Raw genomic sequence first — 226,802 nt, 5'->3', positions numbered from 1 at the left:
AAAAGCGGAGCTATTTGGCCTGATTGGTTGGAATTACTTTTTGTGATCAAGTAGAGTGACTTGCTTTTTTGCATAAACCTTCCAGTCTCTATATTGCTCATCACTTTTGTGATTCATAAAAATGACAAGCTTGAGCATGAGTAGAAATGAACTTAAAAACATAGTTGTAGAAAAGAAAAACTGAATCATTACAGTCTGACTCTTTGAGAAACTTTATTCGTCATATTGTTCACTCTCTTCTTTAAAACTTCTCCATACTTTCCAATGGCGGCTAAACAGAAGATTCCAACAAGGCTTGAGATGATGATGTATTCGAGAACGCCTTGTCCTTTTTGGTCTTTTAAAATTTTCCTTTTCATATTTTCTCCCAGTCGTGAAAGTCACAGGTGTGTTCTAAAGCAAAAGTGTGGCCAATTCATAAATGAAGAGAAGTGCTGCGATATGGGGAAGTTAATCATTTTTGAAGCATGAAAGTTGACCCTTTTAGTGTGGAGATTAACCTAGTAGGTAATAACTTCCTGTAATTAGATAAATTGCAGTTTTTTTAAGGCCCACTAAAATGGACTTATGGAAGATAAAACGAAAGTATATGTATTTGCAAAAAAAGAAGTGTTCACGATCTTTTTCATTATGATCGTTACATCATTTGTCTCGTTTCTATTGGGAGTAAAGGTAGGAGGCGAGTTCGCTATGAATGATAGCGGAATTAACTCACAAATGATGCAAGAAATGAAAAAGGTTGAGAAACCAATTGAGTTTAAATCGCAAGATGAAGAACTTGTCGAGAAAATGGTTGAAGAAAAAGCTCAACCGAAAACTGAAGAAACAGACAAATACAGAGAACAGATCAAAAAGAAAATTGAAGAAGAGTTTAAAATGGAAGATCAATCTTTCAACGAACCAACTTCAATGAAGACAGCTGATGAGAAAATGGAAACAGTCGCTTCTGCTCCAAAGGCAGAAGCAGCGAAAGAAGATGTTGTCGAAAAAGAGTATGTTAAAAAGAGTGAATGGAGTGGGAAGTACACGATTCAGTTGATGGCCGATAAATCAAAGCTAAAAACAGAAGAGTTTGCGCGTACAGTCACTGTTAGAGGTTATGATCCAATTATCTATGACGTCGACATCCCAGGACGCGGTGTTTATTACAGAGTTAGCGTTGGAGTATTTGATAGTGTTTCTGAAGCTAAAGAATTTGTATTAAAAAATAAGTCATTCTTTCAAGGTTCTGACTATCACTTTATGCCTTTTGAATAGGCGTTTTCATTAAATAATTTCAATGCTAAAATATTCTCCTACGTTAGGAGATTTTTTATGTCTAAAAAAGCTTATTGTTTAGTAATGGCCGGTGGTAAAGGCACTCGTTTTTGGCCAGAATCAACAAAGCAAAAACCAAAACAATATTTAACTTTAACTGGTGATCGTCCGCTTCTCGCTCAGACACTCACTCGATTTGATAATCTCGTTGGTTTTGATGATCGCTATATTGTAACAGTTAAAGAACAAGAAAAGCTTGTTGAAGCAGCAAGTTTAGATCTCTCTCCTAAAGAAAATATTATTTTTGAACCTGCTGGAAGAAATACAGCTCCTTGTATTTTATTATCTTTGGCAAGGCTTATAAAAGATGGCGCATCTGATGATGATCTTATTGTCGTTGTTCCCTCTGATCATGTTATTTTAAATACAACTGGTTTTCAGTCGACAATTACTAAGGCGATGGAAATTGCAAAACTTAGAAAAGAAATTGTTACGATTGGAATCGTTCCTCATTTTCCGCATACTGGTTTTGGCTATATTCAGCGTGGTGAGCAAGTTGAAAATGGTTATCGTGTAGAGCAATTTAAAGAGAAACCTGATTTTGAAACTGCTAAGGCTTACTTAAGCTCAGGAAATTTTTACTGGAATGCGGGAATGTTTGTCGCTCCAATTTCTGTTTTTAAAGAAGAGCTTGAGTTACATTCTCCTGAGATTTCAAAGTTCTTCAATCCACTGCTTGAAAATCTAAATGATGATCAAAAGTTGTCTGAAATTTATAATTCTATTCCAGAGGACTCAATTGATTATGCGGTTATGGAAAAGTCTGAGAAGGTAAGTGTTTGTCCTGCTGAGTTTGATTGGAATGATCTTGGCTCATGGGATGCTCTTGAATCAGTAATTGAAGATCAAGATGAAAATACAATTGTTCAGTCCAAGGGACATTACTTTGAAAATGCGAAAGGAAATATCGTTTTTACGCCTGATCGCTTTGTTTCTCTAATTAATGTTGATGATCTCATTGTAGTTTCTAATGAAAAGTCAGTAGTCGTTCTACCTAAGAAGGATTCGCAACGAGTAAAGAATATCGTCGAGTTTTTAAAGAAGTCTGATCTAGGAGAAGATTTACTTTAATGATTAGCTAGAAAAATCTTTTTGATCTCTTCAAATGTTGGAAGTTTCAACTCGAGTGAAGGGATCGCCTCTTTGATCATCTTGTGAAAATCTTCTGCCCCTTTCGCTCCAAAGCTTGCCTTTTGTACAATCGGGTAGATTTCTTCACGACTAAGATCCGTTTGATCTATAATTTTATGAAGGTAGAAACTTGATAGATAAGTAAAATTCTCTTTTACTCTCTCTTCCATTCTATCTGTGTGAACAACAAGGTTTTCAATTGTCGAGTCAAGTCTCTCAAGAGAGTAGAGAACAAGTCCCATCGCATCTGGTAGGTACATTCTTTCTGCAGAGCTGTGAGAAATATCTCGTTCATGCCAAAGAAGGGTATTTTCAAGAGCAATGTGAATATGTGAGCGTAGAATACGCGCTATTCCTGATAGGTTTTCACCGCTAATCGGATTTTTCTTATGAGGCATTGTTGATGAGCCTTTTTGTCCTTTAGAAAAGCCCTCATGAATTTCTCCAACATCACTTCTATGAAGATGACGAATCTCTATACAAAGTCTTTCAAGGGCGGCACCATAAAGAGCGGTGATAGAAATAAGTTTTGCTAGACGATCTCTTGGAATAACTTGTGTTGAACAATCTTCAACTTTAAGTCCAAGAGCATGGGCCGCTTTCTTTTCAACGTCCTTTGTTAAGATCGTATAGTTTCCAACGGCACCACTAAATTGAGCCGTTAGTTCCTTATGATAAAAGTCTTTGAGATCTTGGTATCTTCTTTCAAATTCAAAGTAGTGGCCCATAAGTTTTTGTGAAAAACTCATTGGTTCAGCATACATTCCGTGGCTTCTACCAATTGTTAAAGTATTAGCGTGTTGGTTTGCTTTTTCTTTAAGGGTCTTAAGAAGTTTCTCAAAGCTAAGTAAAATAAGATCGAGTGATTCTCTTACTTGAAGGCTTAGCGCCGTATCTATGATGTCACTAGATGTGACTCCATAGTGAAAGTATTTTGAAACATTGGGGTCTACTTGCTCAGTTATAGAGCTGCAAAAAGCAATGACGTCATGTCTTGTCGTCTTTTCTATCTCGTGAATACGAGAAAGATTAATTGTCACATGGTCAAAAGCATCTGAAGTTTTATTTGGAATCATCTTTTCGCTTTCGAGAGCTTTTAAGAGTTCAATTTCAACTTGAAGAAATTTTTTAAATTTATTCTCTTCTGTCCAAATTTGAGAGATCTCTTTTTTCTCGTAGCGAGGGATCATATGAATTCCTTTAAAAGTAGATTGAAGCTTCAATTCCTAGAGTCACCCATGTGGCCACGAAGCTATCACTGATTGTTTGCCCTTCTTCAAGATCTCTTTTAAAGACATTGAGATGGTAATCAGCTTTAAGTCCCATTTGAAAACTCTGAGTCATCCTCTTATAGATACCATAACTTGCTTTTAGTCCATAGCCTGAAAAACTGGCATCACCAACACTTGTTGTGGCATAAACAAGGTGACTTGAAATCGTATCAAAGTAACTAGGTGAGTTGATAAAGTCTTGAATGAGAGTTGATCTCAACTTAAGCCCAACTCCAAATTGTGTGATCGAAACTGTATCGTTTTCAAAGTCGATAGTTTGATCACTAAATGCAGATTCATTAATTGAGCCAATTTCTTCAATTTTTGTTGTCAATTGACCAGCATAGAAATCTAAATAATATCTATTCATCTTCTTAGCTAGACTTGCTTCAAAACCAGAGAGTTCTACTGCATTGAAAAGGTCTCCATTGATATTGTAGGCACCACTTAATACCCAATTGTCATCGCTTGTTGAGTGCTCGAAAGTGAGTCCTGTTTGGTCGTTAATAGACTTAAGGACAAGTTCGCTATCGAGAACCTCTTCATTAACTTCTTGGCCTTTGGCCATAGAAAAGGTAATCACGAGTAAAAAGAGTAGGACGATTACATTTTTCATATTTTACCTCTTCACCGGCTTAGCTAATTTTTCAAAATTTTGACCAGGAAAGTCTTCAAGTCCAATTGCTTTGGCGAGAAGAATTTTTTCTTGGGTATGGAGGAATTTATTAATTTCTAATTCCTTTCTCGCTTCAATAAGTTCTTCAAGAGCGAGGTGGTAATCATTATAAGAGGTTCTCTTATTGAGGTAATTCTCTAGAGCCGCATCGAAACTCTTTTGTAGAGTAGGAATATTGGCCTCTAGGATTGCGATAAGGTTTTGGAATTTTTGAATCTTTTTATAGCTTTGTTTTATCGAAGAATGAGCACTTCTTGTGTAAGCATCTTTTTGCTTATAGGCTAAAATTTTATTAACTTCAGCTAATTCTCTTTTTCTACGATTGAGAAGACCATCTTTTCCTGTCAGTGCCCAACTGGCATTGATACTTGCGACGACTTCAACATCATTATTATTTGTCCCTGTTGAAAATGTCGTGCTAGCTTGGCCGTTGCCAAAAACATGATTGTAAGCTCCAAGTTTTACTGAGATTTTAGGAAGGGGAAGATCTTCTCTTCTTGTAATCTCTTCACTTCGAATTGAGTTTTCAATTGATGTTTTAGCATCGAGAACTGCTGGGTTGTGTTTTTTAGCAAGGCTAAGTGATTCGTTATAAGAAAGGCGAAGCTTTTCGTAATTGACTTCATCTTCTAATACATATTCTGTTCCAACATCATCACCAAGTAGCTCCGCTAATTGTTCAGCTGCAATTTGTGTATTTGCCTTAGCTTCGTGATAGGCCCTTTGAGCAATAAGATACTCTGATCTTGCTTGGTAGTATTGTTGAACATTAATCTTTTTTACAGAGGCCTTTTCTTTATTTAAACGGTAAATGAAAGAAGCGTGTCTGAGCTGGTCTTTCGCGGCATCTTGAATTTGAAAGAGTTGATAGAGATTGAAATATGAGATGATAATACTATGTTTTAAGTCGCGCTTTTGCTCGTTGAGTTTTTCTTTCTCTCTAAAAAATGTGTTCTTTGTATTAAGGTAGGCGAGATAGTCTTTACCCCAATTAAAAAGCGTATAGTCATCAAATCCAAGAGAGAGGGTTCCAACTGTTGCTTTACTGGTTTCGCCTGTTTGACTGTTACCACTTGTAAGTGTTGTTATTCTTTGTTCTTCAGTCGTAAGATTTAGAGAGAGCTTTGGCATCCAAAAACTTTCTTTATCATCTTCGAAATTAAGATCGAGTAGACTAAGTTGATAGTCGCGAACTTTTTGAAGGTGATTCTTTCTAAGCCCCTGCTCAATGGCCGCTTGGAGACCAAGAGACTTAATGCTTGATGGACCATCAAGAGATTTCTCTTTCAGCTGCTCTTGAACATAGAGTTCTTCTTTTGAAAGATTGCTCTCAGTTGATTGGGCGTGAATGATTTTTGGACTTATTAAAAAGAGCCCACTTAATAACAGAGTCGTTGTTGTTTTCATTTTCATAGTGTGTGTTGTGCGTTTCTCAATTTTTATTTAAGAAAATTTTATCGGGCGAGTGGGGCGATGAAAAGTTGCATCATGGCAAAATGAGCGGAATTTAGAGGTTTTTTATAAAGAAATTCCTGGACACCCTTGACGCACAATGCCTTCTTCTAGCCGACTGATCTTGAGAGTCGCTAGTTCGAGCTCATTTTGTATATGTCGCTCCGTGTTGATCAATTTCTTTTTTACACTTTTTTTATTGTCTGGAGTGATGCCTTGAAGCTTGCGATTTCTGGCAAGTAGGGATTGATAGCGCTGTTTTAAATTAATTTTCTCGATTCTCTTGTCTCTTAGTGAGTTGCAACGACGCGTAATCGAAGGATCGGTAATAACAGATCGCTTATAATCTCCGGCAAAAGAGATTATAATCGGGGCAAGATAAATAGCGGAAAAAATAATTATTTTTTTCATCATGTATATTTTAACAGACCTTTGCACCAAGGTGTAAGAAGTGTTAAATTATGCCCTTCGTGAAAAGGGAGTTTTATTTTGGAAAAGAAGAGAGTTCTTACTCTTATTCCTGCTCGTTTTGCTTCTTCTCGGTTTCCAGGGAAACCCTTGGCACTCATCTCTAAAAAATCCATGATCCAAAGAGTTTATGAAAATTGTGCAAAAGCACAGGCTTCGGATATTGATTTTGTAACGGCCGTCGTAACAGATGATGATCGAATTGAAGAACATGTTAAGGAATTTGGTGGAGTCGTTGTTAGAGTAGATGATGATGTCGTCAGTGGTTCTGAAAGAATCAGTTTAGCCTATGAGCGTTTTTATGCAGATCAGTCTTTTGATCTTATTATCAATGTTCAAGGAGACGAGCCACTCCTAAAAAGTTCCTTGATTGAAGATCTATCTAAATTCCATCTTGAAAGTTCTTATGAAGTTACAACTGTTGTAAAAAAAGAGAACGGTTTAGATGGAGATTTTCTCGATCCGAATAAAGTAAAGGTAATCTACACTCCTGAAATAGGTAAGTGTCTCTATTTTTCTAGGGCCCAAATCCCATTTGATAGAGATTCAACAAATGGAAAAACTCACTGGTTCTTGCATGTGGGAGTTTATTCTTACCGTCCAGAATGTTTAAAGCAATTTTGCCAAGCTGCTCCCTCTCGCTTTGAGATGCTAGAGAAGCTTGAACAGTTGAGAGCTCTCGAGCTTGGAATGAACATAGGGGCCATTGAAACAGATATGACATTATTAGGTGTTGATACGCCAGAAGATATTGAGAGACTTGAAGGAGTTTTGCGTGAGCAAGAAAAGTAACAAAAAGTACATTTTTATTACTGGAGGGGTTTCCTCATCACTTGGTAAAGGGTTAGCTGCTGCCAGTATTGCTGCTCTTTTAGAAAGAAGAGGGATTAAGATTAATATGCTTAAAATGGACCCTTATATTAACGTTGACCCAGGGACGATGAGCCCGACTCAACACGGGGAAGTTTTTGTTACTGATGATGGAGCCGAAACGGATCTTGACCTTGGTCACTATGAGCGTTTTACATCATTAACTCTTTCAAAAGAGAGTAACTTCACAACAGGTCAAGTTTATCTTCGTGTTATTGAAAAAGAAAGAGAAGGTGAGTACCTTGGAAAAACTGTTCAAGTTGTTCCACATGTTACAGATGAAATTAAAAGAAGAATTCACGTGGCAGCTGAGAACGCTGATCTTTTGATTGGTGAAATTGGTGGAACGGTAGGTGATATTGAATCCCTTCCATTTGTTGAATCAATTCGTCAGTTTGCTCACGATGTTGGACATGAAAACGTACTCTTCGTCCATCTTGTTCTCATTCCTTATCTCGATGCCGCTGGAGAGTTGAAGTCAAAACCGGCGCAGCACTCTGTAAAGGAATTGCGTTCCCAGGGGCTTTTTCCAAATGTTATTATTTGTCGTTCTGATCGTGGAATTGACCAATCAATTATTGATAAAATTTCTCTTTTTTGTAACGTTCCAAAAGACAATGTTTTTCAGTCAGTAGATCTTGATTCTATTTATAAAGTTCCACTAAATTTTCATAATCAAGGACTTGATCAAAGAGTTACAGAGCTTCTTGGAATTTGGGCAGCAACGCCAAAAGTTAAAGACCTTGAGAAAGTTGTCTACAATTTTGAAAACCCACTTAGAAAAGTGCGTATTGGAATTGTTGGAAAGTATACTGAACTTGTTGAATCATATAAATCCCTTGATGAGGCACTAAAACATGGTGCTTTAGCTAACCAGCTTCAACTTGAACCGGTTTATATTGATGCTGAAGATTTAGAAGACGAGAATAAAGTAGATGATATTCTAGGCTCTGTTCAAGGTATCCTCGTTCCAGGCGGATTTGGTCAAAGAGGAACTGAAGGAAAAATTAGGGCCATTCAATACGCAAGAGAAAATAAAGTTCCATTCTTTGGAATTTGTCTTGGAATGCAGCTTGCGATGATTGAGTTTTGTAGAAATGTTGTCGGTCTAGAAAGAGCGACATCTGAAGAATTTGAATCAGGTGGAGATCCTGTCATTCACTATATGGAAGGCCAGTCGAAAGAGGGCTCTAAAGGTGGATCAATGAGACTTGGTGCTTATGATTGTACTCTTTTAGAGGGAAGTCTTGCTCGTCAAGTTTATGGTGAAGATGACATCTCAGAAAGACACAGACATAGACTTGAAGTGAATAACTTTTATGTCGATAAAGTAGATAAAGCTGGTATGATCATATCAGGAACAAATAAAGAACTCGGCCTTGTAGAAGTAATTGAAATTAAGGATCATCCTTACTTTATTGCTTGTCAGTACCATCCAGAATTTAAATCTAGACCGTACTCACCACATCCACTCTTTAAAACTTTTGTAGAACAGGCGGATAATCATGGAAAAAAATAAATTAGACCTTTTTATTGGATCATGTGTTTTAGAAAGCGAACAACTCGCGATGACAATTGCTGAAACACTTAAAAAAGATTTAGAAGAATTCGAGGATAAGATTAATCTTTCTTTTAAAGGAAGCTTTGATAAAGCTAACCGCTCATCAATTTCTTCTTACCGTGGACCAGGTATCGAAGAGGGGCTTCGCATTTTAGAAAAAGTAAATTCTGAATTTGGATTGCCAACAATTACAGATTTTCACAGCCCTGATCAAGCTGATGCTGTTGCTAGTGTTGTCGATACACTACAGATTCCAGCGTTTCTTTGTCGCCAAACAGATATGATTGTCGCTGGTGCTGAGGCTTGTCAAAAATTCGGTCGTCAATTGAAAATTAAAAAAGGGCAATTCCTCTCTCCTGAAGAGACGGGAAATATCGTTGATAAAGCCTCTTCTATTGTTCCAAAAGAAAGAATCCTTCTCACCGAAAGAGGGACTTCATTTGGATATAATAATCTCGTTGTTGATATGGCGAGTTTTCAAATTATGAAGAGCTTTGGTGTTAGAGCTATTCACGATGCTACACACTGTGTTCAACGTCCAGGAGGTCTGGGCAAGACAACTGGTGGAAAGCGTGAACAAATTGTTGTTCTTGCGAAGGCCGCTATTGCTGCAGGTGCAGATGGTGTTTTTATGGAATGTCATCCAAATCCTGATCAGGCCAAAAGTGATGCTTCAACAAGTCTTGATCTTAAAAAGATTAAAGGTATCGTTGAAACTCTATTAAAGATTTACGAGGTTGTTTAATGCTTGAAAGAGATGAACTTTTAGATGTTGCAAAGAAGTTTGAAGAGAAACTCAAAAAGATTAAGTGCTGTGCATTTGATATAGACGGAGTTTTAACTAATGGCCAAATTTGGTTCGATGAAGGTCCAAATGGTTTTAACCGAATGTTTCATACTCATGATGGATATGGTTTAAAACTTCTTATGAGAGCAGGTTTGAAAGTAGGAGTCATCTCAGGAGGTAAATCTCTAGGTGTTGAAAAAAGATTTGAAGAAAATCTAAATCTTGATTTCGCATTTCTTGGAAATGAAGATAAGAGAGAGGCCTATAAAAGTGTTCTCGATCTTGGCTTTAAAGATGAAGAAATTCTCTATATGGGAGATGAATTTTTTGATCTTCCTCTTCTTATGAGATGTGGATTTGCTGCAACAACAAAAGAAGCTAGCATAGAAGTTCAAAAGAGAGTTGATTATGTAAGCACAACTCCTGCAGGACTTGGGTGTGTTCGTGAAGTTATCGATGTACTTCGATACGCTCAAGGAATTTATCCAGAAGTTCTCGACTTTGACGGGCAACCGATTTCATTTAAATAATTATTCTGCCCTAAACTTTTAGGGCAAATTTTTTACACGATATATGTATCAACTTATCTTCATCTTTTTTTCTGTCTTTTTTTCTTTTGATTCCTTGTCAAAAGATCAATTTGTAATGAATTACTATTACAATTATCCTCCTTTATCATGGAAGGAAGAGGGAAAGATGAAGGGGATCTTTGTCGATGTGGCCGATGAAGTTTTCAAAAGTAGAATGAAAATTGAAATAGATCATCGCGGTTACCCTTGGGCAAGGGCCCAGAAACTTGTTGAAACAGCAAGAGCTGATGGTTTCATTACAATGCCTAGTAAAGAGAGAAAATCTTATTCTCTGGTCAATCGTATTCCGGTAGTAACGAGTAAGATGCAAGTTTTCACTGGAATGAAAAACCCAGATAAGAAAAAAATAGCCAAGCAAGTGCGCTCAATTTCAGACTTAAAAGATTATCGAATTGTCTTCTATCTTGGAAGTGGTTGGGCCAAAACTCGACTACATAATATGGATGTTATGTGGGTAACAAATATGGAACAAGTTTTTAAAATTTTAACTTTAAATAGAGCGGATGTCTTTATCGAGTCAAATTATCTCGTGGACTACCAGATGAAGGCCAAAGGCAAGGACTGGTCAGTGGAGAGTTTACCGATCATTCTTGATGAAATTGATTTTCATTTTCATATTCAAAAGAAATCCCGTTTCAAACACTTAATCAAAGATATTGATAAACATCTTCGCGCTATGAAGGCTGATGGTACTCTCGATAAAATTATAAGAAAATATCGTTAACTTAATTCTGAAGGTATTCTAATTTCAAAAGTCGATATATTGTCATGACGATTAAATTGAATATCACCTTTCAAGGTTTTGAGTAGTGTTCGACATTGAGTAAGACCAATTCCTAGGTGACCAGGACCTTTTGTCGAATAGAAAGGGGAGAACATCTTTTCTTGATCACTTTCAATTAAAGGCATTCCGTTATTACTTATAGAAAGGATGAGGTCTTTATTCTCTTTTTTTGCCGAAATAACAATCTTTGGATTTTCAATTTCTTGTTCATGAAATGCTTCAACAGCATTATAGAGAAGATAGACAAAGCACTGCATAAGCGTTGAATTCATTGTCTTTATATTAATGTCTCGATCAAAGTCTTCTTCGATCTTGATTCCTTTGTTTTTTATATTGATCTTACAAAAAACTAAACTATTGCGAATAAAAGTTTCGACATTAAATTCTTCAATACGGTCTTCTTTTTGCTTTCTACTAAAAATAAGAAGTTTTTGAATGATTTCTCTTGTTCTATCAATTGCACAGTCAATATTTTCAATGTAATTGAGGACTTTTTCACTATCTTCTCCAAGGACATCAGAGAGTGAATCGATTCTCTCTTCAAGAATACTCGCCGAGAGGCTGATAATTCCAAGAGGGTTATTTACTTCGTGGGATAGTCCTGCTGCAAGTTGTGAAATCATGTCCATTTTATGTTCATGTATGGCCTGACATCTTTGCTCATCAAAGGCCTGAACTTCATAAGATGACTGACTCGCATCAACGGCTTGGGCCACTGTTAAGTTTTCACTTGTTTTATAAGTATAAAACTTGAAGTGTCTTTGGACGCCTCTGAGTTGTAGAGTGATCACTTCGTTAGAGATAATCTTTTCAAAGATATTCGTTTTATAACCATTAAAAAGTAATTCGATATCGTCACCAAGGTGATTTTCAGACAATTCAAAGAACTCTTTTGCATTGGAATTGAAGTAAGTTAGTTCGTTGTCTCCATTCCAGCAAATAACGGGAAGGGGAGCATTATCTAAAATAGTTTTTGCTGTCTCTATAGAAAGATTCACGATCACCTCAGAAAGATATATTTATTTTTTTAAACTTTTCGGAATAATTTTATGAAATCTCAAGAACTTAAGTGATTTTTTTTAGTCTGTAGAAAACCCTAGAATCATTCAATTTTCAGGTAAAATAAAGTAATATAATCAGATAAACAAAAAAATAGGTGAATACCATGGCCGATACACAAAAATTAAAAGATTTGCTTGATGCCGAATATACTTGGCCCTCGCACTATACGTTTAAATTTGTTGTCAAAGAAGAACATATTGAACTTTTTAAAGAGACGGTTGATCACGATAATTTTATGGAAAGACCCTCACGTACAGGAAAATATGTAAGTATGACATTTAAAAAAATGATGAACTCTAGCGAAGAGGTCATTCTACTTTATGAAAGTGTCTCAACAGTTCCTGGAATTATTTCTCTTTAATCATTTTCAAAGGATTGATTATGAAAAAGCACAAGGTTGCGCTAGTCGTAGGAGCAGGTGCCTTTGGTACAAGTATTGCTTCTATTCTCGCTAATAATTTTGATAAAGTAATTTTAAAAGTCAGATCGACTGATGTTTATGAGTCGATTAAAGAAAATTGTATTAACGATGTTTACCTACCTGGGCTGCAATTAGCTGCAAATGTGGATGCTGCACTTACATGGGATGAAGTTGATGCTCATAAGATGGATGATCTGGAATTGATTGTCTCAGGTCTACCAACTTCTGCAATTGGCCCTTTTTTCAAAGAGAACTTTGATCGATTCGAAAAATATCTTGAAAGAGATATTCCAGTTGTCTCACTTTCTAAAGGTATTGATCCTATTTCATTAGAGCTACCGGACGACCTTTTCTTTGACCTCTTCAATAATTATAAAGAATTATTTTGTTTTCTATCTGGGCCGAGTTTTGCAAAAGAAATCATGCAAGAGCAAATCACACTCGTTACTCTTGCTGGTCGCTCAAAAAAAGTTCTAACGCAAGTTTCTCATATGATGGAGACTCCTTATTTTAAAGCTCTTCAGAGCTATGATGTTAAAGGTGTTTTGTTAGGCGGTGCTTTAAAAAATGTCATTGCTATTGCAGGTGGTATTATTGAGGGTCTTGGTTTTAACCATAACACTCGTGCTGCTCTGATTACGCGTGGAATTGTAGAAATGCTTCGCTATGGGAAAGTTTTTAATGCACGTCCTGAGACGTTTTATGGACTTAGTGGAATGGGTGATCTTATTCTTACGACAACGGGTGGCCTTTCTCGAAATAAACAATTTGGTATTGAAATTGCTAAGGGGCGAGCACCGCAAGAGATTATTGAATCTCAACGTACGGTTGTTGAGGGATTTAAGACCACGAAGGCCGCTCACTTTTTATCTGAAAAGTATGAAATTCGCGCACAGATATTTAATGGATTGTATGAGGTGCTTTATGAAGAAAAGCGCCCAATGGAAGTCATTAAGCGCATTATGAAATCACCATCAAAATTTGAATTAGATTAGTTTAAAGTCTTTTCAAGCTCTTTGATAGAAAGTGTTTCACCGAGATTGATGAGTTCTCCCTTTGAGTTGATTACGAAATAGGCGGGAACTCCAACCATTCCATTTTTCTTTAACCACGATCCAATTTTTTCATCTCTTCTTGTCCAATCAGCAAGAAGAAGTTTCACATTTTTCTTTTTCACTAGTTCATGAAAGCTTGCAGTATCAATGACAAGTTTCTCATTAACTTTACAAGTGAAGCACCATTTTGCTGTAAAGTCGACGAAAGTAAGTTGTTTTTGCTCTTTAGAAGAGTTCATTTTTGCTTCACTCCATTCTTCCCAATCAAGACCTCCTTGTCTCTTATCGAGAACAATTTGATTAACCGATTGATCTATTACAGGAGTTTCTTTTGTTAGGAGAACATTGGCCGCCAGAGCAATTGTTACGATTGCAAAAGGCAGAACAAAAAGTTTTCTCTTTGTAATATGCTTAAGCATATAGATGCTAAAGAAGATAAGAACGAGAGTTGTATTTAGCTTTAAAAGTGGGATTGATGAGGTTGTAAGGGCCCCATAGACATCCAATAGCCAAATAACAGTAAGAATAAGAGTGAGAGCGAGAAACTTCTTAAGGTGTTCCATCCAGTGACCTGGTCTAGGTAGGAAGGCGATAAGTTTTGGGAAAATCCCTGTTAGAAGAAATGGAAATGAAAGTCCAAGACCGATACTTAGAAAAACGAGAACAATTGCTGTTGTGCTTGAAGTAAAAGCAAAAGTTAGTGCTGTACCTAAAAATGGAGCACTACATGGAGTCGAGAGAATTGTTGCTAGAATTCCGCTTAAAAAGTCTCCTGAATATGTATTTCTAATTTCTACGTTACCTAGTTTCGATCCTCCCGGAGTTCTCACTTCAAAAAGTCCAAAGAGGTTTAGGGCCATAACGAAAATAACAATAACCATAATGGCCACAAACGGTGGAGATTGAAGTTGGAAGCCCCAGCCAATATTTGCTCCTGCTGCCTTTACTGCAACGACAACGGCTGCGAGAGCGAGGAATGTTGCAAGGACTCCAAGAGAGTAGAAGAGGTTATGCTTAAAAATTGAAGCTCGACTCTCATCACTATGGCGAATAAGACCAAAGAGCTTAAGAGAGATTACAGGTAGTACACATGGCATGAAATTTAGAATTAGACCGCCAATAAAAGCAAGTAAGAGATAGTAGAGAAAAGTATTACCTCCTGATTCAGAAGTATCGGAAGTGATGACTTTATCTGATTGCTCAACTTCAATCTTTTTATCAGTTGATACTTGATTGTTGATTCTTTGAACAAGACTAAAGAATGATTCTGTTTTTTCTGCTTGATCTAAACTAACTGTCGTGAAGGTCTTCTCAACGATGCTTACTTCCTTTGTTTTAGGATCAGCGTAGAGAAATTTGAGTTTGTAGGGACGATCTAATTTTCCATTTGATGGGTAGGGAATTACAGGTTCAACGTATTCACCATCCCATTCTATTTTATATTTTGCATAAACATTATTCTTTTTATCTTTAAATAGTTCTTCTCTTTTAAAGCTAAATGGTGAAATTGGATAAGGCGTTAGTAAATTCATATTACTCATCAATTGATCTGCGCTTACATCTGAAAGATTGTAGAAGAGTATTAATGAGGGAACATTTGGGTTTGAGTCTTTAGCTAGAATGAGATCGATTTCAGCTGGAAATTCTTTTAACTTTGGGAGTTGATTAAAGCGACTTTCTAAAACTTGCCCTTCAGCAGTAAGATTCTTTGTATCTGTTGTTTCAAAAATATTATTAGCAAAATTCCCTTCGATCGTAGCTTGTCCTGGAATACAGATATGCTTACAGACGAGCCAAGTTGAGTGGATTTTAGCACTTCCGTTGAGTGCTTCTTTTGGAAGTTTATAAAATAGACTATAAAAACCATCGTAACCAAAAGCAAGAATATCTCCTTTTTCGATGTATCTTTTTGGCACCGGCCATTCTAATTGTTCTAGTTTAATTTCTTTCCCATCGACAGAGATGTCAGAGCTAATTGGAAGTCCTGCATCTCCAGGGTTTTTCCAGTATGTATGCCAGTGTGGAAAGTTTTTATAATTGAGCGATAAGTAGAATTCACCATTTATCTGAGCCGTTTGAACTCCAAATTCAACAGGCGTTTTTGGTACCTCTTCTTCTGGTTGATAAGCCCCGCCTGTTGCGAGGGTCGAAAAACTTAAAAGTAGGGTGAATAAAATAGTGCTTAAACTTCTCATGAACATCTGTCCTCTTCGCTAATGAAATACCTTTTTATGTTAGCAAAGTTATGTGAGATAATCATCTTGAAGGAAATTATTTGACTAAGAATTGACATGTTTGCTTTGTTAACTTTCTTTTAGCAGACACAATAGTGTTATTTGGGAGGAAATTTGCATTTTCCAAGAAGAATTGTTTGTCTTACTGAAGAAGCTGTCGAGGTTCTTTTTGCCCTTGGGGAGGGGGATCGTGTGGTTGGTGTTTCTGCTTACGTTGAAAGACCTGCAGAGGCAAAGAAATTGCCTGTCGTTTGTGCTTTTACAGGTGGAAATGTAAAAAAAGTGCGAGATCTCAATCCTGATTTAGTACTTGGTTTTTCTGACATTCAAAAAGATTTTGCAAGAGATCTCATTGGTGCTGGCCTCAATGTTTTTATCGCTAATCATCGCTCGATTGAGGAGATTCTCTCTTATATTCGTCTGATTGCAAATATGGTTGGAAAGCAGGAGGAAGGGGAGCTTTATCTTGAGCAAATCGAGCTTAAAATAGAGAAGGCGAGAGCATTTGCAAAGTCGCTCACTAAAAGACCAAAAGTTTATATTGAAGAGTGGGATGAACCTCGAATATGTGCAATTCGCTGGTTTCATGAACTTGTTGAACTTTGTGGTGGAGACTCTATCACTAAGGATCAGTCGATGGGTTCATTGGCCAAAGAGCGTTTTATTGAAGACCAATTCGTTATCGATGCAAATCCTGATATTATTTTAGCCTGCTGGTGTGGCAAAAAAGTTGATAAGGAGTCTATCGCTAACAGAGAGGGCTATAGTGAGTTAGAGGCCGTTAAGAGGGGGAATATCTTTGAACTTGATCCTGCTGTTTTTTTACAGCCTGGACCTGCGCCGCTGGTTACTGGGATAGACACGCTCTGTGAGATCTTTTCGTCTTGGGTAAAGACAAGTCCTTGATTTTTATAAGGTGACTTCAATAAATACATTTGATGTAACTATTTCATTTTAACGATGTTTCGCTCGTCAAACTTTCGTTTCGTGTAACAATTAGTTCATGAGACTTAGGTACTTTTTAACCATTCTTTTGATGACACTTTCACTGCAATCTTGGGCCGTTGAATCGAGTTGTTTTAAATATATTCGTGTTCTTTCAAAGTCTCTTGAAAAGACGCTGCCTGAAAATGCTAAGTCATTAGGGAGTTTAATTAGTGGAGATGAAGTTCAACTTTCAAAACTCTATGAATTATTTGATCTTTTAAAAGCACAAGAGGAAACATACCTTGATACCTATATAAACAGAAGCAAGTCAAAGAGGTCCTTCAGTGAAAAAGAATTAGAGTACGTTAGAAAGACATTTAAGTTGGATAATCTCTCTGATGAAGATGTTCAAACATTTTATGCCAATGAAATTTATCGTCTTTACTCGTTTGTGGACTTTTCAATTCATGAGTATAAGGCCATTGAGTCTGTTGATATTTCAAAATTCTCTAAAGAAGAGCTTGATCATGTACGTAAGGTATTGATTCTTACTTATCAATCCACTATAAAGTCATCCAATATTCGTGCACTAGGTATGGATTCTCATTCACTTCATTCACAAATTGAATCCCTTTCATTTGAGAGCATTGAAGTATTGCTTAAAAGTTATGACCTTGTTTCGGTCGATCAATTTGATTCAGCGAAATCTCTTCTTTTAAACTCAGGTTTCCAAAACTCAGATGCCATCATCAGAAACTTCCAAGACTCAAAGATGGGTTTAAGCAATTGCTGTAAAGAGGGGGACGGTTGTCTTTTTTGCCCTAATAACCTCGGTCTTCGCTCTAAGAATAAGAAATAAATACACCTAAATATCCGATTCTATGGATGAAGTAGGTCCTTTTTTCCTATCACTCACTTTTTACTAAATGATTTTGTCAAAAATCCGAACAGTTTATTGAAATGGGTGTCAATGGATTAAGGAACGTGTCCATGAAAAGTATGATGAATTTATTTTTAATGACTATGATCGCAGCTCTCTTCACATCGTGTGGAGCCGTAGACTTTATGGAACAAAGAGCAGCTTATTACAATCGACTCGAGGATAAGAGTTATGCTCTTCTAAAAGAAAATGAGCAACTTAAAATTGAGACGGCAAGATTAAAGTCTAAAGTGAAAACCTTGGAGAGCAAGAATTACTATCTTGAAGGTCAGATTCAGAGCTTAAAAAAGGGAATCACTGAAGAGAGGCCAGGAAGAGGATTAGCTAGTGTAAAAATGGTTGATTCAAATGACATGGTTAAATTTGATATTTACAAGTGGAAGCCTGAAGAGATTCTCGCCGTTGCTGATAAAGAATTTAACATGAAGAACTTTGAGAAATCTGCTCAGTTCTATAATACATTTGCAATTAAATATCCAAGTTCAAAATCTAAAGATGACCACTTTCTTTTTCAAGCAGGTGTAGCCTCTTATGAATCAGGAAAGCATTACGAGTGGACGTTGAAGCACCTTCAAACACTTGTTAAAAACTATCCAACGAGCCAGTACTATCTTGGTGCTAAGTTATGGATTGGGTTAACTTATTTAAAATTAGGTGATGAAAAGAATTTCTTTGGCACTGTGGAAGAATTCAGAAAGAAGTATAGAAACACGCCAGAATGGCAAATATTGAGTCCGCACTATGAAAAGATTGTTCAAAAATATAAGAGTAATTAGTCTTCTCTCCCTCTTGATAAGTTTTTCTGCTGTCGCAGCGACAGAGAAGGGACTTGTCGTTAATTTGATGGGAAAGGCCTTTGTTACGAGAAACATCGATGGTAAATCAACGATGATTGAGCTTCGCGAAGGTGATGCTCTTTTTGAGTTTGATGAAATATTCACAGAAGTTGGATCACAACTTTCGTTTCGTGATAATTATGATCACGACTTTCATTTATCTGGATCTGGTTATCTTATTGTTATGAATAGGGCATTAGAATTAAAAGGTGGATACCTTTGGGTTCGCTCGTATTCAAAGCGTAATGAAGATTTTATGGTTTCAACTGTAAATGCCCACACTCGCTATGACAGTAGTGACTTCATTATTTCTTTTGATCAAGCAAGTGGTAAAACACAAGTTATGGCATTAAAAGAAGATGTTGAGTTTGCCAATTCAATCCACTCTTATCTTAAATTAAGTGTCGATGCTGGAAAGTTCTCTTTTATCTCTGAGAACTATGAGAATGGGGCACCAAGAAATCCGACACCAATTGGAGAAGCAACTTATAGAAAGGTTCTAACGCTTTTTGATGGAGTTGATAAAGAGTTTGAAAAAAGAGGAAGAAGACAAATCGTTAAAAAAGAAATGAAAGGTTCATCTCCTTCAATGAAAGAGCAAGTTGATTCAAAAAGAACACCTGCTTCTGCCAATGAAATGGCAACAGAGCCTGGTACAATGATTTATGTTAAGTCTCCAAAGAATACAATGTACAAAGATCTTTTGATTGAAAAACTCAAAAAAGAAGCTCAGTCAAAGCCTAAGAAAGTAACTAAACACAAAGTGTTCAAACCTGACTACAAGACAAAGTCGGGTGTTGCTGTGAGAATATTTTCTGCCACTTCTGATCAATCTTCTGCAAGAGCACCTGCTTCGGTAAAAGAGATGCCAAAGAAAAAAATGATGATGCGAGGACCTGCTTCAGTAAGTCCTGTTCAGATTAAAGGTGATTTATTTGAGAAGTCACTGGTAGAAGAGTATAAAAAGCAAATGAGACATTCTAAAGAAATCAATAGCCTTATTAAAGAGCTCAAGAATTACGATCAAGATTACAAAGAATCCTACTAAAATTGATTGAATATAAATTTCGAAAGAGGCCCACTGAATTGTGGGCCTTTTTTGACTGGCACATTTTACAATCTGCCTTTCAATTGAAGTCCCAGTTATAATAAAACAGTCTATTATTTTTAAATACTTAAATAAACAAATGGGGTTTGTTATGCCTAAAATTTTAGAAGATCACGCACTAACTTACGATGATGTTCTTTTGCGCCCAGGGTACTCTGAAATACTTCCTGCAAGTGCAAATTTAAAGTCTCGCTTCACAAAAAATATCCATGTGAATATCCCAATTGTTTCTGCTGCTATGGATACTGTTACAGAAGCACCTGTTGCGATTGTTATGGCCCAAGAAGGTGGGATTGGTGTTATTCATAAAAATCTTTCACCAGAACACCAAGCTGATGAAGTCAGAAAGGTAAAGAAATATGAAGCAGGGATGGTTACGGATCCAATTACTGTCGCACCTGAAGATAGTTTGCATGAAGTCGTAAAGATTACTAAAGAACATAACATCACTGGTGTTCCTGTTGTTGGTAAAGATGGAAAGCTTGTTGGGATTTGTACAAGCCGCGATATGCGCTTTGAAACAGATCTTTCTCAGAAGGTGAAAGATATTATGACATCTGCAGATCGATTAATTACAGCTAAGTCTGATATTGATCTGGATGAAGCAAAGGATGTCCTGCATAAGCATCGTATCGAAAAGCTTCCAATCATTAATGAAAAGAATGAGCTTCAAGGTCTTATTACGATCAAAGACATTCTAAAAAATATTGATTTTCCTAACTCTAATAAAGACTCTCTAGGGCGTCTTCGTTGTGCTGCTGCTATAGGTGTTGGAGATAAGGAATTTCATAGAGCTGAGCTTCTTTTTAAGGCCGGTGTTGATGCCATTGTTATTGATACGGCCCATGGACACTCAAAAGGTGTAATCGACATGGTAAAAAGAGTAAGGGACTTAGTCGGTGACAAGGTTGATATTGTCGCCGGAAATATAGCAACAGCAAAAGCTTGTGAAGACTTAATTAAAGCTGGTGCCGATGCTGTAAAAGTTGGTATTGGACCAGGTTCGATTTGTACGACAAGAATTGTCGCAGGAATTGGTGTTCCCCAATTAAGTGCTGTTATGGAATGTGCTGAAGTTTGTAAAAAACATGACATTCCTTTCATCGCTGATGGTGGGATTAAATACTCTGGGGATATCGTTAAGGCGATCGCTGGAGGAGCAAGTTGTGTCATGATTGGCTCTCTCTTTGCCGGATGTGATGAAACTCCTGGTGAGATGGTTATCTATCAAGGACGTTCATATAAAATCTATCGTGGGATGGGTTCTCTTGGTGCTATGGCCCTAGGATCTAAGGATCGTTATGGACAAGCCTCAGTTGAAGATAAGAAACTTGTACCAGAGGGGATTGAAGGGCAAGTTCCTTATAAAGGTTCTCTCGCTTCAAATGTTTATCAAATGGTTGGTGGACTAAGAGCTGGTATGGGCTATGTCGGAGCTCCTACAATTGATCTTCTTCAAGAGCGAGCTGAGTTTATTAAAATAACATCTGCATCTTTAAAAGAGTCGCATCCACACGATGTCGTTGTGACGAAAGAAGCACCTAATTATCAATTAAACTAAAAGAGAATAAGATGAGCGATAGACAAATTTGGATTGTAGATTTTGGTTCACAGTACACACAGTTAATTACGAGAAAAAGTCGTGAACTTGGCTATTCAAGTGAAATTATAACTGTTGAGAAGTGTCGTGAACTTTTTGAAAAGAATTTAAGACCAAAGGCACTGGTATTATCAGGTGGTCCTCAGTCAGTATTTGAAGATGAAACAGATTACAGTTTTATTTTTAACGAAGATCTTCCTATCTTTGGAATCTGTTATGGAATGCAACTGATTGGAAAGTACTTTGGTGGAACTGTTGAAAAGGGGACAATTGGAGAGTATGGACATGCTAATCTCCATTTTGTTGGAGATTACAGTATTGCTCATTGCCCGAGCAATGTGAATGTTTGGATGTCTCACTCTGATCATGTTTCTAAACTTCCAAAAGAATTTAATCTTGTTATGGAGTCTCATAATAAATTGGTCGCGGCCATTGAGCATAAAGACCGCCCAATCTTTGGATTACAATTTCACCCAGAAGTAGAGCACTCTGAGCATGGGAAGGATATTCTCAACCATTTCTTTGAAGGGATCGCGAAACTCGAAAAAGATTGGGATGCTACAGAAATGCTTAAAGAAGCTGATGAACTTGTTGGAAAGATTGGTCAGGCAAAGGTGCTTTGCGCTTTCTCTGGTGGTGTTGACTCTCTTGTTGCAGCCGCAATTGCGCATAGATTGATTGGGGATAACCTCTATTGTTTCTTTGTCGATCACGGACTTTTACGCCCGCAAGATCATGCTCATATCGAAGTTTTGAAAAAAGAAACTGGTCTCAACATTGAGGTGATTGATGCGACTCCAACGTTTCTTCCAAAACTTGTTGGACTTAGTGATCCGGAAGATAAGAGAAAGTGTATTGGTCGTACATTTATTGAAGTTTTTGAACAAAAAGTTCATGAGTTTGAAAGTAATCATGGAATCAAGTTTGAATACCTCCTTCAAGGAACACTTTATCCTGATGTAATTGAGTCTATTTCTCCCCATGAAAAAGATGGAAAGTCGGTAACGATTAAGTCCCATCATAATGTTGGGGGGCTTCCTGAGAGAATGAAACTTAAGCTTTTAGAGCCTTTAAGATATCTCTTTAAAGATGAGGTAAGGGCACTTGGAAAAGAGCTAGGGCTTAATCCAGAGTGGGTTCATCGCCACCCATTTCCTGGTCCAGGAATTGGAATTAGAGTTCTTGGGGAATTGAAACCTGAATCAATTAAGAAAGTGCAAGAGTCAGATCAAATTCTTTTTGAAGAGCTCCATAATCAAAATCTTTACATGGCCACATGGCAAGCCTTTACTGTGTTACTTCCTGTAAAAACAGTTGGTGTTAAGGGTGATTCAAGGGCCTATGAAGAAGTTATTTGTGTGCGCTTAGTAAATTCAAGCGATGGTATGACGGCTACTTGGTCGGATATGCCTTATGAATTCTTATCGAAAGTTTCAAATAGAATAACAAATGAAGTGAAGGGTGTGACGAGAGTTGTTTATGATATTACGAGTAAGCCACCTGGAACAATAGAGTGGGAGTAGCAGAAGCTACTCCTATCTAATTTGCTAGTTTACAAGCGAGATGAAAATTAAATTGAGTTAACTCATTTGAAGTCAGGTATCTCATTCTAAATGTTTCAGAGTATTTTAAAACGAGTGACTTTTCACTAAAAGTTACCTCTTCTGTCTCAACACATGGGTTACCTGGCTCTCCACAAGCGAAGACATTACCTCTGTGATTCTTTTCGACGCTATAATTTCCAAAAAAATCTTTTTCGACATCAAGATCGTAGAAACGATTAAAGATGAGTTCGTAATCATCTCCATTTGCTGTGTATGTCCCTTCAAGCATCACTCCGTCTAAGCTTACTTCTGCTAAGATATTGGCGGTTTTAACTTGAATGCGCGCATCCATTGAATTGAGAATGACTTTGTCACACTTGTAGGTCCAAGCTTGAACAGCTGTCATTTGCATAAATAGCACTAAGGGAAGAATAATTTTTTTCATATGAGTTCCTATTAACTAAAAAGTGGTAATTGATCAATTCCGTGTAGGTCTTTTTTTATAACGTCATCTGTTCGATGTTCTAATACTTCACGCTTTTCAAATGAATCTTCATAGGTTTGTATAACAAAGAAGCTCATTTCTGTGTATTTTCTTTTCAGCTCTTTCATCGCTTCAGTAACGAGTTCGACGTTCTTAGGGTCATCATCACTCATCCCAAAACGGTGGTGGTTAGAGTATCCGTAAGTTTCAATCGCCTTTTCAACCGACTCAAAAATAGCTTTTCTCTTTAGCTCGGCAATAGAAGTTGTAAGATCTGGATCTCCGAGATCGGCCCTCGTTTGCGGATTACTAACTGGGTAGATACTTAAGTAGTTTGGTCTATGAGGTAAATGACCTTTTCTCACCATGACATCGATTCCATTCTTAATCGTCTCAGGATGATGGCCTCTAGCTGTAATAACAGACATCGGACGCTTATTAAAAGTCGCGTGATAGAAACAGCTCCAAGAAGGGGCCTTCCAGTTGAAGTCATGTAGTTTAAGTGCTTCTTCAATATCTAAAATAAATCTTTGCTTCTTTCCTTTAACTCTATCAACAATACTGATTTCCTGATCGCGACAATAGCGAAAAGAGCCATGAGCATCACACAGATCAACGGTGTAATCGGCATAAGGTCCCTCTTTGCCAATGAGCGCGGATTGTTGCCCGAATTCACCACTTGTTAGGATTTTTTCTTCACCAGTTTTTTTATGAAAAATCACGACAGGAGTCGATAGAAAGGCCACATTGTCATCAAAGTCGAAAAAATAAAATGAGCGTCCTCCCAGATGAAAGTTTCTATCCGGCTCTTGCTCTCTTTTGAAATCGAATTCCAATTGTCCTTTATTTTTAGGGACTTTTCTCTTTATGACCATAAGCGCATTATTGTTCAATTTTCCAATCCTTACAATTTCACAGTGTAATAATTTTAGTTCTGCTCAAATCTTGAGCACCCTAAAATTGTTTAAGAATTCTAGGCAAAATTCCGATCAGTTGAGGAAATATACATGAAAATCCAAGGGTTTAGCTAAGATAAAGGGGAGTAAATGAAAAAGAGCCTTAGTATTGGTCTGAAATTACAAATTGTGACACTTGTTCCAATGGTCTCGATCGTTCTCGTTTTTCTCTTTTTAGTGAAATCCCACATGTATAATTCGATTATTGCTGAGAGAAAAGCCTCTTTGAAAAATGTCATCGACCTCTCAATGGCAACAATTCAAAACAATCAAATGCTCGTTAAAGACAATAAAATTTCAATAGAGGAAGCCAAACTTCGTTCATCCGCTGAAATTGGTCAGCATTTCTATGGAAAAGACAAGGACGATTACGTTTGGATTAACGATTTTGATCACGTTCTTGTGTCCCACCCAAAAAAATCTTTAATTGGTAAAAATATGGCCGACTTTAAAGATAAAAAAGGGAGTTTTCTTTTTCAAGAAATTGTCAAAATCGCTAAAAAAGATGGAGAGGGTTTTTATCAGTACTTTTGGAATGATAAGAAAGATCCTAAAAAACATGTTCCAAAGCTATCCTTTGTAAAATCTTATCCTGAGTGGAATTGGGTTTTAGGGACAGGGATTTACATTAATGACGTTAATGAATATGTAAATAATTTGATTTTTAAATTTCTCGCAGTAGTAGGGGCCATCGTTCTACTTATGGCCGGGTCAATTGTGATGATCTCTAAGAAAATTGTTCTAAAACCTCTGACAAATATTTCAGCTCATATGAGAAATCAACTGCAATCTCTTAGAAGCTCTTCTGAGCAAATCTCTGAAACTGGTCAATATCTTATTGAAGGAAGTAAAGAGCAGAGAGAAAACTTAGATAATGTTATCTTTCAAGTTGGAGAAATTAGAAAAACAGTTGAGTCCAATTCAAAAAGGGCAATCGAATCAAGTGATTTCTCTAAAGAATCTGTGCAAATGAGCACACATGGTCTTGAAATTGGAGAGGATTTAAAAAGATCTTTTAATGAGATTAAAAAAGGTAATGGAACGATTACTGATGAAATGAAAGAGAATGAAAAGCGCTTTTCGACCATCACGACGATCATTTCTCAGATTTCAGAGAAAACAACAGTGATTAATGATATTGTCTTTCAAACGAAACTCTTGGCCTTTAATGCTTCTGTAGAAGCGGCAAGAGCAGGTGAACATGGAAAGGGATTTGCTGTTGTTGCGGAGGAAGTTGGAAACCTAGCATCGATGAGTGGAAGTGCGGCAAATGAGATTTCTGATATGCTCAATGAAAGTATTGATGAAGTTAAAAAAATCGTTGAAGAAACAACGAGAAAAGTGAATAAGCTCATTGAGGTTTCTTCGCAAAATATATCTGTCGGTGAAGAGAAAGTAGATGAGTGCCTGACTCAATTTCAAACGATCAATCAAAATATTGAAAGTGTCAGTTCGATGATTAATGAAATCGCCGATTACTCAACTCATCAAACTGAAGGGATTGGTGAGATTAGTCTCTCAATTAGGGAGTTAGAAAAGAGTATCGATCAAAGTGCTCTTCTAGCTTCTCAGACAGAGAAAGTTTCTGAACTTGTGGAAAAAGAGAATTTGTCTTTAGAAAAAAATATTAAAAACTTGAATCAATTTGTTTTTGGTGGAAATAGAGCCGTTGATAAGAAATTACCAAATTTCCCATGGTCAAACGACTATGGACTCAATATCGATAAAATAGATGATGAGCACCAAAAGATTGTGAAGTTAATCAATGTTCTCATTAACGCAATTAATTCTAAAAACTTTGCTCACATGAAAAAATCATTTGATGAACTCATGCAATATGCTGTCTTTCATTTTGATGAAGAAGAGCAGTTTATGAGATCAATCAATTATCCTCAATATGAAGCACATGCAAAGGTTCACAGAAATCTCGTTTCTCAGTTAAAAGAGCATAGAGCGCAACTTGAAACAGGTAAATTTGATGCCGAAAAGATTGTTGCCTTTATTCAAAACTGGCTACTTTCTCACATTATGGGAATAGACAATAATTATGCTGAGTACTATCACGAAAAGAAAGAGGGGAGAAAGGCTGCTTAACTCTCTTCAATAATCAATCTTGTTAAATTTATTATTTCGGCCGAATACTCTTTTGATTCGGCCTTTCTTTTTTCTTTCGGAATGTTTTGAAGGTAGTGTGTGAGGCAAAGGGCCTTTATGATGGTAATAACTTTCTTGTTGAGAGAGCATCTCTTTTCAAAAGCGAGGACAGCCTCTCTCTTAGAGAAGTCATTGCGAGCTATCTTATCCATCTCTCTTAGATTCTCTGCAACTTGAAAGTACTCATAGGGAATCGTTTGTATCTTTTTATTAAAACTTCCATCGATTTCTTGAATCGTTGGAATAAGAGTTTGTGTATCAAAAATTAATTGTTGAAGTCTTAGTTCTTCTTTGTTTTGGGCAAAACTAGCAGTTGAAAATACAGAAAGTGAGAGTGCTAAAATTGTGACTTTAAAAGAAGGCATCATTCATAGAATCCTTTTTATGATTACTATAAAATGATGCCATATTCTGGATTTATTTCAAGTTGATTATTCTTTAACGCAAAAGTAAGTAATTGTTCTGTTAAAAGGGCTATCTGTTAGAGAACCTGTGTTACCTTGAGGGTACTGTGAATTAACATAGGCCCTCATTCCATGATTCATCGCTGCCCACTCCGTTTTCTGACCCATACTAAGTCCTCCGTGATAAAGCCCTCTTGAAAAGAGAGACGTCAGTTCATTAACTGATGGAAGTCTTGCACCTTTAGAACGACAGTAATTAGATACCTGGTCGATGAGCGTTTTGTATTGAGTATAACCTCTAGATGTATAGGTTCTAATTCCTGATACTTTCATTTTTCGATAACCAACTTCAAGAGTCGTTGGGAATTGAGTTGCATGGGCCGAGTGAAAAACTTGAAGAGCAAGTTGCTTTCCGATAACTCCAACTCTTGAAACGTGAGAGTATGCCGAGTAACTCTTTGTCATTCCTGTTCTTTTATTTTTAACTGTTAAGATTGCATAGATTTGAGCATGTGAACTTGCGCCCCATACAATACTTGCATCATAATCTTCAGTTCTTGAACTCATTCTAACTTTTGGGTTTCCACCCTCGAATTCATATTCTTCATTAATCCTTGCAAGCGCTGAACGAAAATGTCCTGCTAAAGTGTTCCCCATTCCTTTTTTTGAAACTTGTCTTCTATCGTAAACGCGATCATCAAATGTTGTGATCATTTTCAACGCTTCCGGTCCAAGAGCTCCGGCCATCATTAGTTGAATGGCCTCTTGTACATACTCTTTTCTAAGATCAGAAGTTGTTCTCGAGTACATTTCATTAAACTCAGCGGCGTCAAGACCTTCTTGCGTGATAATTTTATTTGAAATTGAGACCTTCTTATTTGGCCAAAAATCTCTGGCCGAAGAATAGAAACTCATTATGAGAAAGAGTGGAAGAAGGTATTTCATGCGTTCCCCTTTTTGGTGAATTGTTAGGTAATTAAAATATTGTCGATTGTGGCGGGTTTTAAAAAATGAGATAGCTTGAAAAGCTTGGTGTGAATTAATTACTCATTCTAAGTAATTAAAAGTTGGATTACTCCATGATTAATTAAATGAAAAACAGTGAGTTCTATCTTTGAATGCTCTAAAATTAAGTAGGTTTTACATCTGAACGTTAGGATTCAAATATTTTTTTCTAAAAACATTTCTTTCTCTTATATAAATACCGATCTTTGATTATGCTATTGCATATCAATTAATAAAAAAGGTTTTTATATGAAAGATGGTAAGTTTTCTCGTCGTGAGTTTGTGGCATTTTTAGGTGGAACTCTTGGAGCTTTGACAGTGAGCTCTCCTCTTGTTTTGAGTGGGTGTAAAAATCAAGAATCACTCATGGGAATTAAGCCTAGTGATTTAGATGATCTTGTTCTCGCTAAGGGACTTGATTACAAGTTACTTGTTGAATGGGGAGCGAAGTTAAATTCCTCTGATACATTCGGTTTTAATAATGATTACACAGCTGTTTTTCCTTTAAATTCAAATGAATTATTAATGTGGGTAAATCACGAGTATATCCATCCAATGTTTGTCAGTGGTTGGCAAAGAGGCTCCAAGAGAACAAAGGAACAAGTTGATAAGGAACGCTATGAAGTAGGTGGTTCTATTATTCATATTAAAAAGAATGATCGCAATGAATGGTCTCTTGTTGAAAACTCTAATTACAATAGAAGACTAACGGCAACAAGTGAAATTCCTCTTGTGGCCCCTCGAAAAATTGCTGGGCACGAAAAAGCAATTGGAACATTTGCAGGTTGTGCAGGTGGAACGACTCCGTGGGGAACAGTTCTTTCCTGTGAAGAAAATTATCAAAATTTCTACGGAGAAAGAGATTCAAAAGGGAGATTCTCTAAGGGCCAATATGGCTGGGAAGAATTTTATCAAATGCCTCCTGAGCACTATGGTTGGGTTGTCGAAGTTAATCCTAAGACTGGGGAGTCAAAAAAACTTACAAGTCTTGGACGTTTTTCACATGAATGTGCAACAACTGTCGTTGCTAAAGATGGGCGCTGTGTTGTTTATTCTGGTGATGATAAGGCGAATGAACATATCTATAAATTCATTTCAAATAAGCCTGGTTCTTTAGATGAAGGAGAGCTTTTTGTTGCCAATCTTGAAAAAGGGCAGTGGCTCTCTCTTGATTATAATAAGCAAAAAGTTTTACAAGAGAATTTTAAAGATCAAACTGATGTGCTTATTTTTGCTCGTGAAGCGGCGAAGCTTTTAGGGGCAACACCATGTGATCGTCCTGAAGATGTTGAAGTTAATCCTAAAAATAATGATGTCTTCGTTTGTTTAACAAATAATTACAATAGTGATAAATTAGAAGACCCAAAAAATAACTTTCACGGAAAGATTTTAAAAATCCAAGAAAAGAACCAAGACCCTTTATCATTAGAATTCAAATCAAGTGACTTTGCCGTTGGTGGAGTTGATAGTGGATTTTCATGCCCGGACAATCTTCTCTTTGATAAGGCCGGGAATCTGTGGATGACGACAGACATGTCAGGCTCAATGATGCATAAAGGTCCGTATAAGAAATTTAAAAATAATGGGCTTTTCTATTTTCCACTCTCTGGCCCAAATGCTGGAGTTGCTTTTCAAATGGCCTCGGCACCAACTGATGCTGAACTTACAGGCTTAACACTTTCACCGGACGGAAAGACAATCTTCTTGAGTGTTCAGCACCCTGGAGAGAAATCTAAATCATTAGATTCTCTAACAAGTCACTGGCCCCACGGTGGAAAAAGCATGCCAAAACCTGCGATTGTTCAAATCTCTGGACCATTGCTTGACTCATTACAGAAGTAAATCTCTGAGATAATAAGGCAAAGCTTAATATAAACATAATTAAGCTTTGCCTCTTTTGCATCAAAGGCGATCTAGTGAGAAAATAGCTGAAATTTCTTTTTAGGAGCCTTTGTGAAATCTATTGTATTTTCTCTTTTCTTTTTTCTCTCATTTTCTATTCTCGCTCTCCCTACAGCTAAGATAATAAAGCTTAAAGGAAGTGCTTCCTATAATGGAAAGGTTTTAAAATTAGGTGATACACTTCAGGGTAAGGGGGTTTTAGAAACTAAGAAGGCAAGTTTTATAAAACTTGAAATTAAAGAGTGGGGTAATCACATTGTTCTAGGACCAAGTAGTGAAATGAATCTGGCCTTAACTTCTAAGGAAGTTCAAAAGAAATATGAAATTACAAAAGGGATTTGTCGCTGGAAGAGTTATCTTAGAAAGAAGCAAAATAAGGGAGTGATCTTTTCTAAGCAGGCCTCAATTGGAGTGCGTGGGACTGATTACTTTTTGAAAGTGAATCCTCTTTTAGGAGAGACAGAAATCGTTGTCTTTGAAGGGCAAGTGCTCTTTTCCAATTTATCAGATCAAAAAGATGCAAAGCTCATTAATGAAAATCAGTGGGGTGGACTTGGTGGTCGCTTTGGAGGAAAGATTTCCAATATATTGACGCTTCCTAGCAATGTCATTGATCACTTTAAGAGGTATCTCAATATTTAAGTATTAATATCCTTATTTCAGATAGTTAGAAATGCTTAAAATGTGTATTTGTGTCGCGTCATCAACTGACAAAAGACCCTGAAAACGGTAGAATCAAATCTGACAGACACACAAGTTTTGAGGCATTTATCTATGAGTGAGGAAACTCCAAAATCTTTTCAAGAAACACACCCAGACAGTTTTGTTCACCTTCATCTTCACACCCAATATTCTCTCCTTGATGGAGCTATTCGATTAAAGGACTTAATTCCAAGAGCACAAGAGCTTGGGGTTCCTGCAATTGCTCAGACCGATCACGGAAATATGTTTGGGGCGATCGACTTTTATTGTCGCTGTAAAGATGCGGGCATTAAACCAATCTTGGGTTCTGAAATTTATTTCACTCCTGGTTCACGCCATGATCGTCGTGCGGCCAAGAGAACTAAGACAGCGAGTTCTCAAGATGAAGAAGAAGCATCAAGACAAATTCACCATTTAATTCTTCTGGCTAAAGACAACACAGGTTTTAAGAACCTTTGTAAACTTTTATCAAAAGCTTATATGGAAGGGTTCTACTATAAGCCAAGAGCTGATATTGAACTTTTAAGAGAACACTCTGAAGGTCTTATTTGTACGACAGCTTGTTTAAAAGGCGAGGTTGGATACAATTTCTTCACTGGTCAAGATGACAGGGCCGTGAAGGCCATTGAGAAACTTGTCGATGTATTTGGAAAAGACGACTTCTATCTAGAGATTCAAGAAAATGGTCTTCCTGAGCAGAAGATTGTTAATGAAAAAGTCATCGAGTACGCCAAGGAAAATCAGTTAAAAGTTGTTGCAACGAATGACTGTCACTATATGACACCTGAAGATGCGAAGGCACAAGAAGTTCTTCTGTGTGTTCAAACGGGAAAGACATATGCCGATGAAAATCGTATGCGTATGACTTCTCAGGAATTCTACTACAAGTCTCCAGAGGAGATGAGAAGTGCCTTCTCTTATATTCCAGAGGCCTGTGATCATACACTTGAAATCGCTGACAAATGTAATGTTGAGCTCAAGTGGACTGATGATGATGGAAAACAGATTTATCACCTTCCTGACTATCCTATTGATACAGGGGAGCCGATGAATGATTACTTTCGTCGAATCACATCAGAAGGACTTGAAGAGAGATTTAAAGGTCCGCATTTTACGAAATTAATTCAACAAGATAATTGGGAATCAGAATTAAGACCTAAGTATTATGATCGACTTAAATATGAAGTTGATATGATTATTGATATGGGATTCCCTGGATATTTTCTGATCGTTGCCGATTTCATTCAATGGTCAAAAGATAATGGAATTCCTGTTGGTCCTGGTCGTGGATCTGGGGCGGGTTCTCTCGTTGCCTATGCCATGCTTATTACCAACATCGATCCTCTTCCATACAACCTTCTCTTTGAGCGTTTCATTAACCCAGAACGTATTTCGATGCCAGACTTTGACGTCGATTTCTGTCAGGCTGGACGTCAAAGAGTTATTGAGTATGTAACGCAAAAATATGGTGAAGATAAAGTTGGTCAGATCATTACTTTTGGTAAGCTTCAGGCCAAGGCCGTTGTAAAAGATGTCGCCAGAGTATTTGATCTCTCTTTTGCTGAAGCCAATATGGTCTCTAAGCTTATTCCTGATGAGATTGGAATCTCTCTTGAAAAGGCCATTGATATGGAGCCTAAACTTCAAGAGCTTATTGAAACGGATCCAAAGATTCGTCAAATTTTCACAATATCTAAAAGACTAGAAGGGCTTTATCGCCACGCTGGTATTCACGCTGCTGGGGTTGTTATTACCAACCTTCCTCTCGTTGAGTACTGTCCACTTTTTAAAGGTGGTAAGGGTGAGAAGGTTATTCAATTTGATAAAGACTTTGGTGAGCAAATCGGTCTTGTTAAATTTGACTTTCTCGGTCTTAAAACACTTACCGTAATTGATCTTGCTTGTGATTTTATTAAAAGAGATCACGTTAAAGGCTTTGATATCGAGGCCATTGATTATGAAGATCAAAATGTTTTTAAATTTATTGGTGATGGAAATACCACTGGTGTCTTCCAGCTTGAATCTTCTGGTATGATCGATCTTTGTAAGAGAATTATGCCTGATTCAATCGATGATATTACCGCCATCAACGCGCTTTACCGTCCTGGACCGATGGGATCGGGAATGCACGATGAGTTCGTTGAGATTAAGCACGGGCGTAAAGAGGAAGCTTATCCTTTTGAAGATCTTAGACCAATTCTAAAAGATACGTACGGAATTATTGTTTATCAAGAGCAGGTAATGAACATTGCAAGGATCATTGCTGGTTACTCTCTTGGTCAAGCGGATATGCTTAGACGTGCCATGGGTAAGAAGAAGCTCAAGGAAATGGAAAAGCACAAGCAGATCTTCTTAACTGGTGCCGAAGAAAGAGGCTATGACCTTAAGATCGCCGAGCACCTCTATGATCTGATGGCGAAATTTGCGGAGTATGGTTTTAACAAATCACACGCTGTTGCCTATTCTTATATTTCTTATCAAACAGCATTTTTGAAATATTACTATCCAGCGTGTTTCTTTGCAGGACTTCTTTCAACGGAGCTTTCAAACGCTGAAAAGGTAACGACGTATATTAACGATGCAAAGAACTATGATGTTGAAGTTCTTCCTCCTGATGTGAATGAGTCCCTTTGGCACTTTAATGTTGTCGAAGATAATCTTCGCTTTGGTATGGGGGCGATCAAGAACGTTGGTGAAAATGCCGTTGAAGAGATTGTTCGCGAGAGAACAGAAAATGGACCTTATATTGGTTTCATTGATTTTTGTGAACGAGTGAATTTAAAGCTTGTTTCTAAACGTGTTGTCGAGTGTCTTATCAAAGTTGGTGGATTCGATGACTGCGAGAAAGAGTTTAACCGTAAGACGATGCTCGAAAATATGGAGATGGTCGTTAGTTATGCTCAAAAGAGACAAAAAGAAAAAGAGTTGGGGCAAACGAGCCTATTTGATATTGGAGCAATGGCCGAAGAAGCGAAGCAGTCGACAAAAGAGCTTTTGGATATAAATCCTGTTGAAGACTTTGACGATAGAGAAAAGCTTCTCCATGAAGCTGAGCTCATTGGAGTTTACGTTTCAGGACATCCGCTTGATCGCTATTCTGATATTCTTTTACAAATGGCATCGATGCCAATTGCTGAAGTTCAAGGTTTAACTGGAGATGGGAAGCGCGATATTGTTCTTGGTGGAATGATTGTTGAACGAAAGAACATCATGACCAAAAAAGGTGACCGTATGTGTTTTGCGACATTGGAAGACCTTTCAGGAAAGATTGAATGTATTGTATTCCCAAGAACATTTCTTGAATTCGAAGAATTGCTCGCTACTGATGAACCGTTACTCATTACTGGTCAGGTGAATTTATCGGAAGATCCGAGAAAGATTTTTCCAACAAAAATTCAAAAGCTCAAAGACCAGGCCGAGACAAGGGTTACTTCAGTACGAATTAATGTTAATATTGATAAGTTCAATGAATACAAACTTGAGAGCTTAAAAAGAGTTCTTCTAAGTTATCGTGGTAGTGTGCCAATGCACATTATCTTTGAACATGAGAATGGTCGAGCGCGACTTCCTCTTGGTGAAGATTATCTCGTCAATCCTACGCCAAAATTGGCGGCAAAGGTAAACGAGGTTCTCAATGAGAATGGAGTGAAATTCATCGTTGATGGGCGCTTAGAAGATATAAATACAATTCAATAAATTTTTGTAGGGATGCATAAAATGGTAAAATGGATTTTAACACTAGTAATGATGACTGTAAGTATTTCTAGTTTTTCAGCTGGACAATATACAGATGGAGAGGGGAGATTTTACTCTCACGAGGATGACTCTCTGACGTTTGTTAAGAAGCAATTGCTCTATCAAGCTTTTACTGATGTCATTACAAAAGAAATGAAAAAGCTTGGACTTGATTCTCAAAACTTTTGGACTCGCTACAATGAAAAATTTGAAGCGGAATTTCAGTTAGTTCAAAATAACTTGAAAGAGAAGTTTGGAATTGAAGAGGATAAAGAAGTTTCGACTAAAGTTAGAAAAGACTTTGAAGATGCTCTAAGAGTTAAAAAACTGAATTTAAAATCGCGCTTTGGTCGCATTGAAAGAGTGATCTCATCTTATTCGGTAAGAAAGATGACTCGCTCGACTCAAATGGCCCAATCTCGTTATATGAATGTTTCTGCCAAGGTGAATAAGAAGCTCTTGACTGAACTCTATTATGATTTCACTAGAACTGAAGACTTTAGAAGTTTTAACAACCTCTTTGTAACAGTTGATTTCAAATTACAAGATATGAGCTGGACTGATCTCGGTGTTAAGCTTGAAAAAGATTTTACGAATGTTATTCATCAGTATTGGAGAAATTGGCTTCTACAATCATTAAATGGCGTTGTTAAAGATGTTATTGTCGCTGATGAGTCAATGAAAGAAAAGCTTGTAAATTACCTCAAGATTCCTGTTGAAGCGACTGCCTATTTTGATAAAGACAAGGGTGTACTCCAAGAGAATACAACCATGGCCATTATGAATATGGATGATGAGCTAAAACAATCTCTCTGGTTAAAAATCAGAGTTGATATCAAAAAGACAGGGGACGATGAACTTGTGATGAAGCGTAACCTTATCTTTGATGGGGACTTTATTCTTCAAGATCTAAACTCTAAGAAAATTGTCAATTATTATGACTTTATTACTGAAAAAGCGAGCTTCTCATTTTCTGATGAGCACGAGTTGAGTTCAAACTCTGCAAGTCTTGTTTATCGTTTACCGATGAATCGCTTTAAAGATATCAAGAAATCTCTGGCCGAAATGCTCAATGAAAAAAAGAGAGTACAACTCAAGCTTAGAGGATTTCGTTCAGTAGGAGAAGTTGAGAGTTTTAGTAAGTATCTTCAAACTAAGGGTGTCACACTTAGATTGTCGACAGATGTTCTCTCGATTGGTGCCAATGAAACAATTCTTCAAGTGGAGTACCGAGGGGAGAATCAAGTTCTCTTTGATCTATTGAAAGGACTCAAAAATAAATCTATTGAACAGGAAACTCGTGTCCTAGGTTTTGAAGATGAGCAAAATCCTTTTATACTAGTAATGAGGGATTTGTCTCAAGGCAAAAAAACTCAGCAATAATTAATAATGTATCTCAAGGATAGAGTTCATGTTGCAAGGTAGATGTAGAAATCTGATTCTAATACTCGGTTTATTTGTGTGGAGTTCTTGTGCTAATCAAGTGATTCAAAGAACTGATCACGGTAAAAGACCAAGACAAAATCCTAGGCAATATTTCAATGGAGTGAAAAAACGTGTCGCTCTTTTAACATTTTTTAATGAATCTCCTTATGGCGGTAAGGACTTAGGTATTACTGCTACAAACGAGCTTTTAAGAGAATTATCTCGTACAGGTGAGTTCATCATTGATCCAATGGCCAAAAAGATTTTTGGTAATTCAAAAGAAATTTATGCTGGAGGCGGGGTTAAACTTGTTCAACTTTCTCGTAAGGCAAAAGTTCAAGGGTTAAATTTCGTTATCTTTGGTCGTGTTATTGAAGCGCGAATTCGTGAGAAGACAGATGAGATCGGACTCGTTCGTGAGACGAAGTCCTATACTGAAAGTAAAGTTGAAATCAGAATCTTTGATGTTAACGGAAATAAAGAAATCTATACAGATACACTTAACGGTTATGCCGATGATAGTTCATTTCGCTTTTTTGTATCCGATAGAGAATCAAAACTTCAGTACCGTAGAGATCTCTTGCGTTATGCAGTTAAAGTCGCTGTTAGAAGAGCGATCCCGAAGGTTCTCGATATTTCGGCGAAGCTTGATTGGGTCGGGCGTGTAGCAAAGATTATGGGGAATAAAATCTATCTTAATGCCGGACGTGAGTCAGGAATTAATATTGGTGATATTTTAAAAGTGATTACTGAAGGGCAGGAGATTTATGATCCTGAGACTGGTGCTTTAATTGGTGTTTCAAAAGGTGAAGTAAAAGGAACCATTGAAATTATCGATTATGTTGGAAAAGATGGTTCTGTGGCCATTTTACACTCGGGAGGATCTGTTCATGAAGGAGACTTCGTTCAGCTCTATTAAGGATATCTATGAACTTTGCCTACCAACTTTTCAAAAAAATGGCCTTTTCTATGGATGCAGAAAAGGCGCATACTCTCTCTCTTAATCTCTTGGCCCATTATCCTCATTTGCTTTCTTTTGTTCAGGGCGAACTAGATAGTGAGGTTTCTAAGTTTGAACTTCAAGTCGGTCGCAATCGCTGGAAATTTCCTGTGGGTCTTGCTGCGGGCCTAGATAAAAATGGAGAGGCCATTGATTTTTTCTCTCGTATATTTTTCGGTGCAGTTGAAGTTGGGACGGTAACACCACTTGCTCAAGCTGGAAATGAAAGGCCAAGGCTTTTTCGCTATATTGAAGAGGAGTCTCTTCGAAATTGTATGGGCTTTAATAATGAAGGGGCCGATGTCCTATTTGATAATGTGATGGGAGCAAATCGTAATAAAAGACCATTAGGAATTAATCTTGGCAAGAATAAGCTAACTCCAGACAAAGAAGCACCACGAGATTATCAAAAGCTTTATCGAAAATTTGCTGGGCTTGCTGATTATTTAGTCGTCAATGTTTCTTCGCCCAACACTCCAGGACTTCGCGATTTACAAAAGGCCAGTGAACTTGAAGAAATTTTTAAGGCATTAGAAGATCTAAGAAAAGAACAAGACTGTCCCTTATATTTAAAAATTGCTCCAGATATTAATACTGAAGATCTTCCTTCTATTATTGAAGTTGTAAAGAAATATAAACTCGAAGGACTGATGGCCACAAATACAACGATTATGCCTGAGAGGGGAATTGGTGGCGTCTCAGGAAAGCTACTTTATGAAAAGGCCCATCACGTTCGTTCCCTATGCTTGGATCATTTAAAAGAAACACCAGAAGTCGAGTTCATTGGTATAGGTGGCTTTTCTCATTTTGATCAAATGTGGGAGTACTGGAAAAACGGGGGGCGTGCACTTCAAATTTATTCGGCCTTTATTTTTCAAGGACCTTCTCTTTTAAAAGAGATCGCGCGAGAGCTTGAAATTAAAATGTCCTACTATGGTGTTTCTAATTTTGAAGATTTATTGAAAGAGATTCAATCACCATGATGAAGATATCTGATATTCCCTACAATATGAATTATAGTATGCTCGAAAACCTCAGAGAAGAAGCGGATGATATAGGGGAGATGAATAAGGGGATTCTCTTTATTTTAGAAAAGGCGAAAGAGCAAAGTCATCAAATCGATCGCGCGTCTCTTCTGTCTTTGGCCGGAACTTATCAGCGAATTACTTGGCAGTTAGAAGAGTCGGAAAAGAGCTTAAAAGAAGCTTATCAAATCTTTAAAGATAATAGAGTTCTTCTCTCTCTTGTGGTTTCAACTCTTCGTCTTGGAAGTGTATATCATTGGATGGGAAAATTTGGTAAAGCGGAAAAACTTTTTACAAAGGCGTTAGATATCTGCTCAAAGAGCACTGATGAAGGTGTTCGTTATTATCTAAGTTTTGCTTACCAACACCTTGGTAAATGTAAATTTGATCAGCATCTTCATAACGAGGCAGAGAAGTACTTTCTAAGGTCACTCGATCTTCGCATTCTACTTGGAGATATGGACTTAATTGAAAGTACACGTCAGGCCCTTAAGGTGAATCAGCAGAAGCTTTCAAGGCTTCCTTAGTTTCTCTTTGAACTTTCTCTGCCATCTCTGGACTTATGCCGTGTGAGAAGTCGATGTGTAAAACTTCATAAAGAAATTCTTCGAGACTAAGCCAATTGTCATCAATCTTAACTTTCTTGCTCCAGGCGCAGATTGTAAGAGGTTTCTCAAAACGTGCCATCATTCCTCCTTTGATTATTATTAGTCATTGCTATGATTAATATTTTATCGAACTTTGATGAGGATCAAAGGAGTATAAAAAACGAGGCCTTTAAATAACTGATGATTAAGGCGTAAGTGGTGAAATATTTGTTTATCTTAACCTTTAAAAAATTGTAATACTCTTTAAAAATTCGTAAATGTCCAAGCGCCCACCAGATTTGACTCTTTCTTTCAAATGATCAACTTTTACTGAGCTAGAGATGATAAGTTCCTGTATTTCAGTTGCAGTCAGATTTTTCTCTAAACTAAGTGCCAACCCTAGTGCTCCACTTACAAAGGGAGCGGCCATACTTGTTCCCGAGAGAACAATGTATTTATCTTTAGGAGCTGTTGAGTAGATATTTCTTCCAGGAGCTGCAAGATGAACCGATTCACTACCATAGCAAGAAAATCCAGCTAGGCGATCTTCTGGGTTATAAGCGGCTACGCTAATCAGATTTGGGCTTTTGTAATTTGCTGGCCATTTAGGATACTCATCATTATTTGAATAGCTATTTCCGGCAGCGGCGACAAAAAGCACGCCATCATTAAGTGAGCTTTGAATGATTTCTTCAAGTGCTTGAGAGTGCTTTCTTGCTCCCCATGAATTATTGAGAACCTTTGCTCCGTTATCAATGGCATAGAGTATCGCCTCAATGGCCTTAGATAATGTTCCTCTTCCTTTTTTATCCATGTACTTTACCGACATGATTTGAACATCGGCCATGACTCCTTTAATTCCTACATTATTGTGAGAAGCTCCGATGATTCCTGCAACGTGTGTGCCGTGTTTATTGTCATCCATAGGATCGGAAGTATTTTTGGAAAAATTGTATCCGTAAATATCGTCGACATATCCATTATTATCGTCATCGACACCTTTTTTTCCATTAAGCTCTTGCGTGTTTACCCAGATATTATCTTTGAGATCTTCGTGCTTATAATCAACACCTGTATCTATAACAGCAACGATTATTTTTTTACTTCCCTTTGTGATCTTCCATGCTTTTTCACTATTTGAATCAGCACCAGCAACACCTTGAATGGGTATTGTTCCTCCATTTCTTCGTGGCTCATTATTTCCTAGGTTCTGATGACCCCATTGAAGGGAGTAGAGGGGATCGGTAGTGTAGAGTTCAGTCTCTTGATCTTCTTCATAGGAGAGGAGCCAAGAAGACTTTCTTGCTCTTAAAGACTCTAGTGATTGTTCGTTAGTTTCAACGAGATAATAATCTCTTCCAAGATGTTTTTTGATCGATAGTTCATTTTGATGAGCAAGAGATTCTTTGTCGTTTACTTTGATGATGTAGTCTTTAGCGTGAGTGTGATTGAGAAAGAGTACCAAAGTGCTTAAAAGAATCAATTTCATAAAATGTATTACCTTTCCATTCCTTTTTTACAGAAGCAAATTCCCTTGCCCTTATAGGTTAAGATCGTATAAGTCGAAGGGTCGAGCTTCTTTCTAAGGTTGGAGACATGAGTATTAAAGTTATTACTAGTGACATAGAAATCATCTCCCCAAACTTGTTTGATGACGTCGTCTCTAGGAATAATCTCTCCAGATTTTTCTATTAAAAATCTTAGTATTTTAAATTCAGTTTGGCTAATTGAGACATCGTCACCTTTAATGCGAAGTCTCTGTTGATTTTGATTGAGAAGTAAATCACCCTTTTCAATGAGTGGAATGAGTTTTAAATTGTCTTCAATTTTGTTCTTTATTCTTAGAGAGTATTCATGAAGAGGGATTCCCGAGCTTAAAAATTCTCTTGAAGAACTGGTTAAGGCCTCTTTTGCGATATCGGGATCATTGTAGCCCGATCGGAAAATAATAGGGCAAGAGTTGTAGTGGATATTTTCTTCTATTTTCTTCGCGAGCTCTAGGCCTGTCATCTCTGGCATCATGATATCCAAGATAATAGCATCGTAGACATTTCCCTGGTTGATCAGAGCAAGGGCCTCTAGAGGGTTGGTTTGTGTTGTGATGTCGAAGTCATTAGAAAGAAAACTTAGAAAGTCGTCAATCTTGAGATCGTCGTCGTCTACGTAGAGAAGGGTCGTTTTCAAAGAAATATTCCTTTTGAATAAAAAATGAAGATTTATAATATAATCAGATAGTTATGAAGAAATGTAAATAGGAATATTTGAGAAGTAAAAAATATTTAGAAAGGCCCCTTTATTTAAGGGGCCTTGTTTTTTATGAACTGTAATTTGGGCGAACAACATACTCAATTGGATCTTCGAATCCGGCCTTTTGGAAGCCGCGAAGTCTAAGAGCACATGAATCGCATACTCCACAGGCCTTATCGCCACGGGCGTAGCAAGAAAATGAAGAGACAAGTGGTGCTCCAAGTTCTTTAGCCTTGAGAACGATCTCATGCTTTTTCATATCAATGACAGGAGTTGAAATGGAAATGTCGCCATCTTTTGTTCCAACGGCAATGAGATTGTTGTAGGCCGCATAATATTCTTTACGACAGTCTGGATAACCTGAAGAATCTTCTTCAACGGCACCAATATAGATTTTCTTAGCACCAACGACCTCTGACCAACTCACGGCCATGGCGATGATATGGGTATTTCTAAAAGGGACGTAGCTATCAGGGATTTCATTGCTATCACCTTGGTATTCTTTAACTTCAATTGAAGAGTCCGTTAGGGAAGAACCACCAATTTGACTTAAAAAACTAACATCAATAACTTTACGTCTAGAAACTGGAACATTGTAAAATTCAGCGATTTCATTGAAGCACTGAAGTTCCCGTTCTTCTGTTTTTTGACCATAGTTCAAATGGAGAAAAGCTAGCTTTTCATGTTTTTCATTAGCAATGGCAGCAGTCACTAGAGAGTCCATCCCTCCACTGACAAGAACGACTGCGAGATCTTTTGATTTTTCTGTCACTATAATTCCTTTAGGCTTTGTCGGCTTGTTCTTTGATGAAATTCAAGATTTCATCAGTCTTGGCCATGGCCTTTTTCTTCTTCTCTTCTAGAGAACCTTCATTTTCTTGGATCATAATATAAAATTTGATTTTAGGTTCTGTTCCTGAAGGTCTTAGGTAGATTTTATCACCATTCTCAAAGTTGAAGCCTAAAACATTACTCTGAGGGAGGTCAAGCTTCCATGTCTTGTCGCTTGTAAAACTTACTGCTTTTTGTGCTTGATAGTCTTCGAGATAATCAACTTCAAGTCCAGCAAAAGTCCCTGTATTCATTGAGCGAAATAGCTCCATGATGCGACCAATCTTCTCGGCTCCTTCTTTACCTTGGTAAACAAGATTAAGGAGAGTCTCATTAGAGAATCCGAATTCTTCATAGATTTTATCGAGGGCCTCGACAAGATTGAGTCCTTGAGTTTTGTAGTGAAGAGCGATTTCGGCCATAAGAGTTACTGAGTGAACTCCGTCTTTATCTCTCACAAATTCGTTAGGAAGGTATCCAAATGATTCCTCAGTTCCAAAGATAAAGTTTCTCTCTGGTTGCTCAGTTTCAATCTTATTCATTAGTCCACAGATCCATTTAAAACCTGTAAGTGTATTTTCTGTTTCGACTCCAAAGTGAGATGCAATCTTTTCTTGAAGTGGAGTAGTAACAATTGTTTTAACAAAATATGGATTTGTCGGAAGTTGACCATTTGCTTTTAAAGTACTGATCACATAGTGGAGCATGAGAATACCAATTTGGTTTCCATTGATGTAGACCACTTCGCCATTGTGTTTAAGAGCAACTCCAAGTCTATCAGTATCAGGATCTGAACCCATAACAATATCACCGTTTTCTTGATTCATAAGATCAACGGCCATTTTTAGTGCACTTGGGTTTTCTGGATTTGGCGAGCTTACAGTAGGGAAAGTTCCATCTGGTTGTGCTTGTTCTTCTACTACGAGAACGTTTTCCATTCCCATATCTTTAAGAGCGCGCGTACAAGGAATCAGTCCTGTTCCATGAATTGGTGTGTAGACGATTTTAAGATCGTTACCTTTTTCTTTACAAAGCTGTGGGTTCACAACTTTAGAGAGAATTGCTTCGTAGTACTTATCTTCAACATCTGTTCCAACCCAGTGGATCAGTCCAGCTTTTTGAGCTTCCTCTAATGGAAGGAACTTGATTGTCGAGAAATCCTCAATAGAGTTGTAGTTATTGATAATATTTTTATCGTTAGGTGGAGTTACTTGAGCTCCATCAGACCAATAAACTTTAAATCCGTTATACTCAGGTGGGTTGTGAGAAGCTGTTACCATAACTCCAGCGTCGGCATCGTGGTGACGAACACTAAAAGAGAGAAGGGCAACTGGATTGAGTCTTTCATAAATATAAGCGTGAACGCCGTTACCAGCAAAAACGCAAGCTGCTTCTTCTGCTAATTCTCTTGACCAGATTCTCGAGTCGTAAGAGATGGCGATTTTAAGAACATCTTTATTCTTTTCTTTTCCAACACGGATCACTTCGTTACAAAGAGCTTGGGAAGCTTTTCTAACAGTGTAGTGATTGATGCGATTAAGCCCAGCTCCGCGAATCGATCGCATACCACCGGTACCAAACTCTAAGTTTTTATAAAATCTCTCTGTGAGTTCTTTTTCATCGTTATTATCAATGAGTGTTTGAATTTCATTTCTCGACTCTTCGTCAAAATATGAATTAGAGGCCCATGCCTTGGCACTTGATAGAATTTGCTGATCCATCACTTCGTTCCTTTTTCTTAAGGTTTTTTGGCTTAAAATTAGACGGTCGATTGTCGCAAATGGGCCGCATTTTGTCTAATGAAGTGAATATAATTGACTCGTTGAGTAATACTTCGAAATAACGTTGAAAATATGATGGTCATCAATTAACAAATGGTATCTCATGGTATAAATAGATATTGCGAAAAAGACGAAAAGAAATTTACTGATAAAGAGAAGTTTAAAAGGAGAATTTTTATGGCCAATAAGGACATGAAACACCCAAAAAACGTTGCTGGAGCTTGGTACTGTACTGACCCTGATGACGATAATGGAGAGGGATGTATTGCCTGTAACGTTTGTTATACAGGTGCACCAGATTTCTTTGCTGAAGATGAAGATGGTAACGCTTACGTTTTAAAGCAACCAGAAACAGATGAAGAAAAAGAGCTGTGTGAAGAGCAGATGGATGCTTGTCCAGTTGCTTCAATTGGTAACGACGGCTAGTCTTACTGATCAAAGTTTTGATTTCTAGGCCTCTTCTCGAGGCCTTTTTTTTTCTTGAAGTTTCCTTTAGGCAAATATTTCAGTTGGTTATGGGCCCTCAATAGGTTAAAATTAATTAAAATTATTACGATTAGTGTCATATATTTTATTAACTTAATCAGTCAAAAGAGGTAAGCATGAGCTTTAATCCGACGGATACTCAGCTTGTGGGAACGATTCTTTTTGCAATCGCTATCATCCACACGTTTCTAGTATCAAAATTTCAACATTTGGCCCACAAGTATCCAGTAGGGTCTATTAAAGAAAATCTTTTCCACTTTCTAGGTGAAGTTGAAGCTGTCTTTGGTATATGGGCAGGTCTTTTCATTTGTTACCTAGGGGCAACACAAGGTCTTATGGTTGTTGATGAATCAACACATAAGGTGATTGGTGGTGCTGTTAAGTACCTCGAGTCACTTAACTACACTGAGCCAGCGTTCGTTTTTGTTATTATGTGTATTGCGGGAACGAGACCAGTTATCGTTTTTGCTGAGAAAATTATTACTATTATCGCTAAGGTTGTTCCCCTTCCAGGGAAGATGGCCTTCTATATTACTTCATTAGTTATAGGTCCAATTCTTGGATCATTCATTACTGAGCCAGCAGCAATGACGGTTACAGCAATGATTCTTCTCGACTATTTCTTCTCTGGAGAGATGTCGAAGAAATTTAAGTACATCACAATCGGGCTTCTCTTTGTAAACGTTTCTATTGGTGGAACGCTTACTCACTTTGCAGCACCTCCAGTTCTTATGGTTGCTTCGAAGTGGCACTGGGATATGACTCACATGTTTACAGCATTTGGATATAAGTCTGTAATTGCAATTCTCGTTTCAACTCTTACTGTTGCTTTTATGTTTAAAAGTGAACTGACTGGTAAGCTTGAGATTAAGCAAAAGCACGAGAACTGGCTTGAGCCAACTTGGTGGATGATTGCTGTTCACTGTCTTTTCATGCTTATGGTTGTTATTACAGCTCACCACATGGTTTTCTTCCTAGGTCTTTTCCTATTCTTCCTAGGTTTTGCGGCCATTACAACAGAATACCAAGATGAGTTAAAACTAAAAGAATCACTTCTTGTTGGTTTCTTCCTTGGTGGTCTTGTAACTCTTGGAGCTCAACAAGCTTGGTGGCTACAACCAATTCTTGGAAAACTTCCAGACCTTCCACTATTCTTTGGAGCTACAGCTCTTACAGCTATCACTGATAACGCTGCTCTTACATATCTTGGTTCACTTGTTGAGCTGACTGATACAGCGAAATACAGTCTTGTTGCTGGTGCTGTTGCCGGTGGTGGTCTAACTGTTATTGCTAACGCGCCAAACCCTGCAGGTTTTGGTATCCTAAAAGACTCATTTGGTGAAGATGGGATTAACCCACTTTATCTTCTTGCAGGAGCGATTGGTCCAACTCTTGTTGCCATGTTCTTCCTAGAGATTTTACCAACTCTAGGTGCAGCAACTCACTAAAAAAGAAAAAAGAAAGGGCCCTTAATTGGGCCCTTTTTTATTTGCAGATAATTTCAGAATCACCAATATCGGCTATAATCTTATTTGTTTTCACGTCTAAGACATAACCATGAGAGTTTCCACCATCACATGAATCCTCATAAGTGTAGTAGGCCCTATAATCTGTTTGGCTCGGTCCTCTAAACTCACTCATATAAATGGCCTTCTGGCAGTCACTTCTTTCAAAACCTTCCTCTTCAAATGGAGCAAAAATCTCATCAGTTAGATCTGTTACCCAGCCCTCTGTTTCGATAACAAATTCTTTGCTTTCTTCGATTTGATAGAGTGATTTATATTCAAGTTCGTTAAGGCATGTGTTTGCCATAGAGGCGAGTGGTGCTAGAGCTAAAAGTGTGATTAAGATTTTCATTGTGATCTCCCTGTCATTTTTTAGTGTTTATAACAGGGAGATTAAAAGAATTAAAATAGATTGATGTTATTTTCGCTATATAAAAATTAGATTGAAAGATATGTCTTACCAAGGTTCTCTTCAACCATGCTATCTTCCAGTGGAGTGGCCCTATACCATGTTCCTTTGAGCTGACCTTTCTCTTTCATCACATCTGTCTGTCTCTCTTCCCAGGCCCCTGATTCACTCTTCCAATAATGTGCCCCTTTGTCGATTAAATCGATCTCTTCTTGGGTTTGTGAGCTTTGAAAGTAGGGAGAGTTTTGACCGGTGGCCACAACTGTTTGGCAGCCTGTGATTTTTGCAAAAGATTTGGCAAAGAAAGTTGAAACATTGCAGGCATAAAACTGAGCGATGCAGAGATCACAAAAGCGGATCGTCCCTTTTCTCATGGCCTCTTTCATATCCTTTTCAAGTGTTCTTGTTCCAATTTTTGCAATCTTCTCAGGAGCGACTGATTGATTAACATAGATACCGTTAAATCCTTTTTGTCCTGAAAGTCCATGGCCTTCACCTTTTCTGCCGCCTGAGCGCCATCCGTGTGAAACTGAAGTTATTTTTGGAATACAGCCCTTAGCACTTGTGTACTCTTCGAGTGCCTTAATGAAGTACTTTCCATTTTTCCAGCTCTTTTTAAGAGCATAATTTTTCTTTGCTAGAATTGTTCGAAAGGCCCCTTCGTTTTCGTTTCCCTTTTTAACGAGAGCGAGTCCGATATTACTTCCTTCAAATTGAGTAAGGCCTAGTTCATCGACGACTTCTTGAATTCCCATTTCTTTGATGAAAGCTTCACGGTAGGCAATGGCCTCGGGCCTTTGTTCTATATCGGCCGGCAGTCCCTTGGCGTGACCGTTACTAAAGACTTTTGTCATATATCTTTGGACAAGAGTGCTCAAAAGATCTGCATGAGCAACGCCACTGATAGAAAGTGTTGCTAAGAGAATGATGTGATTAATTTTCAAAATGCCCTCCCTCATTAGAAGGGCAATTTGTAACATGAACTCTAAATTAGAGTATATTTATTGAATTATTTACAAGATGATGTAACTATCTGATTTAATTACAGATGTATCCGGTAGCTAGCACTCTACGAAGCGAGCCTTGAGAGAGATTATCGTTGATATACATCGTATCAGCATCTCTTTCCCCTGCAAGATTTCTAGCGTGAACTGTTGCAAGTTCCATACTTCCTTCTTCATTTCTTCCTTCAAATTTTCCAACGGGTTTACAGTCTTTAGGCTTAGTCATGACAACCTTTACTTCTTCACCGTTACTTGTCAGTTCATCCATTGGTAGAGCGCAAGAGGCGAGTAGGGCCATAAGAGCAATAATTGAGAGATTTCTTTTCATTCCATATTCCTTGGTTGTAGGTGTCGTCTTTTACCTTTCTTTAAAAGATTAAGCTTCTCCTTTATTCTATTAGAAGGAGAATTTATGAATAAAATTAAATTAACATTAATATTGTGCCTTTTTACGTGTTCTTCTTATGCTAGAGAGTTTAGCCTTGCATTTGAAGCAAAGAAAGATGAGGTCGAATATTTCCAAGTGCGAAATGAAATAAAGCTCCTGCGCTCCAAAAAAGTATGTCCAGATGCTCAATATGCTCAGATCAAAAGGACATGGGAATGTCGAAAAGTGACAAAAGAGCTTCTTAAATGTGCGGCCGATTTTATATGTGAATATCCTATGAGTAAGAATGCTAAGAGTTTTGATATGAGAAGACTTTTGGCCAAAATGATGTCCCTACCGGTGGGAAGTTCAAAAGTTAAAACTCTGGTTTCTGCCAATAAGAGTTCTACATTTCTTGGCAATTTAGAGCGCATCGACTTTTCTAAAACAAAGGATGAACAGAAGGGGACTTTTGGTCCACAGGAACTTCGCGTTCAAAAAATAGTTGTCGAAGAAAGCGAGAAAGAAAAGAGAAAAGAAAATGTTTTCTATCTTGATGATGGAAAGGAAAAGACGACTTCTCTAGAAAAATTTGCTGAAGAAAACTTTGTAAAAAAAGAAGAGACAATCTCGGAAGATGAAGTTCAAGTTGATCTAAATTCTCTTATGGGATCGCAGGAAGAACCAGCGAAAGATATTTTTAAAGAGGCGGAACAAGTAAAAAAAGCTTCAAAAGAAAAAGAGAGTAAGAACGAAAAATCGAACTTTGATTTTCTAAACTTCACTGCTTCTTATATTCAAATTTATGATGGCGTTACAAGTCTTTCTTCAATGGATGGAGCTTGGACACCTTTTTACTGGTTTAGTGAACAAATTGGACTTCGAGGGCGTTTCGGTCTTCATCAATTTGAAATTGAGTTAAGCGCGACGGAAAAAGAAAGATTCAATGTTATAGATATGTCGGCCTTTTTCATTTTCCGCTTAGATCATCTCTACTTAGAAGCAGGTTATGGTATGCAAAAGTGGTCGAGTACAATTTCTGCTTCGCCATCCGTTTTCTCGCTTGGCGCCGGATATTATTTTACCAAACCGCTTCTTGGATATGTAGACCGTTTGATTTTTAATTATAATTCAGTGTCGAGTGACGAAGGAGCCAACGAAATTCTTTTAGGTTTTGGTATTGATTTATAAGGAAGTTATTTAGTTAGATAATGGTGGACGCAGCAAGGATTGAACTTGCGACCCCTGTCGAGTCAGGACAGTGCTCTCCCACTGAGCTATGCGTCCACTAAATAGGTGAAAGTAAATATAATAGATATCTTAATCTCTCGTCAACTGCATTTTTTCCCTTTCTATAACTCGCTGGGCCTAAATGATATCCCTTCGTGGCCTTAAGCTCCTAAGAAGAGTAGAATCTTCTCTATGAAAAAACGATTAGACTCATCACTTATGCGCCTTTTAGGGCGTCAGTTTGTAGAATTTGGCCACTATTACTTTGGTGCCATTATTTGCTTATTCTTCACTCACTATATTCAATCAAAGCTTCCATTTTACGCTAAGGAATTGGCCGACATTGTTCAAACGGGAGCTGACTCAATTGATACGAAGAAATTCTTTTTCTTGGCCTTAGGAATTATAGTTTTTAGAACATCATCTAGACTTCTGTTTTTCTATCCGGCTCGCGTTATGCAAAAGAATTTACGTGTTGAATTACTTTCACGTCTAGAAAGAGCCCTTCCTGCTAGGTACCGAGAGTATTCTTCTGGTCAACTCTTTCAAGTTCTTGGAAGTGATATGGAAGAAATTCGCGCGATGATTGGATTTGCTCTTTTACAGGTTGGAAATATTGTTGTTGCCATGTCCGTTCTCATTCCAAAGGTCATGAGCTTTAATGAGAACCTTGTCATTGCGCTATTGCCACTACTTTTGGCCTTTTTACTTTTTACTTATATCGTTTCTAAAAACCGTCACTACTATAGAAAGACGCAAGATCTTCAAGGTGAAGTACAAAACTTTATTATGGAATCTTATGTTGGTAAGAAGACCATTAAAAACTATCACGCAGAAAAGGCCTTTATTGAATTATTTAAGGCCCACTCTTTTAGAGAGTTAATCAATTTCTATAAGGCCGGAGCGAGAATTTCTTTTGCCATGCCTTTTGTTCCTCTTGGGGTCGGGATCTCTCTTTTATGGGGAGCTCATATCATTAAAGTGCAAGACCTTGGTGCTTCATCTCTTGTTCTCTTTTCAGGTTTTGTTTTTCTCTTTCTAGAGCCTCTGATGTTTCTCTCGTGGATTGGCGTTGTCTTTACGAGAAGTCATGGTGCATGGGCAAGAATTAGAGAGCTTGTTAAGACAATTGATACTGAAGCACAGATGGAGAATACACTTGTTACTTTAAATGAGAGCCGTCCAAATTTTCTCATTCCTTTTTGGGAAAAAGAAATTGAAATGGATCTTAAGAAAGGTCAGTGGAGTGTTCTTATTGGAAAGACCGGTTGTGGAAAAAGTGAACTCATGAATCGCGTTGCAACTGTTCTTGCTAAGAGAAAAGAGAATATGAGCTATGTTGCTCAAGCTCCCTATCTTTATAATGACTCTCTTTTGGCCAATATCTTTTTAGGTCAAGAACCAACGGTTGATAAAATTGATGAAGCTTATGAGTTATTAAAACTCTTTGGTCTAGACTATCTTGCTAATGATCGCGACTCACTTCTTTCAATGGAAGTTGGAGAAAATGGAAAGAGACTTTCCGGTGGGCAACAGAAGAGACTCTGTCTTATTCGCTCTCTTATGAGTGGTGCCGAGACGATTCTATGGGATGATCCATTTTCATCAGTTGATCTCATCTTAGAAAAACAAATTGTCACTAAACTTCGTCAAATGGAGTTTATGAAAGATAAAACGATTCTTCTTTCAAGCCATCGTCTTTCAACTGTTCGCATGAGCGATGAAGTTGTCTACTTAGAGAAAGATGAAGGAATTATTGAAAGAGTAAATGTTAATCAATTAACGGAAAAAAATTATGCAGGAAAAGTCCTTGAATATTTCGAAAATCAGATGGTCTGAGTTTTTCTTCTTCGAAGGAGGAAAGAAATACTTTAGTGTCATTCTCGTTTGTCTGTTAGGTTCGTCGGCCCTTGGGGCCTTGGTGCCAAGACTCATGGCCGAGCTTTCACGTACCTATGGAGATACAAGCGAATATTATAATTCGATTGAACTTCTTTTATTTCTTTTTATCGGTGTGTACTTGAACCGATCTCTTTATCAATTATTTGTTAATAAGTATGTTAGAGAGCTTGTTCAGGAAACGCGTACTAAGTGTTACCAGAAGTGGCTTTTAAATTACGATATTCAAACTGAAGATAAAACGCAGGCCGAACGTTATCCTCAAGGGGAAGTGCTTGCAAGAATTATGAACGATACAGAATCTCTGCGTGAACTCATCACATCGGGAACGTTTGGAATCTTCATTGATTTATTCTTTGTTCTTTCATGTCTTGTTAGTTTTATTAGTTTAAACCTCTATAGTGGAAGTTTCCTTGCTATTTCCGAAGTCGTTGCCTCTGTGATTTTAATCTATGGAAGTAAGTACATGCGATCAGTTTTTCTTAGTGTTAGACAAGCTCGCGGGAATCTATCTAAAACAGTGGCCAACCTTGTTGGTGGTTTACAAGAGTCTTATTTCACTCGCCACGAAAACTATGCCAGTAAAAAAGGGGAGAGAGTTTTTGATGACTTTCTTTTTAAGCAGTTAAAAGCAAATATTTGGGATGCTTCTTACTACTCTGTAGCAGAGTCTCTCTATCCAATGCTTTTGGCCTTAGTTGTTTTCATTTTTCCTTACTCAAAGATAGCGGAAGCGGCAATTGTCTTTGCTATTGTCGATCTCATTCAACGCTCCATTGGGCCTGTTAAAGATATTGCTTCAAAGATTGCCAATGTTCAGAGAGCGGCCTCAGGAATGATGCGAATGAGTGAATTTTTAAATGACCTAGATGATGGCCACTCATCTCCACTCGAATCTAATGGAGAGAAAGCTAATCTTTGTTCTTTCAGTGTCGATATCGATCGCTATCAATATCCACTTCGCTCAAAAGATTCAACGCCATTTGCCCTAAAGGATATTCACTTTAAGGCCTCTCGTGGAGAGTTGATTGGAATCGTAGGTCTCTCTGGTTCTGGTAAATCAACGCTTTTAAATATTCTTGCTGCCAATATCATTCCTGGACAGGCCAACCTTCTGTTGAGTTGCCAGTCGGGAGTTGAAATCAAATTTCCTGGCGATTCGATAGACGATGTTACTCGATATAGAGAACAGGTTGGAATCGTCTCTCAAGACTCTCATATTTTTACAGAGAGCGTTTTCTTCAATATCTCTATGAGAGAAGGCAGTCCGAGTGAGGAATTTACTAAGTTTTGGGATTGGATCAAAGAATCGATTCCCTACATTTCTCACTGGGGAATTGGACCAGAAACTGTCATAAGACCAAAAGATCTTTCAATGGGTCAAAAGCAACTAATCGCTGCAATTCGTTCATGTTACTTAAAAAAACCAATTGTTCTTTTCGATGAGGTTTCTTCAGGACTCGATGGTGATCTAGAACTTGCTCTTAGAAAAGTTGTCCTTCTCATTCAAGAGAACTCTTTAACTTTCATTGTTGCTCATAGAATTGAGACGATTATTGAATCCAATAGAATTCTTGTTATGGATCAAGGTCTATTGATAGCAGAGGGAACTCATCAAGAACTCAATCAATCGAATGATGTTTATAGGCAGTTTATATCAGAATTATCGCATTATTAATTTTTTTGAGTTATCATTTTGAAGACCTAGAATTTATCTAAAGGAGAACTTTTCAATGAAAAAGTCAAAAATGACGAGTCTATTTGGTTTAACAGCTCTTGCTGGACTTGTTTTTCTTTCTTGCACTAAGGAAGTTAAGTCAGGGCCAAACTTTATTTTTAAACCTGCTCCATCAAAAGGTGTTGTTGCTAAATTTGATGGAAAAAATATTACGATGGAAGAAGTACTTAAAGGTGCTGAAAACGAAATCTATGAAGCAGAAAAGAAAGTTTACGACCTTAAAATGGCTAAGCTTAAGGGATGGCTCATTGATCAAATGATGCAAAAAGACCCTAATAAAAAAGGTATGACAAACGATGAATACCTAAAAAAGCACATTGCTGGAACTGTTAAAGTTAGTGAAGAAGAAATTAAGGCCTTCATTAAGCAAAGACAAATTCCTGATCAATATATCAATCCGGAAATGACGGGAAGAATCACAAAATTTCTTATGGCCGAAAAAGAGAAAACGGCCATTGAAGATTGGTTCAATAAGAAGACGGCCAATATGCCTGTTGAAATTTATCTTAATAAGCCAACGAGACCAGTATTTGATGTGAAAGTTGGAGACGCTCCATTTGTTGGAAAGGCCGATGCTAAAGTTACGATTGTTGAATTCTCTGATTTCCAGTGCCCATTCTGTCAAAAGGGTGCAAAGGTAATGGATGAGATTAAAAAGAAATATGGGAATAAAGTAAAAATTGCTTTTAAAAACTTTCCACTTCCTTTTCATAAGAATGCCAAGACGGCCGCTGTTGCTGGTCTTTGTGCAAATGAGCAATCACCAGAAAAATTTTGGAAGCTTCACGATATGATGTTTGCTGATCAACAAAACCTCACAAATGAAGGACTCGTTGCTAAAGCAAAGACTCTTGGTCTTGATATGAAAAAATTCGAAGCTTGTTTATCAAGTAATAAATTTCTATCAAAAGTAGAGGCCGATAAGGCCGAAGGGCAAAAGGCCGGTGTTCAATCAACTCCTACATTCTTTATCAATGGAAAGATGATTAGTGGTGCTCAACCACTGGAAGTTTTTTCCGAGGAAATTGATCAAGAACTTTCTATGTAATTGAATTTTCTTTTTATATGAAAGGGCCTGGAAAATTACTTCCAGGCCTTTTTAGTTTCTGGTAACATGGTAGAATATATAAGTCATTCTAGGAAGGAATGAGGACTATTATGGATATATCAGATTACTCTCAAAGATTAGCGCAAACAAAGAAGAACTATGCTGAAACAGCAGAAAAACTGCGTGATTCCTATAAAAAAGATCTAAAAGATCTCGAGAAAACTCACGAGACTCAAAGAAAGAAACAATTAAATAATTACGAAGAATCGAAAACTCGTTTAGAAGAGCAAAACGAGGAAAATAACCGTCTTTATTCTAAGCAAACAAAAGAGGCGATTAATCAAAGAGCGAAGGCCTTTAGAGAAGGTCTGATGACTCAAAGAGATGATTTTGAGAAAGATCGTCAAACAATTAAAGAAAACTTTGATTCAAGGCTTAGCGAGCTTAGAGATAATTACTCTAAGACGAGTAAGGAAAAAGAGAAGTTCTATAACGTTAAAATGGATTCAGCGAGAGAAAATTATGACGACCGTCTTAATCGTCTTGAGTCTGGATATAACGATAGCTTTAAAACTCTCGATCGCGAAACAGATCGTAAATTTTCTCAGTTTCAAGGTGAGCAGGCCGCTGAAAAGAGAAGGCTCATTAGTAATGCTAATTCAGAGATTAGAGAACTCGTTAAAGATGGTTCTGTGAGACAAACAAAGGTTAATAATCAGCATCAAAAAGATATTCAAAATCTTCGAGAGTCTCAAGAAAGCGAAATGGCACAATTAAAAGAGTACCAATCGAGACAAACAGATAATATTAGAAGATTAAAAAATAACGAAAACCAAGCTCTTCAAAAGAATTTTCAGCGATTAACTGAAAATGTCGGAGAGAGAAATAAAAAATTACGTCGCTCTGAAGTAAGAGAGAATGCCGCTAATTTTGAGCGTCTTGAAAAGGCGCATGCTAAGCAGCTCAATCAACAAAGAAAAGAGATGACGGCAAAAGTTAGTGGTGGTGGAAAAGAAGATCATTTTAACCACCAAATCAATAACATGCGTGATGGCTATGAAGATCGTATTAAAAATATCTACGATACGATGGATGAGAATAGCTTTAAAACTCAAGTTGATAAAGAAAGAATGGCCGAGGCCTTTCAAGAGTCGAGCCGTGCTCAATCTGAAAAGCATGGAAAGCAAGTTGCGGATCTTAAAAAAGAATTTGGTGAGTTTAAAGTGACAACTTTAAGTGAGGCCAATGAGAAAAGTGAAAAGGCCATCAACGATTATAAGAAAGAGATTTTGAAAACGCGTGCTGAAAACGAGGAACAAACCATTCGCTCTCGTAATCAATTCAAAAAAACTCTTGGACGTGAAAGAGAGTATTTTGGAAACGTCGTTAATGAAATTAATGAAAAAAATAGTGAAGCTTTCAATAAGCTACAAGCACAGCATTCAAAAGAGTCTTCTGAATTTATCGAAACGACAAAGAGAAATCATGCTCTTGAAATGAGTCAGCTTCGAGAAGAGGGAAAGAGAGAACTTTCACTCAAAGAAGAAAGCCTCATGGAAAGAAATGAGCAATTACAAAATAAGAATTCACAGATCGTAGAGCAATATGAAAAGAAGCTCACTGTTCTTCGTAAGAAAGCACATGAAGAAATTGATCGTCTTAAAACTCTTGCAGAGCAACAAAGAGAACAAGAGAGAATGGACGGAAGAAATGCTCTTGATTCTAAAGTTCGTGAATTTGAAAAAGAGAAGATTGAAATGAAGCATCTCTATGAAAAAAGACTAAGTGATGCAAAAGATTATGCTGAGAAGCAAGTTACACAACTTGTTGAAAAATATGAGACACTTCTCAATCGTGAAAGAGATGAGATGAAATCCAAAATGGACATGAAGCTCAAAGAGTCTCAAGCAAATTATGACAAGCTTTATCAATTGAATGAAATTGAAAAGGCGACGATGAAAAGTCAATTCGAATCGAGAATCGATGAGCTTAAAGAAGCTCATGCTCAAGTTCTTGATGAAAGAAATAACGAATATAAGTCAAATTTTCAAAAGGCCTAGGCTTTCTCGCTACAAAGCTTGATCGTTTAATGATATCCTTTTAGTTGAATCTATGGAGGATATTTATGCGTAAAGCAAAAATCGTTGCGACCCTTGGGCCGTCATCTAATACTGTCGAAAAAATCAAAGAGCTTATCTTATCAGGTTTAAATGTTTGTCGTGTTAATATGTCACACGGAACACATGAAAATCATGCTGAGCTCATTGCCAATATTCGAAAGGCCTCAAGAGAAATCAATAGAGAAGTTGCTATTCTTGCAGACCTTCAAGGTCCAAAGATTAGAACAGATAAATTACCTGAGAACTTAAAGCTCGAAAACGGTCAGATATGGGTTATTGGTCAGACAAAGCACAAAGAAGATTATCCAGAGTATAAAGATTGCTACATCCCAACAATTTATGACAAGCTCGTTGACGATTGTCACGATGGTGCAAGAATTCTTTTTGACGATGGAAAGCTCGTTGCTAAGGCCATTGAACGTGATCGCGATGTATATAAAATCGAAGTACTCGTAGGTGGGGAGTTAAAATCAAATAAAGGAATTAACCTTCCTGATTGTGATGTTTCAGCGCCTGCATTCACAGAAAAAGATAGAGAAGATCTCATGTTTGCTCTTAAGCACGACATCGACTTTGTTGCCCTTTCTTTTGTTAGAAGACAAGAAGATGTTCAGCAAGTAAAAACACTTCTTCATTCGTTAAAAGTAAATATTCCAATTATTTCAAAAATCGAAAAGCCACAGGCCATTGATAATCTCGATGAAATCATTAAGGTAACAGATGCCATTATGGTGGCTCGTGGAGATATGGGTGTTGAAGTCGGAAACCATTTAGTTCCATCGTTACAAAAATTAATTATCACGAAGTGTAACGAAGCAAAGATTCCTGTTATTACGGCCACTCAAATGCTTGAGAGTATGACAGACTCGCCAACACCAACTCGTGCAGAGGCCTCTGATGTTGCTAACGCTATTTGGGATGGAACCGATGCCGTTATGCTCTCTGGTGAAACAGCTTCAGGACTCTATCCTGTAGAGACGGTAAAAATGATGGCCGACATTATTATTGAAGCGGAGAAAACTCCAAAAGAGAGACCTTTTCTTCGTCACTTAAATCTTAAAAGTGTGAACTCATCTCTGATGGTTGCCGCTTCGATGATTGCTGAAAAAGTAGAAGCAAAGAGAATTATCGCTCTCACTGAAGGTGGTAATTCTTGTCTGAAAATTTCTATGCACAGACCATTCACACCAGTTGCTGGTGTGACAAACTCTTATAAAACGGGACGTCGTCTCTGTCTTTATTGGGGAGTTTACCCACTTATTATTGAAGACGATGCCATGGAAGATGATGAGAAGCAACTTGATGTCCTTAAATATATTAAAGGGCGAATCAAGCTCTTTAATGGAGATAAAGTTGTCATTACAAGAGGGGATGGAAAGTATTTTAGAAATGGACTTTCAAACTCTGTTCAAGTTGAAGTGATTAAAGATGGGGATAAAGTTCCTGGATCATCTGAAGGACTTGAGGAAGGTAGTGATGAGAAAAAGAGAATTCTTCACGATCTCGATGTCTGCGCCATTTGCCAAAATTGCGTCTCAATCTGTCCACACGACATTTGGGAAGCTGATGAGAAAACAAAAGAAGTAAAGCTTGTTAAAGAGAATGTATCGAAATGTACGATGGATATGGAATGTATTCGCGTCTGTCCTACAGGGGCCATTGAAATCATTCCAAAATTCGAGTAAGACTCTTGCATGAATAAAAATGCTCTTACATCCATCCTCAATATCGATCATCTCAAAGAGTATGGGATTGCCGACTTTGGTGTAACGAGCGATCCAATTCCAAAAACATTAGACTATTATAACGAGTGGGTTCGTGCTGGAAAGCATGGCCCACTTGGCTATCTTGAAGGCGATAGACAGCAAAAAAGACAAGACCTTCGCCACTATTTCCCAAAATTTAAATCGGCCGTGGTCTTTCTTTTTTCTTACGCCGAGGCGAAGAAGCTTCTCAATGATTTTTATAAAAGTGAAGAGAGCAACGGTCTAAAAATTGCGGGCTATGTGCATGGGTTTGGCGGCTATGACTATCACTATGAAGTCAAAGATCGCTTGCTAAAAATCAAAGACGAACTTTTGGCCCTCGACGCTTCTTTAGAAGTGGAGCTCTCACTTGATATTCAACCAGTTCTAGAGAGAGACCTCGCTTTGAGATCGGGACTTGGATGGTTTGGAAAAAACTCCATGATGATTAATAAAAAAGAGGGAAGCTTTGTGATGATCGGCTCTCTTTTAATTAATAAGGATATTACTGAGCACTTTGAAACTCGTCCTCTTGAAACTGATCACTGTGGCCAGTGCACTCGTTGTATTGATGCTTGCCCAACCGATGCCATCGAACTAGCAAGCCGCTCCCTTATTACAGAAAAATGTATTTCAACTTATACAATTGAATTATTCAAAGACACGGGCCCTGCACCTATTGGAATGGAGAAGGCCAGCGGTGAAATTTATGGCTGTGATATCTGCCAAGATGTTTGCCCATGGAATAAGCGCTACTTTAGAAAGCTTCATACGGTCAGTGAGAAAGTAAAAAAAGAATTTCATAGTGAGATGAACCAAAGTTTGATTGAGCGCTTTTTAAAACCTAAATTAGACACTCTCATGAGTTCTTTAGAAGAGAGTTCAAACCGCCAGTATCAAAAATCTCTAAGAGGGACTCCCATCGATCGAACGGGAAGGGTTGGGATGCTTAAAAACCTGCGCTTTTGGAAAAAAGAAAAAGGGGACTAGGCCCCTTTTATTGTCTTATAGAATACCTTGTTTCTTTAAATATTTTTTCACTTGTCCGGCCGCTAATTCCGGTTGGTGATGAGGTAGCTTTGTTGGTTTTTCCACGCTAACTTCATTGCCATGATCTGAAAGAATTTTTGCCATTCTCTCCGTTCCATCTTCTCCAACAACGAGATCGTCTTTTCCTGTAATAAAGTGAACCTTGTGACCAGAGATTGTCATCTTCTCTTTTGCTTCCTTAATCCAAGGAAAGACCTTCTTAGGATCGAGATTTGGGCTTACAAGTTGACCGCGAATAACGAGCGTTGATTTGTAGAATGGCGTATCAAAAATATGAGTGACTCCTTCTGGAGGAAGTCCAAGTCCTACACAAATTGAGCTGGCTTTTATGGCCTTGGCCTGCTCAAGGTCAATGGCATATAAACTCATCATGGCACCAAGAGAGTGCCCGCCAAAAATATAGCTCATCTCAGGGTCATCAAGAAAATGTTCATTGAGAGGGAAGTTTTCAATAAAGAGCTGCTTTAAAACCTCAAGGCCTTGAAGAAATAGTTTTGGTGTTTCTGTTTTAAAAGTATCAAAACTATCAACTTCACTGAATCCACCAAGATAGTGTCCAGGAAGATCAAAGATTAGCGCCGGCATCCCTTCTTCGACGAGGCGAGTAGGCCAGTTGAGAATACTTGCCTTGTGCGACGTGTAACCATGAGTGAACACGGCCATTCCTTTTTTGATTTCCACACTTGGATCAGGCAGGAAGGCGAGGGCATTAATCTTTTGGTCAAAGTAATTTAATTGTGTCTTGATAAGTTTTACAGTCATAACGCATAACTTACTAAAAAAGTTAAAAAAAGGCGAAGAAATAGTTTGACGAATCGCCCGCCCTCCTTTATTTTCATATTCACCCAATCACGAATATATGCCCTGATAGCTCAGTCGGTAGAGCAAAGGACTGAAAATCCTTGTGTCGGTGGTTCGAATCCGCCTCGGGGCACCATCTTTAAAAAAGCCAGATCCTAGATCTGGCTTTTTTTTTGTCAAAACTCCAAACATTGAAAGCCACAAAACTAAAAGGATTGCAGGCCTTTGCTCGTTAGAGCAACCTCACCAATAAAATATGGGGTTCTACGGTTCTACTCCCTTAACGGTGGAACGCACCGCGCTCAAGACTTCAACAACAGACATTCAACACTTTCAATCATGAACTCAGTGAGTTCATTTATTAAAGTTCCTATGTCCGTAAGCCCGCTTCTGCTCTGAACCCTTCGGCTTCAGTTACAAACATTGTTATATCCTTCAGTTCTCGCATTTGTAATACGATTCTCAAAATAATTCAAGATCTCATCTTTCCAACTCATCAGCGTTTTTCTGAGGCTTTTAAGCTCTTTTACCTTCGTATAGGCCAAGATATCTAATAATTTAATTAAGCTTCTCTTTGCTTTTTTACGGCCCTTACAGCGATACAATTTCATCAGGGCTTCTTTTGCATAGTAAACAGCTTCTAATTCAGGGTGATCGATAAGCCACTTCTCAATTACTCTTCGCGTGTCATAATCAAGCTTAATTGAACTTTTCAAAAGTAGTTTTCTTATTGGGTTCTTTCTTTTATCACCAGTTATTTGTTTTCTGTATTTGTTAATTGCAGGGTTTAGTAAACGAACGACATGAAACTTATCTGCTATTAATTTAGCGTTTGGAAAGAAGTCTTTAGCAAAACTTTTGTATGGTTTTGATAGGTCTTGAACAACATTTTTTACACGTCACGACCTGGTATATAAGCAAGAGATTCACAAAGTTGTCCAACGATTCTTCCAGGAACAAGCTCCCTGACACGCTTATTATTATAATCAACAACAATCGTTGCAAACTCTCTGTAACCACCTTTTTTATTTCGCAACCATGAGTGTTCATCGAGTCCTACAGTTGTGGGCCAAACATCGTTTTTTCTTTTTCTCCACTCAAGTTCAAGTTGGCGATAGTGCTTTTCATAGATTGTTTTATTTCCAAGTTTTGTATGCCTTTGAACACCTTTTAAATTGTAAAACGATTCGCGGTGTAGAGAACTTCACGATTCATTCTTTGAGTAACTCGTGCTCTTTTCTCTATGCCATCAACTTTTTCAGTGAAAACTTTTTTACAGCCTAGGCCGACACATCGAAATCTCTTTTTCTTAATACGAAGAATTTTTGTTCTTCCCATGTGAGGAGCATCAAGAATTGTAACCTCTCGCGTATCGTGAACTTTTGACGTTTCAAGACCACAGTGAGGGCAAAAATCACTCTTAGACTTAGTCTGTCAGTAAAATGAAACCGAGTTTTGATGAGCTTTATTGTGAAATTTTAAAAGTTCTAGTTTCGGTAACAGTAAAAAGTTAGTAAGCTTTTTATCGGGCATGTGACTTCCTTCTGTTTAAAATTAAGTGTCGCAACTCAATCAATCGTTGACGACTAATTCGAGTGGAGTGGTATAAACTATCTCTAAAGGAGATTATTTCCTAACTATGAGACTCGATAATCTGTAACAAATTCTCTTCTATCCAATCTGTTTGGTAAATAACCCTTTCGGCAACCTCCTATCCTCGTTTCGACAAAGAGTATTCGACATAGGGGGGCGTAAAGATTGCTGCTACTTTTTCCATTTTTTCTTCTCCTGTTCGCGTTTAAAAAATTTTGAACTATTGTTCTTCCCATATGAGGAGCATCAAGAATTTGAACTTCTCGTGTATCATGAATTTTTGAGGTCTCAAGACCACAGTGAGGACAAAAATCACTTGTAGATTTAATCTGACAGTAAAATGAAACTGAATTTTGATGAGCTTTATTGTGAAATTTCAAAAGTTCTAGTTTCGGTATCGCCACGAAGGCATTTGACGCTGAACAACTTCGAAGACGATCACAGAAAATTCACCCTGCGCACAATCAATTTAAAAGCAGCTAGAACGATTATTCCGTATAAAAAATTTGTCAAAAAAATATACATGTTTATTGTTTATACAGATTTAAGATATCCTACAACATAGATCAAACCTCTTAAGTGTTTGTAATTACATAATTTCTAAGAGGGGCTTGGTTGGCACTAATATTGCTCTTAATAAAGCATATATTATTAACCTTTTTTACTAAGAGAGAATTTATGAAGAAAGTTTTATTAGGAGTTGCACTATTAACCTCAGTATCATCTTTTGCAGAATGTGGAAGTCTTGATGAAGTTTTTGAAAATGCTCATGCGAACGGTTTTGTTTCACGTGTTGAGGTTGGAAAAGTACTAGACTGCCATATGAAAGAACTAGATAGTGCTCTACCTTGGGGACGTGCTTTTTGTCATACTAGAGTTGGCTTAAAGAAAGACGTTCTTCAAGAGATGGCCAATACTCTTGGAAATGACAATGTTCAAGAAAAGTTAAAAGAATATAATAAAAATATAGAGCAACTACGTAAGCTAGAAGTTTCGTGTCCAGAGTGATTGCACATGAAATAGCTATAAAAAGAAAAAATAATATTCTCGATAAAAATGGCGTTCCTGATTCCATAAAAAATCCCCGTCGACAGACGGGGCGTTTTTGCATTGAGCTTTAAATTCCATTATCAAGAAAATGTTTGTAACCCCCATTTTAAGTAGACACTTTTCCAACAAAGGATAAGTGTATGAAAAGAGTAAGAAGAACTTTCAGCAAAGCTCAATGGCCCTCATTTTAGATGAATTCTTTCACAACAAATGTTCAATGATCGAGATTGGTGCTAAATACAAAGTTGATCCCGTAACACTCGCACGATAAAAGAGAAGTATGTCTGATAAATATCCAGGTATAAATTATTCTCAAGTATAAAGAGCTTCGTGACCTGCCCCCCAATTTTGCTTCCAGAAATAATGACGATAAAATTGTCAAATATGGAGGTAAATCATGAGAAACATTCGCTACAACGAAGAGCAAATCATTGCAAAGTTAAGGAAAGCAGAACTTCTCTTTTCTGAGGGGAAATTCAAAGGAGAGGTCTGCAAGGCCCTTGAAATCTCTCCAATAACTTTTATAAGTATATTTTTGGTGATGTGTATACATCGAGGTGGTACAAGATTTGGGGAGCAGGTCAAGACTACTAACAAAGAACTTATAAGTGAAGTATTTAAAACTGAGTAGAGTTGGAGTCTTCTTAAGTTGTTAAAATTACAATATAAAAGTTCGATATGTGGAAAGTAAGGTCCAACATTATTTTTTTTAATTCCATCTTCCATCCACCTATGGTTTTGTTTTATCATTATATATTAATAATCTAATTAAAAGGACGTTGAATGAAAAAGATAGCAATTCTATTTATGTTTTTTTCTCTAAATGCATTTTCACAGAACCTAAATGGATCATGGTACGGAAGAGGACATATCAAAACAAAATTTAAATATTTAAATACGGAATGTGAAAGTGGACATATTACTTTTGAAGTAGACGAAAAAAAGGATAAGCTTATTTTGGGTACTTTTGGAAAATGTCCAACTGGAAGTTCTTCAACGGAAGGGCTAGAGTTAACTTTAGATGATGGTATATTGTTATTACAAATGGATGAAGATTCATATCAGGAAGTAGGAATTTACAATAATGATTTTATTTCATTAACGATAAAAGATTCTGAAAATGAAAACATTAAACTTTTATCTATAAATGGAAAGCTAGTAAATGGAAAGATGGAGTTCTACTATTCATACAATGATGCTTCTGACATTTATGGAAAATACTATGGATCACTTGTGAGACAAAGTTTGTTGGATTAATAAGAAAAAAACATATACTTTAATACGCTACGGTCCACCACTTATTACTAATCTTCAATCAAAAATTAACATAAAAAAAGAGCACCTAGTTGGTGCTCATAATTTCAATGTAGATATGTACCGCTTTTATTCAGTAACTTAGTAGTTGATAATTTTTAGCTCGAATGTTGACATATCTTGAGCACACTCTTTATATATAATTTCAAAGTTAGGAATTACGCTTGTATTTGATCTTTCTTTATGAGTTCTTATTTTTGATATAACACTATCAACCTCATCGCACATTTCTTCAGCTGTTTTTCCTTCATTTTTAACATTCACTAAGGTAACAATTGTACCAGGGCTCTTCTTAAGATCGAATAAAATTTCGCTATAAGACTGATGAATATTAGCAAAAGATGAGATTGATCCTATAAGTAAAAGTCCTGTAATAATTGATTTCAAAAATATTCTCCTGTCGTTTAGTACACATTTTAATAATGATTTTTAAATTTAATATGTCTATATACTACTAGTTTTAATGAGTAGGATGATGATGACCTGCCCCCCAATTTTGCTTCCAGAAATAATGACGATAAAATTGTCAAATATGGAGGTAAATCATGAGAAACATTCGCTACAACGAAGAGCAAATCATTGCAAAGTTAAGGAAAGCAGAACTTCTCTTTTCTGAGGGGAAATTCAAAGGAGAGGTCTGCAAGGCCCTTGAAATCTCTCCAATAACTTTTGGACGATGGCGTAAAAAATACGGAAACATGACTAAGTCAGAAGCGAAAAAGCTTAAAGACCTTGAGAAAGAAAACGCTCGTTTGAAAAGGATCGTCGCTGAGCAAGCGATTGATCTCAGTGTCCTAAAGGATTTTGCTAAGGGAAAATTGTAAGCGCTGAGCGAAAAAGATTGGTTATTAAAAATGCTATGAAAAAGTACGAGCTTTCAGAGAGAAGAGCTTGCAGGATTTTTGACCAATACAGAACAACTCAGCGCTATAAGAAAAACGAAAGTAAATTCAATGAAGTATTGAGAGCTAGAGTTATTGAGCTGGCCAGTGAGTATGGACGGTATGGTTACCGCAGAATCACTGCTCTAGTGAATCGAGAGGGCTATCATGTAAATCATAAAAGGGTTTACCGAATCTGGCGGGAGGAAGGACTAAAAGTGCCTCAGAAACAGCCAAAACGAGGTCGCTTATGGCTAAACGACGGCTCCTGTATCAGACATAGGCCCCTTTATAAAAATCATGTTTGGTCTTACGACTTCGTCATGTGCAGAACTGAAGACGGTAGGGCCTTTAGGATTTTAAACGTAGTAGATGAAATTACGAGAGAATGTATTGGCTGCCTCGTTCAAAGAAGAATCAACTCCTTTGATGTTTTAGAGTTTTTAGCAAAAGAATTTTTAAAGCGAGGACAACCTGCTTTTATAAGGTCGGATAACGGTCCTGAGTTCATAGCGAAGAAATTAAGAGAATGGCTTTCTAGTCTTGAAGTTAAGACTTTGTACATTGAACCAGGTTCACCATAGGAGAATGGGGATTGTGAATCCTTCAATGGAAGAATGAGAGATGAGTTTTTAAATGGAGAGATTTTTTACTCGTTGAAAGAAGCTCAAGTTTTAACAGAGAACTGGCGAAAGGAACAACCACTTTAGACCACACAGTTCTTTGGGGTATAGGGTTCCTGTTCCCTTGGCAATATTGCCGAGTTATGAGAAGGCGGAAGTCCTAGAGCGTATACAATAGAGTGGAAGCAAAGACGGGTGCAGCTCATGACTAATACAAAAAAGAGAAAGAGAATAGGACTTAAACACGAAGATTAGCTACCGTTGATCGATATTCACCCACGTCGGGTACCACTTAAAAACCCTTGTTTTTGCAAGGGTTTTTATATCTCTTTTTTCCTATTACCTAACCAAACCCAACTCATGTTAAAATAACTAAATGATGAAGGAGAATAGGATGAATAAACGTAATCAACTTTTAACTTTTATTGCTTTACTGAGCTTACCACTAAGTCAGTTTCTTATAACGAAGCTTCAGTTGGAAGAAGTTTACATTATGTCATACTGGCTAGGCCTAGGACTTCTCTGTGGTGTGACTCTCATTAAAAGTCGTAGCATTATGCCTAAAAATGCTATTTTAAGAGGAACTCAGATGTTCAATCTCGTTTTAGGTGGTTTCGGCTTAGTTACCTCATTTTTAATTGGACTACCTCATATATTGTAGCAATGAAGTTCGATAATCGCCGACGTCGGGGCACTCAAATTAGAGTAAGTATGGCGTGGCATATTGCAATTTTACCGAAGCTCTCTCCACTTGAATTAGCTCTTAAGAATAAACATCCCGAGGAGATTGCTGATAAAGTCATCTATTTGAGATATCTCGCAACAAAAAAAGCCGTTAAGAAATCTTGACTGTCCAATCTAAAGTTCCTCACATATATAGAAGAGCTAACTATATAGCTAAGGGAGATCAATGAAGTTGTTATCGTGGTTTATTTTACTCATCTCATCAGTTACATATGCGCTAGACATGACTCCAAATAATACGAGAGAGATTCATGACTTAATGTATTTACCAGAGTCTGGGACAGTGTTTACTGAAATCACCTTCACGAGTACTCATTCTGATTCAGATATTGAGTATGTAAATCAGAATTTAACCTCTGAAAGTAAAAAGATGTTAGAAACAGAACTCCAAATTGGTTCATCTATAAATGATCGATTTGCATGGGCGATTGAAGTTCCCTATACATTGAAAGAAGAGAGTGAAACTGAGTATGGGCCGGCATCTACTCAAAATGGACAAAAGGAAATAATCGAAAATCAAGGCCTTCAGGATATTAACTTGAAATTAAAGTACAGGCTAAAAGAGCAGTCTACAGATAAGGTGAATCTTGATATCAGTCTTAATGTCTCTCCTAAAACAGGTGACTCTGAAAAAGGTTCAACAACTAAAGATGGAAATGCTTATAGAGGTGGAACTGACTTTGGAATTGGGCTTGAAGTTGGAAAGAAGTTTAAGGATTTTTCATTAGTTGGGAATGTTAGTTTCGAGCATAATGGTGAATCTGAGTCTAAATTATTATCTGATGAATCCACCACAAAAGTGGATTCATACAACACTCTAGTCTTAGGTGTCACGGCTCAGTTGATGCCAACTGAGAACTTATTTTTAAATGCTGGAGTAGGGATCGTTAACATTGGTGAATATGAATCGCTTAATGACGGTACAAAAACAAAGTATGATTATGATTCCTCTTTAGTTTTTGCCTTTGGACTTGGATATATTATTTCAAAAGATTCTGCTTTTGGTATTGATTATAGTTTTATAAGTGTTGAAAGAGACATCAGCCAAGATTCAATGAACTTTGAAGAAGAGGCAGATGCTTCAATCGTTAATGCTCGCTGGAATCTTCAGTTCTAAATTTTTGCAAATAAAGATAATAAATAGACCTCCTTGCAAGGTCTATCTTTAAAAAGCCAGACGTAGTTCTGGCTTTTTTATTCTCTTAATTTCCTTTAAAATTTAACTCCATTATCATCTTTAATGAGGAGAGCTAATATGATTCAAGGTGTTCATGACATATATTATAACGTCACAGATATGAAGAGGGCCGTTAAGTTTTATTCTGAGGTTCTAAACATGGATATCTCATACGAGTCATCACATTGGACGAGCATGGATTGTAAAGGTGTGATGATTGGACTGCATTGGACAGAAGGTGAATCTATTCCACAATTTCCAAGAGACTCTCATGGCGCCCACTGTGGCGGAACACTTACTTTATCAAGTGATGATGTTTCTGCAGATCGTAAGATCCTTGAAAATGCGGGCGCAAAAATACTTGGAGAAGTCGATGAGTCTTGGGGTCATATGCTTATTTTTGAAGATTTAGATGGAAATGTTTTAAAGCTTCAGAATGCGAAATACTAGGTTTTTAATGGCAAGTAGTTGAAAATATAGGTGAGTGTTAGAACCCTAACACCCCTATGTAAAGTCTGCATCGAATAACGAAATAGTTATTATTGAAGTTATTCTTAGTGAGTACTTAATTTAATAACTTTTAAAAACTCACACAGGAGCAGGTATTGAATGAAAAAGTATGCAGTAATTTTTCTACTAATGACGACTTCTTTTATTTCAATGGGAAGTGCAAATGCTTCTGAGGATGGACCTCTTACAAGAGCATTTGAAGAGCATGTTTCAAAAGCAAAGTTCGAAGTTGATAGACCTCAAGATATGGATACTGAAACACTAGGGACTCTTGTATCAGAAATTTATAGTTGTTACGCTGATAAAGTTGAACCATGTGATCGTGTGAAAGGCGATAAACAATACCAAATTGATCTCGTTTCAACATACCTACGTAGATTAGATCTTGATACTCGTGAACATACTATTGCTACAGCTTTGTTGTTGAAAATGAAATATAATGGAAAGACATTAGATAAAATGATTGAGCTTTGTTCAAAGTATTCATCGGCATCAGTTTTGAAGTGTAACTAATTTAAACTAGTTATAAATATTACGTTATAATTTGTAAGGCCCACTTAAATAGTGGGCCTTTTTTATTGATGTTTGTCTTGACGTTTAAAATGTTGAATTATATTTAAACGTTGTGAAGAAATATAAGTTAAAAGAAAAATTAATCGTAAAAAACTGGGCCGATATGAAGCTCATGTTTAATGATACTCGACAAGAAATTATTGATCTTTGTAGCGTAGAGCCGAAGTCAATTAAAGAATTATCAGACCATCTCGAATTAAATCCAGGAAGTGTTCATAATCATATTAAAAAGCTTTTTAATGCTGGCTATCTTCAGGTGTGCGAGACAAGAATCATTAATGGAATTGAAGAAAAAAAGTATTTAAGATCAGCTAAGTTCTTTTCATTTGCTGAGTTAAAGGATGAAGAGAATATCATAAGAAATAAATTTATTGCTAAAGAGCTTGGAAAAGAAGTTTTTGAAATCTTAGAGAGAGACAATAAAACTTCGGCAGTCATCAATAAGGTTCAGCTAAGCGATAAAAATCATAAGATTGCTCAGGATAAACTCCAAGATTTAATAAGTTTTTTAAATGAAAATAACGGCTCGGGTGAAATTAGATCGAGCTTTGTTGCCTGTTTTGGCAAGAGGTAGGGGATTGAGATGGATAGTATTTTGAAAATGTTGGTCATTCTTGTCGTTACGTTAATAACGAGTTCATGCGGAACTCAGCTAGTAAAAGATGGTAAAAATTTAACGACGAAATTGGAAATTCCTAAAGGATGGACAAAAACCACATCGAAGGTCGTATCTCCTGAAGGGGATTTAAAAGTTTATTTTTACAAAAAGAAACTGAATTCTAACTTTGACTTTGTTAAAGAATCATCTTCCCTTTGGAAAACGATTGATCCTAACTTTTCATATGAAATTAAAGCAGAGTCTTCTCCTCCTAATTCAAAAGGTTGGGATAAAGTAACTCAAATTGTCTATGATACACCCGCAGAGCAATCCAAAATAATCATTTCTCTATTAAGAGAAAAGAATGGAATCGCTTATTTAAATTTAATTGAAAGCAGTATGGCGACTATTAGTAAAAGAGGCCCCCAATTATTTACTGTTATTGATTCATGGAAGCCTAACTCATTACCAAATGATGACTATTCTAATAAGAAAGCTACAATGTTTGATAATAAGCTAGAAGCTCAATTAGATGATTTTTTAACTAAGACTAAAAATGATTTAAATATACCCGGATTTGCAATTGGAATCATTCAAGACGGTAAGATCGTTTACAAGAAGGGGTTTGGATATACAAAAGTAAGGGATGGGTCAAAAGTAGATTCTGATACTTTATTTATGATTGGTTCAACGACAAAATCTCTATCAACGCTGCTTATGTCAAAGTTGATTACCGATGGGAAGATGTCGTGGGAAGATCGAGTTTCTCTTCATCTGACAGATTGGCGTCTAAAGAATAAAGAAGATTCTGAAATGATGCTCATGAAACATACGGCCTGTGCCTGTACGGGGATGCCTAGAAGAGACTTTGATTTTATTTTCGAGATAGAAGGAGTATCAGCTGAACAAAGAATGAGGCAGATGCAAGGTATGGCGCCTACTACTAAACCTGGAGAAACATTTCAGTACTCAAACTACTTAGTGGCAGCTGGAGGCTTTGCCGCAGCAAAGGCCTATGATAAAAAATTAGGTCTTAAAGAAGGCTTTAATCAGGCGATGAAAAGTCTTGTTTTTAATCCCCTTCAAATGAAGCGTTCAGTTGTATTAAATAATAGGCCTTATAGAAAAAACTCAGCATCTCCTCATTCATTGAACTTAGATCTAAAATCAGAGTTCGTTTCATTGAAACTTGAAGAATTTGTTAACTCAGTTGCTCCTGCTGGTTCTGTTTGGTCAAATGTGGATGATATGATCAAGTACCTTCAATATGAACTTAGTAACGGAGATCAGTATCCTGACTATATTTCTAAAGATGCTCTGATGTTAAGAAGACATAAAGGAGTCAAAATAACAGAAAATCTCTCTTACGGACTAGGTCTTTTTGTTGAAAATAATAAGGGAATTGAAATTATCCATCATGGAGGAAATACTCTTGGATTTACGTCTGATATGTTCTTTATTCCATCTAAAGGGATTGGTGTCGTTACACTTATCAATCAAGGGGATGCAGATGTATTTAGATCATCTGTGAAGCTTAAATTGCTAGAGATGTTCTTTGGAATGGATAATAAGGTTGATGAAGTAATTTCTTATTCTAAGAAACAATCTTTAAAAGGAATTAAAAAGTTAAAGGAAACTCTAAGTCCTACAGTTGCTAATAAAGAAAAATTTCTTGGAAAATACAAAAGTGAAAACCTAGGTGAGATGAATATCTATACAAAATCAGGTGAGATGATTGCTGATTTTGGTGAATTTAAAACTGTTCTCGCTCAAAAGAGAAGCTCAGGAAAGAAAAAAGTCTTTGTCATGATGAGCCCTCCATGGATCGGTAGCTTAGAGTTAATCTATGATAAAAAAGAATTCATGTTAGATGGTGGCCAAAAGAAATACTATTTTAAAAAGTAGAAACAATGATGATAGAAAAATGGAAAGTAAAGAGTCGATCGCTCTATAGGCATTCACCATATAGAGCAATTGAGGATGTTACATATGTAATGCCTTCTGGGAAAGAGTGTGTTTTTTCTTTAAAAAAAGAGGGCACCGTTGTTGCTGTCTTGGCCTTAGATAAAAACAACAAAGTTATCCTTACAAAGCAATTTCGGCCCGGACCTGATGCTATATTGGATGAACTTCCTGGGGGAGGTGTACATGAAGAAGAAACACCTCTTGAGGCCATGAAAAGAGAGCTACTTGAAGAAACGGGATACGAAAGTGATCATTGGATTGAGCTTGGAACCCCTCTGGAGTGTGCTTACTCGACAATACGTCGCTATGCTTTTCTCGCTACAGAATGCGAAAAAACCAGTGACTTGAATTTGGATGAGACTGAGTATATTGAAGTTGTTTTAAAGTCAGTAGATGATTTCTTTGAACAACTAAAGCAAGGACAATGTACTGATCCTGAAGTCGGGTGGATGGGCCTTTTTGAATTTGGGTATTTGAGAAAAAGTAAGCAAAAATCCTAGTCAAAAGAAACTGATTACTTCATCAATAACGTCCTAAATTGATCACAGTCAAAGTGATACTTTTTGGGACAACTCTTTAAATGATTTAATGTCTTTTTCATTCTCTTTAGTTCACTTATTTGAGAATCAATTTCTTTAACCTTATTATCAATCGTCTCTTTATCTAAGTTAATCTTTTGATTTCTTTTTAGTACCTTGTTGATCTCTTCTAGACTTAGGCCGCAAGATTGAGAGAGACGGATGAAAGCGAGAGTATAGATGACATCTTCTTTGAAGGTTCTTTTTAGGCCTTTTCTTCCCGCTGATTTGATGAGTCCCATCTTTTCGTAATAACGTATTTTGGAAGATGCGAGTCCAGTTTGATTTGAAAGCTCTGTTATATCCATAGGAGACCTCTTTAACTTGACTTGAAGTTAACTTCAAGTTGTATCATCGTTTAGGTAAGGCTTCAATTTCTTAAGGAGAATAATATGGCATTCATTTTTATTGGTATTTTGGCAACTTTATTCATGGACCTATGGGCACTGACTTTAAAAAAGATTTTCTCTATTTCTGGACTAGATTACCGATTTGTAGGTCGTTGGGTTTATCACTTTAAAAATCTAAAATACTTTCATGAAAGCATTTTTCAAAGTTCAGCTTATAAGCATGAGCAATTTCTAGGTACTTTCACTCATTACGCCATAGGAATCATCTTTGCCAAGGTGCTACTTCTTTGGCAGCAAAACCCTTCTCTTATTCACTGTCTCGCTATTGGAGTTATCACTCTTATTGCTCCACTTTTTATAATGCAGCCTGCTTTTGGAATGGGGATTGGGGCGAGTAAAATGCCCGCGAAGTTCATTATTTGGTTAAAATCATTTAATGCTCACGTTTCTTATGGGTTAGGACTTTATTTAGCCTCGAGACTGATATTAAGATGATCTTTTTTGTTAAGTAACTTTGAAAGAGGCAAATTACCTTAATTCTCTCTATGTCTGTGATTCATTTAGCATATCTAAGGAGTTGTCTTTATTGGGAATGTTAGGTTACTGGACAGTGTTTAGTATTTCTTTCAAAGTGGCCCGCTTGATTTCCTTCTCCTGTCATAATGTCATCATAAATTATTTAAAGAATGTTTTAAATTCAGGAGAAAATTATGAAGAAAATCGTTGTAGCATTGGCCCTTATTTCGTCAGTATCCTCTTTTGCAACTGGATATGAAGTCGTACAAAAAAGTAATGGTGATCGTTATTTTGTAAATACATGCTTAGATAGAATCACAGATACCAAGGCAAAAGATCTTCTGGTCGAAGTTAGGTTTGGAAATGGAACTGAAAAACTAAAGCAATTTGCATCGGATATTGATTCTAGTGAAAATTTAGAAGAAATTGCAAAGATTGTAGCAGATGTGGAAAGAGCAAATGATCTTTGCTACGGCGGAGAAGTTTACGGCCATGAAGTTCTAAAGCACATTGTTAAAAGCACTCTTCAAGCTCAAAATTAGTATTTCGTAATAATAAGACCTACAGACCATGTAGGTCTTTTTTTATCTTATAGATTCCCTTACAATATCATCATGAAAATTCTAATTCCAATTCCTCATAATGACTTTGATCCAACAGAAGTTGCAGTCTCATGGAAAATCCTTAAAACTCAAGGCCATGACGTTACATTTGCTACACCTAGTGGAAAGAGAGCAATGGCAGACAAGCGTATGCTTACAGGTGAAGGTTTAGGTATTTGGAAGAAAATACTTATGGCCGATGAAAATGGGATTAATGCCTACCTTGAAATGGAGAGTTCATCTGAGTTTTTAAATCCTAAAAAATGGGATGATATTGTATCCTGTGATTTCGATGGAATCATTCTTGGTGGTGGTCATGCTCAAGGCATGGTTGAATATCTTGAGTCTAATAAGTTACAAACGTTAACAGCAGAGTTTGATGTTCAAAAAAAGCCCATTGGAGCTATTTGCCATGGGGTTGTCTTAGCTTCGAGATCAAAACGTGAGGATGGCAGAAGTATTCTTTTTAATAAGCGAGTAACAAGTCTAAGAAAAGACCAAGAATTCATCGCCTGGGCCATGACAGGGCTTTGGCTTGGCAATTATTATCGAACATATCCAGAGTATGTGCAGGATGAAGTTAAGAGGAGCCTCAAGTCAAAGGGTCAATTTGAATTAGGGCCTATGGCGATCACTCGAGATACTCAAGAGTCTCTGTGCGGTTTTTGTGTTGTCGATGAACATTTCATCTCATCTCGATGGCCAGGGGATGTTCATACGTTTGCTACAAAATACTGTGAAATTTTAAAGGAAAAAAGTAATGAGTTATGAAATGATCGTAGGACTTCAAGTTAAAAATGATGATGTCTATGCACAGTATAGAAATGAAATGGCCCCTATTCTAGAAAATCATGGTGGTGGATTTCGTTACGACTTTAAAGTCTCAGAGACATTGAAAAATGAAGAATCCCGTCCTATTAATAGAGTTTTTGCAATCTATTTTGCTGATCGAGAAAATATGAACAACTTTTTCTCACATCCTGATTATCTCGTTGTGAAATCAAAGTTTTTTGAGTCTTCGGTTGAAGCCACGACAATTATTTCTGAGTACGAAAGATAGTATTCTTTATTAGGGTTTTTTAGTATATTGACTCCGTACCATAGTACGGAGTGTATATTATGAGCATGACTCAACCACTTACAATTGGCAAGCTTGCCGATGCCTCAAATGTAAATGTCGAAACCATTCGTTTCTACGAGAGAAAAGGTCTTTTAAAACGACCGACCACAAAAGCTGGGGCCTTTCGTGTTTATCCAAATCAATATATTTCAAAAATCAGCTTCATTAAGAAGGCCCAAGAACTTGGCTTCACTCTAGCTGAAATCAAAGATCTTCTTCTTTTAGATCAAAATACCAGTGCAACTTGTGCTCATGTATCTAAAAAGGCGAATAAAAAGCTTTTAGAGGTCAAAGAAAAGATCGAGTCATTGAAGAAAATGAAAAAATCACTAGAAAAAATTATTCACGCCTGTGACGCTGGCCCTGATATTAAGGCTTGTTGTAGGGTGAGTGATTGTTTTGATTCTAAATGTTAGGAGAAGTTATGAAGAAAAATATTCTCTTTCTTTGTACAGGGAATTCTTGTCGATCGCAAATGGCCGAAGGTTGGGCAAAGTCATTAAAAGGTCGTGAATATAATTTCTTTTCGGCAGGAACAAAAAAACATGATCTCAATAAGCGTGCTATTGAGGTTATGAATGAGGCCGGAGTCGATATTAGTCATCATTGTTCAAATACGACAGAGGAATTGCCAGAAGTTCAAATGGACTATGTATTTACTGTTTGTTCCGATGCTCATGAGAATTGCCCTTATTTTCCTGGAGGAAAAATTATTCACGTAGGCTTTGATGATCCTCCTCAGCTTAGTCAATCAATTGATAATGAAGAAGAAATCTTGACGATCTATCGCAGAGTTCGAGATGAAATTAAAGAATTTGTTACTAATATTGAAAAGTATATGGATGATAATCATGAGTAGTGAAGAAAAGAAAATGGGCTTTTTTGAACGCTATTTAAGTCTATGGGTCGCTTTATGTATTGTTGTCGGTATCGTACTTGGTAAAGTTCTTGGTCAATCAATTGAGTTTTTAAGTGAGATGAATATTGCAACGGTAAATATTCCGGTTGCAATTCTTGTATGGCTTATGATCTTTCCAATGATGGTCCAAATTGATTTTAGCTCAGTTAAAGGAGTCGGTAAAAACCCTAAAGGACTCATCCTAACTTTAGTTATCAACTGGTTAATAAAGCCTTTTACTATGGCCTTTTTTGCGTGGCTCTTTTTTTCTAAACTCTATGGGGCCTATTTAAACCCAGAGCTTGCTGGTGAATATATTGCTGGTGCGATTCTTCTTGGAGCAGCTCCATGTACTGCCATGGTTTTTGTATGGTCTTATCTCACTGAGGGTGATCCCGAATATACACTAGTACAAGTTGCCATTAACGACCTTGTTCTCTTAATTGCCTTCATTCCCATCGTTAAATTTCTTCTTGGTGTAACAAATGTGACGATCCCTTTTGATACATTGATTTCTTCCGTCGTTATCTTTGTTGTCATCCCTCTTTTAGCGGGCCTTTTTGCCAATAAAACTCTCATTCACATAAAAGGGGAGATTTGGTTTAAAGAAGTATTTATGGCCAAGCTAAAGCCAGTTTCAATCATCGCCTTGCTGACAACATTGATTCTTCTCTTTGCCTTTCAGGGAGAAAAAATAACTGAAAATCCTTTTCATATTTTCTTGATCGCTATCCCTTTAACGATCCAGACCTACATTATTTTCTTAATAACTTGGGGTATTGGAAAAAAGTTGAATCTTCCACACTGCATTTTAAGTCCAGGTTCTATGATAGGTGCTAGTAATTTCTTTGAGCTTGCTGTTGCTGTGGCCATTGCGCTTTTTGGATTAAACTCTGGTGCGGCGTTGGTGACAGTTGTAGGTGTCTTAATTGAAGTACCCATTATGCTGAGCTTAGTGAAGATTTCAAATCGATTGAGATACTAACTATTAACAAGACCTCTCAAGTGAAATCTTTACATTAAATGAGTATTGTTCAACTCCCTCTAGGGGAATGTGCTAGATTTCACTTCATGAAAACTGTCTTAATTATCTATCTCTTGACCTTTAGCGCATTAGCGAAGGTAACAAGTCATAAAACTGCTGGATTAGAATATCCTGAAAATACGCTTGAAGGATTTTTATATTCCTTACAGCTTGATGTTGATGCCATTGAATTTGATGTTCATTTTACAAGAGATAGAGTTGCCGTTTTATCACATGATCCTGTTCTAGATGATAAGAACTGTTTTCAAAAAAAGGGAAGGAAGCTTATTATCTCCCAAATGACGTTGAATGAAGTTCAAAATGTCGTTTGTTATAATCAAAAAGTTAAAAAAAATTACACGATACCAACTCTTGATGCTATTTTAAGCGCTTATCAATTATCAGGTAGAAATGATATTGAACTCAATGTTGAGATTAAAGTTTTAGATAAATTAATTGAAACATCCAAAAGGTATAAAGGCATGAATCATTCTTCTTTTCATTTAGAAGAAGGGGAAATGGCCAAGTTAATCGTTCACTACCTTAGAAAACATGGAATAACATCTAATATACTTTTAACGACCTTTAGCCGTGATCTCTTAATGAAGCTGAAGGGTCTTAAAAATAAGAATGAAGATTTTAGATACGGTCTTCTTTTTAAAGGTGAGTACAACATCCTTCTTTATCCTCTTGTTAAACTCTATGGACGAGAATGTTCAGATTCTTGTTGGTGGCCTAATTGGAAAAGTACTTATAAGTGGCTTGTAAAAAATGAAATTGATGTTTTCTTACCAAATTGGCCACAGCTCACTCATCCTCTTTATAATAAAAAGTTTAAAAAGATTTTTCAAAGTGAGAAGCTTAGACCTTTTGAAATTTATCCTTGGACTCTTAATGAAAATGAGCAATGGGATGAGTATGAAAATTATGACTTTGATGGGATCATCACTGATCTTCCTACACTCTATTTAGATCGACATGATAACATTTAAAAGATTAACACTTGATGATACGGCGATTTTACAGTCGGTCTTAGAGCGAGCATTAAAGTATAGCTTCTATGCCGATGGACTTGATTATGTGCCAAAAGAAAGTGCGAAGACTGTTCTCATTGAAATTCCACCAGGGATTTCCTATGAAGATAAATATGTATTCCTTGTTTTAAATGATGATAGTCCTGTTGGCGCAATTGATGTCATCAACGGTTATCCAGATCCTGAGACAGCATTTATTGGTCTTTTATTAATTGCCGAAGATATGCACGGGCTTGGTCTAGGTCGCTTGAGCTATGAAAAGCTCGAGTTATTTATTCGAGATGAGCTAGAGCTGAATAACATCATGCTCGCTTACTTAGAATCAAATCCTGTGGAAGGGTTTTGGTCTAAATTAGGATATTCAAAAATAGAAGAAAAAAGGCCATACAATGGCCTTAATAGAAAAACATTCTCTCAGAGAATGATTAAGATTATTTAAATCTCATTTTAACTTGTTTTCCAGACTCATCAACACCACTAATTTCAACCCATTTAACACTTCCAAAAAATGTTACTTTTGAATGAAGTCTTGTAACGTGATAGGTCTTGCCCTTAATCGAGATTTCATTTGAAATTCGGCATGTTCCGTTTTCATCGAGAGTGGTTTTAACAAGAATTTGCTCTTGATCAATGATTCTCTTTTGAGCAAGCTCTTCCATTGACTCTGTTTCAAAGATTAGCTCGCTACCTGAAACAATTGTACTGTGAGGGCGAAGTGGTTTTTCAATGAAGCCCGCAGATTTTTTTAGTGACTTCCAACGACCGTCTTCTTCATCCATTTTCCAATCAGCATAAACATTGCCATTGATTTCACAAGTTTTCTCATCGTAATTAACTTTGTAGTGAAGAACATTTTTAGAATTAAGAGTTTTAGACACTCTTAAAATAGTTGCTTCTTTAGCAAGAGATGAATAAATAGGCATTAGGCCCGCAATTAATAGAGGTGCTATAATTATTTTTTTCATAAATCTATTTTTAGCCTAGATTCAAAAAAATGGTGGGCCATCTAGTAAATTATTCAAGCAGGTGTCAAAAAAATAGGCACTTCTCTTGAGTCATTGGGAAAAGGGAAATATGCTTGGTTAATGAATAAACAAGAAACAATACGATTAACAGATTTAAATGAATCTTTTATTGAAGATTACTTATTACTAGTGAATGATCCTGTCGTTGCTTCGACTACTGAGCCAGGATCAACACCAAGAGTGTTTTCAAAAGCTGAAATTTTAACTTGGCTTTGTTCATTAAAAGACAAAGAAAATAGAAAAGACTTTGCCATTGTAAAAGAGACCACAGGTGAATTTGTTGGCGAAGTTGTTTTAAATCAAATTAAAAGTGGAATGGGCAATATTAGAATTGCTATTTTGCCGATATTTTTTGACTTAGGTTTCGGCTCTACTGCTCTTCGTCTTGCAATTGACTATGCTTTTTTAAAACTTAACTTAGAGAAGATCACCTTGGGTGTTTATGAAATTAATCCTCGAGCTTTAAAAGTCTATAAAAGACTAGGCTTCGTAGAAGTTGGAAAAGAAGTTGATGAGGGCCTTGTTGAAATCATGATGGAACTCAATAAGCAGAATTGGTAAGGTATTAAATATTTACATCATCGTGCGCATCAATGAACTTTGTTTTTACAATGTTTTTCTTTTCGTTATAATCAATGAGTTCGTTTAATCATAAAGGAAATGGGGCGTCATTGAATCTCATTATTTTCTTCGTTACATTCTTGGGGCTTAGTTTTTCTAGTGTGGCAAAAACCTATCATTTTGTCGGCTCTAGCTTTCCCTTGATTCTTGAAGAAAATAAGAAAGGTCAATTTCATGGGTTTGGCGCTGATATTGCTTATCAAGTAGCAAAGAAGCTTGGAGTTGATATCAAAATCTCTCTCTATCCGGCCAAAAGGGCCATGCAAATGATGAGAAATGGTGATGCTGATGTCATTATTGGCCCGTATAAGTCTCTTGAGCGTTCTGAGTTCTTAGATTATTCAAGCTTTTCTTTCTATAAAGATCCCGTTTCGTTTTATGCATTGAAGAAGTCAAAGTTAAAATGGAATGGAAAAGTTAAATCAATTGAACACCTTAGAATTGGTGCCATTAGAGGTTGGAGCCTTGGCGATCGATTTGATTCTAAAAAAGATAATTTAAATATTAACTACGTCGGAACAATCTCACAGCTCTTTACCATGTTAGAACTTAAAAGAGTCGATCTTGTCATAGCACACCCACGCGCCGTATCCAGATTCTATGAAGCCAGCGAAGTGCAAGAAAAGTATAAAAAACTTTTGCCACCACTCATAGAAAATGCAGGTTACTTTGGCTTTTCTAAAAAGAGAGATCTTAAAGAATTTCAAAAAAACTTTGAAAAAGAGTATCAAAGACTCAATAATTCAGGTGTTTTTGAAAAGCAAATCAATGCTATTCAATTTGTTGATGGTTTAGGTCTATAAGCGATATGAAAATTAAACTAGATAAGAGGCTACTTGATATCTTCAATCTTGTTGAGAAGCAATATAGTGCCATTTGGGACACTTGTTGTGATCATGGAAAATTGGGGCTCGCATTTTTAGAATCTAACAAGGCACATACTGTTCATTTCGTTGATCAGGTTCCATCGATTATCGCTAAACTTAAAAGGAAGGCCGAAATGATACCGGCCCTCGATCAAAGTAGAGCAACCTTTCAGGCCAAAAGAGCACAAGATATTGAACTTAAAGAGAAAGGGGAGCTCATATGTATATGTGGTGTTGGTGGTGATGTCGGGATTCAGATTATAAAAGAGATCATTGACAAAAATACCCTTCCTTGTGACTTTTTAATCTGCGCTCAATATCACATCTTTGATTTAAGAGCATTTCTGATTGAGAATAAATTCTTTTCAGTAAGAGAGGCATTTACCTTTGAAGGAAAGTGGAATTATGAAGTTCTTTTAGTTTCAAGAACAAATGGAAATGCCATCGATCCAGTTGGAAAAAATCTCTTTTCTGTCCTTGATAATAAGAAGCGCACTTATCTTGATTCTCTAGTTAAGCACTATGGCAATAAATCTATGAGTGATCCGACGATGAAATCTATTCAAAAGAAGTATTTAGAACTTTTAAAATAAGGGTTGCCGACTGAATGGTCGGATAGTATCATCCATTCTATGGATACAAAAGAAATCATCATTAAATCAGCTCTTGGGATTTTGTCCGAAGAGGGGGCCAAGGCACTAACAACCTCACGACTTGTCGAAGTTTCAGGAATCTCAAAAGGTGGAATCTATCACCATTTTCATGGAATAGAAGATATTTATTTCGAAATTTTAAGACATATTACTGACGAGTTGACGAATGGATTTAGTGAGCTTGAATTTAAAAGTGTCGAACACTTACACCGAGTTCTAATCGATTTTCTTTTTGATGATTTTGAAGAGCAAAAGAAGCTCTATAGTGCCGTTCTTTTTTACTATGGCCATATTGTATCTGATGAAAAATACGAAGTCCTTCTTAAAGAATGGTCAAATCAATCGATTGCTAATTGGATAGAGATCTATCGTACTAAGTTTAATCTTAAAATATCTAAAAAGAGACTTGAGCAGGCGAGTCGTCTCATTGATATGCACATTTGTGGTCTGGTTATGCATAGTCTTCTCGTTGATGACTTCACGATTTATCGCAGTTCAACGAGAATTTTCTTTGATATGATTCATAAAGAGTTTTTTTCTAATGATTCTTGATAAAATGAAAACCGAAAGACTTTCTATTCGTCGCTTTCATCTCTTAGACCTTCAAGACCTTTTTGAAATGACTTCTAACGAGCAAGTTGTTAAGTCGACAGGACTTAGAAGTCCTCTTGATCTAAATACGACTAAAATTCGTCTCGAATCTTGGTGCCACGATCCCGAGGTCTGGGCCATCGAATATTGTGTAGAATTTAAAGTTGTAGGCTGGATCATGCTTAAAAAAACAACATGTGACGATCCTGAATTAGGCTATATGCTTGCTCAGTCTTACTGGGGGATGGGAATTGCCAGTGAGGCCTGTCGGGCTCTTTTATCTTTTGCTAGAGAATCAAGCTTCAAAAGAGTTATTGCAAAAACAGATCGCACAAATCATGCTTCTATCAATGTCCTTAAGAAACTTGGTATGTCAGAAAATTCAGATAGTAATAATGAAAGTGAGGGCCTACTTTTCGAATTATTTATTTAATTTTGAGTAGGTTTTAGACAGATGTCATTTCTTAAGAAAATTAAAGCTTTTAAGGCTAAGAAATCAGGTTCTTAGCTAGGCATCGATTTTGCTTTAGATAGAGTATGGCCAAGCTTTATAAACGATTGTTATTTTTCACACTTTTTCTAGCCTCTATTGGAAGCTTTGCCGCTGAATATAATCTTTTTAAAAATAGTGGCGATCTCGATTCTTCATATTTATCTCTCATTGAAAAAGAAGAACTTCTCACTGGAGATAGACTCATTGCTGATGCAGGGAGAGTCTTTCTTTTTGAAAAAGTTCTTGGACGAGGAAAGACAACAGTTGTTTTAGAAGTTATTGAACAAAAAACAAATAAGAGAATGGCCATGAGACTTCCTGCCCCAAGTCAGCAGGTCACCTTTAAATCCGCTAAGAGATATTTAAACGCCACACTTGAGGGCTATGCTCCACTTGTTGAAAATGGAATCCCTCTAGTGGAAATTTACTTTCATCAAGAAGCCAGTTACGCTCTTGTTGAATTAGTCGATGTGGACTTTGATTTAAAAACTTTCCTAACTCGTCCAGAGTCTCTTGATAAGAATCTCTTTCCTCGCGCCGAAGAAGCTCTTATTGAATTTGCAAAAAGAAGTGCCCAATATACAAAAATTGGAGATTTTCACTTTGAACAGCTTATTTATAGTTCAAAGAGAAATAAATGGATTTTGCTCGATTGGTCTTCTGGTCATTATCTGGCCGAAAATGAAAATGCAATTATTCTTCTATCTCCCGATAGTTTCATTGATATTGCTATTCGTTACGATAGTCTTGGGCATCCTGTTTACGATAAGACCATGCTTGGAAAGACCATGGTTCGAAGAAAAATTACAGAAAGAGAAAAACGCCTCTATAGAAAGTTGCGTGAGGTAACAAAGAAAAGACGTCTTCAAATTTTAGACGAGAATCAAAAGAGCTTAGAGAAAATATTGGATAAATTGCGTTTAGCAAGTTCACTTGAAGATTACCGCTTAATCTATGATGAGGCGTCAAAAGGGATACAGATGTATCCGTATTCACATGCATTAAGAGAAAACTTCATTGATGAGCATGTGAGAAAGTATTTTAGTCTAGGCTTTAGTATTGCCAATTATATCTATATCAAAAATAAATTAGGATTTCACTTTGAGTACGATCATACAAAATTGATTGTTAAAGCGATTAAGAAGACAAGTTCATTAAGTGAACTTCTCTCACTTCTTCTCATTGAGAATATTGAGACCTACGATAATATTTATCAAAATAGAATCAATAAAGCGATTGCCATTCACTTAGATTTTCTTCTCGATACTCCCTATGTTCCTAAGGCAACGGCCAGAGAGTTGTTAAAAATGGAGTTCTTAAAAAGTGCATTTAAAAGAAAGATTGCCCGCAAAGCTAATGTTTTTTTTAAAGGGGCCAAAAGTTGTTTTTTCATTATGAAAGACTCTTTCTTTTAGTAAATAAAATAGTTTTTTTCCTAGAATTTGTTAAAATAGTCTCACTAGAGGAGGGCCTATAATGAGCTATTTTGGATCATGTCTTTGTGGTGATATTAAATTTGAAGTGACTGAAAAATTTCTTAGTTTCTATCTTTGCCATTGTAAGTACTGTCAAAAGGATACAGGTTCGGCCCACGCTGCAAATCTCTTTACTAAGCATACCGCCTTGAAATGGTTATCAGGTGAAGAAAGTGTAAGAAAATATCAAGTCCCATCTTCAAGACACGCCAAAAGCTTTTGTCAAAATTGTGGAAGTGCTGTTGCTACAATACAAGAAGAAGAGCAGTTGCTCGTTGTTCCTGCTGGAAGCTTAGATGGCCCTGTTGAAATAAGGCCTAATGCTCACTTATTTATTTCTAGTAAGGCCAATTGGGACGATCAATTACATCAAATAGAGTCATTTGATAAATTTCCTGAATGAGTTCATTTGTTTCTTTCTTGACCTCAACCTAACTTGAGGTTTTAAGATCGCTCCTGTGAAAACGACAAGGAGTAAAAAATGAAACATGAATTACCAAAACTGCCATATGAAATGGATGCTCTTGCTCCTCATATCTCAAAAGAAACGCTCGAGTATCACTATGGTAAACACCACCAAGCTTATGTCACAAAATTAAATGCCGCTATTGAAGGTAGTGAGTTTGAAAGTATGAGTTTGGAAGAAATTATTATGAAATCAAGTGGTGGCCTTTTTAATAATGCCGCTCAAGTTTGGAATCATACTTTCTATTGGAATTGTCTATCTCCAAATGGTGGAGGAGAAGCTAAGGGAGAGGTTCTAGATTTAATTAATGCAAAATGGGGATCTTTTTCAAGTTTTAAAGAAGAGTTTACTAACGCTGCTGCAACAAATTTTGGTTCTGGATGGACATGGCTTGTCCTTAACAATGGTAACTTAGAGATTGTTAATACTGATGATGCTAAAAATCCTATGACAGATGGACTGAGACCGCTCTTAACTGTAGATGTATGGGAACATGCCTATTACGTTGATTATAGAAATGCCCGTCCTAAGTATCTCGATGCTTTTTGGGAGCTTTTAAATTGGGATTTTGTTAATTCTAATCTTTAAGTTCAAGAGGCCTTCTCTATGAAGGCCTTTTTTAATTGTGAATCAATTGAGAATAAAAGCTATGTTTTAGGTTTTTAATAATGCCGTCTTTTTCATGGAGATCACGTTTAGTGTATCCAATTGTAATGTGTGGAAAAAACCATGTTGGATCAAAGCGCTCAGCAGGACCTCCACGAAGGAGATACTCTTGATAAATTTGGTGTCGTATTTTTCTTAAGTTCATTGAGTCTACAATGATAAAAAATGTTTTCTCTACTTTTCCATTTATCTCTTTTTCTCCCATACCAAGACCTAGGATTTTTAAATCCGAACGTTGAATCTCTAAGTTCTGTGCCAATTCATTGATTCTTGCCATTGATAAATAGGGAGATAGAATATTCCTATATTCTGGCGGTGTAATCGTTGTTACGTGTGCTTCACCTTCTTTGTTCCAACTTGTTAGGAAATTGAGCTTCGTTCCTATATGCTTTTCAATTTCTTTTCTAAGTTGCTTTATCTGATCATATTCTATGTTAAAGGCCAGAGCGTTTTGAAATGAATTATCGGGACCTGTGTGCGTAATAAATGGCATATGAGAGTTATCATGAAGATCGTGATTTAGATGAAATATTTGAGAGTAGCTATTAATGGTGAATAGAAAAAGTAGAAATATTAACTTCATAGAATTTTTGCTTCCTTGTGATTGATTGAATCAAAATCTATCAAAGGAGCTAGGGGAGCGAAAGAATAATGTCGTAATATTTACTATAAAAAAATGTTATAGATACTTACTTAATACATCTTTTTTGAAATAATAATCAATCAAGTTCTTACCTTTCTCGTTTCTGATCATAGCGATATTATCCCAGATCTCTTCGGCCAGCTCTGAGTGTTCTTGTTGAAAAGACTTAGAAAAGACAAAGTAGAATTTATCAACGTGGAAAGGGTCTTTATTGATAAGGAGTTTATCCTCTAATTTTTCTTTAGCAATGAAGTAGCGACCAATTTGTCTTTCAATCACATAGCCATCTATTCGATTGATTGCAACGAGTGAAACCCCTCGTGAAGGTCCAAATTCATGTCCGCGAGAAATTCCTTTAGAAATGAGCTTAGATGTAATGAGATAACCTTCTGGCGCACTTAAACCATATTTATGATTAAGAAGATTTCCATCTTTATAACGGACATTTGATGCTTTATTGGTAATAACGACATATTCAGGTGACCAGAGATAATTCTCAGGGTGAGGTTTATTGGCCTTCTTTGGGAAAGCGTAAATTTTATCTCTTTCTTCTGACCAAAGAACGGCTGCAGTTGCATCGACTTTCCCGCTTCTTGTATCCATGAGACAACGCTTCCACGGTCTCCTAATTATCTCTAATTCGATTCCCTTCTTCTTGTGGGCCTCAATAATTATATCAACGAGGGCGCCAGCTTCTTTTTTATTTGTTTGCTCTTTTCCTGTTGAGTAAGGGTAGAGTTGAAGATTCTCAAGACAAAGGCGAACGCGATTTTCATTTGCATAAGAAATGTTAAGCGAGAAAATAAAGATTATCCATAAATATTTCATATGGATTATTATGAACGAAAATTAGTAAATGAGAAAGTTAAAAAGTGTCTTTCCAATGCTATTGAGTGCATCACCTAGAGCACTATCATCTTCTTTTTCTGAATTGGTCTTAATATTTTTATCATAATAGGCCATGTCAAAGACAACACCTCTGCGAACGAATGCGGACTCATTATTGATCATCGTGAGACCAGTAAATTCATAACCTGCTACTTCATTGTCTTTTACATCACAGGAAATATCTGGTTCTTTAGCATTTTGAAACATCTCAATGAATTCTTGTTTCACTTGCTCGTCTGTTCTTTGGCAAGTTTCACAATTTGGAATTTGAACTCGAGGTGTTTCAATCACTTTTTTATAAGGGATAAAACATTCTGGCCCTTTTTTAGATGTGACTTCAATTCCTTCATCTTTAATTAGAATGCGATCAATTTTATTCTTTTCGGACTTCTTGTTCCCATAATTAAGCGTGATATTACCCTTGGCAAAAGAGTTGTAGGAAATAAGTGTAAAAAGAAGAAGAGTCATTCGTGTCATATATATCTTTTCGTTTCTTTAGATTTTAACATTAATTTTTGAGAAATATTAAAGAAATGGGAAAAGGTTAAAAAGAAGGTGAGAAAGAAATATAGGGGTAAGTGCTTGAAATTAAATACAAGTAGTTGAGGGCGGGCAAAATTACTGCCCGCTATTGTCAATTGGACTTAGACTCCATGGGTAATCGATAAAGAGAGTTGTTCGCGATCCCTCTGTTCCTGTTGCGAAGTCTGCTCGAAAAACAGTTCCGCCTTGAAAGACCATTCTCGCTCCCGCGCCAAGAGAGTGATACTTATAATTTAGATCTTCTTTTTTATCAGCAAAAGCTCCGAGTCCTCCAAAGAAAGCTAATTGAAGCCCTGTTCGAATACCTTTCATAATAAGAATATCAAAGGGTTTTTTTTCTGTATTAAAATTCCAACGAAACTCACTTCCTAGAAAACGAGTGTGACCAGCGCTAAATCGTCCATTGTCATATGATCTTAGACGCTGGCTTCCGCCCATTGCAGTGGCCCTTCCGTATGTATTAAAAGCAATCCTTTCTTGAATCCTTTGATTCTCTATTTCAAGGCAAGTTGATTTTTCACTAGAGAGAGAATCTGGAATACTCTCGCAATTGAGCCCGATATCACTTCTAAGCTGATTCTCATCCACACTGGCCTTATTCGTGATATGTGCATCGGATTGGAAGTAGTTAAATGCCCAAGTACTATTTTTTCCCATGGGAAGATAGAACTTTAAACTAATATCTTCAATATAGAATGAGCTCTGTGTTGAATCGTTATTTTCTGGTTTAGTAAAAAGGTACTCAAGTTTTAAACCAAATCTTGGGTCATAGCGATGATCTGTAATATCGAGAACAGCTCCGACTTGATGGTTAGTAGAGGACTTCTTTGAATTATCAATATTTGAAAAAGCATTCCCATCTTTGTCTCTTACAGAGTGAACTTTGTAGTCTTGTTTTTTGATACGATAGTAGAGTTCAAATATTCTTTCGATCGAAAGAAAAGTTAATTGGGAATAAAAACCCTTGCCCTCGACATGAGGGAGAATGTAATCATTCTTTGTTGTGCCTGACCCTCTGTCATAGGTGACACTTGCAACATCATAATTAAATATCCCTGCATCTAATAGGAGGCTTTCTTCCAATAAGTGTAGATTGAGCATCGTTAGAATTGTGACATCAAAGTCTCCACTGAGGTGTGCTCCTGTCACATCAACATCAGAGCCAGCAATATTATTATAAGTTGCTCCAATACCGAAGGCGCTACCAAGACCTGGGATTTTTCCGGGGATGGGATAGAGGAAATAGCTTGGCGTGTAGTCAAAGACTTCACCGCGCCTAAGAGCATGGGCCTTGTGAGAGAAAATGAGAATCAAGGCAAGCAAAAGATAAGAAATAATTGTCATTTTTTTCGTTCTTATTATTTTCATAAAAGACAATGTGACTCTTTATTTAAACACAATCTAGACGGTAATTTACGAATGGCCGATTTTATAAGATGAATGGTCGATTAAGAGGGGACGGCTATGAAAAACTTCGCTAAACTAGATTAGATGAAGCGTTTTATAAAAGATTATCTCTTAACTGTTTTTGTTTTAAGTCCCATTGTCTGCCTTTGGATTCAATTTGCTTTGGGTGAAACTGATATTTTTAATAGAAATTATCTCGTCTCCCTTGCCGTGGCCTTTTTAACATCGACAATATGTCTATGTGGGGGTGAAATTCTTTTAACTTCTCACTCATTCTTAAGACAGAAATTCTCACTTAAAGAAATTGAAAAAAAGAACTACCTTCTCGTTCTTTTTCGAATACTTCTCGTCGTTCCAGGACTTGATATCAGTTATCGTCTCATCGATATTTTCTTGGATGATTTCACTTATAGTGGTCAAATAGAGCAGTTTTATGGGGGGATTTTCTATACTTCTCTGATCCTCTTAACGACTTTTGTTTTTAATCTTGTTAGTGAGATAAAAGCAGTTAAAAAAGAAACAAAACTAAAGTTACAGGCGCTTGAAATTGAAAATCTAAAAGCAAAGCTCAAGATTCTTACGACACAAATGAATCCTCACTTTCTCTTTAATGCTCTTAATTCAATAGCTTCAGTCGTTTTAGATAGACCTGAAATTGCTGAAGAAATGATCATTAAACTTTCAAAACTCTATCGTGCGAGTTTGAAGTCAACTGAAAAGGACACGCATTCTTTGAAAGATGAATTATCTCTGTGTAGAGATTATTTAGAAATTGAAAAAATGCGATTTGAACATAGGCTCAATTTAAGATTTGAAATAGATCATACTCTTGATCTAAATCATTACCAAATTCCTGTCCTCTATATCCAAACTCTCGTTGAGAACGCGCTAAAACATGGTTTAAGTGACAAAATCGAAGGGGGCACAATTTGGCTTAGAATATTTAAGAAAGGTTCTTCATTGATTATAGAAGTTGAAGATGACGGCCAAGGTATTAAAGTAAAAAGCACTGAGCAAAAAGATGGGCATAAAAATAGTCTGCAAAACTGTGAGAAGAGACTTTTACTTTTAAATGAGAAGTCTACATTTGATTTTGAGATGAGAGAGATTGGAACTCTAGTAACAAGCCGAATTCAAATTGAGGAGGCCATTTGATGCGTGTTTTAATTGTCGATGATGAAAGGCATGCAAGAAATCGATTAAGAAGACTTCTTAGTGAATATCCATTAGAAATTGTTGATGAAGCTTCTAATGGAAAAGAGGCCCTTTTAAAAATATCTCAACACAACCCCGATTTCATCTTTTTAGATATTCAAATGCCAGGTCTGAGTGGACTAGAGGTTGCAAAGTCTATTGGACTTGGACAACAAAAAATTATTTTTGTCACCGCGTTTGATCACTATGCACTTGAAGCCTTTGATACGAATGTTCTGGACTATCTTGTGAAGCCTATTGAGAGTTCCCGTTTATTACAGACCATTTCAAAAATGGGACTAGAAAAAGAAGGTCGTTTAGAAGTTCAATTTGGCAAAACGACTCGATTATTGAATTTGTCAGAGGTTATTATGTTTAGAGCGGAAGGGCCTTATACTCTCGTTTTTTTACGTAATGACATAGGCTTAGTGCATGAGACGATTTCTAATCTGAGTGCTTCATTGTCTGAAAGATCCTTTATGAAAATCAACAGAGGGGAGATAATTAATTTGAGTGAAGTTATTCAGGTGAATCGCATTGGGGATCGAAAGTATGAAGTTTTTCTCGAGAATGTCGATGGGCCTTTAAAGATCAGTCGAAGTCTAATTAATGACTTTAAGGATCGTATGAAAGAGATGGACGCAACATTTAGATAAATTACCTCTGTTTATTCTACAGGATATATAGACATTCAATTTGTTGTTATGAGATGACCTCAAAAAATATCAAAAATCGAGGTCACAAAAATGAAAACGACATTTCTATTTACACTTTTAAGTTTGAGTATTAATTCATTTGCGGGAGCTTCTGCTGCCGTTTTTAATTGCGTCTCAGATTCTGGTAGAACGAAGCTATCTGCCTCTGTTCCTGGAGATTTTGAAGAACATGAAGTTGATCTAATGATTGATGGAAAAGCAGTTAAGTATTATAGTTTAGTTAATCAAACGACTTATCAAATGGAAGAGAACTCTTCAGTTTATGTTCTTGGTAGCTTAAATGAGAAGAATTACCACTTTCTTGTCACGAGTAAAAAAGGTGAGAAGCTTTTTACTTTTTCTGCCATACCTTCAACGATTAAAGTTAAAAGCAGTGAGTACGGAGAATCTGGATCACTTAAGGCTAAACTGACCGGAGTTGATCCTCGCACAGATAATAAGTTGATGCCTGAGATTACGGTTTCTTGTACATATCAATACGAGATATAAAAAAGGCCCTTTTTAGGGCCTTTATTTTTATGAAGTTGCGTGTTTTGCGTTGAAGACTTTTCCGGCCTTATCGATAACGCTTTGGCAATCTGGCTGAAGATTTTTAATGTAAACTTCCTTACCATTTGCGCGATATTTTTCTGCGATCTTATTAATGACCTCGATACTTGAATAGTCACAAACTTTAGAATCTGAAAAATCGATGTAGATTGTTTTTGGGTCCTCTTTTGGATTAAAGAGTTCTGTAAAACTTTGAACAGAACCAAAAAAGAGTGGTCCTTTTAAAATATAGTGCTTATTTCCTTGTTCATCTACATAGTTCGTTGAATTGATCACTTCTGATTTTTTCCAAGCAAAAACAAGTGCTGAAACAATGATTCCACAGAATACTGCGATGGCAAGATCCGTGAAAATTGTAACTGTAGATACTAGAACGATAACAAAAGCATCAGACTTTGGAATCTTCCCTAGAATGCGCACACTAGACCATTCAAAAGTTCCAAGAACGACCATGAACATAACACCAACAAGAGCTGCAAGTGGGATCATTTCAATAAGGCCAGAGCCAAGAACGATAAAGAACAGTAGAAAAAGAGCGGCACTAGCACCAGAAGCTCTTCCACGTCCACCAGATTTTACATTGATCATACTTTGACCAATCATTGCACAACCACCCATACCACTGAAAAAACCAGTGATAACATTGGCAACACCTTGACCAACACACTCTCTATTCGCTCTACCTCTCGTTTCTGTAATTTCATCAACAAGTTGTAGGGTCATGAGTGATTCAATAAGTCCTACGGCCGCTAGAATCACAGAGTAAGGAAGAATGATTTTTAGTGTTTCAAGATTAAAAGGAACACTTGGAAGATGAAATTGAGGAAGTCCTCCTCCAACACTTGCCATGTCTATAACTGTTCTAGTGTTAAGTCCAAAGATATGGACAAGACCTGTAACAACAAGAATCGCAGCTAAAGAAGATGGAATTGCTTTTGTAAGCTTTGGAAGGAAGTGAATAATGGCCATTGTTAAAGCAACAAGAGCAAGCATGATTCCCATGTCTGAACTGTTTAACCATTCCATTTTTCCCGCAGCATTTTTAAATTGAAATTGTGAAAGTTGCGCAAGAAAAATAATGATGGCCAGACCATTTACGAAACCAAGCATAACAGAGTGGGGAATGAGGCGAACAAATTTTCCAAGACGTAAGACTCCTGCAAGAATTTGGATTAATCCCATAAGCACTACTGCACTAAATAGATATTCAACTCCGTGATTGGCAACAAGACTAACAACAACGACAGCAAGGGCACCTGTTGCCCCAGAAATCATTCCAGGTCTTCCACCGCACAGCGCTGTGACGAGACCAATGATAAAGGCAGAGTATAGACCAATTAGCGGGTCAACACCGGCCACAAATGAAAACGCAACCGCTTCAGGAACAAGTGCTAGGGCAACTGTTAGTCCTGAAAGTAGGTCATTTTTGAGCGTTTCTTTCGATTTCGAAATAAGATCAAACATGAAAATTCCTATCCTTTTATTAGTAAACGACATTAAAGGTATATAGGCCTTTGGGAATTTTCTCAATGTTTTATGTAACAAAGTTTAATATTTTTTGAGATGCCCCACGTTTTACGAGGGATTAAACTAGAGACAGAAGTAATGTTTAAATATTTTAAATAGTATTTGTTTGGTGGTTGTTTTGACTTTTAATAGAAAGCTTATCATTTCTCTGCTCTTTATTTGGCTTATTAATGGCCTTCTTATTTTCCTTCTTACGTATTCACTCAAGACGGCGCTCGTTATTTCTACTGTTTTTACTTTAGGATTTTCACTTTTGTTTTTTACACACAAGGCAAGAAGTCTAAAAAGGGAGTCTTTAGAGATTACTTCAGGCAATAAAGATAGAGATCTTCCAATGCAGCATTATGCCGATGAAATCGAATCTTTTTTCTGGCAATTGGGCTATTACAAAGAAGAATGTGACCATTTTCACCAATTTATTCCAAGAGGAAGGCAGAAGATCATGGGTGGGAATATTGATTATTACTATAGTCATTATGAAATCTCTATTGAAGGGCCGCGTGGTGTGGTTCGAATTCTTTGTGAAACTCTCTCGAGTCCAGGTTCAAGCTTCGAAGTTAAAGAAATAGACAGTCACCTGTAAAAAATCCACAGGCGAAGACCTAAAGTGAAAGATTTCATAGAATTAGTTGATGCGATACCTATTCATTCTAGTTTTCAATTTCCTTCTTTTCTCTAATCCTTCCTTTGCTATTGTTAATGAAGAAGGAAGTATTGAAATTTCGAGTGATCATCCTGCAAGTTATAGTAGTGTCGCACTTTTGGATGAAACTAAAACTGTCTTTTGTAGTGGAACACTCATCTCATCTCAAATTGTATTAACGGCCAAGCACTGTCTTTCTAAAAGAGAAATCAAAAAGCTCTACGTTTACTTTGGTGAAAACACAAATCATCTGAACGAATCACTTCTTCGTCCTCTCACTGAAGTTGGATTCTATGGACAACGTGATGATGGTAAAATTTCATTTCCAAATTTTGATGCTGCTTGGGTTCGCTTTAAGGGGAAAGCTCCCAAGGCAAAGAAGGCAATCACTCTTTTCAATTCCGATTATCAACTCTCAAAGAGTGATTTGATTCACTTAGCTGGATTTGGAGAGTCTTCACTTGATAAGTGGTCTAGCCGTACAGGTGTACTAGGTGCCGCAGAAACAACATTTGATTATTTTTTGAATACTAATATTTACCATCACCTTATTCTCTTTGATGGACAAGATGGAAAGGGAGCATGCCATGGTGATTCAGGTGGTCCTGCCTATATTCAAGTGCGTGGGAAATGGTATCTTCTTGGACTAACAAACGGCTTTGACGTTTCTCTTACACCGAAAAGTATGAGAAGAACTTTTTTAGAGCAAGCTCCTTATAAAGTTGATTGTAAGTTTAACCAATCGCTCTACACCCATGTTGGATACTTAAAAAACTGGCTAACCAAATCAACTGGTCTAAATTTTGGAACAAGCGAAAAAGATGTAAATCAAGTGAATGAGAAGCATGTTGGTTTCAAAGCGTGGTGTGAAAATGTTCAGAGCTATCAATCAGAATGGGTAACGGTTAAAAGTTTAATTGAATATGTACTCGATAATCAGGACATTGCGTTTGATCGAAAAAAGGTCTTGCAAAGCTGTTCATATACTCTAGAAGTTCTTAATCAATTAAAAAGTTTCAATCTCACTCGCTATTATAAATTGGGTTCATTAGCGCCGCTTGAAGATGTTGATTTTAATTATGTGAGAATCACTAAAAGAGATCTCTCAGGAATTGATTTAAGTCCTCTGGCTAAAATGCCTTCTCTTGAAAGGCTTGTTCTTTCTAAAAATAACCTTCATGGTAATGACACCCTAAAAAACCTCTTTCGCTCAAAGTCACTTACGGCCATGGATTTAAGTGGCAATCAAATTGAGAGTATAGATATACAAAATAAAAATCATGTACTTCAAGAATTAGATCTAAGTGGAAATCAATTAGAAGATTTGAGCGAATTGATAGGTCTTTCTCATCTTAAAAAGCTTTATCTTGCTGAGCAATCGATTCGCATTGATCTTAGACCGCTGCTGGAGATGAGCTCTTTAACAGATCTTGATCTCTATGAGACAGATGTCGTTAATAATGATTCTTTAGACAGACTGCAACAGCAACTTATTCACTTATATAAGTGATCTTTTTTCATAGAACTTGTTAATATGAGCAAGTGAAATATAATGGATCTATGAAAACATTTTTAAAAGATACCTTTTTTCCGTTTTGGCTAAAGCATGGCGTAGATGAGCTTGGAGGATTCCAAGAACGTCTAAAATTAGATCTCACTCCCTACAGAGAAGAGAATAAAAAAAGAGTGCTCGTTCAATTTAGGCAGTCCTTTGTTTTTGCTAGGGCCTATCAATTAACGAATGACTCTTCTTATGCTGATGCTGCTAGAAGAGGACTTCAATTTGCTTTTGAATCTTATTGGGATAGTGATAAAGGTGGTTTCTTACACGCTCTTGATATTCATTTAAAACCTCTTATTTCAAACCGAAATCTCTACGATCATGCCTTCGCTCTTTTTGCAATGGCCCATATTTACGATGTTTTTAAAAATGAAGAAGGGGAAGAACATTTAGAGATTCTCTCTTGGATTAATAAAGTATCAACGTATATTGATGAAAAGTTTAAATGTGACAGAGGCTACTACGAGTATTTAGATGCTAATAATCTTGCTTTAACAAATCCTCGCGAACAGAATCCTCACATGCATCTGCTTGAAGGTTACTTGGCCCTCTACGAATTTGTAGGAGACCAAACTTATCTTGATAAGGCCAGTGAGCTTGTAACTCTATTTTGTACATACATGCAAGAGCCTAAATTAGGTGGAGTTGTTGAGTTCTTTAGCTCTGATTGGTCTACTTACGATGAAAAACTTGGCGATAAAATTGAACCAGGTCACTGCTTTGAGTGGGCCTGGTTATTAATGGAGTTTTCAAGATTATCAAATCGATCAGATGTTATTCAAGCTGCTAAGAAGGCCTATGAGTTTGGAGTTCGCTTTGGTTATGACCAAGCGTTTGGTGGTTATTTTAATGAAGTAAATCGTTTAGGCGAAGTGAGTAACGAGAAAAAGAGAATTTGGCCTGAAACAGAGGCCATTAAGGCCCATGTTTCAATGTATAAAAATACTGGCAATATATCCTATAAAGAAATGGCCCAAAGGGATTTAGATTTTCTCTTGAAAAACCGACTCAATGAAAATGGATCTTGGAAAGAGCACCTTTCACGTGAGCTAGAAGATCAAACGGATGTTCATCCTTCGACAACAGCTTATCACTTATTAATGGCCTTTTTAGAATTTGAGAAAAATTCTTAACATATGTTAAGGGCAAGATTCTATTTTTGTCCTATTTTAATGGAATAGGAGAAAATTATGTTTAATGCCCAAGACTATTTAAAGAAGATTGAATTATCGCAAGAGAGACCATCTCTTGCTTTTTTAGAGGCCTTACAAAAGAAACATCTCGAACTTTTTTGCTTTTCAAATGCTGAAGTTCTTTTGAAGTCAGGAGAACTCTTACCCCTTGATCGAGATTCTCTTTATAAGAAAATTGTAACGAAGAGAATCGGCGGCTATTGCTTTGAACATAATAAGCTCTTTTGCGAATTGCTTATAGAACTTGGCTTCAATGCAAAAATTTCAATAGCTAGAGTTCTTAATAATAAAATTGAAATGGATGCTCCGAGAACTCACCGTGTAACGATCGTTCATTTTGAAGGGCGAGATTATCTTGTTGATGTTGGTTTTGGCATGAATTGTCTTACCAAACCCTTATTGATTGAAAATGGTTTTAGCCTCGAAATTGGATCGAGGAAAGCTCATATTGACTTAAATCAATATGGAGAGTTTTCTTTTTCTTATAGTGATAGAAACTATCCAAATGGTTATGTCCTTTATAGTTTTAATTTGGAACGCTATAGCGAAGCCGATTGTTTAGTCGGTCATTTCTTTTCACATCACTATCCAGAAGCTGTCTTTGTTCGCAATTTTGTCCTGACTAAAATTGCAGATGAAAAACGTTATTCTTTAGTAAATTTTGGGCTCCGTCGCTATGTTGATGGAGAAGAGGAAAACTCAACGCTATCAACTTTTGATGAGTTCAAAGATTGTGTGACGTCTTTTTTTGGATTAAACCTGAGCGACGAAGAGTTAAAGAAGCTTTATCGTCATATTGAAAACTCTATTTCCCTTTAAGACTTTGATCTTTGATCTGTTTGAAAAGATTTTCTAGATGAGGAAATTGTCTCTTCATAAATTTTTGATATTCATTATGGTGAATTTTCATTTCACGATCGTTATTTGAAACGCGATAACAGCTTGCCGGATGGGTTCCTGCCAGAACGGGCATCTCATTTCCATGACAATGGATGCCGGCATCGGCCTGTTCTTTGGCCAAGACCTTATCTCTATTACTATATTCGTTAGGATCAAACCCACTTCTTAGATAGAATTCTAGTCCAACTTCATCGGCCTCAAGCTCTCTCCAGGCAACAAGCATTTCTGATTGCTTCTCTTTCTTTGCTAACTTTTTCATTTTATGTTCAAGAACACGCTTTTTTAAAGTGAGAGAATTATTTTCTTTAGCAAGAAGATTGTATGCTTCGTAAAAATCACTAAATTCATTCTTTAAAAGAGAGATATCTATATTTGAAAAAAGTCGATTCAAAGGCAATGTAAAGGCCCTCTTGTCATTAAGAATGAGGGATTCAATCTTATCGATCAAAACTTCATTGCGACTTTTATTCATGACTTTAAATAGAAGTTTCTGTTGCTCTTTAGTTAATGTATTTATTTCCATGGCCAACTCAAAGTAGCGCTCATAAAAGAGATAGAAACTATGATTACTAAAAAGTTGATAGGGAAGTCTCTCTGGATGATGATTCATCGTAAGATGGGCCATCTCATGAGCAAGAGTTGAGGCTATCTCGTCGATGGACTTTGCTTGATCAATGGTTTTCTTTGTCAAATAGATGATTCCATCGTCCATAGTTCCTGGAACACCGAAACCATTAATTTCATCAATATCGTAGATGATTACACAGAGGCCTTTATTCGATTCAAGATACGGCGAATTATCTAAATAAGCAGAATTCTCTTTTAAGATGTGATCGAGTATTTTCTGAGCTAATTGAATATGGAGCTTGTGCTTTGTCTTGTTGATATGCTCTTTGAAGATGATAGAGAAAAATGAATTTTCGTAGTAATCATTTCTATGACAGGCTGAAGTCTTAGGACGTTGAATAAATTGATCTCTCTGTTGAAGCGCTCCAAAAACATGGTCACCAGAAATAAATTGATTTTCTAACGTCATTTGTTCTTCTTTTTGGCAAGAAAGGAAGAGAAATAAAAAAATGAGAACAGCTTTTTTCATAGCAGGTATCTTAGCCTTCTTTTCGATATTGATCATAAAAAAGAAAAATTTATAGTCTTTGTTTTGAACATGATTTCAATCTCTTATCTGTTTTTACGATTTAATATCGACTCTTTAAAATAGATATAATTTACAGGTCTACTTGTCGTCGTACTCCCATCTAAAGCATATTTCTTCTAAATGGGGGATGAATGATTAAATACTTAGTTGTAACGATAGTGCTTGGCCTTAACGCTTCTGCTTTGGCCGGCAACAAGAAATCAATTCAATGGCAAATTAAAAAAAGTACTTGGACTCAAAGTGATGAGAGATCATTTTCAGAGTTCATTGCTAAGCTAGGTAAAGCTAAAAAAGAAGGACACTGTCATACTACTGATCAGTGCTTAAAAAGCTCTAAAGCAAATCCTAAGTATTATCAGTTAAATCCCGTGGGCCTTTCTTCGATCTTTTCTGATTGTGCCGATTTACCTTATGTTCTTCGAGCTTACTTTGCATGGATGAACGATCTTCCATTTGCTTTTCCAACAGCTCTACATCCTGCGACTTGGTACACGCCTGAAAAAGAACTTATAAGAAATGAAATTAAAGAACTGCAAATAGAGATGTACAGTGCAGGTTTCTTTAAAAAGAAAAAGCTTAAGTACCAAATTAAAAAACTTAGAAAGAAGCTTAATGATGGAAGAAGCAAAACTCCTGATCTTAGATATAATCATTTAGGTAACGTTGTTACATCTAAAAGACTTATCGAAAATGGTGATAATATCAATGAAGTTCTAAGAACAATTGTCAACCATATTTCAACTGCTTCTTTTAGAACAAATGCAAGTCAATCACAAAGAGAAGGTCTTTTTAGAGATACTTATCCCGTTGAAGTTTCTAGAGACGCGATTGTCCCTGGAACCGTTCTGTACGACCCGAATGGGCATATTGCTGTTGTTTATGAAGTGACTGAGTCTGGGAAGATTCATTTGATTGATGCCCATCCAGATAATAGCTTAACTGCGATTACATATGGTGAGAAATTTAAAAGAACTCCTGTTGAAATTGGTGGTGGATTTTCTAATTGGCGTCCTTTTTCTTATGAGAATGGGAACGTGGACTTTAAAGACAATAGCGAACTTGGTGATTACTCATTGGAGCAATTTCAAAAAAGCTCTGTTTATACATATGAGCAAAAAGATCTATCGTTCTACGAGTATGTAAGACATAAGCTTTCTATTGGAAACCTAAAGTATTACCCTGAAATTGAATTAACAGAGCTTCTCGACGAGATTTGTTATGACTTTAAAGAACGCGCTCTTGCTGTAGAGAAGGCCATTAGTGCAAATATTCATTTAAAGTCTCACCCAGCAACTCTTCCGAGAAATATTTATGGTACTGAAGGTGAGTGGGAGACCTATTCAACACCTTCAAGAGATGCTCGATTGAAGTCTTCGATTAGAGAGGGGCGCAATCTTATCTCCAAGATTTTGGAAGGCCATGCAAATGGTGATGAATCAATTATCTATCATGGTGAGAATTTAAAAAAGGATTTAGAGCGAGTTTACCGAGAGCGATCGTCTGCTTGCCAGATCAAAGTTGTAGGGACAACGAGTCGGCCCTATCAATTTAACCTTGATAAATTAATTGACGGAATTTACGATCTTTCATTTGATCCCTACCATTGTGTAGAATTGCGATGGGGTCTCAATGATTCGAGTTCACTCTCTGCTTGTGGTGATTCATCTGAAAAGATTCATTGGTATCAAGCTCAAGAGGGACTTAGAATGAGAATTGATAGAGATTATTCACTTAGAATGAATTACGGAGCTTATGAATTAGAATCAGCTCCTATTTCTCATGTAGAACGTGAAGAGATTTCAATTAAGGATTTACTCTATTAAGCTTTTATTTGGTCTTGTCACTTTCTTTTTTGTTTCAGTTAGTCTCGCTCAGGTTACTTATGAGATTGAGCCAGGACTTTCTTTTAAAGAAACTGATCTACGGAATGTTAAAAAAGAAGTTCAACAAATGGAGCGTTATTTTGATATTCCATTTAATGATCTTCACATTATGGTTACAAATAATTGTTTTAGAACAGGCTATTCTTATAAAGAAAAGACAATCCAATTTTGCGATCAAGTAAGTACGATATTTGCTGGTCTTCAATCTCTCGATGTCATACGCCATGAACTCTTTCATGCTTTTATCTGTCAGGAATATCCATTTCTTTGTACCAGCGAGATAATGAAAAAAGCTAATGTGAAGGCCATTCACGAAGCACTTGCTGATTGGTATACATCACTCTTTGATAGAACGCCCCATTTTGGTGAACATTTCTATACGGATAAAAAATTTGTGCGCTCTTATCAAAATGATTATTGCTTTGATCTTGTTATTGGAGAACACTTAAAAGGGAACTCGATTCTCTCAGGGCTTTTGGCGAAGAATTTCTCATTTCTGGCCATCTTAAACTCTATAAAAAGTGAAAAGCAATTTATGGATCTAATTGAGTTATCTAAGAAGAAGAGCTGTCTTGGTCATACTGAATTTGAATTTATTCCTGAACAAATCAAAAAATCGAAATTAAATCGTTATCGACTCAATCGAAATGAAGAACTTCATTTTGAATTACCATTTTATGGATTAGAAAATTTGCGATTAAAGTATCATTATCCAAAAGAAATTATCTCAGTTAGAACGAGTGGGGATAAAGTGATCGTGAAGGGTCTTCAAAAGGGGATTTCTAAAGTCTCTGTCCAGCTTTTCGATTCAGGTAGACTTATTGGAATTCAATCTCTCTATTTTCGAGTACGCTAGCTTCTTTGATAAATTTAATTTACTATATTTCTATGTATTCATTGATTCTTATCCTTCTATTCTTTGCGAGTACTGTAGTTACAGCTGACGAGTATAAAATTGATACTCTTGATTCGACGCAAGAGTTTGCTTCAAGGCAAATTTTTACCCTGACAAACTCCATCGATAATTTCTTCGGTGAAAGAAAGACACTTGATCACGATAATGGCTCACGCTTAAGAGTTTATTCTATTATTTCTAAAAGCGAGGGGAGCGATCTTTATAAAGAAGTTAACTATCGATTTAGAATTCGTTTGCCTCAGCTCTCTAAAAAGCTGCATATTGAATTCTATCGTTCAAAGGCTGAAACTGAAACGCTGACACCTGTTAACGAGTCGACCCTTCCAACGGATTCGGATCGTGAAACAAGTACACCTAGACTTGGACTAGGGTATGCTTTAAATATCTTTCGAGGTTGGGAGTCTAAGGCCGGAGCAGGGATAAAGGTTCGCTTACCTCCTGATCCCTATCTCTATTATAGAATGTCTAAAAAATTCACTATGCCTAAGGGCTTTATTCGAGTTGCCCCTTCTGCCAATTATTCTATTAAAGATATGTTTTCTTTAGATGGTATTGTCGATTATGATATCCCGTTGGCAGAGGACTATTTATTTCGATTCTCTAATTCGGCAACTTGGACAGATAAAACAGACATCACTCGCTCAAGCCATGGGCCACAACTTTTTCACACTCTTTCTAAAAGACGTTCGATTTCTTATTCATTATCAGCGAATTTTTCTTCAGAAATTGGTTATCGAATAGAGAATTATTTATTGCAACTAGATTATCGTCAGTTGATTTATAAGAAGTGGATTTACTATGATCTCATTCCTTCAATTAACTATCCAAAGGACAATGGATTCAAAAAGGTTCTTGGAATTGCCCTCAAATTGGAAATTCTCTTTGGAGAGCGCTCGTAGAAGTATTTTATTTATAAATGTGAGTGGCCAGTAGCTTGTTATTTATAAAGGCAGGAATTGATGATGAATATCATGAAAAGTTGATTTTCTGGCTATAATATTTGTTTTTTAATCTTGTTTTTTTCTAAAGATTACTGTCTTTGGCTTTATTCCTATTTTCATTTTGTGGTAATCCTTTATTAATCATATTTCTTTGGAGAGGGCGCTATATGATTGAAGATGATAAAATTACCATTGTACTTGTAGATGATGAAGATGATGTACGATCTTTATATTTAACTATTCTTGAAGAGGTTCTTCCAAGTGCGGAAATCTTCGAGGCTAAAGATGGTCTTGAGGCGCTCAATTTAATCATGGCCGTAGAGCCCGATCTCGTAATCTCTGATATTAAAATGCCTAATATGGACGGCCGTCGTCTCTTAAAAATCTCAAGAGAGTTTAGAAAGAGCTGTCACTTTGTCTTTATCTCTGGTTATGGAAAAGACTATCTCTACGAATTTCTTCGTTATGGTGCTTTTGATGTTCTTGAAAAGCCACTTAATCTTGATGAAATTGAAGAATGCTTAAGCCGTGTTCTCTATTTTATTAAATACAAAAGACAAACTGAAACAAAAATTGCAGAGGCCCTTCTCGCTGATGGCGTCGATGAGAAGAAAATTGCAGCGATTTTACAATTGCAAGAGAAGCTTCTTAAGGAGCGCTACACTAATTTACTCAATGAAGACATTAGAGAGCGCGATGAAGATGATGAGGACTACTTCCCTGAGGGTGGAAATGTCATGTAGCTTTTCTTAGGTAAACTTTGATCTCTCCTTGAGTTTGCCGCCACTAATGGCCCAGTATTTTTGATATCCTTCATTTATTTTTAGGCAATCCTTATTCAGGAGTAAAATAAGAGTATGAACTCTTACAAAGGATGACCTATGCCTGATCACACTTACAAAAAAGTGGAAATAGTCGGGGCTTCTCATGAGTCAATTGAGTCCGCTGTACAAAATGCCTATGAAAAGGCGTCTCAATCGATTCATAAACTTCGCTGGTTCGAAATTCAAGAAATTCGTGGAAATTTTGAAGATGGTAAACCTCTTTATCAAGTGACGATGAAGGTGGGCTTTCGCCTCGATGACTAACTTTTGAAGCCAATCGTGAATATGGCCTCATAGTTCTCCATAATTTCTAGTGACTCGATCTTTATGATAGCAGTAAAGGAGGCAAGACCATGGTTAATTACACACCGAAACTGGAGCCTACTCAAAGCTCAATCGATCAACAGACGAACTTGACGGCAAAGGACTTTATGCTGACATCGAGTTTGACTGTTCCTATCGATATGAACGTCGTTGAGGCCTTACATTTAATTTGTGAACACAATGTTTCAGGGGTACCAGTGGTTGATAAAGATCAAAAAATACTTGGTTATCTCTCAGGTAAGGATTGCCTAAAATATGTTCTTGATATGAAATACTACAATGAATCTCCTGGCATTGTTGGGGATTATATGGCCAAGAGTCTCATTACTTTGAAGCCTACTGATACATTGATGTACACCGTAGAGCTCTTCATTAAAAATCATTTTCAAACTTATCCCGTTGTCGACGATGGAATTCTTGTCGGCACGGTGACCAGAGCTCAAGTCATGGACCAGATAAGAAAAATGGGTCAGACGAGCTGGTAAAAAAAGGCCCTCAGTTACGAGGGCCATTTTTAATTATTGTAGATTTGGAGCAACTTCTTCGTTGTAGTCTTGAATACCACATTCGATAATTTCAAGTGCTTCTTGCTTATTGTAGAGATGAGTAATCTCTACTTTAGGCTTGTATCCTTCAAAAGGGATTTCTTTGTAAGTAAGGAAGTAGTGCTTAACCTTATTAAGAATTTTCTCTGGGCAATCAGCAACATCATTCATGTCACCAAAAGTAGAATCATCTTTTAGAACAGCGATGATTTTATCATCTACTTCACCATGGTCTAGCATTCTGAAACCACCAATGATTTTACAATCAACTAGGATATCACCGTGTGTGATTGGCTCATCAGTAAGAACACAAATATCGATTGGATCTTCATCACCGTAAAGATCTTCTCTTCCCGTTTTTGAAATTGCATAGGCCGCAGATTTCTTGCTTGAATATGTCTTCGGTAGAAGACCATAAAGACATGGGATGATATTAGAAAATTTCTGAGGGCGGTCAACTTTCATGAACCCGCTGTCTTTATCAAGTTCGTACTTAACTCTATCTGTTGGTACGATCTCAATATAAGCTGTTACTTCATCTTTTTTGTCGCTAGTGTAAAGCTCTACACCATGCCATGGGTTAGGTCTTACAAGTGAATGTTTTTTAGACATTGCGTTATCCTTTTTTTGTTTAATGAAAATAGACAGTAGGCACAATAGCAAAAAGGGGGGAAAAATTGAAATATTTTATAGGCCCTTTGGGGCAATTTTATTAACCTTATGTAAAAAAGAGAGTAAAATCCTCCTTTCACATCTAATTGAGAGGCTCAAAATGGACATTAAATCCCTTGTAAGAACAGTTCCTAACTTTCCACATGAAGGAATCATGTTTCGTGACATTACAACGCTTTTAAAAGACGGAGAAGGTTTAAAAGAAACGATGCGTCTATTCAAAGAGCGCTATGAGAATATGGAATTTGACTATATTGCAGGTATTGAGTCTCGTGGTTTTATCATTGGGGCAGCTCTGGCGACCATGCTTGGTAAGGGCTTTATTCCAGTTAGAAAGAAAGGCAAGCTCCCAGCTGAAGTGATTAGTGTCGAGTATCAACTTGAGTATGGCACAGACGTACTAGAGATTCATAAAGATGCCCTTGAAAAAGGGGATAGGGTTCTTCTCATGGATGATCTATTAGCAACTGGAGGAACGGCTTTTGGCGCTATTGAGCTTATTGAAAAGCTTGGGGCCGAAGTTGTCGAATTTGCCGTTATTGTTGATCTTCCTGAGCTCAAAGGAATTGAAAAACTAGAGGCCAAAGGTCACAAGATCTTCAAGCTTATGGAATTTGACGGGCTATAGAATTGAGCCTGGCATAAAATGCCGCTAATAAGCTAAACCTTAGAATTTACATAAAAAATACCGAAAGGCTTCTTGGAGAACTCTATGAAGCCTTTTTTATTATTTTTAATTCTTCTATCCATTGAATCCCTTTATGCCAAAATGCCTAAAGAGGATCTTCTCATTCGCCTTAGAAAGGCCAATGAAAAGCGCCTTCCCTCTATGGGAAATAAATTGCATGTTCATCCACTAAATGATGAAGCTGCTTCGAGCTTAGGCGATGGTAAGAAATTAAATTTTAAAGAACATCAATTTCGAAAATCAAAGAGATTTATCTCAACGCAAAAAAGAGACCAGCTTTTTTATCAATCTGGCCTCGATAGTTTTCTTCCAACAACTTGGGATGAAGTGGACAAAGATATCTTCTTTTACAATGCTGTTAAAAAAGATCAAAAGACCTTTGTAAAAAAATATCCTTTTATGAAGGACCATTACCATGTCATTCATGACTTTAAAATTATGGTAACGGGGAGAGAGCAATGAGATATCTATTCTTATTTATGGCCCTCTTTTTTATCGTTCCCTCTTTTGCCTGTAATAAATCAGTTGATCCCAATAAAGTTGTTCTTTTCATTGATGTGAATGCTTCTCATAAAGAAATATTAGCAGCAAGAAAGGGTGCCTGTGAAAGGGGAGAGAGTCTTCGAGTGATACCGGAGGGGAGTGAAAAACTAGGGAAGGCCAATCTCGACTATCTCTATACTTTAAGAATGAGTACATTCTGTTATGACACATGTGAAGAATGGAAAAAGAAAAATGAAAAAGTTCAGCTTAAATTAAATCGCATCAGTCAAAATGTAGAAAAAGATCTCAAAGTTTCTCTACGAAAAGAATTAGAGAAATTGGAAAAAGAAGGAAAGACCGTTGAGAGTCTTCTCTTATCTGGTCACAATAGTGGAGGGTCTTTTTCTTCTGATGATCATCTTGGTAATAGAGTCATTGAAAAGGGTGATATCAATAATATTTTCAAAGATTTTCCTAAGCAAGCTGAGTCTGTAAAGTCTGTTCTTCTTCTTGGTTGCTATACAGGAGTTAAGAAAGAAATTCTTGATTGGAAGGCGATCTTTGATAATGCAAACCTTATTCTTGGATACAATAAAGAAGGACCTCTCAGTGATCGTCCTTCAGCATCAACAATGGTTGAAGACGGATTGGTTTTTGATAAAAAGATTAATGACCTTGTTGAAGATAAGAAACTTCGTAGAAGTGTTGAGAAAAATTTTCGTCACTTAATTTATGTCAATGGGGCCATCTATTTTAAACCCCAATGTAGTGAAGCCAATGGATATTACTATCAATCGGACTTAAAAGGAAACAAGAGATTAGAAGAGTTCTCGACTGCTGATTGTGAAGAAAATGCTCGCGTATTAGGAGATGGCCATAAAGAACAGCTTCTTGATTATTACTACGGTAGAAAAGCTATACCTGAAGATACATCTGATTCACCTCTTCGTGAGATTTATTCATTTACAAGAAAGTACTCATATTGTTATGAAATCAATCCTGATTGGGATAGCTCAGCTCTCCATTACAAGGATCCTGATCGTATTTTACAATTGCTCTTTTTTAATAAAATGAAAATAAATTTTGCGAAGGCGTATAAAGAGGATATCGATTTATTTGATGATCTTCTTGAAGGCTTTGATCCAAGTTATCGCATTGCTGAATTAAAAGAGGCCGCGAGACAATTGGAGATTGAAATCAAGGGGAAGAGAGACTTAATTTCAAAAATTAAAAAGAAAGATAAAACTCTGATAAAATCACTTGAAGATGATATTGCTGAATTAGATCAACTTCTCATTGAAGCGGAAATGGCCGGTTTAGATAAGGAAGAAGTTAGTATTGCATTGAAGAATTTACGAGATAAAGAAGAGCTTCTTTCAGCTATTGAGGGAGAGGGAACTGATTATATTATTCAAGGTTATGAAAATAGCATTGCAGATAGTGAATTGAAGATCAATAGTCTCGCTAATTCTGTGGTTGCGGCGAAAGGATTGAAAGATTACGTTAAAAAGAATTATTGGAAGATGACACCAGAAAATTTGGAAAATAAATCGAGAAAAGAAATTTTAGATAATGTTCATGCACTCACATATATCGCTAATGCGACGGGACAGCATTCTATGCATCAATTTGCTCGAGCTGCAGATAAAAGATTAAATGAGCTTAATAGCATTCCTTTTGAATGGCACGATTTTATAAGTAATCCTCGAAAACCAGCTGACTTTCTAGATGAAATGAATGAGGCGTTTGGCAGATCCGAAGGATTTGAAAATGCTGGAGATGGCCCTTATCAATCTCCAGCTAATGACTTTTTTAATGATCGAGAAAATAATCTATTAGAGTTTTAAAGAGACCTTTGAGTTTTCCGCGCTCGAGCTCTCTTTCTTTTTCGAGATCTCCAAACTCTTTTTCGATCTTATTTGTAATCGAAAGAATATCGATTCCTTGCATGATCTTTTTCTCTAAATTTTCATAGGTCTTCTTTTCAATAGGAACAATTCCATCTTCTCTAAAAAGTTGATTGGCAAAGTTTAAAAGAAAGGCCCTATCTTTTGGTTCAGTAATAAGAGGTAGGATATCATCGAGCTTGAGTCCTTCTTCTAGGTCTTTGGCGAGAATTTCCCACTGGGACTGACTAAAAGGTATCTTTCTCAAGTGATCTTGAATCCAGCTTCTCTCTTCCTTAGTTAATTCACTATCAATATAGGCCAGTGCAATCGTTCCACGCCACATATTGAATTTACTTTCTGTCATTGGATAACTCATTTACAACCCTTGTTCACTTGTTAATGAGTATCATTTTACAGAGACTCAAAGATAATTCATATGAGCACTTTTTTTCAGCGCATCTTTTCTTTTTCTTAATCTTAACTTTCTATTGATATCATCAAGTGAGTCAACGGCACTATCCCAGGCCGAGTAAATTTGCTTTTTTATGCCTGCGCGAAGATCTCCCGCGATGTAGAGATTTTCTATACTACTTTCACCTTTGTCATTCGTTATAACAAAACCCCTTTGGTCAACTTCTGCACCAAGTTGAAGTGCTAATTCGTTATAAACAATCATTCCTAGGGAGATGAAAGTAAAATCACTGTGAACATAATGACCGGAATCAAGAATATAGCCTTCGAGCCCCGTTTCAACTTCGCCTCTTAAATCGATGATCTCATCTTCGATGACATCAATTTTATAAAGATCTATTAATTTCTTTGTTTCATCCGAAAACTTAGACTCTTGGCCATTTGTTAAAATAGTCATCGTTGGAGGAGAGTATCGCTCATAGAGCATAATCGCTACCCAAGCGGCACTATCTGTATGACCGATCACAGTTGTCTCTTTGCCTTTAATATGGTGTCCATCACAGCGCAAACAGTAATCGACTTGTTGCTTATTTGCGAATTTGAAGATCGGTTTAATCGATCCATTTATATGCGGTTGTACATCCATTACCCCAGTTGCAAGAACTATATGACGAGCATAGTGATTTTTGTTTTCAGAGTCTTTTAGTAGAAAAAGATCATCTTGTTTTTCAAGTCTCTGAATACCTGTGTTTTCTAGTAGGGTAAGGTTGTCGGCATATTCACTTCGTTTGATAAAATTGATTGTCTGCTTATTTGGATCTTCTATCCCTTTGCTAAAATTTAAAAAGCCAGGAATATTTTCGACTTTTTTTACCCACTTTGCTCGTGAGCGCCTTTTATTTTTTATGTTTCCAGGAAAGAGTATTACTCGATCGTTATTGAGAACTCCTCTCAATGCGGCCATGACTCCTGCTGAACCCGCTCCAATAATTGCAATATCATAGATCTTCTTTGTCATGATCAAACTCCTTTTTTGATAGGATATATTTATCGTAAAGGATGATCTAATTAGAAAAAGCTATGAGGTTATCAATCAAAGTGATGAAGGTCTGCCTAAGAACGAAAAAAATGCCTATTCTTAAGACGAGGAATTTGTCCTTCTTTTTTGCTATACTTTTATCTAGGGCAGGATGCCCTCATGCTAGGATTATATGGATATAAACGGTTCATCACAGAAAATTTCTGATCTTCAAAGAGAACATAGAGCTTCGCTTTCGAAGCTTAAAGATCAATATGAAAAGAAATTAGAAAATATCCAAAAAAATCACGAGAAGACCATCTCAAATAAAGACGAATTACATGAACAGAATAGGCAGTCGATTCTAGAAAACTCCAATGAAAGAATCGATCTTCTAAGCACGAAGGCAAAGAAGACATTTGCAAAAAATCGCTCAGAATATTTAGATGAAGTCGCAAAACTTAAAGAATCTCATCAACATAAAGTTGATGAAACGAGAAAAGACTTCAATACTCGTTTAGATAATTTAAAGAACTCCTATACAGATTCTCTTCGATCAAAGCAAAAAGAAAATCAAACACTTCTAGATAATAAAGACGCCAATTTCGAAAAAAGAGTGGGTGAGTTACAAAATAGAGAGATTGAAAATGAAAAGCAAAGAACGATCAGAAATGAGAGAAGTATTGCTAGTTTAGAAGATCAATTTTCGAATGAAAGAAAAGAGCTTGTTGATCATTTTAAAAATAAGGAACAACAACTTAACCTTTCTCATCTAAAAGAAAGAGATGGGCAGCGTCAGGATTCTCTTGATACCTTAAAACGTGTAAGTGATGCTAAAGATGCACAGATTGACGGACTACAACGTAGGATGAATGATTCTAAAGATCTGTTAAAAGAAAAATCAGTCAATGGTCACTCCCGATTACAAGAAAGATTTCAACAATCTATAACTAGTCTTGAAGAAGGAGCGAAAAGAGAAGCTCGACTCACGCAAGAAGGTTTCAATCGTGATCTAGCTAGAAATGCTCTTGATCACAAGGAAGCACTTTCGGCTAAAGATAGAACGATTAAAAAGATTCTTAATAATTCTCTTACATCAGCGGATCTCGATAGGCATGGTGCTAAAATTTCAGATGATTATGAACAAAAGTTAAATCAAATGAAATTAATGATGGAAGATCAGCAAGTCAACTTTAGAAATAAAGTGGATGATTTGAAGCTTACAAGTGAAAAAACAATGGCTGAGCGACTTGGAACACTTAGAGATACTTTTGAAGAAAGTGATAATCAACGTCGCGAGCAAATCATTGAGCAAAAGGTAAAAGGAGACGAAGCCGTTAAGCATGCGGAGTCTCAGATGAGAAGAAATATCTATAATCAACAAATTAATTCTCAAAATCAATTGTTAAACGAACAACAGAAAAATAATAAATTACTGCACAATCAGCGAGTCGTATACGGAGAAAATGTTCAGCAATTAGAGCAGAGAAACTTAGACAATGTCCAGAAACTACAAAGAGAGCATGCTGGTGAAAAACGAGATATAGTCGAACAATTTAGTAAAAATTTAAAAGACTCAGTTCTTTCGCAACAGCAAGAATTTGAAACGAAGCTCAATAAAGTTGTAACAAGCTATGAGCAACGTTTGAAGACGCAAAAAGAAGCCTTCATGAAGCTTGAGGAACAGTCTCAAGGGCAACTTACCAACTATAAGCGATCTAACGATATGAAGCTTAGAGTTGAACAAAAATACTTTCAAGAGCGTCTTAAAGAGAATCGATCTGAGATGAAAAGAGAAATTGCAAATCTTCGAACAGACTTTGAAAGAAATATGAATATAGTCAAAGCTAAGTATGACGACGAGATTAACAAGATCAAAAGAGAGAATGATGTTTACAGCACAAAACTCATTCAAACTCATGAGCAAGAGAAGCAAGAGCTCATCATGACAAATCAACAAGAGATGCGATCTAAGGTTCATCAACTTACAGAGCAGCTGGCCCGTGTTATGAAAGATAATGAATTTCAAAAGCAACAGCTCGTTGATTCTTATGAAAAAAGAATCAAAGATCTCAAAAGAGATTTTGACCTAGAAAAAGTACAAATCTATAATTCTTAATGCATACACTTATTTTGGTTGGCCAATACCTTGGCTATTTCAATCGCATCGCTTTTTAAATACCAATGTTTATTAATTGTCTTACCATTGATTTTAACTTGGTAAATATCATCTTTATAATGTTTTTCAACTGAGCATATATCTTTGGTAGGAACAAATTCACCAGAACCACAAGATGTAAGGCCCAATATAACGATGAGATAACAAGTTTTAGTAATTATCGAATTCATCACAACCTCTCTCTCTTCTAAATCTTTCAAGAGCGCCTCCACCCGGAATTGTTTTGTAGAACCAGAAAAAACATTCTTCCTTTTCTGCTCTTAGTTGATCGTGGCGTTGGATGGCATCTCTAATATCCCACGGCTGATCTTTAAGCTCTTTATGTTTTGCTCCTTTAATAACCAAGCGAGAGTTTTTATCCATTTCTTCTTTTGTGGTCATGGCCGGCTTCTCAATAGGTTCTTTCTTTTCATCACCTCCACCTCCACCAAGAGTTGGAGTTGGTATTGGAATGGGGACAGGAACCGGAACCGGGAGCATCGCAATTGGCGGGAGTCCAAAAGAGCTTCTAAGAAGCTTGTCGAGATTTAACAAATTTCCATCAGCATCTTGTATTTTGGGAACCATATTTTCCGTTTTTTCAGCGAGGGCCTTAAGCGCCTCAGGAGAGAGCTGTTTTATGGCCGCTTGGCCCTTTGCTGCAAGTTCTGTCGAATTGAAGTATTGTCCTGGTTCTAGGTTTACAGTTTTTAATTCGCCTCCAAGCTTTGCAACATTGGAAACAACTTTTCCTTTAACCAGTGCTACATCTGTAACAGCTTTACCTTTTACTTGATAAGCATTTGAAAGAAAGACCGTCCCACGAACACCTACTGAGACCAGTCTTGTGTTTAATTTCCACTGTTCACCATCTTTACTTTTTCGTTGAATATTTGCTCTAACTTGTCCTCGAAGATGATTGATTAAGACCGTTCTCTTTGGTTCAATTTCAAATTTTTCGACGGTGATTTCAGATTCGGGGCCAATATTGAGAATTGTTTCATCTTTCATTTTTAAGCGTAAAAAAGAAGCACTACCTGTTCGAACAAGATCCCCCTCATTTAATGGATCGTCTTTTTTAATTTCTTTAAGCTCTTCAGTATCTTGATTTGATTCATCTTTTTTTTTGTGAACAATGAAAACTTCTCCTCTTACAATTGAAGCAATGGCCATTGGTGCATCGAGTTTTGGATCTCTCTTTTCTTTTGCCTTGTCAGGTTGCTTTTTAGAATCTTCATTTTCTTTATTTATTTCATCTTGTGGAGTTTGTTTCGAATTTTGATTCGATTCAGCAGCGGGCTCTCTCGAACTTGTTTCACTGAGTTTGGCGGAGGAGTCATTTTGTTGTGGCCCAGTTGAGTCATTGGATTCTTCCAGGGCCATAACGCTTAAAGGGAGAAGTAATATCATACAAACTGTCGTAAGCTTCATGGCCGTTCCTTTTTCTAAAAAGTGATCGCTTTCTATTTTAGTAAGGATTGCACTTTCTAATCTCTTTTTTTTGTTTAATTATTACTTTCTAAGTATTTCTTTTTAGCTAAATTGTTAAAATAAACTTTGGCCAAATATTTAAGAGTTCTTTAAGCTAGGAAGCGAAAATTGTATTGAATTTAGGCCTAGATAGATAGGCCCATAATTGTAGGTGATTTAACTTGTTGTTGGCCTCATTGTGTTGATTTAATCGCAACGAAAGGTGTGCAAATGAAGATTGTCGTTCAAAGATCTGGAGAGTCTAGAGTTCTCGTTGATGAGCAATGTGTAGGGGAGATTTCAAAGGGAATGGTTCTTCTTATATGTTGTGAAGTGGGCGATGATCTGAATACCGCTAAGAAGGCAAGTGAGAAGCTCCTAAAGCTTAGAATATTTGAAGATGAACAGGGACGAATGAATAGAGATATTATTCAAAGTGAGGGGCAAATTCTTGCGATCAGTCAGTTTACTCTCTCTTGGGATGGAAAAAAGGGCAATAGGCCATCTTTTGATGGGTCTATGGAGCCGGCAAAGGCGAACGAACTCTTTTTGAAGATATGCGAATTCTTATCGGAAAAGGTAAGGGTGGAAACAGGAAAGTTTGGGGCCTCAATGCGCGTTGAAATTACGAACCAAGGCCCTGTTACTTTTAGCTTAAGCTTTTAGCATACCTTTTTTAGTATCTTTCGCTTCGGCTTTTTCAGCTCTAAGGGCAGCTTTCCAAATACCAGCAAAGATAAAGGCAAAGATAACGACAAAGCAACCAATGTGGAATACTTCTACTTGTAAAGAAGATGCAGTGTACTTCGCAGTTCTTACAGGTTCTAGTTTCTCACCTTTTGGTACAATTGACGTTGGATAAACTTTTACAGTTTTAGTAGCCGTTTCACTCATGTTGCTCTCTCCAAAGTTAAATTGGGTCTAGTTATACCAGATATCTTATGCAAACTTCAAGATTCTTCCATGATCTAGGTCAGTTTTTTTATTGCAGTATGTATAAAATTCATTTGTTTTACAGCAGCAATATGTTGCGTCGACAAAAATCTTAAGAATGGTTATATAAGTCGCATGAAATTCTTTGTATTTTTACACTTACTTTTATTGATAAATACTGTCAGTGCGCGGGAAGTTCTCACCTTTAAGGCCTACAGTGAAAAAAAGCAGAATCTTGAGGTCGTTTCTCTTGTGGGAAAGGCACACGTCATCTTCTTTTCATCGATTGATTGCCCATGTTCGGACTCACACATGGCCCATTTTAATGAGTTGAAAAAGAAGTATCCACAGGTGGAATTTTTGGCCATCAATGTGAATGACTATAACGAAAACAAAGAACAGATTAGTGCTTATTATAAAGAAAAATCTCCATCTTTAAATTGGTATTGGGATAAGGGCTTTAAAGTCTCAGATCTTTTTAAAGCTGTTAAGACACCCCATGTTTTCCTTTTGAACGAAAAGGGACAAATCATCTATCACGGTGGTGTTTCTAACTCATCAAATTTTCCAAAGGCATCGAAGTTTTATCTTCAAGACGCTCTGGCCGATTTAAAAGCAAATAGAGATGTTAAAAAGAAATTTGCTCGGGCCTTGGGCTGCTATATAGCGAGGTAGTTTTGAAATTATTTGTTTCTCTTATGACAATTATTCTTTTGAGTGTCTTTGTAAGTTCTTGCGGGAAGTCACCCCAAGAAGACCATTCCTATGAATCACAGGCAATTCAAGAACAATTAAAGGGAACAATGAATCTCAATAAATTAGATCTCAATGTTGAGCTTACGTGGTTAAAAGGACCTTTCGGTGATCCTGCTTTTGAATCAAGTTTTCTCATGATTGTTAGAGATAATAAAGGTGAGATTAAATCACTCGATCCTAAATATCATTTCTATATCAATGCTTGGATGCCAAGTATGGGACATGGAAGTGCTTACGATGGTGATACTGAGCAAAGCTCTACAGGAGTCTATCTCCATCGTGATCTTTATTTTAACATGCCAGGGGACTGGGAAGTTTACATTGACGTCTACGAAGGTGAAGAGTTGATTGATTCAACAAAGTTGAGGATTGATCTTTGAAAACTTTAGTTGCCTTGAGCTTGACGTTATTTTCTCATGCTGTATTCGCTGCAAGTTGTTGTGGGGGAGGAAGTTCATTTCCTGGACTCATCACAACCGATTCCAAAGGACAAATCTCTTTAAGCTCGACCTATTTAAATGAAGTAGGAAAAGCAAAACTTAGAGATGAATACGTTTATTATAATGAAGACAAAAAGAGAAAGAGCCTTCAAAGTCTTCTCAGTTCGAGTTATATGACTTCTGAATTTACTCAACTTTCTTTAAATCTAAGTTATGTTCAACGAGAATATGAACAAGGTGAGTATAGTGAAAAATCTCATCAGCTAGGGGACTCAGAGCTGAGTTTTGCTTATGAGTTTTTTCCAGAAAAAGAATATTCATGGTGGAAACCTCGTGGATTTGTTTTTCTTTCTTTAACTCTTCCAACTGGTAAAACAAATTATCAATCAAGCGAATTACTATATTCTGATGTTTCGGGAAAAGCTCAATGGGCATTGGCCGTAGGTGGTGCCTTTACAAAGGTAAATGGACCTTTTGATTTTCAAGGTAGTTTTAAAGCGGCCCATCGTTTTAAGGAGAGCTTTTCTAATGTAACAGTTGAAGGAAGCCAATTCTTTTCCACTTTATTATCTGCTGGCTTTAGTCCTAGTAAGTCTTCTTTTAGATTTGGTGCTTCCCATATCTACTTTTTTGAAACAAAGAGAAAAGTTAACAATGGTCAAAAGGTTTCACAGACGCTTAATGAATATTATCATGAATTAGCTTTAAGTTCGCATTACATGCTCAATGATGAGTTGTCGGCCGGGATTATATACGCCGATCAAACTCTCATTGGTCCCGTTCAAAATACAAGTTTATCTAGAAAATTAACTGTACAAATCCTTAAAAGGTGGAGTTTATAATGAAAAAAATGATCGCTTTAGTTTTTACAATGATTTCGATGTCAGCAACTGCTCATTGTCCAAATGAATTTAACTACTCGGACAAAGAACTTTGTTATTCGTATGAGTGGCTTTCTGGACCACATTTAGGTGGTGGACATGGAAGAGGACATGGGCATCATCATGGGCATGGAATGAAAAAGCCAATGAGTTCTGAACTTACAGTTGCTTTTTGGGTTAAGGGAGATTCAAATCATGCTCCTGTTGAAATCGATGGTCTTAGAATTTATCCTTGGATGATTATGGACAATGGGATGGAGCATGGAAGTCGTCCAGAGTCACTTAAGTTTGATGCTAATAGTGGCGTATATATTGTCTCAAATATTTTCCTTATGAAGATGATGGGTTACTGGGAAATGCGTTTAGCAATTCCATCTGACTTTTCAGATTTTGATCCAAAATCTGACTATGTCAGTTCGTTTATTGTCGAATAAATACAAAACGAGTTTTGCCGCTGATTTTAGCTTATAAAAAATAGGTTATAATGGTCTCATACAATCTTTCAGGAGTTTGATTTGAGGCCATTTCTTTTTGGTACATTACTATTATTAGCCAGTTGTTCTACTTCAATAACAAAGAACTATACCAACGAAAAACTTACGAAGAGTGAATCTGACTTCGAAGAACTTGTTTCAACACTTGAGAAACAACAAACTTTCAAGTTTCAGGCAGAAAAAAGTCACCTTCAAGTCGTCCCATACACATGGCCTTTACTTCTTGATCGCCTCTACGCTCACTATGATCTTTCAAAAAAAAGAGACAAAGATACTCTTAAAAAGTTATTCACGGCCTATCGAACAAAGTTTAAAAATCATACGTGTTTTTTTGTTCAATTGACTAGTTACTCTGATGACGTTCTCTCAATTGATAATTGGGATGCTACTCTTAAGGTTGGTGAAGTTGTCATTCCTACAAAATTTGAAAATTTTCTAGCAAATAAGCCCGTTAGCTTGTCGGCAACTCTCTTTGAAAAAATTGAAAAACCTATTTTTGGTGATGATCCTAAGACGTTGAAGTTCGATCTTTGTACACAGAAGAAGATATCTTTTGAAGGTGAGATGGAAATACGTTTTAAAGCAAAGGGTGATGTTTATCTGCCGACATTAAATGTCGAGTGGGACTTTGAAAAAATGAGTGGGCCTAATTAAGCTCACTCACTTGTTGATTTAATGTCCAAAAATCGTAGAGAACACCGATACCAAAGAATCCAGCTGTTAGAAAATAGAGTGCGCCAGAAATAAATTTTCCCATATAGAAACGGTGAATTCCAAAAAAACCTAAAAAGGTGAGAAGTAGCCAGGCAACATTATAATTAATGGGACCTTCTCTAAAGATTTGATCAGCCTCTCGATCCATTGAAGGAATGAGGAAGATATCAATAAACCATCCAATACCTAATAGACCGAAAGTGAGAAACCACAAACTTCCCGTGATTGGTTTCCCATAATAAAATCGATGAGAACCCATAAAACCAAAAATGATGAGAAGATAACCCATGATGGGATCATGTGAATCGTTTGTGTATCGTTGCTTTAAGATTGGATGATTCATTTATATCCCTTTAACTTCCATCTTGGGCCTTGTTCCATTTCTAGCTCCCAGTGAAGGAGAACCTTATCAATAAGTCCCGCATCTTCTAAAACGATTTCTACTTCATCGAGAAGTTCTTCTTCATCGATTGTCATGGCATGACCTGGAGAATAGTGAATCATCGTCTCTTCACCTTTACTCGAGTGAATTATGATTTCGTAAAAACAGATGGCACCACTATCGAGATCTCTTTGGTCTTGTTTTGAGAGAAGAAAATGACGATTGGGAGATTGAAAGTCTTTTTTATTAACTTCAATTTTTAGCTCTAGGCCTTCGACTTCGCATTTAAAGTTCATTTATTTTCCTATTTATTTTTTTAGGCAATATCTTTAGTCTTTTTCTTTTAAAGTTAGCACAGGACAATAGAAAGGACTAGAAGGAGAAGAAGATGACAAAAATATCTTATCTTCAAGAAGATAATGAAAATGAAGAGGGTTCTAAAATGAATGATTCAGAAAAAAAATCACCAAGAAGAATTCTTGTAAAAAATGATGTGAAAACTAATTTACACGCTGACCAATTTAGTAATGATATTTTAATCGTTGCTTCTAAACTTAAAAAATACGTCAAAGAAAAGCATGGTATGAATACCTCTGGAAATGTTATGGAGATGCTCTCAAATATCGTTCGTATTCAATGCGATCGTGCTGTTGAGAAGGCTAAGCTTGATGGGCGTAAAACCCTTATGGATCGTGATTTCTGATATTTGCGCGTCCAGTCTATTGAATCTTTAAGTTACGGCTATAACTTACTGTTTTTACAAGTCTAAAATTAAGCTTTGTAAGGCTTTAGTTTAGGACATTTCCTGTGTTTCCGGTTATTCTATAGTAGAGCATTTATCTTGGTTAATTATGTACTTGAGATGAATCAACAACAACTAGGGAATGGGGATTCTATGGAAAAGCACGTTTACGTCGCGCGCGAAGCTGACGAAAATGGTGAAATACACTACACTGATCACGAACACGAAACGTGGTCAATTCTTATAAAGCGACAAAAAGAAGTCATTAAAAATAGAGCTTGTGATGAGTATGTGAAGGGAGTTGAGATTTTAGACTTTCCTGAGGATCGCATACCTCGTTGGCAAGATATCAATGAAAAATTAGAGGCCATCACTGGATGGGGTGTCGCACCTGTGCCAGCAGTTATTCCGGCCCTTGATTTCTTTAATCTACTAGCAAATAAAAAATTTCCTGTTGCAAGCTTTATTCGCATTCGCGAAGAGCTTGATTATTTACAAGAGCCGGATCTCTTTCACGAGTTCTTTGGGCACTGTCCACTCTTAACAAATCAGGCCTATGCAGACTTCATGGAGCGTTATGCAAAGATTGCGCTTCAAGTAAGTACTAAGGAGAGAAATCAACTTTTTAGATTGTTTTGGTTTACCATTGAGTTTGGTCTCATCAAGACAGAGCAGGGCCTAAAGATTTTTGGAGGAGGAATTCTCTCATCATTTGAAGAGACAATTTACGCTCTCGAATCAGAGATTCCAAAGAGAGTTCCAATGGACCCACTTGAGGCCCTGAGAACACCTTTTAGAATTGATATAAAACAACCGATCTATTTTATTTTAGAAAATATTGATCAGCTTTATCGTGTAATTGATGGAAATATTCTTGATCTCCTTCATAAGGCCCAAGAGCTAGGAAATTTTCCACCAATGTTTGAACCTAAGAAAAAGAAATCAACAGTGGCCAGTGAGGGTGGATATGCAGTCTAAAGTTCCAGCAGTATTAAGTGATAGTGAAATTGAATCATCTTTAAATGAATTAGATCAATGGTCTTATGACCAAGATAAAAAGCTTCTATTTAAAGAATTTAAGTTCAAAGGTTTTTTAAAAACAATGAGCTTTGTTAATGCTGTGGCATGGGAAGCAAACCGTCTTATGCATCACCCAGATATGGAAGTTGGCTTTTCACGTGCTTTAATCCAGTTTACAACTCATGATGCTGGTGGTGTCACCTCAAATGACTTCAATGCAGCTAAGGCCATTGACGCTCTTATGAGCTAGTGGCAGACTATCTTTGTGAAAAGATACGCTCTAACGTTTACATTAATTGATTCGAAAGTTCATATTGTCGCCCTAAAAGAGGGCGACTTTTTTTTGCTTCCTGATTCTAGTGCTCTAAGTGAATTCTCTTTAGAAATTGATGGTACATTTTGTGATGTGTTTTTTATTGATAAAAAAATGGAAAATACTTACGAGCTTATGAGTATAGCGAATATGGAGGAACTCTCATCTCGCTTTGTCTTTCTCGCCTTAGCAAAGCTTTTTCCCTATATGCCTAATTCGTGGAATGTAGATACAAAGTATTTACCATCTAGTCTTTATAAAGGAATGTTCGAAGAGATTACTTTTTATGGAGGCTCTTTTAATCCTTGGCATGAGGGTCATAGTGAGTGCCTTCGCCAATGCCCAAATGAAAATATCGTTATTGTTCCCGATGCTAATCCGTGGAAAGAAGATCAGTCACATCTTCATTCAACATGGTCACTCTTTTTAGAAATCGTTTCAAAATTTAAGAACTCTACCTACTCAATCTATCCAGGGTTTTGGGGAATTATGAAGAAAAACCCCACGGTTCAATGGCTTCCGAGCGTTGCTTGTCAAAAGAAGAATCTACTCATTGGAGATGATAATTTTATGGCCTTTGATAAGTGGACTAACTTTGAAACACTAATGAAGAGTCTTCATACTCTATATGTTGTTCCGCGCCAATTCGAAATTGTAGAGTTAGAAAAGAAAAGAAGTGAACTTGAATCTCTTAATCTCGATGTTCAGATTATTCTTTTAAACTCGCATGAATATCAATCTCTTTCATCAACTGAAATTAGAAAAAACCTTTTAAAAAACTAACAGTATTTTTTCCTAAGTCTTTTGTGTAGTAGCCACCTTCTTGTAAAATGACAGTTGGGAGATCTAGAGTCTTTATAAGTTTTCCCATTTTTTGATAGTCACTCGTTTTGATTTTAAAATTACCGATAGGGTCTAGTTCGTAAGTATCAAAACCTGCAGAGATAATAAGGTAATCCGCTTCAAAGCGTTTGATGAGAGGAAGAACTGTTTGTTTAAGAGTTTGCTCATATTTGTTATAACGAGTTTCTTTATCCAAAATAATATTGAGATTAAAACCTTCTCCTTTACCGCTTCCAATTTCTGATGGAAAACCAAGAAAATAGGGGAAGTACTCTCGTGGGTCTCCGTGAATGGAGATGGTGAGAACTTTATCGTCATTGTAAAAGAGCTCTTGTGTTCCATTACCGTGATGAAAATCAATATCAATAATGGCAACTCTTCCTTTTTTCTTCAACTTCTTTGCTGCTATAGCGGCATTATTAAAGTAGCAATATCCGCCATAACTATCTTTACTGGCATGGTGTCCTGGAGGTCTTGATAGGGCATAGGCGTATTTTGATTTTTCTTTTAATACTGTATCTGCTGCATAAAAGGCACTGGCCGCGGACCAACTAGCGGCCGAGATAGTTTTATTGTTAAGAGGAGTCCCAGAGTCAAAACAGAAAAAGCCTGCGTGATAGAGATTCGTTGGATCAGGCGAAAGTTTGTTTTTCTGAGGAAACACACTTGGATAAAACGTTTGATCATCTGGCATACTTGCTGCTGTATTATAAAGTGTTATCAAGTGATAGTGATGACAATCTCTAATTGAGCTGAGGGGGATTTTTTCAGGTTGAAAGATTTCAAAGAGATCATTATTTTTTTTGATTTCCCTAAAAATAGATTCAGCTCTCTTTGTCGTTTCAGGGTGTTTTATACGGTTTCCAAGTGCCCATTCGTATTTGGGATGAAATTCCAATTGTTTTGTGTGAAAGAAAACGGGCATTTTGTTTTTCATTATTTATCCTAATGTATACTCGTATAGGTGAAACCCCTCTTCATAATAAGGGCCAAGAAAACCATTGTTAAATTTTAGAATCTCATCTTTATTCGTTGCTTTCTTTTTAAATCCGTATTTCTCATAGGCCTTAGTCGCCCATTTCGCTTCTGGGTGTGCAATAAGGACCATACTTTTTTGTCCATTTTTTGAAGATTTAAGTTTGGCAAAGTCGATGAGCTCTTTTCCATGTCCTTTTCCAACCTCACTTGAATCTAAATAGATATAACCAAGATAGGTATAATCTTCGAAGTATTGCATGGAGATGGTTCCGACTTCTTTTCCTTCATTGTTAACACCTAGATAGAAATCTCTTTTTTTATAATTCTTTTCCATCCAGCTTTCGTCAACATAATGTTCCTTAAGATCTTTTTCTGCGAGAAATGGTTCATACCAAGATGCAGATGATCTAATAAAGTCTGCAATGGTCTTCATGTCTTTTCTGTCTGCTTTTTTTATCTCTAACATAGTTTCTCCTTAGATTGTTGTGAGTTGATGTGCGCTTTCTATGAGATTTCTCAGTGCCTGTGCGCGTGTTTTTAAACTCGATAATTCAATAAACTCTTCGTAAGTATGCATGCCTCCTCCAACGGCACCAAGGCCATCGAGAACAATGCTACTTCTTCTATTAAGATGATTACTATCGGCTGCTCCGCCTACACTGACAGATGAGATCGAACGCTTCTCAATTCTTTCGATACACTTTTTATAAAATTCAAATGTCTTTTTTGATTTTGGACCCTGTTTAAAAGGAGGACAGTCATCAACGACTTCAAAAGAGATGTCTGTTTCTTTTTTATCGTGAGCACTGAGAACTTCACTTTCTGAAAGAATTTCTTCAATTTCTTGATGAAGATCACTTCGAGTGTCAAAGCAGGGGAATCGAACATCTAATTGTCCCATGGCATGGTCACTGACAACATTATGCTTTTCACCACCCGATATTTTACCAACATTAACAGTGATATCTCTTTCATAGTCAGTAAGCTCTTGAATCTTTGATATTTTTAAGGCCAGCTCTACACACGCATTGATTCCTTTGTGATGTTCTCTTCCCGAATGAGCTCGTTTACCCTCGATTGAGATGTCGTACCAGCGATTTCCTTTTCTTGAAGTGATAATATCCCCATTGGGAAGTGCTGGCTCAAGGCCGAGGACAACTTCAGAATCTTTACCGAGCTCGCTAAAAAGTTTGTGAAATCCTGGAGAACCTGTTTCCTCATTGGGCGAGCAGATCACTCTAACTCCTAGTTCCGTGTCTTCTTTAACTTCCTTCAAAGCGTTAAGAAGAATAACGATTCCACCTTTGTTGTCGACAATGCCAGGTGCTATGGCCTTTGTTTTGTCATCGTTGAAGATAAGTTGATGATTAAATTCATCTGTTCGAAAAACCGTATCAGCATGGCAAACAAAAGTAATCCATCGAGGAGTTCTTCCCTGTTTTGTGGCAAGAAGAAGTTCTCCCGAATTTACTGATTGATCAGGGTTTTTAATTAATGAGACATTAAAGCCTAAGGATGAAAGCTCTTCTTTTAGCCTGTTTTGAACAGCGTTTACACCTTTTGTGTTCGATGTTTCACTGTTAATTTCAACGAGTTCTTTTAGTAAGTTTAATCCTTCCAACTTTTAATTCTCCTTTTTATTATTTATATTATTGGAGTAAGGTGATGAGCAATGAATCCTCGAGAGAGTTCGGGAAAGACGAACAGGGAAGGAAAATGAGAAAGATACAAATTAGTGGTCCAGGTGGTTATGAAAAACTCGAAATTGTAGACTTTGAGATTGAATCTCCAAAAGATAATGAAGTGCAAATCGAAGTGAGGGCCATTGGAGTTAATTATGCTGATGTGTGCATTCGTTGGGGTCTATATGAATCAGCAAAGCAATTTATAGGTTGGCCTATTACTCCTGGATTTGAGTGGTCGGGAATCGTGAAAGAAGTTGGATCAAGTAGAAATTCATTTAAAGTAGGTGATGAAGTTTTCGGTGTTTCTTTCTTTGGCGGCTATACAAGCCATTTAAATGTACCTATTCATCAGGTTTTTAAAAAACCTCAAAACCTGTCTTTTGAACAGGCAGCAGCAGTGCCAACCGTTTTTTTGACAGCTTACTTTGCACTATTTCAAAATATGATACTTAGAGAAAATTCAAAAATCATTGTTCACTCCGCAGCAGGAGGTGTGGGGAGCTGTCTTGTGCAATTAGCGAACTTAAAAAATATTGAAGTTCTCGGCATAGTCGGTTCTTCTCATAAGGTGGACTATGTAAAGTCACTAGGAGCTAAGTCTGTTATTGATAAATCCAAGGAAGACTGGTTTGAAGTATCTCGAAACTTTTCTCCAAAAGGTTTTGATGCTGTCTTTGATGCCAATGGCTATACAACTTTAAAAAAGAGCTTTGATCTTCTCGCTCCTATGGGAAAGCTCGTCTCTTATGGGTTTCATTCAATGCTCCCAAAAAAAGGGGGAAGAGTTAATTGGTTTAAAGCTATCTACGCTTATTTAAGAACACCAAGATTTAATCCTCTCGATATGACAAATCAAAATAAATCTCTACTAACGTTTAATCTTTCTTTTCTTTTTGACCAAGTCGACATTTTAAAAGAGTCGATGGAAGAGATCATTAGGCTTTTGGAAGCTGAGCAAATTAGTCCACCAAGGGTTGCGACTTATTCTCTAGAAGAAGTGGGGAGTGCCCACCGAGATTTAGAATCTGCTAAGACAGTGGGCAAGTTAATACTTCTTCCTTAGTCTTTTAACTATTCCTTTTTGCTTGTAAAATAATGAATGTTCAAAGGGGATAGTTGTGAAAATAAGTATAGTTGTGCTTTTTAGTCTGTTAATTTCTTTATGCTCGTTTGCAAATGAAGAATCGTTGGCAAGTCGTGAGCAGGATTTAGAAAAAATAAAACTCAGTTTTGAGAAAATTAATATTGATTACGGAATTTTAAAAATAAAGAAAAAAGAGATTGCGCAAGAATTTGCCGGACTTGTTTCTGGGGAGTTTGATCGTGCTGATGCAAAGAAAAACTTAGCACAAGTTGAAGACTTTGAAGAACAAATTAGAAAGTTAGTTGTCGTTATTGAAGAAGAGAAAGTTCGAGCAAATGATTTAAAGCTCGACAATAAAGATATCGAACAAATCTCTGGTGTCAAAATAGACAAGAGTGTAAACGAAAGTTTTCTTAGTTCAATTGATAAAATTGTTAATGACTTTAGCCGACTAGAAAAAAATATTAATCTTTCCATGGATGGAGTTAGAAAGTGGAAGGCCTTCTTACATCGTAAACTTCGCTCTGATAATAGCAAAACACTATTTAGTTTTGCCGTTAGAAAAACTCTCGTTGAACCAGTTGAAGAATTTAAAAAACTCATGACAAAGGATGTGAGTAGTCTTAAAGAGACCTTCACAACAATTTCTAAGAATCTTCAAAATAAAGAGAGAAGTATTCGTTTTTTTAGTTTTGTCACAATTGCCTTTCTTTTAACGATTTCTTTACTTTTAATTGTTTCTAAACTTAAACAGTTAGTGGATAAGAACTTAATTAATTTTACTGGCACTGTTTCTAGTGGTGTCTTTGAAACACTCTATCATAATAAGGCCTTGATCAGTATTCTCGTTAGTTTTCAGGCCCTAAGCCTCTTTAGAGAAACAACATCCTCTTTAAAAGTTCTCATTACTGTTATTACTCTTGTTATTGTTCCTCTTCTTTGGAACCGCTGCTTTATTCCTATGATTGATCTCGTTTTAACGGAGATTAATAAAAGTGAAAATGAAGTAAGAGGATCTTATCCTAAGATTGCTTTCATCTTCTTTTTTACTTGTTATATTTTGGAAACTCAATTTGAATTTAATTCTGATGTTATCTCTTTTGCTAGGGATATTCTTCTTATTTATGTCTCATATCGCTTCTTTAAAATCTCCTCTTCGATTAGAGGAAGTTCATTTGCAAGTTATGTTAAAAAGGGAAGTCTCTTCCTTTCAGCTCTAAATATTCTAACAGCAGTGCTTTCTCTACTTCTTGGATTGAGTGCATTTATCGCTGTTATTGGATATAAATCTCTTGGTAAAGAACTTGGTAATAATCTTTTTGAAAGTGTTGGATATTTTTTCTGGGGATGGTTTCTCTATCACTTTATCTTAGAGATTCTCATTAACTTCAAAAAGAAAATTCAACTTTTTGAATTGAAAGAATTTTTTAATTCTATGGTGAAGATGGTTAACGTTGTCTTCTTCCTGTATTTCATTTATGTCCTTGTGAATAAGTGGGCCGGAGAGTTCTTACTCATTACAGATATTGGACGAGTCGAACTTTTTACAATTGCAAGTACTCCAATCTATCTTGAACAGCCTTTTCAGTTGGTGATTCTCTTTTACGTTTATCGAGTAATTTATTATTTAGGACTTTCATTTTTTCATGTCATTTTTGAAGATGCTGATGAACCAGTTGCAGCAAAAAAACAAACAGCTCATATAGACTCTGTTTTAAAATACTTTTTTATCGCAATCTTCATTATACATTCTTTCTCCGTATTAGGTGTGACTTATAAAAACCTTGTTCTGATTGCATCTGCACTTGGGGTGGGGATCGGTTTCGGTTTACAAAATATTGTAAACAATTTCCTCTCAGGAATTATACTCTTGTTTGAAAGACCTGTTCGCGTAGGGGACTTCATCGAAATAGACAGTCAATTGTTACAAGTTAAAAGAATTGGAATTAGAAGTACAATTGTTGAATCTTTTGAAAACTCAAACACTGTTATTCCTAACTCAGAAATTCTTTCCAATAGACTAGTGAACTGGACTCTTAATGATAATCGAATCGCTGTTAAGTGTTCTGTTGGAGTTGCTTATGGATCAGACCCCAAGCAAGTAAGTGATCTCATCGAAAATTCGACAGTTGAAACAAGAGGTGTCATGAGCCAGCCACGACCAACTGTTCTATTTAAAGAATTTGGAGATAGTAGTTTAAATTTTACTGTAAGGTTTTGGATTAACCGACCGCTAGATAAATATCAAGTTCAAAGTGATGTCATGCATGCTATAAATAAGGTTCTAGCTGATAATAACATTACAATCCCATTTCCTCAAAGGGATGTACACATCATTCAAGATTAGTAGGGGGGCAATGTGCCAACAGAAATATTTGGAGACATCAGTCATTTAACGATTGAGCAAGATTCAACGATTGAACAAATTATTTATCGTTCATCTGAAGTACAAACATTTGCTAATGTTTCTGGGGACCAGGTTCATTCTAACTTAAAAGAACTAGGCCATCTTAACTGCTGGACTCACTTCAATGGGTTTTCAAAAAGTAATTGTAAAATTCTTCTTGAACTTGGAATTTCCGAGTTATATCTCGAAGACATATTGAGTACAATGTCACTTCCTTATATGGAAAATCATGACTACCTCATTGCCGTTTTAAAAGAAAATGTTTTCTCTGGTTCACTTGAATCTAGAAACATAGGGATTATTTTAAAAGGGAATCATCTCATAACTTTTTCAAGTAAAGAATCAGATTTCTACCAACGATTTTTAGATAAGAGATTCTTTCATAAGAAATCTAAGATCTCTCGCGAGAAGGCGCCCTTTCTTTTTATGGCCCTACTTGATCACTTTATAGAGCAATACATTAAGTCCTTTAAGAAAATTAAAATTGATTATTATAAATTAAGTGAAAAACTAACGAAGGGTGAAAATACTCACGATACAATTACTGCCATCATTCCTCACCGAGAGAAGATTCAAAAGGGGAGTTTCCTTCTTGAGAAGATCGATGACGAATTAAAAGATGCTATTGGTGAGTTCAAGGAATTAGATAATCTTCGTTATGAAAGTCTTTGGGATGAGATTCATGAAAATATTCGAATTCTTAACCTTAAGTCGCATTCACTTCTCGATAACTTTAGTAATGCCATTAACCTTTCAATCGCTATCACTTCTTCTAAGCAGAATGATACGATGATGGTTCTTGCCGTCCTGTCAACATTCTTTCTCCCTCTGACCTTTATTACAGGGCTGTATGGGATGAACTTTGATCCGGGATCGGCTTTTAATATGCCTGAGTTAAAATGGAGATTTGGCTATTTTTTTGCCTTGTCTTTAATGTTCATTTCGATTCTAATTGTCTTTATTTTCTTTAGACGAAAAAAGTGGATCTAGGAGGTCCTACAGTGAGAGAGTTAAAAATAGGTATTTTATCGCGTTTACCAGATAGTTATTCTTGTAAGCGTTTGGTTGAAGAAGGAACAAAAAGAGGACATAAAGTCGAAATCTTTGATCCTCTTAAATGTTACATGAACATCTCGGCTAACAATCCTTCAGTTCATTATATGGAAAGAGAGTTGATCAACTTTGATGCAATTATTCCAAGAGTTGCAACTTCTGTAACATTTTATGGAACGGCCGTATTAAGACAATTTGAAATGGGGGGGACTTTTTCTGTGAACCCTTCTGGCGCCATTTTAAAATCGCGTGATAAGCTTCGTGCTCACCAAATCCTTGCTCGTAAGGGAATTGGAATGCCTGTTACTGGTTTTGCTCATAGTACTGAAAAGATTGATGATATGATCGGTCTTTGTGGTGGAGCCCCTCTTGTAATCAAACTTCTTGAAGGTTCACAAGGAAAGGGTGTTGTCCTTGCTGAGACAAAGAAGGCGGCTGAAAGTGTTATGGAGGCCTTCAAATCACTTAATGCGTACTTTCTTGTTCAAGAGTTCATTAAAGAAGCTGGTGGTGCTGATATTCGTTGCTTTGTTGTTGGTGATAAAGTTGTTGCTAGTATGAAAAGACAGGCCAAGGAAGGGGAGTTCCGTTCTAACCTACACAGTGGTGGATATGCAGAGAAAATTAAAATCACTCCTGAAGAAAGAAAAACAGCAGTTCTTGCTGCTAAGACTTTAGGGCTTAAGGTTGCTGGTGTTGATATTCTACGTTCAAATGATGGACCTAAAGTTATGGAAGTTAACTCATCTCCTGGTCTTGAAGGAATTGAAACTTCTACGGGAATTAACGTTGCTGCAAAGATCTTTGAATACATTGAGTCTCTTGAACTAAAGGTTCATCACTCAGATAAGCAAAGGTGTTAGAGAATGAAAAAGTGGGTAAGGGATTTTGAAATTGGTGGACAGGTCGTTAAGCCAGGAGAGCGAGCTCTCGTTTCACTAAAAATCCCAAGTCTTTTTGACTGTACTGAACTTTCTATTCCTGTCCATGTTATTCGTGGGAAGGTTAAGGGACCAACTGTTTTTGTTAGTGCCGCTGTTCATGGCGATGAAATCAACGGAGTTGAGGTTTGTCGTAAGTTGCTCAAAAAAACCTACTTAAAAAAAATAAAAGGGACACTTCTAGTGATTCCTATTGTTAATGTCTTTGGTTTTAATTCGGCCATTCGCTATCTTCCAGATAGAAGAGATTTAAATCGCTCATTTCCTGGAAATAAAAAAGGCTCACTCGCCTCAAGAATGGCCCATATCTTTATGAGTGAAGTTGTTTCAAAATGTGATTATGGTATCGATCTTCACACCGGTGCTATTCATCGCTCTAATCTTCCCCAGGTCAGAATTTCTTTGAAGGGGTCTAAAATTAAAGATCTTGCAAAGTGCTTTGGTACAAAAGTCATTCTTGATAGTAAGCTTCGCGATGGTTCTCTACGTGAGGCGGCCTACGAGTCGGGGACTCCTGTTCTTCTTTTTGAAGGAGGTCAGGCCTTACGATTTGAAAGGCCTGTCATTGAGATGGCCCTAAAAGGGATTTCAAGTGTTCTTTCGCGCTTACAAATGATTCCAGAAGTTAAGAGGAAAAAAGCGATTGATCCTCTTATTGCAAAATCATCAGCTTGGCTTCGAGCAAAGCGAAGCGGCGTTTTCTCGAGTTCAAAAAAACTTGGAGACCATGTTTCTAAGGGGGAGATTGTCGGAAGAATAAGTGATCTTTCTAGTGATACTTCCTATACTCTTAAATCTAAATATGATGGGCTTATTATTGGAATGAGTCTCTTGCCTCTTGTGAACGAGGGGGATGCCCTTTTCAATGTGGCCACAACGAATCGTATTAAAGAGTTTGATCCTGAATATTTTCTTTTAGAAGAATAAAAAAAGGGCGCTTTAAATAAGCGCCCTTTGTGTATCGAAACATTTCTTTTAGAAAATTACTTAACTTTCCAGTAGTATTCCGTTACAAGCTGACCATTGTACTCGAATGGGATATCAGCTGGAAGAGCTTCTGCAGAAAGTGTTGCTTTTTGCTTGTCTGTTCCCTCAACTGTAAAACATGCAGGTACTGATGGAAGTCTTGGAGTCTCAAGAGACTGCTTGTAAAGTTGGTTGTTGTAACCTTTGTCAGAAAGAGTAATTACATCACCAACTTGAACTAGGTAAGATGATTTATCAACTTTCTTTCCATTAACAAGAACTTGTCCGTGAGCGATCATTTGTGATGCTGCTGGAACAGATGGTGCCCAGTTAAGACGGAAAAGAACGTTGTTAAGACGAGACTCAAGAGTGATGATAAGTGTATCCATCCATGCTCTTGTTTTGTTCTTCTTAGCTTTCTTTACGTAAGTAACGAGTTGGCTTTCTCTTAGACCGTAGTGGTAAACTAGCTTTTGCTTTTCTTTAAGACGAACAGCATAGTCAGAGATTTTCTTTCTTTTGTTCCCGTGAACACCTGGTCCGTATGGACGTCTTTCTAGTGCACCAGCTTTACCTAGACCTGGAAGTTCTAGACCTAATGCTCTTTGGATTTTAAAACGAGCTCTACCCGTAGTTGACTTTGCCATATAAGCTCCTATGGAAAAGATTTAAGGGACATGGCCAAGGCCGCATCACATCACTGGAATATCCCAGAGCCCTTAAATCAAATTGTTAACTTGAATGCGACCGGAGAAATTTAACGAAAAACTGGCCCTGTGTCAATTGGGGAAGTGAGAATTTTTCACGGTTTAGAGTGTATTTTAGTGGATACCAAGCTCTTTTCTAAGAAGCTGTAAGAGGGAGAGTGTCGTTTTTCCTGGTTTTCCGTCTCCAACGGGGTTGCTATCTATTGTCGTTACAGGAACGATTTGGCGCGTTGTTGAGGTGAGGAAACACTCATCGGCCATGCGAAGCTCTTTTGCGTTGAAGTTTTCTTGAAAGACTGTGATTTGATGTTTCTTAGCAATTTCAATGAGTTTTGCCCTCATTGTTCCACCAAGAAGCCCTGCTTCAAGAGGTGGAGTCAGTATTTTTGTGTCTTGGACAATCCAGATATTACTTGTAGTTGCCTCGGTAACAAGCCCTTCGTGATTGAGCATGATGGCATCGAAGGCCTTCTGGCTCACGGCTTCTTCGTAGGCCATGATGTTGTTGAGGTAGTTACCAGATTTTGCCGAAGGGTCAACGGATTTTATGGATGTTCTAATTGTATCGGCCACGATGACGCTCACGCCTTGTTCGTACCACCAAGTAGGGTTTGGTGGGAGTTCTTTGGCAATGACGATGAGATTGTTCTTGATTGCGATCGTTGGATCAAGATTAATCTCTCCTTCACCACGAGTGATAATGAGGCGAATATAGGCCCTGTCAGTATCAAGGGCATCAATAGTTTTTAATATTTCATCGGTAATTTGCTTTCTAGAATAGGTAAGTTTTAGGTGCAGCTTTTGAGCAGATCGCCAAAGGCGATCGAGATGTTCTTCAAGCATGAAAGGAGTGCGATTGAAGGTTTGTGTGACTTCATAGATCGAATCACCATAGAGAAAACCACGATCAAAGATTGAGATCTTTGCTTCATGTTGATCAAAAATTTTCCCATTGATGTTAACGATCATAATTAAGGTACCTCTCCTTGAAAGCCATCGGGAAGCAAGTTCCACGCATCTGAGAGCACGTGAACTTTTTTTACTTCGATCCCATCTTTAACGAACAGACCACTGTGATGGGCCCATGCTAGAACACCACCTTTAAGGTTGGCGACGGGAATATTTTGCGCCTTCATTTTCTTTGCAAACTTCGTTGCTCTCGATCCTATTGTACAATAAGCGACAATTTTTTTTCCTAAATATTGCTCTTTTTCAGCAAGAAATTGAGCTTGAGTTATTGCTCCTTTAATCATGCTGACTGAGGTTTCCTCTTCACTTCTAACGTCTACAAGAATCATCTCTTCTGTGATTTCAGAAGCTCTAATATGCTCAATGTTACTATTACTTTTTTCTATGCTTGCGCTCATTGATTCGATGATTTTGGCCTTGTTCTTATAGCTCTCAGGAGAGAAACATGAAGTGAGGGTAAATAATAAGCTAATATAAAGGAATAATTGTGTTTTCATGGGCGTCATTATGCTCATTTTTGTGGATTTTGGCCACGGTGAAGTTTTGACAATCATAATAATGAACTGCGATAATTTAACTTATGAATAAATTAACCATACTCATTTTAACTTTTCTCATGTCTTTCAACTCTTATTCATTATCGGTTGTCTTAACGGATTCTGATGAGCCTGTTGTTCGTATGGTTAAAACGACATCTTATGATCTTGTTATTGAAGGAAAGAGTGGCTCTTCAGTAAGTGAGCCTTATGAAGTCTTCGTGGCCGTTGACCCAAATGGCTCTTCGACGACAGATCAAAATAAATATTTCACAAAATCTAATGGTGATCTTGCAACGATAAGTGCTGGAACGGTGAGATTCTTTGTGGACGTTGACGTAGACTCAGACGAGAAGAAGCTCTTTGTTGCAGCAAGAGATGGATCGGATACTGATTTTGATATGGTTTATTTATCAACGGCTAATTTCTCTTCAGACACTGACTCGCAGGCCTTAGACGTCCCAATGTCAAACTTGTGTGGATCTCCTGTCGACTGTGCTTCAGATGGTTTTTCCGATAGCTCTCAACAAGTTGAGAAGGATCAGATTTACTATATTGGACTCGTTGATACAGATACGGCCTTTGAAACAGGTCTCAATCCTGAGGCCGATGAATATAAAGGCGGCGTTTATGTTCGTATCAACTTTAGTACGAAATTGGATGAGACAGTTGTCATTAGCCTTTCAACAGTTGAGCCTGGAGATGAGTCAGTTTATGTCACTTATGAGACATCATCGACAACGATTAGTGATCGTTACGATACGATTTTTATCAGTGATGGAACAGGAAATGCTCCCTTTCATGGAACGAGTGGTTCTGAGAGCCCGACTATTCTTTTTGAAAGCGAAACTGCTGGAGTAAGTGACTCTGTTCAAATTCCTGATCTATCAAATGGTGTAACATACAATATCACTGTGGCCTATCGAAATAAGTACTTCTTTGCCACTCCTCAATCTGACTCGCTCACGGGTCAGCCTCAAGAGATCCCACCATTTTTAAAGAAAAATGCCTGCTACTTTATTTCAGCAGGATTTGGAGAGGATCACTACGTTCTCGACTACTTTCGCTCAATTAGAGACGAGGTCCTTTTACAAAATAGTTTTGGAAAGAGATTTGTTAACTTTTATTACACATCCGCTCCTAAGTATGCGCAATATATCTATGAGAATAAGTACCTTGCTTTCAGCGTAAGAATTTTTTCATATATATCTTACTTTGCGATTAAACATTTTTACTATATAATGGCCCTTATAACTTTAATTCTTTCACTTCTTATCGTTAAAAAAAGAGGGAACGTTGTTAGTAGAAAAAAAGAGCTTCAATCCTAGTGAAATTACTGTTCTGATCGTTGATGATGAGCCAGATATATTAGAACTCATGGAAGAAGAATTCACTTACCACGGTTATCAAACTCTAACTGCTGAGTGTGGTAACGATGCTATCGATCTAATCTCGAAATCAGATATTCACATTGTTGTTTCAGACTACAAAATGCCAAATGGTAATGGAATGGCCGTTCTCGATGCTGTGAATAAAATTGGCGAGAGTGATCGTCCTCACTTTTTCTTTGTTTCAGGCCAGGCCGATATTTCTATTGAAGAGGCCCTTAAAGGTGGTGCTAAGAAGTTTTTCACTAAGCCTTTCGACCTTGAAGAATTGATTAAAGAAATTGAGTCTGAAATTACCTCTGAGTCATAATTCTAGAGAAACGTTTTCACCTTCCTTTTCACCTGCTACAATCTCTAGCATTCATGATGTTACATAAAGAGGAGTTTCTATGGCAGGACATAGTAAATGGGCCAATATCAGGCACAAAAAAGGTGCTCAAGATGCTAAGCGTGGAAAGATTTTCACGAAGCTAATCAAAGAAATCACTGTTGCAGTTAAAAATGGTGGCCCCGATGCAGATTCTAATCCTCGTCTACGCCTTGCAATCCAAAACTGCAAGGGTCAAAACATGCCAAAAGATAATATTGAAAGAGCTATAAAGAAGGCCTCTGGAGCAGGAGGCGAAGACTATATTGAAGTTACTTTCGAAGGTTATGGCCCTGATGGTGCGGCCGTCTTCGTCGAGTGTGCTACTGATAATAATACTCGAACTGTTTCAGCTGTTCGCTCTTATTTTAATAAGTTTAACGGATCACTTGGAAAAGATGGGTGCCTGCAATTTATTTTTGAAAGAAAAGGAATCTTTGTTATTGCAACAGAAGATGTTTCTCTAGAAGAAGATGACTTCATGATGGAGATGATTGATGGTGGCGCTGAGGATGTCGATTTTGAGGACCCAGAATTGATCAGTGTCTCTTGTGCCATGGAGGACTTTGGTAGTGTTCAGTCTAAGCTTAATGACTTAAGCATTGAACCAAAAGAAGCGGGATTAAAAAGAATTCCAACAACGTTTAAACATCTTGAAAACAAGAATATGGAAAACTTTGAAAAGCTAATTGATGCTCTTGAAGATAATGATGATGTTCAACAAGTTTATCACAACTGTGAAAATTACGATGAGTAAGGCCTAGAAGTAATATCAAAGTAAAACGTACTTCCCTTTGTTGAATTGGCCATGGCAAAAATTTTCGAATTATGCTTTTGAATCACTTTTTGACAATAGGGAAGTCCGATCCCGTAACCCTTTTGACCAAGAACACCTTGGTGAGTTGTTTTCTTTTGATCATCAAAGAGATCTTCGATACTCTCTTCTTCAATACCTAATCCCTCATCTTTGACGTAAAGACGAATATGATTCTGATCTCCTTGAGTCATTCCAAGCTCAATCGTTCCACCTGCTACAGTAAATTTACAAGAGTTATTAATAAGATTAAGGAGTACGTTTTTAACTTTTATAGGATCAATTTCAATGTATTGATCTTCTTTAATCCTATTTTTAAATTCAAACTTTAAATTTTTACTTTCGATGAGCTGTTTAACTTCATCTTTTATATTTTCAATATATTCGTGTGGATCAATTGATTTAGTATCAAGAATGATTTCTTCATTCTTAAGTTGCATATCAGAGAGAAGAGATTCGAGCATGAGCATTGAGCTCTCAACGGTATTTTTCAAAATGCGTACGATCTCTTTTTGAGTATCGGCGTCTTCTTCTAAAATAATATCCAGATATGACTGGATAGTTGAAAGAGGGTTTCTAAGGTCATGTGAAACGATACTTGTATATTTTTGTGTGTTCTTAAGAAGTGTTTTTAAGTGTTGATCACGAGTAAAACGTTCGAGAGTATTTGAAATGAAAATATCAAAATTTAAACTCATGACAACATCTTTACTTATGAAGTCCATAACACCGAGTTTAAGCATGTTATGTCCAATGATAGGACTTTGACAGTCGCTAATTACGACAATTGGAAAGTTAGAAAGCAGGTCGTGGTTAGAGAGAATGTAATCACTCGCCGTCATTCCCTGAAATGCATAATCAAAGAAAATAAGATCGTAATTAGCATTTTCAAAATGACATTCACTAGGAGAGGAAGCAAATTCAACCTGTGCTTCAAAGAGTTTCATTTTTTTGAGACTTTCAAAAAGAAAAGCACAGTCGAGCTTTGAATCATCAATAATTAGAATACGAATTTTTTTTGCCTTTTTTGTCATGATTCTATTTTAAAAGAATTAAATGTTAAGAAAGTTTAATAAAACCTCAATTTTTAAAAAAAAGGACTTTTGCCGCCTCTCCCATGTAATTATAATTACTTTAGCATTCATTATATTACATAAAAAAATTTTAGGAATTATTATGAGTTTGATGGGAAATTACATGCCACATGGACATTGTTACCTGTGGCGCCAAGATCTTCTTTTATTACATATTGGTTCTGACCTGCTTATAGCACTTTGCTACTTTTTCATCCCTTGTTGCCTCATTTATCTGACAAAAAAACGAAATGATCTGCCAAGTAAGTGGATTTTCTATCTCTTTGCGGGCTTTATCTTTCTTTGCGGAATTACTCACGTCAATCAGATCATTACTGTCTGGCATGGAGTCTATCGATACACGGGAGTTTTTAAATTGTTTACGGCAATCATCTCTCTTGTGACTGCATTTGTTCTTTTAAAATTAATGCCTCGATTTTTAAATCTACCCAATATGGATGATATTTTTAAAACGATTGAACTTGAAATGTTTCAAGTTTTTAACCGTATACCCATTGGTCTTGTCTCCTTTTCAAAGGATAATGTTAATTTTGTGAACTCTTATTTGAAAGATGTCTTGGGACTAAAGACAAATGGAGAAAAAGATCAAAAGCTTTTCAATTATATCAATGATGACTATGACGATGGAAGTGTTGCTACATTTGAAGTAGAAGATAAAAAATATCACTTCCAAGTTTTTAAAGAAAAAAGAAACGATGAAACAGTTCTTTATTTTCTTGATAATTCAGTTCTTATCGAATCGACTGGTCAGGTTATTGAAAATTACAAAAAACATTCACTTGCAATTAGCGGAGTCAACGATGGCTTTTGGCAGTGGAATATAAACACTGATCAAATCGAATGGGATGATAAACTGTATAGTCTCTATCAAGTTGAAAAAGGCCATGTAAACGACATGAAGCAATTTCTTGATATTGTTCACCCACACGATCGTTATCGAATTCAAAGAGCTTTAAAAGATCATGTAGAGGAGAAGATTCCCTATGATATTGAGTACAGAGTTTTCGTTGCTGATCAGTACCGATGGTTTAGAGACCGTGGAATTAAATTAGAAAATGAAAGTAACCTTATGCTTGGAACAGTCTCTGACATAACGGAAAGAAAGCTAGCGGCGATCAAGCTTAAAAAGGTTCTCTTTGCTTCAAATGATCTTTTTTTCGATTACAATTTTACAAATGATGAAGTGTGGATGGAAGGCAAGTCGAAAACTCTAGATATTGACATGCAACTTATTCGTAGGGCCTTTAAAAGTCCATGGACGCTAAAGCTTCTTTGCCCTGAATCTCAGAGAATCATTTTTTCTTGGTGGCGTGATCTCATAAAGAGCCGTGATCTTCAAATACAAAGAGAAGAGATTCTTTGTATGAAAAAAAATGATCGACTTATTTGGCTTAAATGTTCGCTTTTTCTTGAAAAGAATGAAAAAGGGGAGACCATCAATGCCAGTGGGTCTCTAACTGATGTAACAAATATCAAACAAGTTCAAAGTCACCTCGAAGAAAAAACAAGAGATCTTCGTAAGAGTAATGAGCTTCTAGAGCGATTTGCTTTTGTTGCCAGTCACGACCTGCAAGCGCCTATACGACATATCAAGCAATTTGTTGAACTTCTAAATGTCGCAGTTAACGAAGGTAGTAGAGAGGATATTGATAGATCAATGAATTATATTCGAGAAGCCACGGGGCAAATGCGAGAGCTTGTTCGAGGAATTCTCGAATATTCACGAATTGGTATGGAGAGTGTTAATCTTGAAAAAGTTAATATGAATACTCTCTTTGAAGAAGTGATTTCTTTAACTAAACCATTGATGGATAGGGCCGATAAAATAGAATGTGACATTGATAAAGATTATTACTTCTTGGCGATTGATCGCTTTAAGTTTAAAACGCTTATTCAAAACATTGTCGATAACTCTCTTAAAAATAAAAGCATATCGAGAAAATTTCACTTTTTGTTTACGATTGAAGGAAGTGCTTCAGAAGTCATTATGAAATTTAAAGACAATGGAAATGGTCTTAGTGAAGGAATGGAGGGGTCCATTTTTAATCTCTTTACTAAGGGTCGTGAATCTCGCGGAAGTGGAATAGGGCTTGCTCTATGTGATCAAATTGCAAGAGAGCATGGTGGTAGTATTAAGGCCTATAATAATGATGAATTTGGGTGTACGTTTGAAATAAGATTGCCAAAAAAAACCTAGCTTACGCTAGGCTTTTTTTTTATTGATTGAAAAGTTGGTTTAGCTCACCATTGTGGAACATTTCAGTGATGATATCGTTACCACCAATGAGTTGCCCTTTGAAGTAAAGCTGTGGGTAAGTTGGCCAGTTAGAATATTCTTTAAGGCCTTGTCTGATTTCGTCGTCAGCAAGAATATTAAATGACTTGAAGCTCTTACCAAGTTGGCTAAGAATTGCAACTGAGTTTGCTGAGAATCCACACATTGGCATATCCGGAGTTCCTTTCATAAAAAGAAAAATATCTGAAGATCCAATGAGACCTTTGATTTGTTCTTCTAGTGAAAGTGACTTATCGATATCGATGACCGATTGTGCCTGAGTTTCTTCTTCTTTATTGATAATGTTAAATGGCTTATCGCTCATATAATTCTCCTTAAATTAAAAGATAATATTTTGCTCTTGAGCTTGCTCATGAGTCATTGTTTTGATTTGTACGGCATGGATATCTGTTTTTAATCTTTCAGATAAAATATCCATAATCATCTTGTGTTGCTGAAAAAGCATTTTGCCCGAAAATTGATCAGAGGCCACAAGGATTCCAAGGTGGTCTTGGGTACCTGTGAGGTCTGATACTTTTACTTTGGCATCAGTGATATTGGATTGAATCAAATTTTTTACATCATCGAAAATATTCATTTAAAAACCTTTAAGCAGTTGCTTGAGGCCATGCGGCCCAAAAACTTGTAATTACCGTCATTGTCCTAAAGACTAGCGTCGTCCAACCAAGAGTCTTGTGTTTTTTCTGAACACCTTTTTCTCCTGCGAGGATTTTTCTACCCGTTAGAACCATTAAAACATAGAGCACTACGCTTCCAATCGAAAAAAAGAGGTGTATTTTTAAAAGCATTGGGTTAGTCATTACCTTGGAAGCTTTTAAAATGGCACTTCTCGTAAACTCAATTTGGAGAATTAGCAGCAAATCCCAAATAATAGCGCTAGACATTATTTTAACATGAAGCGCACGGTTTTTACGGTGATAGACGCCTAAATAAATTAAGGCGAGTATTAGAAAAGATTGAATTTGAAAAATTACTGTTGAACTCATTCATGTATCCTTGTCATTCGAGAACACCAGATTAAAATAAAAGCTGAGCATTATCAATATTTTGAGATGCGTTAAAGAGAACTTTCTAACTTATTTATAGGATCTTTCATGTCAGATCATCATCCTTTGGGGCAGTGGGCCGTAATTGATATTGAAACAACGGGGGCAGATGCCCTTTATGACCAAATTATTGACCTTGGTTATTTACAATTTGATGGGCTAACTTTAGTTCGTAAATACGACAGTCTTGTTAAAAGTGAAGTCGAGCTAAGTCATTTTATTCAAAAGCTCACAGGGATTACACCAAAAATGCTAAAGAACGCCCCAACGTTCTATGAGGTTAAGCAAGATCTTCTCGATCTCTATGGATCACACCTCTTGGCCCACAATGCTGATTTTGAAGAATCCTTTTTCAAAGAACACTTTGATAAAATTGATGATGGAACAGGCAGAGAGCAATATGAAGATTCTCTTTACTATCTTGCAATGCTCTTTCCTCATTATTCATCATTGAAGTTAGAGAATTTCATTGTTGAATGGGAATTAGCTGAAAAAGAACTCCACCGAGGATACCAGGACTCTCTTGATCTTTTGAAAGTGATTCTTATTGCAACTCGTGTTGCTCAAATGGATAGGGCAAGAGAGACGACACTTCACTCTCTTTTTCAAAAATATAACCTCACTGATTATTGGTACTATAAATTCTTTTGTCTTTCACTAGATGAGCTGAATCAAATTGCTTCTCAAATTGATTTTGATCTTCATAAGCATGCTCTTATTGCCAAGAATAAGATGGATGAGAAACAAGAGCCGATTGATGTTGGAGAAAAGCTTTTTAGTTTTGATTTTACGGGTCAAAATATTCGGTCTATTTATCAAGAAGAGAAAAAGATTCAAACGAAGATGGAAAATTTTCGCTACCGAGAATCGCAAGAGGAGCTATCTCTTCGTGTTGGGCAAGCTTTTAAAAACAAAGTTCACGCTCTCGTTCAAGCACCAACAGGAACGGGGAAAACACTGGGCTATCTCGTTCCTTCAACTCTTCACGCTCTTGAAAATAATAAGCAAGTTCTCGTTGCAACGGGAACGAAGACACTTCAAAACCAGGCCATGAAAAAGGATGTTCCTCAAGTTCGTAAACTTCTTGGTCTAAATGATGAAGAGTTAAAAATTAGACAGCTCGTAGGATCTGGAAACCACCTGTGTGAGTTGCTCTTTAGACAAAGTGTCGAAGAGGAAGATCTCTTTAATGTGAATAAGACATTTTTCGATAAATTTACTGACCTGTACTACGATATGGTCTTTTTTCATAATGCAACGAGAGGTGTGGATCACCAAATTATGAGAGGAGATCTACCTTATGTTTTTAAAAGAAAGGGTGAAGTATTTGCTCAAAGAGATCAGGATATTGCGGTTGATTTTAGGGCCTGTACGGGAAAAAGCTGTCCTTTTAAAAATGATTGCTCCTATATTAAAGGATTGAGGGAGGCCAAAGATGCCAATATCATTATTGGAAATCATGCTCTGATGTTCTCTTGGCCAAAATCTTTTCCTCGCCCTGAGTATATCGTCGTCGATGAAGCTCACAAAATTGAAGGGGAAACGACAAGCGCTTGTACTTATGAAGTTTCTCTTAAAGACTTAGAGGGGCTAAGCAAATCTATTGTCCACCTTCAAGGTCTTGGTTCTCTTTTTTATCTTCTTGCTCAGTACGAGGAGAGTGAGGGTTCTTCGACAGAGATCATTAATCACATTCGAAACGAGGCCCAGGGTCTTCAAAGAATGCTTTCTGATCATCTCTTTGGACTACCTGATAAAGTGGAAATGTTCTTTAAAAAGATGCCGAGGTACACTTCCGAGTATTGGAATGAGCTTCCGATGATTAGAAAGGGAAGTTCTGATCAACTTGGAATGGGGATTTATAATCACCTCGATAGTATTCGCCATATCATTACGGAATTAACGAAGTTGATGATGCCTTATTCTGTAAAATGGGAGGCAAGTAATCTTAAAAATGATAATGAGATTATTGCTCTAACTCGCTTTGAAGCCTTTTTCGGTCATGTGCAAGATATACAAACTGCCCTAGAGTTCGGTCTTGGATTTCCTGATTTAAGAACAGATTACACCCATTCCATTCGCTATCATGAAGCCTTTGGCTTTTTAATGAATTCAGCGCCTATCAATGTGGGAAGAGTTCTTCACGACAGTCTTTTAGAAACTTCAGCCTCAGTTGTCTTTACATCGGCAACACTTGGAAATGCTCATGGCGATCAAGGGGTAAGGGGAATAGAGTGGGCAACAGGTTATACATACTGCTCTCCTGAAAGGCGTTTTAAGGGAGGTTTTTATCTTCCTGCGATTTATGACTATGAAAATAAAACGCGTGTCTTTCTCTGTGATGATACGCCAACACTCTATTCACACGACTTTATCGATAAAACACTTGGCCCTATATGTGAGCTGATAAAAAACTTAGGAGGAAGATCACTTCTTCTTTATTCTGCTAAGACTCGATTCGAAAAGGCGCGAGAATATCTCCTTTCTAAATTTGAAGGCCAAATCCCTGTTTTTGTCCAAGGGATGGGAAATAATGTTGTCGAGGAGTTTAAAGATTCTGGTAATGGAATCCTTCTTGGAATGGAGTCCTTTGGAGAGGGGATTGATGTTCCAGGTGAGGCCCTACAATTTGTCTTTATTGATAAAGTTCCAGATTTAAGAATGGATCTCGTTATTCGCGATCGACGCGAGTTTTATGAGGCCAATATTGGAAATGAATTTACTGACTACTATCTTTCTCATAGGACGAGGTCTCTTCATCAAAAACTAGGAAGACTTCTTAGAACTGAAAAAGATTTTGGTGGAGTGATTATTGTTGACTCGCGAACACGATCTTGGAAAGGAAGAACAATGGAGAAGGTTCTTAAATTAATGGAACCCTATAAAGTCGTTCGAACTTCACTTGATCAGGCCTGTAAGGGTGTTGAAGAATTTGTTAAGAATTAAGTCTCTTTATCTAAATTGTTGAGATACTTAATTTGAATCTTCGTTCCATCGGGTGTCTTTATGAGATAGGGGATGGTGTAGTGCTGAGACAGCCAAATTCTGACTGAAGGCGCTACATCGAGAAGATTATCGGATTGCTCCTCAAGCTTATATTGAGTTGCTGTAACCGATTTCCCGTCGATGTTAATTGTTTCTGTTGTCGTATTCGTTCTTTGGAGCATGATATTTTTAAAACTAGGCTCTTCATCAAACTTCCAAAAATTCTTACTTCCAAGAATGGAGTAAAAATTCTTTCCCGTGTTGTCGAACTTCTTAGATCTTAGAAATAGCATCGAACAGCTAATTGAAGGTGTTGCTATATGAAACTTCGGAGCTGTATTTAATGTAACTTTTTCTTCGCCAGTTTTGGTAATGAGGGAATAATTAATTCTTGTCGATCGACTATCGAAGATAAAAAGTTCTTGAACATGATCTTCTCCAAGAGAGCGATCGATAATAACTTTTTGAGGTATGTAGTCCTTATTAACAGTGTAGTCGATACTAACGTTGAGAAGCTCTCCGGTAGAGACACGCGAAATAATTTGAGACTGAAAAGTAAGCGAGTAGTCTTTTTTGTCTTTGTACAGATCGAAATTTTCTTCACAGTAAACATTGTCGTTTCTTGTATAGACATAGGACCCACGAAAGACTTTGTCTTCATTTTGCTTTTTTCTAAAATAACTCATTGCGATCTCTTTTTGATAAGAGGTCATTTCTACTTCGATTTGATAGAAATACCTGTTAACAGTATATTAGTAATTATACTGTTAGCTGAATTCTTTACAAGACAGGGTTTTTTTAGACCCAAGTGAGGGAAATAAGAATGAAAAAGAGTCTTAGTACTTATTCGAGTCGATTACTTGGTTTAATTAAAAGTCCTCCCTTTATTTCTCTAACCATTGCTGGAAATGGATTAATTATTCTATGCTCCTTTATTTTTTATTTAATTGAGTCTCCCATTAATCCTAAAGTTCTACATTTTATAGACGCCCTTTGGTGGGCCTTTGCAACTGTGACGACAGTTGGCTATGGGGATGTCGTACCACAGAGCATTTTTGGCAAGCTACTAGGCATTGGACTAATGCTCATGGGGACTGGGCTATTTGCAACGTATACGGCCCTTTTTGCTAACGCGATGCTAGGAAGAGCGTTCTCTCGACTAGATAAAAAAGTGAAAATTATCGACAAAAGTGTCGCGGGAATGCAATATGAAATGAGCCATGAAGAGTTGCATTTAGAGAAGAGTTTGGCGCAGCTCGGCAAAAGATTGAAAGAAATTGAAGAGAAAATAGATAAATTGAAATAGGGAGTTTAATAATGAGTGAAACATTTTATAGAGTCTTACACTACGTAGCAGTATTCTTTTTTCTATCGGGAATTGGAGCTAGCTTCATGGGTGCTGAAAGAGCACCGAAAATTACGAAAATTATTACGGGGATTGCTTCTCTTTTAATCTTTGTTGCTGGAATGGGGTTAATTGCTAAAGCTCTTCAACTACCACACGGTGGTTCTTGGCCAGGTTATCTTCACGCTAAAATTACAATTTGGGCCCTCGTAACAATTCTGGGACCAGTTCTAGCGAAGAGACTAACTAAGGGAAGACTTGCAGCATTTTACGGAATTGTTATTCTAGCTTCTTGTGCAGCTTATCTTGCGGTAACTGCTCCTTTCTAGGGAAAAGAACAATTGAATCAAATTAAAGAAAATGAGGGTCTTGATTTAAAGGCCCTTTTTTTATTTTCACTGCCAAGTATTTTTGCTTCGATGCTTGAACCTCTAAGTGGGGTTGTCGATACGGCCCTGGTTGGAAAACTTTCAACCGAGTGGTTAGGTGCTATGGGGATCGGCCTCATTATTATGAGTTCATTTACATGGATGTTTAATTTTCTTGTTCATGCATCAACGCAATCTGTCTCAAGTGCTTTTGGTCAAGAAAATGAGCAGAAGGTCGTCTCTAAAATTAAAATCTCTTTGATTTTAAGTTTTACGCTTGGCCTTGGGAGCGCACTTTTTCTTTATTTCATTAGAGTCCCGCTCTATCCTTTTGCTGGTGCTACTGAGAAGATCATTCCTTTTGTCGATGAATACTTTCTTATTCGTCTTATCGGTCATCCCTTTACCTTACTCTACACGACAGCGTTATCGCTTTTAAGAGGACTTGGTCGAGTGAAAGATGGATTTTATATCGTTGGTCTGACAACTCTTACAAATATCGTTGTCAGTTGGCTTCTGTTATATCCATTTGACCTTGGTTTAAAAGGTGCGGCCATTGGCACTGTGCTCGCTAATATAATGGGTTTTGCCATTTGCTTATTCTTGCTCTTTAGAGTGAAGTTTATCAGAGAGCACTTTTTAAGGGTTAGAGCTGAAAGAGAAGGCTGGTTAAGTTTTGGAAAGAATTCATTTAATTTATTTGTTCGTTCCTTTTGCTTAACTTCAAGTTTTTTTATCTGTACTAAAATTGCTGGTTCCCTTGGTGTTGAAAGTCTTGCGGCCCATCAGATTCTTTTACAAGCATGGCTTTTCTCTTCATTTTTTATCGATGGAGTGGCCATCACTGCCAATGTGAAAGGTGCAAATTATATGGCCAAAAAAGACTTTCGCTCGTTCAATATTCTCTCTATGCGTTTATTGCACATGGGCGGATTGATTGGACTTTGTTTTAGTATCATCTATTTTTTCTTTGATAGTTCAATTCAAGCTCTCTTTACCAACGATCCTTTAGTTATTAAAGAGCTTATAAAAATTTGGCCACTAATAGCTTTAAGTCAGTTCATCGCGAGTGTAGCCTATGTCTATGATGGAATCCTCTTTGGACTTGGTGCGTTTATGTTTATAAGAAAGCATATGCTTATTGGTGTGTTCTTGGTGTTTTTACCTTTAATCTGTATTATTTTTCTTTTTAATCATCTGATTGTTGTTTGGATCGCACTGTGTGGATTATTACTCTATCGTGGTGCGAGTGGATATGTGAAAACGCGTGAAGTTGTAGGGGCTCATTATGGCAAATTCGGACTCTAAAAATACTGGGGCCAAAGGCTTTGAAGATCAGTACTGGCAAACAAATTACTCTAGTCCAGATGAAATGGATGGGATAGGTAATGTTGAACAGCATGTTGGGTATCTTAAAAATCTTTTTGGTCTCGAGTTTATTGATGTAAGCTCTGTCATTGATTTTGGTTTTGGATTAGGCCATCTCTTTGAAGGGGTAATAAAAGAATTTATACCCTATAAAGCAATAGGAATTGAACCTTCGAGTTTTCCCTTTGAAAAAGTTAAAGAGAGAAATATCTCTCCAGTAGAATCGACTAAGTTGACTTTAATGAACCAAGATATCATTTCTTTTTGTCGAGAAAATGAGAAAATGAAGTTTTTTGATCTTGGTATTTGTACTTCTGTTTTCCAATATCTGACAGATGAAGAAATTGAAGAGGCCCTCGAGTTTATGGCGAAGAAATGTAAATATGTTTATTTTTCTGTTCCGACTGATAAAGAATTGGACCGTCAAATTGAAGATCTCGAATTTAAAGATGAATACGCTATTAGACGGTCAAAAACAAAGTACCAAAAATTAATTCGCAAGCATTTTACTTTTGTGTCTTCCCGAGTTTTAGAGAGTAAGATACACTTTAATGAAAACGATACATTTTTTACTGATTTATTATTCAGATTTTAAGAGAGGATTTAATGGAACAATGTCCATGTGGTTCAGGTGAACAATTTACTTCTTGTTGTGAAGCATTCATTGCAGGAAATGATTTCCCGAAAACAGCTGAAAAGCTTATGCGCTCTCGTTATAGCGCCTATGTAAAAAACAATATCGATTATATCGTTGCCACTCACCACGAACGTGATAGAGATGAGCTGCAAGTAGAAGAGATTAAGGCCTGGGCCGAGAATTCGACTTGGCTAGGACTAACGATCGTTTCTACAGATAAAGGTCAAGAGTCTGATAGTGAAGGTGAAGTAGAGTTTATTGCTCACTTTGATATTGGTGGTTCTAAGCAAGCACATCATGAACTTTCTGAGTTTAAGAAAGTCGATGGAAAGTGGTATTTTGTTGATGGTAAACAAGTTCATCAAAGTTATACACGTGCGACACCAAAAGTAGGTAGAAATGAGCCATGTCCATGTGGGTCTGGTAAGAAATTTAAAAAATGCTGTGGTTCAAATTAATCATTTCAATCAATTCGTCACGATTTTGACCGAGGGTGAAAAGAAATTCTTCAACTTCATCCTCGTCGAGAATTCTTAAAAGCTTGTTAAAAATAATTTCTTGTGGGTGTTGATAGTTTTCAATAAGAATGTCGACACCTTCTTCGATTTGCTCTTTCGTTAGAAAAGGCAGATCGTCGACTAGATTATCGTAGAAAGCATGGGCCGCTTCTTCCATTACTTCATAGAGCGGATCAGATTCATCAATAATGTCGAAATCTATTCCACCGTCATCCGCTTTATTCGTGATCGCAATTCGTTTTGTTTCATCGTAGTGATCACGCCAACGAACATAGTTATTTCTCGCTCGCTCGAATATAAAAGGATTAATTTCAAAGTTCATTTCATCGAGCTTAAGATGAATAATCAGTCTTGAAACTTTATCTAAACTGACATTCTTAACCCCATAAATCTCTTTAACAATATTTGTAAATAGTTCGAGGTTCGTCTTTGTTGGAGTGGCATAAAAGTCAATTCCATGCTCTTGAAAGTAATTTTCAAAGAGAGTCGAAATATCATCGAATTTAATCTTTTCTTTAAAAAGAGTAAGATCACTTTCCTTTTTTAGGGCAAGTTTGAGTACTTTTAATAGCTCTGGCTTATCGATTTCTATTCCGTAAGTATCCTTAAAAAAATCGATTACTTTTTTTCTATTTTCTGAAATATTTGTAATCTTCGGTAGCTTTTCGTAATCAAGAAAAGATTGAATCACTTTGAGCTCTTTTTTCACGAGCACAGAAATTTGCATATCTTTAAATCGACCAAGTTGATGGAGAAGGTCGTCAAACGTAGAGAACCTTCTAGCGATGGCATGCATGATATTGTTGTAATCCGTTTGTGGGATATCGAATTTTTTAGCGAGCTCTTGAACTTCCTCTTGATTATTTTCAAGAAAGGAAATGAAGTTAGATCGACCATTAGAACGTTTTAAAATTTCTGACATGAAATTCTTTAGGTCTTTTTTCTTCCAACCAAGGTGATTTTCTCTAACAAGTTGATAATGACGATTAAAATCATCTACTGATTTAAATTTTTTATCAACTGCAATCTTGAATTCATTAAAAGAAAAAGTAATCTTTAACTCTTTTTTAATTTTTGGCCATTTCGCTGGAACTCTCGAATTATAGACAGTGGAGTTTTCTTTTAGAAAGTTTGCAATGAGATCAATTTCGGTATCTGTTAGCTCGTGAATTGTCGGAGTATCAAGCTTTGCGACCTTTCTAAAATTCTCAATATTCTCAAAATGATTATATATTTGAACGCGTAAGGCAGAGGCCTTAATTTTTAGACCTAAAACTTTCATGACAGAGTCTTCAATTAACTTAGCCTCATTTTTAAAGTCAACTGTGATGAATTTCAATTTCTTTGTCTTGTTGATTTCCTTAACGATTTCAAGAATACTTTCTTTCGACCACACTTTTTTAAAGGTGTAAGGAGCCTGTGAGTCTGCACTCTCTAGGCCTGCTCTTTTAATATCGAGTTCTTTTCTAAAGTTTCCAATACTTTTGTAATACGTGTAGATATTGACTCTCAAATTTTGAGCGATCATTCTCTTACCAGTTACTTGAAAAATCGCATCTTCAATAAGCTTGGCATCGTTTTCAAATTCAGATTGAATAAAAATAAGGGGTTTTTGTTTTCGAATAAGCGTGACAATTTCTTTGATCAGCTCTTTTGACCAACGAACTTTTTCGCCTTCCTCTTTCTTTGCCTTGTTAAAGGATTTCGCCATATCAAAACATTCTCCATTTGCTCGCGCAATTGGATTACCAAGTGCGATCAGAAATATGAGAATGAAGATTTTGGCCATAAATTGTATCCTTTATTCTTTTAATTCTAGACACTTTCCCATCGTAAATCCCTTGTTGTGTATAAACTATAGAGTATTAATTGTTTTGTTTAAGTTTTAGACGGCCATTTATCTCAGTTTGATGAGGTAAATACCTAAAATGATGACTGTAAAACCAATAATATTGAGAATGGAAATGGGTCTTTTTTCGAGCCCAAACAGTCCATAATAATCAATAAAAAGGGAAAAGCTCAATTGGCCAAAGATAATGCATGAAACAAGAAGAGAGGCTCCTAATTTTGGTATCAAGATGATGACGGAGCTTACAAAGAGGGCCCCAAGACAACCGGCAAGCCAAAATAGGGGAGGAACTGATTTAAGATCAGACAAAAGAGGAAGCGATTCGTTTGTTAAATAGTAGATGAATAAAATGCTGATTGTTCCCATAGAAAAACTGATCAAAGAGGCAAAGAGGGGAATCTTTGTTATGCGACCAACTTGTGCATTCATGGCCCCTTGAGTTGCTAGAGCGACACCTAGAAGTGATGCAATTATGATGAGAGTGGATAGTTTCATTGTGACCTCGTTGTTGAGTTCACTTTAAATGGTTGAGCTAAGATGTGCCTTTACATATGTTAAGATGATTTAGCGCGTATTCTACTTAATTGAACGGCACTTACTCCAATGTAGCTTGCGATTTGATAGAGAGGGATTAAGTTTAATAGATCTGGATAACTTTTAACAAAATCTTGATAGCGCTCACTAGCATCTTTTGTCAGAAAGTCTAATTCTCGCTTTTCTTTGTTGATGAAAAGTTCTTCCATCAAATAAAGAAGCAAAGAATAGATTTGTAGTCGGTCTGCTTTTTCTAGAATCGTCGGATAGTGAGCTTTTGAGTAATCTAAATCACTAAGGGCTTCTATCGCAAATGGGGCGCCAATTGATCTGGCCATAGAAAGAGTTGATCCCACAAAGCACGGCGCTTTTGCAAAGTACTTTGTTACTTCCTTGCCATCACTTGTTAGAACAAAGTAACGAACATGACCATGTGAAAGGAAATAGAGGTTTTGGTTTATCTCTTCTTGAGCAAAGAGAAGCTCTCCCTTTTTCAAGTTCTTTACTTCACTAAATAAGTTGGAAAAACTGCTTCGCTGCTCTTCACTTCCATAGGGAAGGGCCTGTTTTAGTAGATCTGACATAAGAGTGAGATTAGCTTAAAAAGGGATGAAAACAAAGCCCCTCTGAATAAGAGGGGCATTGGTTTATTGTTTTAAAGACATTTTGTTTTATCAAAAGTGCGAACAGAAATTCTTTGGTGAGCTTTTTGAGTAATTTCTTTGGCCCAGTAAGTTCCTAGGAAACGATCTTCTCCGGCATCAATAATAAATGGCCCTTGAATATCAAATAGCTGTGATAAAACATTTTTACTTTTTGGGTAGTTAACCATAACGCAAATTGGATTGCTCGTTGTGTTCATCATGTGAAGCTGGCGACCGACGACAGTCTTTCCCCATTTTACCGATTGAGCATAGAAACTAATTCCTTTGATTTCTTTAAACTCAACATTCTGGTCACTATATTCAACTGGCGGGTTAAAAAGAATATGACCTGAGGCGTTAGCAGATGCAATTGAACAAAGTGCGATAACTAGTGTGAGTAGTCTCTTCATTTTCTCTCCTTGAAGTCCCTTGTTTTTCAATATTTTGCCCAAACCTTATTCTTTTCGTCAATAGAAGTTGTTTTCGCTGATACGCATTAGCAAAATTAGCTGAGAGGAAAACTCAAATTCTTTTTAAATTACTTAGTTACATTATTAGTTTCTTTTGTTATCGTCGCACATAAAAGCATTTAAAATTTGTCTTTTATTAATATTAATAACGTTAACGGGATTGAGTAGCGCTATGACTCACATCAAAAAAGGATTGGATCTCCCGCTTAGTGGAGCTCCGACACAAAAGATCGAAGAGGCAACTCCTGTTAAGAGAGTAGCCGTTGTAGGTCCTGATTACGTTGGTATGAAACCATCGATGAAGGTCCAAGTTGGTGATGCGGTTAAGGTTGGACAAGCACTTTTTGAGTGTAAGAAAAACCCTGGACTAGTTTTTACAGCTCCTGCAGCTGGAAAAGTAGTCGAAGTAAACCGTGGAGAGAGAAGAGTTTTCGAATCACTTGTCATTGAAGTAGAAGGTGACGAGCAAGTAGAATTCTCAAACTTTAAGGGTAAGGGATCAAATGTTTCTTTCGAAGAAGCAAAAGATCTTCTTATTGAATCAGGTCTATGGACTTCTCTAAGAAGAAGACCTTTTTCAACTGTAGCCAGAGTTAACGAAAGACCACATTCTGTCTTTGTTACGGCAATGGATACGAATCCACACGCTGTAAACCCAGAAGTTGTTCTTTCTGAATACTCGGATGATTTCAAAGTTGGTCTAGAAGTTATTTCTAAGCTAACGGAAGGGAAGACTTATCTATGTAAAGCAACGGGAGCTAAAGTACCAACTGCTGGAAACGTAGAAGTAAAAGAATTCTCTGGGAAGCACCCTGCTGGTAACGTTGGAACTCACGTTCACTTTGTTGATCCAGTGAATGAAAACAAATTTGTATGGCACGTTGGTTACCAAGATGTCATTTCAATTGGAAAGCTCTTTACTACTGGTAAGCTATGGCTTGAAAAAGTTATCGCTGTTAGTGGTCCACAAGCAAAGAACCCAAGGCTATTAAGAACACGCCAAGGGGCTTGTCTAGAAACTCTTCTTAAAGATGAGGTTCTTGGTGGAGAAACAAGAGTTGTCTCTGGTTCAGTACTTAATGGTAGAAAAGCTGTTAAGACATTCTCTTACCTTGGTCGTTACCACAACCAAGTTTCTCTTCTTGAAGAAGATAGAGAGAGAGAGTTCTTTGGATGGCATTCACCAGGTTTTGATAAATTTTCTGTAAAGAGAACATTTCTGTCTTTCTTTACTCCAAGCAAGAAATTCAACCTTACAACGAAACTTCATGGTTCTGAAAGAGCGATGGTTCCAGTTGGAATGTTTGAATCAGTAATGCCTATGGATATTCTTCCAACTCAACTTCTAAGGGCCTTAGTAACGAATGACACTGATTATGCTGTTACTCTTGGTTGTCTGGAGTTAGATGAGGAAGATCTGGCCCTTTGTACTTTCGCTTCTCCAGGGAAAGTTGATTTTGGACCAGCACTAAGAAACAACTTAACTATTATCGAGAAGGAAGGGTAAATGAAGGTTCTAAGAGGTTTTCTAGATTCTCAGCACCACCACTTCGCTAAGGGTGGAAAGCTCGAGAAGTTATACCCAATTTATGAAATGGTTGACACGTTCATCTACTCACCAAGTGATGTTTCAAAAGGTAGTGTACATGTACGTGATGGACTAGATCTTAAACGTCTAATGGTAACTGTGGCCATGGCCCTTCTACCATGTATTCTTATGGCCTGTTACAATACAGGTTTTCAAGCAAACAAAGTTCTTGCTGCTAATGGAATGAGTGCTGTTGAAGGCTGGAGAGGTGCAATCCTTGCTGCTTTAGGCCTAGCTACTGACCCGAATAGTTTAGCGGCTTGTTTTGTTCACGGTTTTCTTTATTTCTTTCCAGTATTTCTTGTTACGAATATTGCTGGTGGACTTTGGGAAGTTATCTTCTCAACAGTAAGAGGACATGAGATCAATGAGGGATTCCTTGTTACTGGTCTTCTTTTCCCACTAACTCTTCCTCCTACAATTCCTCTATGGCAAGTTGCTGTCGGGATTTCTTTCGGTGTTGTCATCGGTAAAGAAGTTTTCGGTGGAACTGGGAAAAACTTCCTAAACCCAGCACTAACAGCTCGTGCTTTCCTATTCTTTGCTTATCCTGGAGAGATTTCAGGGGATGCAGTATGGACAGCAGTAGACGGTTTCACTGGAGCAACAGCTCTTGGTCAAGCTGCTCTTGGTGGTGTTGAAGCAATCACTTACACTTGGAAAGAGGCTTTCATTGGTCTTATGCCTGGTTCAATGGGTGAGACATCAGCTCTAGCTTGTCTTCTCGGAGCCACTCTTCTTGTTTACACAGGAATTGGTTCTTGGAGAATCATGTTATCGATGCTTCTTTCTGTTGTTGTATTTGCTTTCATCTTTAATATGATTGGATCGACAACAAACCCAATGTTTGGGATGACTCCTGAGTGGCACCTTGTTGTTGGTGGATTGGCCTTTGGTCTTGTTTTCATGGCAACTGATCCTGTATCAGCTTCGATGACTCAAACAGGTCATTGGTTCTATGGTGGACTAATCGGTCTTATGGTCGTTCTAGTTCGTGTTGTTAACCCAGCGTTCCCTGAAGGGACAATGCTAGCTATTCTTTTTGGTAACATGTTTGCTCCACTTATTGACTACTTTGTTGTTAATGCAAACATCAAAAGAAGACTAAGCAGAGCTAAGGCGTAAGGGGGAAATGATGAGTAACGATAGTACTTCTAAAACGCTAATCGTCGCGACACTTCTTTGTGTTGTCTGTTCGGTTGTAGTTTCTTGGTCTGCTGTTTCTTTGAAGCCACTTCAAGAGAAAAACAAAAGACTAGATATTAAAAAGAACCTTCTTATGGCCGCAGGACTTGTAGATTCAACGGCGCAAGAGAAGGTAATCAACGAAGCTTTCAAGTCAATTGAAACGAAAATTGTCGATCTTTCTACAGGTGAATACGTAGAAGATATGGATGTAGAAGCTTACAACTCTGTTAAAGCTGCTAAAGATCCTAAGCAAAACGTTAGAATTGCTGCTTCAAATGATAAAGCTGGTATCAAAGTTAGAGCAAAGTATAAGAAAGTTTATTTCGTAAAAGAAAATGGACAGACGACAATGCTTGTTCTTCCTGTTCACGGTAAAGGACTATGGTCAACAATGTATGGTTTCCTAGTTCTTACTCCGGATACAACAACAGTTAAAGGTTTAGGTTTTTATGCTCATGGTGAGACTCCTGGTCTTGGTGGTGAAATTGATAACCCGAACTGGAAAAAACTATGGAAAGGTAAAAAAGCCTTTGATGAAAACTGGAATCCAGCACTTCGCGTAGTTAAGGGACCTGCTGCTGCAGGTTCACAATCAGATATTGATGGTCTGTCAGGAGCCACTCTTACTTCGAATGGTGTAACTGGGACAGTTCAATATTGGCTTGGTGAAAATGGATATGGTCCTTTTCTTTCTAAATGGAGAGCAGGGGGGATGAACTAATGAGCTTTAAAAAGACACTTTTTGGTCCAATCTTTGAAAACAACCCAATTGCTCTACAGATCCTAGGGATTTGTTCGGCCCTTGCGGTAACTACAAAACTTGAATCAGTAGTAGTTATGTGTCTTGCGGTAACACTTGTTACAGCATTCTCTAACTTCTTTGTTTCATTAATTAGAAATCACGTTCCAAGTGCAATTCGTATCATCGTTATGATGACCGTTATTGCTTCTCTTGTAATCGTGACAGATCAGATTCTTAAGGCCTTTGTATACGATGTTGCTAAGTCGATGTCTGTTTACATTGGACTGATCATTACTAACTGTATCGTTATGGGGCGTGCAGAAGCTTATGCGATGAAAAATTCACCGGTAATGTCTTTTCTAGACGGTATCGGTAACGGACTTGGTTATTCTATCGTTCTCCTCTTTGTAGGTGTCTTTAGAGAACTATTTGGTTCAGGTAAGCTTTTTGGAGCATCTATTCTTCCACTAACAAGTGAAGGTGGATGGTATCCAGCAAACGGTATGGCCCTTTTATCTCCAAGTGCTTTCTTCCTCATTGGTATTTTCATTTGGGGACTTAGAACTTGGAAAAAAGACCAAGTAGAGAAGGAGAACTAAGATGCTAGAACATTATTTAAGTCTTTTTGTTAAAGCAGTCTTCGTTGAGAACTTGGCACTTTCATTCTTTCTTGGAATGTGTACATTCTTAGCGGTATCTAAAAAAGTTAAAACGTCGTTAGGACTTGGTGTTGCAGTTGTTGTTGTTCAAACAATTACAATCCCTGTTAACAACCTACTTTATACTTACCTTCTAAGAGAGAACGCTCTTCAGTGGGCCGGTATTAATGGAGTTGATCTATCTTTCTTAGGTCTAATCTCTTACATCGGTGTTATCGCTGCTATCGTTCAGATTCTTGAGATGGTTCTCGATAAGTTTTTCCCAGCTCTTTATAACGCGCTTGGGATCTTTCTTCCTCTTATTACAGTAAACTGCGCCATTCTTGGTGGTTCACTTTTCATGGTAGAGAGAGATTATAACTTTGGAGAGTCTGTAGTGTTTGGTTTTGGTTCAGGTCTCGGTTGGGCCCTTGCTATTGCAGCACTTGCAGGTATTAGAGAAAAAATGAAGTACAGTGATGTTCCTGAGGGTCTTAGAGGTCTAGGAATTACTTTTATCACTGTAGGTCTTATGGCCCTTGGATTCCTATCATTTTCTGGGATTCAGCTTTAATTATTGGTTTAGAAGTAGTTTAACGATTTAAAAAGAGAGAATAACTCATGAGCAACGAAATTCTACTTGGTGTTTTGATGTTCACAGTTGTGGTTTTAGCCCTTGTCTGTGTCATCCTTTTCGCTAAGTCAAAGTTAGTTAGTTCTGGGAACATTAAGCTAAATATCAACGGGGAAAAAGAAGTAGAAATCCCTGCTGGTGGAAAGCTTCTTGGTGCCCTTGCTGATCAAAAACTATTTGTATCTTCTGCCTGTGGTGGTGGGGGTACTTGTGGTCAATGTAAAGTAAATGTCGTCGAAGGTGGAGGAGAGATCCTTGAAACTGAACTTTCACACATCTCTAAAGGTGAAGCACGTGAAGGTTGTCGTCTAGCTTGTCAGGTTTCTATCAAGCAAGACATGAAAGTTGAAGTACCTGAAGAAGTCTTTGGTGTTAAGAAGTGGGAATGTACTGTTATCTCTAACGATAACGTTGCCACATTTATTAAAGAATTCAAGCTTGGTCTACCTGAAGGTGAGTCAGTTCCATTTAGAGCTGGTGGATATATCCAAATTGAAAGACCTGCTGGTCTTACAATTCACTATAAAGACTTCGACGTTCAAGAAGAATATAGAGAAGACTGGGATAAGTTCAACCTATGGCAATATACTTCAAGTGAGCCTGAGGAAACAATTAGAGCTTACTCTATGGCAAACTACCCGGAAGAAGAAGGGATCATTATGCTTAACGTGCGTATTGCTTCACCTCCTCCAAGAGCTCCAAAAGGAACTCCTCCAGGTAAAATGTCTTCATACATTTTCAGCCTAAAAGCTGGAGATAAAGTTACTATTTCTGGTCCATTTGGTGAGTTCTTTGCTCGTGAAACAGATAAAGAAATGGTTTTCGTTGGTGGTGGTGCTGGTATGGCGCCAATGAGATCACACATCTTTGACCAACTGAAGAGACTTAAGTCTAAGCGTAAAATGACTTTCTGGTACGGTGCTCGTTCTAGGAGAGAAATGTTCTATGTTGAAGACTTTGATGGTCTTCAAGCAGAGAACGATAACTTCAAATGGCACTGTGCTCTTTCTGATGCTCTTCCAGAGGATAATTGGGAAGGATACACTGGGTTTATTCACCAAGTACTTCACGATGAGTACTTAAAGGATCACCCAGCTCCAGAGGATTGCGAGTACTACCTATGTGGGCCTCCAATTATGAACCAATGTGTAATCGAGATGCTTGTTTCTCTAGGTGTAGAGAGAGAAGATATCATGCTTGATGACTTTGGTGGATAATCTAAGCTATTAAAAAGAGGGAGGTATAGCCTCCCTTTTTTTTGATGTTTCATCTTTGGAACACTTTGTTCCATTTTGCCGTGACCTTTATTTGTTTTTCATCGATAACTTCCTCATATAAAAAACGGAGGAATTTAAAAATGAAAAAACCACTAATTGCGCTAGTTCTCTTATCTCAGTCTATTATGGCCGACACTTTCTATTTAAATGATCTTGTCACGCCAGAGGAATCGAGTGGTCTTAATCAAGTTGTTAAGAACCTTATTACACATAAAATTGAAAGTGAGGGTCATGTTGTCGTTACTAATAAAGACAAGGCCGATTCTATTGTTAATCCTGTTCTTTTGAAGCTTGGTACAAGCTATATTTTTTCATTAAATGCTAGAGGTGAGCATAAAAATAACTTTAGTGTAAAACTGAAGGATCTTGATGAGCTCGATGTCGTGTTAAAGAGATCGGGAGAAGCTCTTTTAAAGGAAAAGAGTTTTGCATCTACAAAGTCTATTGGGGAGATCACCGCAAAAGAGAAAGACTATGTAAGGCAAAAGAGCGATGTTGATATCATTATTTCTTACGGTCTTGGCCCTGGTTCTTTGATTGGAGTAGAGGATAGAGATGGAACTGTATTCTCTACAAATTTTGGGTATGGTTGGCAATTTGATGAGAGCATGGACCTAACCATGAACTGGGACTTTACGACAGTGACAAATACTTCACGCCACTATTCTTCAATGTTTATTTTTAAAGGGAATTACTATTTGATGAAGGGAAATCACAGTCCTTATTTGTCTCTTGATTTTGGTTATGGTGGCATTCGAGATGGAGAATCCCGCATCAGTTCATGGGTTTATGGCGCTGGTTTTGGATATAAAATGTATCGCACGAGTAAAGTGAACTTTGGTCTTGATGTACAATATCTTCAATTTAGTGAAGTGATGAATAATAAAACTCCTGGGGCCTTAAGTGCAAAATTTAGCGTCTACTTTTAGTCTCCGTTTTTTGAAGTAGGTCTTTTATAGGCCTACTTTTTTTTGCTATACTTGAGAGAATGGAAAATAACGGCCTCAAATTATTAAAAGACGAACTTTTAAAAAGACAGAATAAGAATCCTCATTATTCCCTGCGCTCTTTTGCCAAGTTTTTAGAAGTGGCCCCTGGTGCTCTTAGTGAAATTCTCTCTGGAAAGAGAGCTCTTAGTACTAAGATGACATTGAAGATTTCTAAAAAACTTGGTCTCTCAAATATGGAAGTCAAGGAACTCTTTGTTGAGGGCAATTTCCAAAAGAGAAGAGAGCTAATGCTAGAGAGTGACCTTTTTAATGTTATTTCTAATTGGTATCACTTTGCTTTATTAAACCTAATCGACACAAAAGACTTTGTCTGGTCTGTAACATGGATCTCAAAGAGGTTAGGGATATCTATTTTACAGGTTAAAGAGTCTCTCGAATTGTTAGAGAGAGTTGAGCTTATTAGAAAAAAAGAAAGTACATATGAAGTTGTTGAACACGGTACGATCAAGTCTCCAGAAGGAATTCCATCTGAGGCGATAAAGAAATATCACGATACTATACTGAGTAAGGCCAAGAATTCTCTTTATGAGCAGGATATTGAAGAGAGGGATATTTCAGGTATTTCTTTTGTTCTGAATCATAAAGACTTGGAAAATTTAAAAGAAGATATAGCTCGTTTTCAAGATGAAATTATTGAAAAGTATGGACAGGGAAAAAAGGAAGAGGTTTATCATTTAGAAATGGCCCTCTTTAGAATGAGTGAGAAAGAATGAAAAAAGTTGTAATGTTGTTAGTTTTAATGGTTCAAGTTAATTCTTTTGCTCTTCCTACAAAGGTTGGTAATGGCGATGATGGCAGTGATTTATCTGGATTTGTAGAAGTTAAAGAAGGGGTTCTTTTAGAGACAAGAGAGCTTGCGCTAGAGCTTCTTAAGTCTCTTAACACAAGAGGACTTCCACTTTTAGGGCATTTGATTGATGAACTGGCCCATACAAGAATTTATCTCACTAGATCTAATTTAGAAACGGCTCGCTTAGAGGAACTTGGTGCATTTCATGCTAATTCTAAGAAGCTTATTTACGCTCGTACTTTTCCAAGGGCCTATGCGGCCACAAGGTTTTTCCCGATTTCTCTATCATTAAAAAAAGAACAACTGATTGCGCTGCATATTCATGAGGCCCTTCATCGTTCTCTTCCAAAGGAGATTAGAGAGAATGAGCAAATTGTTAGTGAAATTACGATCGAGCTGACTGATCCAAAAGCTAATCATGACCAACTCTATACTTATCTCAAGGGAGTTCACTTTGATGAGCAAGAGGGAAGAGTGAGTAAGAATCTTATTTTAGAATATTCACTAGATGCTCTTTTAAATAATCGATACGCTGAAAATAATCACGACTTCTCTCATGAGTTTCAAGTGACACTTCGACCTTCAAGTTTCCTTGATCAATACACTGTCGAGGCCATGGGGGGGCTTGAAATTTTGAATAAGAATAGTGAAGTTGAAATTTCGCGCCTTCTTATTGGTGGACGTCTGGTAAAGCGATCAAATGCTTTGAGATCAACTTTTGAAATTCTCCATTCTCTCTCTCTTATTGATCGAAATAAGGCGCTTCATCCAATTCTTGGACGAGATGAAACGAAATTCTTATTTCACTTTAGTGGTATTAAAAACTCATTCTATGGTGAAAATCAACTGTCCTACACTCTCGCCCATAATACAGGACAGGAAGACATTGATAATGAACTCTCTTTGTCTGGAAAAGTTTATTACCTATATCAAATGAATTTTTCGTTTGGGATTAAAGGGGAGATATCTACTCGTCTAGCTGAGCAGGCAAGGAAGAGTCTCATCTCGCTTGGGCCATCGATTCGTTATAATTCGAAACTTGGTCTCTTTAAAGTTGCCTTTGTAAAAGTTTTAAGTTCGATGAGTGAATACGATCACTACTATTTTAGAAAAAGAAGTAGTGACCGTTTAGAATTAAATTATGTGAAAGAGTTTTAATTTTCTAAGCTATAACTTTTTAGAATTTTCGCTTCGAGGTCGAGAAAATCAGTTAGAATCGAGTCTGACTTCTCGCAAAAGAGAACTTTGTATTCATTATTTTCAAGATTCATAAGAACTGATCTGCACTTCTTCCCATTGAACTCTACGAGATCAACACGCTCAATTTTTGCCAGTTCTTTACAGCCAGAGGCGGCGTGAGGAATGTGATTATCATTGAAAGAGTTGAGATTAACCTGAGCTTTTTTAGAGAGACCTCTTAGGAGCTCAATTCCAAAATTGTCTTGTGTATATCCATTAAAGTGCTCTGAGTAATTTCCCTCAATGTCATGTCTAGAAATTCTTCCTGTAAGCGTTCCTGGGCTCAAGAGCTTGTATGTTTCTAATTTAATTTGATCTTCTTTTGCCTTTTGAAAGAGTTCAACACATTGCTCTTTTGTATTCTCTTCAACAATTGTGACCTTGTAGTCTTTCTTTCCAAGTTGGATTTGACCCATATTCTCAACAACGCGCCCTAGTGTAGGATGCTGATCGATTAAGTCCAGAAGACTTGCTTGCGAGGGAATAGATAAAACAAGAAGTGTTGTTAGAAATAACTTTTTCATAGGTCTCCTTAATGATTTCCTTTATTTTGCCAGATATTGACCCTCTTTTGACCGCTTATGTCTTTTCTTCATAGGGCGTCAAAAAGTTAGTCATTTGCTTTATGACTCTTTGATAGCTAGAATGGCGCTTTATTAAAAATGAGGAGTTTATATGAGTGTTAACTGGGAAAAAGTCAGTTATATCCTTGGTCAGCAAATTGGTGCTGATTTCAAAAATCAAGGTGTTGATATTAATCTTGAAGCATTTCTTCAATCATTTAGAGAAGCTTTTAACGGTGAACAAATTAAAATGGAGAGTGGAGAAATTACTGAAGTAATGCAAGCTTTCCAAGCACATATGCAGGCTCAAGAGCAAGAGCGTATGCAAAAAGCAGCAGAGATCAACTTAGAAGAGTCACTTGCTTTTCTAGCTGAAAATGCTTCTAACGAAGGTGTTGTAACTCTAGAAAGTGGTCTTCAATACCGTGTTCTTACAGAGGGAACAGGAAAAAAGCCAACGGGTGAAAACTCAGTTGTTGCTCACTACGAAGGTAAGCTAATTAATGGTGTTGTTTTTGATTCTTCTGTTCAAAGAGGACAACCGGCAACATTTCCAGTTAACCGCGTGATCGCTGGTTGGACGGAAGCTCTTCAACTTATGGGAGAAGGGGCCAAGTGGCAACTTTTTATTCCTGCTGAACTTGCTTATGGACAAGCTGGAGCTCCTCCTGCAATTGGTCCAAACCAAGCACTTATTTTTGAAGTTGAACTTTTAGAAGTACAATAATTGAAGGGGCCTATTGGCCCTTTTTTTCTTTATAAGCTTGATAGAACTTCATCATATTATCTCGACGATAAATAAGTTCACGGTATTTTCTTACACCAATTAATTCCTCTATAATTTCTCCCTTTAAATGTTCTATGTTTGAGGCCACTTCCATAAAAGTTTTACCTTCTTTTGTTGAAAAAAACTGGAAGTACTCATCAACACGAATTTTGTCCAGGCCAGTGAGTTGATCTAATTTGTCTTTAACAAAGAGAAAGTCTGGAAGGGCATTGTCGGGAGAACTAATACTTAAAATCTCTTTTCCTCCGAAAGCTTTGGAGTGATCGATAAGAATTAAATCACCATTTTTCTTTCTAAGTAAATTCCCTATGTGGCGATCGTGATTGTCAATGAGATGATCGAAGGCCCTAAGGTAGGCCCATTCAAGTTCACTGATTTGATTTGCATTTTCTATAGGGTCCGCCACTATAAAGTCCTGGAAACTTCCTTTTTCTTCGAGCATATGAACGAATCTGGTTTTAGGAATTGTAATGAAATCAAATAGCTTAGAGAGTTCATAGGCCAGAACTTCAGCTTCTATAAAAGTGTGGAAATTCGATTCATTCTTATAGATTCCCATTGTTCCATCTTTAAGAGTGATTCGTTTCGCTCTTCCTGCAGAGTCTTCTCTCGAATAAGTGAACACCTCTTTGATATTTGAGTCGAAGAAAGTCAGAGTCTCAAAACAATTAGCAAGGCCTTGCTGATTGATGAGGATTAAAAATAGGAATAAAGAAAATCTTTTTATCATTTGTTTATTAATTTGTTCACTGTCAATTGATTAATCAATTTTAAGATCAATTCATTGTCATAAGTCTTTAATATCGTTTATCATTTTACTAAGTAATAACAAGTCCTATGCCAAGTTGAGGAGTATCTTATGAGACTTAATCAGATTGAAAATCAAATCAAAGATAAGATTGAAATGACAAAGAATCTCGATTTCAAACTCCTGTCATGGCAAAATAATGAACTTCGTTTAAGCTGCCCTCTCTCTAAAAATCTCAACCATCATGGTAGCGCCTTCGGAGGTTCTCTTGCCATGGCCGCCATTGTCTCTGGCTATTCTATGACTTTTATGGCCTTAGAAGATGGTCTTGGAAAGGACTGGGGGAAAGATTACGTCCTAGTGATTAAAGACTATTCTTGTCAGTACTTGCGCCCTGTTAAAAATGATATTGAAGCACGCTCAATTGCTAAGAGTTCTCTCATTCAATTTCTTTCTATATTAAAGAGAAAGGGAAAGGCCCGTTTAGAAGTTGAGACGTTTGTTGAAAAAGATGGTGAAGTCCAATTAAAGGCACAGGCCACTTACGTTGCGTATAAAACTTCATAGCGCAACAATCTGATGCATTATCAAAAAGATTAACTTCAACTATTTTCTTTTCGAATTAAACGAGGAGAAAAAAATGAAATGGATCACACTTATTTTCTTAGGCCTAAATATTGGGGCACAGGCACAACTTATAAATCTTAATGAAGAAGAGATCTACCTTGGTAGAGAACTCTATATGGGAAAACCTACGGGAGCTTCATGTTATGTTCAAGTTAAGCAAATACTTCCCCTAGAATCTAAAGGGAGGCATTGTCATCAAATTACAGCACGTATTGGCTTCACTTCAAAAAATGAGAAGCATTACAAAGAAGATGTAACTCTCTATTCTCGAATAACAAATTATCATGAAGCACAATACCCTCATGTAAAGACATGTGCAGAAAGAAATTTAGAGTTTCGTGATGATAGATATTTTGATGTCGATATTCATGGTGAAGATACAACTCATTTATACAATCAAATCTTTAGTGCAGAAGTTAAAGCAAAGGGTCAGCAGCAACATTTCTTTTTAAGCTTCAGTGCAAAAGAGAAGACCCTTTCTAGGGCAAAACTTCACACTCTATCTTGGTTTAGTGAAAAAGATTGGGAATGTGTCAATCTAATCAATGCTAGTCCAAGATAACTCCCTTCAAGAGAGTGCTAGAGAAATGCCAACTCTAGCACTTTTTATTTCGGTGTATATTTTCTCAGTTTTCTTTGCAGACTTTGACGATGGAGACCAAGCATTTTAGCGGCCTTTGTAATATTGCCTTCACATTGTTTTAAAACATATTCAATATGTTCTCTTTCTTTTCGATAAAGAGACATGTCAGTTTCTTCTAGGGCCTTTTGAACTTCTTCTTGATTCCCTTTTAGATGAGCATACAGGCAGTCGATATCAACAGGTTTAATGAGATAATCATCTGCTCCACATTTGATGGCACTGACAGTGGAGCTAATACTTCCATGACCGGTTAAAATAATGAGTCGAGCATTAGGCCATCGCAACTTTAATGTTTCAATAGAGTCGAGTCCATTTTCACTTTCAAGTCTTTGGTCGAGAATAATAGCATCAAATTGGTCTTTGAGTTGATCAATGGATTGAGGAGAAGTTATATGAGTGCATTGGACTTCTTTGAATTCGAGTTCCATTTTAAGCATTGTTGCGAAGTTTTTATCGTCTTCTATAATGAGGACATTCATTGAAAATTCCTTTCTCTTAAAAACTTGAGATGAATACACGTGCCACCTGTTTTATTTTTTGAAATCTTTAGATCTCCCCCCAGAGTTTCCATGAGAAGACTTGCATTATAGAGACCAATTCCAGTACCCATTTTTTTATTCGTATTGAAAGGTTCTCCGAGATTTTCAATAATATAGTCACTTATTGTTTGTCCGTTATCTTGAATGTTCATAAAAACAAACGGAGCTTTACTACCAATTTCAATCTCAATTTGAGTGGCCTTGGCTTCCAAGGAATTTTCAATTAAGTCGATGAGACAATTACTAAAAGGAACTTTTGGCAGTGGAACCTTTTCATTGAGTGAAGAGTGGATTTTATAGTGAAAATCGCTAGGGCAAACTTCTTGCAAAAGAGACTCACAAAAACTTTTAAGAGAAAGAGGGCTTAAAATCTTTTGATCTTCATTTGAATTCATCTCAAGCATGGAGCGAAGTGAATTTTGGCATTGATTGAATGCCGCATTAAGTATCTCTAGATCCTTTTCTGTGGATCGATTTTCATTCATTCTTTTAAGGCAAAAATTCATTGTTCCAAAAGGCGTGGCCAATTCATGGCAAAAGCCAGCAGAGAGGGCTCCAAGGGCCTTTAATTTATCAAGTTTTTGGTTTTGCGCTTTAATGGCCAAGAGTCGCAAAAGCATTTGTCTTAGAGCGTAGGAGAGCCAGCACATAATTGACCAGATAAGAGTGCCTATGATGATAAGACCTATCTGATCACTGAAATTCACCACCGCCTCTAGATTTACGAAATAGGGGGAATAAGATTGAAAGAACAGTGACCACCAAGTAATGATCAAGATTACAAGGCTTTCTTTGAAATCTAGAAACAGGGGGCCTATGACGACACTTAATAAAATGAGAGGGGCCAGAGGATTTTCTTTTCCACCTAGAAAGTAAAAAATAACGCTTGCGCAAAAGAGGTCAAATGCAATTTGCCAAAAGTGAGTTCTTAGGAGAAGGGTCCCTTTTGATTTCAATTGCTGCTCTTGAATATTATTAATGAGAAATGAAAGTGCGAGGACGAAAATGACTTTATAAAACTGCTCAAAATGGACAATTTTTAAGAGTGTTGAAACCATGGCAACTAGCGCCAAAAAACTTCCCATGAGCCAGCGCAAACGAACGTGAATAATCAGGGGAAAAAGATTAGGATTTTCCTCATTTTCTGTGTTCTCTAAATTGAAATCGAGCCATTTTGTGCTAAGCAGAGTTTCTTTAAGCATGGGGCTTTGTAGCAAGATTTTTCACGTTTTAATAGTGGGTGCAACAATTTGCGGCAAATAGTAAAAACAAGGTGGCGTTGTTGTAACAATTTCGTTAATAAAGAGTTATGAAAAAATTAATTCTTATTTGTTTTTTGTTTAGCTTTATTGCTTGTCAAAAAGAGAATCAAATCTCCCTTCAAGGCAAGACAATGGGGACGACTTACTCAGTCAAACTTTCTTCAAATGAAAGTAATCTAGACCAAAATAAGATTCATCAAGATATCGACAAAATTCTCGTTCACGTCAACGCTTTGATGTCGACTTACATTCCAACTTCAGAGATCTCACAATTAAATCAATCAAAAAAAGATATTTGGTTTCCCATTCACAAAGACTTCTTTCACGTTCTATCATTCTCTATGGACGTGGCAGAGAAAACGAATGGTAGCTTTGATCCAACTCTTGGACCTTTAGTTAATCTCTGGGGCTTTGGACCTGATGGAAAGAGAAAGGTTCCATCTCAAGAAGAACTAGAGAGTACGATGAGCGTCGTTGGTCATGATAAGATTGAATTAGATCCAAAGAAGATGGCCGTGAAAAAGAGCCTCGATAAAGTTTATGTGGATTTAAGTGCCTCTGCTAAAGGTTACGGCGTTGACGCTGTCAGTGATTACCTTTTAGCTAAAGGCATCCATAATTTTATGGTAGAAATTGGTGGAGAGATTCGTACAAGTGGTCAAACGAAAGGACGTAGCTGGCGCATAGCAATTGAAGCTCCGCATCCAGATATTGTTCACGAATCTTATCAAAAAGTCCTGCCTATTTCTAATAAGGCCCTGGCCACATCAGGTGATTATAGAAACTTCTTTGTCGAAGGTGGCAAGAAGTACTCGCATACGATTGACTTTAAAACTGGAAAGCCAGCTCGCCATACTTTGGCAAGCGTGAGCGTTGTAGATGAGTCAAGTTGCATGAAGGCCGATGCGTGGGCGACGGCTTTTATGGCCATGGGTCCAGTGAAGGCCTTTGAATTAGCAGAAAAACTACAGGTTGCCGCATATTTTATTTATCGACTGGATGGTCAAAAAGAAGAAGGATTTGTTACTAAAGCGACAAGCGAATTTAAGAAGATGTTTGAAGGGGAGTCTGCCCAATGAAATACTTTATCATTACACTCGGTGTTCTATTAATCACATGTCTCGGTATGGCCGTCGGTTATATTTTTTCTAAAAAAGAACTCAAAGGTTCTTGTGGTGGACTTGGAAAAATTATGGGCGAGGACTGCATGTTCTGCGACAAAAAAGAAGAATGTGACGAAGACCCAGAACTAAAGGGTGAGTGCGTTAAGCTTGAGTGCACGGAAGATGGAAAAGTTGAACTTAGTGTTCAACAATAGCTAAATATTTAGTGTTTTCGAACTCAAATTTTGCGAAGTCTTTTCACCTAGATAAATCTTCCTAGCCTAAAAGAATCCTTCACGAAGTGGTAACTTAGTAATATATTATTACGCGTTTATTTTAAGTTGATTCAATAACTCAGACTTCGGTCTAAAACGGATTTTTACAGCTATGAAAAACCTAGATTTTACCCATCTATCAAGTTCCGACATTACTTACATTGATTCTCTGTATGAGCAGTATCAACAAAACCCTGAAGAGGTTGAGCACTCGTGGCTTAAATTCTTTCAAGGATTTGAATTCGCTGCCAATACTGGAGCAGGTGGTGCAAGTGAAGTTAGTGAAACGAAACTAAGAAAAGAATTTAATGTTTTTAGATTAATCCAGGCCTACAGGTCTAGAGGACATCTTCTTTCTGATACAAACCCTATTCGTCCAAGAAGAGATCGTGATGCAAGAATTTCTCTTTCGTATTACGACCTAACTGAAAAAGACTTAGACTCTGTTTTCATGGTTGGTGAATTTGTTGGACTAGGTCCCTCGAAATTGAAAGATATCGTTGCTCACATGCAAGCAATCTATTGTGGAAAAATTGGGATTGAATTTTCTCATATTAACAACACAGATGTTCGCCGTTGGGTAAGAGAGAAATTTGAAACAGGTGCTAAGTCTGTCAATTTTCCAATCGATAAAAAGAAGAGAATTCTCTCTAAGCTAAATGAAGCGAATGTTTTCGAATCTTTTCTTCAAACAAAGTACACGGGACAAAAACGTTTCTCACTTGAAGGTGGTGAAACGACAATTCCAGCTCTTGATGCTCTTATTAACAAAGGGAGTGAGCTTGGTGCTAAAGAATTTGTTATCGGTATGGCCCACCGTGGACGTCTCAATGTTCTAGCTAACATTATCGGAAAAACATACGAGTATATTTTCTCTGAATTTGAAGGGAACTCAATTGAACAGCAACAGCATCAAGGTGATGGTGATGTTAAATACCACATGGGATTTACTTCAATTAAAAAAGCATCTAATGATGAGGAAGTAACATTAAAAATTCTTCCAAACCCATCTCACCTTGAAACGATCTCTCCTGTTGCTACAGGTTATTGTCGTGCTCAAATAGACATTGCTTACGACAACGATGAATCAAAGATTGTTCCGATTGTTATTCATGGTGATGCAGCCGTTGCAGGACAAGGGATTGTTTACGAAACACTACAAATGTCAGAACTTGAAGGTTATAGAGCTGGTGGTTCAATTCACTTTGTTATCAATAACCAGATTGGTTTTACGACAGACTTCACAGATGCTCGTTCTTCAAACTACTCAACATCTGTAGCTAAAATGCTCGATATTCCAGTTATTCACGTAAATGGAGATGAACCAGAAGAAGTTGTCTTTGCTTGTGAACTAGCAATGGAATTCAGACAAAAATTTAAGAAAGATGTTTTTGTCGATATGGTTTGTTATAGAAAGCACGGACACAATGAAGGGGATGAGCCGAAATATACTCAACCACATCTTTATGGACTTATTTCTAAAGCTAAGAACCCAAGAGAGCTTTACCTAGACAAGCTCCTTACAAGTGGGGCAATGAATAAAGAACTAGCGAAAGAAATGCAAGATGAGTTTAAAAACCTTCTTTCAGATCGTTTCAATAATGTTAAGCAAGCAGAACTTCCTAAGAAGAAAAAAGGACCACACCAAGAGTGGAAAAATCTTCGTTGGTCTAAAGCTGAAGACTTTGATCAATCGCCAAAGACTGCTGTGAAAAAAGCTGATCTAGAAAAAATTCTTGAGGCCATTACAACTGTTCCTGAAGGATTTAAAACTCTAAGAAAAGCGCAAAAACTTCTCGATGGAAGAAAGAAGTTTTTCAACGGTGATGCAATCGATTGGTCGATGGCCGAAATGTTTGCTTATGGATCTCTTCTTATGGAAGGATCAAATATTCGTTTCACTGGTCAAGACGTTATTCGTGGTACGTTCTCACACCGTCATGCAAAAGTTTTTGATGAAAATACAAATACACCATATTGTGGTCTAGACAATATTACAGAAGATCAGGGGAGAGTTCATATTTATAACTCACTTCTTTCTGAATATGCTGTCGTTGGTTTTGAGTATGGATATTCTCAAGGAACGCCACACGCACTCAATATCTGGGAAGCTCAGTTTGGAGATTTCTCAAATGGTGCCCAAATCCTTATTGACCAATTCATCTCAGCTGCAGAGTCTAAGTGGCAAAGAATGAGTGGTCTTGTCCTTCTTCTTCCACACGGATACGAAGGTGCAGGTCCTGAACACTCTTCTTGTCGCCCTGAAAGATATCTTCAAATGTGTGCTGAATACAATATGGTTGTTGGTAACTTTACTAAGCCAGCAAACCTCTTTCACGCACTAAGAAGACAGCTAAAGTGGGAGTTTAGAAAACCACTTGTTGTTTTCACTCCAAAATCACTTCTTCGCCACCCCGCGTGTACTTCAACTGTTGAAGATTTCACTAAGGGGAGCTTTCAAGAGCTTATCGATGATGAAAGTGTTAAGGCCAAAGACGTTAAGAAAGTTCTTTTTTGTACAGGAAAGGTTTTCTACGATCTTCTGAAGAAACAAGAAGAAGATAAGAGAAAGGATGTTGCGATTGTTCGCCTAGAGCAGCTTTATCCTCTTCCTGAAAAGAAAATTGCTGAAGTGCTTAAAAAGTATAAAGGTGCTAGTTGCCTATGGGTACAAGAAGAACCGGTTAACATGGGTTACTGGACATACCTATTAAGATGGCGTGATACTTTCAAAGACTTTGATGTTGTTGCGAGAAAAGCTTCTGCTTCGCCTGCTACAGGTTACTCGGCAACTCACATAAGAGAACAAGAAGAAATCGTTACAAAAGCTTTCAAATAATAAGGATTAAACTATGAGTGTTAAAATTACGATCCCAAGTATTGGTGAATCAATTACAGAAGTTACCCTTGCTTCATGGACTGTTGCTGATGGCGACTATGTTAATGAAGGTGATATTATTGCTGAAATCGAGTCAGATAAAGCAACACTTGAAATGCCATGTGAAGAATCAGGTGTAATTAAGCTTCTCGTAGAAGAAGATACAGACCTAGCTATCGGTGCAACGATTGCTGAAGTTGATACTTCTGCGGCGGCACCTGCTGGTGGTGCTGAAAAATCAGAAGCTCCTGCTGAGGCTGCTCCTGTCGAATCTGCTCCTGCGGCTGCAACGGGTGGAGATAAGAATTATCCTTCTCCTGCTGCGAGAAAGATTCTTGATGAAAAAGGTGTTGATGCTCAATCTGTTTCAGGAACTGGAAAAGATGGAAGAATCACGAAAGCCGATGCTATGAATGCAAGTGCAGCGAAAAAATCAGCTCCTGCTGGTGCTCCTGCACAAGAAGCTCCAAGTGCTTCTGTTGCTTTTTCAAGAGAGCAGAGAGTTGAAAAAATGTCTCGTCTTAGAAAGACAATCGCTTCAAGACTTACTGAGGCTAAAAACTCTACGGCGATGCTAACTACTTTTAATGAAATCGACATGCACAATGTAATGGAGCTTCGTAAGAGATATAAAGAACAATTTGGAAAGAAGCACGACATTGGTCTAGGTTTCATGAGCTTCTTTACTAAAGCTTGTACAATGGCCCTTAAGGACTTTCCTGCTGTAAATGCTCAAATCAATGGCGAAAATATTATTTATCATGACTATGCAGATATTGGGATTGCCGTTTCAACTCCAAAGGGACTTGTTGTTCCGGTGGTTAGAAATGCTGAATCTCTAAGCCTTGCTGGAATTGAAAAAGATATTAAAAGACTGGCCCTTAAGGGGCGTGATGGAAAGTTAACTGTAGATGAAATGCAAGGTGGAACATTCACGATTACTAATGGTGGTGTTTTCGGTTCAATGCTTTCAACTCCAATTATTAATATTCCACAATCAGCAATTCTTGGGATGCACAATATTGTTGAAAGACCTGTTGCTATTAATGGGGAAGTTGTTGTTCACCCTGTCATGATGGTTGCTCTTTCATATGACCACAGAATTATCGATGGTCGTGAATCTGTTGGATTCCTAAAGACGGTTAAGGAATTAATTGAAGATCCAGCAAGAATGCTACTAGACGTTTAATTAAAAAGTTAAGGAAGATATTATGTCTCAAGAATTTGATGTAGTTGTAATTGGTTCAGGTCCAGGTGGTTATGTAGGAGCGATTCGTTGTGCTCAACTTGGAATGAAAACAGCAATTGTAGAAAAGTATAATACACTCGGTGGAACATGCTTAAATGTTGGATGTATTCCTTCAAAAGCGTGGTTAGACTCATCTGAGAGATACCATCAAATGGCCCACGAAGCTGCGGATCACGGAATTGAAACAGGAAAGCTTAAGCTTGATGTTAAGAAAATGAGTTCTCGTGTTGCTAAGGTTGTTGAGGGGATCACTGGTGGTGTTCAATTTCTTATGAAGAAAAATAAGATTGAGGTTTTCCACGGTCATGGTTCTTTTAAAGATGCCAATACTGTTGTTGTTAAAGGTGAGAAAGAAGTTGAGATTAAGGCAAAGAAGTTTATTATTGCCACTGGTTCAAAGCCAACATCTCTTCCTTTTGCTGAAATTGATAAAGAAAGAATCATTACCTCTACGGAAGCTCTTAAGCTTGAAGAAGTACCAAAGCACATGATCGTTATTGGTGGTGGTGTTATTGGTCTTGAGCTTGGTTCTGTTTTCCAAAGACTTGGTGCTGAAGTGTCTGTCGTTGAATATGCAAAAGACATTATCGCCACAATGGATAAAGACTGCTCAAAGCACCTTCAACGTGCTCTTAAAAAAGATGGTATGAAGTTTCATCTTGATCATGGCGTTACAGAAGTAACGAGAAAAGGTAAGAAAGTTATTGTTAAGGCAAAAGCTAATAAAGACGGAAAAGAACTCGTTCTAGAGGGGGATTACTGTCTTGTTGCTGTTGGACGTCGTCCTTACACTGATGGTTTAGGTTTAGAAAATGCTGGTGTGAAAATGGATGAAAGAGGACGCATTGAAACAAATGGTCATCTTCAAACAAGTGCTCCACATATCTATGCGATTGGTGATGTTGTTAAAGGAGCTATGCTTGCTCATAAAGCTGAGGAAGAAGGTGTCTTTGTTGCTGAGCTTTTAAATAATGAAAAGCCACACATTGATTACAACCTTATTCCAGGTGTTATCTATACTTGGCCAGAGGTTGCAGCTGTTGGAAAAACAGAGCAAGAACTTAAGGATTCAAAAGTTCCTTATAAGTCGGGATCTTTTCCTTTTATGGCCTCAGGAAGAGCGAAAGCTTCTAATGAGTCTGAAGGATTTATCAAAGTTCTCGCACATAAAGATACTGATGAAATTCTTGGAGTTCATATGGTTGGTCCAAGAGTTGCTGATATCATCAATGAAGCGGTCGTTGCGATGGAATTTAGAGCTTCTGCTGAAGATGTTGGGCGCATTTGCCATGCTCACCCGACGTATTCTGAAGCGCTTAAAGAAGCGGCCCTCGCCGCAAGTGATAATCGCGCACTCAATATGTAAATATCTGAAAAGAGGTCTGAAAAGGCCTCTTTTTTTTATCTTCTTAAAAATAATTGTTATTTTTTCAAGATCTCTGGCGCAAATTTTATTTATCTTTCATGATGGCCCTTTAAGTCGTTGCTAAAGGAGCTCACAATGAAAAAAATATTTATCATTTCACTTCTTACACTAGGTTCATTAAGTACTATGGCCTTAGATTGTTCAATCGTTAAAAGAGATAATAGTGGAAGTATTTTTAGAAAGATTTCTAAAAAACTTGAACCAGTGAGCATTCCTGGTGGAGAAAAATTATCTGTTGATATTGAAGATGCATATGCCTCTGTTATGTATGTTGATGGAAGAATCACAGCAATGATTACACTGGCCCCTACTTATCAATATGGAAACCTTTCAACGGGCTCTCTTGATCCCAATGGTCGTTATAAACTTTCTTATGTAACGCCAGAGATTAATTACGAATTAAATTGTAAAGAATAAGCAGAGGGCCAGTTAAAAGCTGGCCTTTTTTCTTTGCCCATTTTTGTATTCAATAAGCTTTTGCGGTTCAATAATTATCTTTCTAATTTGATTTTCTAATCTTCTCTCATTCACAATCTTTTTTAATTTTCCATCTGGAATGAGAAGTCCCGTGCATTTTGAAAGAAGAAATCTTCTTTTTGGATAAGTTGATTCCAAGTAAACATGTCTCGCATCAAGGTGACAGGGAACACTGGAGCTAAGGTCACATAGCCATAGATGATCATCGTCTTGAATGATTAATTGCGTATCGCTATCTGAGTGTTTTTTTAATTGGCAAAATTCATCAAGTTCAAGAGTGAGATTGATTTTCTTTTTTTTATTGAGTTCATCAATAAGGGATTTAACTTTTTTATCTAATTCTCTTTTTTCTTCTAGGCGAGAGGAGATTTCTCTGGGTTTAAAAAAATAGAGCATTTGATCATGTCGTGGCATCTTCATTTTTATAGATCTATCCAATTCTAACCAAGAGCAACGCTTAAGCGTATTGATGAGATCTCCATGAGATTCTATAGCAATAATTTGAAGATTATTAGTTTGAGATAATTTCTCTAGGCCATCAAGAAGATGTTCGAGAAGTTCTCCACAGGGAAGATAGAGAAAGTAGTTATCACATATTGGAAATGAATCTTTTAAAAGATCTGATCTTTTAATAGAACCTCTTATTCGACTTGTATCATGGGTTGCTTTTTTAAGGGCCTTTGTTGCCACTTCAACTCGTCTTTCAACTAGCTCCAAAGAGTGGACAGTCCATTGATCGAGTAAGTTTGAGAGGAGTGTACCTTTGCTGTAGCCCGATCCAAGGTCACACAGTGTCTCGCGGGGTTCAATTTGATCAAGTATTGTTTTCCATTCAAAGAAGGATGTGTTGAGGGCAAGAGTGTTGAGTTGCTCGCTGATATAGCTCTCTTGGTTATAGAGATCTTTTTGGGTTTGAAAAATGAAGTTCTCTTCTTTTAAAACATCGAACTCTAAGAGTGATTCAAGTGTTGTTTCAAAGTGAATCAACTTGTCGACATCCTTGTTGCTAATCTTTTCGAGTGAATGAATGTACGAGCAATACCTTTCAAACATCATTTGAAATTTATTAGAAAGTGAATCGTTATTTGAATGTGACATGAAGATACAACCCTATGAAGATCCAATATTTCATGTCATAATAATTTCATGGAGATTTGGATCAGACAAGGGATGGGTTGGTGGCCTCGGCCGGACTCGAACCGGCACGGACTAAAGTCCCGCGGATTTTAAATCCACTACGTCTACCAATTTCGTCACGAGGCCAAAAAGTATAGTAATTTTGAATCATTAACAGTGGGTTGTCAATTGAAAAGGATTTTAATTCTCACTCTTTCATGCATTTTTTTAATGGCCTGTGCAGGCGGGGCATTAAAGTTGAGAAAAAGTGTTCCGAGGGGAACGTGGTTTGATGTCGATAAAAAGTATCGCTATCTCAGTCAGACTAAAGAGATGCGTCTCAATGCCTTTTTTGATGTTCCTTTTAAAGAAAGCAGTGAAACGAAAAATATTTATAACGCTGTTGTTATGACCCCGATGGGTTCACCTTTTATTTATGATTTTGATATTAAAAGTGGCTCACTTTATAAGAAGACTCAAAATTGTGAGTATGAGGATTCGTGGAAAAGATATGGAGGCGACTTATTCTCTCCAAATTTTTCAGTTGGTTTCATCCCTGGCTATCTCGATCAACTAGGTCAGAAGCAAGAAGTTTATATCTTCTCTTCGAAGGGTGCATTAAATGAATATGAGCGCTACAAAGACAATGTTTACTCAATTAGACTCCTTGGCGGTGGGGTTGAGCAATTTTGCGATAGCTTCCCATGCGGTTCTCGCTCTAAGTGGCTCTCAAGAATGGTTCTCTATGCCGTTATTGATGGAGATGAGTCCTTTTCTCAGGTTCAAAATTTAGACGATTTAAAAAAGAAAGTTGATTGGGAAAAGGCCAAGGCCTATATGGAAAACTTTCGCGGTTCCACTATCGAAACGAGCGGGGAGATAAGACCTGCTTATCGATTGCTCAATGATGTGGATTTAACAAAGACTCTCGATTTTATCGCAAGAACAAATCATATCTTCTCTTTTGAGAGCTCAAGGTCTATGCAAAAAAGCTGTCATGCTCTTTATGATTATGTTTGGAGTAACGTAGAAAATATTAGAGAGACTGAAAAGATTAGAAAGGGCGAAAAAGAGAGTAAATATAGAAAGCTAACGAAGAAGCCATCACTCAAAGGTAACGTTTATAACGGTGAAATAAAAGCAAATAGAAGTAAGAAGGAACTTGCTCGCGTTCACGCTAAGAAGTTTCATAAGTTTTTTAAGTACTTCTATCAGAAATATCGTTCAGAATTTATGACTTGTTCGAAATTTGTTCAGATGAGCTCTATTAACGATGATGTTGAGCGTCACTGGTTCTTTTCTTATTTTGCTAGTTACTTTCAGCTAGAATCTCTTGGTTATGTCTATAGCTGCTCAAAGGGAAGTTGGGTTGAAAACCCTGTTCTGAGCAGTGGAAAGAAATTCTATAATGCTCGCGCACTCTTGCATACTTGTAGTGATGAGGAACTTGAGAAGGCCTTTGACCGTAGTATTACAGTAATGAGTGGTAATAAAGGTAATAACCGTGCTCATTATCGTTATATTGAATATGATTCGGGAATTGGTGGAAGTCACAATAAAATGTATAGTTGGGTTTATGAGAGTGGTAAGAAGTTAAGCTGTGAGAAAAAGAGAGATGAGCATATCTTTCCTGAAGATGTAACGTGGAGCCCCATTTCGCCTGAAAAAATTAACTTAAAGGATGGTTATATCTTTTAACAAAGGTTTACAAGTTAAGGGGCTGTTTTTAGAATAGTAAGACACTATACGTATTACTAGGAGACCGCCTTTGGGCGTTCAAGATGATAGAGTATCCCGATTTAGCAAAGATCAATATTCTTTGGAAAAACTCGCGGTTACTCATGAACCAAAAACATTCAAAGAGAAAGTGATTCGCTGGATGAGCCTCAAAAGGCTTTCATTCTTTCAAGTTCTCGATCCCCTTGGCATTTCCAAAATTAATGGATCTTGGCTTCTTGGTGAGATCAAAAAATCTAAGGTTAGAACTTTTCTTGCTCTGTCTGACTCTGCTTTTGAAGCAGATGTCCTCATTGTGAGAGGACCAATTACAGAAGCACTCTTTGCTGAAATTTATGACATTTACCAGAAGATGCCTAGTCGAAAGTGGGTCGTCTTTGTAGGTGCAAAAAATACGAGATCACATTTTTCAAGTGAACGCCCTTGTTATTGGAGTGATGAGTTGATTCCGATAGATGTCTACATTCCAGGCGGAAGGCCCTCCTCAAAAGCGATTTTAGAGGGAATGGAGCTTCTTTATCAGAGAGTTGAAAAAGGAGTCTGCGCTCATGTTGGCTAGTTTAGAAACTGCTCTTAAAGAACGTTTTAAAGAAAAGTATCAGTTAGGAGAGCTACAAAGTAAGCTAACTGTCGATCAATTTGAAAAGTCCATTTTCTATGAACTGAAAAACACTTATGGATTTATTCAATTGGCCGATGTGGCAACATTTGAATCTCAAATTTACTTTGTTCTCGTTAATTTAGAATTTCATAAAAAGTTGATCGTGACATTTCCTCTCAATCATCATTACCGAGAAAGTATTAGTGATATTTATCCGAGTGCGAGCTGGTATGAAAGAGAGTATGTTAATCAATTTATCATTTCTGATCATAAAAAACTCAGTCCACTCTTTGTCTCAAAAGAGCATCCTGAACTCAATGGATTTAAGCGTGATCTTTCAGTAAGTGAAGAGATTGAGTTGTCTAGAGAATATTTGGAAGTGGGCCCTCTTGGTCCTCATGGACAAAATATTGCTAAGATTGGTCTTGAATTAGATGGTGATCGAATATGTCGATTGGAGTTCTTGCCAGGATTTCATCGCATAGCTTTAGAGGACTCGCTTCGTACTAAGAGCTACCTTCAAATTCCATCTCTTTTAGAATCTTATTTTGCACCTTATTCTGTTGAGTATGCTTTTAGTTGGTATCATGCCATCGAGTTAAAACTTAACCTATCGATTACTGAAAGAGCTCAGGCCATTCGTATGGTTCTTTTAGAGTTATCGCGAATCTCTGGTCATCTCTATGTTTTTGAAAGAGTTTTCAGTCAATTCAAAGTAGATATTGAGAGTTTTCAACTTCTAGGATTCAAAAATAGCATTCATTCACTATTTAATGCCTACAATAAGTCTCAGTATGGAGAAGGTATTATAAAACTTGGTGGAGTATGTAGTGATCTTCCTGTTGGTTGGATATCAAAGTGTCTTAGCGTTTTATCGGAATTATCCAAGTCCCTTCATTTGTTAAAAAGGTCTTTTACAAATTCTAATCATTGGATGAGTAAAACAAAAACATTTGAAATCGAGGCAACAGATGCTTTGTCTTATGGCCTTACTGGTCCTAGTTTAAGATCAAGTGGAATTAATTATGATCTTAGGAAAGTTGACCCTTTTTACTTTTATAATGAAGTCCAATTTGAAATCCCTTTAGGAATCAATGGTACAAATTACGATCGCTATCTTGTTCGTTTGGAAGAAATATTTCAGTCGATTCAAATTATTCTTCAGGTTCTTGATAATCTGCCTTTAGGAGAGTCTCAAACGGGACCTTTAAGAGATTTAGAAGAATTAAGAAAAGTTGATCGCGAACAGTATATTGAAAAAGTCAGACAGGGAATTGTCGTTGAGAGTGATCTTTTTTATAGCTCCATAGAGGGGACCAACGGAGAGTTAGGGCAGATGTTTATTGGTCCAATTTCTAAGAATTCTCCTGCAATGGTGAAGCTTAGAACGCCTTCATATTCACAATTGCAATCTTTAGAGACACTTCTTAAAGATGCATCTCTCGTTGATCTATCAACGAGCTTTTCAATCTTTGGAATTGAAACCAGAGAGGTCGATAGATGATTTTAGATAAAGACCTCTATCAAGAAAGAGGTGCTCTAGCAGCTTTCAAAGAGACAATTATTCTCTTTTTTAGAGATCTCTTTTATCTCGTTACTAAGAATAAGAGAACTCCAGAGTTTTTAAGTTCACTCGACTTTAGGGGCATCCCAAAAAAGAAAACGCCACTTTATTGTAAAGACTGTCAGGTCTGTGTGGATATATGTCCAACGAATGCCCTTGAATTGAAACAAACAAATCTCTATCTCGATGTAGAGAAGTGTATTTATTGCCAAGACTGTGTCGATTTCTGTCCAGATAAAATCCTTATTTCTTCAACAGAGAGTTCATTTTGTTCTCATGGAGAGAATAAAGAGTTTATTATTAATTTAGATCGTGAGTCTGATGAAGGTTAGTATTATCTATCCCTTTAAAAATGAGATGGAGTCCACCGTCTTTTTAAAGAACCTGATCAGTTTTAAAACTCTTGGTAACCAATTTGAGATACTCTTTGTCGGTTCATCAAGTGATGGAACAAGTGAGTTGATATCAAGTTATGGCTTTTCTCCCTTAGAATTTTCAGATCCCTCTCGCGCCATAAAAATGAATCATGCCCTTAAAAGCGCATGTGGCGATGTGATTCTCTTTCACCATCCAAGATCATTTGTCGATCGATTGGGGTTATTGCAATTAACAAAACTTCGCGCTGATCAAATGTGGGGTGGTTTTGTTCATCGCTTTGATCAAAGGTCTCTGGGGCTTCTTTTTACTTCTTGGTATTCAAATAATGTAAGAGCAAAGATTAAAGAAGTTTTTTATTTAGATCATTGTATCTTTGTTCAAAGAGCAATGGGTGATCTCTCTTTTGATGAGGTGGAGATCTTTGAAGATACGTTAATTAGCCAGAAATTTAATAAACGCTATCAAGCGCATATGTTAAATTTTTATTCGACCACTTCGGCGATTCGATTTCATCAAAACGGATTTTGGAAACAGTCTTTTAAAAACCAACTCTTAAAATTAGCTTTTCTATTAAATATCGATCACAAAGATATGAATAAGTTTTATGAAAAGGGCCTTTTTTTAAATTAAAAGTCACTCTCTAAAGGTCTGGCAATTGCCGATTGGAGTCGCTTGATAAACTCATCACGATCCATTTCTCTACCACCTAGAGATGCAACAACTGGAGTTACCATTTGAGTATCGAGAAACTCAACTCCGAGTTCATCCAATTTTTGGCACAGAGAATAGAGAACAACTTTGGATGCATTCTCTTTTCTATAGAACATCGATTCACCAGAAAAATAACGATTAATTTTCACACCATAAAGACCACCGATTAACTCACCATCACTCCAGCATTCTACGCTATAAGCGAATCCCGCTAGAAAGAGATCATGATAGGCCTTTAAAATTTCTTCAGTGATCCACGTTCCATCTTGATCTGTTCGATTTGTTAGTTCTTGGCATTTAAGCATAACTTCTTTGAACGCTTGATTATAGGTTATCTGATAGTCACATTTTTTTAAGAACTTTTTTAAAGAACGTGGAAGATGAAAATCTTTTAATTCGATTAAACCTCTTGGGTCTGGACTAAACCAGGCAAGCGGATATTCATCATTAATTGGCCAGGGGAATATTCCGTGCATATAGGCCAATAAAAGTGAGTCAATACTTAGGTCTCCTCCAATTGCGAGGAGACCATTCTCATCGGCCTGAACGAGCGGGGGGAATTTAAGTATTGGCACGGTTGATGGCCTCAATCATAAAAGCAGACAGGCTTGCACCTACGGCCAATGTAGAATCGGGCTCAGATTGATCTGCATTTTCTGTTGCTAGAAATGGAGCAATCTCTACCATGTCAGCACTTTTAATTGGAAACTCTTTTTCGAGTTCTTTTAGGATGACCATAGCATCGTGCGGAGCAAGTCCACCGATTTCTGGAGTTCCCGTAGCTGATGCGTACTTGGCATCGAGGGCATCAATATCAAAACTAACATAGAGTTCATCTACATTTTGCTCTTTTAGACTTTTAAGAATTGCCGCACTAATGGCCGATGGACCTTGCTTGAGAACTTCATTGGCCCAGAATTGGCGAACACCAAAAGTCGACTCCCAGTGTTCTTTTGGCCTTCCTGATGATCTAATTCCTATTTGGAAAAGTAGGTCTGGAGATTCGAGATCTCCTAAGATATGGGTTGCCCATGAGCCAAAACAAATATCAATTCCAAGTCTTTCAACAAGAAGGTCGGTATGAGCATCAAAGTGGATAACGGCTGCTTTAATTCCTTGTTTCTTTCTCGATTGGAGATAACTCTTAACAAGTGGATAACTTACTGAGTGATCACCACCAATTGAGAAGAGTCCTTTCTTTGGATAATTCTCATAAAAGGAACTCACAAAGTCTTCGGCAATCGAAAGTGAACTAACCGGAAGAGAAGAATTGTCTTCTCCATAGAGTGCCTTTCGACAATTCGCTATAGTTGGGTCATTGAGATATTTATCATGTAAAAGGTGAGGGATAACTCTAACATCACCTAAATCTTGCGTTACAAGTTCTGGGTAGTCATTTAGAAGCTGAAGCCTTAAAAAGAGTGGACCCCAGTTTGCTCCTCTAAGAATCCCACCTCCTGTATCGGAACAAATCCCTAAGATACAGGCCTTAGAAGATTCATCAAGATTCTCTAGCGACTTTTGCCATTGAGTTTCAATTTCTTGAGTTTGACCGTAAATCTTTTTATGAAGAACTTCTTTTCTCTCTTTTGCTGTATTTACAGTAAAGACTCCATTTCCCGGAGGACAGAGATAAGCGTTCATTTTATCTTTTAATATTTTATTTTTCATTGCAAAGCTTCCTATAGAAAGTAATCACCACGTAATTTATTTTGTAGTAATAGATCTGAAAAATGCTCTTTGAAAGCATTGAGATCATCGTAATACTCAATAAATTTATTGATGACATCGAATTCATATTTAACAATCTCACTATTGAGTCCAGAGTAAACGCCAGCGATGTGAGATGTGGTCATAATATTATTTAATCCCAAAAAGTCTAGGCTACTATAGGGTTCGTTCTCAAAAACATCGAGATAGGCAGTTGCTCTTTTGTTTTTAGAGAAGACTTCCATCAGCTCTAGTTGGTTAACAATCTTTCCTCGAGCTGGATTGATAAGAACAAAGTCTGTTGGAAGTGAATTTAAAAACTTCTTATCAATGAGACCATGGGATGTCGGGTTTAAGCTCGCGGCGACAATAACAATATTTCGATCCTCAAGCTTTAATTCACTATGACCTTTGTCTGGATCATAGATATGAATGTCTTTAACGAGGGGTCCAAGAGATTGATGGACGAGTTTTCCAATGTGCCCATAACCAATAAGAAGAATATTTTTCTCTTTTAGAAGAGATCGATTCCATTCGCGATTAGGGTCCCATTCTTTTTGATGTTCAAAGTGAACAAAGTGTTTAAAAAGAGCACTCATAATATAATTGACTACAGCATGAGAGCGAATTGGATTTCCTAGAATGATTGGGAAATTTACTTTTTCTACAAATTCCTTTGTTAGATTATCGTGGCCAGAATTTGGATGAATCAAAAGCTCTGTTTTTGCCAGTTCTTCATCGCTAAATTGTTCGATATCTGTTTGGGAATTTGTTATGAGGATCAGTGGGCCCTGTTCGTTGGACCCATCTTCTGACCATATGTAATCAATTTCTGGAATAATTTCTAAGTGATCTTTTTCAAATTGTTTAAAGTTATTTCCCTGATACTCAGAGACTCTTTTTCTGATTACTTTAAATCGTTTGGTTGTGCGTACCACTTCTGCCATGAAGAACCTTTGTTAAAAACGTCATAGTAATATTTTTTATATTTTACACCACAAACACGTTTTGTCGTCACTTCTCCTGTAAAAGGTGACTTAACTCGCACAGTTCGGCATGAATCAATCTTCTTATGATAAATAGGATTACTTTGCGTTGAGTTTATGAAGTCTTGTTCATAATTCAAGTTTTTTGCAAACTTATCTAAGTTAAGACTTCTGGCCGATCCCTTTTTCTTGGAAACCAGATAGTATTGAAGTGAGATCGGGGCGTTTTGATAGAATATCAATTCACTTACATTATCGGGCGAAATTGTATTTCTTCCCCAAACATATTCAGTCGGCCAGTTAATGTGACCAAGAGCGAGAAAGATCAATTCGCTACAAACAATTTTATCAGTCGTTGAGACGTCAAAGTTGAAATCGTATTCTTTTCCAATATGCTGAAAGGCCCTTTCAAAAGAAAGGTCGGCCATTTGCTTATCGGCAATGAGAGAAGGGTCTCTGATTATCCCAATTTCATCAATTTCTAAGAAGTCTTCAAGAGTTGTAAAGCGAACACCTTCGCGGACTGCTTCAAAAATAGTGTAACCTTGTCGGATCGTCTCTTGGTAAGGTCGAATCGCCGGAGAGTCCCAAAGTCCATACTTTTTAAGCTGCTCTTCAGTTCCAACCCAAATGGCAACATGGCCAAAGTGCCCAGGAATGAAAGTATCAGTAAGGGCAAAAGGCGTTTTTTCAACGAGAATATCGAGCGGCCTAAGTTTTTGAATAAGATGTTTAAAGATAACGGGATCATCGTGTAAGTAACCATGTCTCCAACGAATTGCACCGACAACATTTCCAAATACTTTAGAAAAGAAGTTTGTAATCTTTCCTATAAGAGAAACAAAGGAATCCGTAACATTATAGGTCCAAAGAACACCATATCTGCGTTCGACAATTTCTTTAACTGAATCGTTCTTTAAAAGAATGCGATTAATTAACTGGAGATCGATATTGGTGTTAACAAAAACGTTCTTCCAATCTCTTTTAAGTTTCTTTGTTAAGACTTTTAGCCTTAATCTATTGTCTCTTTTTAAAAGACTATTGGCGATTTGTGTAAGGCCTTCAACATTTTTCTTAGAGAGAAAAATATTTTTAATGACACGTCGAGACTCACCATTTTTCCAGTAGTCATCGTAGGTTTGAATATAGTGATTAAAAAGCTCCATCTGAGCTGTGTACCAAATGAGATTGGCCTTCTTTCTATAGGGAGAGACCTTTTGAAAAAGATCTTCATAGTCATCATAGGGGTTTTGTGGGGAATAGGTAACGATGAGATGAAGATATTTAAGTGAGATAAGCTGGTAGGCATCGACTAATTTACTCATGATATCGAGGTCTTCACCTGAGAGGACATCTTTATCAGAAATTGTATTTTGAACTTGAAGTGAAAATTCGGAACTGTAATCCTTAATGTCTGAAGCTATTTCTGAGAGTGTGATCAACTGTACCAAATTGTGTTTGAGATACTTTCCGCTACTCTCTTTTTTGATGGAAACTTTAAGTAGCTTTTCTCTTGTTTCCCAAAAGAAGTTTGTCGGATAGCGAAGTGCGTCCATTTTTATTGAAGCCTGACTCGTTAAGGCCACCAATAAAGTCGTAATAAGAATAAAAAATTTCATTAGATCCCCTTTCCTTTGAAATTTCGAGCCCATTGAATCAATTTATGACCATTTCGTCATCTGAAAAAGCCTGACACTTTAACTAGTTGAAATAAATATTGTTTTTTGTCTGTGTTGAACCTAAAATTTGGCCATAACCAGACCTCACAATTTGACTTGGAGCCCAGAAGGGCATAAAAACAGTTAAAAATGGATAAAAAAATAGGACAGAGCATGATTTCGATTAAATCTAAAAGAGAAATTGAATTAATGAGAGAGACAAGCCGCTTAGCTGCTTCAACTCTCGAGTATATTGAACCATTTGTTAAGCCTGGTGTAACGACTGAAGAACTCAATCAGCTTTGCCATGACTATATTCTCAAGCATGGTGCCTATCCTTCGCCACTTAATTATCACGGTTTTCCTAAGAGTGTGTGTACATCGAGAAACGATGTTATTTGCCATGGTATTCCTAATCAAAAAGAAGTTCTTCAAGATGGTGATATTCTCAATATTGATGTTACGACTTATTTAAATAAATTTCATGGTGATACGAATAAAACTTTTCTTGTTGGAAACGTTAGCGACGAAGTGAAAAAGCTTGTTGATGTAACTTACCAATGTATGAGAGAGGGAATCAATCAAGTGCGCCCAGGGGCCCATATTGGTGATATCGGAGCAATTATTCAAGAGATTGCCCACGATCAAGGCTATACAGTTGTTGAAGATTACTGTGGTCATGGAATTGGGAGAGAGTTTCACGAAGAGCCTCAAGTTGTTCACGTAGGTAAACGAGGAACGGGACCAGAAATAAAGCCTGGGATGACTTTTACAATTGAGCCAATGATTAATTTAGGTGTTAAGCAGTCAAAAGTCTTGAAGGACGGTTGGACGGTACTCACTCGTGATGGGAAATGGAGTGCTCAATTTGAGCATACGATTCTTGTTACTGAAGATGGACATGAAATCCTAACTCTTAGAAAGGAAGAGAATGCAACTTTTTAGTGACCATCTAAAAGCTCCTGCAGGATGCCACAAAGCATTTCTTCCAACGGTTGAACATGAATTCACTCTTGGTGACTTAAAGGTTCTTCTTTCAATTGAGCTTGGTCGAAAAAATAAGATCGAGAGTTTTAATTACGACTTCAAAGGTGAGGTCGATTCCTTTTTACATTCTCAATTCTCCTATTTAAAGGCAACTCTAGAGGGAAGTGAACTTTCAAATTTAGATTCTCTCGACTGGACGAGTGCTCAAAGAGAGGGGGAGCTTTTTTTCATTCCCTATACTTTAACGAAACAGCTTATCAAGAAGCTAAACTTCTTAGGCTTTGCAAGACCAATTGAGGAAGAGGGAACTCTTCTTTGTCGTTGTTTTGGTGTGAGTCGTGAAAAGTTGCTGGCCCTGTTAGTTAAGGGGGAAGTGACGAGTGCTCTTGATGCCACAAATTTAACAATGGCCCAGGCCGGTTGTGCAAGCTGTTCTCCAGATATAGAAGAGTTCATTCAATCTTATAAAGACTCTCTTGGCTTAAGTATTGGAAGTGGGGAACAGTCACGCTTTGATCGCGATCAGCGCTACCTTCTTATTCAAGGGAAAAATCCGGCCTATTGGATCTTATATATTCAAGAGTTCTTAGATCTTAACTGCCCAGGTGTCGATCTTGTCGATTTAAGTGGCTACGATGTTGTTCTAAGTGGAGAACTTGAAAGCTCAAAAGCAAAAGAAGTCTTTTCTAAACTTAAAGAGGAGACTGGGATTCATTTTAATCCTGTCTTATAAGTTATTTCTTATTCTTCTTATTGTCTCTTTCTTTGCAGCTTTTAAAAATATTCTCAAGATTGTTGAGCGAGTTAAAAATGCGAGTAAGAGATTTTCTTTCTTTGTAGGCCCAGTCTGGCGATATTTCCGAACTTAAATAGCGAAACCTAAGATAGAGTTCATCGAGCTCAGGAATTTCTTCTTTTAGACATTTTGCACTTGGGCTCAAGGCCTGGACTTGAGAGACGTAATTAAAAAATGTCTTAGTTAATCCATCCATAACTCTTTGCATTTCAGAATATTGGAAACGCTCCTGAGAGCTAGCTTCTTCACTTAGGGTCGGGTACATTCTCTTGCCATAAATGAGGCCAATTTGTAGGAAATTAAGCGAAGGAGAGTTTGTGATATTCTCCCCGCAAATGCGTTGGTAAAAATCTTTTTTTAGTGGCATTGAACCAAGTGAACTGACGCCATTGATGAGCGTTTGATTCAGCCTATAGAGAGGTCCTGTGGACTTCTTCTTGTGGATAATAAGTTCTTCCTTGGCAAGGCATTTGAGAATGTCTGAGACCGCGAGGACATTTGAACTAAACAAGAGGAATGGAATGATCATCAATTTATAAATACGCATCTTCTTTTTACATTTTCCCGTTACAATTTTGCTCTAAAAAGCTATACAATGAAAATATCTTATATTGCATTATCGGTATGTTATTGCAAATATTAACATATTTCATTTTGATAGGGGATTTCTCTTGAAAGAGATGACTTTAGTAGAACATTTAGAAGAGCTTAGAGGACGATTAATCAAAGTCGTTATCATTTTAACAATAAGCTTCTTCGTTTGTTATGGAGTTGGGGATCAGATTTCTGAGCTTTTACTTCAACCCCTAAGAAATGCACTCAGCGGTAGCGGTAAGGATGCTCTAGGTGAAGTTGTTTACCTTGGAATTCTCGATAAAGTTCTCTCCCAATTTCAGGTGGCCTTTTGGACTTCTGTAATTGTTTCCTCTCCATTTTGGTTTTATCAGCTTTGGAAGTTTATTAAGCCTGGGCTCTATGAATACGAAGTTAAAGCAACTAGACCCTTCATTTTTGTTGGTTTTATTTTCTTCGCTCTTGGGATTTGCTTTGGATATTTCTTAGTTTTCCCGCTGACATTTGAAACTCTGATGAACTTTGGGGTCAGTGATGTTACAGCTCAAATTAGTCTTAAAGAATATCTTGTTCTAACTAGTAAGGTTCTCGTTTTTCTAGGCTTTCTCTTTCAGCTTCCCAATGTTCTTTTGATTCTAGGCTTTATGGGGCTTGTTACAAAGCAGTCTCTTCGCAATATGAGACGCTATGTCTATGTTGGTTTTGCCGTTATATCAGCTGTTTTAACACCTCCTGATATCATCACAATGATGGGACTTTGGATTCCTTTAACCTTTCTTTTTGAGATCGGAATCTTAGCTGTTTCTCTGATCGTTCACCCCTATATTGAGCGCCAGCATGGTTAGGCTCTCTTAAGAATTCCCTTTGTTCTTCGCTTTTCAGAGGCAAAATGCGCTAAGTTATCGTTTTATCTAAAATTAATTTCTTCTTTTCCGATATAATAAAAGAATAAATGTGAAAGGGGAGATTCAATGGATTCTTTAAGAATTCTAATTCTAATTCAAGAGTATGAACTAGCTGAAAAAGTTAGTGCGGTTATTCGTTCGGCCAATATCTCCAGTATTTCAACACAAGTTAACCATCTCAATGAAGGACTTTCTCTCATCGATAGTCTTGATTTGTGTATTATTGATCTTGATATCGTTTCTGATGATGCTCAAAAGGCAAGGCTGACAGAAGTCGTAAAAATCTATGGTAAGAAAGTTAAATTCATCTTTATCTCCGATGGCACTCTTGATCCTAAGTTACAGGAGCAAGTGGATTCTCTTGGATACGATAGTGTCTTAAAGAAGCCTTTGAGCGTTATTGCTGCAGCTTCACGTATTTCTGATCTCTTTCAAAAAGAGGTCTCAAGCGCAAGGGCAGAAAAGCAGGCCGAGTTCATGGGGATTCGTATTACTCTCTTTAGAAAAATTAATATCTATCCTTGTGATATTTTTCTCTCACTTTCTTCTAGAAAGTTTGTGAAGTTTGCGAATGAGGGCGAAAAGGTTGATTTAGATAGAATTGCAACGATTAAAGATAAAGGTGTTAAAGAGCTCTTTTTAACGATTGATGATTTTTATAAATATTCAGAACTCTTTTTTACAAAAGATCTCGTTCACCCAGATAACGTCAAAGACTGTGAGGACTACGCTTTAAAATCTCATGAAGCACTTCACGAAATGGTGGAGGACCTCGGTGTATCAAAGCATATTATTAGTGTTTCAAAGCAAACGATTAATAAAATTTTAGATGATTTTAAATCACCAAAATTTAAAAGTCTTATGTCGCGCTTTAAAAATGATAGCAATACTTTCATCTACGATCATAGTTACTTAACAATGGTTTTCGCCCTTGAAGTCTGTAATAAAATGGACTGGCAAAGTGAACAGGTGAGAGAGAAAATCTGTATGGCGGCGATGTTTCACGATTTTGGTTTTGAAAATTCAAAACTCGCTTATTTCGAACACCAAGGAAAAGAGTCGTGGACCGATTTAACGCCAGCTCAAAGAAGAGAAATCCAAGAGCACCCTGAAATAATGGCAGAAATGCTGGCCGGCGAAATGAATGTTTCAATGGAAGTGATCAAAATGATTGCTAACCATCACGAAGGTGCTGGAGCTGATAGTTACCCTAAGGGCCTTCCTGCAACGAATATGAGTCAATTAGAGTGTATTTTCATTTCTTGCCATGCACTTGCTCTTGAGCTTTATAAGATTGGCTTTATTCTGCAAAAGCTTCCTAAGGCGTTTGAAGAAGTGGTCAAGAAGTATTCTAGTGGGAATTTCAAAAAGCCAATTGAAGCATTGCGAGAGGTCATTTTAAGTAAATAGGTGTAAGACTCTATACAAAGGAGTCTTTATGTTAAGATTTATTTTTGCCCTCTGTGTCGGTTGGCTATCAATGAGTTGTCTCATTGATTTTGTGGCCGTACCGATTGTTTTTAGAACTGTTTCTAAACTCTATGAAGCGGCCAATGTTGGGATTCGTTTATTTTCTATTTTCAATCCCATAGAATTTATTTTTTCTCTCATTTTAATTTCATTCGCTTTTTTAGCTCTTAAGAAGAGGCCTTCTAAGGTAAAGAAGCTTCAGCTTTCTTTTGCTTTCTTCCTGCTTTTTATCGCAGCTTCCTATACTTTTCACATAACTCCAATGATCTCAACTTTAAGTGAGCAAAAGCGTGAACTTGATATGGAGAGTGAGGCCTATGTGAAAATTGAACAACAACACAATTTTTATCATCACTTATATGTTAAGATGGATAGTGTTAAAGTTATTTTATTACTGATTATGGTTGGCCTTTATTCTCGCCAATTACCAAAAGGTGAAAGAGTATGATTCTTGTAACTGGTGGTGCCGGTTTTATCGGTAGCTTACTTATAAAAGAGTTAAATGATAGTGGACGTCAGGATATCGTTGTCGTCGACCGTTTGAGAGAGGGTCAAAAATGGCTCAATCTTCGCGATGTTAAATTTGATGAATTCATTCATGCTGATGAACTCTTTGATGGATCAAATGATGAGGTTCTTCAAGATGTAACAGCTATTTTTCATATGGGAGCTTGCTCTGCCACAACAGAAAGAGATGTTGATTATCTTATGAGAAATAATGTCCTTTATTCTCAGAATCTATTTCACTTGGCACTTCAAAAAAATATTCCTTTTATTTATGCATCTTCTGCAGCGACATATGGAGCAGGTGAGCAGGGCTATAACGATGATCTTGAGAAGATAAAAGATTTAAAACCACTTAATCCTTATGGTTGGTCAAAGCAGCTTTTTGATGAATGGGTACTTCGTCAAAAAGAGAAGCCGACTCATTGGTTTGGTGTTAAGTTTTTCAATGTATATGGGCCAAATGAAGCTCACAAGGACAATATGCGATCTCTCGTTCACAAGGCCTATGGTCAGATTTTAGAGACGGGAAAGGTAAAGTTATTCAAGTCTCATAAAGAAGGCTTCAAAGATGGTGAACAACTTCGTGACTTTGTTTATGGACGTGATGTTGCTCGCGCTTTAGTTAAAATGATGGATAAAAAACTTTGCTCTTCGTCTGGAATCTATAATATGGGAACAGGTCGTGCACGAAGCTTTCTCGATCTTATGAAGGCAACTTTTAAGGCCATGGGAAAAGAGGAGAATATCGAATTCATCGATATGCCGATGAGTATTAGAAATCAATATCAATATTTTACAGAGGCCAATATGGAAAAGTTTTCTAAGCTTTTACCAGATTTTAAATGGTCGAGTGTGGAAGATGGTGTTGAAGATTATGTGAAAAACTACTTAATGAAATAAAAAAGCCCTCAAATATGAGGGCCTTTTTATTACCATTTTTTGTTGAAGCTTCTTCTTTCGCCTTTTGGCTTTTCTTGAGCAATGTTTACTCTAAGAGCTCTACCTTGAACTTCGTATCCATCAAGGTTTTCAACACAAGCATTAGCTTGGTCAGCGTCGTTCATTTCAACAAAACCAAAACCACGGCTTCTTCCTGTATCTCTATCTGTTATAATTTTTACAGAAAGTACTTCTCCATGTTGAGAGAATGCTTCTTTAAGTTCTTCTTCGTTTGTTTGGAAAGAAATATTTCCTACGTATAGCTTATTCATCACTTATTACCTCCAAGTGCATTGAGAATAGTTTCTTTGGCGTGATCAAATTCAGACTCTAAAACAAAGACCATTTCGTTGGCCAATGAATCAATTAGGGTTTGCAGGATCTTGCTCTCTGCAGAGCCACGATCGTCAAGCGTGTTAAGTTCTTTTATCATATCAATCGACTCATTAAGCGATTGATCCTCTGAATGCTCCTTGAAAAAATTAATTCTATCTTTCTTCGACTCAAAGTCGCGAACAGTTATGTTAGAAGAAAGCCTCTTGATAGAGTCATGTAACTCATTTGGCGTAGCTACTTTTCTTAATTTGTGAGATTCACGATTTGGAATAAGAACTTTGGCATTCTTGTTGTGAACTTGGATCGAGAGACATTCTCCACCGAAGCCTTCAATATATTCAAATTCGACAATAATACCGATTCCAAATTTTGATGAGACGACAGTGTCATTTACTTTGAGTTGTGATGACATTACAGATCAACCTTTTTTAAATTAATGGGCTAAATCTGTAAACAGCAGTAAAATCGAAAATAAACAGACAGGCCTTAAAACACTTAAAAGCTACACTGGCCAGGGGTTGAAGTCAATTTAATTACAATTTAAGCTGTTTGTAGAAAGGAGTTTCGAGTGTTTAGAATCAACGGTTTACAAGAGGCCATTCTCCTATTGAAGGGCTTAAATTCAAGCGAGAGAAAGAGGATTTTGGAGCAGATGGCCAAGAGGGATCCCGAGCTCGTTGCAAAGATCGAGAAGTCTCTAATCTCGGTTTCTGACCTTGCTGGTCTAACAATAAAAATGAAAGTTGATCTATTAAAAAATATTTCCTTAGAGAAAATTGCGATATGCCTGAAATTGCAGTCGATTGAAACGAGGGAAGCTGTTTTAGAGGGTCTGCCAACAGGTTTAAGGGCAGAGGCAATGGATATTTTAGATCATCGAAAAATGCCATTAAATGAAGTTTATCAAGTTGAGCAGGAAGTTCTCGAATTATTAGTGGCCCTCCAAGAAAAGGGCCTTATTAACTTTGGCTCAGATGAATTTGTTTAGAGGGGATTGGCTGACTTTTCAAGAGTGTGACCACTCATGTCAACTCTGGAGCCTGGTAAGATTTTAAGAGAGCGTCCCTTAATTTCACCTTGAACAAGAGCAGAAGGGTAGATGGAGATTTTCCCAGTAGCGTTAATTTTTCCATTGAAAACGCCATAAATATCAATATTGTGACAATTGATTGTGCCTTCAAATTGACCAGAACTTTCAATTGAGAGGTCATGATCATCAATCATAGTGATTTCACCTTCGATATGGCCTGCGACTCTTGTGTGGCCTTTAAAGTGAAACTTTCCCGTAATCTGAGAGCCGTTTCCTATGAAAGTGTAGTCTTGGTTTTGGATATTAATATAATTTGTCACGATAGAGTCCTAGAGTTTTTGCGCAATGATCTGTTTGTGAAGGAGATCTCCAGTTCTAGAGAAGACCAACACTTGGAAAATTGCAGTTCCTTTACTATTAGGAGTCGTAAAATTTGCTTTTACAGGTCTAAAACGAGAGGTCGCAAACGATTCTCCTTCATTAAATTGAATTGCAAATTGATCCGTCTCAGAGTCTAAGTTTGGGTAGTGAACATAGTGTCCGTTGATTCTCGCAAAAACGTGGAGATAGCCATAAACACGGCTTCCATCCTTAGTCGAGTTAACCAAATTGAACTTTAACACGACATTATTTTTATCACTTAGAACTTGTGTCTCTTCAATATTGAAGATGGCTGGGCTTGTTTTATCAAGTTGTCCCGCGGGTGTTTTAAGAAAAGAAAGCTTATCGAGCGAATTTCCAATATCAGTACTTGTGAGTTTGTTCTCAAGCTCTTTATTGAGAAGAGTCACTTTATTAACTTCTGTTTGAAGTTTAAAGTTCTCATGCTTAAGTGAGTTGATAATGGCCGGCTCTTTTCTCATGGCCTGAGCTCGTATTTCTTTAAAATAAATAATGAGGCTCAAAGTAACGATGATTGAAATGACAGTGATAATCGGCAATCCAAAGACGAGAACTCTAAAGAATGCCTTTTTCATTTCGTAATAGCGCGGTGAATTCGATCCTTCATAGACAATGAAAGAGAATTTATCTTTATTAAGGGCCTGCTGTTCCATATATTAATTCTTTTCTGTTTGATTTTGTTGGTTAAAATTCTCTCCAAGAATCATGGCCGGATCTGTCGTTTCAAAAAAGCGCATCTTTGGTTGAAAAGCAACCGTTTCACTTTCTGGATTTTCAATTCCATGCTTTGTCCATACTTCAGAGACAATTTTCCATTGGTAGTACTCATTCTTTTTAAGATAGAGAAGTTTCTTTCCAATGTCGTTGATATTTGATGAGTTGTAAACTTGCTTGAATGTCACTACTGCGTAGTCTCTACTTTTTGTGATGGAAACATTTTCAAGTGAAATTGATGGCTTTCCTGGATTGGCAAATACCGCTCTTTTGTATTGGCGATAATTAGCGTATCCACCACGATTTTTATCAAAGAATTCTTTCTTGCTGTAGTGTGAGATATAGCGGTTAAAGTCTTCATTAGTCCAAGCATCAACCCAGTCTGAAACTGTTGAAGAGATTTTCTCTCTCTCTTGAAGCCAAGACTCTCTTGGTAGATATCTTAGATTGTGAACAACAATAACGTTTGTGCGATTTAGTTCAATATATTTAGAGATATTGATGAGGTTACCATTGTGAGCAACGATACATCCTCTTGAGTCGAGACCTTTTTCAATTCTTGTTTCATCATTTGTAGAGTGAAGCCAAATTCCACCACCAGTTTTTCCTTCTCTTCTATCAATTGGATTAGGGTAGTTCATAACGAAGGCACCTACTCCATAAATTTCTCCGGCCTTACCATGTCTTTTTAAAAGTTCCTGGTGTGGGAGAAACTCTGTAAAGTGATAAATTCCCTCAGGTGTTCTGTGATCTCCTTGGAAGAATTTGTCACCGGCCTTTTTTCCTGTGGCCACTTGATAAGTCTCAATGAGCTTTGGCAGACCATTTTGGTTTGAGAAGAGGTAGAGTTTGTGCGATGACTTTTCAGCAACGATAATGTGGTGATTAAAAAAAGCATCTGTCTGAAGAATGTTCTCAGGAAGAAATTGGTCATCAGCGATTGTTGTTTGAATCAGCCCTGTTACAAAAAGAGCAAGGAATGTAAGTTTTCTCATAAATGAATCTTTGTTGATTTTTTTAGTCTGTTATTCGTTTATTAACTTATTAAAATAATATCTTAATTTTAGTCCATAAAAAGTCGATATATCAATAACAAAGCCCTTATTTTTTCATGCTTTACAGATTTGGATATAAGGTCATGTTTGAGTTATCATGGAGTTACGTCTTTTTTAAGACGCGACGAGGAAAATGGATGTCCTATGAATTTTTATTTTTGTGGAAATGATGCGTTACTAGATCAACTAAAGGCCCTGTTTATGGCGAGGCTCAATGTCGTTGATATGCTTGAATTAGAAGCTGGTTTTTTAGAGGCCGGTGTTATTTTTCTCGATACGCAGATGGATGATATTGATGACGCTGTTTATGCCGCTTCTGAAATAGAGGGATTAAAACTAGTTCTTCTTGGTGATAACTTCTTAGGAAGCTCCCACAGTGTGATTCAATTGCCAATTTCTTCGAAGGCCCTTGTTGATTGTCTCAGTGATCAACCCAATATAAATGATTTTATTAAGCCAGATAGTGCAAGTGAGGATAAGACACTTGTCGCGCAAACGAAGATTTCAAAAGTAATCGATGAAGTATTTGATGATGGGCCTGAAGAATCTCTCGATGATTCTCTCAACGATGATCTTGCTTTCAGTGCAGATGATGAGTCGCAAACGATGACCGATGTCTTAGACGATAAAGAGGAAATAGAGGGCGCTCTAGAATTTAATATCCCAGAAAAAAGCGAAGATGGTTTGAGTCTAAGTTCTGAAGGGGATGACGATTTACATGTAGCCGAGATTGAGCAAAGTGACAATGAGGGTGATCTCGACTTTGGAGATGATAGTATTGATGGACTTTCTATTGGCGAAATCGACGATGCTGTTAAAGAAGAATATGAAAAGACGCTTGTAGATATGGAATCTCCAAGTGATATCTCATTTTCTGATTCCGACTCAGATGTAGGACTTTCTCTTAGTGAGGAAGGTGATGAGCCGATGGAAAGTTTAGAGCCGGAAATTGGTGACGTTTCATTTGATGAAACTTCTGAGAAAGTAGAGGATGGCGGCGATGATCTTCTCGCTAGTGATGATCTTTTAGAGGAAGCAGATGATCTTTTAGATGCAAGTGCTGAGCTTGATGTTACTGGAGAAATTCCTCTCGATCAGATAATGAAAGATAATTTTTCTAATGAATTCTCAGATATTGATCTTACAAATGATCTCGACGATGATGCTTCTCCAACTAAGGTTGTCGATTCAGATACATTAAGTCGTGATATTGATGCCGATGAGCTTGATCAAACACTTAACCAAATGCTTTTTTCTAATGATGACGAGAGTGAGAAAACGCTTTCTGAAGTCTTAGGAGATGTCGAAGATGCCTCTGATCTTATGCAACTTGATGAAGAAAAAGATTCTTTTGATTTAGGTGAACAAGAAGAGACTCATAGTTCTAAAAATCTAGTTGAGCAGTTAAATGAAGAGACGGAAGAAGAAATTCATTTTGATCAACATGAAACAGCTCAAACAATTATTGTGCCAGAAGAAGTCGATGCTACTAAAACGGTCTACGATGATAGTGAGAATTTAAGTTTTAGTGCTGAATCAAATGAAGCTGAAAGTGTTCCTGAAAATATTGTGGAATTTAACCACAGGTCTCGTCCTGAAAATCTCTCTGCAAGTCAGTATACAGAGGATGAGCTTTTAAGGCTTCAAGGGACTATACGTCAGTTGCGTGATGAAAGACATGAGTTTCTAGATCAAATCGAATTTCTCAAAAAAGAAGCAAAGCTAAAAGAACAAGACAGTATGGGGCTTAAGGCCGAACTTGATGAATTAAAAATTGAAATTTCAATTCTCAAAAAGAGACATCTTTCAGAGGTGGAAGAACTTCGTTATCAGTGGAAGCTTAGCGAAGAGAAAAAGGATATGTATGAGCAAAGGGCCAAGAATTCTCAAAAAGAAGTTGAAAGGCTTGGAAGTAAAGTACGCTTAGATATCAATCAAGTTAAGCAAAGAGAAAAAGAGTTAGAGAGTCAATTAGAACTTATTTCGATGGACTCTGAATCAAAAGTAAAAAGTCGTGATATGAAGATTTTAGAGCTTAAACGAAAAATTGATGCTCTTGAATTTAATATGGAAAATGTTGCGATTAGAGAGCAGAAACTCTTAGATGACAAAGTTAAGACGGAAGATCGTCTTAATAAAATTATGCGTACATTGAGAGGTTCAATTAAGCTTCTTGAAGATGACATCGAATATGGTGCTAACGAGCAGGAAAGTGAGATGTTATCTGATTTAGATAAGGAGTCATAGTTGAGTTTAGAAGAACTAAGTCTCGATTATAAAAAGTTATTAGATTTTATCTGTCAGTCTGAAGATGTTGATTCCATTCGTAAACTTTTCGAATCAATGGACGGATTTTGGCAAAGTGAATATTATTGCTCTCCAATGATTGTCTATTCAATCAATAAGGACTCCTCTGGTTCATTAGAAGGACAATACAGAACATTTTGGAATAAAGATAAAGAGTCCATATTCTACACGGATAAAGAAGTCGAAAAAGTACTTTCGATGATTCAAAAAGATGGCCCTATCAGAAAGTGGGATTGCTTTTCATTAGAAAATATTCACTATTATCTTCTCCATTGTGGTGCTGCCAATGGACAAGAGTACTTTGCCATTCATAAATCAGATCGAAAAATTAATAACGTTGTTATGGATTACCTCATACAATTTTTAGAGACAACTTTTACAAAACTAAATCGATATGATGAAGTAAGTGAACTTAAAAACTTAATCCATGTCGACGATGTAACAGATCTTTATAATCAAAGAAAATTCTCTTTAGATATTGATGAATTAATTGAATCCTATAATCTAAATAAGCAAAGTTTTTCGATTATTTTTGTCGATATCGACCACTTTAAAAAGGTTAACGACGGTCATGGTCACTTGGTTGGGACAACTCTTTTAAAAGAAGTTGGTGTGATTATTAAAGACTGTGTTCGCAATACTGATTCTTGTTATCGCTATGGTGGAGATGAGTTTGTTCTTCTCATTCCCGAATCGGACCTTTCTTTAGCTAAGAAAATTGGCGAGCGTATTTTAAATAAGATCTCAAAAAAAGAGTTTAAAATAACTGAAGATATGAGCCTCGAAAATGGTGAGAAGACATTTCGTCTGAGTGTCTCCGTTGGAGTGGCAACTTTTCCTGATAATGCCAATTCTAAAAATGAAATTATAAAGATTGCTGATCAAATGATGTATGCTGCAAAAAAATCGGGAAGATCACGTGTCTGCGTGGCGAACGAAATCATAGAAGAAGAGTAGTATGTTATATTTAATTCTCTCTGATTTACACTTAGGGAAGGGGCGATTTTTAAAAAATGGCCAACTCAATATTCTTGAGGATTTCTTTGAAGATGAGAGATTGCTGGAATTTTGTGAGTATTATAGTTCTGGCAAATTCTATTTAAAACCTGTCCACTTAATTCTAAATGGCGATATCCTCAATCTCATACAGATCGATCATCAAGGTGTCTTCACTCATATTATTGATGAAAATCACACCATAAACGCTTTAAAAAGTATTCATAAAGGTCATCGTAAATTTTTTAAGAGCTTACAAAACTTCTTAAAGGCACCCAATAAGAAAGTGACTTATGTTATCGGAAATCACGATGCGGCCATGGCCTTTGACGGTGCACAAGAGTGTTTTAATGAACTTGTAGGAGCTCCTGTTGAATTTTGTCATGAGTATGTGAATCATGGACTTCACGTCGAGCATGGTCATCGTTTTGAGGCCATCAATACAGTGCCGAAAAAAGATTTTTTTATCAAAGGACCATTTGGAAAAGAAATCTTAAATCTGCCTTGGGGCTCTCTTTTTTGTATTTCTGTTCTTCCCGTTTTAAAAAAGAAAAGACCTTATATCGATAAAGTTAGGCCGATGAGCTCTTATGTGAAGTGGTGCTTTTTTCATGATTTTGGTTTCTTTATGACGATGCTAAAAACTGTTGCTCGATATTTAATTACCACGAATTCTGATAATTATATTAAGCAAAATAGAAACTTTAAAACGACTCTTCGTATACTAAAACAGATTACAATTTATCCTCGCTATGAAAAGCAGGCCAAGAGAATTTTAAAACGTAACCCTAGACTTCATTCTGTTGTTATGGGACATACACATCTTCAAGAGTGGAGACGATTTCCTGAAGGTAAGTATTATTTCAATACGGGAACTTGGAATACGATCCCTTCAATTGATGCCGGATCTCATATGAACGAAACTAAGCTTAGCTATTGTATGATTGAAGTTCATACAAAGAGTGAAACTTTAATTAATGGCTCATTGAATCTTTGGAAAGGGAAGTGGAAACCTTTCATTTCTGAGATCGCCACTTCCTAATTTTTTATGATGGATTAATTTCTCTGGAGTCTTGAACGGCCATCACTGAGCAGGCCGCATCGGCCATAATTTTATCGGCCTTAGAACCAAAGAATATATCTGTCCAGTGGTGCTTAGGATACCCTGTCACCAAAAGGTCATATTCGGCTGAAATTGCTAAAACGGTTGCAATTTCCTCCTTTCCCTTCAGAGAGAGGATCGTTGTTTTCACTGTCGTTTCTTTGGACATTTCATTCAGATAACTTTCAACTTTTTGAAGATCCTCTTCGCTAGCGCTTTCATCAATAAAGCGCATAATGCAAATTTCTGTAGCATCATAGACCTTTGCTAGATGGTCGGCCGTATTGACGACCAAACGATCGTTAGCATCTTCATTTAAAATGACACAAACTCTTCTTATATAGCGAATACCCACGTCTCTAAAGACGGCCAATTTACAATTGAGGTGATCTTTCAACCATCCCATTGGGTTGTGAACTGTGATGGTTCCTCGTGAGCGTCCTCCCCATTCTTTGACAAGCCAACGGCAGTGAAGTCTTAGAGAGATTTCATAAACTGTTTTCATGATATCGTGTGAGACAACGGGATCAAAAGTGATTTGGGCCCCTCGTTCTACGGCCATGGCCTTAACTCTTCTTCTTAGAGATTTTAATGATGCTGGTTCTTCGTCCATATCGTTGAGATCTGTTTGTTCTGGAGCTTCGGTTAAGTGAGCAACTTCTAAGTTTCCACCATCTGTTAAAGCAATACCCATTTCAACGAGCATTTCTGGCGAGCGCTCTTTTCCAAAAAGACTGACAACGGCATTGGCATCATTTGTAAAACGTACCGTTTCTAAGCAGTGTGGGTGAAGAGAGAGAGGCTCTTCTACAAGATCACTTCTCTTTCCTCTAATTCCAATAACACCTTTTCTCGAGGTTCTCTTTCTAGAGTAAAGGAGAAAGATAAGTATTCCTGGAATTGAAATTGTCGATAGTCCCACGATAACAATGAAACCCATTTCAAAGAGCAGTCCAAGCGTTGCAATAATTCCAAAAATTTGAAGTCCTGGGTAGAAAATGGCCTTGTATGTCGGCTTATACCACTGCACTCTCATTTCACGTAAGACAATAACAGCGATATTCTCACACATGTAAATGATAAGCATGAAGGCAGAAGCTAGTTTTGCAATTTTTGCGACTTCGAGAGTTGTAAGACAGATCCCAATGACAAGACCAGAAATGACAATACTGATAACTGGCGTAAGAAATCTCTTACTAAGTTTTCCAATAGAGCTTGGAAGAAGGTTATCTCGTCCCATGGCAAAGGGAAAGCGAGAGGCCGCAAGAAGACCCGCATTGGCCATTGACGTCATCGTCACCACACCTAAGATGGCCATGGCCGAACCAATGAATGGTCCTCCGACTTTTATGGCAAGAGTATGAATTGTTTTTACATTCCCACTCAAGACTTCTATTGGGAGAGTTCCCGCAAGAACAAAAGTGACAAAGCAGTAGAGAAAACTCACAATTCCAAGAGAAATAAGAATCCCTCTTGGTAAATTTCTTTCGGGGTCTTTAATCTCTTCGGCAATGGCAGCAACTTTTGTCACTCCTGCATAGGAGACAAAAACCAGACCCGTTGCGCTGAGTAGCCCATCCATTCCCATCGGAAATTCATTCGAAAAATGTCCAAAGTCCATCATGAAGCTTCCCGCTCCCGAAAGCAGAAGAAGACCGATAATGGCAATAGAGACGATGACAGTTAAGATGCTACTTACTTTACCAACACCGATAATATTCAAAAAAGTAATGAGGACTGTGAAGCCAACACTAATTGGAATAATCGGAACATCGGCAAGCACGGAAAGATAGGCTCCAAAACCAACAAGGGCAAAGGCCGACTTTAAAAGGAGCGAGAGCCAAAGGCCAAGCCCTGCAACTGTACCAACAAGAGGTCCAAAAGTTCTCTCTAAATAAACATAAGTTCCACCTGAAGTGGGCATGGCCGTAGCAAGTTCTGATTTAGAGATGGCCGCTGGCAAAACGCAGATGGCCGAAAGCATATAGGCCAACCAAACAGAGGGACCTGTTTGGGCAAAAGCAAGACCTGGAAGGACAAAGATTCCAGAGCCAAGCATAGAGCTTACGCTAATGGCCACAACGGAGTTGAGACCGAGACGTCGTTCAAGTTTTTTCAATTATTTTACCTTTAGTTAGATGCTCAAAAAGTTGTCGGTTTGTATTTTAGCCTAAAAAAATCAAGTTTTAAATATCTTGTTTTTTCAATATGTTACGGGAGAATTTAGGAAAATGTCATTTTACTTTATTTATTTTTGTGGAAAGTTATACTGAGTATTGGGAGGCGCGTTATGGAGAACTCTTTTTTAAGAAGGCCTAATATCCTATTGATTGATGACTCAGTGGATATGCTCAATTTAATGAAAGTCTACATTAATAAAGGCAAGCTAGGGGACTCGCACGTCTTTAAAAATGAGTTTCATGCTCTCAATTTCCTCTCGGGTGCAAAAGTGGACCTGGTTGTTATCGACATTTATCTCGCCTCAATCAATGGTTTTAAGATCGGTAAGATTCTCCGTGAAATTCTCAATTCCAATGTTCCTATTATTTATATTTCTTCAAGTAATAATGGGCTTCAAGACTTCTATAAAGAGGACCAAAGAAATACTTACTTTATGAAAAAGCCATTTGATCAAAAAACGTTTAATGATGTCGTGAAGTCGATGATGGGAATAGCTGCTTAAAGTCTCTAGAGAGAGTCTTCTTCTTCCTCAAATTCATCCGTTTCTATGCCTGTCGGAGCTACTTTTAAAAGCAGTTTTCTGACGTTTCGCTTAATTTCGTAGTGTTCGTCGAGAGAGAACTCTACCGTCACAAGAAAACCATCGTTCATTTTATCAATGACGACATCTTTGACTTGGAAACGTATCTTCCCTGAAGGGGAGAGTTGCTTGGCGAGGGCCCCTTCTATTTGTATGGGTGCTTCTTTGGCTATTAATGACTTACTAAAAAATTGAATACCTGATTCTGTTAATTTTTTTAGCGTTAAAGGGATTGTAAATTCAAGGGCATTATTCTTTGTTGGCACAGCATAGTAGGCGAAGGTGCTGTCTTCGTCTAAACTCTGTTTTAAAAAGAGCCTTACTTTATTAAAAAGTAGAGCATCATCAATTGGTTTTGTGATGTAGTCATTGGCACCTAGTTCAAGGGCCTTTGTGATATCGTCATGAGTATTTCTTCTGGACATGACAATGATAATCATCTCTGGGCCAAACTTTTTTCTTAGAGTTTGAATGATTTTGTAACCAAATCCTTGCTCCTCTAAATTGAGATCGACAATAATGAGATGGGGCTTAAAAGCGAGAACTTGCTCTAGAAAGTCTTTTGTATTTGTCGTACAGCGAATGTCGTAATTATTTTTTTTAAATATGAGTTCAAGATATTTATTAATATCGATATCGTCATCAATGGTTAATATTTTCATCTTTTGAAACATATTCATAGCGCTGTACTATACCTTTTTCGTCTTTATTTTTCTTATTTCAATCATGTCTTTGTCACTGAGGCCAATGAGTTGAACCGTTGATTCATAAATTCCTGGGCTAAGAGACTTACTCGGCTCAAAAATCTGAAATTGAGCATGCTTGATATTTAACTCAGAAAAGAAATCAGAGTTAATGTCGAGTTTGACTTGTTGATTAAACTTAACTTTTGAATTGTATTTAAACGATGTTTCGTTAATCTTTGTTAACGCCCCCGAGCACCTTGCCGTTACGTGTAAACTCTCTTCCATTTCTGGAATGATGTAAGAAGGGTAGAGTAATTTTGGTCCCATTTTTCTCATTAACGTAAGAAGTTGGTTGTTTGTTACAGGCTTAACAAGATAGCCTGAAACACCGTATTTCTTGGAGAGGGCGATATCTTTTTTCGCTGTTGAAGCCGTTACCATGATGACTTTGATTCTTCTAAATTTGTCGATCGTTTTTAGCTTTTCTAAAAGTAGATAACCTTTCTCGTGATCGAGATTGATATCTAGAAAAATCAAATGAGGAACGATCTTATCAACCATATTGGCAGCATCTGTCGTATTTTCTGCTTCAAAAACTTCATGACCCATATTGGTCAAAATTTTGTGGAAGAAAACGCGAAGATCTGGGTCATCGTCTACAACAAGAATCGTCTTTGCTTTTTTATTGAGAGACATTTTAATCCATTTCTACGTAAACAATTTCAAGTTCATTAAGGTGCGCTTCAATTTGCCCTACAAGGCCTGCACACTCCTCAAAGTGTCCATCGATAGCTTTCAACTCAAGGCTCTTGGCCATCTTTCCAAGTTCATCAAAGCCATAGCCTCCCGAACTTCCAGCAACTTTGTGCCCAATTTTTTCTAGTGTCTTAATGTCATTATTTTCAACGGCAGCTTTTAGCTCAATTAGATCCTTGGCTCGATTTTCAAGAAACCCTGGAACGATCTCTTGAAGGTCTTGGTCAATTTCAATAGTAATTGGCATTTGCCTCTCCTGTTACGCTGTCACTAAGTCATTAATAATTATACACGAAGTTTGTTGAATATTAGTTATTTGGCCTTAATTAATATTAATTCAGCAAGTTATTAAAATGATTTCTTAGGCCTTTTTCTTCACAAGGATGACTCGATCAAGCGCCATAATTGCCTTTTCGAAGTTGGCGCCTCTAAAGAGAGACTTTACCTTGCTTAAATTTGTTAGCTTATCGGAATCATTGAAGTCAGACTTAAATAACTCCACGGTAAAAGCGTGAGAAACCAAGAAAATACTCTGAATTAATTGAGCATGATCGAGGTGAAATGAGGAATTAAAAGGATAGAGATCATCATGGATATGATGGTGGGAAATAATTAATTTTACATCTTCGAGTAGATCACCCTTAATCTTCATATTGTCAAAGAGGTGATGATGTTGGCGTATAAGCTCTTTCTGAGAGTGGTTTAGGTTTATGATTTCCTCTGGAAATAAGTCATGAATACGGCATAGATTCGAGTTGGTGATGGCCAAATCATGCAAGAGACTAGCGAGCGTAAGTTTTCGTATAATATTTCTATCCAGCGATAATTCCTCGCAGATCGCAGCACTAATACAGGCCGTTAGAAATGAGTGATCATAGGCATAATCAACAGACTTCATCATTTTTTCTATCATCATCTTGACGCCACTATCGACGACAATTTCATTTAAGACATTCTCGGCCATTTGTGAGGCAAGTTGAAACGTGTAGGAGCTAATTCCCAAATTTTGAACCATCATTTTTAAAACTGTATGATTGTTTCTGGCCGCTTCTAGATAAGTCTTTCCTACGGTTGGTGTTTCTAGAAAAGACATCTCACTCATAGAGGAGACGAATTGATCAAAGTCTGTTTTCGCAATATAGAGGTGCCTTGTTCCTCTGGCATAGTATTTTTCAAGAATTTCTAAACTATAATTCTCATTTTTATTAATGATTCTGATAAATTTTTTATCGGATAGCTTGATATAGATATCACAGAGTGATTTCTGGTGGCGCATAAAGTTGTAGACTCTAACTGGAGCATAATCTCTTTGCTTTTCACTAAAGTGAACAAGTTCTTTGACCTTATTTGACCACTCTTTGGGGCGAATGACTTTATTCAAATAGAGGTAGTCGTTATCATTAAAAAATTTGTCTTTGATAATATTTTCAACTTCATCTGGATGTCTTGATGTGAAGAGAATGAACTTTAAATTAAGATTATTCTCTTTGATATAATCATAGACTTCCTTACCACTTCCCTGAGGTGGCATGTCATAGTCTGAAATGACGAGATCATAGTTATTTTTAGTCGAGGAGATCGTAGAGATGGCATCGTTTGGACCGAGGGCCCGATCAACGCAATCTTTTCCAAAAATATTTTCTAAGACGAGACCGTAGAGTTCTAGAATACTCGGGTCATCATCTATGATTAAAACTTTCATATTTTCCTCTTATATTTATCAACTATTCGGTTGGAAAGAAGAGTGAGCTTATTTTGAAGACCTTAATTTATTCTTAATATTAACCAAAACTTAAATTCACCTAACTTTTAGGGAAAATCACTTAGCTTGGGCCAGTTATCCTATATAATAATTGAGACATATTCGTGTAGGTGAGAATGAATGATCTTTTAGTTATTTGTGATTCAAAAGAAGTGCAAGGGTTGATTCAAAAGCAACTTGGAAACTGTGAGTTTAAACCACTCTTCGTAAAGTTAGATGCAATAGAGACGATTGATCAAAAGTTTAACTTGGTGCTTATTGCTAGTGAAGAGGACCCCTATGTCATTTGTCGAACTCTACGAGAATCTAGTGCCTTTAAAAAAATTATAAAGAAAAATGGGACTCTTTTTATCATTGATCGCGAAGATAATATTGATCATCGAGTTCTCGGTTTTCAGGCCGGAGCGCAAGATCTTATCAATATCAATAATCCTGGAGAACTATGCCAGAAGGTAAAATCGGTTTTAAGACCAGGAAAAGCATGGGAAGGGGTAAATGCTGTTGTCGTTGATGATGAAATCATTTCCGCAAAATTTATCTCACACGTTATCAAATCCAAAGGGGCAAAATCTAAAGTCTTTCAAAATGCCCTTGAAGCTCTAGAATATATCAAAGAAAATCCTGAAGTTGATCTCATCTTAACTGATCATATGATGCCCGAGATGTCTGGAATTGAATTTGTTAAAAAAATTCGAGGTGAATATGGTCTTAAAACGATTCCAATCATTTTTATTAGTGCGCTTCAAGATTCATCAGAAGTCTTAAAGTTTTATAAGGCCGGTGGAAATGATTATATTTCTAAACCACTAATCAAAGAAGAGCTCTTCATTAAAGTTGATCAGATATTAAAACTGAGAAGACAAAGTAAAATGCTCTTAAAGCAAGTGAAGGAATTAGAAGAACTCGATCGCCTTAAAGACCAGTTCTTAGCAGTTGCTTCTCACGATTTAAGATCTCCTCTCAATGTTATTTTAGGGCTTTCTGATTTACTGGAAAAAGACAGTGAATTTAATGACGATGTTCATGAGATGGGTAAACAAATTCACAATTCTGGTAAGCAAGTTCTTGATATGGTCGAAGAACTTTTAGAACTTTCTGAAGTTCAACTTGGAAAAGCAAATGCTCAACTTCAGATTGTCAGTATCTCCGATATTTTGAAAGACTGCCTTTATAAAATTGAAATGGCCAATGATAAGCACATTCAATTTATCAATGAAACTCAAGGACAGATTCTGGCCAATATAAATAGTGGCTTGATTGTTCGCTTGATAACAAACTTACTATCGAATGCCTATAAGTTTACTCCAAAAAATGGTGTTGTTCGTAGCTCCATTACAAGAGATCAAGATCAAGATAAAATTATTTTAAAGATTCAAGACACTGGTATTGGTATCCCTGAAGAGTTCAAAGAGAAGCTATTTGAACGCATGAGTGGTGTCGGGAGAAAGGGGACTGAGGGAGAGCGCTCTGTTGGCCTAGGGCTCAGTATTGTTAAAGATATAGCCGATAAGCATAATGCGGAAATAAAAGTTGTTAGCGAAGAAAATGTTGGGACAACTTTTTATATTCTCTTTAACGATCTGGCCAATGATGAAAGGGAGGCCTCTTGAATCTAGTTTTTATTGACGATTCTGCAGATAATCTGAATCTTTTTAAAATCTATCTTAAAGGACTGGATTATAGTATCCAGTATTTTTCTTCACCTCAGGAAGGTCTTGATTACCTATTAAATAACGAAGTTGATCTTTGCTTTCTCGATATTCAAATGCCTTCGATGAGTGGTGATGATCTCTTAGTTGAATACAAAAAGAAGTGTCTTGAAGATAAGAAAATCCCCTGTTCAGTTATTGCATTAACAGGAACAACGACAGATCGCGAATTAACGGAATTTAAAAATATTGGTTTTACAAAGGTTTTAATTAAACCAATTCTCAAAGCTAAAATGATAGAAGTCATTGAAGAATTCGAAAATTAATCAGCTAAAATTTCAACAATTTTCTTTTTCAGACTAGGGAAGTCGACTGGCTTTGTGATATATTCTAGGGCGCCAAGTTCCATTGCAAGGCCTTGTCTTTCTTGATCTGTATAGGCCGAAGACATGAAGATTGGGAGTTTCTCGTCGTGTTCTTTCACTTCTTTTAATAGTTCAAATCCACTTAAACCAGGCATATTGATGTCTGAAATAATTAAACCAAGATTCTCTATTTTGCCGTCTTTGATGCGTGTGAGTGCATCTTCTCCAGAGATAGAGAAGTCTAAAATGAATTCACCACTTTTTACTTCATTTTTAAACATTCTCGTATAGAGAAAGCGTACTGATTCTTCATCATCAACAATTAAGACTGTTTTTGGCATAGAGACTTTCCTAAAGTTATTAGTTCTCAAATTATATCAATAACTTGGAATAAAACAAAGAAGAAGATGAACAACTTTTCCAAGAATAAACTCAAATTGAGATAGTGGGAATAAGTAGTTAAAAAAATGCTTCTTGTAATATATTTTGATTAAATCATTTGATGAGAATAAGAAAAGCTTATCTTGAGAAAGCAAAGAAAGAGAGGAACTAGGCAGAACTAGCTCCTCTTTTATGAATTATTTCTTTTTTGTTGCAGCTTTTTTCGTGCTTTTCTTCTTTGGAGAAGATGTTGTTGTCTTTTTGGCCGCCTTCTTTGTTGTTTGAGTTTTTGTGGCCTTTTTCTTTGTCGTTGTTGCTTTTTTTGAAGCGGCTACTTTTTTAGCTGCCTTTTTAACGACTTTCTTTGCATTTTTTTTCTTCGCTGTCGTTGGCGCTTTTTTGACGGCCTTTTTCTTCGTCTCTGTTGTTTTCGTTTTCTTTTGAGTTGAAGAAACCATTTTTTCAACCTTTGCTTGAAGCTTATTAAGCTCTTTCACTTGGTCATTCATAAAAGATTTTGCTTTTTTAATCTCATCTTGAATCGTTTTTTCAACGATTTTTTCTAAGTGATCTTTTTCATCGCTGATTTTCTTCTTTAGTAGGATGATATCTTTTTCAACCATTCCTTTAATTTCTTTTTCAGCATCAGTCACAAATGATTGTACTGATTTTTTTAGATCTTTTAGATCGTTATTTTTAAGAAGCGATTGAGCTTCTTTTTTTACTTCTTTTAGTGTTTTGATAATGTCTTTTACTTTTGTGCTCATATCATTCTCCAAGGGTTAAAACGTTTTACATATCGGCATTCTGTAACCAAAACCAAAGCTCTTCGCCTTTAATTTTACGATAGGGCAGAACTGCTTCCTTTTATACTCGGAAATATTATATAGTCTATAGGCTTTTTCAACTTCAGCTTGATTAAATCCCTCATTAATTAAATCCTGACAATCGTAGCGATAGGAGAGGAATCCTTCCAAAATGGCATCAAGTCGCTCATACGGTGGAAGGGAGTGTGAATCTTCCTGGTCCTCTCTAAGCTCTGCACTTGGAGGTCTTGTAATAATTTGCTCAGGTAAAAGATTGTTATACTTTCTATTGATATAGCGGGCCAGTGCAAAGACTTCCGTTTTATAAAGGTCCCCAAGAATACTTAAGGCGCCAACCGAATCGCCATAGAGAGTTGAGTAGCCAACAGCAATCTCTGATTTATTAGAGGTGTTAATAACCATGGCCCCTGTTTGATTTGAGCGCGTATAGAGAAGTGCACCCCTAAGGCGACTTTGTACGTTCTCATCGGCAAGGCCATCAAGTTCATCTCCAAAGGTCTCCTTGAAAAGATTGTTGACGTTGCTATGGAGAAATTTGATTGGAAGATTTCTAAGCTTGATTCCAATATTTTCACAAAGCTCTTTTGAAAGGTCGTAACTTAACGTTGCAGAGAAAAATCCAGGCATATAGATTGCTTCAAGATTCTGCTCAGGTGTTTTAATGAGCTTTAAGATGGCAAGGACGAGGGCCGAGTCAATTCCCCCTGAAAGGGCAACGAGAAAGTTTTTTAGACCAGTCTTCTTTACATAATCTTGTACTCCAAGCTTGATGGAGTGAAGGATCAGCTCACAATCATTATCACTTAACTCACGAAGTGTTGGCAGGGATTTTTCTTTTTTAGTAAGTGTAGCGGCAAAGAGTCCTTCCCAACTATTGACCAGTTTAACGTTCTTTTTTGCTCTCTTCTCATCCCATTGATATTTTTCAAGGGCAAAGGAAACAACATCTGGCGTGAAGAGGCTCGCTCTTTCTTGTACTTTATTCCCAATGAGTACAAAGCTTGAGCCATCAAAGAGAATCTCATCTTCAGCTCCCACTTTATTGACATAGATAAAGGGGCATTTAAAGTCTTGAGAAATTTCACTGGCCCTTTTTAATCGCGCGCTATCTTTTCCAAGATAAAAAGGCGATGCACTGAGGTTAATTATGGCATCAAGTTCAATGTTGTTTTTTGTAATTTCTGCTTCTAGATCATCGAGGGGGTTGACCTCGTGGTGACTCGAATACCACATATCTTCACAGATAAGCAGAGCAAGTTGTTTGTCTTGGTAGCGATAGAGTGATGATCTATTTCCTTCTCGGTAGTACTTTTTTTCGTCAAAAATATCGTAATTTGGGAGAAGTTTTTTTGAATAAATATCCTTAAGGCCCTTAGCACTTAGCTCATAAATAACGTTTTCGATACTTAGAGGAAGCTGGTCTTCGTCAAACTCATAAACTTGGCCACCAAAGAGAATAACACTCTCGTGTCCTTGAAGACGTTTCGCCAGTTTTTCGATTCTTTCTATGAGCTCTAAATAGTTTTTAATGAAACTTCTTTGAACGCACAGGTCTTGCAGCGGATAGCCTGTGGAATAGCTCTCTGGAAAGAGGTGAAGTCCTTGTTTATATTCATTTTTTTCAATCATATCGACGACGTTTTCAAGGTATGAAAAAATTCCATTGAAATCGGCCATTGTATGATGAGTTTGGTGCATATAAATTTGCATGAATGCTTCCTAGAATGTAGATTTGCTGTGTCAAATTAAGTGTTAATCTAACATATAATTACCCATTTGGCACGGCCAAATGAAAGGGATGAAAAATATGGAACCAAGAGTTCTTGTGATTGGTGCAGGTCTTGCTGGATCTGATGCGGCAATGTTTCTAGCAGAGAGAGGAATTAAAGTTGTTCTTGTTGAGTGCAAGAGCTTTAAACCTACTGAGGCGCAAAAACTAAAAACTTGTGCTGAACTTGTTTGTACAAATTCATTAAAGTCAAAAGCACCTGATTCTGCCCATGGTGTTCTCAAATATGAAATGGATAAATTGGGCTCAATAGTTCTAAGAAAGGGAAATGAGCATAGCGTTCCAGCTGGTGATGCTCTCGCTGTCGACCGTGAGCAATTTTCGGCGGCCGTTAGTGAAGCTTTAAGAGCTCATGAAAATATCGAATTTATCGAAAAAGAGGCGAGTGACCCTCTTGCTATGCAGGAAGAATTTAACTGCCAATATACAATCGTGGCAACTGGGCCTTTAACGTCAAAGAACTTAGAAACATGGATTTTAGAAAAACTATCTAAAGATGATTTCTATTTTTATGATGCGATTGCTCCTGTTGTTGATGCTGAATCGCTAGATTATTCTAAGCTCTATTATAAAGATCGTCATAAAGAGGTTTCTGAAGAAGAAGGTGTTGAAGCTGATTATCTGAATGCTCCTTTAAATAAAGAGCAATACGAGCTCTTTGTTAAAGAGTTGCAAATGGCACAAAAAGTGCCGGCACAGAACTTCGAAGATTATAAATTTTTCGAGTCCTGCCTTCCAATCGATATCATGGCCGAACGAGGAATTGATACGGCTCGTTTTAGCTGTATGAAACCAATCGGACTTGAGATGGCCGATGGAAAAAGACCTTATGCTTGTGTTCAGCTAAGGCGTGAAAACCTTCTTGGGAGTGCCTTTAATATGGTTGGTTTTCAAACGAGATTAACTTACAAAGAGCAAGTTCGCGTCTTTAGAATGATTCCTGGTTTTGAAGAAGCTAGTTTCATTCACCTTGGCTCTGTTCACAGAAATACATTTCTTCATGCTAAAAAACTTTTGAATTTTGATATGAGTTCTAAGGAATTTCCAAGCGTCCACTTTGCTGGTCAAATTACTGGTGTTGAAGGTTATACTGAAAGCGCATCGATGGGACTTTATGTTGCTCATCAAGTTTTCAGAAAGATTAAAGGATTGGAGCCTGTTGAGTATCCTGTGGCAACGGGAATTGGTGCTCTTGTCAACTATGTTATGACGGCCGATCGTCCAAGTCCTTCAAATATCAACTTTGGTCTTCTTCCAAGTGTGGAGCTTACTAAAGAGCAAAGAAGAGACAGAAAGAATAGAAAGAAAGTAAAAAAGGCCCTCGCAGCGCAAGTTGCTCGCGAAGTGGCCGATGTTTTCTTCAAGGAAAATGAAGTTTAATGAAAGGCGTAATCTTTATCATTATGGCCTGTATTTTATGGGCCCTTGATACTCTTATCCGTTATCCACTTTTATGGTCGGGCACAAGTGCTGAGAGTATTGTTTTTGTTGAGCACCTTTTTTTAACGCTGATCTTTGTTTACGCTCTCTATCACTCGCGCGCTAAATTTTTGGGATTAAGGCTTAAGGGCGTTTTCTATTTCTTTGTTATCGGTGGTTTGGGATCGGCCATTGGAACTCTCGCCTTTACAAAGGCCTTTGCCATAATCAATCCATCGCTTGTTATTTTATTACAGAAACTCCAGCCTCTCGTGGCCATAACATTTGCTTATTTTTTCTTAAAAGAGCGAATGAAAAAAGAGTTTTTTATTTGGTCAATTCCCTGCCTTATCGGTGGAGCGCTGATCTCTTATGGTGATATCTCTAAGGGGCTAGCTGGAAGTGAGTTGTCTATCTCGGCCCTTTTTCAAGAGGGAGCTCTCTTTGGTTACGCACTAACTCTTCTTGCCGTTGTTAGTTGGGGTGCTTCAACTGTCTTTGGAAAGAAGCTCTCACTTCAAGGCTTCAGTGAGATCGAGATCATGGCCGGACGCTTTGCAACAGGATTTATTTGTCTTTTACCTGTTGCTCTTACATTAGAGACAAAAACGCTTCCTCATGGGGAGCTTTGGGGGAAAATCTTTGCTATGGTCGTTATTTCCGGCCTTTTAGGGATGTATTTCTACTATAATGGGCTCAAGAGGATATCTGCCAGGCTTTGTGCTCTTGCAGAGATGTTTTTTCCTTTTTGCGCTGTCGCGATAAATTGGATTGTTTTAGGTAAAGAGCTTACGATGATTCAATTATTAGGTGGTGCGCTATTACTTCTAGGCTCAACTGTGATACAAATTAAACATTATTAAATATAAAGATAGAGGTTTTCATGTCAATTTCTGACCCATCAAAGAGGGTAGAGCTTCCAAGCTCAATGGAAGGTAAAACTGTCCTTGTTGCCGGAGCCGCCGGTTTTGTTCCATCAACTGTATCTGAATTTTATCTCAACCTCGGTGCTAAAGTTATTGGCCTCGATAACTTTGTGACTGGTAGTCGCTCAAATATCGAGATTCTTAATAAGTATGAAAACTTTGAATTTCATGAGTGTAATATCTATGAATCACTTCCTGATTTTTCAGGAGTTAAGATCGACTATATTCTCTCACTTGCATCTCCTGCATCACCAATCGATTTCAAAGTTCTTCCTCTTGAAATTATGAGAGTAAACTCTGAAGGAACAATGCACCTTTTAGAGCTAGCAAAAGATAAGGGAGCAAGATTTTTAGAAGCTTCGACAAGTGAAGTTTATGGAGATCCTGAAATTCACCCCCAAAGAGAAGACTACGTAGGGCATGTCAATCCAATTGGACCTCGTGCTTGTTATGATGAGGCAAAGAGATTTGCTGAGGCCATGACAATGAGCTATCACACAAAGTATGGTGTTGATACGCGTATTATTCGTATCTTCAATACTTACGGACCAAGAATGCGCCCTAATGATGGAAGAGTTATTCCAAATTTTATCAATCAAGCAATGAAGGGTGAAGACCTAACTGTTTATGGTGATGGACTTCAAACGAGATCATTTTGCTATGTAACAGACCTTGTTAATGCAATCCATAACGTTCTCTTCTCTCACGACCATACTCCATTTAACATCGGAAACCCTGACGAGTATACAATCTTGGATGCCGCAAAATACATTATTGAGGCCCTTGGAAGTACTTCAAAGATTGTTCACTTAGAACTTCCTAAAGATGATCCAAAAAGAAGAAGACCAGTTCTAGATAAATTACAAGCAGTCAGTGACTATAGGCCACAGGTTTCATTTAAAGATGGAATTGCAAAGACGGCCCTTTATTTTAAAGAAATTGCGCAAAAGAATTAAGGTGTAATAAGTGAAAGTTGTAATCAGTTGTGATGATGTTTTAGCAAGAGACCATGTAACAGAGATCATTGAATCTATTCTTGGCCTTTACGATGAAGCAGAAATTTATACTCTAGCTCACAAACCCAAAGGAATCTTAGGGCCTGTGGAGCTTAGAAAGATTCATTCAACTTTTCTTTCACATAAAGTTAAATCTAAAAAGGGGTTGGGAGAGTTGAGTTATCTCATCCCTTCAGCAGCGAAGAATCTTTTCATTCCTTGTAGCGTTGATTTGATTATCAATATTTCTTCAGGTCTTTCACAGGGGATTAAAAAGTGTGAGAAGACCAAGCAAATTACTTATCTCTACGACAATCGTTATGAGAGAAAGAAAAAGACTTTCAAAGAAAAATTTTTTTCAGGTTTTGTTAAATCGTTTTTTAAAAAGTCTTTTAAAAATGCTGATATTCTTTGGGTTAGTAACTCTTCTCTAAAGCAAGAGCTAGCTCAAATTGGTTATGAAAGTGAAGTAGTTGAGCCTCCTTTTAAAATTAATGATTGGCAGATCATTCCTTCTCCTCTTTTTACTTATGACCACTTTGCAGTCAATGCTAAGGGGCTCGATTTAGACATGGCCAAGAAGATCCGCTCTCTTTTCAAAGAAAAGGGAATTAAATTTAAGTTCTTTGGAATTGATGGTCATCTCAATGAAATGAAAGAAGGGCCTGAAGATAAGGACTTTTTTGGTGATCGCTGTTCGGGTGAACTTGCCCCTCTCTTATCTGGAGCAAGAGCGATTATCGACTTAGAAGATTGCTCATTTCCTGTAGCATCGTTAAAGGGACTTGGTACGGGAAGACCTGTAGTGAGTCTCGATACTCCCTCAAATAAAGCTTTCTTAACAGGCCTTGGGATCACTCATTGTGCCTATGACTTTGATGCATTAAAAGAATGTATTGAAGAGGTTTTAAAGTCGTCCATTCAGGTTGAGTCGAAAAAGCTTCGCGCTCACGCTCTAAACTATAATGAGATTAAGTTTAAGGCCTTCTTTAAGAGAAGAATCGATAAACTCTTTCAAATAGAAGAAAAGAGAAGTGACATCGAAAAAGATAGCTGCTGCTAATTTCCAAATCTTTTTTCAAGCCTCATAACATTATAGCGATTTGAGATTGCTCTAAAAATAGAGACACCTGTATCTTCGATAATTTGAGGTTTTACTTCTTCTTTTTGCTCGCTTGAATTACTGTCAGATCTCGATCCTTTGCCATTGAGAGCAATTTGACTTCCTTGGTTCTTATCAAAATCTAGATCTAAATCATCCATAGAGCTAAGGTCTGTGGCACTAGTCGTACCTTTGCTTCTAGCATTTGATTTCTTGTATTGCTCGTACAGTCCTTTTAACTTTTTCACATCTTTATCTTTATTAGACTTAGAAATCGTATCGAGTGAATTTCCAACGACATCATTAATTCCCGCTTTTCCTAGATCATAACGACTCGCTAGAGCAATATCTACAGGAGAAAGAGAACGAAGAACTTTCTTCAATTCACTCGCACTGGCATCAAGCTTTGGAAGGGGAGATTTACCCTCTTTTTTAAGCTGATCATTTATATTTTTAGAAACGAATTTTTTCATTCTTAGCGCCTTCTTCATAAAGGCATCCACAGCATCATTGTTAAGAGTTACAAGCCCTGTATTTCCATTTGTTAGAGCATTCGCCATTTTTGACATGGCCCCAAAATCTGTTCTCTTAGCAATTTGATTTCCTGTAGCTCCAAGTTTACTTAGATTATCCATCATTTTAAAACAACTATTATTCTCTTTACAGGCACAACTCTCATCTGGATTGGCATCTTTGTCAGCACAGATTTTAGTTCCACTATCATTTGCAGAGCTAATGTCTTTCTCATCACTATCAAGTCCTTTAAAGGCCGAGTTCCCACTGCTACCGAGGGCTTTGTATTCTGGATTTGTTGAGTTGTTAATAGCAAGTTCTCCAACAACACCTGAGTTGGTCATAGACTTCATAAAGCGCTCAAGTATTTCTTGTACCGCTTCACGACGAGTCTTATATTCATTGGCCATTTTTTTTGCCTTGCTTAAACCTAGTGATTCAAGAGCTAGTCCAGCGCCTAAGTATCCAATGGCCCAAGGTGAACAGTTCCACGTTATCCACTGAGTTGCTAGCTCAACTGCTACAACCGCCATTCCGATTCCATAAATTCCCATAATCATTTTATGTTTTTGCGCCTTCTTATTCGCTATTTGTTCCATATCTGAGAGTGCTTGAATCATGAGAGTGAAAACTTCCATTTGGACTTTCATACTCATTCCGTCATCTTTCATCTTTTTAACGAGTTGCTCGTAGGCCCTTTTATGTTTTTGCATTTTCTTTTGAGCATCTTTATGGTTCATGATTGTAGCAATAATTGATATCCCAGCAGCTCCAAGACCAATGTATCCTGCTTGCGAACATCCGGCAGAGGGGATAAGACCGGCCTTAATTGCATAATGGGCCGCCACTGCCCCGGCCATGGTCATGGCCGCTTCGCTAAATCCATCACTTTTAAAATCACTACTTTCAAGATCATGAGTTCCCGACTTTACTTCTTCAGCGAGAGCTCTCATGTCTCCTTTACAACTTGCTTGTTCAGTAGGGCTCTTCTTATTATCGCAATTAACGTATTGTTGATTAAACTTGATGTCATCATCACTCGTCACACATTGATTCATGATACAATTATATTTACGAGAAGATTTCGATTCACACTCAGATACTTCGGCCTGCTTAGTGCTTCGACAAGCGTTGAGTTCACGCCTTTGAGATTCTGTCGCATTGAGTGACAATTTTGGTATTTCAGGTTCTTTTTGATTTTCACTTGCCGTCGAGTTGGCGGCAAAACTTAATCCTTGAATAAATAAGGAGTAAGAGAGAATAAAGAATCTAAAAAATTTCGCAATTGTCATAAACAACCTTTATGTCACGTCTGTATCTATAGTAGACCTATCGACCTATAAATCTAAAGACTTAATAAGTAAGTCCTTTATATCCCAGAACTTAGGCGATTTTATGTCCTGTAAAATGTGCCTATATTCAAAGGCGCTAAAGACGAATTCCTTTGCGATTGTTAGCTTAAAGAGGAAGGAATTTACTTCCGATTGTTCTGGAATATTAAGCATTTGGCCTATAATCAAGGGGCATATAAATTGAGGAGTACTCGTGAAATTAAAATCACTCATTAATACGGTTGGGCTGTGCCTGCTTTATATATCTCAAACTCAGGCTGGAAGTCAGCTTGATGCCATTAAGAAGCGTGGCTACCTTAATTGTGGTGTTTCCACTGGTCTTGTTGGTTTTTCTTCTCCCAATTCTAAAGGAGAGTGGAAAGGTTTTGATGTGGATGTATGCCGAGCGGTTGCAACGACAATTTTCTCTAATGCTAAGAAAGTAAAATTTGTTCCTCTAAGTGGACAGCAGCGTTTTGTCGCTCTTCAAACGGGAACTGTTGATGTTCTCTCACGTGTAACGAGTAAAACACTTTCTCGTGACTCGGGTATTGGGCTTCGTTTTGGCCCTGTTGTTTTCTATGACGGGCAAGCTTTCATGGTTAAAAAAGACATTGGGCTAAAGTCGGCCAAAGAACTTGATGGAGCAAGCGTTTGTACCCAACAAGGAACGACATCTGAACTTAATATGACGGACTTTTTTAGAACGAATAAGCTTAAGTTTAAGCCAATTGTTTTTGAAAATTATAATGAGAGTATTCAGGCCTTTTTTAAGGGGCGTTGTGATACGTACACAAATGATAGCTCAGGCCTTGCTTCAGCGAGAGCGTCAGCAGGCAAGGTGAATAAATTTGAAATTTTACCTGAGCGAGTTTCTAAAGAACCATTAGCTCCTGCGATTAAGCAGGGAGACGCTGATCTCTATAACATTCTCTCTTGGTCGGTTTATGCCATGATTGAAGCAGAAGAGCTTAATGTTGACTCTAAGAATATTGATCAAATGAAAAAGAGCAAAGATATTCGAATTCAAAGACTTCTAGGTATCAAACCTGGAAACGGAAAAAGTCTAGGAGTTGATGAGCAGTGGGCCTATAATATTGTTAAGCAAGTTGGAAATTATGCAGAAGTCTTTAAGAGAAATCTTGGCGATGATTCTCCTTTGAAGTTAAAAAGGGGACAAAATGCTCTTTGGAATGAGGGCGGGTTGATGTATGCGCCGCCTTTGAGATAGATCTTAGGTTTCTTTAGCAAGGGATGCTTAATTGAAACAAAAAATGACATGGAATGATCCAAAGTTAAGACAAATTATCTATCAACTCGTCACATTTAGTGTCGTCGTTTTTGCTGCTTGGTTTTTATTCACTGAGACGCAATCAAATTTAGCAAAGCAAAATATTGCTAGCGGCTTTTCCTTTTTAAAAAGTGAGGCCGGCTTTGAAATAGGCGAGAGCGTTTTAAACTATGCTCCTGATCATTCCTATGCACGTGCTTTATACGTTGGTTTTTTCAATACATTGAAAGTTGCCTTTATTGGAAATATATTCGCTCTCATCTTGGGAATTATTTTAGGAATTTGTCGACTATCAAAGAATTATCTTCTGTCACAAGTTTCTAAGGGCTATATTGAAGTCGCAAGAAATACTCCTTTATTACTTCAACTCTTTTTTTGGTATGCTGTCATAACAGAAACTCTACCAAGTGTTCGAGGGGCCCTTAATCCGTTTGGATCAGTCTTTCTGTCAAATAGGGGCGTTTTCTTTCCTGTTTTTAAGTCTCATCCAACTTGGAGTTATGTCGGGATCTCTTTCGCTCTTTCTGTTGTCTTATGTTTTGTCGTTCGCTACTTTTCAAAGAAAAAACAAGAAGAGACAGGTAAGGAACTTCCTGTACTCTTTGTCTCTCTAGCTCTATTGATTGGAATTCCTCTATTAACGTGGCTCATTGGAGGATATCCAATGGAATTAAATTCACCAGCTCTAAAAGGTTTTAACTTTAGTGGTGGATATAGCTTCTCTCCTGAATTTAGTGCGCTTCTTTTAGGTCTCGTTGTTTATACTTCAGCTTTTAATGCTGAGATTGTTCGATCGGGAATTGAATCAGTTGATAAGGGGCAATGGGAAGCAGCTGACTCTCTCGGTTTATCGCGAACGAGAACGATGAGTCTGGTTATTCTTCCCCAAGCATTGAGGGTTATCGTTCCGCCTATAACGTCACAAATTTTAAATCTAACTAAAAACAGCTCGCTCGCGGTGGCCATTGGTTATCCTGACTTTGTGAGTGTCGCTAATACAACGATGAATCAAACTGGGCAAGCTGTCGAGATGGTCGCACTTATTATGCTTTGTTATCTCTTTTTTAGTTTAACGACTAGTTTTGTTATGAACCTCTATAATAAGTCAGTTGCTTTAAAAGAGAGATAGGTAGTTATGAATCAAAATCAATCTATGCAAAAGTGGCTGAAGAAGAATCTATTTAGTAGCTATATCAATAGTTTTTTAACAGTCGTTATTTTATTTTTACTAAGTTACTTCTCTTATCAATTTATTGATTGGTTTTTTATCAAAGGAGTCTGGAGAGGGGACTCTTCTGTTTGCATGCAATCAGAGGGAGCTTGCGTTTCATTCATTATTAATAAGGCACGTTTTATTATTTTCGGTTTTTACCCCGATGAATCTCTCTGGAGACCAATAACGGCGATGGGGCTTTTATTTGCATTGGTTTTCTATTCAAAAGAGCCTAAACGTTGGAATAAGAGAATCCTTTATCAGTGGTTGGCCTTTTTCTTTTGGGCCTATCTTTTAATGAAAGGTGGAATGCTTGGTCTTTCAACAGTTGATTCTTCAAAGTGGGGAGGGCTTCCTTTAACTTTGATGTTATCGGTGATTGGAATTGGTGCGAGTTATCCAATCGGTATCATTCTCGCACTTGGAAGACGCTCAAAGATGCCGTTGATCAAGTCTCTTTGCGTTGGCTATATTGAACTTATTAGAGGTGTTCCTATGATTTCACTTCTCTTTATGAGCTCTGTTATGTTTCCGCTATTTCTTCCTGAAGGAGTGCAATTAAATAAACTTGTTCGTGCTCAAATTGCTATCATTATGTTTGTTTCTGCTTATATGGCCGAGGTCGTTCGAGGAGGACTTCAAGCTGTGGACCAAGGGCAATATGAAGCAGCTGAATCATTAGGACTCAATTATTATCAGACGATGAGATATATTATTTTACCTCAGGCCTTAAAAATTGTTATCCCTCCGAGTGTTAACACGGCCATTGGTCTTTTCAAAGATACTTCTCTTGTTGTGATTATTGCACTTTTTGATCTTTTAAGTGGGGCTAAGGCCTCTGTACAAGATAGTGAATGGCTTGGATTTAGTGTTGAAGCGTATCTCTTTGTTGCAGCAATCTATTTTATCTTTTGCTTTGCAATGGGAAAATATTCAAGACGTTTAGAATATGAATTTAATACTTCAAGAGAAAGGTGATTAGAATGGCTGATTCAATCATTCGCGTTAGTGAGCTTAATAAATGGTATGACGATTTTCATGTCTTAAAAAACATTAATCTGGATGTTAAAAAAGGCGAACGAATTGTTATTTGTGGTCCATCTGGTTCTGGAAAGTCGACTTTAATTCGTTGCTTAAATCGTCTTGAAGAACACCAGCAGGGAAAGATTGAAATTGATAATATTGAGTTAACTGAAAACCTAAAAAATATTGAAGGGATTAGAAAAGAAGTAGGAATGGTATTTCAACATTTCAATCTCTTTCCCCATCTTACGATTTTGGAAAATTTAACTTTAGCTCCTCGCTTTGTTAAAAAAACTCCTAAGAAAGAAGCCGCAGCAATCGCCATGAAGTATCTCGAGAGAGTAAAAATCGCAGACCAAGCTCACAAGTACCCTGGGCAACTTTCGGGGGGTCAAAAACAACGCGTGGCCATTGCGAGATCTCTTTGTATGCAGCCAAAAATAATGCTCTTTGATGAGCCCACATCAGCACTTGATCCGGAGATGGTTAAAGAGGTTCTCGATGTTATGGTTGATTTGGCCAAAGAGGGAATGACTATGCTGTGTGTAACTCACGAGATGGGTTTTGCAAAGCTTGTTGCCGATAGAGTCATCTTTATGGACGGTGGAGAAATTCTAGAGGAGAGTGAGCCTGAGAGTTTCTTTGGTGACCCTAAGCATGAGAGAACTCGTGAATTCTTGTCACAGATCCTTGATTAGTTGGCACTAAAATTTATTTACAATAAAGCAAGTCCTCGAAAATAGTTCTAGTCTTCAATTTATGACAATTGTCAGTGATAATTGTTTAGAAAGCTGGAGTTTGTTATGAAGATTTTGTTTATATTATTAAGTTTTCTTTTTATTTCGTTTTCCACCATGGCAAATAGTGACCAAGTGAAAAAGGGCGATGTGCTTGAGATGGTCAATATGATGCATAAACAAGGCCTAATCACTTCCGAGCAAGCTGAATTGGCCCGTAAGAAGCTTAAAAAGATCTCTGATAGGGAATTAAAACTTCTACAGCAGAAAGCATCAAAGATGGTTCAAAAGAAAGGACCGTCCATTCTTGATACTTACAAATAAATAGCTTAAAGAAACCTCATCTCTGTGGTATTTCGCTTCTATGATTGATTTATTTCTTAGCGAAGACTACAAGATTGTTCTAGATCGCGATGGTGAAGTTCGCTATTATCCCCATTTTTTAGAAGATGATTACTTCGATTTATTGAATTCACAAATTGAGTGGCGCCAAGATCAAATTACTCTTTATGGGAAGACTCACGATGTCCCAAGGCTTCAGGCCTGGTATGGAGACGAGGGAGTTGAATACGGTTATTCTAATATTCCTTTAAGTCCAAAACCGTGGACAAAATCACTTCTTGAAATTAAATCTCTCGTTGAGCAGAAAACGGGCCATCATTTCAATGGCTGTCTTTGCAATCTCTATCGAACAGGAAGAGACTACGCTTCTTGGCATAGTGATGATGAACCTGAACTTGGTAGAAACCCTGTTATCGCATCTGTTTCTTTAGGTGATACTCGAAAATTTGTTCTTAAGCACAAAACGAATAAGGGAATTGAGAAAGTTGAAATTGAATTAGAAGATAAAAGTCTACTTCTTATGCTTGGATCTCTTCAGCATCATTGGAAGCATCAATTGAATAAAACGCAAAAAGCTGTCGGCCCCCGTATAAATCTAACTTTTAGAAAGGTTATTTCTTAAGGGAGTGATCACAATGATAGCTTTGTGATTCAAACTCAATTGAGCTTTGTTCAACATCGTATTTCTTTAAAATCTCTTTGATATCTCTTTTAATAGAATCAATTTCTTTGATTGTCGATTGATCTTTAGCAACAACATGCAAGTTGAGAGCGAAGCTAGATGAATCAAGTGACCATCCTTGAATACAATGAATATCGATGACATCTCTTAGAGATTTTATTTCTTTTTCCATTGAATCCAGTTCTAAATCATTTGGAAATTTTTGAAGGAGAATTTTAAACGTTTCCAATAAATTCTTATAAACATTTTTTAGAATGAGAATGGAGATAAGAATTGAAAGAATACTATCTAAAACGAACCATGGTTTAAAAAAGAGCACAATACTAACAATGAAAACGGCAACCCAACCTAGTATATCCTCGAGTAAGTGAAGCATAACCATCTTCTGATTGAGGCCTTCATCTTTTGAGAGTCTCCATGCTGCGATTGAATTCACTACAATACCTAAAATGGCCAGAATGAGCATTCCCTCTTGATGAATCTCGGAGGGGTTAAAGACTCTTTCAAACGCTTCTTTTATAACAAAGAGTGAACCCAAGAAGAGAATAAGTCCGTTAATCATCGCCGACAAAACGGAAAAGCGTTTGTAGCCAAAAGTGTATTTAGCATCAGGGTCTTTCTTAGAATACTTTTCCATAAAGTAACTAAGAAGTAGCGCCATACTATCTCCAAAGTCATGAAGCGAGTCTGAGAGAATGGCCATGGAGTTAGTATAAAGTCCACCAATAAATTCGACGATGGCAAAGGTAAAATTTAAAAGAAAAGCGATGAGAATATTTTTAGAACCACTATGTGCATGATGGTTGTGATTGTGTCCATGATCATTTCCCATAATGATTCCTATTCGTTCATTCTTATTTCCCTTTCAATCATTGATTCTAAAAGATAATTGATAAAATCGCTAGTTGTATAACTTTGGCTTTTCATAGAGAGAGTTGCGAGGTTAATTTCATTATATAAAGGGGAGGTAGAGCCTTCAAAGATGGCAAATTTCTTCCCTTGTTTTTCTAAGCGATTCACAATGTGCATGGGGAGAATGCCAAGGCCAAGACCCTTAGAGATCATTTGCGAGATACCTTGAACATCCATCAGTTGTGCTTTCATGTTAAGATTGGGAATACGTCCTTTGTAATGGTGAGTGAACCATTGTTTCAAAAGTGGAGCGCCTTCAACGTAATCAAGAAAATCTAAATCGTGATAATTTTTAAATTTCATTTTCTGAGGTAGTTTCTTTTCACTGATATATTCATGTGAGCTACAAAGAACAAGATGTTCTTTTGATAAATTTACAGTTTTGATTCTTCCGCTAAATGAATAGCTATCGACAATCGCAAAATCGAGTCGCCCATCTTCGAGTAGGTCGTTCATCTGTTTAGCGTGTCCGTAGTGGATTTCAAATTGAACCCGTGGATTGTTTTTAGACCACTTGGCCATGAGAGGAAGGATGATATTATTCCCAAATTCTATGGGAAGGCCAAAGGTAATTTTTCCTTTGAGCTCATCGCGATCACCCTTTGCCTGCTGAAGAGTTTCTTCCAGAGTAAAGAGTGTTTCCCTGATACTTGAGTAGAGCTCTTTTGCATTGGGTGTTGGAACTAACTTTCGACCGAGACGATCAAAAAGTTTTTTTCCAAGGCTCTCTTCAAGAGATTGAATGTGCTGAGAGACCCCTGGTTGAGTCATATTGAGATAAATTGCTGCTTTGGACATCGTTTTTTCTCTGTAAACGGTCTCAAAGATGCGCAATGTTTGAAGTGATACTTGGTCAATTAACATAATATCAGTACCTTAGGGCTATCTTGTTTCTAGATCTTCCTTAGTATAATAAATATTTATACTAAATGATTAATTATTATAATTTTTACTAATTAAATAAATTCGCTAAAACCCACCTCAACAAAAAACAAACCAACTTTTAAGTAAGGACATATTTATGAAAGCAATGATCGTTTTAGCAGCAACAATTCTTTTTACTCAAGCTCGCGCCGGTGAAGTTATCAGTGTTAGAGGAAACCTTCTTGATGATTTAAGGCTTCGTGGAAAAATTCAAAAGATGATAGTTACTGATAATGAAGAAACAATTAAGCTTGCTAATGAATATATTGAAAGAATGAACTGCGAAAATGGTGAGTATGAAATTGCTAGAAATAGCGAAGGTGAATTCGAACTTACAGATGTTAAAAAGTGTGAAAACTGGTTTGACCAAACAGAAGAAGTTCAAGTTTGTCCTGAAATTTATGCTCCTGTTTGTGGTCAACCATTGAATGAAATTTGTGAAGATGAATTTTCTTGTGGAAAATCAATGCCAAGAAATGTGACTTACTCAAATAGCTGTGACCTTTATGCTGCAAAAGCTCTCTTTGTTCACGCTGGTGAGTGTGGGGCAGATCTCTAAATCGTTCTCGAAAAATTATTTTCTTTTCTCTCTCTCAGATAAGAATCAAAACACATTGCAATATTTCTTAGAAAAGTCCTTCCTCTAGGGAGGACTTTTATTTTTTTGGCCATTGTTTCTAATAACAGAAGGCCGTCTTTTTGCATTTGATCTAGCTCAAATAAGACTTTATCAATATGTGGATACTCTGAAATCTCTTCAAAGTTTGCTTTTTCGTTGCACATAATGTCTTGAATAATGCGTTCAATAAGCTGATCGTATTGACTTTGAATATGCCCATGAAAAAGAGGGAGAACACCTTCTTCTAAGGCGTGCTTGTATTCCTTTATCTCTTTTTCATTCTGAGCAAAGCTAAATGGTGTATTTGAGATACTTGTGACACCTAATCCTAAGAGAACTGATGATTTCTTATCTGTATAGCCCATGAAGTTTCTTAAAAGTTTTCCCTCTCGTTTCACTTTGCAAAGATAGTTACTTTTCTTTGCAAAGTGGTCGAGCCCAATTTCTTCCATTGATGAGTTGATAAGCTTTTCTTTACCTATCTCATAGAGCTCTCTTTTCTTGTCACCGAAAGGGATCAAATCATTAGGAAGAAGTTTTTGGTTTTTAATTCTCTCTGGCAGATGGGCATAGCTATAAAATGCAATCATATCGGGATCGAGCTTGATGACTTGATCTATCGTGTCTGAAATTGTTTGAGTCGTTTGCCCCGGGAGTCCATAGATGAGATCAAAGTTAATAGATTCGAAACCACAATCTCTCATTTGACAAACGAGCTTCTCGACAAGTTCAAAACTTTGTTCGCGGTTTATGATCTTTTGCACTTGAGGGTCAAAGTCTTGAATCCCCATTGATATTCTGTTGATAGAATACTTCTTTAAAACTTGAAGATGTTCTTCTTTGCAAGTTCTTGGATCAATTTCAATTGAACCTTTGAAGTCAGTCGTAAAGAATTCACTCAGCTCTCCTAAGAGATTTTCAAAGTCTAAAGGGGAGAGAAAGGTAGGAGTTCCACCACCAAAGTGAATCGATCTAATTTTTAAATCGATTGAAAGTTTTCTTTTATAGAGTGACCATTCATCGAGAATCATTTCAGTGTAAATTGTCGATAATTTTTTATTTTTAGAAATCGTTCTGTTGCAACCACAGTAGTAGCAGAGTTTTTCGCAATAGGGGATGTGAATGTAGAGATCTATCCCCTCATTTTCATCATAGCTTCTTTCAATGTGTGAGAGCCATGTCTGCTCATTAGGAGCTCCATTCCAAAACGGGACGGGTGGATAGCTCGTATAGCGAGGGCCTTTGATATCGTATTTTTTTATCAGATTATTCATGAAAAAAAGTATGCCTATTGAGTGCTCAATTAAACATGACTTAGATCAGTTCTTTTCCTATTTCCTTCCAGATACCACTTTTCCAATCAAAAATTTCGAAGGGATGAAATTGAGATTTATAGTTCATGAATGAGTTTTCTTTGATCCAATAGCCAAGGTAGTAGTATTTGAGTTGTTGCTCTGATGCTAACTCTAATTCTTTTAGAACACCAAATATTCCAAGAGAGCGCTTTTTAAAATCAGGATCGTAGATAAAATAGACACTACTTAATGAGATATGTGAGTAGTCGAGAAAGCCACAGGCAATCAATTTGTCATCGAGCCAATACTCCATCATATTTGATGCTGTTGAAGAAATGAAATGGGTATCAATGAAAAACTCTTTACTAGCATAGGGAGTATCGACAAAACGCTCCTTAGAATGCTTAACATAGAGATCATAGATTTCATCTCTATATTTTAAAGGTCTAATTTTAATAGTGAGATCGCTATTTTTCTTTAAAATTCGACGATGAGATTTTTTTATTTGAAATTGATCAACTAAAACTCTCAAGGGAATGCACTTTCTGCAATTGTCGCACTCTGGTTTGAAATAGAAGAGACCAAATTTTCTCCATCCTTTTTCAAGCAAGAATTCAAACTCTTCTTTTTTAACATCCAAAGCAAAAAAGAATTGCTGTTTTGAGGCCCTATTGTCCAGATAGGGACAGGGCTCTTCTTTTGAAATTTGGGGCTCTTGCAATACTCTCATGGATCTAATTATATCAATTTTGAAAAGAATTAGCTTTTAGACTGAATGCAAAAAAAACTAGGCTGAATTTTCCGCCAATTATTTGGTTATTAAAATATTTTTTTAGAGATATTTGGTCCAATTAAATAGTCTCTTTTTATAATAATTCCAGTTGTTTATCTTACTGACTCTTGAGTTTTGCTCTTTAAGAACAAGAAATCTTTATCTTGAGGGGGTTGATTGTGAAGAATAATTCATTATTCTATAAGCAAGGTAAAAAGATGGCAGCTTTTTATCTCTCCGAAGTATTGAGGAATCAATACTGACTCCGTCACCGAAGGGGAACCGCAAGGTTTCCCTTTTTTTTTGGAGGCGTCATTTGCCACGAAGGCAAATGACGCCGAACAACGCAGTCACGACCACGAAGGGAGTGACAGCGTACGTGTCGCCCCCCCATAAGAATCAAAAAAACAAAAATAGAATCAATCCAACCACCAAAGGCAAATGACGCCGAACAACGCAGTCACGACCACGAAGGAAACCAATCCCCCTCCGTCATCATAAATTTCAAATCCAAAATCAGATTTCACCTAAAATGAAAGAGGCCCTAAAAATAGGGCCTCTTATATCGTCTAAGTATTTTTAAAGCTTACTAGATATTTAACTTTAGTCCTTAGTGATCTCATAGAGTCTTTGAACTTCAAAAGCTAATTCCTTAACTGTTCCATGAATATGGTTTACTTCAATCCAGTTCGCCAGGGCTTCATCAGAATCAACGAATCTTTTTACGGGTCTTACTAGCCCAAGCATATTTGTGAACCACTCAGCCTTTAATTCACTGTTTTCCTCATTAATATTAATAAACTCGTTAACTTTCATATTTTCAGTAAGCTCAAAATCTAGCCCTCTTTTATCTGAGGATGCCCAAGTAAGAAGTGCCCACGTCACAGCATGTGCAGGATTTTCTGCTTTAAATTGGCTACTTATGGTCTGAGCACTAGCCGTCCCTGAAATAATTAAAGATAAAAATATAGTTAATCCTAAAACAATTCTTTTCATTTTCTTATCCTCGATCTTTGGTCAATTATCTAATAGTTTATTTTTAAACCGTGTTTATAACTTCTTTGTTACTAAGTTAAATGTTCATCATGCCATGATTTTAAAGACGATCTTTCGTGATCGAAGTGGATTTTGTTTAAGGTCCCTGTCTTTCTAAACAGAGACTTAATCGAAAGCTAGTGTTTAAAATACTTACATGTCATTCTTTCTTCATCTCTCGATAAAGTAAACCTGCCTTCTTCATCTGCTTGCTCAATAAGTCTACTGCAAGCTAAGTCTTTTTTTGATTCGATTTCCTTTAAAGTCAGTCCTCTAAAGTCTCTATATTGAACATCTCTCTTTTGAAAATAAGAACCAGTTTTTCCTGAAAATGATCCTAAAGAACATTCAAACTTGCATGCAGCATCAAGAAGAAGATTATCATTAATATCTGTCTTGCTTAACTCCGCTGAAGCAAAAGAAATAGTTGTCGATAGAAGTGTAAGTACAATTAGCAAGTTTTTCATATGAGGGCTCCTTGTATTTTTAAGTAATGATTTAAAATCATATTTTGTTAATAAATTTTTCGGTTTTTAGTTCATCATTCAAAAAGCTAGCTTCCTCGAACAATTTTTCTTTTTATATTTTAAGTCTGAGCCTTTTAGCCCAGACTTAGTTCGATTCTCTAGTGCTTGATGCACTTCAGTTGCTCAAATCTCTGATACTTCATATTAAGCTCTGTTAACATTTTTGTTGCTGGATTAAATGAAGCAATAGAAGGCGGATCTTTTTCCTTACAGGCCATTGGTTTATTTAAAAGTATCTCTAGATACATTTCGAGTTCGGCCCTAACTGTTTCTGAAGGTGGATTGATAAGTTGATTTCTAATTGCTTGCTGTTGAGAGGCAATCTCTGCATCAGAGGCCATATTGCTACATTCTGTTTCATTAAATTGATCTTTATAATTCGTAATGCCTTCATCAGTGACGGTAATTACTACTGGATAGTCGGAATCCCCACCACATAAATAATCTTGTGTACTTGATCCATAAGAAAGAGTTGCACCGATCATCATAATTCCAAAAAGTACTTTTTTCATAAAATCCTCCATTCACTTTGTTAATAATTTCTTTGTCTTTATGTTTGAGCGAAAAAGTTGTCATTCTCGCCCAGTTTTAAAATATAATTTTTTAAGTGCTGGCCCTGTTTCGTTAAGCTCCGATCAAAACCTAGCGAATTGTTATCTGTAATAAATTGACTTTCAGGCAGATATTAAACTACTCAAGTATAAGTTCCATAGACTCTCTAGTGTAATTAAAGCTAGAGTCACCAAGGCCATCTTGGATAAAAACAGATAAATTTCCATTCTCTAAGTATTTAACACTACCGCGAATTCCAAGACGTAAACTTTTATAAGAGAACTCTGAATCTGTAATTGTTCCAACCAGTAATGCAGCGTTGTTATTTTCATCTCTAATATAAAGTTCACTTCCAGAACTGATGAGTGAAACAGTGCTGCAATGACGATAAGGAGTTGTTACCCCATGGTTTAAGCAGTCCTCGAGGTCAATATGGTTTCCAGTTCTATTTATGCTAACCTTTCCATGTAATATTCCTGATCTAAGTCCTGATGGATCAAGGCCCTCGACATGACTTTCAAATTTTCCATTCCAAGTCTTAAGTGAATCCGTGGCTAAAGCAGTAAATGGTAACAAAAGTACACAAATAAAAAGTTTCATTTTATCTCCTGTTCGTTTTAGTAATAAATAAAACTCATACTTAATCAGTGGTTTCTTTGTTTTTTGGAAAGTCATTTACAGAAAAAGTATTCACATTTTTTTTCACAAAACAGTAAGTACAACACGGAGTTCATAAAAAAAAGAAATTTAGAGAACTGTGAATTAATTTTATGGGGGTCACTTTAAAAAAATCTGGACAGTCTTTGGAAAGCTTAATGAAAACTCTTTTGCAAAGAGACCATCCCCAGAAATAATTCATCTAAAGTGGAGTAATCAACTTCGCAATCAAGAGCTTTTCCAATTTCTGAAACACATTCGAGAGTAGAGATCCCACCTTCTTTATTCGACTTTCGAATCAGGTAGTCACTCTCACTTTTAGTATCAATTAAGAGCTTAGGAAGAGCGTGCAAAATTTTGTTTGTAAGATAGATTTTATTGGCCTTAGACCAAGTTCCATCAATTAAAATAAAGTGCTTTGTGGGCGATTTTAGAGGCGTTAGAGCGGAAAGATCCATTGTGTCCTTGCCTGGATAAACCAAAAGAGGTTTGTGCTTTAAAAAGGCAAGGAGAGTTTCATTGTGTGAGAAGTCTTCACCGTCTTCGATCAGAAGGTTTGAGATACTCAGTGCGCAAAGCTTTGCGGTATTGAAAGCATGTTTGACTTCAGTTTTATGACGCAGAATAAGAAAATGAATTTTAGTTTCAAATGGTTTAACAAATTCACAAAGGCAGACGCGATCGGGCCTTTCACATTTTGGACATAGAGTACGTTTGTTGCTTTGCATGGGCCAGAGATTATAACGACTTATAAAATTTGACAATAAATTTACAAAGGAATCTTTAGAAAAAATTAATAATTTCGAGTACTTAAAATAGGCAGAAAAGCCCCGTAAATTGACAATCCGTGAGGCTTAGTGGTATTTTAAATTAGTTTGGTTTAGTCGAAAATAAGCAGGTCATTTGTGAGACGAAAACTGGAAGAAGCGACGATGCTTTAGACCGCCAAACCTTATGGCAGAAGGCCATGAAGAGAACAGAAAATAAGGAGGATTTAGTATGAGTTTAAAAGAAAGATTGAGACTAGAGGAAATCGAATCAGAGTCTCTTCTCATGGGAGCAAGACTTCCTAAGAAAGATCCTTCAGTAGAGGAAGCAGCAATCGAGCTAGCCATTCAACCTGAAGAAACAAAGAAAGAAGCCAAAACAATTAATTAATTTCTATCTTAACCCAGACTTTACACAACGTGTGAGTCTGGGATCTCCATCAGCATACCGAATAGAACAGTCATCAAAAATATTCTTAGCATACGATTCACAACTGTTGTTTTGATCAAAGCGATTTGATTTTCTCTTTTCCATGCAAAAGAAAATCATGTTTTGCTCAATTTCAACTTTCTGCGATTTCTTATCAACAAATTGAATAGCAGGCCTTGAGGGCTTTCTTTGCATTTTTCTTTTTGGAATGTAGCTATAGCGCTTCTTAGATTTATTGATATATTGACCGCGCTTCATGGCATTGGCCCTAAGCTTTTTATAGTAATTTAAAACAGCTTGTTTTCTACGCTCTTCGGCACTAAGACGTTTTTGCGGGGTTAATTTGCGATATTTCTTAGGAGTCGTTGTGGCACAGCCAACGATAAAGATTGCGATAAAAGGAATTAAATACTTCATTTAAAAATCTTTGATTTGATTAACTAATTGGGGATCATCAATAAAGGGATTTCTATTTCGCTGGATCTCATAAATTCTCTGGTTACGAATTCTCTCAGCTTCATCAACAGGATCTTCTTTGTGCCACTTTCTTAGAAACTCTTCTTCTACATCAGTGATTGTTGTTTTGTAACGAACAGAAAAGTAAAACAGAGCGCGAGCGACATTTCCACGATGTTCTATAGGTGGTTCGTATCCGCTGATTCTCGTTCCATCGATCGTCCCTTTACGTGAGTCCTTACACTGAGAGTTTACCACAGTTCCATTGGAGATTTCTCCAAAGATTTTATTGGAACGAGTTGAGTTGGCCCTCGACATGACAGGGTAGAGGTGGTGAAGATCGGTCTTTTGGAGATTCTTATCCATTCTTGAATTGAATTTACTCTGTGGCCAGGTGTGTTCACAGTTTATAAATTTGTGATTCGGTATTTGATTTTTCCCAACACCATGTGATGAATTGTAATCATTGTTACAATAAACGTCGCGAACGATTGGACCCTGATTTGTTTGTTCAAGATGTAACTGTCCAAAAAGAATTTGTCGGGCCTCTCTATAACTAAGTGTTTTCAACTGAGAGTAACAACTTTCTTCTAGAGGGCATTGCTCAACAATTTTATCCTCTCCACTGGTTTTCATGTGAACTTTACTAAGAACGTTATAAAGGTGCTCTTTTAGCTCGCCTTTATTGATCGTTTCTTGTTCTGTGACCTTAATTAATTTTTGTGGATAGTAATTGTGTTGATTCAACTTTGCATTGGCACTGAGTAGTGGCAATAACATGAGAGTAAAAGTAAAAAGCCTAGGCCTAGACATGATAATTTTCCTTCCGTGGAATATATTAAAATCGTAACATGAAAATCTTGTTTGGCCAATAAATTCTTCCCTCTTCTTATCTTCCTTTGTCGAAAAACTTTTTGTGCGCTAAAATAAGAGGAAATATCATTTAATGAAAGGAAACTTATATGAATTACAAAAGTCGCATTGCCGGTGTTGGTGGGTATGTTCCTGAAAATGTTTTCAAGAATACTGATCTTGAAAAAATGCTAGATACATCTGATGAATGGATTGTTCAACGCACTGGTATTGAACAACGTCATTGGGTTTCTAAAGAGCAATCGACAAGTGATCTCGCTCTTAAAGCAACAGAAGAGGCACTAGCGGATGCGGGGATTGATAAGTCTGAAATTGATATGATTGTTTTTGCAACACTCAGTCCTGATCACGACTTTCCAGGTGCGGGCTGTTTTTTACAAGCGAAACTTGGACTTAGTAATATTCCAGCTTTTGATATTCGTCAGCAGTGTTCTGGTTTTATTTATGCCATGAGTATGGCCGATCAATATTTAAGATGTGGAACTTATAAAAATATTCTTGTTATTGGAGCTGAGATTCATTCCAAAGGACTTGATAAAACTCCAAATGGAAGAGGTGTTTCTGTTCTTTTTGGAGATGGTGCTGGTGCTGTTATTCTTCAAAGAACAGAGGTAAAAGATCCAAGTAAGGATGGTCATATTCTTGTTAGTCATCTTCACGCAGATGGGAAATATGCTAAAGAGCTTTGGCTTCCTGCTCCAGGAACTGGTTTTCCTGTTGATAGTCGTATCAATGAGCAAATGCTTGCTGAGGGAGCGCACTATGCTTCTATGAATGGTAAAACTGTTTTTGTTCATGCGACAAAGAGAATGGCGGAAACACTTTTGAACTCTTGTAAAGAAGTAGGTGTAGAGCTTTCTGATATTGATCTCTTTCTTTTTCACCAAGCGAACTTACGAATTAATTCTAAGGTTGCTGAGATTCTTGGAATTCCTGAAGAGAAAGTTTTTAATACAATTCAAAAATATGGAAATACTACGGCAGCAACAATTCCTCTTGGAATGAGAGATGCTGTTAAGGCCGGTGCCTTAAAAAGAGGGATGCTTGTTGCATCTGCGGCCTTTGGTTCTGGATTTACTTGGGGATCATCAATCTATCGTTACTAATAAAAAAGGGCATCGTTTGATGCCCCTTTTTTTATATTCTTTCTTCTACATAATCAAAAATATATTGTCTCAATTGTAAAACGTTGTGCTTTGTTAGCTCGTCTGTCATCGATGGGTTACTTGGAATAACATCATAGAGAATATGTTCCATCGAAAATTGAATCGTCTGCATTCCAATGTAGAGAGTCGTAAAGAAGTCGATATCTCCACGTTGGTAATAAGTGATAAGGTCTGCAACATCTGCGTGATTATCGCAGCAAGCACATCCTGGACAGAGTCCTTTTGATTCAATGAAATTCATATGAAGCTCAGCTTGCTCAGCAATGATTTGCTCTCTTTCTTCTTGTTGTGAAGAAAATTTCTCAACAAGAGGAAGTGCGTATTCTGGATTTTGCTGAATGACGGCAAAGAGCTCTTCGTAGAACGTTGCATAGAGTGATGTAAAAATACAATCTTCGGCCATGTAGCGAAATAGCTCTTCTTGTGAGCCAGTTGTTTCCTGTAGTTTTTCATAACTTATAAGGGCGAGATTGAGAGGGAAGTCTGGTTCACCTTCTAGGTCATGAAAATATCGGGCAAGAATAGTCTGCTTGTAGACTTCTTCTTTTCGCTTAACGATCGGATTTGGAATTCTTTTTAAAAGAGACATTGAAACCTTCCTTGTTAAATACCCTCATCGTCATTTTAACAAAGAAAGAAGGGCTAAAGTTGGGCCTAAGGTTTTGGCGGCAAAAAATGCCGCCATTTTGGACAGAAAGGATTATTGCTTAATCACTTCTTCAAATTCTAAACCAGCAACTGACTTAATTGAGTTTAAAAGTTTAAATAGAATGATTCCAACCATTATTGTTGTGGGAACGGCTATAACAGGGAAGCTAAGGGCCGTCATTGTTCCAAGGGACTCATTGAATTCGCTCGTCCCTGGTTCACCAACGAGAACTCGAACCGCGAGAACATAGTTGAGAATGGCCGAGACAAAGAAGGTTCCTGCGAGATAATAGGAAGCCTTGATAAGATTTTTTTCGAATTCATCTTCGTGACCTTTTTCTTTAAAGGCCGAGTCAATTTTTTCAAG

General features: G+C 37.1%; 243 protein-coding genes, 3 tRNA genes and 3 pseudogenes (1 of these 249 cut by a window edge). 154 read left to right on the top strand and 95 right to left on the bottom strand.

Annotated elements, in window-relative coordinates; translation table 11 throughout:
- Positions 1-33 precede the first annotated feature (33 nt).
- On the bottom strand, positions 34-189 hold the full coding sequence (locus tag HBN50_RS11375) for a hypothetical protein (RefSeq protein ID WP_273870088.1): 156 nt from the start codon (positions 187-189) through the stop codon (positions 34-36).
- Complete coding sequence (locus tag HBN50_RS11370) at positions 189-359, bottom strand: Flp family type IVb pilin (RefSeq protein ID WP_273870086.1); 171 nt, start codon at positions 357-359, stop codon at positions 189-191. Before HBN50_RS11370 ends, HBN50_RS11375 begins: the two co-directional genes overlap by 1 nt.
- Positions 360-567: 208 nt before the next feature.
- On the opposite strand from HBN50_RS11370, the gene HBN50_RS11365 reads away from it, so the two are divergent.
- Complete coding sequence (locus tag HBN50_RS11365) at positions 568-1,257, top strand: SPOR domain-containing protein (protein ID WP_273870085.1); 690 nt, start codon at positions 568-570, stop codon at positions 1,255-1,257.
- A 57-nt stretch (positions 1,258-1,314) separates the two neighbouring features.
- On the top strand, positions 1,315-2,388 hold the full coding sequence (locus HBN50_RS11360) for a mannose-1-phosphate guanylyltransferase (protein WP_273870083.1): 1,074 nt from the start codon (positions 1,315-1,317) through the stop codon (positions 2,386-2,388).
- Here HBN50_RS11360 and purB read toward each other — a convergent pair.
- The 4 genes from purB to HBN50_RS11340 all read right to left on the bottom strand — a co-directional run bounded on the left by purB (position 2,385) and on the right by HBN50_RS11340 (position 6,261).
- Complete coding sequence (gene purB, locus HBN50_RS11355; protein ID WP_273870081.1) at positions 2,385-3,638, bottom strand: adenylosuccinate lyase; 1,254 nt, start codon at positions 3,636-3,638, stop codon at positions 2,385-2,387. The two genes, HBN50_RS11360 and purB, sit on opposite strands and share 4 nt — an antisense overlap.
- A 10-nt stretch (positions 3,639-3,648) precedes the next feature.
- Entirely contained in the window at positions 3,649-4,335 is a 687-nt protein-coding gene (locus tag HBN50_RS11350) for a hypothetical protein (protein ID WP_273870080.1), read from the bottom strand.
- 3 nt (positions 4,336-4,338) lie between these two features.
- On the bottom strand, positions 4,339-5,802 hold the full coding sequence (locus HBN50_RS11345) for a TolC family protein (protein WP_273870079.1): 1,464 nt from the start codon (positions 5,800-5,802) through the stop codon (positions 4,339-4,341).
- Between the two features lie 111 nt (positions 5,803-5,913).
- Positions 5,914-6,261: a hypothetical protein gene (locus HBN50_RS11340; protein ID WP_273870077.1), complete on the bottom strand. Its 348-nt coding sequence runs from the start codon at positions 6,259-6,261 to the stop codon at positions 5,914-5,916.
- 75 nt (positions 6,262-6,336) lie between these two features.
- On the opposite strand from HBN50_RS11340, the gene kdsB reads away from it, so the two are divergent.
- Genes kdsB through HBN50_RS11315 form a run of 5 tightly spaced genes read left to right on the top strand, consistent with a single transcriptional unit; the run spans position 6,337 to position 10,847 of the window.
- Entirely contained in the window at positions 6,337-7,107 is a 771-nt protein-coding gene (gene kdsB, locus HBN50_RS11335; RefSeq protein WP_273870075.1) for a 3-deoxy-manno-octulosonate cytidylyltransferase, read from the top strand.
- Complete coding sequence (locus tag HBN50_RS11330; RefSeq protein WP_273870074.1) at positions 7,091-8,704, top strand: CTP synthase; 1,614 nt, start codon at positions 7,091-7,093, stop codon at positions 8,702-8,704. Before kdsB ends, HBN50_RS11330 begins: the two co-directional genes overlap by 17 nt.
- On the top strand, positions 8,691-9,491 hold the full coding sequence (gene kdsA / locus HBN50_RS11325; protein ID WP_273870072.1) for a 3-deoxy-8-phosphooctulonate synthase: 801 nt from the start codon (positions 8,691-8,693) through the stop codon (positions 9,489-9,491). Before HBN50_RS11330 ends, kdsA begins: the two co-directional genes overlap by 14 nt.
- Positions 9,491-10,063 (top strand): KdsC family phosphatase, encoded by a 573-nt coding sequence (locus tag HBN50_RS11320; protein WP_273870071.1) that lies wholly within the window; start codon positions 9,491-9,493, stop codon positions 10,061-10,063. Before kdsA ends, HBN50_RS11320 begins: the two co-directional genes overlap by 1 nt.
- 43 nt (positions 10,064-10,106) lie before the next feature.
- On the top strand, positions 10,107-10,847 hold the full coding sequence (locus tag HBN50_RS11315; protein ID WP_337961803.1) for a substrate-binding periplasmic protein: 741 nt from the start codon (positions 10,107-10,109) through the stop codon (positions 10,845-10,847).
- On the opposite strand, the gene HBN50_RS11310 is transcribed toward HBN50_RS11315, so the two are convergent.
- On the bottom strand, positions 10,844-11,905 hold the full coding sequence (locus tag HBN50_RS11310; RefSeq protein WP_273870069.1) for a sensor histidine kinase: 1,062 nt from the start codon (positions 11,903-11,905) through the stop codon (positions 10,844-10,846). The two genes, HBN50_RS11315 and HBN50_RS11310, sit on opposite strands and share 4 nt — an antisense overlap.
- A gap of 167 nt (positions 11,906-12,072) precedes the next feature.
- Here HBN50_RS11310 and HBN50_RS11305 point away from each other — a divergent pair, with 167 nt between their 5' ends.
- Together HBN50_RS11305 and HBN50_RS11300 are read left to right on the top strand one after the other, a co-directional pair.
- Positions 12,073-12,330, top strand: a complete 258-nt coding sequence (locus HBN50_RS11305) for a DUF493 family protein (protein WP_273870067.1) — start codon at positions 12,073-12,075, stop codon at positions 12,328-12,330.
- Positions 12,331-12,350: 20 nt separating this feature from the next.
- Complete coding sequence (locus tag HBN50_RS11300) at positions 12,351-13,385, top strand: NAD(P)H-dependent glycerol-3-phosphate dehydrogenase (protein WP_273870065.1); 1,035 nt, start codon at positions 12,351-12,353, stop codon at positions 13,383-13,385.
- Here the strand turns inward: HBN50_RS11300 and HBN50_RS11295 are convergent.
- A complete protein-coding gene (locus HBN50_RS11295) occupies positions 13,382-15,640 on the bottom strand; it encodes a protein-disulfide reductase DsbD family protein (protein ID WP_273870064.1) in 2,259 nt (752 codons plus the stop codon). The two genes, HBN50_RS11300 and HBN50_RS11295, sit on opposite strands and share 4 nt — an antisense overlap.
- Before the next feature lie 153 nt (positions 15,641-15,793).
- Between HBN50_RS11295 and HBN50_RS11290 the strand changes: the two genes are divergently transcribed.
- The 6 genes from HBN50_RS11290 (at position 15,794) to guaA (ending at position 22,613) form a co-directional block, all read left to right on the top strand.
- Positions 15,794-16,585 (top strand): cobalamin-binding protein, encoded by a 792-nt coding sequence (locus HBN50_RS11290; protein WP_273870063.1) that lies wholly within the window; start codon positions 15,794-15,796, stop codon positions 16,583-16,585.
- Positions 16,586-16,682: 97 nt separating this feature from the next.
- Positions 16,683-17,465: a hypothetical protein gene (locus HBN50_RS11285; protein WP_273870062.1), complete on the top strand. Its 783-nt coding sequence runs from the start codon at positions 16,683-16,685 to the stop codon at positions 17,463-17,465.
- A gap of 131 nt (positions 17,466-17,596) precedes the next feature.
- A complete protein-coding gene (locus tag HBN50_RS11280; protein ID WP_273870061.1) occupies positions 17,597-18,322 on the top strand; it encodes a tetratricopeptide repeat protein in 726 nt (241 codons plus the stop codon).
- Complete coding sequence (locus HBN50_RS11275; RefSeq protein ID WP_273870060.1) at positions 18,288-19,430, top strand: hypothetical protein; 1,143 nt, start codon at positions 18,288-18,290, stop codon at positions 19,428-19,430. The genes HBN50_RS11280 and HBN50_RS11275 overlap by 35 nt, the downstream gene beginning before the upstream one ends.
- A gap of 151 nt (positions 19,431-19,581) precedes the next feature.
- Positions 19,582-21,051, top strand: coding sequence for an IMP dehydrogenase (gene guaB, locus HBN50_RS11270; protein ID WP_273870058.1), 1,470 nt, complete (start codon positions 19,582-19,584; stop codon positions 21,049-21,051).
- 11 nt (positions 21,052-21,062) lie between these two features.
- A complete protein-coding gene (guaA, locus tag HBN50_RS11265) occupies positions 21,063-22,613 on the top strand; it encodes a glutamine-hydrolyzing GMP synthase (protein WP_273870057.1) in 1,551 nt (516 codons plus the stop codon).
- Positions 22,614-22,629: 16 nt separating this feature from the next.
- Here the strand turns inward: guaA and HBN50_RS11260 are convergent, their stop codons facing one another.
- On the bottom strand, positions 22,630-23,079 hold the full coding sequence (locus HBN50_RS11260) for a hypothetical protein (protein ID WP_273870056.1): 450 nt from the start codon (positions 23,077-23,079) through the stop codon (positions 22,630-22,632).
- 11 nt (positions 23,080-23,090) lie between these two features.
- Positions 23,091-23,993 carry a hypothetical protein gene (locus tag HBN50_RS11255; protein WP_273870055.1) on the bottom strand — a complete coding sequence of 301 codons (903 nt, stop codon included), beginning with the start codon at positions 23,991-23,993 and terminating at the stop codon, positions 23,091-23,093.
- A 171-nt stretch (positions 23,994-24,164) separates the two neighbouring features.
- On the opposite strand from HBN50_RS11255, the gene HBN50_RS11250 reads away from it, so the two are divergent.
- Positions 24,165-26,168, top strand: coding sequence for a bacteriohemerythrin (locus HBN50_RS11250; protein WP_273870054.1), 2,004 nt, complete (start codon positions 24,165-24,167; stop codon positions 26,166-26,168).
- On the opposite strand, the gene HBN50_RS11245 is transcribed toward HBN50_RS11250, so the two are convergent.
- Together HBN50_RS11245 and HBN50_RS11240 are read right to left on the bottom strand one after the other, a co-directional pair.
- Positions 26,165-26,596: a hypothetical protein gene (locus HBN50_RS11245; RefSeq protein ID WP_273870053.1), complete on the bottom strand. Its 432-nt coding sequence runs from the start codon at positions 26,594-26,596 to the stop codon at positions 26,165-26,167. The genes HBN50_RS11250 and HBN50_RS11245 overlap by 4 nt on opposite strands.
- A 63-nt stretch (positions 26,597-26,659) precedes the next feature.
- Positions 26,660-27,577: a hypothetical protein gene (locus tag HBN50_RS11240; RefSeq protein WP_273870050.1), complete on the bottom strand. Its 918-nt coding sequence runs from the start codon at positions 27,575-27,577 to the stop codon at positions 26,660-26,662.
- Between the two features lie 309 nt (positions 27,578-27,886).
- On the opposite strand from HBN50_RS11240, the gene HBN50_RS11235 reads away from it, so the two are divergent.
- The 7 genes from HBN50_RS11235 to HBN50_RS11205 all read left to right on the top strand — a co-directional run bounded on the left by HBN50_RS11235 (position 27,887) and on the right by HBN50_RS11205 (position 37,953).
- Positions 27,887-29,479: a PhoX family protein gene (locus HBN50_RS11235; RefSeq protein WP_273870048.1), complete on the top strand. Its 1,593-nt coding sequence runs from the start codon at positions 27,887-27,889 to the stop codon at positions 29,477-29,479.
- A gap of 111 nt (positions 29,480-29,590) precedes the next feature.
- Positions 29,591-30,181 carry a FecR domain-containing protein gene (locus HBN50_RS11230; protein WP_273870046.1) on the top strand — a complete coding sequence of 197 codons (591 nt, stop codon included), beginning with the start codon at positions 29,591-29,593 and terminating at the stop codon, positions 30,179-30,181.
- A 132-nt stretch (positions 30,182-30,313) separates the two neighbouring features.
- Positions 30,314-33,937 carry a DNA polymerase III subunit alpha gene (dnaE, locus tag HBN50_RS11225; RefSeq protein ID WP_273870044.1) on the top strand — a complete coding sequence of 1,208 codons (3,624 nt, stop codon included), beginning with the start codon at positions 30,314-30,316 and terminating at the stop codon, positions 33,935-33,937.
- A 21-nt stretch (positions 33,938-33,958) separates the two neighbouring features.
- Positions 33,959-35,359 carry a hypothetical protein gene (locus HBN50_RS11220; RefSeq protein ID WP_273870042.1) on the top strand — a complete coding sequence of 467 codons (1,401 nt, stop codon included), beginning with the start codon at positions 33,959-33,961 and terminating at the stop codon, positions 35,357-35,359.
- 28 nt (positions 35,360-35,387) lie between these two features.
- The gene (locus tag HBN50_RS11215; protein ID WP_273870041.1) at positions 35,388-36,320 is read left to right on the top strand and encodes a hypothetical protein; all 933 of its coding nucleotides are present in this window, start codon (positions 35,388-35,390) and stop codon (positions 36,318-36,320) included.
- A gap of 8 nt (positions 36,321-36,328) precedes the next feature.
- Entirely contained in the window at positions 36,329-37,384 is a 1,056-nt protein-coding gene (gene pyrD, locus HBN50_RS11210) for a dihydroorotate dehydrogenase (quinone) (RefSeq protein WP_273870040.1), read from the top strand.
- Positions 37,381-37,953, top strand: a complete 573-nt coding sequence (locus HBN50_RS11205) for a tetratricopeptide repeat protein (protein ID WP_273870039.1) — start codon at positions 37,381-37,383, stop codon at positions 37,951-37,953. Before pyrD ends, HBN50_RS11205 begins: the two co-directional genes overlap by 4 nt.
- On the opposite strand, the gene HBN50_RS11200 is transcribed toward HBN50_RS11205, so the two are convergent.
- From HBN50_RS11200 to HBN50_RS11180, 5 genes are all read right to left on the bottom strand, one after another.
- Complete coding sequence (locus tag HBN50_RS11200; protein ID WP_273870038.1) at positions 37,916-38,116, bottom strand: hypothetical protein; 201 nt, start codon at positions 38,114-38,116, stop codon at positions 37,916-37,918. The genes HBN50_RS11205 and HBN50_RS11200 overlap by 38 nt on opposite strands.
- Positions 38,117-38,257: 141 nt before the next feature.
- On the bottom strand, positions 38,258-39,502 hold the full coding sequence (locus tag HBN50_RS11195) for a S8 family peptidase (protein ID WP_273870036.1): 1,245 nt from the start codon (positions 39,500-39,502) through the stop codon (positions 38,258-38,260).
- Positions 39,503-39,510: 8 nt separating this feature from the next.
- The gene (locus tag HBN50_RS11190; RefSeq protein ID WP_273870035.1) at positions 39,511-40,197 is read right to left on the bottom strand and encodes a response regulator transcription factor; all 687 of its coding nucleotides are present in this window, start codon (positions 40,195-40,197) and stop codon (positions 39,511-39,513) included.
- 130 nt (positions 40,198-40,327) lie between these two features.
- Positions 40,328-41,032 (bottom strand): 7-cyano-7-deazaguanine synthase QueC, encoded by a 705-nt coding sequence (gene queC / locus HBN50_RS11185; RefSeq protein ID WP_273870033.1) that lies wholly within the window; start codon positions 41,030-41,032, stop codon positions 40,328-40,330.
- A 10-nt stretch (positions 41,033-41,042) separates the two neighbouring features.
- Positions 41,043-42,812, bottom strand: a complete 1,770-nt coding sequence (locus HBN50_RS11180) for a phospho-sugar mutase (RefSeq protein WP_273870031.1) — start codon at positions 42,810-42,812, stop codon at positions 41,043-41,045.
- Positions 42,813-43,049: 237 nt separating this feature from the next.
- Between HBN50_RS11180 and HBN50_RS11175 the strand changes: the two genes are divergently transcribed.
- Entirely contained in the window at positions 43,050-43,298 is a 249-nt protein-coding gene (locus tag HBN50_RS11175) for a ferredoxin (protein WP_273870030.1), read from the top strand.
- Between the two features lie 176 nt (positions 43,299-43,474).
- Complete coding sequence (locus tag HBN50_RS11170) at positions 43,475-44,806, top strand: putative Na+/H+ antiporter (RefSeq protein ID WP_273870029.1); 1,332 nt, start codon at positions 43,475-43,477, stop codon at positions 44,804-44,806.
- Positions 44,807-44,843: 37 nt separating this feature from the next.
- Here the strand turns inward: HBN50_RS11170 and HBN50_RS11165 are convergent, their stop codons facing one another.
- The 3 genes from HBN50_RS11165 to HBN50_RS11155 all read right to left on the bottom strand — a co-directional run bounded on the left by HBN50_RS11165 (position 44,844) and on the right by HBN50_RS11155 (position 46,604).
- The gene (locus tag HBN50_RS11165; protein ID WP_273870027.1) at positions 44,844-45,215 is read right to left on the bottom strand and encodes a hypothetical protein; all 372 of its coding nucleotides are present in this window, start codon (positions 45,213-45,215) and stop codon (positions 44,844-44,846) included.
- 86 nt (positions 45,216-45,301) lie between these two features.
- Positions 45,302-46,216 carry a hypothetical protein gene (locus HBN50_RS11160; protein WP_273870026.1) on the bottom strand — a complete coding sequence of 305 codons (915 nt, stop codon included), beginning with the start codon at positions 46,214-46,216 and terminating at the stop codon, positions 45,302-45,304.
- Positions 46,217-46,310: 94 nt separating this feature from the next.
- On the bottom strand, positions 46,311-46,604 hold the full coding sequence (locus HBN50_RS11155) for a hypothetical protein (protein WP_273870023.1): 294 nt from the start codon (positions 46,602-46,604) through the stop codon (positions 46,311-46,313).
- An 84-nt stretch (positions 46,605-46,688) separates the two neighbouring features.
- Between HBN50_RS11155 and HBN50_RS11150 the strand changes: the two genes are divergently transcribed.
- Positions 46,689-47,834 carry a hypothetical protein gene (locus tag HBN50_RS11150; protein ID WP_273870022.1) on the top strand — a complete coding sequence of 382 codons (1,146 nt, stop codon included), beginning with the start codon at positions 46,689-46,691 and terminating at the stop codon, positions 47,832-47,834.
- A 21-nt stretch (positions 47,835-47,855) separates the two neighbouring features.
- Here the strand turns inward: HBN50_RS11150 and HBN50_RS11145 are convergent.
- A tRNA-Val gene (locus tag HBN50_RS11145) sits at positions 47,856-47,930 on the bottom strand.
- A gap of 135 nt (positions 47,931-48,065) precedes the next feature.
- Here HBN50_RS11145 and HBN50_RS11140 point away from each other — a divergent pair.
- From HBN50_RS11140 to HBN50_RS11115, 6 genes are all read left to right on the top strand, one after another.
- Positions 48,066-49,712, top strand: a complete 1,647-nt coding sequence (locus HBN50_RS11140; protein WP_273870021.1) for an ABC transporter transmembrane domain-containing protein — start codon at positions 48,066-48,068, stop codon at positions 49,710-49,712.
- Positions 49,684-51,450 (top strand): ATP-binding cassette domain-containing protein, encoded by a 1,767-nt coding sequence (locus HBN50_RS11135; protein WP_273870019.1) that lies wholly within the window; start codon positions 49,684-49,686, stop codon positions 51,448-51,450. The genes HBN50_RS11140 and HBN50_RS11135 overlap by 29 nt, the downstream gene beginning before the upstream one ends.
- Positions 51,451-51,505: 55 nt before the next feature.
- Entirely contained in the window at positions 51,506-52,558 is a 1,053-nt protein-coding gene (locus tag HBN50_RS11130) for a DsbA family protein (protein WP_273870017.1), read from the top strand.
- A 110-nt stretch (positions 52,559-52,668) separates the two neighbouring features.
- Positions 52,669-54,618 carry a hypothetical protein gene (locus tag HBN50_RS11125; RefSeq protein WP_273870014.1) on the top strand — a complete coding sequence of 650 codons (1,950 nt, stop codon included), beginning with the start codon at positions 52,669-52,671 and terminating at the stop codon, positions 54,616-54,618.
- 65 nt (positions 54,619-54,683) lie between these two features.
- Positions 54,684-56,363 (top strand): pyruvate kinase, encoded by a 1,680-nt coding sequence (gene pyk / locus HBN50_RS11120; RefSeq protein WP_273870013.1) that lies wholly within the window; start codon positions 54,684-54,686, stop codon positions 56,361-56,363.
- Between the two features lie 9 nt (positions 56,364-56,372).
- Positions 56,373-57,413, top strand: a complete 1,041-nt coding sequence (locus HBN50_RS11115; protein ID WP_273870011.1) for an epoxyqueuosine reductase — start codon at positions 56,373-56,375, stop codon at positions 57,411-57,413.
- 15 nt (positions 57,414-57,428) lie between these two features.
- Here the strand turns inward: HBN50_RS11115 and HBN50_RS11110 are convergent, their stop codons facing one another.
- The gene (locus tag HBN50_RS11110; protein ID WP_273870009.1) at positions 57,429-58,235 is read right to left on the bottom strand and encodes a hypothetical protein; all 807 of its coding nucleotides are present in this window, start codon (positions 58,233-58,235) and stop codon (positions 57,429-57,431) included.
- Between the two features lie 99 nt (positions 58,236-58,334).
- Between HBN50_RS11110 and HBN50_RS11105 the strand changes: the two genes are divergently transcribed.
- Positions 58,335-58,410, top strand: a tRNA-Phe gene (locus HBN50_RS11105).
- Between the two features lie 274 nt (positions 58,411-58,684).
- On the opposite strand, the pseudogene HBN50_RS11100 reads toward HBN50_RS11105, so the two are convergent.
- The 3 genes and pseudogenes from HBN50_RS11100 to HBN50_RS11090 all read right to left on the bottom strand — a co-directional run.
- Positions 58,685-59,113, bottom strand: a pseudogene (locus HBN50_RS11100) (ISL3 family transposase); the annotation flags it as partial.
- A gap of 53 nt (positions 59,114-59,166) precedes the next feature.
- Positions 59,167-59,310, bottom strand: coding sequence for a hypothetical protein (locus HBN50_RS11095; RefSeq protein WP_273870007.1), 144 nt, complete (start codon positions 59,308-59,310; stop codon positions 59,167-59,169).
- Between the two features lie 134 nt (positions 59,311-59,444).
- Positions 59,445-59,675 (bottom strand): annotated as a pseudogene (locus tag HBN50_RS11090) (transposase family protein); the annotation flags it as partial.
- Between the two features lie 870 nt (positions 59,676-60,545).
- On the opposite strand from HBN50_RS11090, the gene HBN50_RS11085 reads away from it, so the two are divergent.
- From HBN50_RS11085 to HBN50_RS11070, 4 genes are all read left to right on the top strand, one after another.
- Positions 60,546-60,875 carry a hypothetical protein gene (locus HBN50_RS11085; protein WP_273870003.1) on the top strand — a complete coding sequence of 110 codons (330 nt, stop codon included), beginning with the start codon at positions 60,546-60,548 and terminating at the stop codon, positions 60,873-60,875.
- 178 nt (positions 60,876-61,053) lie between these two features.
- Positions 61,054-61,188, top strand: a complete 135-nt coding sequence (locus tag HBN50_RS11080; protein WP_273870002.1) for a hypothetical protein — start codon at positions 61,054-61,056, stop codon at positions 61,186-61,188.
- A gap of 126 nt (positions 61,189-61,314) precedes the next feature.
- Positions 61,315-61,548, top strand: coding sequence for a hypothetical protein (locus HBN50_RS11075; protein ID WP_273870001.1), 234 nt, complete (start codon positions 61,315-61,317; stop codon positions 61,546-61,548).
- Positions 61,549-61,700: 152 nt separating this feature from the next.
- Positions 61,701-62,174, top strand: a complete 474-nt coding sequence (locus HBN50_RS11070; RefSeq protein WP_273869998.1) for a hypothetical protein — start codon at positions 61,701-61,703, stop codon at positions 62,172-62,174.
- Between the two features lie 138 nt (positions 62,175-62,312).
- Here the strand turns inward: HBN50_RS11070 and HBN50_RS11065 are convergent, their stop codons facing one another.
- Entirely contained in the window at positions 62,313-62,618 is a 306-nt protein-coding gene (locus HBN50_RS11065; protein ID WP_273869996.1) for a hypothetical protein, read from the bottom strand.
- A gap of 158 nt (positions 62,619-62,776) precedes the next feature.
- On the opposite strand from HBN50_RS11065, the pseudogene HBN50_RS11060 reads away from it, so the two are divergent.
- The 9 genes and pseudogenes from HBN50_RS11060 to HBN50_RS11020 all read left to right on the top strand — a co-directional run bounded on the left by HBN50_RS11060 (position 62,777) and on the right by HBN50_RS11020 (position 69,802).
- Positions 62,777-63,913: pseudogene (locus HBN50_RS11060) on the top strand (IS3 family transposase).
- A 216-nt stretch (positions 63,914-64,129) separates the two neighbouring features.
- The gene (locus HBN50_RS11055; protein ID WP_273869994.1) at positions 64,130-64,396 is read left to right on the top strand and encodes a hypothetical protein; all 267 of its coding nucleotides are present in this window, start codon (positions 64,130-64,132) and stop codon (positions 64,394-64,396) included.
- A 50-nt stretch (positions 64,397-64,446) separates the two neighbouring features.
- Positions 64,447-64,584 carry a hypothetical protein gene (locus HBN50_RS11050; RefSeq protein WP_273869993.1) on the top strand — a complete coding sequence of 46 codons (138 nt, stop codon included), beginning with the start codon at positions 64,447-64,449 and terminating at the stop codon, positions 64,582-64,584.
- Positions 64,585-64,645: 61 nt separating this feature from the next.
- A complete protein-coding gene (locus tag HBN50_RS11045; RefSeq protein WP_273869992.1) occupies positions 64,646-65,596 on the top strand; it encodes a hypothetical protein in 951 nt (316 codons plus the stop codon).
- Positions 65,597-65,734: 138 nt separating this feature from the next.
- Positions 65,735-66,106, top strand: a complete 372-nt coding sequence (locus HBN50_RS11040; protein ID WP_273869991.1) for a VOC family protein — start codon at positions 65,735-65,737, stop codon at positions 66,104-66,106.
- Between the two features lie 159 nt (positions 66,107-66,265).
- Complete coding sequence (locus HBN50_RS11035; RefSeq protein WP_273869986.1) at positions 66,266-66,679, top strand: hypothetical protein; 414 nt, start codon at positions 66,266-66,268, stop codon at positions 66,677-66,679.
- Positions 66,680-66,791: 112 nt separating this feature from the next.
- On the top strand, positions 66,792-67,313 hold the full coding sequence (locus HBN50_RS11030; protein WP_273869985.1) for an ArsR family transcriptional regulator: 522 nt from the start codon (positions 66,792-66,794) through the stop codon (positions 67,311-67,313).
- A 9-nt stretch (positions 67,314-67,322) separates the two neighbouring features.
- A complete protein-coding gene (locus tag HBN50_RS11025; protein WP_273869984.1) occupies positions 67,323-69,242 on the top strand; it encodes a serine hydrolase domain-containing protein in 1,920 nt (639 codons plus the stop codon).
- Between the two features lie 5 nt (positions 69,243-69,247).
- Entirely contained in the window at positions 69,248-69,802 is a 555-nt protein-coding gene (locus HBN50_RS11020; protein WP_273869983.1) for an NUDIX hydrolase, read from the top strand.
- Between the two features lie 14 nt (positions 69,803-69,816).
- Here the strand turns inward: HBN50_RS11020 and HBN50_RS11015 are convergent, their stop codons facing one another.
- Positions 69,817-70,188: a MerR family DNA-binding protein gene (locus tag HBN50_RS11015; protein WP_273869981.1), complete on the bottom strand. Its 372-nt coding sequence runs from the start codon at positions 70,186-70,188 to the stop codon at positions 69,817-69,819.
- A gap of 84 nt (positions 70,189-70,272) precedes the next feature.
- Here HBN50_RS11015 and HBN50_RS11010 point away from each other — a divergent pair, with 84 nt between their 5' ends.
- The 9 genes from HBN50_RS11010 to HBN50_RS10970 all read left to right on the top strand — a co-directional run bounded on the left by HBN50_RS11010 (position 70,273) and on the right by HBN50_RS10970 (position 75,863).
- Positions 70,273-70,725: a DUF2938 family protein gene (locus tag HBN50_RS11010; protein WP_273869979.1), complete on the top strand. Its 453-nt coding sequence runs from the start codon at positions 70,273-70,275 to the stop codon at positions 70,723-70,725.
- Between the two features lie 215 nt (positions 70,726-70,940).
- Positions 70,941-71,288, top strand: a complete 348-nt coding sequence (locus HBN50_RS11005) for a hypothetical protein (RefSeq protein ID WP_273869978.1) — start codon at positions 70,941-70,943, stop codon at positions 71,286-71,288.
- A 72-nt stretch (positions 71,289-71,360) separates the two neighbouring features.
- Complete coding sequence (locus HBN50_RS11000; RefSeq protein WP_273869977.1) at positions 71,361-72,119, top strand: type 1 glutamine amidotransferase domain-containing protein; 759 nt, start codon at positions 71,361-71,363, stop codon at positions 72,117-72,119.
- Positions 72,109-72,408, top strand: coding sequence for a DUF1330 domain-containing protein (locus HBN50_RS10995; protein ID WP_273869976.1), 300 nt, complete (start codon positions 72,109-72,111; stop codon positions 72,406-72,408). The genes HBN50_RS11000 and HBN50_RS10995 overlap by 11 nt, the downstream gene beginning before the upstream one ends.
- Before the next feature lie 59 nt (positions 72,409-72,467).
- Positions 72,468-72,884: a heavy metal-responsive transcriptional regulator gene (locus HBN50_RS10990; RefSeq protein WP_273869973.1), complete on the top strand. Its 417-nt coding sequence runs from the start codon at positions 72,468-72,470 to the stop codon at positions 72,882-72,884.
- A gap of 8 nt (positions 72,885-72,892) precedes the next feature.
- Positions 72,893-73,327 carry an arsenate reductase ArsC gene (locus HBN50_RS10985; protein WP_273869971.1) on the top strand — a complete coding sequence of 145 codons (435 nt, stop codon included), beginning with the start codon at positions 72,893-72,895 and terminating at the stop codon, positions 73,325-73,327.
- Positions 73,320-74,351, top strand: a complete 1,032-nt coding sequence (gene arsB, locus HBN50_RS10980; protein WP_273869970.1) for an ACR3 family arsenite efflux transporter — start codon at positions 73,320-73,322, stop codon at positions 74,349-74,351. The genes HBN50_RS10985 and arsB overlap by 8 nt, the downstream gene beginning before the upstream one ends.
- An 86-nt stretch (positions 74,352-74,437) precedes the next feature.
- A complete protein-coding gene (locus HBN50_RS10975) occupies positions 74,438-75,382 on the top strand; it encodes a glycerophosphodiester phosphodiesterase (RefSeq protein WP_273869969.1) in 945 nt (314 codons plus the stop codon).
- On the top strand, positions 75,369-75,863 hold the full coding sequence (locus HBN50_RS10970; protein WP_273869967.1) for a GNAT family N-acetyltransferase: 495 nt from the start codon (positions 75,369-75,371) through the stop codon (positions 75,861-75,863). The genes HBN50_RS10975 and HBN50_RS10970 overlap by 14 nt, the downstream gene beginning before the upstream one ends.
- On the opposite strand, the gene HBN50_RS10965 is transcribed toward HBN50_RS10970, so the two are convergent.
- Complete coding sequence (locus tag HBN50_RS10965; RefSeq protein ID WP_273869966.1) at positions 75,856-76,389, bottom strand: hypothetical protein; 534 nt, start codon at positions 76,387-76,389, stop codon at positions 75,856-75,858. The two genes, HBN50_RS10970 and HBN50_RS10965, sit on opposite strands and share 8 nt — an antisense overlap.
- Before the next feature lie 120 nt (positions 76,390-76,509).
- Between HBN50_RS10965 and HBN50_RS10960 the strand changes: the two genes are divergently transcribed.
- The 8 genes from HBN50_RS10960 (at position 76,510) to HBN50_RS10925 (ending at position 82,202) form a co-directional block, all read left to right on the top strand.
- Entirely contained in the window at positions 76,510-77,010 is a 501-nt protein-coding gene (locus tag HBN50_RS10960; protein ID WP_273869964.1) for a GNAT family N-acetyltransferase, read from the top strand.
- Between the two features lie 74 nt (positions 77,011-77,084).
- Entirely contained in the window at positions 77,085-77,873 is a 789-nt protein-coding gene (locus HBN50_RS10955; RefSeq protein WP_273869961.1) for a substrate-binding periplasmic protein, read from the top strand.
- A 5-nt stretch (positions 77,874-77,878) separates the two neighbouring features.
- Entirely contained in the window at positions 77,879-78,529 is a 651-nt protein-coding gene (locus HBN50_RS10950; RefSeq protein ID WP_273869960.1) for a tRNA (adenine(22)-N(1))-methyltransferase TrmK, read from the top strand.
- A gap of 39 nt (positions 78,530-78,568) precedes the next feature.
- On the top strand, positions 78,569-79,141 hold the full coding sequence (locus HBN50_RS10945; RefSeq protein WP_273869959.1) for a TetR/AcrR family transcriptional regulator: 573 nt from the start codon (positions 78,569-78,571) through the stop codon (positions 79,139-79,141).
- Complete coding sequence (locus tag HBN50_RS10940) at positions 79,131-79,613, top strand: GNAT family N-acetyltransferase (RefSeq protein WP_273869957.1); 483 nt, start codon at positions 79,131-79,133, stop codon at positions 79,611-79,613. The genes HBN50_RS10945 and HBN50_RS10940 overlap by 11 nt, the downstream gene beginning before the upstream one ends.
- A gap of 104 nt (positions 79,614-79,717) precedes the next feature.
- On the top strand, positions 79,718-81,088 hold the full coding sequence (locus HBN50_RS10935; protein ID WP_273869955.1) for a hypothetical protein: 1,371 nt from the start codon (positions 79,718-79,720) through the stop codon (positions 81,086-81,088).
- A 61-nt stretch (positions 81,089-81,149) separates the two neighbouring features.
- Positions 81,150-81,551, top strand: coding sequence for a GFA family protein (locus HBN50_RS10930; protein WP_273869954.1), 402 nt, complete (start codon positions 81,150-81,152; stop codon positions 81,549-81,551).
- Between the two features lie 78 nt (positions 81,552-81,629).
- Positions 81,630-82,202, top strand: a complete 573-nt coding sequence (locus HBN50_RS10925; protein ID WP_273869951.1) for a superoxide dismutase — start codon at positions 81,630-81,632, stop codon at positions 82,200-82,202.
- Positions 82,203-82,233: 31 nt separating this feature from the next.
- Here the strand turns inward: HBN50_RS10925 and HBN50_RS10920 are convergent, their stop codons facing one another.
- The 4 genes from HBN50_RS10920 to HBN50_RS10905 all read right to left on the bottom strand — a co-directional run bounded on the left by HBN50_RS10920 (position 82,234) and on the right by HBN50_RS10905 (position 85,722).
- Positions 82,234-82,863 carry a hypothetical protein gene (locus HBN50_RS10920; RefSeq protein ID WP_273869949.1) on the bottom strand — a complete coding sequence of 210 codons (630 nt, stop codon included), beginning with the start codon at positions 82,861-82,863 and terminating at the stop codon, positions 82,234-82,236.
- 96 nt (positions 82,864-82,959) lie between these two features.
- Entirely contained in the window at positions 82,960-83,751 is a 792-nt protein-coding gene (locus tag HBN50_RS10915; RefSeq protein WP_273869947.1) for a substrate-binding periplasmic protein, read from the bottom strand.
- 21 nt (positions 83,752-83,772) lie between these two features.
- A complete protein-coding gene (locus HBN50_RS10910; RefSeq protein ID WP_273869945.1) occupies positions 83,773-84,288 on the bottom strand; it encodes a hypothetical protein in 516 nt (171 codons plus the stop codon).
- A 141-nt stretch (positions 84,289-84,429) separates the two neighbouring features.
- Positions 84,430-85,722: a hypothetical protein gene (locus tag HBN50_RS10905; protein WP_273869943.1), complete on the bottom strand. Its 1,293-nt coding sequence runs from the start codon at positions 85,720-85,722 to the stop codon at positions 84,430-84,432.
- Positions 85,723-85,845: 123 nt separating this feature from the next.
- On the opposite strand from HBN50_RS10905, the gene HBN50_RS10900 reads away from it, so the two are divergent.
- The 3 genes from HBN50_RS10900 (at position 85,846) to HBN50_RS10890 (ending at position 88,160) form a co-directional block, all read left to right on the top strand.
- A complete protein-coding gene (locus tag HBN50_RS10900) occupies positions 85,846-86,916 on the top strand; it encodes a sensor histidine kinase (protein ID WP_273869940.1) in 1,071 nt (356 codons plus the stop codon).
- Positions 86,916-87,611 carry a LytR/AlgR family response regulator transcription factor gene (locus tag HBN50_RS10895; RefSeq protein WP_273870855.1) on the top strand — a complete coding sequence of 232 codons (696 nt, stop codon included), beginning with the start codon at positions 86,916-86,918 and terminating at the stop codon, positions 87,609-87,611. The genes HBN50_RS10900 and HBN50_RS10895 overlap by 1 nt, the downstream gene beginning before the upstream one ends.
- A 90-nt stretch (positions 87,612-87,701) precedes the next feature.
- A complete protein-coding gene (locus HBN50_RS10890) occupies positions 87,702-88,160 on the top strand; it encodes a hypothetical protein (protein WP_273869938.1) in 459 nt (152 codons plus the stop codon).
- 27 nt (positions 88,161-88,187) lie between these two features.
- Here the strand turns inward: HBN50_RS10890 and HBN50_RS10885 are convergent, their stop codons facing one another.
- Positions 88,188-89,684: a SulP family inorganic anion transporter gene (locus HBN50_RS10885; protein ID WP_273869937.1), complete on the bottom strand. Its 1,497-nt coding sequence runs from the start codon at positions 89,682-89,684 to the stop codon at positions 88,188-88,190.
- A 181-nt stretch (positions 89,685-89,865) separates the two neighbouring features.
- On the opposite strand from HBN50_RS10885, the gene HBN50_RS10880 reads away from it, so the two are divergent.
- The 4 genes from HBN50_RS10880 to HBN50_RS10865 are packed head-to-tail and all read left to right on the top strand — an operon-like array spanning position 89,866 to position 93,963.
- The gene (locus HBN50_RS10880; RefSeq protein WP_273869936.1) at positions 89,866-90,330 is read left to right on the top strand and encodes a hypothetical protein; all 465 of its coding nucleotides are present in this window, start codon (positions 89,866-89,868) and stop codon (positions 90,328-90,330) included.
- A 49-nt stretch (positions 90,331-90,379) separates the two neighbouring features.
- Complete coding sequence (locus HBN50_RS10875) at positions 90,380-91,900, top strand: trypsin-like serine protease (protein ID WP_273869934.1); 1,521 nt, start codon at positions 90,380-90,382, stop codon at positions 91,898-91,900.
- 50 nt (positions 91,901-91,950) lie between these two features.
- Positions 91,951-93,084, top strand: a complete 1,134-nt coding sequence (locus HBN50_RS10870; RefSeq protein WP_273869932.1) for an AGE family epimerase/isomerase — start codon at positions 91,951-91,953, stop codon at positions 93,082-93,084.
- A 57-nt stretch (positions 93,085-93,141) separates the two neighbouring features.
- Positions 93,142-93,963, top strand: coding sequence for an arylamine N-acetyltransferase family protein (locus tag HBN50_RS10865; protein WP_273869931.1), 822 nt, complete (start codon positions 93,142-93,144; stop codon positions 93,961-93,963).
- Here HBN50_RS10865 and HBN50_RS10860 read toward each other — a convergent pair.
- Complete coding sequence (locus HBN50_RS10860) at positions 93,950-95,140, bottom strand: M48 family metalloprotease (RefSeq protein ID WP_273869927.1); 1,191 nt, start codon at positions 95,138-95,140, stop codon at positions 93,950-93,952. The genes HBN50_RS10865 and HBN50_RS10860 overlap by 14 nt on opposite strands.
- A 191-nt stretch (positions 95,141-95,331) precedes the next feature.
- On the opposite strand from HBN50_RS10860, the gene HBN50_RS10855 reads away from it, so the two are divergent.
- From HBN50_RS10855 to HBN50_RS10830, 6 genes are all read left to right on the top strand, one after another.
- Positions 95,332-97,023, top strand: coding sequence for a hypothetical protein (locus HBN50_RS10855; protein ID WP_273869923.1), 1,692 nt, complete (start codon positions 95,332-95,334; stop codon positions 97,021-97,023).
- The gene (locus tag HBN50_RS10850) at positions 96,989-97,939 is read left to right on the top strand and encodes a hypothetical protein (RefSeq protein WP_273869922.1); all 951 of its coding nucleotides are present in this window, start codon (positions 96,989-96,991) and stop codon (positions 97,937-97,939) included. The genes HBN50_RS10855 and HBN50_RS10850 overlap by 35 nt, the downstream gene beginning before the upstream one ends.
- Before the next feature lie 32 nt (positions 97,940-97,971).
- Positions 97,972-98,898, top strand: coding sequence for a hypothetical protein (locus HBN50_RS10845; protein ID WP_273869920.1), 927 nt, complete (start codon positions 97,972-97,974; stop codon positions 98,896-98,898).
- 209 nt (positions 98,899-99,107) lie between these two features.
- The gene (locus HBN50_RS10840) at positions 99,108-99,683 is read left to right on the top strand and encodes a response regulator (protein WP_273869919.1); all 576 of its coding nucleotides are present in this window, start codon (positions 99,108-99,110) and stop codon (positions 99,681-99,683) included.
- A 138-nt stretch (positions 99,684-99,821) separates the two neighbouring features.
- Positions 99,822-100,028 (top strand): dodecin, encoded by a 207-nt coding sequence (locus HBN50_RS10835; protein WP_273869917.1) that lies wholly within the window; start codon positions 99,822-99,824, stop codon positions 100,026-100,028.
- An 89-nt stretch (positions 100,029-100,117) separates the two neighbouring features.
- Positions 100,118-100,573, top strand: coding sequence for a CBS domain-containing protein (locus tag HBN50_RS10830; RefSeq protein ID WP_273869916.1), 456 nt, complete (start codon positions 100,118-100,120; stop codon positions 100,571-100,573).
- 33 nt (positions 100,574-100,606) lie between these two features.
- Here the strand turns inward: HBN50_RS10830 and HBN50_RS10825 are convergent, their stop codons facing one another.
- On the bottom strand, positions 100,607-101,245 hold the full coding sequence (locus HBN50_RS10825; protein ID WP_273869913.1) for an inorganic pyrophosphatase: 639 nt from the start codon (positions 101,243-101,245) through the stop codon (positions 100,607-100,609).
- 160 nt (positions 101,246-101,405) lie between these two features.
- On the opposite strand from HBN50_RS10825, the gene HBN50_RS10820 reads away from it, so the two are divergent.
- The 3 genes from HBN50_RS10820 (at position 101,406) to HBN50_RS10810 (ending at position 104,323) form a co-directional block, all read left to right on the top strand.
- Entirely contained in the window at positions 101,406-101,933 is a 528-nt protein-coding gene (locus HBN50_RS10820; RefSeq protein WP_273869911.1) for an adenine phosphoribosyltransferase, read from the top strand.
- Positions 101,934-102,017: 84 nt separating this feature from the next.
- Entirely contained in the window at positions 102,018-102,455 is a 438-nt protein-coding gene (locus HBN50_RS10815; protein ID WP_273869908.1) for a hypothetical protein, read from the top strand.
- Positions 102,452-104,323: a hypothetical protein gene (locus tag HBN50_RS10810; RefSeq protein WP_273869907.1), complete on the top strand. Its 1,872-nt coding sequence runs from the start codon at positions 102,452-102,454 to the stop codon at positions 104,321-104,323. Before HBN50_RS10815 ends, HBN50_RS10810 begins: the two co-directional genes overlap by 4 nt.
- Here HBN50_RS10810 and HBN50_RS10805 read toward each other — a convergent pair.
- Both HBN50_RS10805 and HBN50_RS10800 read right to left on the bottom strand, forming a co-directional pair.
- Entirely contained in the window at positions 104,289-104,741 is a 453-nt protein-coding gene (locus tag HBN50_RS10805) for a hypothetical protein (protein WP_273869905.1), read from the bottom strand. The genes HBN50_RS10810 and HBN50_RS10805 overlap by 35 nt on opposite strands.
- 45 nt (positions 104,742-104,786) lie before the next feature.
- Positions 104,787-105,794, bottom strand: coding sequence for an NAD(P)/FAD-dependent oxidoreductase (locus HBN50_RS10800; RefSeq protein ID WP_273869902.1), 1,008 nt, complete (start codon positions 105,792-105,794; stop codon positions 104,787-104,789).
- Between the two features lie 193 nt (positions 105,795-105,987).
- Between HBN50_RS10800 and HBN50_RS10795 the strand changes: the two genes are divergently transcribed.
- Entirely contained in the window at positions 105,988-107,913 is a 1,926-nt protein-coding gene (locus HBN50_RS10795) for a hypothetical protein (RefSeq protein WP_273869900.1), read from the top strand.
- On the opposite strand, the gene HBN50_RS10790 is transcribed toward HBN50_RS10795, so the two are convergent.
- Positions 107,910-108,143: a hypothetical protein gene (locus HBN50_RS10790; protein ID WP_273869899.1), complete on the bottom strand. Its 234-nt coding sequence runs from the start codon at positions 108,141-108,143 to the stop codon at positions 107,910-107,912. The two genes, HBN50_RS10795 and HBN50_RS10790, sit on opposite strands and share 4 nt — an antisense overlap.
- Positions 108,124-109,383, bottom strand: a complete 1,260-nt coding sequence (locus HBN50_RS10785) for a FecR family protein (protein WP_273869898.1) — start codon at positions 109,381-109,383, stop codon at positions 108,124-108,126. The genes HBN50_RS10790 and HBN50_RS10785 overlap by 20 nt, the downstream gene beginning before the upstream one ends.
- A 270-nt stretch (positions 109,384-109,653) precedes the next feature.
- On the opposite strand from HBN50_RS10785, the gene dtd reads away from it, so the two are divergent.
- On the top strand, positions 109,654-110,088 hold the full coding sequence (dtd, locus tag HBN50_RS10780) for a D-aminoacyl-tRNA deacylase (protein ID WP_273869894.1): 435 nt from the start codon (positions 109,654-109,656) through the stop codon (positions 110,086-110,088).
- Here the strand turns inward: dtd and HBN50_RS10775 are convergent.
- Positions 110,077-110,316, bottom strand: a complete 240-nt coding sequence (locus HBN50_RS10775; RefSeq protein WP_273869891.1) for a hypothetical protein — start codon at positions 110,314-110,316, stop codon at positions 110,077-110,079. The genes dtd and HBN50_RS10775 overlap by 12 nt on opposite strands.
- 174 nt (positions 110,317-110,490) lie before the next feature.
- On the opposite strand from HBN50_RS10775, the gene HBN50_RS10770 reads away from it, so the two are divergent.
- From HBN50_RS10770 to HBN50_RS10750, 5 genes are all read left to right on the top strand, one after another.
- Positions 110,491-111,030: a DUF6436 domain-containing protein gene (locus tag HBN50_RS10770; protein WP_273869889.1), complete on the top strand. Its 540-nt coding sequence runs from the start codon at positions 110,491-110,493 to the stop codon at positions 111,028-111,030.
- A gap of 2 nt (positions 111,031-111,032) precedes the next feature.
- The gene (locus tag HBN50_RS10765) at positions 111,033-111,491 is read left to right on the top strand and encodes a hypothetical protein (protein ID WP_273869888.1); all 459 of its coding nucleotides are present in this window, start codon (positions 111,033-111,035) and stop codon (positions 111,489-111,491) included.
- Positions 111,488-112,393 (top strand): hypothetical protein, encoded by a 906-nt coding sequence (locus HBN50_RS10760; RefSeq protein ID WP_273869887.1) that lies wholly within the window; start codon positions 111,488-111,490, stop codon positions 112,391-112,393. The genes HBN50_RS10765 and HBN50_RS10760 overlap by 4 nt, the downstream gene beginning before the upstream one ends.
- Positions 112,393-112,866, top strand: a complete 474-nt coding sequence (locus HBN50_RS10755; RefSeq protein ID WP_273869886.1) for a hypothetical protein — start codon at positions 112,393-112,395, stop codon at positions 112,864-112,866. The genes HBN50_RS10760 and HBN50_RS10755 overlap by 1 nt, the downstream gene beginning before the upstream one ends.
- Before the next feature lie 81 nt (positions 112,867-112,947).
- A complete protein-coding gene (locus HBN50_RS10750) occupies positions 112,948-113,580 on the top strand; it encodes a hypothetical protein (RefSeq protein WP_273869884.1) in 633 nt (210 codons plus the stop codon).
- Here the strand turns inward: HBN50_RS10750 and HBN50_RS10745 are convergent.
- Together HBN50_RS10745 and HBN50_RS10740 are read right to left on the bottom strand one after the other, a co-directional pair.
- A complete protein-coding gene (locus HBN50_RS10745; RefSeq protein ID WP_273869883.1) occupies positions 113,573-113,983 on the bottom strand; it encodes an NINE protein in 411 nt (136 codons plus the stop codon). The genes HBN50_RS10750 and HBN50_RS10745 overlap by 8 nt on opposite strands.
- On the bottom strand, positions 113,980-114,318 hold the full coding sequence (locus HBN50_RS10740; RefSeq protein WP_273869881.1) for a hypothetical protein: 339 nt from the start codon (positions 114,316-114,318) through the stop codon (positions 113,980-113,982). The genes HBN50_RS10745 and HBN50_RS10740 overlap by 4 nt, the downstream gene beginning before the upstream one ends.
- 92 nt (positions 114,319-114,410) lie before the next feature.
- Between HBN50_RS10740 and HBN50_RS10735 the strand changes: the two genes are divergently transcribed.
- The 4 genes from HBN50_RS10735 (at position 114,411) to HBN50_RS10720 (ending at position 116,880) form a co-directional block, all read left to right on the top strand.
- Positions 114,411-114,725, top strand: coding sequence for a hypothetical protein (locus HBN50_RS10735; protein ID WP_273869879.1), 315 nt, complete (start codon positions 114,411-114,413; stop codon positions 114,723-114,725).
- Positions 114,726-114,917: 192 nt separating this feature from the next.
- On the top strand, positions 114,918-115,742 hold the full coding sequence (phhA, locus tag HBN50_RS10730) for a phenylalanine 4-monooxygenase (RefSeq protein WP_273869876.1): 825 nt from the start codon (positions 114,918-114,920) through the stop codon (positions 115,740-115,742).
- A complete protein-coding gene (locus HBN50_RS10725) occupies positions 115,732-116,034 on the top strand; it encodes a 4a-hydroxytetrahydrobiopterin dehydratase (protein ID WP_273869872.1) in 303 nt (100 codons plus the stop codon). The genes phhA and HBN50_RS10725 overlap by 11 nt, the downstream gene beginning before the upstream one ends.
- 15 nt (positions 116,035-116,049) lie before the next feature.
- On the top strand, positions 116,050-116,880 hold the full coding sequence (locus HBN50_RS10720; protein WP_273869871.1) for a hypothetical protein: 831 nt from the start codon (positions 116,050-116,052) through the stop codon (positions 116,878-116,880).
- Here the strand turns inward: HBN50_RS10720 and HBN50_RS10715 are convergent.
- The 3 genes from HBN50_RS10715 to HBN50_RS10705 are packed head-to-tail and all read right to left on the bottom strand — an operon-like array spanning position 116,855 to position 119,539.
- Positions 116,855-117,877, bottom strand: a complete 1,023-nt coding sequence (locus HBN50_RS10715) for a histone deacetylase family protein (RefSeq protein ID WP_273869853.1) — start codon at positions 117,875-117,877, stop codon at positions 116,855-116,857. The two genes, HBN50_RS10720 and HBN50_RS10715, sit on opposite strands and share 26 nt — an antisense overlap.
- Positions 117,878-117,880: 3 nt before the next feature.
- Positions 117,881-118,384: a GNAT family N-acetyltransferase gene (locus HBN50_RS10710; protein WP_273869851.1), complete on the bottom strand. Its 504-nt coding sequence runs from the start codon at positions 118,382-118,384 to the stop codon at positions 117,881-117,883.
- 9 nt (positions 118,385-118,393) lie between these two features.
- Positions 118,394-119,539: a M20/M25/M40 family metallo-hydrolase gene (locus HBN50_RS10705; RefSeq protein ID WP_273869850.1), complete on the bottom strand. Its 1,146-nt coding sequence runs from the start codon at positions 119,537-119,539 to the stop codon at positions 118,394-118,396.
- Positions 119,540-119,634: 95 nt separating this feature from the next.
- Between HBN50_RS10705 and HBN50_RS10700 the strand changes: the two genes are divergently transcribed.
- From HBN50_RS10700 to HBN50_RS10680, 5 genes are read left to right on the top strand one after another with little or no spacing between them, the layout of a single operon-like run.
- Positions 119,635-120,666 (top strand): synaptic vesicle VAT-1 family membrane protein, encoded by a 1,032-nt coding sequence (locus HBN50_RS10700; RefSeq protein WP_273869848.1) that lies wholly within the window; start codon positions 119,635-119,637, stop codon positions 120,664-120,666.
- Positions 120,667-120,721: 55 nt separating this feature from the next.
- The gene (locus HBN50_RS10695) at positions 120,722-123,034 is read left to right on the top strand and encodes a mechanosensitive ion channel family protein (protein WP_273869847.1); all 2,313 of its coding nucleotides are present in this window, start codon (positions 120,722-120,724) and stop codon (positions 123,032-123,034) included.
- A 12-nt stretch (positions 123,035-123,046) separates the two neighbouring features.
- A complete protein-coding gene (locus HBN50_RS10690; protein WP_273869844.1) occupies positions 123,047-124,084 on the top strand; it encodes a CorA family divalent cation transporter in 1,038 nt (345 codons plus the stop codon).
- 11 nt (positions 124,085-124,095) lie between these two features.
- Positions 124,096-125,010: a 30S ribosomal protein S6--L-glutamate ligase gene (rimK, locus tag HBN50_RS10685; RefSeq protein ID WP_273869843.1), complete on the top strand. Its 915-nt coding sequence runs from the start codon at positions 124,096-124,098 to the stop codon at positions 125,008-125,010.
- A gap of 3 nt (positions 125,011-125,013) precedes the next feature.
- Complete coding sequence (locus tag HBN50_RS10680) at positions 125,014-126,015, top strand: succinylglutamate desuccinylase/aspartoacylase family protein (RefSeq protein WP_273869842.1); 1,002 nt, start codon at positions 125,014-125,016, stop codon at positions 126,013-126,015.
- 56 nt (positions 126,016-126,071) lie between these two features.
- Here the strand turns inward: HBN50_RS10680 and rpsD are convergent, their stop codons facing one another.
- From rpsD to HBN50_RS10665, 3 genes are all read right to left on the bottom strand, one after another.
- Positions 126,072-126,701 carry a 30S ribosomal protein S4 gene (gene rpsD / locus HBN50_RS10675; protein ID WP_273869841.1) on the bottom strand — a complete coding sequence of 210 codons (630 nt, stop codon included), beginning with the start codon at positions 126,699-126,701 and terminating at the stop codon, positions 126,072-126,074.
- 174 nt (positions 126,702-126,875) lie between these two features.
- Positions 126,876-127,730, bottom strand: a complete 855-nt coding sequence (locus HBN50_RS10670; protein WP_273869839.1) for an aminotransferase class IV — start codon at positions 127,728-127,730, stop codon at positions 126,876-126,878.
- 2 nt (positions 127,731-127,732) lie between these two features.
- Entirely contained in the window at positions 127,733-128,227 is a 495-nt protein-coding gene (locus HBN50_RS10665; protein ID WP_273869838.1) for a rhodanese-like domain-containing protein, read from the bottom strand.
- 83 nt (positions 128,228-128,310) lie between these two features.
- Between HBN50_RS10665 and HBN50_RS10660 the strand changes: the two genes are divergently transcribed.
- The 3 genes from HBN50_RS10660 (at position 128,311) to HBN50_RS10650 (ending at position 130,778) form a co-directional block, all read left to right on the top strand.
- A complete protein-coding gene (locus HBN50_RS10660) occupies positions 128,311-129,594 on the top strand; it encodes a CFI-box-CTERM domain-containing protein (protein WP_273869835.1) in 1,284 nt (427 codons plus the stop codon).
- Entirely contained in the window at positions 129,563-129,964 is a 402-nt protein-coding gene (locus tag HBN50_RS10655) for a response regulator (protein ID WP_273869834.1), read from the top strand. The genes HBN50_RS10660 and HBN50_RS10655 overlap by 32 nt, the downstream gene beginning before the upstream one ends.
- A gap of 79 nt (positions 129,965-130,043) precedes the next feature.
- On the top strand, positions 130,044-130,778 hold the full coding sequence (locus HBN50_RS10650; RefSeq protein ID WP_273869832.1) for a YebC/PmpR family DNA-binding transcriptional regulator: 735 nt from the start codon (positions 130,044-130,046) through the stop codon (positions 130,776-130,778).
- On the opposite strand, the gene HBN50_RS10645 is transcribed toward HBN50_RS10650, so the two are convergent.
- Complete coding sequence (locus HBN50_RS10645) at positions 130,766-131,869, bottom strand: ATP-binding protein (RefSeq protein WP_273869830.1); 1,104 nt, start codon at positions 131,867-131,869, stop codon at positions 130,766-130,768. The genes HBN50_RS10650 and HBN50_RS10645 overlap by 13 nt on opposite strands.
- A 142-nt stretch (positions 131,870-132,011) precedes the next feature.
- Between HBN50_RS10645 and HBN50_RS10640 the strand changes: the two genes are divergently transcribed.
- Positions 132,012-134,126: a PAS domain-containing sensor histidine kinase gene (locus HBN50_RS10640; protein ID WP_273869828.1), complete on the top strand. Its 2,115-nt coding sequence runs from the start codon at positions 132,012-132,014 to the stop codon at positions 134,124-134,126.
- Positions 134,127-134,145: 19 nt separating this feature from the next.
- On the opposite strand, the gene grxD is transcribed toward HBN50_RS10640, so the two are convergent.
- From grxD to HBN50_RS10625, 3 genes are read right to left on the bottom strand one after another with little or no spacing between them, the layout of a single operon-like run.
- Positions 134,146-134,529, bottom strand: coding sequence for a Grx4 family monothiol glutaredoxin (grxD, locus tag HBN50_RS10635; protein WP_273869826.1), 384 nt, complete (start codon positions 134,527-134,529; stop codon positions 134,146-134,148).
- 15 nt (positions 134,530-134,544) lie between these two features.
- Positions 134,545-134,802: a BolA/IbaG family iron-sulfur metabolism protein gene (locus tag HBN50_RS10630; protein WP_273869823.1), complete on the bottom strand. Its 258-nt coding sequence runs from the start codon at positions 134,800-134,802 to the stop codon at positions 134,545-134,547.
- Positions 134,803-134,812: 10 nt separating this feature from the next.
- Complete coding sequence (locus tag HBN50_RS10625) at positions 134,813-135,211, bottom strand: hypothetical protein (protein ID WP_273869820.1); 399 nt, start codon at positions 135,209-135,211, stop codon at positions 134,813-134,815.
- A 108-nt stretch (positions 135,212-135,319) separates the two neighbouring features.
- On the opposite strand from HBN50_RS10625, the gene HBN50_RS10620 reads away from it, so the two are divergent.
- Positions 135,320-138,217, top strand: coding sequence for a helicase C-terminal domain-containing protein (locus HBN50_RS10620; RefSeq protein ID WP_273869818.1), 2,898 nt, complete (start codon positions 135,320-135,322; stop codon positions 138,215-138,217).
- Here HBN50_RS10620 and HBN50_RS10615 read toward each other — a convergent pair.
- The gene (locus HBN50_RS10615) at positions 138,214-138,942 is read right to left on the bottom strand and encodes a hypothetical protein (RefSeq protein WP_273869816.1); all 729 of its coding nucleotides are present in this window, start codon (positions 138,940-138,942) and stop codon (positions 138,214-138,216) included. The two genes, HBN50_RS10620 and HBN50_RS10615, sit on opposite strands and share 4 nt — an antisense overlap.
- A 137-nt stretch (positions 138,943-139,079) precedes the next feature.
- Between HBN50_RS10615 and HBN50_RS10610 the strand changes: the two genes are divergently transcribed.
- The 5 genes from HBN50_RS10610 to HBN50_RS10590 are packed head-to-tail and all read left to right on the top strand — an operon-like array spanning position 139,080 to position 142,432.
- Positions 139,080-139,562: an ion channel gene (locus tag HBN50_RS10610; protein ID WP_273869814.1), complete on the top strand. Its 483-nt coding sequence runs from the start codon at positions 139,080-139,082 to the stop codon at positions 139,560-139,562.
- 11 nt (positions 139,563-139,573) lie between these two features.
- Positions 139,574-139,930 (top strand): hypothetical protein, encoded by a 357-nt coding sequence (locus HBN50_RS10605; protein WP_273869813.1) that lies wholly within the window; start codon positions 139,574-139,576, stop codon positions 139,928-139,930.
- A 12-nt stretch (positions 139,931-139,942) separates the two neighbouring features.
- The gene (locus HBN50_RS10600; protein ID WP_273869810.1) at positions 139,943-141,277 is read left to right on the top strand and encodes an MATE family efflux transporter; all 1,335 of its coding nucleotides are present in this window, start codon (positions 139,943-139,945) and stop codon (positions 141,275-141,277) included.
- Positions 141,258-141,932 (top strand): class I SAM-dependent methyltransferase, encoded by a 675-nt coding sequence (locus HBN50_RS10595; protein ID WP_273869809.1) that lies wholly within the window; start codon positions 141,258-141,260, stop codon positions 141,930-141,932. The genes HBN50_RS10600 and HBN50_RS10595 overlap by 20 nt, the downstream gene beginning before the upstream one ends.
- Before the next feature lie 11 nt (positions 141,933-141,943).
- Positions 141,944-142,432 (top strand): YchJ family protein, encoded by a 489-nt coding sequence (locus HBN50_RS10590; RefSeq protein WP_273869807.1) that lies wholly within the window; start codon positions 141,944-141,946, stop codon positions 142,430-142,432.
- On the opposite strand, the gene HBN50_RS10585 is transcribed toward HBN50_RS10590, so the two are convergent.
- The 4 genes from HBN50_RS10585 to HBN50_RS10570 all read right to left on the bottom strand — a co-directional run bounded on the left by HBN50_RS10585 (position 142,407) and on the right by HBN50_RS10570 (position 145,929).
- Positions 142,407-144,281, bottom strand: coding sequence for a hypothetical protein (locus HBN50_RS10585; RefSeq protein WP_273869805.1), 1,875 nt, complete (start codon positions 144,279-144,281; stop codon positions 142,407-142,409). The genes HBN50_RS10590 and HBN50_RS10585 overlap by 26 nt on opposite strands.
- A 108-nt stretch (positions 144,282-144,389) precedes the next feature.
- On the bottom strand, positions 144,390-144,836 hold the full coding sequence (locus HBN50_RS10580) for a DMT family transporter (RefSeq protein ID WP_273869803.1): 447 nt from the start codon (positions 144,834-144,836) through the stop codon (positions 144,390-144,392).
- A 59-nt stretch (positions 144,837-144,895) separates the two neighbouring features.
- The gene (locus HBN50_RS10575; protein ID WP_273869802.1) at positions 144,896-145,459 is read right to left on the bottom strand and encodes a Crp/Fnr family transcriptional regulator; all 564 of its coding nucleotides are present in this window, start codon (positions 145,457-145,459) and stop codon (positions 144,896-144,898) included.
- A gap of 71 nt (positions 145,460-145,530) precedes the next feature.
- Positions 145,531-145,929, bottom strand: coding sequence for a hypothetical protein (locus HBN50_RS10570; RefSeq protein WP_273869800.1), 399 nt, complete (start codon positions 145,927-145,929; stop codon positions 145,531-145,533).
- A gap of 232 nt (positions 145,930-146,161) precedes the next feature.
- Between HBN50_RS10570 and HBN50_RS10565 the strand changes: the two genes are divergently transcribed.
- The 9 genes from HBN50_RS10565 to HBN50_RS10525 all read left to right on the top strand — a co-directional run bounded on the left by HBN50_RS10565 (position 146,162) and on the right by HBN50_RS10525 (position 155,014).
- Positions 146,162-147,496: a Na(+)-translocating NADH-quinone reductase subunit A gene (locus HBN50_RS10565; protein WP_273869799.1), complete on the top strand. Its 1,335-nt coding sequence runs from the start codon at positions 146,162-146,164 to the stop codon at positions 147,494-147,496.
- Complete coding sequence (locus HBN50_RS10560) at positions 147,497-148,702, top strand: NADH:ubiquinone reductase (Na(+)-transporting) subunit B (RefSeq protein ID WP_273869797.1); 1,206 nt, start codon at positions 147,497-147,499, stop codon at positions 148,700-148,702. It begins immediately after the preceding gene.
- 7 nt (positions 148,703-148,709) lie between these two features.
- Positions 148,710-149,486, top strand: a complete 777-nt coding sequence (locus tag HBN50_RS10555) for a Na(+)-translocating NADH-quinone reductase subunit C (RefSeq protein ID WP_273869796.1) — start codon at positions 148,710-148,712, stop codon at positions 149,484-149,486.
- Positions 149,486-150,106 (top strand): NADH:ubiquinone reductase (Na(+)-transporting) subunit D, encoded by a 621-nt coding sequence (locus HBN50_RS10550; protein ID WP_273869794.1) that lies wholly within the window; start codon positions 149,486-149,488, stop codon positions 150,104-150,106. Before HBN50_RS10555 ends, HBN50_RS10550 begins: the two co-directional genes overlap by 1 nt.
- Position 150,107: 1 nt before the next feature.
- Positions 150,108-150,719 carry an NADH:ubiquinone reductase (Na(+)-transporting) subunit E gene (gene nqrE / locus HBN50_RS10545; RefSeq protein WP_273869793.1) on the top strand — a complete coding sequence of 204 codons (612 nt, stop codon included), beginning with the start codon at positions 150,108-150,110 and terminating at the stop codon, positions 150,717-150,719.
- 47 nt (positions 150,720-150,766) lie between these two features.
- Positions 150,767-151,996, top strand: a complete 1,230-nt coding sequence (nqrF, locus tag HBN50_RS10540) for an NADH:ubiquinone reductase (Na(+)-transporting) subunit F (RefSeq protein ID WP_273869790.1) — start codon at positions 150,767-150,769, stop codon at positions 151,994-151,996.
- A gap of 140 nt (positions 151,997-152,136) precedes the next feature.
- Positions 152,137-152,985 carry a hypothetical protein gene (locus tag HBN50_RS10535; protein ID WP_273869789.1) on the top strand — a complete coding sequence of 283 codons (849 nt, stop codon included), beginning with the start codon at positions 152,137-152,139 and terminating at the stop codon, positions 152,983-152,985.
- A 59-nt stretch (positions 152,986-153,044) separates the two neighbouring features.
- Positions 153,045-153,779: a TIGR02147 family protein gene (locus HBN50_RS10530; protein ID WP_273869787.1), complete on the top strand. Its 735-nt coding sequence runs from the start codon at positions 153,045-153,047 to the stop codon at positions 153,777-153,779.
- Positions 153,776-155,014, top strand: coding sequence for a hypothetical protein (locus tag HBN50_RS10525; RefSeq protein ID WP_273869785.1), 1,239 nt, complete (start codon positions 153,776-153,778; stop codon positions 155,012-155,014). The genes HBN50_RS10530 and HBN50_RS10525 overlap by 4 nt, the downstream gene beginning before the upstream one ends.
- On the opposite strand, the gene HBN50_RS10520 is transcribed toward HBN50_RS10525, so the two are convergent.
- Positions 155,011-155,619, bottom strand: a complete 609-nt coding sequence (locus HBN50_RS10520) for a hypothetical protein (RefSeq protein ID WP_273869784.1) — start codon at positions 155,617-155,619, stop codon at positions 155,011-155,013. The two genes, HBN50_RS10525 and HBN50_RS10520, sit on opposite strands and share 4 nt — an antisense overlap.
- A 151-nt stretch (positions 155,620-155,770) precedes the next feature.
- Here HBN50_RS10520 and HBN50_RS10515 point away from each other — a divergent pair, with 151 nt between their 5' ends.
- A complete protein-coding gene (locus tag HBN50_RS10515; protein ID WP_273869783.1) occupies positions 155,771-156,385 on the top strand; it encodes an FKBP-type peptidyl-prolyl cis-trans isomerase in 615 nt (204 codons plus the stop codon).
- A 10-nt stretch (positions 156,386-156,395) separates the two neighbouring features.
- On the opposite strand, the gene HBN50_RS10510 is transcribed toward HBN50_RS10515, so the two are convergent.
- Positions 156,396-157,175: a hypothetical protein gene (locus HBN50_RS10510; protein WP_273869781.1), complete on the bottom strand. Its 780-nt coding sequence runs from the start codon at positions 157,173-157,175 to the stop codon at positions 156,396-156,398.
- A 129-nt stretch (positions 157,176-157,304) separates the two neighbouring features.
- Here HBN50_RS10510 and HBN50_RS10505 point away from each other — a divergent pair, with 129 nt between their 5' ends.
- Positions 157,305-157,760, top strand: a complete 456-nt coding sequence (locus HBN50_RS10505) for a YiiD C-terminal domain-containing protein (protein WP_273869780.1) — start codon at positions 157,305-157,307, stop codon at positions 157,758-157,760.
- 73 nt (positions 157,761-157,833) lie between these two features.
- The gene (locus tag HBN50_RS10500) at positions 157,834-158,382 is read left to right on the top strand and encodes a hypothetical protein (RefSeq protein ID WP_273869778.1); all 549 of its coding nucleotides are present in this window, start codon (positions 157,834-157,836) and stop codon (positions 158,380-158,382) included.
- Positions 158,383-158,426: 44 nt separating this feature from the next.
- Here the strand turns inward: HBN50_RS10500 and HBN50_RS10495 are convergent, their stop codons facing one another.
- The gene (locus HBN50_RS10495) at positions 158,427-158,942 is read right to left on the bottom strand and encodes a response regulator transcription factor (RefSeq protein WP_273869776.1); all 516 of its coding nucleotides are present in this window, start codon (positions 158,940-158,942) and stop codon (positions 158,427-158,429) included.
- The gene (locus HBN50_RS10490) at positions 158,939-160,204 is read right to left on the bottom strand and encodes a sensor histidine kinase (RefSeq protein ID WP_273869775.1); all 1,266 of its coding nucleotides are present in this window, start codon (positions 160,202-160,204) and stop codon (positions 158,939-158,941) included. Before HBN50_RS10490 ends, HBN50_RS10495 begins: the two co-directional genes overlap by 4 nt.
- A gap of 107 nt (positions 160,205-160,311) precedes the next feature.
- Between HBN50_RS10490 and HBN50_RS10485 the strand changes: the two genes are divergently transcribed.
- The 6 genes from HBN50_RS10485 to HBN50_RS10460 all read left to right on the top strand — a co-directional run bounded on the left by HBN50_RS10485 (position 160,312) and on the right by HBN50_RS10460 (position 167,612).
- Entirely contained in the window at positions 160,312-161,343 is a 1,032-nt protein-coding gene (locus HBN50_RS10485) for an FAD:protein FMN transferase (RefSeq protein ID WP_273869773.1), read from the top strand.
- Positions 161,340-161,582 carry a (Na+)-NQR maturation NqrM gene (gene nqrM / locus HBN50_RS10480; RefSeq protein WP_273869771.1) on the top strand — a complete coding sequence of 81 codons (243 nt, stop codon included), beginning with the start codon at positions 161,340-161,342 and terminating at the stop codon, positions 161,580-161,582. Before HBN50_RS10485 ends, nqrM begins: the two co-directional genes overlap by 4 nt.
- A 172-nt stretch (positions 161,583-161,754) precedes the next feature.
- Entirely contained in the window at positions 161,755-164,481 is a 2,727-nt protein-coding gene (locus HBN50_RS10475) for a 2-oxoglutarate dehydrogenase E1 component (RefSeq protein WP_273869770.1), read from the top strand.
- Positions 164,482-164,494: 13 nt separating this feature from the next.
- On the top strand, positions 164,495-165,709 hold the full coding sequence (odhB, locus tag HBN50_RS10470; protein WP_273869768.1) for a 2-oxoglutarate dehydrogenase complex dihydrolipoyllysine-residue succinyltransferase: 1,215 nt from the start codon (positions 164,495-164,497) through the stop codon (positions 165,707-165,709).
- 22 nt (positions 165,710-165,731) lie between these two features.
- Entirely contained in the window at positions 165,732-167,135 is a 1,404-nt protein-coding gene (gene lpdA, locus HBN50_RS10465) for a dihydrolipoyl dehydrogenase (protein WP_273869766.1), read from the top strand.
- A gap of 135 nt (positions 167,136-167,270) precedes the next feature.
- Positions 167,271-167,612, top strand: coding sequence for a hypothetical protein (locus HBN50_RS10460; protein ID WP_273869764.1), 342 nt, complete (start codon positions 167,271-167,273; stop codon positions 167,610-167,612).
- Positions 167,613-167,624: 12 nt separating this feature from the next.
- On the opposite strand, the gene HBN50_RS10455 is transcribed toward HBN50_RS10460, so the two are convergent.
- Both HBN50_RS10455 and HBN50_RS10450 read right to left on the bottom strand, forming a co-directional pair.
- Positions 167,625-168,770, bottom strand: a complete 1,146-nt coding sequence (locus HBN50_RS10455; protein WP_273869762.1) for a hypothetical protein — start codon at positions 168,768-168,770, stop codon at positions 167,625-167,627.
- Between the two features lie 78 nt (positions 168,771-168,848).
- Positions 168,849-168,935, bottom strand: a tRNA-Leu gene (locus HBN50_RS10450).
- 42 nt (positions 168,936-168,977) lie between these two features.
- Between HBN50_RS10450 and HBN50_RS10445 the strand changes: the two genes are divergently transcribed.
- From HBN50_RS10445 to HBN50_RS10425, 5 genes are all read left to right on the top strand, one after another.
- Positions 168,978-170,486, top strand: coding sequence for a hypothetical protein (locus HBN50_RS10445; protein WP_273869760.1), 1,509 nt, complete (start codon positions 168,978-168,980; stop codon positions 170,484-170,486).
- Positions 170,487-170,556: 70 nt separating this feature from the next.
- A complete protein-coding gene (locus HBN50_RS10440) occupies positions 170,557-171,084 on the top strand; it encodes a hypothetical protein (RefSeq protein ID WP_273869759.1) in 528 nt (175 codons plus the stop codon).
- Positions 171,074-172,630, top strand: a complete 1,557-nt coding sequence (locus HBN50_RS10435) for an NADH-quinone oxidoreductase subunit C (protein WP_273869757.1) — start codon at positions 171,074-171,076, stop codon at positions 172,628-172,630. The genes HBN50_RS10440 and HBN50_RS10435 overlap by 11 nt, the downstream gene beginning before the upstream one ends.
- Positions 172,627-173,022, top strand: a complete 396-nt coding sequence (locus tag HBN50_RS10430; protein ID WP_273869755.1) for a 4Fe-4S binding protein — start codon at positions 172,627-172,629, stop codon at positions 173,020-173,022. Before HBN50_RS10435 ends, HBN50_RS10430 begins: the two co-directional genes overlap by 4 nt.
- A complete protein-coding gene (locus tag HBN50_RS10425) occupies positions 173,012-173,698 on the top strand; it encodes a hypothetical protein (protein ID WP_273869753.1) in 687 nt (228 codons plus the stop codon). The genes HBN50_RS10430 and HBN50_RS10425 overlap by 11 nt, the downstream gene beginning before the upstream one ends.
- Here the strand turns inward: HBN50_RS10425 and aat are convergent.
- From aat to HBN50_RS10405, 4 genes are read right to left on the bottom strand one after another with little or no spacing between them, the layout of a single operon-like run.
- Positions 173,695-174,354 carry a leucyl/phenylalanyl-tRNA--protein transferase gene (gene aat / locus HBN50_RS10420; protein ID WP_273869750.1) on the bottom strand — a complete coding sequence of 220 codons (660 nt, stop codon included), beginning with the start codon at positions 174,352-174,354 and terminating at the stop codon, positions 173,695-173,697. The genes HBN50_RS10425 and aat overlap by 4 nt on opposite strands.
- Positions 174,341-175,450, bottom strand: a complete 1,110-nt coding sequence (locus HBN50_RS10415; protein ID WP_273869747.1) for an arginase family protein — start codon at positions 175,448-175,450, stop codon at positions 174,341-174,343. The genes aat and HBN50_RS10415 overlap by 14 nt, the downstream gene beginning before the upstream one ends.
- A gap of 11 nt (positions 175,451-175,461) precedes the next feature.
- A complete protein-coding gene (locus HBN50_RS10410) occupies positions 175,462-176,436 on the bottom strand; it encodes an NAD(P)-dependent oxidoreductase (protein WP_273869745.1) in 975 nt (324 codons plus the stop codon).
- Complete coding sequence (locus tag HBN50_RS10405; RefSeq protein WP_273869744.1) at positions 176,397-178,094, bottom strand: YiiX/YebB-like N1pC/P60 family cysteine hydrolase; 1,698 nt, start codon at positions 178,092-178,094, stop codon at positions 176,397-176,399. Before HBN50_RS10405 ends, HBN50_RS10410 begins: the two co-directional genes overlap by 40 nt.
- 213 nt (positions 178,095-178,307) lie before the next feature.
- On the opposite strand from HBN50_RS10405, the gene map reads away from it, so the two are divergent.
- Both map and HBN50_RS10395 read left to right on the top strand, forming a co-directional pair.
- On the top strand, positions 178,308-179,078 hold the full coding sequence (gene map / locus HBN50_RS10400; protein WP_273869743.1) for a type I methionyl aminopeptidase: 771 nt from the start codon (positions 178,308-178,310) through the stop codon (positions 179,076-179,078).
- Positions 179,065-179,853 carry a (2Fe-2S)-binding protein gene (locus tag HBN50_RS10395; RefSeq protein ID WP_273869742.1) on the top strand — a complete coding sequence of 263 codons (789 nt, stop codon included), beginning with the start codon at positions 179,065-179,067 and terminating at the stop codon, positions 179,851-179,853. Before map ends, HBN50_RS10395 begins: the two co-directional genes overlap by 14 nt.
- Position 179,854: 1 nt before the next feature.
- Here HBN50_RS10395 and HBN50_RS10390 read toward each other — a convergent pair whose 3' ends face one another.
- On the bottom strand, positions 179,855-180,463 hold the full coding sequence (locus HBN50_RS10390) for a hypothetical protein (protein ID WP_273869741.1): 609 nt from the start codon (positions 180,461-180,463) through the stop codon (positions 179,855-179,857).
- Between the two features lie 133 nt (positions 180,464-180,596).
- Between HBN50_RS10390 and tatC the strand changes: the two genes are divergently transcribed.
- The 4 genes from tatC (at position 180,597) to rfaD (ending at position 184,271) form a co-directional block, all read left to right on the top strand.
- Positions 180,597-181,334 (top strand): twin-arginine translocase subunit TatC, encoded by a 738-nt coding sequence (gene tatC, locus HBN50_RS10385; protein WP_273870853.1) that lies wholly within the window; start codon positions 180,597-180,599, stop codon positions 181,332-181,334.
- A gap of 126 nt (positions 181,335-181,460) precedes the next feature.
- Positions 181,461-182,804 (top strand): HD-GYP domain-containing protein, encoded by a 1,344-nt coding sequence (locus HBN50_RS10380; protein WP_273869739.1) that lies wholly within the window; start codon positions 181,461-181,463, stop codon positions 182,802-182,804.
- Between the two features lie 28 nt (positions 182,805-182,832).
- Entirely contained in the window at positions 182,833-183,312 is a 480-nt protein-coding gene (locus HBN50_RS10375) for a DUF4149 domain-containing protein (RefSeq protein WP_273869738.1), read from the top strand.
- Positions 183,309-184,271: an ADP-glyceromanno-heptose 6-epimerase gene (gene rfaD, locus HBN50_RS10370; RefSeq protein WP_273869737.1), complete on the top strand. Its 963-nt coding sequence runs from the start codon at positions 183,309-183,311 to the stop codon at positions 184,269-184,271. Before HBN50_RS10375 ends, rfaD begins: the two co-directional genes overlap by 4 nt.
- A 29-nt stretch (positions 184,272-184,300) precedes the next feature.
- Here rfaD and HBN50_RS10365 read toward each other — a convergent pair whose 3' ends face one another.
- Both HBN50_RS10365 and HBN50_RS10360 read right to left on the bottom strand, forming a co-directional pair.
- Complete coding sequence (locus HBN50_RS10365; RefSeq protein ID WP_273869735.1) at positions 184,301-184,582, bottom strand: RNA recognition motif domain-containing protein; 282 nt, start codon at positions 184,580-184,582, stop codon at positions 184,301-184,303.
- Entirely contained in the window at positions 184,582-185,058 is a 477-nt protein-coding gene (locus tag HBN50_RS10360) for a CarD family transcriptional regulator (RefSeq protein WP_273869733.1), read from the bottom strand. Before HBN50_RS10360 ends, HBN50_RS10365 begins: the two co-directional genes overlap by 1 nt.
- A gap of 156 nt (positions 185,059-185,214) precedes the next feature.
- Between HBN50_RS10360 and HBN50_RS10355 the strand changes: the two genes are divergently transcribed.
- Positions 185,215-185,634, top strand: a complete 420-nt coding sequence (locus HBN50_RS10355; RefSeq protein WP_273869731.1) for a FliG C-terminal domain-containing protein — start codon at positions 185,215-185,217, stop codon at positions 185,632-185,634.
- Here the strand turns inward: HBN50_RS10355 and HBN50_RS10350 are convergent.
- The 3 genes from HBN50_RS10350 to HBN50_RS10340 are packed head-to-tail and all read right to left on the bottom strand — an operon-like array spanning position 185,631 to position 187,787.
- Positions 185,631-185,996, bottom strand: coding sequence for a bactofilin family protein (locus tag HBN50_RS10350; RefSeq protein ID WP_273869730.1), 366 nt, complete (start codon positions 185,994-185,996; stop codon positions 185,631-185,633). The genes HBN50_RS10355 and HBN50_RS10350 overlap by 4 nt on opposite strands.
- Positions 185,997-186,005: 9 nt before the next feature.
- Positions 186,006-186,731, bottom strand: a complete 726-nt coding sequence (locus HBN50_RS10345; protein WP_273869728.1) for a hypothetical protein — start codon at positions 186,729-186,731, stop codon at positions 186,006-186,008.
- A 3-nt stretch (positions 186,732-186,734) separates the two neighbouring features.
- Positions 186,735-187,787: a L,D-transpeptidase family protein gene (locus tag HBN50_RS10340; RefSeq protein WP_273869727.1), complete on the bottom strand. Its 1,053-nt coding sequence runs from the start codon at positions 187,785-187,787 to the stop codon at positions 186,735-186,737.
- A gap of 204 nt (positions 187,788-187,991) precedes the next feature.
- Between HBN50_RS10340 and HBN50_RS10335 the strand changes: the two genes are divergently transcribed.
- From HBN50_RS10335 to HBN50_RS10325, 3 genes are read left to right on the top strand one after another with little or no spacing between them, the layout of a single operon-like run.
- Positions 187,992-190,094 carry a hypothetical protein gene (locus tag HBN50_RS10335; protein ID WP_273869725.1) on the top strand — a complete coding sequence of 701 codons (2,103 nt, stop codon included), beginning with the start codon at positions 187,992-187,994 and terminating at the stop codon, positions 190,092-190,094.
- A complete protein-coding gene (locus HBN50_RS10330) occupies positions 190,095-191,111 on the top strand; it encodes a GGDEF domain-containing protein (RefSeq protein ID WP_273869724.1) in 1,017 nt (338 codons plus the stop codon). It abuts the gene before it with no gap.
- A 1-nt stretch (position 191,112) separates the two neighbouring features.
- The gene (locus HBN50_RS10325; RefSeq protein WP_273869723.1) at positions 191,113-192,192 is read left to right on the top strand and encodes a metallophosphoesterase; all 1,080 of its coding nucleotides are present in this window, start codon (positions 191,113-191,115) and stop codon (positions 192,190-192,192) included.
- A gap of 4 nt (positions 192,193-192,196) precedes the next feature.
- Here the strand turns inward: HBN50_RS10325 and HBN50_RS10320 are convergent, their stop codons facing one another.
- Positions 192,197-194,371, bottom strand: a complete 2,175-nt coding sequence (locus tag HBN50_RS10320) for an amino acid permease (RefSeq protein ID WP_273869721.1) — start codon at positions 194,369-194,371, stop codon at positions 192,197-192,199.
- Between the two features lie 171 nt (positions 194,372-194,542).
- On the opposite strand from HBN50_RS10320, the gene HBN50_RS10315 reads away from it, so the two are divergent.
- Positions 194,543-194,935, top strand: coding sequence for a response regulator (locus tag HBN50_RS10315; RefSeq protein ID WP_273869720.1), 393 nt, complete (start codon positions 194,543-194,545; stop codon positions 194,933-194,935).
- Positions 194,936-194,940: 5 nt separating this feature from the next.
- Here the strand turns inward: HBN50_RS10315 and HBN50_RS10310 are convergent, their stop codons facing one another.
- The 4 genes from HBN50_RS10310 to HBN50_RS10295 all read right to left on the bottom strand — a co-directional run bounded on the left by HBN50_RS10310 (position 194,941) and on the right by HBN50_RS10295 (position 198,157).
- Complete coding sequence (locus tag HBN50_RS10310; RefSeq protein WP_273869719.1) at positions 194,941-195,693, bottom strand: response regulator; 753 nt, start codon at positions 195,691-195,693, stop codon at positions 194,941-194,943.
- 9 nt (positions 195,694-195,702) lie between these two features.
- The gene (locus HBN50_RS10305; RefSeq protein WP_273869717.1) at positions 195,703-196,395 is read right to left on the bottom strand and encodes a response regulator; all 693 of its coding nucleotides are present in this window, start codon (positions 196,393-196,395) and stop codon (positions 195,703-195,705) included.
- Between the two features lies 1 nt (position 196,396).
- Entirely contained in the window at positions 196,397-196,702 is a 306-nt protein-coding gene (locus tag HBN50_RS10300) for an Hpt domain-containing protein (RefSeq protein ID WP_273869716.1), read from the bottom strand.
- A 114-nt stretch (positions 196,703-196,816) separates the two neighbouring features.
- Positions 196,817-198,157 (bottom strand): response regulator, encoded by a 1,341-nt coding sequence (locus HBN50_RS10295; protein WP_273869712.1) that lies wholly within the window; start codon positions 198,155-198,157, stop codon positions 196,817-196,819.
- A 176-nt stretch (positions 198,158-198,333) separates the two neighbouring features.
- On the opposite strand from HBN50_RS10295, the gene HBN50_RS10290 reads away from it, so the two are divergent.
- Both HBN50_RS10290 and HBN50_RS10285 read left to right on the top strand, forming a co-directional pair.
- Positions 198,334-199,827, top strand: coding sequence for a response regulator (locus HBN50_RS10290; RefSeq protein WP_273869710.1), 1,494 nt, complete (start codon positions 198,334-198,336; stop codon positions 199,825-199,827).
- Positions 199,824-200,192: a response regulator gene (locus HBN50_RS10285; RefSeq protein ID WP_273869709.1), complete on the top strand. Its 369-nt coding sequence runs from the start codon at positions 199,824-199,826 to the stop codon at positions 200,190-200,192. Before HBN50_RS10290 ends, HBN50_RS10285 begins: the two co-directional genes overlap by 4 nt.
- Here HBN50_RS10285 and HBN50_RS10280 read toward each other — a convergent pair.
- The 3 genes from HBN50_RS10280 to nadE all read right to left on the bottom strand — a co-directional run bounded on the left by HBN50_RS10280 (position 200,189) and on the right by nadE (position 203,149).
- Positions 200,189-200,572, bottom strand: coding sequence for a response regulator (locus tag HBN50_RS10280; protein WP_273869708.1), 384 nt, complete (start codon positions 200,570-200,572; stop codon positions 200,189-200,191). The two genes, HBN50_RS10285 and HBN50_RS10280, sit on opposite strands and share 4 nt — an antisense overlap.
- A 237-nt stretch (positions 200,573-200,809) precedes the next feature.
- Positions 200,810-201,379: a hypothetical protein gene (locus HBN50_RS10275; RefSeq protein WP_273869706.1), complete on the bottom strand. Its 570-nt coding sequence runs from the start codon at positions 201,377-201,379 to the stop codon at positions 200,810-200,812.
- A 15-nt stretch (positions 201,380-201,394) separates the two neighbouring features.
- Positions 201,395-203,149, bottom strand: coding sequence for an NAD(+) synthase (gene nadE / locus HBN50_RS10270; RefSeq protein ID WP_273869703.1), 1,755 nt, complete (start codon positions 203,147-203,149; stop codon positions 201,395-201,397).
- Positions 203,150-203,246: 97 nt separating this feature from the next.
- Between nadE and trmFO the strand changes: the two genes are divergently transcribed.
- From trmFO to HBN50_RS10250, 4 genes are read left to right on the top strand one after another with little or no spacing between them, the layout of a single operon-like run.
- A complete protein-coding gene (trmFO, locus tag HBN50_RS10265) occupies positions 203,247-204,608 on the top strand; it encodes a methylenetetrahydrofolate--tRNA-(uracil(54)-C(5))-methyltransferase (FADH(2)-oxidizing) TrmFO (protein ID WP_273869702.1) in 1,362 nt (453 codons plus the stop codon).
- Entirely contained in the window at positions 204,608-205,510 is a 903-nt protein-coding gene (locus HBN50_RS10260) for a DMT family transporter (protein ID WP_273869700.1), read from the top strand. The genes trmFO and HBN50_RS10260 overlap by 1 nt, the downstream gene beginning before the upstream one ends.
- 20 nt (positions 205,511-205,530) lie before the next feature.
- Positions 205,531-206,529, top strand: a complete 999-nt coding sequence (locus HBN50_RS10255; protein WP_273869699.1) for an NAD-dependent epimerase/dehydratase family protein — start codon at positions 205,531-205,533, stop codon at positions 206,527-206,529.
- Positions 206,530-206,539: 10 nt separating this feature from the next.
- Entirely contained in the window at positions 206,540-207,631 is a 1,092-nt protein-coding gene (locus HBN50_RS10250; protein ID WP_273869697.1) for a hypothetical protein, read from the top strand.
- Here the strand turns inward: HBN50_RS10250 and HBN50_RS10245 are convergent.
- Positions 207,628-209,475, bottom strand: coding sequence for a hypothetical protein (locus HBN50_RS10245; protein WP_273869695.1), 1,848 nt, complete (start codon positions 209,473-209,475; stop codon positions 207,628-207,630). The two genes, HBN50_RS10250 and HBN50_RS10245, sit on opposite strands and share 4 nt — an antisense overlap.
- Positions 209,476-209,728: 253 nt before the next feature.
- On the opposite strand from HBN50_RS10245, the gene HBN50_RS10240 reads away from it, so the two are divergent.
- The 6 genes from HBN50_RS10240 (at position 209,729) to HBN50_RS10215 (ending at position 214,742) form a co-directional block, all read left to right on the top strand.
- A complete protein-coding gene (locus tag HBN50_RS10240) occupies positions 209,729-210,745 on the top strand; it encodes an amino acid ABC transporter substrate-binding protein (protein ID WP_273869693.1) in 1,017 nt (338 codons plus the stop codon).
- A gap of 43 nt (positions 210,746-210,788) precedes the next feature.
- Complete coding sequence (locus HBN50_RS10235) at positions 210,789-211,934, top strand: amino acid ABC transporter permease (protein WP_443135173.1); 1,146 nt, start codon at positions 210,789-210,791, stop codon at positions 211,932-211,934.
- A 24-nt stretch (positions 211,935-211,958) separates the two neighbouring features.
- Positions 211,959-212,996: an amino acid ABC transporter permease gene (locus HBN50_RS10230; RefSeq protein ID WP_273869690.1), complete on the top strand. Its 1,038-nt coding sequence runs from the start codon at positions 211,959-211,961 to the stop codon at positions 212,994-212,996.
- Positions 212,997-213,001: 5 nt separating this feature from the next.
- On the top strand, positions 213,002-213,739 hold the full coding sequence (locus tag HBN50_RS10225) for an amino acid ABC transporter ATP-binding protein (RefSeq protein ID WP_273869687.1): 738 nt from the start codon (positions 213,002-213,004) through the stop codon (positions 213,737-213,739).
- A 105-nt stretch (positions 213,740-213,844) separates the two neighbouring features.
- Positions 213,845-214,102: a hypothetical protein gene (locus HBN50_RS10220; RefSeq protein WP_273869685.1), complete on the top strand. Its 258-nt coding sequence runs from the start codon at positions 213,845-213,847 to the stop codon at positions 214,100-214,102.
- A gap of 40 nt (positions 214,103-214,142) precedes the next feature.
- Positions 214,143-214,742 carry an alpha-ketoglutarate-dependent dioxygenase AlkB family protein gene (locus tag HBN50_RS10215; protein WP_273869683.1) on the top strand — a complete coding sequence of 200 codons (600 nt, stop codon included), beginning with the start codon at positions 214,143-214,145 and terminating at the stop codon, positions 214,740-214,742.
- Here HBN50_RS10215 and HBN50_RS10210 read toward each other — a convergent pair.
- Both HBN50_RS10210 and HBN50_RS10205 read right to left on the bottom strand, forming a co-directional pair.
- Positions 214,732-215,634: a cation diffusion facilitator family transporter gene (locus tag HBN50_RS10210; RefSeq protein WP_273869682.1), complete on the bottom strand. Its 903-nt coding sequence runs from the start codon at positions 215,632-215,634 to the stop codon at positions 214,732-214,734. The genes HBN50_RS10215 and HBN50_RS10210 overlap by 11 nt on opposite strands.
- An 8-nt stretch (positions 215,635-215,642) precedes the next feature.
- On the bottom strand, positions 215,643-216,578 hold the full coding sequence (locus HBN50_RS10205; RefSeq protein WP_273869681.1) for a LysR family transcriptional regulator: 936 nt from the start codon (positions 216,576-216,578) through the stop codon (positions 215,643-215,645).
- 157 nt (positions 216,579-216,735) lie between these two features.
- On the opposite strand from HBN50_RS10205, the gene HBN50_RS10200 reads away from it, so the two are divergent.
- A complete protein-coding gene (locus tag HBN50_RS10200) occupies positions 216,736-217,197 on the top strand; it encodes a Kazal-type serine protease inhibitor family protein (protein WP_273869678.1) in 462 nt (153 codons plus the stop codon).
- Here the strand turns inward: HBN50_RS10200 and hemN are convergent.
- The 7 genes from hemN to HBN50_RS10165 all read right to left on the bottom strand — a co-directional run bounded on the left by hemN (position 217,194) and on the right by HBN50_RS10165 (position 222,823).
- Entirely contained in the window at positions 217,194-218,531 is a 1,338-nt protein-coding gene (gene hemN, locus HBN50_RS10195; protein ID WP_273869676.1) for an oxygen-independent coproporphyrinogen III oxidase, read from the bottom strand. The genes HBN50_RS10200 and hemN overlap by 4 nt on opposite strands.
- Positions 218,532-218,571: 40 nt before the next feature.
- Positions 218,572-219,282 (bottom strand): arginyltransferase, encoded by a 711-nt coding sequence (locus HBN50_RS10190; RefSeq protein WP_273869674.1) that lies wholly within the window; start codon positions 219,280-219,282, stop codon positions 218,572-218,574.
- A gap of 645 nt (positions 219,283-219,927) precedes the next feature.
- Positions 219,928-220,320, bottom strand: a complete 393-nt coding sequence (locus HBN50_RS10185; protein ID WP_273869672.1) for a hypothetical protein — start codon at positions 220,318-220,320, stop codon at positions 219,928-219,930.
- Between the two features lie 176 nt (positions 220,321-220,496).
- Complete coding sequence (locus HBN50_RS10180) at positions 220,497-220,826, bottom strand: hypothetical protein (protein WP_273869671.1); 330 nt, start codon at positions 220,824-220,826, stop codon at positions 220,497-220,499.
- Positions 220,827-220,984: 158 nt separating this feature from the next.
- Complete coding sequence (locus HBN50_RS10175; protein WP_273869668.1) at positions 220,985-221,398, bottom strand: hypothetical protein; 414 nt, start codon at positions 221,396-221,398, stop codon at positions 220,985-220,987.
- A 178-nt stretch (positions 221,399-221,576) separates the two neighbouring features.
- On the bottom strand, positions 221,577-222,038 hold the full coding sequence (locus HBN50_RS10170) for a hypothetical protein (protein WP_273869666.1): 462 nt from the start codon (positions 222,036-222,038) through the stop codon (positions 221,577-221,579).
- A 212-nt stretch (positions 222,039-222,250) separates the two neighbouring features.
- Positions 222,251-222,823, bottom strand: coding sequence for a tRNA-uridine aminocarboxypropyltransferase (locus HBN50_RS10165; RefSeq protein ID WP_273869663.1), 573 nt, complete (start codon positions 222,821-222,823; stop codon positions 222,251-222,253).
- Positions 222,824-223,094: 271 nt separating this feature from the next.
- Here HBN50_RS10165 and HBN50_RS10160 point away from each other — a divergent pair, with 271 nt between their 5' ends.
- The gene (locus tag HBN50_RS10160; protein ID WP_273869660.1) at positions 223,095-223,253 is read left to right on the top strand and encodes a hypothetical protein; all 159 of its coding nucleotides are present in this window, start codon (positions 223,095-223,097) and stop codon (positions 223,251-223,253) included.
- Positions 223,254-223,256: 3 nt separating this feature from the next.
- Here the strand turns inward: HBN50_RS10160 and HBN50_RS10155 are convergent, their stop codons facing one another.
- Both HBN50_RS10155 and HBN50_RS10150 read right to left on the bottom strand, forming a co-directional pair.
- A complete protein-coding gene (locus HBN50_RS10155) occupies positions 223,257-223,709 on the bottom strand; it encodes a hypothetical protein (RefSeq protein ID WP_273869658.1) in 453 nt (150 codons plus the stop codon).
- Complete coding sequence (locus HBN50_RS10150; protein WP_273869655.1) at positions 223,710-224,561, bottom strand: endonuclease I family protein; 852 nt, start codon at positions 224,559-224,561, stop codon at positions 223,710-223,712. It lies immediately after the preceding gene.
- A gap of 149 nt (positions 224,562-224,710) precedes the next feature.
- Between HBN50_RS10150 and HBN50_RS10145 the strand changes: the two genes are divergently transcribed.
- Positions 224,711-225,727, top strand: coding sequence for a 3-oxoacyl-ACP synthase III family protein (locus HBN50_RS10145; protein WP_273869654.1), 1,017 nt, complete (start codon positions 224,711-224,713; stop codon positions 225,725-225,727).
- Positions 225,728-225,758: 31 nt separating this feature from the next.
- On the opposite strand, the gene HBN50_RS10140 is transcribed toward HBN50_RS10145, so the two are convergent.
- Both HBN50_RS10140 and HBN50_RS10135 read right to left on the bottom strand, forming a co-directional pair.
- On the bottom strand, positions 225,759-226,376 hold the full coding sequence (locus HBN50_RS10140) for a hypothetical protein (RefSeq protein ID WP_273869653.1): 618 nt from the start codon (positions 226,374-226,376) through the stop codon (positions 225,759-225,761).
- Between the two features lie 111 nt (positions 226,377-226,487).
- On the bottom strand, positions 226,488-226,802 hold the 3' end of the coding sequence (locus HBN50_RS10135) for a VC0807 family protein (protein ID WP_273869652.1). The gene runs 375 nt beyond the window's last position; 315 of the gene's 690 nt are visible here — the last part of the coding sequence; its start codon lies off the right edge, out of view; the stop codon is at positions 226,488-226,490.

The organism is Halobacteriovorax sp. GB3 (assembly GCF_028649655.1).
Lineage (GTDB): Bacteria > Bdellovibrionota > Bacteriovoracia > Bacteriovoracales > Bacteriovoracaceae > BSW11-IV.
The sequence above is the reverse complement of the archived record's forward strand: the minus strand, read 5'-3'. Positions and strand labels throughout refer to the sequence as shown.

Excerpts from the sequence above, each read along its gene's own strand:
- HBN50_RS11375 (WP_273870088.1), bottom strand. The coding sequence starts at position 189 with ATGATTCAGTTTTTCTTTTCTACAACTATGTTTTTAAGTTCATTTCTA.
- HBN50_RS11370 (WP_273870086.1), bottom strand. The coding sequence starts at position 359 with ATGAAAAGGAAAATTTTAAAAGACCAAAAAGGACAAGGCGTTCTCGAA.
- HBN50_RS11365 (WP_273870085.1), top strand. The coding sequence starts at position 568 with ATGGAAGATAAAACGAAAGTATATGTATTTGCAAAAAAAGAAGTGTTC.
- HBN50_RS11360 (WP_273870083.1), top strand. The coding sequence starts at position 1,315 with ATGTCTAAAAAAGCTTATTGTTTAGTAATGGCCGGTGGTAAAGGCACT.
- purB (WP_273870081.1), bottom strand. The coding sequence starts at position 3,638 with ATGATCCCTCGCTACGAGAAAAAAGAGATCTCTCAAATTTGGACAGAA.
- HBN50_RS11350 (WP_273870080.1), bottom strand. The coding sequence starts at position 4,335 with ATGAAAAATGTAATCGTCCTACTCTTTTTACTCGTGATTACCTTTTCT.
- HBN50_RS11345 (WP_273870079.1), bottom strand. The coding sequence starts at position 5,802 with ATGAAAACAACAACGACTCTGTTATTAAGTGGGCTCTTTTTAATAAGT.
- HBN50_RS11340 (WP_273870077.1), bottom strand. The coding sequence starts at position 6,261 with ATGATGAAAAAAATAATTATTTTTTCCGCTATTTATCTTGCCCCGATT.
- kdsA (WP_273870072.1), top strand. The coding sequence starts at position 8,691 with ATGGAAAAAAATAAATTAGACCTTTTTATTGGATCATGTGTTTTAGAA.
- HBN50_RS11320 (WP_273870071.1), top strand. The coding sequence starts at position 9,491 with ATGCTTGAAAGAGATGAACTTTTAGATGTTGCAAAGAAGTTTGAAGAG.
- HBN50_RS11315 (WP_337961803.1), top strand. The coding sequence starts at position 10,107 with ATGTATCAACTTATCTTCATCTTTTTTTCTGTCTTTTTTTCTTTTGAT.
- HBN50_RS11305 (WP_273870067.1), top strand. The coding sequence starts at position 12,073 with ATGGCCGATACACAAAAATTAAAAGATTTGCTTGATGCCGAATATACT.
- HBN50_RS11300 (WP_273870065.1), top strand. The coding sequence starts at position 12,351 with ATGAAAAAGCACAAGGTTGCGCTAGTCGTAGGAGCAGGTGCCTTTGGT.
- HBN50_RS11295 (WP_273870064.1), bottom strand. The coding sequence starts at position 15,640 with ATGAGAAGTTTAAGCACTATTTTATTCACCCTACTTTTAAGTTTTTCG.
- HBN50_RS11285 (WP_273870062.1), top strand. The coding sequence starts at position 16,683 with ATGAGACTTAGGTACTTTTTAACCATTCTTTTGATGACACTTTCACTG.
- HBN50_RS11280 (WP_273870061.1), top strand. The coding sequence starts at position 17,597 with ATGAAAAGTATGATGAATTTATTTTTAATGACTATGATCGCAGCTCTC.
- HBN50_RS11275 (WP_273870060.1), top strand. The coding sequence starts at position 18,288 with ATGAAAAGATTGTTCAAAAATATAAGAGTAATTAGTCTTCTCTCCCTC.
- guaB (WP_273870058.1), top strand. The coding sequence starts at position 19,582 with ATGCCTAAAATTTTAGAAGATCACGCACTAACTTACGATGATGTTCTT.
- guaA (WP_273870057.1), top strand. The coding sequence starts at position 21,063 with ATGAGCGATAGACAAATTTGGATTGTAGATTTTGGTTCACAGTACACA.
- HBN50_RS11260 (WP_273870056.1), bottom strand. The coding sequence starts at position 23,079 with ATGAAAAAAATTATTCTTCCCTTAGTGCTATTTATGCAAATGACAGCT.
- HBN50_RS11255 (WP_273870055.1), bottom strand. The coding sequence starts at position 23,993 with ATGGTCATAAAGAGAAAAGTCCCTAAAAATAAAGGACAATTGGAATTC.
- HBN50_RS11250 (WP_273870054.1), top strand. The coding sequence starts at position 24,165 with ATGAAAAAGAGCCTTAGTATTGGTCTGAAATTACAAATTGTGACACTT.
- HBN50_RS11245 (WP_273870053.1), bottom strand. The coding sequence starts at position 26,596 with ATGATGCCTTCTTTTAAAGTCACAATTTTAGCACTCTCACTTTCTGTA.
- HBN50_RS11240 (WP_273870050.1), bottom strand. The coding sequence starts at position 27,577 with ATGAAATACCTTCTTCCACTCTTTCTCATAATGAGTTTCTATTCTTCG.
- HBN50_RS11235 (WP_273870048.1), top strand. The coding sequence starts at position 27,887 with ATGAAAGATGGTAAGTTTTCTCGTCGTGAGTTTGTGGCATTTTTAGGT.
- dnaE (WP_273870044.1), top strand. The coding sequence starts at position 30,314 with ATGAGTGAGGAAACTCCAAAATCTTTTCAAGAAACACACCCAGACAGT.
- HBN50_RS11220 (WP_273870042.1), top strand. The coding sequence starts at position 33,959 with ATGGTAAAATGGATTTTAACACTAGTAATGATGACTGTAAGTATTTCT.
- HBN50_RS11215 (WP_273870041.1), top strand. The coding sequence starts at position 35,388 with ATGTTGCAAGGTAGATGTAGAAATCTGATTCTAATACTCGGTTTATTT.
- pyrD (WP_273870040.1), top strand. The coding sequence starts at position 36,329 with ATGAACTTTGCCTACCAACTTTTCAAAAAAATGGCCTTTTCTATGGAT.
- HBN50_RS11205 (WP_273870039.1), top strand. The coding sequence starts at position 37,381 with ATGATGAAGATATCTGATATTCCCTACAATATGAATTATAGTATGCTC.
- HBN50_RS11200 (WP_273870038.1), bottom strand. The coding sequence starts at position 38,116 with ATGATGGCACGTTTTGAGAAACCTCTTACAATCTGCGCCTGGAGCAAG.
- HBN50_RS11195 (WP_273870036.1), bottom strand. The coding sequence starts at position 39,502 with ATGAAATTGATTCTTTTAAGCACTTTGGTACTCTTTCTCAATCACACT.
- HBN50_RS11180 (WP_273870031.1), bottom strand. The coding sequence starts at position 42,812 with ATGGATCAGCAAATTCTATCAAGTGCCAAGGCATGGGCCTCTAATTCA.
- HBN50_RS11175 (WP_273870030.1), top strand. The coding sequence starts at position 43,050 with ATGGCCAATAAGGACATGAAACACCCAAAAAACGTTGCTGGAGCTTGG.
- HBN50_RS11170 (WP_273870029.1), top strand. The coding sequence starts at position 43,475 with ATGAGCTTTAATCCGACGGATACTCAGCTTGTGGGAACGATTCTTTTT.
- HBN50_RS11165 (WP_273870027.1), bottom strand. The coding sequence starts at position 45,215 with ATGAAAATCTTAATCACACTTTTAGCTCTAGCACCACTCGCCTCTATG.
- HBN50_RS11155 (WP_273870023.1), bottom strand. The coding sequence starts at position 46,604 with ATGAAAAGAAATCTCTCAATTATTGCTCTTATGGCCCTACTCGCCTCT.
- HBN50_RS11150 (WP_273870022.1), top strand. The coding sequence starts at position 46,689 with ATGAATAAAATTAAATTAACATTAATATTGTGCCTTTTTACGTGTTCT.
- HBN50_RS11140 (WP_273870021.1), top strand. The coding sequence starts at position 48,066 with ATGAAAAAACGATTAGACTCATCACTTATGCGCCTTTTAGGGCGTCAG.
- HBN50_RS11130 (WP_273870017.1), top strand. The coding sequence starts at position 51,506 with ATGAAAAAGTCAAAAATGACGAGTCTATTTGGTTTAACAGCTCTTGCT.
- HBN50_RS11125 (WP_273870014.1), top strand. The coding sequence starts at position 52,669 with ATGGATATATCAGATTACTCTCAAAGATTAGCGCAAACAAAGAAGAAC.
- pyk (WP_273870013.1), top strand. The coding sequence starts at position 54,684 with ATGCGTAAAGCAAAAATCGTTGCGACCCTTGGGCCGTCATCTAATACT.
- HBN50_RS11115 (WP_273870011.1), top strand. The coding sequence starts at position 56,373 with ATGAATAAAAATGCTCTTACATCCATCCTCAATATCGATCATCTCAAA.
- HBN50_RS11110 (WP_273870009.1), bottom strand. The coding sequence starts at position 58,235 with ATGACTGTAAAACTTATCAAGACACAATTAAATTACTTTGACCAAAAG.
- HBN50_RS11085 (WP_273870003.1), top strand. The coding sequence starts at position 60,546 with ATGAAGAAAGTTTTATTAGGAGTTGCACTATTAACCTCAGTATCATCT.
- HBN50_RS11075 (WP_273870001.1), top strand. The coding sequence starts at position 61,315 with ATGAGAAACATTCGCTACAACGAAGAGCAAATCATTGCAAAGTTAAGG.
- HBN50_RS11070 (WP_273869998.1), top strand. The coding sequence starts at position 61,701 with ATGAAAAAGATAGCAATTCTATTTATGTTTTTTTCTCTAAATGCATTT.
- HBN50_RS11055 (WP_273869994.1), top strand. The coding sequence starts at position 64,130 with ATGAATAAACGTAATCAACTTTTAACTTTTATTGCTTTACTGAGCTTA.
- HBN50_RS11050 (WP_273869993.1), top strand. The coding sequence starts at position 64,447 with ATGGCGTGGCATATTGCAATTTTACCGAAGCTCTCTCCACTTGAATTA.
- HBN50_RS11045 (WP_273869992.1), top strand. The coding sequence starts at position 64,646 with ATGAAGTTGTTATCGTGGTTTATTTTACTCATCTCATCAGTTACATAT.
- HBN50_RS11040 (WP_273869991.1), top strand. The coding sequence starts at position 65,735 with ATGATTCAAGGTGTTCATGACATATATTATAACGTCACAGATATGAAG.
- HBN50_RS11035 (WP_273869986.1), top strand. The coding sequence starts at position 66,266 with ATGAAAAAGTATGCAGTAATTTTTCTACTAATGACGACTTCTTTTATT.
- HBN50_RS11025 (WP_273869984.1), top strand. The coding sequence starts at position 67,323 with ATGGATAGTATTTTGAAAATGTTGGTCATTCTTGTCGTTACGTTAATA.
- HBN50_RS11020 (WP_273869983.1), top strand. The coding sequence starts at position 69,248 with ATGATGATAGAAAAATGGAAAGTAAAGAGTCGATCGCTCTATAGGCAT.
- HBN50_RS11015 (WP_273869981.1), bottom strand. The coding sequence starts at position 70,188 with ATGGATATAACAGAGCTTTCAAATCAAACTGGACTCGCATCTTCCAAA.
- HBN50_RS11010 (WP_273869979.1), top strand. The coding sequence starts at position 70,273 with ATGGCATTCATTTTTATTGGTATTTTGGCAACTTTATTCATGGACCTA.
- HBN50_RS11005 (WP_273869978.1), top strand. The coding sequence starts at position 70,941 with ATGAAGAAAATCGTTGTAGCATTGGCCCTTATTTCGTCAGTATCCTCT.
- HBN50_RS11000 (WP_273869977.1), top strand. The coding sequence starts at position 71,361 with ATGAAAATTCTAATTCCAATTCCTCATAATGACTTTGATCCAACAGAA.
- HBN50_RS10995 (WP_273869976.1), top strand. The coding sequence starts at position 72,109 with ATGAGTTATGAAATGATCGTAGGACTTCAAGTTAAAAATGATGATGTC.
- HBN50_RS10990 (WP_273869973.1), top strand. The coding sequence starts at position 72,468 with ATGAGCATGACTCAACCACTTACAATTGGCAAGCTTGCCGATGCCTCA.
- HBN50_RS10985 (WP_273869971.1), top strand. The coding sequence starts at position 72,893 with ATGAAGAAAAATATTCTCTTTCTTTGTACAGGGAATTCTTGTCGATCG.
- arsB (WP_273869970.1), top strand. The coding sequence starts at position 73,320 with ATGAGTAGTGAAGAAAAGAAAATGGGCTTTTTTGAACGCTATTTAAGT.
- HBN50_RS10975 (WP_273869969.1), top strand. The coding sequence starts at position 74,438 with ATGAAAACTGTCTTAATTATCTATCTCTTGACCTTTAGCGCATTAGCG.
- HBN50_RS10970 (WP_273869967.1), top strand. The coding sequence starts at position 75,369 with ATGATAACATTTAAAAGATTAACACTTGATGATACGGCGATTTTACAG.
- HBN50_RS10965 (WP_273869966.1), bottom strand. The coding sequence starts at position 76,389 with ATGAAAAAAATAATTATAGCACCTCTATTAATTGCGGGCCTAATGCCT.
- HBN50_RS10960 (WP_273869964.1), top strand. The coding sequence starts at position 76,510 with ATGAATAAACAAGAAACAATACGATTAACAGATTTAAATGAATCTTTT.
- HBN50_RS10955 (WP_273869961.1), top strand. The coding sequence starts at position 77,085 with ATGAGTTCGTTTAATCATAAAGGAAATGGGGCGTCATTGAATCTCATT.
- HBN50_RS10950 (WP_273869960.1), top strand. The coding sequence starts at position 77,879 with ATGAAAATTAAACTAGATAAGAGGCTACTTGATATCTTCAATCTTGTT.
- HBN50_RS10945 (WP_273869959.1), top strand. The coding sequence starts at position 78,569 with ATGGATACAAAAGAAATCATCATTAAATCAGCTCTTGGGATTTTGTCC.
- HBN50_RS10940 (WP_273869957.1), top strand. The coding sequence starts at position 79,131 with ATGATTCTTGATAAAATGAAAACCGAAAGACTTTCTATTCGTCGCTTT.
- HBN50_RS10935 (WP_273869955.1), top strand. The coding sequence starts at position 79,718 with ATGGCCAAGCTTTATAAACGATTGTTATTTTTCACACTTTTTCTAGCC.
- HBN50_RS10930 (WP_273869954.1), top strand. The coding sequence starts at position 81,150 with ATGAGCTATTTTGGATCATGTCTTTGTGGTGATATTAAATTTGAAGTG.
- HBN50_RS10925 (WP_273869951.1), top strand. The coding sequence starts at position 81,630 with ATGAAACATGAATTACCAAAACTGCCATATGAAATGGATGCTCTTGCT.
- HBN50_RS10920 (WP_273869949.1), bottom strand. The coding sequence starts at position 82,863 with ATGAAGTTAATATTTCTACTTTTTCTATTCACCATTAATAGCTACTCT.
- HBN50_RS10915 (WP_273869947.1), bottom strand. The coding sequence starts at position 83,751 with ATGAAATATTTATGGATAATCTTTATTTTCTCGCTTAACATTTCTTAT.
- HBN50_RS10910 (WP_273869945.1), bottom strand. The coding sequence starts at position 84,288 with ATGACACGAATGACTCTTCTTCTTTTTACACTTATTTCCTACAACTCT.
- HBN50_RS10905 (WP_273869943.1), bottom strand. The coding sequence starts at position 85,722 with ATGAAAATAATAAGAACGAAAAAAATGACAATTATTTCTTATCTTTTG.
- HBN50_RS10900 (WP_273869940.1), top strand. The coding sequence starts at position 85,846 with ATGAAGCGTTTTATAAAAGATTATCTCTTAACTGTTTTTGTTTTAAGT.
- HBN50_RS10895 (WP_273870855.1), top strand. The coding sequence starts at position 86,916 with ATGCGTGTTTTAATTGTCGATGATGAAAGGCATGCAAGAAATCGATTA.
- HBN50_RS10890 (WP_273869938.1), top strand. The coding sequence starts at position 87,702 with ATGAAAACGACATTTCTATTTACACTTTTAAGTTTGAGTATTAATTCA.
- HBN50_RS10885 (WP_273869937.1), bottom strand. The coding sequence starts at position 89,684 with ATGTTTGATCTTATTTCGAAATCGAAAGAAACGCTCAAAAATGACCTA.
- HBN50_RS10875 (WP_273869934.1), top strand. The coding sequence starts at position 90,380 with ATGCGATACCTATTCATTCTAGTTTTCAATTTCCTTCTTTTCTCTAAT.
- HBN50_RS10870 (WP_273869932.1), top strand. The coding sequence starts at position 91,951 with ATGAAAACATTTTTAAAAGATACCTTTTTTCCGTTTTGGCTAAAGCAT.
- HBN50_RS10865 (WP_273869931.1), top strand. The coding sequence starts at position 93,142 with ATGTTTAATGCCCAAGACTATTTAAAGAAGATTGAATTATCGCAAGAG.
- HBN50_RS10860 (WP_273869927.1), bottom strand. The coding sequence starts at position 95,140 with ATGAAAAAAGCTGTTCTCATTTTTTTATTTCTCTTCCTTTCTTGCCAA.
- HBN50_RS10855 (WP_273869923.1), top strand. The coding sequence starts at position 95,332 with ATGATTAAATACTTAGTTGTAACGATAGTGCTTGGCCTTAACGCTTCT.
- HBN50_RS10845 (WP_273869920.1), top strand. The coding sequence starts at position 97,972 with ATGTATTCATTGATTCTTATCCTTCTATTCTTTGCGAGTACTGTAGTT.
- HBN50_RS10840 (WP_273869919.1), top strand. The coding sequence starts at position 99,108 with ATGATTGAAGATGATAAAATTACCATTGTACTTGTAGATGATGAAGAT.
- HBN50_RS10835 (WP_273869917.1), top strand. The coding sequence starts at position 99,822 with ATGCCTGATCACACTTACAAAAAAGTGGAAATAGTCGGGGCTTCTCAT.
- HBN50_RS10830 (WP_273869916.1), top strand. The coding sequence starts at position 100,118 with ATGGTTAATTACACACCGAAACTGGAGCCTACTCAAAGCTCAATCGAT.
- HBN50_RS10825 (WP_273869913.1), bottom strand. The coding sequence starts at position 101,245 with ATGTCTAAAAAACATTCACTTGTAAGACCTAACCCATGGCATGGTGTA.
- HBN50_RS10820 (WP_273869911.1), top strand. The coding sequence starts at position 101,406 with ATGGACATTAAATCCCTTGTAAGAACAGTTCCTAACTTTCCACATGAA.
- HBN50_RS10815 (WP_273869908.1), top strand. The coding sequence starts at position 102,018 with ATGAAGCCTTTTTTATTATTTTTAATTCTTCTATCCATTGAATCCCTT.
- HBN50_RS10810 (WP_273869907.1), top strand. The coding sequence starts at position 102,452 with ATGAGATATCTATTCTTATTTATGGCCCTCTTTTTTATCGTTCCCTCT.
- HBN50_RS10805 (WP_273869905.1), bottom strand. The coding sequence starts at position 104,741 with ATGAGTTATCCAATGACAGAAAGTAAATTCAATATGTGGCGTGGAACG.
- HBN50_RS10800 (WP_273869902.1), bottom strand. The coding sequence starts at position 105,794 with ATGACAAAGAAGATCTATGATATTGCAATTATTGGAGCGGGTTCAGCA.
- HBN50_RS10795 (WP_273869900.1), top strand. The coding sequence starts at position 105,988 with ATGGATATAAACGGTTCATCACAGAAAATTTCTGATCTTCAAAGAGAA.
- HBN50_RS10790 (WP_273869899.1), bottom strand. The coding sequence starts at position 108,143 with ATGAATTCGATAATTACTAAAACTTGTTATCTCATCGTTATATTGGGC.
- HBN50_RS10785 (WP_273869898.1), bottom strand. The coding sequence starts at position 109,383 with ATGAAGCTTACGACAGTTTGTATGATATTACTTCTCCCTTTAAGCGTT.
- dtd (WP_273869894.1), top strand. The coding sequence starts at position 109,654 with ATGAAGATTGTCGTTCAAAGATCTGGAGAGTCTAGAGTTCTCGTTGAT.
- HBN50_RS10775 (WP_273869891.1), bottom strand. The coding sequence starts at position 110,316 with ATGAGTGAAACGGCTACTAAAACTGTAAAAGTTTATCCAACGTCAATT.
- HBN50_RS10770 (WP_273869889.1), top strand. The coding sequence starts at position 110,491 with ATGAAATTCTTTGTATTTTTACACTTACTTTTATTGATAAATACTGTC.
- HBN50_RS10755 (WP_273869886.1), top strand. The coding sequence starts at position 112,393 with ATGAAAAAAATGATCGCTTTAGTTTTTACAATGATTTCGATGTCAGCA.
- HBN50_RS10745 (WP_273869883.1), bottom strand. The coding sequence starts at position 113,983 with ATGAATCATCCAATCTTAAAGCAACGATACACAAACGATTCACATGAT.
- HBN50_RS10740 (WP_273869881.1), bottom strand. The coding sequence starts at position 114,318 with ATGAACTTTAAATGCGAAGTCGAAGGCCTAGAGCTAAAAATTGAAGTT.
- HBN50_RS10735 (WP_273869879.1), top strand. The coding sequence starts at position 114,411 with ATGACAAAAATATCTTATCTTCAAGAAGATAATGAAAATGAAGAGGGT.
- phhA (WP_273869876.1), top strand. The coding sequence starts at position 114,918 with ATGGAAAAGCACGTTTACGTCGCGCGCGAAGCTGACGAAAATGGTGAA.
- HBN50_RS10725 (WP_273869872.1), top strand. The coding sequence starts at position 115,732 with ATGCAGTCTAAAGTTCCAGCAGTATTAAGTGATAGTGAAATTGAATCA.
- HBN50_RS10715 (WP_273869853.1), bottom strand. The coding sequence starts at position 117,877 with ATGAAAAACAAAATGCCCGTTTTCTTTCACACAAAACAATTGGAATTT.
- HBN50_RS10710 (WP_273869851.1), bottom strand. The coding sequence starts at position 118,384 with ATGTTAGAGATAAAAAAAGCAGACAGAAAAGACATGAAGACCATTGCA.
- HBN50_RS10700 (WP_273869848.1), top strand. The coding sequence starts at position 119,635 with ATGAGAAAGATACAAATTAGTGGTCCAGGTGGTTATGAAAAACTCGAA.
- HBN50_RS10680 (WP_273869842.1), top strand. The coding sequence starts at position 125,014 with ATGAAAAAGTGGGTAAGGGATTTTGAAATTGGTGGACAGGTCGTTAAG.
- rpsD (WP_273869841.1), bottom strand. The coding sequence starts at position 126,701 with ATGGCAAAGTCAACTACGGGTAGAGCTCGTTTTAAAATCCAAAGAGCA.
- HBN50_RS10670 (WP_273869839.1), bottom strand. The coding sequence starts at position 127,730 with ATGATCGTTAACATCAATGGGAAAATTTTTGATCAACATGAAGCAAAG.
- HBN50_RS10665 (WP_273869838.1), bottom strand. The coding sequence starts at position 128,227 with ATGAAAACACAATTATTCCTTTATATTAGCTTATTATTTACCCTCACT.
- HBN50_RS10660 (WP_273869835.1), top strand. The coding sequence starts at position 128,311 with ATGAATAAATTAACCATACTCATTTTAACTTTTCTCATGTCTTTCAAC.
- HBN50_RS10650 (WP_273869832.1), top strand. The coding sequence starts at position 130,044 with ATGGCAGGACATAGTAAATGGGCCAATATCAGGCACAAAAAAGGTGCT.
- HBN50_RS10645 (WP_273869830.1), bottom strand. The coding sequence starts at position 131,869 with ATGACAAAAAAGGCAAAAAAAATTCGTATTCTAATTATTGATGATTCA.
- HBN50_RS10640 (WP_273869828.1), top strand. The coding sequence starts at position 132,012 with ATGAGTTTGATGGGAAATTACATGCCACATGGACATTGTTACCTGTGG.
- grxD (WP_273869826.1), bottom strand. The coding sequence starts at position 134,529 with ATGAGCGATAAGCCATTTAACATTATCAATAAAGAAGAAGAAACTCAG.
- HBN50_RS10630 (WP_273869823.1), bottom strand. The coding sequence starts at position 134,802 with ATGAATATTTTCGATGATGTAAAAAATTTGATTCAATCCAATATCACT.
- HBN50_RS10625 (WP_273869820.1), bottom strand. The coding sequence starts at position 135,211 with ATGAGTTCAACAGTAATTTTTCAAATTCAATCTTTTCTAATACTCGCC.
- HBN50_RS10620 (WP_273869818.1), top strand. The coding sequence starts at position 135,320 with ATGTCAGATCATCATCCTTTGGGGCAGTGGGCCGTAATTGATATTGAA.
- HBN50_RS10615 (WP_273869816.1), bottom strand. The coding sequence starts at position 138,942 with ATGAGTTATTTTAGAAAAAAGCAAAATGAAGACAAAGTCTTTCGTGGG.
- HBN50_RS10610 (WP_273869814.1), top strand. The coding sequence starts at position 139,080 with ATGAAAAAGAGTCTTAGTACTTATTCGAGTCGATTACTTGGTTTAATT.
- HBN50_RS10605 (WP_273869813.1), top strand. The coding sequence starts at position 139,574 with ATGAGTGAAACATTTTATAGAGTCTTACACTACGTAGCAGTATTCTTT.
- HBN50_RS10595 (WP_273869809.1), top strand. The coding sequence starts at position 141,258 with ATGGCAAATTCGGACTCTAAAAATACTGGGGCCAAAGGCTTTGAAGAT.
- HBN50_RS10590 (WP_273869807.1), top strand. The coding sequence starts at position 141,944 with ATGGAACAATGTCCATGTGGTTCAGGTGAACAATTTACTTCTTGTTGT.
- HBN50_RS10585 (WP_273869805.1), bottom strand. The coding sequence starts at position 144,281 with ATGGCCAAAATCTTCATTCTCATATTTCTGATCGCACTTGGTAATCCA.
- HBN50_RS10580 (WP_273869803.1), bottom strand. The coding sequence starts at position 144,836 with ATGAAACTATCCACTCTCATCATAATTGCATCACTTCTAGGTGTCGCT.
- HBN50_RS10575 (WP_273869802.1), bottom strand. The coding sequence starts at position 145,459 with ATGTCAGATCTACTAAAACAGGCCCTTCCCTATGGAAGTGAAGAGCAG.
- HBN50_RS10570 (WP_273869800.1), bottom strand. The coding sequence starts at position 145,929 with ATGAAGAGACTACTCACACTAGTTATCGCACTTTGTTCAATTGCATCT.
- HBN50_RS10565 (WP_273869799.1), top strand. The coding sequence starts at position 146,162 with ATGACTCACATCAAAAAAGGATTGGATCTCCCGCTTAGTGGAGCTCCG.
- HBN50_RS10560 (WP_273869797.1), top strand. The coding sequence starts at position 147,497 with ATGAAGGTTCTAAGAGGTTTTCTAGATTCTCAGCACCACCACTTCGCT.
- HBN50_RS10555 (WP_273869796.1), top strand. The coding sequence starts at position 148,710 with ATGATGAGTAACGATAGTACTTCTAAAACGCTAATCGTCGCGACACTT.
- HBN50_RS10550 (WP_273869794.1), top strand. The coding sequence starts at position 149,486 with ATGAGCTTTAAAAAGACACTTTTTGGTCCAATCTTTGAAAACAACCCA.
- nqrE (WP_273869793.1), top strand. The coding sequence starts at position 150,108 with ATGCTAGAACATTATTTAAGTCTTTTTGTTAAAGCAGTCTTCGTTGAG.
- nqrF (WP_273869790.1), top strand. The coding sequence starts at position 150,767 with ATGAGCAACGAAATTCTACTTGGTGTTTTGATGTTCACAGTTGTGGTT.
- HBN50_RS10535 (WP_273869789.1), top strand. The coding sequence starts at position 152,137 with ATGAAAAAACCACTAATTGCGCTAGTTCTCTTATCTCAGTCTATTATG.
- HBN50_RS10530 (WP_273869787.1), top strand. The coding sequence starts at position 153,045 with ATGGAAAATAACGGCCTCAAATTATTAAAAGACGAACTTTTAAAAAGA.
- HBN50_RS10525 (WP_273869785.1), top strand. The coding sequence starts at position 153,776 with ATGAAAAAAGTTGTAATGTTGTTAGTTTTAATGGTTCAAGTTAATTCT.
- HBN50_RS10520 (WP_273869784.1), bottom strand. The coding sequence starts at position 155,619 with ATGAAAAAGTTATTTCTAACAACACTTCTTGTTTTATCTATTCCCTCG.
- HBN50_RS10515 (WP_273869783.1), top strand. The coding sequence starts at position 155,771 with ATGAGTGTTAACTGGGAAAAAGTCAGTTATATCCTTGGTCAGCAAATT.
- HBN50_RS10510 (WP_273869781.1), bottom strand. The coding sequence starts at position 157,175 with ATGATAAAAAGATTTTCTTTATTCCTATTTTTAATCCTCATCAATCAG.
- HBN50_RS10505 (WP_273869780.1), top strand. The coding sequence starts at position 157,305 with ATGAGACTTAATCAGATTGAAAATCAAATCAAAGATAAGATTGAAATG.
- HBN50_RS10500 (WP_273869778.1), top strand. The coding sequence starts at position 157,834 with ATGAAATGGATCACACTTATTTTCTTAGGCCTAAATATTGGGGCACAG.
- HBN50_RS10495 (WP_273869776.1), bottom strand. The coding sequence starts at position 158,942 with ATGAATGTCCTCATTATAGAAGACGATAAAAACTTCGCAACAATGCTT.
- HBN50_RS10490 (WP_273869775.1), bottom strand. The coding sequence starts at position 160,204 with ATGCTTAAAGAAACTCTGCTTAGCACAAAATGGCTCGATTTCAATTTA.
- HBN50_RS10485 (WP_273869773.1), top strand. The coding sequence starts at position 160,312 with ATGAAAAAATTAATTCTTATTTGTTTTTTGTTTAGCTTTATTGCTTGT.
- nqrM (WP_273869771.1), top strand. The coding sequence starts at position 161,340 with ATGAAATACTTTATCATTACACTCGGTGTTCTATTAATCACATGTCTC.
- HBN50_RS10475 (WP_273869770.1), top strand. The coding sequence starts at position 161,755 with ATGAAAAACCTAGATTTTACCCATCTATCAAGTTCCGACATTACTTAC.
- odhB (WP_273869768.1), top strand. The coding sequence starts at position 164,495 with ATGAGTGTTAAAATTACGATCCCAAGTATTGGTGAATCAATTACAGAA.
- lpdA (WP_273869766.1), top strand. The coding sequence starts at position 165,732 with ATGTCTCAAGAATTTGATGTAGTTGTAATTGGTTCAGGTCCAGGTGGT.
- HBN50_RS10460 (WP_273869764.1), top strand. The coding sequence starts at position 167,271 with ATGAAAAAAATATTTATCATTTCACTTCTTACACTAGGTTCATTAAGT.
- HBN50_RS10455 (WP_273869762.1), bottom strand. The coding sequence starts at position 168,770 with ATGTCACATTCAAATAACGATTCACTTTCTAATAAATTTCAAATGATG.
- HBN50_RS10435 (WP_273869757.1), top strand. The coding sequence starts at position 171,074 with ATGTTGGCTAGTTTAGAAACTGCTCTTAAAGAACGTTTTAAAGAAAAG.
- HBN50_RS10430 (WP_273869755.1), top strand. The coding sequence starts at position 172,627 with ATGATTTTAGATAAAGACCTCTATCAAGAAAGAGGTGCTCTAGCAGCT.
- HBN50_RS10425 (WP_273869753.1), top strand. The coding sequence starts at position 173,012 with ATGAAGGTTAGTATTATCTATCCCTTTAAAAATGAGATGGAGTCCACC.
- HBN50_RS10415 (WP_273869747.1), bottom strand. The coding sequence starts at position 175,450 with ATGAAAAATAAAATATTAAAAGATAAAATGAACGCTTATCTCTGTCCT.
- HBN50_RS10410 (WP_273869745.1), bottom strand. The coding sequence starts at position 176,436 with ATGGCAGAAGTGGTACGCACAACCAAACGATTTAAAGTAATCAGAAAA.
- HBN50_RS10405 (WP_273869744.1), bottom strand. The coding sequence starts at position 178,094 with ATGAAATTTTTTATTCTTATTACGACTTTATTGGTGGCCTTAACGAGT.
- map (WP_273869743.1), top strand. The coding sequence starts at position 178,308 with ATGATTTCGATTAAATCTAAAAGAGAAATTGAATTAATGAGAGAGACA.
- HBN50_RS10395 (WP_273869742.1), top strand. The coding sequence starts at position 179,065 with ATGCAACTTTTTAGTGACCATCTAAAAGCTCCTGCAGGATGCCACAAA.
- HBN50_RS10390 (WP_273869741.1), bottom strand. The coding sequence starts at position 180,463 with ATGCGTATTTATAAATTGATGATCATTCCATTCCTCTTGTTTAGTTCA.
- tatC (WP_273870853.1), top strand. The coding sequence starts at position 180,597 with ATGACTTTAGTAGAACATTTAGAAGAGCTTAGAGGACGATTAATCAAA.
- HBN50_RS10380 (WP_273869739.1), top strand. The coding sequence starts at position 181,461 with ATGGATTCTTTAAGAATTCTAATTCTAATTCAAGAGTATGAACTAGCT.
- HBN50_RS10375 (WP_273869738.1), top strand. The coding sequence starts at position 182,833 with ATGTTAAGATTTATTTTTGCCCTCTGTGTCGGTTGGCTATCAATGAGT.
- rfaD (WP_273869737.1), top strand. The coding sequence starts at position 183,309 with ATGATTCTTGTAACTGGTGGTGCCGGTTTTATCGGTAGCTTACTTATA.
- HBN50_RS10365 (WP_273869735.1), bottom strand. The coding sequence starts at position 184,582 with ATGAATAAGCTATACGTAGGAAATATTTCTTTCCAAACAAACGAAGAA.
- HBN50_RS10360 (WP_273869733.1), bottom strand. The coding sequence starts at position 185,058 with ATGTCATCACAACTCAAAGTAAATGACACTGTCGTCTCATCAAAATTT.
- HBN50_RS10345 (WP_273869728.1), bottom strand. The coding sequence starts at position 186,731 with ATGGAACAGCAGGCCCTTAATAAAGATAAATTCTCTTTCATTGTCTAT.
- HBN50_RS10340 (WP_273869727.1), bottom strand. The coding sequence starts at position 187,787 with ATGAGAAAACTTACATTCCTTGCTCTTTTTGTAACAGGGCTGATTCAA.
- HBN50_RS10335 (WP_273869725.1), top strand. The coding sequence starts at position 187,992 with ATGAATTTTTATTTTTGTGGAAATGATGCGTTACTAGATCAACTAAAG.
- HBN50_RS10325 (WP_273869723.1), top strand. The coding sequence starts at position 191,113 with ATGTTATATTTAATTCTCTCTGATTTACACTTAGGGAAGGGGCGATTT.
- HBN50_RS10315 (WP_273869720.1), top strand. The coding sequence starts at position 194,543 with ATGGAGAACTCTTTTTTAAGAAGGCCTAATATCCTATTGATTGATGAC.
- HBN50_RS10310 (WP_273869719.1), bottom strand. The coding sequence starts at position 195,693 with ATGAATATGTTTCAAAAGATGAAAATATTAACCATTGATGACGATATC.
- HBN50_RS10305 (WP_273869717.1), bottom strand. The coding sequence starts at position 196,395 with ATGTCTCTCAATAAAAAAGCAAAGACGATTCTTGTTGTAGACGATGAC.
- HBN50_RS10300 (WP_273869716.1), bottom strand. The coding sequence starts at position 196,702 with ATGCCAATTACTATTGAAATTGACCAAGACCTTCAAGAGATCGTTCCA.
- HBN50_RS10295 (WP_273869712.1), bottom strand. The coding sequence starts at position 198,157 with ATGAAAGTTTTAATCATAGATGATGACCCGAGTATTCTAGAACTCTAC.
- HBN50_RS10290 (WP_273869710.1), top strand. The coding sequence starts at position 198,334 with ATGAATGATCTTTTAGTTATTTGTGATTCAAAAGAAGTGCAAGGGTTG.
- HBN50_RS10280 (WP_273869708.1), bottom strand. The coding sequence starts at position 200,572 with ATGCCAAAAACAGTCTTAATTGTTGATGATGAAGAATCAGTACGCTTT.
- HBN50_RS10275 (WP_273869706.1), bottom strand. The coding sequence starts at position 201,379 with ATGAGCACAAAAGTAAAAGACATTATCAAAACACTAAAAGAAGTAAAA.
- nadE (WP_273869703.1), bottom strand. The coding sequence starts at position 203,149 with ATGCAAATTTATATGCACCAAACTCATCATACAATGGCCGATTTCAAT.
- trmFO (WP_273869702.1), top strand. The coding sequence starts at position 203,247 with ATGGAACCAAGAGTTCTTGTGATTGGTGCAGGTCTTGCTGGATCTGAT.
- HBN50_RS10260 (WP_273869700.1), top strand. The coding sequence starts at position 204,608 with ATGAAAGGCGTAATCTTTATCATTATGGCCTGTATTTTATGGGCCCTT.
- HBN50_RS10255 (WP_273869699.1), top strand. The coding sequence starts at position 205,531 with ATGTCAATTTCTGACCCATCAAAGAGGGTAGAGCTTCCAAGCTCAATG.
- HBN50_RS10245 (WP_273869695.1), bottom strand. The coding sequence starts at position 209,475 with ATGACAATTGCGAAATTTTTTAGATTCTTTATTCTCTCTTACTCCTTA.
- HBN50_RS10235 (WP_443135173.1), top strand. The coding sequence starts at position 210,789 with ATGACATGGAATGATCCAAAGTTAAGACAAATTATCTATCAACTCGTC.
- HBN50_RS10230 (WP_273869690.1), top strand. The coding sequence starts at position 211,959 with ATGCAAAAGTGGCTGAAGAAGAATCTATTTAGTAGCTATATCAATAGT.
- HBN50_RS10225 (WP_273869687.1), top strand. The coding sequence starts at position 213,002 with ATGGCTGATTCAATCATTCGCGTTAGTGAGCTTAATAAATGGTATGAC.
- HBN50_RS10220 (WP_273869685.1), top strand. The coding sequence starts at position 213,845 with ATGAAGATTTTGTTTATATTATTAAGTTTTCTTTTTATTTCGTTTTCC.
- HBN50_RS10215 (WP_273869683.1), top strand. The coding sequence starts at position 214,143 with ATGATTGATTTATTTCTTAGCGAAGACTACAAGATTGTTCTAGATCGC.
- HBN50_RS10210 (WP_273869682.1), bottom strand. The coding sequence starts at position 215,634 with ATGGGAAATGATCATGGACACAATCACAACCATCATGCACATAGTGGT.
- HBN50_RS10205 (WP_273869681.1), bottom strand. The coding sequence starts at position 216,578 with ATGTTAATTGACCAAGTATCACTTCAAACATTGCGCATCTTTGAGACC.
- HBN50_RS10200 (WP_273869678.1), top strand. The coding sequence starts at position 216,736 with ATGAAAGCAATGATCGTTTTAGCAGCAACAATTCTTTTTACTCAAGCT.
- hemN (WP_273869676.1), bottom strand. The coding sequence starts at position 218,531 with ATGAATAATCTGATAAAAAAATACGATATCAAAGGCCCTCGCTATACG.
- HBN50_RS10190 (WP_273869674.1), bottom strand. The coding sequence starts at position 219,282 with ATGAGAGTATTGCAAGAGCCCCAAATTTCAAAAGAAGAGCCCTGTCCC.
- HBN50_RS10185 (WP_273869672.1), bottom strand. The coding sequence starts at position 220,320 with ATGAAAAGAATTGTTTTAGGATTAACTATATTTTTATCTTTAATTATT.
- HBN50_RS10180 (WP_273869671.1), bottom strand. The coding sequence starts at position 220,826 with ATGAAAAACTTGCTAATTGTACTTACACTTCTATCGACAACTATTTCT.
- HBN50_RS10175 (WP_273869668.1), bottom strand. The coding sequence starts at position 221,398 with ATGAAAAAAGTACTTTTTGGAATTATGATGATCGGTGCAACTCTTTCT.
- HBN50_RS10170 (WP_273869666.1), bottom strand. The coding sequence starts at position 222,038 with ATGAAACTTTTTATTTGTGTACTTTTGTTACCATTTACTGCTTTAGCC.
- HBN50_RS10165 (WP_273869663.1), bottom strand. The coding sequence starts at position 222,823 with ATGCAAAGCAACAAACGTACTCTATGTCCAAAATGTGAAAGGCCCGAT.
- HBN50_RS10160 (WP_273869660.1), top strand. The coding sequence starts at position 223,095 with ATGAGTTTAAAAGAAAGATTGAGACTAGAGGAAATCGAATCAGAGTCT.
- HBN50_RS10155 (WP_273869658.1), bottom strand. The coding sequence starts at position 223,709 with ATGAAGTATTTAATTCCTTTTATCGCAATCTTTATCGTTGGCTGTGCC.
- HBN50_RS10150 (WP_273869655.1), bottom strand. The coding sequence starts at position 224,561 with ATGTCTAGGCCTAGGCTTTTTACTTTTACTCTCATGTTATTGCCACTA.
- HBN50_RS10145 (WP_273869654.1), top strand. The coding sequence starts at position 224,711 with ATGAATTACAAAAGTCGCATTGCCGGTGTTGGTGGGTATGTTCCTGAA.
- HBN50_RS10140 (WP_273869653.1), bottom strand. The coding sequence starts at position 226,376 with ATGTCTCTTTTAAAAAGAATTCCAAATCCGATCGTTAAGCGAAAAGAA.